Source organism: Streptomyces stoeckheimensis, assembly GCF_045822005.1.
Classification (GTDB): domain Bacteria; phylum Actinomycetota; class Actinomycetes; order Streptomycetales; family Streptomycetaceae; genus Streptomyces; species Streptomyces stoeckheimensis.
The window spans coordinates 5,660,525-5,884,007 of record NZ_CP169550.1; the positions used below are offsets into that span (position 1 = coordinate 5,660,525).

General features: G+C 72.2%; 205 protein-coding genes, 6 tRNA genes and 1 pseudogene (2 of these 212 cut by a window edge). 126 read left to right on the forward strand and 86 right to left on the reverse strand.

The window, feature by feature from the left end:
* The 3 genes from ACE1OC_RS25635 to ACE1OC_RS25645 form a co-directional block, all read right to left on the reverse strand.
* Positions 1-213: the 5' end (the start) of a betaine/proline/choline family ABC transporter ATP-binding protein gene (locus tag ACE1OC_RS25635; protein ID WP_407838984.1), read on the reverse strand. 1,080 nt of this gene lie to the left of the window's left edge; the window shows 213 of its 1,293 coding nt (coding positions 1-213); its start codon is at positions 211-213; its stop codon lies off the left edge, out of view.
* Complete coding sequence (locus tag ACE1OC_RS25640) at positions 206-853, reverse strand: ABC transporter permease (protein WP_250741110.1); 648 nt, start codon at positions 851-853, stop codon at positions 206-208. The genes ACE1OC_RS25635 and ACE1OC_RS25640 overlap by 8 nt, the downstream gene beginning before the upstream one ends.
* Positions 854-915: 62 nt before the next feature.
* Positions 916-1,386 (reverse strand): Lrp/AsnC family transcriptional regulator, encoded by a 471-nt coding sequence (locus ACE1OC_RS25645; RefSeq protein WP_112448141.1) that lies wholly within the window; start codon positions 1,384-1,386, stop codon positions 916-918.
* Between the two features lie 133 nt (positions 1,387-1,519).
* Here ACE1OC_RS25645 and hppD point away from each other — a divergent pair, with 133 nt between their 5' ends.
* Positions 1,520-2,671, forward strand: coding sequence for a 4-hydroxyphenylpyruvate dioxygenase (gene hppD / locus ACE1OC_RS25650; RefSeq protein ID WP_250741111.1), 1,152 nt, complete (start codon positions 1,520-1,522; stop codon positions 2,669-2,671).
* A gap of 126 nt (positions 2,672-2,797) precedes the next feature.
* Here hppD and ACE1OC_RS25655 read toward each other — a convergent pair whose 3' ends face one another.
* A complete protein-coding gene (locus ACE1OC_RS25655; protein ID WP_407838985.1) occupies positions 2,798-4,444 on the reverse strand; it encodes a tetratricopeptide repeat protein in 1,647 nt (548 codons plus the stop codon).
* Here ACE1OC_RS25655 and ACE1OC_RS25660 point away from each other — a divergent pair.
* On the forward strand, positions 4,385-5,797 hold the full coding sequence (locus ACE1OC_RS25660; RefSeq protein ID WP_407838986.1) for an FAD-binding oxidoreductase: 1,413 nt from the start codon (positions 4,385-4,387) through the stop codon (positions 5,795-5,797). The genes ACE1OC_RS25655 and ACE1OC_RS25660 overlap by 60 nt on opposite strands.
* Before the next feature lies 1 nt (position 5,798).
* On the opposite strand, the gene ACE1OC_RS25665 is transcribed toward ACE1OC_RS25660, so the two are convergent.
* Positions 5,799-6,278 (reverse strand): SsgA family sporulation/cell division regulator, encoded by a 480-nt coding sequence (locus tag ACE1OC_RS25665; RefSeq protein WP_250741114.1) that lies wholly within the window; start codon positions 6,276-6,278, stop codon positions 5,799-5,801.
* Between the two features lie 316 nt (positions 6,279-6,594).
* Here ACE1OC_RS25665 and ACE1OC_RS25670 point away from each other — a divergent pair, with 316 nt between their 5' ends.
* Together ACE1OC_RS25670 and ACE1OC_RS25675 are read left to right on the forward strand one after the other, a co-directional pair.
* A complete protein-coding gene (locus ACE1OC_RS25670) occupies positions 6,595-8,178 on the forward strand; it encodes an RDD family protein (RefSeq protein ID WP_407838987.1) in 1,584 nt (527 codons plus the stop codon).
* Between the two features lie 77 nt (positions 8,179-8,255).
* Positions 8,256-9,026 (forward strand): RDD family protein, encoded by a 771-nt coding sequence (locus tag ACE1OC_RS25675; protein WP_407838988.1) that lies wholly within the window; start codon positions 8,256-8,258, stop codon positions 9,024-9,026.
* Positions 9,027-9,114: 88 nt separating this feature from the next.
* On the opposite strand, the gene ACE1OC_RS25680 is transcribed toward ACE1OC_RS25675, so the two are convergent.
* Positions 9,115-9,420: a hypothetical protein gene (locus ACE1OC_RS25680; protein ID WP_407838989.1), complete on the reverse strand. Its 306-nt coding sequence runs from the start codon at positions 9,418-9,420 to the stop codon at positions 9,115-9,117.
* A gap of 427 nt (positions 9,421-9,847) precedes the next feature.
* Here ACE1OC_RS25680 and ACE1OC_RS25685 point away from each other — a divergent pair, with 427 nt between their 5' ends.
* Positions 9,848-12,253: an immune inhibitor A domain-containing protein gene (locus tag ACE1OC_RS25685; RefSeq protein WP_407838990.1), complete on the forward strand. Its 2,406-nt coding sequence runs from the start codon at positions 9,848-9,850 to the stop codon at positions 12,251-12,253.
* 111 nt (positions 12,254-12,364) lie between these two features.
* Complete coding sequence (locus ACE1OC_RS25690) at positions 12,365-12,712, forward strand: hypothetical protein (protein WP_407838991.1); 348 nt, start codon at positions 12,365-12,367, stop codon at positions 12,710-12,712.
* Here ACE1OC_RS25690 and ACE1OC_RS25695 read toward each other — a convergent pair.
* Together ACE1OC_RS25695 and ACE1OC_RS25700 are read right to left on the reverse strand one after the other, a co-directional pair.
* Positions 12,693-13,301, reverse strand: a complete 609-nt coding sequence (locus tag ACE1OC_RS25695) for a nicotinamidase (protein WP_266957793.1) — start codon at positions 13,299-13,301, stop codon at positions 12,693-12,695. The two genes, ACE1OC_RS25690 and ACE1OC_RS25695, sit on opposite strands and share 20 nt — an antisense overlap.
* Before the next feature lie 146 nt (positions 13,302-13,447).
* Positions 13,448-14,776: a nicotinate phosphoribosyltransferase gene (locus tag ACE1OC_RS25700; RefSeq protein ID WP_407838992.1), complete on the reverse strand. Its 1,329-nt coding sequence runs from the start codon at positions 14,774-14,776 to the stop codon at positions 13,448-13,450.
* Positions 14,777-14,857: 81 nt separating this feature from the next.
* Here ACE1OC_RS25700 and clpS point away from each other — a divergent pair, with 81 nt between their 5' ends.
* The 7 genes from clpS to ACE1OC_RS25735 all read left to right on the forward strand — a co-directional run bounded on the left by clpS (position 14,858) and on the right by ACE1OC_RS25735 (position 19,570).
* A complete protein-coding gene (clpS, locus tag ACE1OC_RS25705; RefSeq protein WP_243337276.1) occupies positions 14,858-15,172 on the forward strand; it encodes an ATP-dependent Clp protease adapter ClpS in 315 nt (104 codons plus the stop codon).
* Positions 15,172-15,786, forward strand: coding sequence for a DUF2017 domain-containing protein (locus ACE1OC_RS25710; RefSeq protein WP_407838993.1), 615 nt, complete (start codon positions 15,172-15,174; stop codon positions 15,784-15,786). The genes clpS and ACE1OC_RS25710 overlap by 1 nt, the downstream gene beginning before the upstream one ends.
* Positions 15,787-16,105: 319 nt before the next feature.
* The gene (locus ACE1OC_RS25715; protein WP_407838994.1) at positions 16,106-17,527 is read left to right on the forward strand and encodes an amino acid permease; all 1,422 of its coding nucleotides are present in this window, start codon (positions 16,106-16,108) and stop codon (positions 17,525-17,527) included.
* Positions 17,528-17,612: 85 nt separating this feature from the next.
* The gene (locus ACE1OC_RS25720) at positions 17,613-18,035 is read left to right on the forward strand and encodes a Mov34/MPN/PAD-1 family protein (RefSeq protein WP_407838995.1); all 423 of its coding nucleotides are present in this window, start codon (positions 17,613-17,615) and stop codon (positions 18,033-18,035) included.
* 98 nt (positions 18,036-18,133) lie between these two features.
* Positions 18,134-18,241 carry a putative leader peptide gene (locus ACE1OC_RS25725; protein ID WP_323182362.1) on the forward strand — a complete coding sequence of 36 codons (108 nt, stop codon included), beginning with the start codon at positions 18,134-18,136 and terminating at the stop codon, positions 18,239-18,241.
* 91 nt (positions 18,242-18,332) lie between these two features.
* Positions 18,333-18,620 (forward strand): MoaD/ThiS family protein, encoded by a 288-nt coding sequence (locus ACE1OC_RS25730; protein WP_382976240.1) that lies wholly within the window; start codon positions 18,333-18,335, stop codon positions 18,618-18,620.
* Positions 18,620-19,570: a PLP-dependent cysteine synthase family protein gene (locus ACE1OC_RS25735; RefSeq protein ID WP_250741132.1), complete on the forward strand. Its 951-nt coding sequence runs from the start codon at positions 18,620-18,622 to the stop codon at positions 19,568-19,570. The genes ACE1OC_RS25730 and ACE1OC_RS25735 overlap by 1 nt, the downstream gene beginning before the upstream one ends.
* A 447-nt stretch (positions 19,571-20,017) precedes the next feature.
* On the opposite strand, the gene ACE1OC_RS25740 is transcribed toward ACE1OC_RS25735, so the two are convergent.
* Positions 20,018-20,305 carry a DUF488 domain-containing protein gene (locus tag ACE1OC_RS25740; protein ID WP_407838996.1) on the reverse strand — a complete coding sequence of 96 codons (288 nt, stop codon included), beginning with the start codon at positions 20,303-20,305 and terminating at the stop codon, positions 20,018-20,020.
* Between the two features lie 44 nt (positions 20,306-20,349).
* On the reverse strand, positions 20,350-20,778 hold the full coding sequence (locus ACE1OC_RS25745; RefSeq protein WP_407838997.1) for a hypothetical protein: 429 nt from the start codon (positions 20,776-20,778) through the stop codon (positions 20,350-20,352).
* A gap of 261 nt (positions 20,779-21,039) precedes the next feature.
* On the opposite strand from ACE1OC_RS25745, the gene ACE1OC_RS25750 reads away from it, so the two are divergent.
* Positions 21,040-21,792, forward strand: a complete 753-nt coding sequence (locus ACE1OC_RS25750; RefSeq protein ID WP_407838998.1) for an MBL fold metallo-hydrolase — start codon at positions 21,040-21,042, stop codon at positions 21,790-21,792.
* Positions 21,793-21,863: 71 nt separating this feature from the next.
* Here ACE1OC_RS25750 and ACE1OC_RS25755 read toward each other — a convergent pair whose 3' ends face one another.
* On the reverse strand, positions 21,864-23,135 hold the full coding sequence (locus ACE1OC_RS25755) for a PTS transporter subunit EIIC (RefSeq protein ID WP_407838999.1): 1,272 nt from the start codon (positions 23,133-23,135) through the stop codon (positions 21,864-21,866).
* Between the two features lie 343 nt (positions 23,136-23,478).
* Entirely contained in the window at positions 23,479-24,780 is a 1,302-nt protein-coding gene (locus ACE1OC_RS25760) for a PTS transporter subunit EIIC (RefSeq protein ID WP_407839000.1), read from the reverse strand.
* Positions 24,781-24,944: 164 nt separating this feature from the next.
* On the opposite strand from ACE1OC_RS25760, the gene ACE1OC_RS25765 reads away from it, so the two are divergent.
* The 4 genes from ACE1OC_RS25765 to rdgB all read left to right on the forward strand — a co-directional run bounded on the left by ACE1OC_RS25765 (position 24,945) and on the right by rdgB (position 27,405).
* Entirely contained in the window at positions 24,945-25,298 is a 354-nt protein-coding gene (locus ACE1OC_RS25765) for a glucose PTS transporter subunit EIIB (RefSeq protein ID WP_407839001.1), read from the forward strand.
* Between the two features lie 118 nt (positions 25,299-25,416).
* Positions 25,417-26,148, forward strand: coding sequence for a ribonuclease PH (rph, locus tag ACE1OC_RS25770; protein WP_250741140.1), 732 nt, complete (start codon positions 25,417-25,419; stop codon positions 26,146-26,148).
* A gap of 126 nt (positions 26,149-26,274) precedes the next feature.
* A complete protein-coding gene (locus tag ACE1OC_RS25775) occupies positions 26,275-26,661 on the forward strand; it encodes a hypothetical protein (protein ID WP_356509078.1) in 387 nt (128 codons plus the stop codon).
* A gap of 114 nt (positions 26,662-26,775) precedes the next feature.
* Positions 26,776-27,405, forward strand: a complete 630-nt coding sequence (gene rdgB, locus ACE1OC_RS25780; protein WP_407839002.1) for an RdgB/HAM1 family non-canonical purine NTP pyrophosphatase — start codon at positions 26,776-26,778, stop codon at positions 27,403-27,405.
* A 61-nt stretch (positions 27,406-27,466) separates the two neighbouring features.
* Here rdgB and ACE1OC_RS25785 read toward each other — a convergent pair.
* The 3 genes from ACE1OC_RS25785 to bcp form a co-directional block, all read right to left on the reverse strand.
* A tRNA-Leu gene (locus ACE1OC_RS25785) sits at positions 27,467-27,549 on the reverse strand.
* A 546-nt stretch (positions 27,550-28,095) separates the two neighbouring features.
* Positions 28,096-28,737: an HNH endonuclease signature motif containing protein gene (locus ACE1OC_RS25790; protein WP_407839003.1), complete on the reverse strand. Its 642-nt coding sequence runs from the start codon at positions 28,735-28,737 to the stop codon at positions 28,096-28,098.
* Between the two features lie 147 nt (positions 28,738-28,884).
* Positions 28,885-29,352 (reverse strand): thioredoxin-dependent thiol peroxidase, encoded by a 468-nt coding sequence (gene bcp / locus ACE1OC_RS25795; protein WP_274552901.1) that lies wholly within the window; start codon positions 29,350-29,352, stop codon positions 28,885-28,887.
* 63 nt (positions 29,353-29,415) lie between these two features.
* Between bcp and ACE1OC_RS25800 the strand changes: the two genes are divergently transcribed.
* The 3 genes from ACE1OC_RS25800 (at position 29,416) to ACE1OC_RS25810 (ending at position 30,676) form a co-directional block, all read left to right on the forward strand.
* Positions 29,416-29,784 (forward strand): DUF3618 domain-containing protein, encoded by a 369-nt coding sequence (locus ACE1OC_RS25800; RefSeq protein WP_407839004.1) that lies wholly within the window; start codon positions 29,416-29,418, stop codon positions 29,782-29,784.
* A 50-nt stretch (positions 29,785-29,834) separates the two neighbouring features.
* On the forward strand, positions 29,835-30,176 hold the full coding sequence (locus ACE1OC_RS25805) for a GroES family chaperonin (protein ID WP_407839005.1): 342 nt from the start codon (positions 29,835-29,837) through the stop codon (positions 30,174-30,176).
* 179 nt (positions 30,177-30,355) lie between these two features.
* On the forward strand, positions 30,356-30,676 hold the full coding sequence (locus ACE1OC_RS25810; protein ID WP_407839006.1) for a DMT family transporter: 321 nt from the start codon (positions 30,356-30,358) through the stop codon (positions 30,674-30,676).
* A gap of 34 nt (positions 30,677-30,710) precedes the next feature.
* Here the strand turns inward: ACE1OC_RS25810 and ACE1OC_RS25815 are convergent, their stop codons facing one another.
* On the reverse strand, positions 30,711-33,167 hold the full coding sequence (locus ACE1OC_RS25815) for a transglycosylase domain-containing protein (protein ID WP_407839007.1): 2,457 nt from the start codon (positions 33,165-33,167) through the stop codon (positions 30,711-30,713).
* Positions 33,168-33,353: 186 nt separating this feature from the next.
* Here ACE1OC_RS25815 and ACE1OC_RS25820 point away from each other — a divergent pair, with 186 nt between their 5' ends.
* From ACE1OC_RS25820 to ACE1OC_RS25845, 6 genes are all read left to right on the forward strand, one after another.
* Positions 33,354-34,181 (forward strand): ABC transporter permease, encoded by an 828-nt coding sequence (locus ACE1OC_RS25820; protein WP_407839008.1) that lies wholly within the window; start codon positions 33,354-33,356, stop codon positions 34,179-34,181.
* Positions 34,174-35,073 carry an ABC transporter permease gene (locus tag ACE1OC_RS25825; protein WP_407839009.1) on the forward strand — a complete coding sequence of 300 codons (900 nt, stop codon included), beginning with the start codon at positions 34,174-34,176 and terminating at the stop codon, positions 35,071-35,073. Before ACE1OC_RS25820 ends, ACE1OC_RS25825 begins: the two co-directional genes overlap by 8 nt.
* 17 nt (positions 35,074-35,090) lie before the next feature.
* Positions 35,091-36,068, forward strand: coding sequence for an ABC transporter ATP-binding protein (locus ACE1OC_RS25830; protein WP_407841681.1), 978 nt, complete (start codon positions 35,091-35,093; stop codon positions 36,066-36,068).
* Positions 36,069-36,333: 265 nt separating this feature from the next.
* Complete coding sequence (locus ACE1OC_RS25835) at positions 36,334-37,974, forward strand: IS200/IS605 family accessory protein TnpB-related protein (protein WP_407839010.1); 1,641 nt, start codon at positions 36,334-36,336, stop codon at positions 37,972-37,974.
* A 27-nt stretch (positions 37,975-38,001) separates the two neighbouring features.
* Positions 38,002-38,724 (forward strand): DUF1707 SHOCT-like domain-containing protein, encoded by a 723-nt coding sequence (locus ACE1OC_RS25840; RefSeq protein ID WP_407839011.1) that lies wholly within the window; start codon positions 38,002-38,004, stop codon positions 38,722-38,724.
* A gap of 112 nt (positions 38,725-38,836) precedes the next feature.
* Positions 38,837-40,198 carry a DUF445 domain-containing protein gene (locus ACE1OC_RS25845; protein WP_407839012.1) on the forward strand — a complete coding sequence of 454 codons (1,362 nt, stop codon included), beginning with the start codon at positions 38,837-38,839 and terminating at the stop codon, positions 40,196-40,198.
* A 47-nt stretch (positions 40,199-40,245) separates the two neighbouring features.
* On the opposite strand, the gene ACE1OC_RS25850 is transcribed toward ACE1OC_RS25845, so the two are convergent.
* From ACE1OC_RS25850 to ACE1OC_RS25860, 3 genes are all read right to left on the reverse strand, one after another.
* On the reverse strand, positions 40,246-41,025 hold the full coding sequence (locus ACE1OC_RS25850) for a class I SAM-dependent methyltransferase (protein WP_407839013.1): 780 nt from the start codon (positions 41,023-41,025) through the stop codon (positions 40,246-40,248).
* A 180-nt stretch (positions 41,026-41,205) separates the two neighbouring features.
* Positions 41,206-41,505, reverse strand: coding sequence for a hypothetical protein (locus tag ACE1OC_RS25855; protein ID WP_375949072.1), 300 nt, complete (start codon positions 41,503-41,505; stop codon positions 41,206-41,208).
* Between the two features lie 77 nt (positions 41,506-41,582).
* Complete coding sequence (locus ACE1OC_RS25860) at positions 41,583-41,759, reverse strand: hypothetical protein (RefSeq protein WP_274552892.1); 177 nt, start codon at positions 41,757-41,759, stop codon at positions 41,583-41,585.
* A gap of 202 nt (positions 41,760-41,961) precedes the next feature.
* On the opposite strand from ACE1OC_RS25860, the gene ACE1OC_RS25865 reads away from it, so the two are divergent.
* The 3 genes from ACE1OC_RS25865 (at position 41,962) to ACE1OC_RS25875 (ending at position 45,336) form a co-directional block, all read left to right on the forward strand.
* Complete coding sequence (locus ACE1OC_RS25865; RefSeq protein WP_407839014.1) at positions 41,962-42,504, forward strand: GNAT family N-acetyltransferase; 543 nt, start codon at positions 41,962-41,964, stop codon at positions 42,502-42,504.
* A gap of 773 nt (positions 42,505-43,277) precedes the next feature.
* Positions 43,278-44,300, forward strand: coding sequence for a hypothetical protein (locus ACE1OC_RS25870; protein WP_407839015.1), 1,023 nt, complete (start codon positions 43,278-43,280; stop codon positions 44,298-44,300).
* Between the two features lie 49 nt (positions 44,301-44,349).
* The gene (locus tag ACE1OC_RS25875; RefSeq protein ID WP_407839016.1) at positions 44,350-45,336 is read left to right on the forward strand and encodes a YDG/SRA domain-containing protein; all 987 of its coding nucleotides are present in this window, start codon (positions 44,350-44,352) and stop codon (positions 45,334-45,336) included.
* A gap of 44 nt (positions 45,337-45,380) precedes the next feature.
* Here ACE1OC_RS25875 and ACE1OC_RS25880 read toward each other — a convergent pair whose 3' ends face one another.
* Positions 45,381-46,376, reverse strand: a complete 996-nt coding sequence (locus ACE1OC_RS25880; RefSeq protein WP_407839017.1) for an SEC-C metal-binding domain-containing protein — start codon at positions 46,374-46,376, stop codon at positions 45,381-45,383.
* A gap of 56 nt (positions 46,377-46,432) precedes the next feature.
* Between ACE1OC_RS25880 and ACE1OC_RS25885 the strand changes: the two genes are divergently transcribed.
* From ACE1OC_RS25885 to ACE1OC_RS25910, 6 genes are all read left to right on the forward strand, one after another.
* Positions 46,433-47,251, forward strand: coding sequence for a class E sortase (locus tag ACE1OC_RS25885; protein ID WP_407839018.1), 819 nt, complete (start codon positions 46,433-46,435; stop codon positions 47,249-47,251).
* Between the two features lie 89 nt (positions 47,252-47,340).
* Positions 47,341-47,484 (forward strand): DUF3311 domain-containing protein, encoded by a 144-nt coding sequence (locus ACE1OC_RS25890; RefSeq protein ID WP_407839019.1) that lies wholly within the window; start codon positions 47,341-47,343, stop codon positions 47,482-47,484.
* Positions 47,481-49,052, forward strand: a complete 1,572-nt coding sequence (locus tag ACE1OC_RS25895) for a sodium:solute symporter family protein (protein WP_407839020.1) — start codon at positions 47,481-47,483, stop codon at positions 49,050-49,052. The genes ACE1OC_RS25890 and ACE1OC_RS25895 overlap by 4 nt, the downstream gene beginning before the upstream one ends.
* Before the next feature lie 93 nt (positions 49,053-49,145).
* Complete coding sequence (locus ACE1OC_RS25900) at positions 49,146-49,487, forward strand: DUF6412 domain-containing protein (RefSeq protein ID WP_407839021.1); 342 nt, start codon at positions 49,146-49,148, stop codon at positions 49,485-49,487.
* Positions 49,488-49,605: 118 nt separating this feature from the next.
* On the forward strand, positions 49,606-50,349 hold the full coding sequence (locus ACE1OC_RS25905; protein WP_407839022.1) for a YidC/Oxa1 family membrane protein insertase: 744 nt from the start codon (positions 49,606-49,608) through the stop codon (positions 50,347-50,349).
* 122 nt (positions 50,350-50,471) lie between these two features.
* On the forward strand, positions 50,472-51,329 hold the full coding sequence (locus ACE1OC_RS25910; RefSeq protein WP_382976156.1) for a fumarylacetoacetate hydrolase family protein: 858 nt from the start codon (positions 50,472-50,474) through the stop codon (positions 51,327-51,329).
* Positions 51,330-51,395: 66 nt separating this feature from the next.
* On the opposite strand, the gene ACE1OC_RS25915 is transcribed toward ACE1OC_RS25910, so the two are convergent.
* Together ACE1OC_RS25915 and ACE1OC_RS25920 are read right to left on the reverse strand one after the other, a co-directional pair.
* On the reverse strand, positions 51,396-52,616 hold the full coding sequence (locus ACE1OC_RS25915) for an ALF repeat-containing protein (RefSeq protein WP_407839023.1): 1,221 nt from the start codon (positions 52,614-52,616) through the stop codon (positions 51,396-51,398).
* Between the two features lie 105 nt (positions 52,617-52,721).
* Positions 52,722-53,813, reverse strand: a complete 1,092-nt coding sequence (locus tag ACE1OC_RS25920; RefSeq protein ID WP_407839024.1) for a Gfo/Idh/MocA family oxidoreductase — start codon at positions 53,811-53,813, stop codon at positions 52,722-52,724.
* Here ACE1OC_RS25920 and ACE1OC_RS25925 point away from each other — a divergent pair.
* The 13 genes from ACE1OC_RS25925 (at position 53,812) to ACE1OC_RS25985 (ending at position 67,148) form a co-directional block, all read left to right on the forward strand.
* A complete protein-coding gene (locus tag ACE1OC_RS25925; protein ID WP_407839025.1) occupies positions 53,812-54,951 on the forward strand; it encodes an ROK family transcriptional regulator in 1,140 nt (379 codons plus the stop codon). The genes ACE1OC_RS25920 and ACE1OC_RS25925 overlap by 2 nt on opposite strands.
* Before the next feature lie 419 nt (positions 54,952-55,370).
* On the forward strand, positions 55,371-56,150 hold the full coding sequence (locus tag ACE1OC_RS25930) for a hypothetical protein (protein ID WP_407839026.1): 780 nt from the start codon (positions 55,371-55,373) through the stop codon (positions 56,148-56,150).
* A 9-nt stretch (positions 56,151-56,159) separates the two neighbouring features.
* Positions 56,160-56,933, forward strand: coding sequence for a GntR family transcriptional regulator (locus ACE1OC_RS25935; RefSeq protein WP_274552871.1), 774 nt, complete (start codon positions 56,160-56,162; stop codon positions 56,931-56,933).
* A 147-nt stretch (positions 56,934-57,080) separates the two neighbouring features.
* On the forward strand, positions 57,081-58,202 hold the full coding sequence (locus ACE1OC_RS25940; protein WP_407839027.1) for a TIGR03364 family FAD-dependent oxidoreductase: 1,122 nt from the start codon (positions 57,081-57,083) through the stop codon (positions 58,200-58,202).
* 5 nt (positions 58,203-58,207) lie between these two features.
* Entirely contained in the window at positions 58,208-58,960 is a 753-nt protein-coding gene (locus tag ACE1OC_RS25945) for a phosphonatase-like hydrolase (protein WP_407839028.1), read from the forward strand.
* Positions 58,957-60,006: an ABC transporter ATP-binding protein gene (locus ACE1OC_RS25950; RefSeq protein ID WP_407839029.1), complete on the forward strand. Its 1,050-nt coding sequence runs from the start codon at positions 58,957-58,959 to the stop codon at positions 60,004-60,006. The genes ACE1OC_RS25945 and ACE1OC_RS25950 overlap by 4 nt, the downstream gene beginning before the upstream one ends.
* A complete protein-coding gene (locus tag ACE1OC_RS25955; RefSeq protein WP_407839030.1) occupies positions 59,999-61,039 on the forward strand; it encodes a 2-aminoethylphosphonate ABC transporter permease subunit in 1,041 nt (346 codons plus the stop codon). The genes ACE1OC_RS25950 and ACE1OC_RS25955 overlap by 8 nt, the downstream gene beginning before the upstream one ends.
* Positions 61,026-61,823: an ABC transporter permease gene (locus ACE1OC_RS25960; RefSeq protein ID WP_407839031.1), complete on the forward strand. Its 798-nt coding sequence runs from the start codon at positions 61,026-61,028 to the stop codon at positions 61,821-61,823. Before ACE1OC_RS25955 ends, ACE1OC_RS25960 begins: the two co-directional genes overlap by 14 nt.
* A gap of 139 nt (positions 61,824-61,962) precedes the next feature.
* Positions 61,963-63,042, forward strand: coding sequence for a 2-aminoethylphosphonate ABC transporter substrate-binding protein (locus ACE1OC_RS25965; RefSeq protein ID WP_407839032.1), 1,080 nt, complete (start codon positions 61,963-61,965; stop codon positions 63,040-63,042).
* Between the two features lie 166 nt (positions 63,043-63,208).
* Complete coding sequence (locus ACE1OC_RS25970) at positions 63,209-64,780, forward strand: alkaline phosphatase family protein (RefSeq protein ID WP_407841682.1); 1,572 nt, start codon at positions 63,209-63,211, stop codon at positions 64,778-64,780.
* A gap of 137 nt (positions 64,781-64,917) precedes the next feature.
* On the forward strand, positions 64,918-65,697 hold the full coding sequence (locus tag ACE1OC_RS25975; RefSeq protein WP_327252909.1) for an HAD-IIA family hydrolase: 780 nt from the start codon (positions 64,918-64,920) through the stop codon (positions 65,695-65,697).
* A 92-nt stretch (positions 65,698-65,789) separates the two neighbouring features.
* Positions 65,790-66,473: a hypothetical protein gene (locus ACE1OC_RS25980; RefSeq protein ID WP_407839033.1), complete on the forward strand. Its 684-nt coding sequence runs from the start codon at positions 65,790-65,792 to the stop codon at positions 66,471-66,473.
* Between the two features lie 12 nt (positions 66,474-66,485).
* Positions 66,486-67,148: a class F sortase gene (locus ACE1OC_RS25985; RefSeq protein ID WP_407839034.1), complete on the forward strand. Its 663-nt coding sequence runs from the start codon at positions 66,486-66,488 to the stop codon at positions 67,146-67,148.
* Positions 67,149-67,212: 64 nt separating this feature from the next.
* Here ACE1OC_RS25985 and ACE1OC_RS25990 read toward each other — a convergent pair.
* Positions 67,213-67,286: transfer RNA gene (locus ACE1OC_RS25990), tRNA-Lys, on the reverse strand.
* Positions 67,287-67,534: 248 nt separating this feature from the next.
* Between ACE1OC_RS25990 and ACE1OC_RS25995 the strand changes: the two genes are divergently transcribed.
* The 5 genes from ACE1OC_RS25995 (at position 67,535) to ACE1OC_RS26015 (ending at position 74,251) form a co-directional block, all read left to right on the forward strand.
* Complete coding sequence (locus tag ACE1OC_RS25995; protein ID WP_407841683.1) at positions 67,535-68,890, forward strand: peptidoglycan-binding protein; 1,356 nt, start codon at positions 67,535-67,537, stop codon at positions 68,888-68,890.
* Positions 68,891-69,117: 227 nt separating this feature from the next.
* Complete coding sequence (locus tag ACE1OC_RS26000) at positions 69,118-71,511, forward strand: SPFH domain-containing protein (RefSeq protein WP_407839035.1); 2,394 nt, start codon at positions 69,118-69,120, stop codon at positions 71,509-71,511.
* 233 nt (positions 71,512-71,744) lie between these two features.
* Positions 71,745-72,371 (forward strand): lytic polysaccharide monooxygenase auxiliary activity family 9 protein, encoded by a 627-nt coding sequence (locus ACE1OC_RS26005; RefSeq protein WP_407839036.1) that lies wholly within the window; start codon positions 71,745-71,747, stop codon positions 72,369-72,371.
* Positions 72,372-72,429: 58 nt separating this feature from the next.
* Positions 72,430-74,103: an AMP-binding protein gene (locus tag ACE1OC_RS26010; protein ID WP_407839037.1), complete on the forward strand. Its 1,674-nt coding sequence runs from the start codon at positions 72,430-72,432 to the stop codon at positions 74,101-74,103.
* Between the two features lie 74 nt (positions 74,104-74,177).
* Positions 74,178-74,251 (forward strand) — tRNA-Lys (locus ACE1OC_RS26015).
* A gap of 102 nt (positions 74,252-74,353) precedes the next feature.
* On the opposite strand, the gene ACE1OC_RS26020 is transcribed toward ACE1OC_RS26015, so the two are convergent.
* Entirely contained in the window at positions 74,354-75,112 is a 759-nt protein-coding gene (locus ACE1OC_RS26020; RefSeq protein WP_407839038.1) for an IclR family transcriptional regulator, read from the reverse strand.
* Between the two features lie 239 nt (positions 75,113-75,351).
* On the opposite strand from ACE1OC_RS26020, the gene ACE1OC_RS26025 reads away from it, so the two are divergent.
* Positions 75,352-76,575, forward strand: coding sequence for an LLM class flavin-dependent oxidoreductase (locus ACE1OC_RS26025; RefSeq protein ID WP_407839039.1), 1,224 nt, complete (start codon positions 75,352-75,354; stop codon positions 76,573-76,575).
* 13 nt (positions 76,576-76,588) lie between these two features.
* Here ACE1OC_RS26025 and ACE1OC_RS26030 read toward each other — a convergent pair whose 3' ends face one another.
* Entirely contained in the window at positions 76,589-77,704 is a 1,116-nt protein-coding gene (locus ACE1OC_RS26030; RefSeq protein ID WP_407839040.1) for an NADAR family protein, read from the reverse strand.
* A 329-nt stretch (positions 77,705-78,033) separates the two neighbouring features.
* Between ACE1OC_RS26030 and ACE1OC_RS26035 the strand changes: the two genes are divergently transcribed.
* The 3 genes from ACE1OC_RS26035 (at position 78,034) to ACE1OC_RS26045 (ending at position 80,971) form a co-directional block, all read left to right on the forward strand.
* Positions 78,034-79,737: a glycosyl hydrolase family 18 protein gene (locus tag ACE1OC_RS26035; protein WP_407839041.1), complete on the forward strand. Its 1,704-nt coding sequence runs from the start codon at positions 78,034-78,036 to the stop codon at positions 79,735-79,737.
* 165 nt (positions 79,738-79,902) lie between these two features.
* Positions 79,903-80,751, forward strand: coding sequence for a helix-turn-helix domain-containing protein (locus tag ACE1OC_RS26040; RefSeq protein ID WP_407839042.1), 849 nt, complete (start codon positions 79,903-79,905; stop codon positions 80,749-80,751).
* A complete protein-coding gene (locus tag ACE1OC_RS26045; protein WP_407839043.1) occupies positions 80,711-80,971 on the forward strand; it encodes a DUF397 domain-containing protein in 261 nt (86 codons plus the stop codon). The genes ACE1OC_RS26040 and ACE1OC_RS26045 overlap by 41 nt, the downstream gene beginning before the upstream one ends.
* On the opposite strand, the gene ACE1OC_RS26050 is transcribed toward ACE1OC_RS26045, so the two are convergent.
* A complete protein-coding gene (locus ACE1OC_RS26050; protein ID WP_407839044.1) occupies positions 80,872-82,362 on the reverse strand; it encodes an FAD/NAD(P)-binding protein in 1,491 nt (496 codons plus the stop codon). The genes ACE1OC_RS26045 and ACE1OC_RS26050 overlap by 100 nt on opposite strands.
* A gap of 72 nt (positions 82,363-82,434) precedes the next feature.
* Here ACE1OC_RS26050 and ACE1OC_RS26055 point away from each other — a divergent pair, with 72 nt between their 5' ends.
* The gene (locus ACE1OC_RS26055; protein ID WP_407839045.1) at positions 82,435-83,496 is read left to right on the forward strand and encodes a LuxR C-terminal-related transcriptional regulator; all 1,062 of its coding nucleotides are present in this window, start codon (positions 82,435-82,437) and stop codon (positions 83,494-83,496) included.
* Between the two features lie 9 nt (positions 83,497-83,505).
* Here ACE1OC_RS26055 and ACE1OC_RS26060 read toward each other — a convergent pair whose 3' ends face one another.
* A complete protein-coding gene (locus ACE1OC_RS26060) occupies positions 83,506-83,817 on the reverse strand; it encodes a hypothetical protein (protein ID WP_407839046.1) in 312 nt (103 codons plus the stop codon).
* 150 nt (positions 83,818-83,967) lie between these two features.
* Entirely contained in the window at positions 83,968-85,884 is a 1,917-nt protein-coding gene (locus tag ACE1OC_RS26065) for a putative bifunctional diguanylate cyclase/phosphodiesterase (RefSeq protein ID WP_407839047.1), read from the reverse strand.
* Between the two features lie 441 nt (positions 85,885-86,325).
* Between ACE1OC_RS26065 and ACE1OC_RS26070 the strand changes: the two genes are divergently transcribed.
* A complete protein-coding gene (locus tag ACE1OC_RS26070; protein WP_407839048.1) occupies positions 86,326-87,525 on the forward strand; it encodes a M6 family metalloprotease domain-containing protein in 1,200 nt (399 codons plus the stop codon).
* Positions 87,526-87,591: 66 nt separating this feature from the next.
* On the opposite strand, the gene ACE1OC_RS26075 is transcribed toward ACE1OC_RS26070, so the two are convergent.
* The 4 genes and pseudogenes from ACE1OC_RS26075 to ACE1OC_RS26090 form a co-directional block, all read right to left on the reverse strand.
* Positions 87,592-88,737 (reverse strand): alpha/beta hydrolase family protein, encoded by a 1,146-nt coding sequence (locus ACE1OC_RS26075; RefSeq protein ID WP_407839049.1) that lies wholly within the window; start codon positions 88,735-88,737, stop codon positions 87,592-87,594.
* Positions 88,738-88,911: 174 nt separating this feature from the next.
* A tRNA-Lys gene (locus ACE1OC_RS26080) sits at positions 88,912-88,985 on the reverse strand.
* Positions 88,976-89,558 (reverse strand): annotated as a pseudogene (locus ACE1OC_RS26085) (bifunctional DNA primase/polymerase). Before ACE1OC_RS26085 ends, ACE1OC_RS26080 begins: the two are co-directional and overlap by 10 nt.
* Before the next feature lie 122 nt (positions 89,559-89,680).
* A complete protein-coding gene (locus ACE1OC_RS26090; protein WP_250741240.1) occupies positions 89,681-90,028 on the reverse strand; it encodes a hypothetical protein in 348 nt (115 codons plus the stop codon).
* 114 nt (positions 90,029-90,142) lie between these two features.
* On the opposite strand from ACE1OC_RS26090, the gene ACE1OC_RS26095 reads away from it, so the two are divergent.
* Positions 90,143-91,405, forward strand: coding sequence for a M20 metallopeptidase family protein (locus ACE1OC_RS26095; protein WP_407839050.1), 1,263 nt, complete (start codon positions 90,143-90,145; stop codon positions 91,403-91,405).
* Here the strand turns inward: ACE1OC_RS26095 and ACE1OC_RS26100 are convergent.
* Positions 91,395-91,958 carry an NADPH-dependent FMN reductase gene (locus ACE1OC_RS26100; protein ID WP_407839051.1) on the reverse strand — a complete coding sequence of 188 codons (564 nt, stop codon included), beginning with the start codon at positions 91,956-91,958 and terminating at the stop codon, positions 91,395-91,397. The genes ACE1OC_RS26095 and ACE1OC_RS26100 overlap by 11 nt on opposite strands.
* Positions 91,959-92,073: 115 nt before the next feature.
* Here ACE1OC_RS26100 and ACE1OC_RS26105 point away from each other — a divergent pair, with 115 nt between their 5' ends.
* Positions 92,074-92,568, forward strand: a complete 495-nt coding sequence (locus ACE1OC_RS26105) for a MarR family winged helix-turn-helix transcriptional regulator (RefSeq protein ID WP_407839052.1) — start codon at positions 92,074-92,076, stop codon at positions 92,566-92,568.
* 6 nt (positions 92,569-92,574) lie between these two features.
* Here the strand turns inward: ACE1OC_RS26105 and ACE1OC_RS26110 are convergent, their stop codons facing one another.
* Genes ACE1OC_RS26110 through ACE1OC_RS26125 form a run of 4 tightly spaced genes read right to left on the reverse strand, consistent with a single transcriptional unit; the run spans position 92,575 to position 97,697 of the window.
* Positions 92,575-93,918, reverse strand: coding sequence for an AAA domain-containing protein (locus ACE1OC_RS26110; RefSeq protein WP_407839053.1), 1,344 nt, complete (start codon positions 93,916-93,918; stop codon positions 92,575-92,577).
* Positions 93,915-95,510, reverse strand: coding sequence for a hypothetical protein (locus ACE1OC_RS26115; protein WP_407839054.1), 1,596 nt, complete (start codon positions 95,508-95,510; stop codon positions 93,915-93,917). The genes ACE1OC_RS26110 and ACE1OC_RS26115 overlap by 4 nt, the downstream gene beginning before the upstream one ends.
* Complete coding sequence (locus tag ACE1OC_RS26120; RefSeq protein ID WP_407841684.1) at positions 95,498-96,709, reverse strand: hypothetical protein; 1,212 nt, start codon at positions 96,707-96,709, stop codon at positions 95,498-95,500. The genes ACE1OC_RS26115 and ACE1OC_RS26120 overlap by 13 nt, the downstream gene beginning before the upstream one ends.
* Positions 96,690-97,697 (reverse strand): phosphatase PAP2 family protein, encoded by a 1,008-nt coding sequence (locus ACE1OC_RS26125; protein ID WP_407839055.1) that lies wholly within the window; start codon positions 97,695-97,697, stop codon positions 96,690-96,692. The genes ACE1OC_RS26120 and ACE1OC_RS26125 overlap by 20 nt, the downstream gene beginning before the upstream one ends.
* Positions 97,698-97,817: 120 nt before the next feature.
* On the opposite strand from ACE1OC_RS26125, the gene ACE1OC_RS26130 reads away from it, so the two are divergent.
* Positions 97,818-98,414, forward strand: a complete 597-nt coding sequence (locus tag ACE1OC_RS26130; protein WP_407839056.1) for a histidine phosphatase family protein — start codon at positions 97,818-97,820, stop codon at positions 98,412-98,414.
* Between the two features lie 127 nt (positions 98,415-98,541).
* Here ACE1OC_RS26130 and ACE1OC_RS26135 read toward each other — a convergent pair whose 3' ends face one another.
* Positions 98,542-99,891 carry a tetratricopeptide repeat protein gene (locus tag ACE1OC_RS26135; RefSeq protein WP_407839057.1) on the reverse strand — a complete coding sequence of 450 codons (1,350 nt, stop codon included), beginning with the start codon at positions 99,889-99,891 and terminating at the stop codon, positions 98,542-98,544.
* 317 nt (positions 99,892-100,208) lie between these two features.
* Here ACE1OC_RS26135 and ACE1OC_RS26140 point away from each other — a divergent pair, with 317 nt between their 5' ends.
* Both ACE1OC_RS26140 and ACE1OC_RS26145 read left to right on the forward strand, forming a co-directional pair.
* Positions 100,209-100,625, forward strand: coding sequence for a hypothetical protein (locus ACE1OC_RS26140; RefSeq protein WP_375948832.1), 417 nt, complete (start codon positions 100,209-100,211; stop codon positions 100,623-100,625).
* Positions 100,626-100,659: 34 nt separating this feature from the next.
* Positions 100,660-101,556: a spermidine synthase gene (locus ACE1OC_RS26145; protein WP_407839058.1), complete on the forward strand. Its 897-nt coding sequence runs from the start codon at positions 100,660-100,662 to the stop codon at positions 101,554-101,556.
* Positions 101,557-101,566: 10 nt separating this feature from the next.
* Here ACE1OC_RS26145 and ACE1OC_RS26150 read toward each other — a convergent pair whose 3' ends face one another.
* Both ACE1OC_RS26150 and ACE1OC_RS26155 read right to left on the reverse strand, forming a co-directional pair.
* On the reverse strand, positions 101,567-103,078 hold the full coding sequence (locus ACE1OC_RS26150; protein ID WP_407839059.1) for a class I adenylate-forming enzyme family protein: 1,512 nt from the start codon (positions 103,076-103,078) through the stop codon (positions 101,567-101,569).
* A 41-nt stretch (positions 103,079-103,119) separates the two neighbouring features.
* Positions 103,120-103,656, reverse strand: coding sequence for a hypothetical protein (locus ACE1OC_RS26155; RefSeq protein WP_407839060.1), 537 nt, complete (start codon positions 103,654-103,656; stop codon positions 103,120-103,122).
* 79 nt (positions 103,657-103,735) lie between these two features.
* On the opposite strand from ACE1OC_RS26155, the gene ACE1OC_RS26160 reads away from it, so the two are divergent.
* From ACE1OC_RS26160 to ACE1OC_RS26185, 6 genes are all read left to right on the forward strand, one after another.
* Entirely contained in the window at positions 103,736-104,425 is a 690-nt protein-coding gene (locus ACE1OC_RS26160) for a response regulator transcription factor (RefSeq protein WP_250741272.1), read from the forward strand.
* Between the two features lie 7 nt (positions 104,426-104,432).
* A complete protein-coding gene (locus ACE1OC_RS26165) occupies positions 104,433-105,806 on the forward strand; it encodes a sensor histidine kinase (protein ID WP_407839061.1) in 1,374 nt (457 codons plus the stop codon).
* A gap of 68 nt (positions 105,807-105,874) precedes the next feature.
* Positions 105,875-106,039 carry a DUF5993 family protein gene (locus ACE1OC_RS26170; RefSeq protein ID WP_250741276.1) on the forward strand — a complete coding sequence of 55 codons (165 nt, stop codon included), beginning with the start codon at positions 105,875-105,877 and terminating at the stop codon, positions 106,037-106,039.
* Positions 106,040-106,050: 11 nt separating this feature from the next.
* Positions 106,051-106,692 carry a disulfide bond formation protein B gene (locus ACE1OC_RS26175; protein WP_407839062.1) on the forward strand — a complete coding sequence of 214 codons (642 nt, stop codon included), beginning with the start codon at positions 106,051-106,053 and terminating at the stop codon, positions 106,690-106,692.
* A gap of 123 nt (positions 106,693-106,815) precedes the next feature.
* On the forward strand, positions 106,816-107,490 hold the full coding sequence (locus ACE1OC_RS26180; protein WP_407839063.1) for an NADPH-dependent F420 reductase: 675 nt from the start codon (positions 106,816-106,818) through the stop codon (positions 107,488-107,490).
* Between the two features lie 79 nt (positions 107,491-107,569).
* Positions 107,570-107,869 (forward strand): hypothetical protein, encoded by a 300-nt coding sequence (locus ACE1OC_RS26185; RefSeq protein ID WP_407839064.1) that lies wholly within the window; start codon positions 107,570-107,572, stop codon positions 107,867-107,869.
* Here the strand turns inward: ACE1OC_RS26185 and ACE1OC_RS26190 are convergent.
* Entirely contained in the window at positions 107,814-109,187 is a 1,374-nt protein-coding gene (locus ACE1OC_RS26190) for an MFS transporter (RefSeq protein ID WP_407839065.1), read from the reverse strand. The two genes, ACE1OC_RS26185 and ACE1OC_RS26190, sit on opposite strands and share 56 nt — an antisense overlap.
* 112 nt (positions 109,188-109,299) lie before the next feature.
* The gene (locus ACE1OC_RS26195; protein WP_407839066.1) at positions 109,300-109,800 is read right to left on the reverse strand and encodes a MarR family winged helix-turn-helix transcriptional regulator; all 501 of its coding nucleotides are present in this window, start codon (positions 109,798-109,800) and stop codon (positions 109,300-109,302) included.
* 102 nt (positions 109,801-109,902) lie between these two features.
* Here ACE1OC_RS26195 and ACE1OC_RS26200 point away from each other — a divergent pair, with 102 nt between their 5' ends.
* Entirely contained in the window at positions 109,903-110,754 is an 852-nt protein-coding gene (locus ACE1OC_RS26200; protein WP_407839067.1) for an NAD(P)H-binding protein, read from the forward strand.
* A 65-nt stretch (positions 110,755-110,819) separates the two neighbouring features.
* Here ACE1OC_RS26200 and ACE1OC_RS26205 read toward each other — a convergent pair.
* The 4 genes from ACE1OC_RS26205 to ACE1OC_RS26220 form a co-directional block, all read right to left on the reverse strand.
* A tRNA-His gene (locus tag ACE1OC_RS26205) sits at positions 110,820-110,892 on the reverse strand.
* A 96-nt stretch (positions 110,893-110,988) separates the two neighbouring features.
* A complete protein-coding gene (gene orn / locus ACE1OC_RS26210) occupies positions 110,989-111,591 on the reverse strand; it encodes an oligoribonuclease (RefSeq protein WP_250741286.1) in 603 nt (200 codons plus the stop codon).
* Positions 111,592-111,673: 82 nt separating this feature from the next.
* The gene (locus ACE1OC_RS26215; RefSeq protein WP_250741288.1) at positions 111,674-112,843 is read right to left on the reverse strand and encodes a helix-turn-helix domain-containing protein; all 1,170 of its coding nucleotides are present in this window, start codon (positions 112,841-112,843) and stop codon (positions 111,674-111,676) included.
* A 376-nt stretch (positions 112,844-113,219) separates the two neighbouring features.
* Complete coding sequence (locus ACE1OC_RS26220; protein ID WP_407839068.1) at positions 113,220-113,567, reverse strand: hypothetical protein; 348 nt, start codon at positions 113,565-113,567, stop codon at positions 113,220-113,222.
* A gap of 448 nt (positions 113,568-114,015) precedes the next feature.
* On the opposite strand from ACE1OC_RS26220, the gene ACE1OC_RS26225 reads away from it, so the two are divergent.
* Positions 114,016-114,546: a universal stress protein gene (locus ACE1OC_RS26225; RefSeq protein ID WP_214951587.1), complete on the forward strand. Its 531-nt coding sequence runs from the start codon at positions 114,016-114,018 to the stop codon at positions 114,544-114,546.
* A gap of 99 nt (positions 114,547-114,645) precedes the next feature.
* Positions 114,646-115,212, forward strand: a complete 567-nt coding sequence (locus ACE1OC_RS26230) for an acetate uptake transporter (RefSeq protein WP_407839069.1) — start codon at positions 114,646-114,648, stop codon at positions 115,210-115,212.
* Positions 115,213-115,275: 63 nt separating this feature from the next.
* Here ACE1OC_RS26230 and glmS read toward each other — a convergent pair whose 3' ends face one another.
* The 3 genes from glmS to ACE1OC_RS26245 form a co-directional block, all read right to left on the reverse strand.
* A complete protein-coding gene (gene glmS / locus ACE1OC_RS26235) occupies positions 115,276-117,093 on the reverse strand; it encodes a glutamine--fructose-6-phosphate transaminase (isomerizing) (RefSeq protein WP_274553197.1) in 1,818 nt (605 codons plus the stop codon).
* A gap of 77 nt (positions 117,094-117,170) precedes the next feature.
* On the reverse strand, positions 117,171-117,446 hold the full coding sequence (locus tag ACE1OC_RS26240) for a hypothetical protein (protein ID WP_250741293.1): 276 nt from the start codon (positions 117,444-117,446) through the stop codon (positions 117,171-117,173).
* Positions 117,447-117,553: 107 nt separating this feature from the next.
* Complete coding sequence (locus ACE1OC_RS26245; protein WP_407839070.1) at positions 117,554-118,480, reverse strand: DUF4429 domain-containing protein; 927 nt, start codon at positions 118,478-118,480, stop codon at positions 117,554-117,556.
* A gap of 52 nt (positions 118,481-118,532) precedes the next feature.
* Here ACE1OC_RS26245 and ACE1OC_RS26250 point away from each other — a divergent pair, with 52 nt between their 5' ends.
* Positions 118,533-120,128 (forward strand): beta-N-acetylhexosaminidase, encoded by a 1,596-nt coding sequence (locus tag ACE1OC_RS26250; protein WP_407839071.1) that lies wholly within the window; start codon positions 118,533-118,535, stop codon positions 120,126-120,128.
* 48 nt (positions 120,129-120,176) lie between these two features.
* On the opposite strand, the gene ACE1OC_RS26255 is transcribed toward ACE1OC_RS26250, so the two are convergent.
* The 6 genes from ACE1OC_RS26255 to ACE1OC_RS26280 form a co-directional block, all read right to left on the reverse strand.
* Positions 120,177-121,121 (reverse strand): siderophore-interacting protein, encoded by a 945-nt coding sequence (locus ACE1OC_RS26255; RefSeq protein WP_407839072.1) that lies wholly within the window; start codon positions 121,119-121,121, stop codon positions 120,177-120,179.
* 88 nt (positions 121,122-121,209) lie between these two features.
* Positions 121,210-122,244 carry an ABC transporter substrate-binding protein gene (locus ACE1OC_RS26260; RefSeq protein WP_407839073.1) on the reverse strand — a complete coding sequence of 345 codons (1,035 nt, stop codon included), beginning with the start codon at positions 122,242-122,244 and terminating at the stop codon, positions 121,210-121,212.
* A gap of 124 nt (positions 122,245-122,368) precedes the next feature.
* Entirely contained in the window at positions 122,369-123,529 is a 1,161-nt protein-coding gene (locus tag ACE1OC_RS26265) for an acyl-CoA dehydrogenase family protein (protein WP_250741300.1), read from the reverse strand.
* Between the two features lie 8 nt (positions 123,530-123,537).
* A complete protein-coding gene (locus ACE1OC_RS26270) occupies positions 123,538-124,470 on the reverse strand; it encodes a hydroxymethylglutaryl-CoA lyase (RefSeq protein WP_407839074.1) in 933 nt (310 codons plus the stop codon).
* Positions 124,467-126,557: a biotin carboxylase N-terminal domain-containing protein gene (locus ACE1OC_RS26275; protein ID WP_407839075.1), complete on the reverse strand. Its 2,091-nt coding sequence runs from the start codon at positions 126,555-126,557 to the stop codon at positions 124,467-124,469. The genes ACE1OC_RS26270 and ACE1OC_RS26275 overlap by 4 nt, the downstream gene beginning before the upstream one ends.
* A gap of 16 nt (positions 126,558-126,573) precedes the next feature.
* Entirely contained in the window at positions 126,574-128,190 is a 1,617-nt protein-coding gene (locus ACE1OC_RS26280; protein WP_407839076.1) for a carboxyl transferase domain-containing protein, read from the reverse strand.
* Positions 128,191-128,299: 109 nt separating this feature from the next.
* Between ACE1OC_RS26280 and ACE1OC_RS26285 the strand changes: the two genes are divergently transcribed.
* The 4 genes from ACE1OC_RS26285 (at position 128,300) to ACE1OC_RS26300 (ending at position 131,451) form a co-directional block, all read left to right on the forward strand.
* Positions 128,300-128,878 carry a TetR/AcrR family transcriptional regulator gene (locus ACE1OC_RS26285; RefSeq protein WP_243337072.1) on the forward strand — a complete coding sequence of 193 codons (579 nt, stop codon included), beginning with the start codon at positions 128,300-128,302 and terminating at the stop codon, positions 128,876-128,878.
* A 65-nt stretch (positions 128,879-128,943) separates the two neighbouring features.
* Positions 128,944-129,750: a phosphatase gene (locus tag ACE1OC_RS26290; protein WP_407839077.1), complete on the forward strand. Its 807-nt coding sequence runs from the start codon at positions 128,944-128,946 to the stop codon at positions 129,748-129,750.
* 546 nt (positions 129,751-130,296) lie between these two features.
* The gene (locus ACE1OC_RS26295; protein WP_407839078.1) at positions 130,297-130,719 is read left to right on the forward strand and encodes a hypothetical protein; all 423 of its coding nucleotides are present in this window, start codon (positions 130,297-130,299) and stop codon (positions 130,717-130,719) included.
* Positions 130,720-131,019: 300 nt separating this feature from the next.
* A complete protein-coding gene (locus ACE1OC_RS26300) occupies positions 131,020-131,451 on the forward strand; it encodes a hypothetical protein (protein ID WP_407839079.1) in 432 nt (143 codons plus the stop codon).
* Between the two features lie 52 nt (positions 131,452-131,503).
* Here the strand turns inward: ACE1OC_RS26300 and ACE1OC_RS26305 are convergent, their stop codons facing one another.
* The 5 genes from ACE1OC_RS26305 to ACE1OC_RS26325 all read right to left on the reverse strand — a co-directional run bounded on the left by ACE1OC_RS26305 (position 131,504) and on the right by ACE1OC_RS26325 (position 136,895).
* The gene (locus ACE1OC_RS26305) at positions 131,504-132,484 is read right to left on the reverse strand and encodes a cation diffusion facilitator family transporter (RefSeq protein ID WP_407841685.1); all 981 of its coding nucleotides are present in this window, start codon (positions 132,482-132,484) and stop codon (positions 131,504-131,506) included.
* A 45-nt stretch (positions 132,485-132,529) separates the two neighbouring features.
* Entirely contained in the window at positions 132,530-133,408 is an 879-nt protein-coding gene (locus ACE1OC_RS26310; protein WP_407839080.1) for an acyl-CoA thioesterase, read from the reverse strand.
* 19 nt (positions 133,409-133,427) lie between these two features.
* A complete protein-coding gene (locus tag ACE1OC_RS26315; protein ID WP_266957923.1) occupies positions 133,428-134,585 on the reverse strand; it encodes an acyl-CoA dehydrogenase family protein in 1,158 nt (385 codons plus the stop codon).
* 154 nt (positions 134,586-134,739) lie between these two features.
* Positions 134,740-135,111 carry a hypothetical protein gene (locus ACE1OC_RS26320; protein ID WP_407839081.1) on the reverse strand — a complete coding sequence of 124 codons (372 nt, stop codon included), beginning with the start codon at positions 135,109-135,111 and terminating at the stop codon, positions 134,740-134,742.
* A 263-nt stretch (positions 135,112-135,374) separates the two neighbouring features.
* Entirely contained in the window at positions 135,375-136,895 is a 1,521-nt protein-coding gene (locus ACE1OC_RS26325) for a PucR family transcriptional regulator (RefSeq protein ID WP_407839082.1), read from the reverse strand.
* A 118-nt stretch (positions 136,896-137,013) separates the two neighbouring features.
* Here ACE1OC_RS26325 and speB point away from each other — a divergent pair, with 118 nt between their 5' ends.
* From speB to ACE1OC_RS26350, 5 genes are all read left to right on the forward strand, one after another.
* The gene (speB, locus tag ACE1OC_RS26330; RefSeq protein WP_266877754.1) at positions 137,014-137,982 is read left to right on the forward strand and encodes an agmatinase; all 969 of its coding nucleotides are present in this window, start codon (positions 137,014-137,016) and stop codon (positions 137,980-137,982) included.
* A 42-nt stretch (positions 137,983-138,024) separates the two neighbouring features.
* The gene (locus tag ACE1OC_RS26335) at positions 138,025-139,692 is read left to right on the forward strand and encodes a thiamine pyrophosphate-binding protein (protein WP_407839083.1); all 1,668 of its coding nucleotides are present in this window, start codon (positions 138,025-138,027) and stop codon (positions 139,690-139,692) included.
* Positions 139,693-139,769: 77 nt separating this feature from the next.
* Entirely contained in the window at positions 139,770-140,006 is a 237-nt protein-coding gene (locus ACE1OC_RS26340) for a hypothetical protein (RefSeq protein WP_407839084.1), read from the forward strand.
* Positions 140,003-140,686, forward strand: coding sequence for a hypothetical protein (locus ACE1OC_RS26345; protein ID WP_407839085.1), 684 nt, complete (start codon positions 140,003-140,005; stop codon positions 140,684-140,686). The genes ACE1OC_RS26340 and ACE1OC_RS26345 overlap by 4 nt, the downstream gene beginning before the upstream one ends.
* Positions 140,687-140,799: 113 nt before the next feature.
* Positions 140,800-144,669: an ABC transporter ATP-binding protein gene (locus tag ACE1OC_RS26350; RefSeq protein WP_407839086.1), complete on the forward strand. Its 3,870-nt coding sequence runs from the start codon at positions 140,800-140,802 to the stop codon at positions 144,667-144,669.
* 120 nt (positions 144,670-144,789) lie between these two features.
* Here the strand turns inward: ACE1OC_RS26350 and ACE1OC_RS26355 are convergent, their stop codons facing one another.
* Positions 144,790-145,212: a hypothetical protein gene (locus ACE1OC_RS26355; RefSeq protein ID WP_407839087.1), complete on the reverse strand. Its 423-nt coding sequence runs from the start codon at positions 145,210-145,212 to the stop codon at positions 144,790-144,792.
* A 414-nt stretch (positions 145,213-145,626) separates the two neighbouring features.
* Here ACE1OC_RS26355 and ACE1OC_RS26360 point away from each other — a divergent pair, with 414 nt between their 5' ends.
* Entirely contained in the window at positions 145,627-146,385 is a 759-nt protein-coding gene (locus tag ACE1OC_RS26360) for a hypothetical protein (RefSeq protein ID WP_407839088.1), read from the forward strand.
* A 140-nt stretch (positions 146,386-146,525) separates the two neighbouring features.
* Here ACE1OC_RS26360 and ACE1OC_RS26365 read toward each other — a convergent pair whose 3' ends face one another.
* The 3 genes from ACE1OC_RS26365 to ACE1OC_RS26375 form a co-directional block, all read right to left on the reverse strand.
* Positions 146,526-146,948, reverse strand: a complete 423-nt coding sequence (locus ACE1OC_RS26365; RefSeq protein ID WP_407839089.1) for a hypothetical protein — start codon at positions 146,946-146,948, stop codon at positions 146,526-146,528.
* Between the two features lie 305 nt (positions 146,949-147,253).
* Complete coding sequence (locus ACE1OC_RS26370; RefSeq protein ID WP_407839090.1) at positions 147,254-147,676, reverse strand: hypothetical protein; 423 nt, start codon at positions 147,674-147,676, stop codon at positions 147,254-147,256.
* A 129-nt stretch (positions 147,677-147,805) separates the two neighbouring features.
* On the reverse strand, positions 147,806-148,360 hold the full coding sequence (locus tag ACE1OC_RS26375) for an EF-hand domain-containing protein (protein WP_407839091.1): 555 nt from the start codon (positions 148,358-148,360) through the stop codon (positions 147,806-147,808).
* 99 nt (positions 148,361-148,459) lie between these two features.
* Between ACE1OC_RS26375 and ACE1OC_RS26380 the strand changes: the two genes are divergently transcribed.
* From ACE1OC_RS26380 to ACE1OC_RS26390, 3 genes are all read left to right on the forward strand, one after another.
* Positions 148,460-150,091 (forward strand): aldehyde dehydrogenase family protein, encoded by a 1,632-nt coding sequence (locus ACE1OC_RS26380; RefSeq protein ID WP_407839092.1) that lies wholly within the window; start codon positions 148,460-148,462, stop codon positions 150,089-150,091.
* Positions 150,092-150,174: 83 nt separating this feature from the next.
* The gene (locus tag ACE1OC_RS26385; protein ID WP_407839093.1) at positions 150,175-150,576 is read left to right on the forward strand and encodes a hypothetical protein; all 402 of its coding nucleotides are present in this window, start codon (positions 150,175-150,177) and stop codon (positions 150,574-150,576) included.
* A gap of 84 nt (positions 150,577-150,660) precedes the next feature.
* Entirely contained in the window at positions 150,661-152,130 is a 1,470-nt protein-coding gene (locus ACE1OC_RS26390) for a S28 family serine protease (RefSeq protein ID WP_407839094.1), read from the forward strand.
* A 46-nt stretch (positions 152,131-152,176) separates the two neighbouring features.
* Here the strand turns inward: ACE1OC_RS26390 and ACE1OC_RS26395 are convergent, their stop codons facing one another.
* Both ACE1OC_RS26395 and ACE1OC_RS26400 read right to left on the reverse strand, forming a co-directional pair.
* Positions 152,177-154,048 carry a glycoside hydrolase family 3 protein gene (locus tag ACE1OC_RS26395; protein ID WP_407839095.1) on the reverse strand — a complete coding sequence of 624 codons (1,872 nt, stop codon included), beginning with the start codon at positions 154,046-154,048 and terminating at the stop codon, positions 152,177-152,179.
* Positions 154,049-154,058: 10 nt separating this feature from the next.
* Positions 154,059-155,015 carry a LysR family transcriptional regulator gene (locus tag ACE1OC_RS26400; protein ID WP_407839096.1) on the reverse strand — a complete coding sequence of 319 codons (957 nt, stop codon included), beginning with the start codon at positions 155,013-155,015 and terminating at the stop codon, positions 154,059-154,061.
* 108 nt (positions 155,016-155,123) lie between these two features.
* On the opposite strand from ACE1OC_RS26400, the gene ACE1OC_RS26405 reads away from it, so the two are divergent.
* Positions 155,124-156,122, forward strand: a complete 999-nt coding sequence (locus tag ACE1OC_RS26405; protein ID WP_407839097.1) for an EamA family transporter — start codon at positions 155,124-155,126, stop codon at positions 156,120-156,122.
* A 63-nt stretch (positions 156,123-156,185) separates the two neighbouring features.
* On the opposite strand, the gene ACE1OC_RS26410 is transcribed toward ACE1OC_RS26405, so the two are convergent.
* Entirely contained in the window at positions 156,186-157,061 is an 876-nt protein-coding gene (locus ACE1OC_RS26410; protein WP_407839098.1) for a helix-turn-helix transcriptional regulator, read from the reverse strand.
* A 401-nt stretch (positions 157,062-157,462) separates the two neighbouring features.
* Here ACE1OC_RS26410 and ACE1OC_RS26415 point away from each other — a divergent pair, with 401 nt between their 5' ends.
* The 14 genes from ACE1OC_RS26415 to ACE1OC_RS26480 all read left to right on the forward strand — a co-directional run bounded on the left by ACE1OC_RS26415 (position 157,463) and on the right by ACE1OC_RS26480 (position 175,360).
* Positions 157,463-158,266, forward strand: a complete 804-nt coding sequence (locus ACE1OC_RS26415; RefSeq protein ID WP_407839099.1) for a hypothetical protein — start codon at positions 157,463-157,465, stop codon at positions 158,264-158,266.
* A 265-nt stretch (positions 158,267-158,531) separates the two neighbouring features.
* Positions 158,532-159,065 (forward strand): GNAT family N-acetyltransferase, encoded by a 534-nt coding sequence (locus tag ACE1OC_RS26420; RefSeq protein WP_407839100.1) that lies wholly within the window; start codon positions 158,532-158,534, stop codon positions 159,063-159,065.
* A gap of 377 nt (positions 159,066-159,442) precedes the next feature.
* Positions 159,443-160,027 (forward strand): cysteine hydrolase family protein, encoded by a 585-nt coding sequence (locus ACE1OC_RS26425; protein ID WP_250739586.1) that lies wholly within the window; start codon positions 159,443-159,445, stop codon positions 160,025-160,027.
* 58 nt (positions 160,028-160,085) lie between these two features.
* The gene (gene hypE / locus ACE1OC_RS26430; RefSeq protein WP_407839101.1) at positions 160,086-161,111 is read left to right on the forward strand and encodes a hydrogenase expression/formation protein HypE; all 1,026 of its coding nucleotides are present in this window, start codon (positions 160,086-160,088) and stop codon (positions 161,109-161,111) included.
* A gap of 22 nt (positions 161,112-161,133) precedes the next feature.
* A complete protein-coding gene (gene hypF, locus ACE1OC_RS26435; RefSeq protein ID WP_407839102.1) occupies positions 161,134-163,500 on the forward strand; it encodes a carbamoyltransferase HypF in 2,367 nt (788 codons plus the stop codon).
* Between the two features lie 4 nt (positions 163,501-163,504).
* Positions 163,505-164,839 (forward strand): diaminobutyrate--2-oxoglutarate transaminase family protein, encoded by a 1,335-nt coding sequence (locus tag ACE1OC_RS26440; RefSeq protein ID WP_407839103.1) that lies wholly within the window; start codon positions 163,505-163,507, stop codon positions 164,837-164,839.
* 82 nt (positions 164,840-164,921) lie between these two features.
* Positions 164,922-165,638, forward strand: a complete 717-nt coding sequence (locus ACE1OC_RS26445; protein WP_407839104.1) for a hypothetical protein — start codon at positions 164,922-164,924, stop codon at positions 165,636-165,638.
* Positions 165,625-167,055, forward strand: a complete 1,431-nt coding sequence (locus ACE1OC_RS26450; RefSeq protein ID WP_407839105.1) for an MFS transporter — start codon at positions 165,625-165,627, stop codon at positions 167,053-167,055. The genes ACE1OC_RS26445 and ACE1OC_RS26450 overlap by 14 nt, the downstream gene beginning before the upstream one ends.
* Before the next feature lie 10 nt (positions 167,056-167,065).
* Positions 167,066-168,358 carry an amidohydrolase gene (locus tag ACE1OC_RS26455; protein ID WP_407839106.1) on the forward strand — a complete coding sequence of 431 codons (1,293 nt, stop codon included), beginning with the start codon at positions 167,066-167,068 and terminating at the stop codon, positions 168,356-168,358.
* Positions 168,355-169,623 carry an ATP-grasp domain-containing protein gene (locus ACE1OC_RS26460; RefSeq protein ID WP_407839107.1) on the forward strand — a complete coding sequence of 423 codons (1,269 nt, stop codon included), beginning with the start codon at positions 168,355-168,357 and terminating at the stop codon, positions 169,621-169,623. Before ACE1OC_RS26455 ends, ACE1OC_RS26460 begins: the two co-directional genes overlap by 4 nt.
* Before the next feature lie 95 nt (positions 169,624-169,718).
* Positions 169,719-172,331, forward strand: a complete 2,613-nt coding sequence (locus ACE1OC_RS26465; protein WP_407839108.1) for an ATP-grasp domain-containing protein — start codon at positions 169,719-169,721, stop codon at positions 172,329-172,331.
* Entirely contained in the window at positions 172,328-173,668 is a 1,341-nt protein-coding gene (locus tag ACE1OC_RS26470) for an MFS transporter (RefSeq protein ID WP_407839109.1), read from the forward strand. The genes ACE1OC_RS26465 and ACE1OC_RS26470 overlap by 4 nt, the downstream gene beginning before the upstream one ends.
* Positions 173,665-174,897 carry a PLP-dependent aminotransferase family protein gene (locus tag ACE1OC_RS26475; protein WP_407839110.1) on the forward strand — a complete coding sequence of 411 codons (1,233 nt, stop codon included), beginning with the start codon at positions 173,665-173,667 and terminating at the stop codon, positions 174,895-174,897. Before ACE1OC_RS26470 ends, ACE1OC_RS26475 begins: the two co-directional genes overlap by 4 nt.
* A gap of 88 nt (positions 174,898-174,985) precedes the next feature.
* Positions 174,986-175,360, forward strand: coding sequence for a nuclear transport factor 2 family protein (locus ACE1OC_RS26480; protein ID WP_407839111.1), 375 nt, complete (start codon positions 174,986-174,988; stop codon positions 175,358-175,360).
* A 119-nt stretch (positions 175,361-175,479) separates the two neighbouring features.
* Here ACE1OC_RS26480 and ACE1OC_RS26485 read toward each other — a convergent pair whose 3' ends face one another.
* On the reverse strand, positions 175,480-176,064 hold the full coding sequence (locus ACE1OC_RS26485) for a DUF937 domain-containing protein (RefSeq protein ID WP_407839112.1): 585 nt from the start codon (positions 176,062-176,064) through the stop codon (positions 175,480-175,482).
* A gap of 288 nt (positions 176,065-176,352) precedes the next feature.
* Between ACE1OC_RS26485 and ACE1OC_RS26490 the strand changes: the two genes are divergently transcribed.
* Together ACE1OC_RS26490 and ACE1OC_RS26495 are read left to right on the forward strand one after the other, a co-directional pair.
* Positions 176,353-178,599, forward strand: coding sequence for an ATP-dependent RecD-like DNA helicase (locus tag ACE1OC_RS26490; protein WP_407839113.1), 2,247 nt, complete (start codon positions 176,353-176,355; stop codon positions 178,597-178,599).
* 183 nt (positions 178,600-178,782) lie between these two features.
* Positions 178,783-180,072 (forward strand): citrate synthase, encoded by a 1,290-nt coding sequence (locus ACE1OC_RS26495; protein ID WP_243335006.1) that lies wholly within the window; start codon positions 178,783-178,785, stop codon positions 180,070-180,072.
* Between the two features lie 302 nt (positions 180,073-180,374).
* On the opposite strand, the gene ACE1OC_RS26500 is transcribed toward ACE1OC_RS26495, so the two are convergent.
* Together ACE1OC_RS26500 and ACE1OC_RS26505 are read right to left on the reverse strand one after the other, a co-directional pair.
* Complete coding sequence (locus ACE1OC_RS26500) at positions 180,375-182,639, reverse strand: heavy metal translocating P-type ATPase (protein ID WP_407839114.1); 2,265 nt, start codon at positions 182,637-182,639, stop codon at positions 180,375-180,377.
* Between the two features lie 114 nt (positions 182,640-182,753).
* Complete coding sequence (locus tag ACE1OC_RS26505; RefSeq protein ID WP_274553249.1) at positions 182,754-182,987, reverse strand: heavy-metal-associated domain-containing protein; 234 nt, start codon at positions 182,985-182,987, stop codon at positions 182,754-182,756.
* Positions 182,988-183,164: 177 nt separating this feature from the next.
* On the opposite strand from ACE1OC_RS26505, the gene ACE1OC_RS26510 reads away from it, so the two are divergent.
* Positions 183,165-184,424 (forward strand): cation:proton antiporter, encoded by a 1,260-nt coding sequence (locus ACE1OC_RS26510; protein WP_407839115.1) that lies wholly within the window; start codon positions 183,165-183,167, stop codon positions 184,422-184,424.
* Here the strand turns inward: ACE1OC_RS26510 and ACE1OC_RS26515 are convergent.
* Entirely contained in the window at positions 184,402-185,136 is a 735-nt protein-coding gene (locus tag ACE1OC_RS26515; protein ID WP_407839116.1) for a TetR/AcrR family transcriptional regulator, read from the reverse strand. The two genes, ACE1OC_RS26510 and ACE1OC_RS26515, sit on opposite strands and share 23 nt — an antisense overlap.
* 141 nt (positions 185,137-185,277) lie before the next feature.
* Here ACE1OC_RS26515 and ACE1OC_RS26520 point away from each other — a divergent pair, with 141 nt between their 5' ends.
* Positions 185,278-187,536, forward strand: coding sequence for an MMPL family transporter (locus ACE1OC_RS26520; RefSeq protein WP_407839117.1), 2,259 nt, complete (start codon positions 185,278-185,280; stop codon positions 187,534-187,536).
* 44 nt (positions 187,537-187,580) lie between these two features.
* On the opposite strand, the gene ACE1OC_RS26525 is transcribed toward ACE1OC_RS26520, so the two are convergent.
* The 3 genes from ACE1OC_RS26525 to ACE1OC_RS26535 form a co-directional block, all read right to left on the reverse strand.
* Complete coding sequence (locus ACE1OC_RS26525) at positions 187,581-187,781, reverse strand: helix-turn-helix transcriptional regulator (RefSeq protein WP_053674774.1); 201 nt, start codon at positions 187,779-187,781, stop codon at positions 187,581-187,583.
* Positions 187,782-188,049: 268 nt separating this feature from the next.
* Positions 188,050-189,072, reverse strand: coding sequence for a Gfo/Idh/MocA family protein (locus tag ACE1OC_RS26530; RefSeq protein WP_407839118.1), 1,023 nt, complete (start codon positions 189,070-189,072; stop codon positions 188,050-188,052).
* A 52-nt stretch (positions 189,073-189,124) separates the two neighbouring features.
* Complete coding sequence (locus ACE1OC_RS26535) at positions 189,125-190,039, reverse strand: sugar phosphate isomerase/epimerase family protein (protein WP_407839119.1); 915 nt, start codon at positions 190,037-190,039, stop codon at positions 189,125-189,127.
* A gap of 66 nt (positions 190,040-190,105) precedes the next feature.
* Here ACE1OC_RS26535 and iolC point away from each other — a divergent pair, with 66 nt between their 5' ends.
* From iolC to ACE1OC_RS26555, 4 genes are read left to right on the forward strand one after another with little or no spacing between them, the layout of a single operon-like run.
* Positions 190,106-191,161 (forward strand): 5-dehydro-2-deoxygluconokinase, encoded by a 1,056-nt coding sequence (gene iolC, locus ACE1OC_RS26540; RefSeq protein ID WP_407839120.1) that lies wholly within the window; start codon positions 190,106-190,108, stop codon positions 191,159-191,161.
* Positions 191,151-192,167, forward strand: coding sequence for a 5-deoxy-glucuronate isomerase (gene iolB / locus ACE1OC_RS26545; RefSeq protein WP_407841686.1), 1,017 nt, complete (start codon positions 191,151-191,153; stop codon positions 192,165-192,167). The genes iolC and iolB overlap by 11 nt, the downstream gene beginning before the upstream one ends.
* The gene (iolD, locus tag ACE1OC_RS26550; RefSeq protein WP_407839121.1) at positions 192,164-194,068 is read left to right on the forward strand and encodes a 3D-(3,5/4)-trihydroxycyclohexane-1,2-dione acylhydrolase (decyclizing); all 1,905 of its coding nucleotides are present in this window, start codon (positions 192,164-192,166) and stop codon (positions 194,066-194,068) included. The genes iolB and iolD overlap by 4 nt, the downstream gene beginning before the upstream one ends.
* Before the next feature lie 11 nt (positions 194,069-194,079).
* Positions 194,080-195,579 carry a CoA-acylating methylmalonate-semialdehyde dehydrogenase gene (locus tag ACE1OC_RS26555; protein WP_407839122.1) on the forward strand — a complete coding sequence of 500 codons (1,500 nt, stop codon included), beginning with the start codon at positions 194,080-194,082 and terminating at the stop codon, positions 195,577-195,579.
* A gap of 96 nt (positions 195,580-195,675) precedes the next feature.
* On the opposite strand, the gene ACE1OC_RS26560 is transcribed toward ACE1OC_RS26555, so the two are convergent.
* The 5 genes from ACE1OC_RS26560 to ACE1OC_RS26580 all read right to left on the reverse strand — a co-directional run bounded on the left by ACE1OC_RS26560 (position 195,676) and on the right by ACE1OC_RS26580 (position 202,105).
* Positions 195,676-196,890 (reverse strand): hypothetical protein, encoded by a 1,215-nt coding sequence (locus tag ACE1OC_RS26560; RefSeq protein ID WP_407839123.1) that lies wholly within the window; start codon positions 196,888-196,890, stop codon positions 195,676-195,678.
* A 72-nt stretch (positions 196,891-196,962) separates the two neighbouring features.
* A complete protein-coding gene (locus ACE1OC_RS26565) occupies positions 196,963-197,982 on the reverse strand; it encodes a WxL protein peptidoglycan domain-containing protein (RefSeq protein ID WP_407839124.1) in 1,020 nt (339 codons plus the stop codon).
* A 128-nt stretch (positions 197,983-198,110) separates the two neighbouring features.
* Positions 198,111-199,403, reverse strand: a complete 1,293-nt coding sequence (locus ACE1OC_RS26570; protein ID WP_407839125.1) for a hypothetical protein — start codon at positions 199,401-199,403, stop codon at positions 198,111-198,113.
* Between the two features lie 272 nt (positions 199,404-199,675).
* The gene (locus ACE1OC_RS26575) at positions 199,676-200,998 is read right to left on the reverse strand and encodes a S8 family peptidase (RefSeq protein ID WP_407839126.1); all 1,323 of its coding nucleotides are present in this window, start codon (positions 200,996-200,998) and stop codon (positions 199,676-199,678) included.
* Between the two features lie 693 nt (positions 200,999-201,691).
* Positions 201,692-202,105, reverse strand: a complete 414-nt coding sequence (locus ACE1OC_RS26580; RefSeq protein WP_407839127.1) for a GNAT family N-acetyltransferase — start codon at positions 202,103-202,105, stop codon at positions 201,692-201,694.
* A 426-nt stretch (positions 202,106-202,531) separates the two neighbouring features.
* Here ACE1OC_RS26580 and ACE1OC_RS26585 point away from each other — a divergent pair, with 426 nt between their 5' ends.
* A complete protein-coding gene (locus tag ACE1OC_RS26585) occupies positions 202,532-203,188 on the forward strand; it encodes a nucleoside deaminase (RefSeq protein WP_407839128.1) in 657 nt (218 codons plus the stop codon).
* A gap of 20 nt (positions 203,189-203,208) precedes the next feature.
* On the opposite strand, the gene ACE1OC_RS26590 is transcribed toward ACE1OC_RS26585, so the two are convergent.
* A complete protein-coding gene (locus ACE1OC_RS26590) occupies positions 203,209-203,778 on the reverse strand; it encodes a hypothetical protein (RefSeq protein ID WP_407839129.1) in 570 nt (189 codons plus the stop codon).
* 320 nt (positions 203,779-204,098) lie between these two features.
* On the opposite strand from ACE1OC_RS26590, the gene ACE1OC_RS26595 reads away from it, so the two are divergent.
* Positions 204,099-204,524, forward strand: a complete 426-nt coding sequence (locus ACE1OC_RS26595) for a phospholipase (protein WP_407841687.1) — start codon at positions 204,099-204,101, stop codon at positions 204,522-204,524.
* Positions 204,525-204,583: 59 nt separating this feature from the next.
* On the opposite strand, the gene ACE1OC_RS26600 is transcribed toward ACE1OC_RS26595, so the two are convergent.
* Positions 204,584-205,444, reverse strand: a complete 861-nt coding sequence (locus ACE1OC_RS26600) for a LysR family transcriptional regulator (RefSeq protein ID WP_407839130.1) — start codon at positions 205,442-205,444, stop codon at positions 204,584-204,586.
* Here ACE1OC_RS26600 and ACE1OC_RS26605 point away from each other — a divergent pair.
* Entirely contained in the window at positions 205,437-205,889 is a 453-nt protein-coding gene (locus ACE1OC_RS26605; RefSeq protein WP_407839131.1) for a nuclear transport factor 2 family protein, read from the forward strand. The genes ACE1OC_RS26600 and ACE1OC_RS26605 overlap by 8 nt on opposite strands.
* A 236-nt stretch (positions 205,890-206,125) precedes the next feature.
* On the forward strand, positions 206,126-206,851 hold the full coding sequence (locus ACE1OC_RS26610; protein WP_407839132.1) for a DUF4386 domain-containing protein: 726 nt from the start codon (positions 206,126-206,128) through the stop codon (positions 206,849-206,851).
* A gap of 168 nt (positions 206,852-207,019) precedes the next feature.
* Here ACE1OC_RS26610 and ACE1OC_RS26615 read toward each other — a convergent pair.
* Positions 207,020-207,092: transfer RNA gene (locus tag ACE1OC_RS26615), tRNA-Arg, on the reverse strand.
* A 323-nt stretch (positions 207,093-207,415) separates the two neighbouring features.
* Here ACE1OC_RS26615 and ACE1OC_RS26620 point away from each other — a divergent pair.
* The 5 genes from ACE1OC_RS26620 (at position 207,416) to ACE1OC_RS26640 (ending at position 214,465) form a co-directional block, all read left to right on the forward strand.
* On the forward strand, positions 207,416-209,053 hold the full coding sequence (locus tag ACE1OC_RS26620) for a dynamin family protein (protein WP_407839133.1): 1,638 nt from the start codon (positions 207,416-207,418) through the stop codon (positions 209,051-209,053).
* A gap of 4 nt (positions 209,054-209,057) precedes the next feature.
* Complete coding sequence (locus ACE1OC_RS26625; RefSeq protein ID WP_407839134.1) at positions 209,058-210,884, forward strand: GTPase; 1,827 nt, start codon at positions 209,058-209,060, stop codon at positions 210,882-210,884.
* 136 nt (positions 210,885-211,020) lie between these two features.
* A complete protein-coding gene (locus ACE1OC_RS26630) occupies positions 211,021-211,428 on the forward strand; it encodes a single-stranded DNA-binding protein (RefSeq protein WP_407839135.1) in 408 nt (135 codons plus the stop codon).
* A 221-nt stretch (positions 211,429-211,649) separates the two neighbouring features.
* On the forward strand, positions 211,650-212,834 hold the full coding sequence (locus tag ACE1OC_RS26635) for a thioester domain-containing protein (protein WP_407839136.1): 1,185 nt from the start codon (positions 211,650-211,652) through the stop codon (positions 212,832-212,834).
* Positions 212,835-212,971: 137 nt separating this feature from the next.
* A complete protein-coding gene (locus tag ACE1OC_RS26640) occupies positions 212,972-214,465 on the forward strand; it encodes a bifunctional phosphatase PAP2/diacylglycerol kinase family protein (protein ID WP_407839137.1) in 1,494 nt (497 codons plus the stop codon).
* An 81-nt stretch (positions 214,466-214,546) separates the two neighbouring features.
* Here ACE1OC_RS26640 and ACE1OC_RS26645 read toward each other — a convergent pair whose 3' ends face one another.
* Positions 214,547-215,104, reverse strand: a complete 558-nt coding sequence (locus ACE1OC_RS26645; RefSeq protein ID WP_407839138.1) for a hypothetical protein — start codon at positions 215,102-215,104, stop codon at positions 214,547-214,549.
* A gap of 195 nt (positions 215,105-215,299) precedes the next feature.
* On the opposite strand from ACE1OC_RS26645, the gene ettA reads away from it, so the two are divergent.
* The 3 genes from ettA to ACE1OC_RS26660 are packed head-to-tail and all read left to right on the forward strand — an operon-like array spanning position 215,300 to position 218,166.
* The gene (gene ettA, locus ACE1OC_RS26650; RefSeq protein ID WP_382975845.1) at positions 215,300-216,964 is read left to right on the forward strand and encodes an energy-dependent translational throttle protein EttA; all 1,665 of its coding nucleotides are present in this window, start codon (positions 215,300-215,302) and stop codon (positions 216,962-216,964) included.
* Positions 216,965-216,982: 18 nt separating this feature from the next.
* Positions 216,983-217,456, forward strand: a complete 474-nt coding sequence (locus ACE1OC_RS26655; RefSeq protein ID WP_407839139.1) for an acyl-CoA thioesterase — start codon at positions 216,983-216,985, stop codon at positions 217,454-217,456.
* Positions 217,453-218,166 carry a hypothetical protein gene (locus tag ACE1OC_RS26660; RefSeq protein WP_407839140.1) on the forward strand — a complete coding sequence of 238 codons (714 nt, stop codon included), beginning with the start codon at positions 217,453-217,455 and terminating at the stop codon, positions 218,164-218,166. Before ACE1OC_RS26655 ends, ACE1OC_RS26660 begins: the two co-directional genes overlap by 4 nt.
* Before the next feature lie 35 nt (positions 218,167-218,201).
* On the opposite strand, the gene ACE1OC_RS26665 is transcribed toward ACE1OC_RS26660, so the two are convergent.
* Positions 218,202-218,606 (reverse strand): globin, encoded by a 405-nt coding sequence (locus ACE1OC_RS26665; RefSeq protein ID WP_382975836.1) that lies wholly within the window; start codon positions 218,604-218,606, stop codon positions 218,202-218,204.
* 127 nt (positions 218,607-218,733) lie between these two features.
* On the opposite strand from ACE1OC_RS26665, the gene ACE1OC_RS26670 reads away from it, so the two are divergent.
* Genes ACE1OC_RS26670 through ACE1OC_RS26680 form a run of 3 tightly spaced genes read left to right on the forward strand, consistent with a single transcriptional unit; the run spans position 218,734 to position 221,013 of the window.
* Positions 218,734-219,720 carry a methyltransferase domain-containing protein gene (locus tag ACE1OC_RS26670; RefSeq protein WP_407839141.1) on the forward strand — a complete coding sequence of 329 codons (987 nt, stop codon included), beginning with the start codon at positions 218,734-218,736 and terminating at the stop codon, positions 219,718-219,720.
* Positions 219,721-219,763: 43 nt separating this feature from the next.
* Positions 219,764-220,141 (forward strand): PadR family transcriptional regulator, encoded by a 378-nt coding sequence (locus ACE1OC_RS26675; protein WP_407839142.1) that lies wholly within the window; start codon positions 219,764-219,766, stop codon positions 220,139-220,141.
* Positions 220,138-221,013 carry a hypothetical protein gene (locus tag ACE1OC_RS26680; RefSeq protein ID WP_407839143.1) on the forward strand — a complete coding sequence of 292 codons (876 nt, stop codon included), beginning with the start codon at positions 220,138-220,140 and terminating at the stop codon, positions 221,011-221,013. Before ACE1OC_RS26675 ends, ACE1OC_RS26680 begins: the two co-directional genes overlap by 4 nt.
* Positions 221,014-221,096: 83 nt before the next feature.
* Here the strand turns inward: ACE1OC_RS26680 and ACE1OC_RS26685 are convergent, their stop codons facing one another.
* Both ACE1OC_RS26685 and ACE1OC_RS26690 read right to left on the reverse strand, forming a co-directional pair.
* Positions 221,097-222,209 (reverse strand): FHA domain-containing protein, encoded by a 1,113-nt coding sequence (locus ACE1OC_RS26685; RefSeq protein ID WP_407839144.1) that lies wholly within the window; start codon positions 222,207-222,209, stop codon positions 221,097-221,099.
* Between the two features lie 124 nt (positions 222,210-222,333).
* Positions 222,334-223,483, reverse strand: the 3' portion of a protein-coding gene (locus tag ACE1OC_RS26690) for a vWA domain-containing protein (protein ID WP_407839145.1). 176 nt of this gene lie beyond the right edge of the window; 1,150 of the gene's 1,326 nt are visible here — the last part of the coding sequence; its start codon lies off the right edge, out of view; the stop codon is at positions 222,334-222,336.

Consider the following 223,483-nt stretch of genomic DNA (forward strand, 5'->3'; position numbering starts at 1 on the left):
GGTGGTGGACTTCCCGCAGCCGGAGGGGCCGACGAAGACCACCAGTTCGCCCGCCTTGATCTCCATGGAGACGTCGTCGACGGAGGGGTTGGGGTTGCCGGGGTAGCGCTTGGTGAGGTTCTCCAGCTGGATGGTGGCGCCGGAGGCGGCGGCCGGCTGCGGGCTCGCCTCCGGCTGCGGGCTCGTCGTCGGCGCGGACGTCGGCTCAGACACGGATTCCCCTCGGGATGGTGAGACGGCCGAGCAGGACGTACGCGGCGTCGAAGAGCAGGGCGAGGATGACGACGCCGAGCGTCCCCGCGAGGACCTGGTTGATGGCGTTGGCGCTGCCGAGCGAGGCGATCCCGCGGAAGATCTCGTTGCCCAGGCCCGGCCCGGAGGCGTAGGCGGCGATGGCCGCGATGCCCATCAGCATCTGCGTGGAGACCCGGATGCCGGTCAGGATCGGCGGCCAGGCGAGCGGCAGCTCCACCTTCAGCAGCTGGGCGCTGCGCGACATCCCGATGCCCTTGGCGGCATCGACCAGGGCTGGATCAACCCCGCGCAGCCCCACGATGGAGTTGCGGACGATGGGCAGCAGCCCGTACAGCGTCAGGGCGATCACGGTCGGTGCGACGCCGAGGCCGACGATCGGGATCAGCAGGCCGATCATGGCGAGGGAGGGGATGGTCAGCACCGTGGAGGTGGAGGTGACCGCGAGGTTCCCGGCCCAGCCGCTGCGGTAGGTCAGGACGCCGATGGCGACGCCGAGGGCGGTCGCGATCACCATGCACTGGAAGACGGCGCTGGCGTGCTGGAAGGCGTCGGTGAGGAGCTGCTGGTGGCGGTTGGACAGGTAGGCCCAGAAACTCACGCCACGTCACCTCGTCCGTTTCGTCCGTCGTTCTCGTCCGTCGTTGCCGCGGGTCGGTCGGATCAGTCGTCCTCGGCCGCCTGTTCGACCAGGGGGATGATCCGCAGAGGTACGGGATTTTCCATGACAATCGCCGTTGAAGCCCTCACGATGCCATCAAACGCGACAACCCGGTCGATCACCCGCTGGAGATCCGCGTTGGAGCGGGCCACGAGCCGGCACAGCATGTCCCCGTGCCCGGTCGTCGTGTGCAGCTCCAGTACCTCCGGGACCCCGTCCAAGTGGGCCCGTACGTCCGCGCCTTGACCCTGTTTGATCTCCAGCGTGGCGAAGGCCGTCACCGGGTATCCCAGGGCCGCCGGGTCCACCTGCGGACCGAAACCGCGGATGACTCCGTTCGACTGAAGCCGGTCCAGCCGGGCCTGCGCGGTGCCGCGCGCCACGCCGAGCCGGCGCGAGACCTCCAGGACTCCTATGCGGGGCTCGCGGGCGAGCAGGACGATGAGCCGGCCGTCGAGCTCGTCGATTCCCATGGGTGCCTCCGGGGTGGTCGGTCGGTGGTCATAGTGCACAGATATCCCAGCCATGGTGGGCTGAGACTGGTCAGTCTGTACAGCAGAAATGGAAACTATTGCGCAGCTTGTGGAACGGCGGGACTCTGCGGTCATGACTGAGACCCAGCCGCTCGACACCGCACCGCGCACCGCCGCCAAGGCCGATCCCTTCCCCGTCAAGGGCATGGACGCGGTCGTCTTCGCCGTAGGCAACGCCAAGCAGGCCGCGCACTACTACTCGACCGCCTTCGGCATGAAGCTCGTCGCCTACTCCGGACCGGAGAACGGCACGCGCGAGACGGCCAGCTACGTCCTGACCAACGGCGCCGCGCGGTTCGTCCTCACCTCGGTCATCAAGGCCTCCACCGACCGCGGCCGCTTCCTCGCCGAGCACGTCGCCGACCACGGCGACGGCGTCGTCGACCTGGCGATCGAGGTCCCGGACGTCAAGGCGGCCTACGCCTACGCCGTCGAGCACGGCGCGCGCGGCCTGGACGAGCCGTACGAGCTCACCGACGAGCACGGCACGGTGCGGCTGGCGGCGATCGCCACCTACGGCCAGACCCGGCACACCCTGGTCGAGCGCGGCGACTACACCGGCCCCTACCTGCCCGGCTTCGTCTCCGTCGACCCGATGGTCGAGCCCCCGGCCAAGCGCACCTTCCAGGCCATCGACCACTGCGTGGGCAACGTCGAGCTCGGCCGGATGAACGAGTGGGTGGCCTTCTACAACAAGGTCATGGGCTTCACGAACATGAAGGAGTTCGTGGGCGACGACATCGCGACCGAGTACTCGGCGCTGATGTCGAAGGTCGTCGCGGACGGCACCCTCAAGGTGAAGTTCCCGATCAACGAGCCGGCGATCGCGAAGAAGAAGTCGCAGATCGACGAGTACCTGGAGTTCTACGGCGGCGCCGGCGTCCAGCACATCGCGCTCGCGACGAACGACATCGTCCGCACGGTGCGGGCGATGCGGGCGGCGGGCGTGACCTTCCTGGACACCCCGGACTCGTACTACGACACGCTCGGCGAGTGGGCCGGCGAGACCCGGGTGCCGGTCGAGACCCTGCGCGAGCTGAAGATCCTCGTCGACCGCGACGAGGACGGCTACCTGCTGCAGATCTTCACGAAGCCGGTCCAGGACCGCCCGACGGTCTTCTTCGAGATGATCGAGCGCCACGGCTCCATGGGCTTCGGCAAGGGCAACTTCAAGGCCCTGTTCGAGGCGATCGAGCGGGAGCAGGAGAAGCGGGGCAACCTCTAGGGGGTTGCGTCGGCCGGGTTGCGGGGCCCTTGCGGCGCCGCTCCCGGGGCTCCGCCCCGGACCCCGTGCCTCAAACGCCGGCGAGGCTGGATTTCCAGCCCGCCGGCGTTCACGTGATGGGCCCCGCTACGGCTTCGGCTTCGGCTTCGGGACGGGCTTCGCCTTCGGGAGTTCCGGGGCCACCCACGGCTTGGTGGGCTGCATGTTCTCCGGGCCGCCCGCCGGGGGCTTGCCGATCGTCGCCAGGGCCTCCTTCGCCAGCGGGGCCCGGACCGGCGAGAACCGCGGGTTCGTCCGCAGGGCCTCCTCCAGGTGCCGCCGCGCCGCGGCCACGTCGCCCAGGCCCCGTTCGATCACCGCCCGGTGGTACGAGAACTCCGCGAGCCGCAGCCCCTGCTCCGTGGCCTTCTTCGCGTACTCCAGAGCCCCCGCGTCGTCGCCCGTCTTGTGCAGCGCCCAGCCCAGCGCGTCCGCCACCGGCAGGCTCTTGTGCCGGGCCCACTCCGCCGTGAGGCGCCGTACGGCCGCCGCCGGGTCGCCGTGGTCCGCCTCGAACCGGCCCAGGAGCAGCTCCTCGTTCACCCCGCTCCGGGCGGCCTGCGCCGGGATCCCGTCGTACACCGCCTTCGCCTCGTCGCCCCGGCCCAGCGACTCCAGCAGCTCGCCCAGCTCCAGCGACAGCGCCGGCACCGCGGCCCGGCCCAGCGCCAGCCGGTAGTCCCGTACGGCCTCACCGCCCCGGCCCAGCGCCGCCAGCACCCGTGCCCGCCCGCCCAGCGCCGCCGCCTGGCCCGGATCGGTGCGCAGCGCGGCCTCGTACTGCTTCAGCGCCTGCGCGTCGTCACCGCGCTCCCACGCCAGCTCCCCGAGCCGGAACAGCACGTACGCCTTCTCCGCCGGGGCCTTCGCCGCGCCCCCCGCGTGCTCCATCGACATGGCCGCGTCCTCGCGCCAGCCCCGGTCCCGGTACACCTGCGAGGCCTTCATGAAGGCCGCCAGTCCCGGCCGCATGTCGACCAGGCGCTCCATCGCCTTCTCCGCCGCCTTGTAGTCCCCGAGCCCGCCGTACGCGTCCACGAGCACCGGGTACGCCGTCCACCGCTTCGGCTCCTGCGCCCGTACCAGCTCGCCCCACTTCTTCCCGGTCCCGAAGTCCCGTCGGGCGTTGGCCAGCGTGCCCATGCCCGTCATCGCGTCGAAGTTGCCCTTCTCGGCCGGGCGCAGCTCCAGCGAGCGCTTCAGCGCGCCCTCCGCCTTCGGGTACCAGGCGGGATCGGCCGTCCGCCGCGCCTGCTCCAGGTACGCGGAGCCCAGCACCGCCCACGAGGCCTCGTCCTTCGGGTGCTCCGCGACCCACTTCTCCCGGTCGGCGACCAGCGCCGACAGGTCCACCGCCGCCACCGGCGCACCCATGCCGACCGCCGCGCGGGCCCGCTCGCTGGGCCCCGGCGGGCGCGCGTCGTCGCCCGTGCGGGCCGGGCGGATCAGCAGGGCCCCGGCGATCAGGACCACCAGGGCCGCCGCTGCCACGAGCGTCTTGCGGCCGGTGAAGGTCACGGGCGGGGCAGCCTGCGGCTGCCTCTCCTGGGAGACGAATGCGTCGCGCAGAGGGTCCATGGGGTCACTGTGCGTCAATATGAAGAGCTCGCCGAGGTGTCCGAAGAACGTCGCGGGCGTGTTCACACCGATGGCCCCGGGTGCCACGCTGGCCCCATGGCTGACGATGTTGACGAAGTTGATGACGGGTCGCGCGAACTCCACGAGCTGCTCCACGAGCGGCTCCTCGAAGGACTTCCGCCCGCGGCCCTGCTCACCGACCCCCAGGTGACCGCCTCCTACGCCACCGACATGGCCAGCTTCTGCGCCGCCGGCACCCCGGCCGCGGTGGTCCTGCCCCGGACCGTCGAACAGGTCCAGCACGTCCTGCGCACCGCCCACGCGCTGCGCGTGCCCGTGGTCCCCCAGGGCGCCCGTACCGGTCTGTCGGGCGCGGCCAACGCCTCCGACGGCTGCATCGTGCTGTCCCTCGTGAAGATGGACCGGATCCTGGAGATCGACACCGTCGACCGGATCGCCGTCGTCGAACCGGGCGTCGTCAACGCCGTCCTCTCGCGCGCCGTCGCCGAGCGCGGCCTGCACTACCCGCCGGACCCCTCCAGCTGGGAGCAGTGCACCATCGGCGGGAACATCGGCACCGCCGCCGGCGGTCTGTGCTGCGTCAAGTACGGGGTCACCGCCGAGTACGTCCTCGGCCTCGACGTGGTCCTCGCCGACGGCAGGCTCCTGCAGACCGGCCGGCGCACCGCCAAGGGCGTCGCGGGGTACGACCTCACCCGCCTGTTCGTCGGCTCCGAAGGCAGCCTCGGCGTCGTCGTCCGGGCCGTCCTCGCCCTGCGCCCGGCCCCGCCCCGCCAGCTCGCGCTCGCCGCCGAGTTCCCCTCCGCCGCGGCCGCCTGCGCAGCCGTCTGCGCCGTCATGGAAGCCGGCCTGACGCCCTCTCTGCTGGAGCTGATGGACCGTACGACCGTCCGCGCCGTCAACGCGCTGGGCAAGATGGGCCTGCCCGAGACCACCGAGGCCCTGCTGCTCGCCGCCTTCGACACCCCGCACGCGCCCGAGGACCTGGCCGCCGTGGGAGCGCTGTGCACCGCCGCCGGGGCGAGCGCCGTCGTACCGGCCGAGGACGCGGCCGAGTCCGAACTGCTCCTCCAGGCCCGCCGGATGGCGCTGCCCGCCCTGGAGGCCCTGCGGCCCGCGACGATGATCGACGACGTGTGCGTACCGCGGACCCGGCTCGCCGAGATGCTGGACGGCACCGCGGCCATCGCCCGTACGCACGACCTGCTCATCGGGGTCTGCGCGCACGCCGGCGACGGGAACACCCACCCCATCGTCTGCTTCGACCCCGCCGACGAGGACGAGACCCGGCGGGCCCGCGCGTCCTTCGAGGAGATCATGGCGCTGGGGCTCGAACTGGGCGGGACCATCACGGGGGAGCACGGGGTCGGCGTCCTGAAGAAGGAGTGGCTCGCCCGCGAACTCGGCCCGGTGGGCCTGGAGATGCAGCGCGCCGTCAAGCACGCCTTCGACCCGGAGGGACTGCTCAACCCGGGCAAGCTCTTCTGAGTCACAGCTCCCCGTCCGCCGACTCGTCCGACGGCCACGGGTCGCGCATCCACAGCTCGTCGGCCGGCGTCGGGGCGAGCAGCTCGGCCAGCGCCGCGTCCAGGCCGAGCCGGTCGGCCTCGGTGCCGGGCGGCACGATCCGCAGGGTCCGCTCCAGCCAGGCCGACACCGACACGGCGGGCGCCTCCAGCAGGGCGTCGCCGTCGGGGGAGCTGAGCGCCATGCACAGGACGGCCTGCTGGCCGACCTTCGTGGGCCAGATCCGCACGTCTCCGTGGCCGCACGGACGGAACACCCCCTCGACCAGCAGCTCCCGGGCGAAGGTCCAGTTGACCGGGGTGCTGGAGCCGGTGTGGAAGGTGATGTGCACGGCGTACGGGTCGTCCGTCAGGTACAGCAGGCGGGCGGGGACGGGGACGCTGCGCTCGGGGGACAGGACCAGCTTCAGTTCCAGCTCGCGCTCGACGACGGGGTGGTGCATGGCGGCCTCACTTCGGTACGGGGTACGTGTTCGGGTGGTGCGCGGGGCCTTCCGGCGGCCCACACCCGGAGAGAGCGCCGAAGTGCCCGGGTATGACGCGACTTCGCGAGGCACTTCGAGGATTGGCCGAAATCAATCGCCTGACCGAAATCATGCGTACGAGGCCGTGCTCGTCCGTGTGCGTCTGTGTGCGTCGGCGATCGTCTGCGTTCGCCCGATCGCTTGGATTCTCCCGTTACCGGACCTGTCGGGGGGCGGTTCTTGGCTATGGTCCACCCCTGCAAGAAGCCTCAAGCCACGATCGGAGTTGGGGACATTGACGGCCTCCCCTGGTGACGGCGAGCACGCGGCCCGCGAGGGCTACTACCCCGATCCGTCCATCCCCGGGTACGTCAGGTTCTGGAACGGCCTGAACTGGGTTCCCGGTACGAGCCGCCCGGCGGCCCCTGCCGACGAGACGGGTCCCGTGTTCCTCGACCAGACGGGCGTGAGCGAGGCGCTGCGCGTGCCGGAACACCGACCGCAGCCGCGCCCCGCGCTGGCCCCTGCCCCCGCGCCGGTTCCCGCACCGGCCCCGGCGGCGGCCCCGGCTCCCGCGTCCTGGCCGGAGCCCGCCGGCTCCGCGGCGGCTCCGGCCGAGCGGTCCGAGGTGGAGTCCTGGTCGGAGTCCGCTTCGCGGTCGGATTTCGAGCCCTGGCCGGGGGCCGGGCCGTCCGAGCCCGGGTCCGGGATCGGGTCCGAGCCCGGGATCGGGTCGGGGCAAGGGGGCGAGGCCGTGGAATGGCAGGCCGATCCGCTCCACCAGTCCGGTTTCGGCGGGCCGCGCGACCACCGGGTGTCCTGGGGCCACGAGGAGGAGGCCGCCGCCCGCCCCGCCGGAATCTCCCTGGCCCGCCCGCCGGTCCCGGCCCCGACGCCGCACCAGGCCCAGGCCCAGGCGCCGGCACCGGCCCAGGCCCAGGCGGCGGTTCACCGCTCGGCGCAGGCGCCCGCCCAGGCCCAGGCGCCGGCTCACCGCTCGGCCCAGGCAGCGCCCCAGGGCCAGGCCCACCGCTCTGCGCAGGCCCCGGTTCGGCACTCGGCCCCGCACGCCGTGTCGGCCGCCCTGCCCGCGCAGGTGTCCGGCTCCGCCGCCCCGGGCGGCCTCGGCATCCTGTCGGCGCCCTCCCCGGTCGCGGCCCATGCCCCCGCGGCGGCCCCCGCCCCCGCCCCCGTGTGGCCCGCCGCCCCGGGGTCGCCCGGCCCGGACCCGGAGCCGGCGGAGCGCGTGCGGCGCCCGGAGCGCCCGGCCCCGGCCGTCCCGGCGGAGCCCGCCCGGCGCGTGTCCCCCGTAGAGCCGGCGGACCGTGCGGAGCGGGCCGAGGCCGCGGTGCCCCCGGCTCCGCGTCCCGAGAGGACCGGCCGCGCGGTGTTCGAGCGGATGGCGGAGCGGGCCGTGCGCCCCGCCGGGCTCGTGCGCCGCGCGACGGCCCGGCTGTTGGACTTCCTCGTGTACGCCGCCGTCGCGACCGGGGTGGCGCTGCCCCTCGTGCCCGGGGCGACCGCACACCTCCAGGCCAAGGTGGACGCCGCCCGGGCGGGCGGCCGGACCACCACCGTGTGGCTGCTCGACGGGACCATCGCGGGCTCGCTGGGCCTCGTCCTGGGCGCCGTCCTCCTCTTCGGCGTCTTCTACGAAGCCCTGCCCACGGCCCGTTGGGGCCGCACCCCGGGCAAGAAGCTGCTCGGCGTACGGGTCCTGGCCACGGCCACGCTGCGCCCGCCCCGCTTCGGCGCGGCACTGCGCCGCTGGCTCGTGTACGCCCTCCTGGGCCTCCCGGGGGCCCTGTGGGCCCTCGCGGACCGCCAGCGCCGCCGCACCCTCCACGACCGCGCCGCACGCACGTACGTGGCTCGCTAGGCCCTCTCCCGACGCTCGGTCCCCCGAATGGACGCGTCCCAATTGCGGGCCGCTCCGGGCCGGGTTCGACTCGGGCCATGAGCACCGACCAGCCGCCGCCGGGCCAGCCGCCCGAGGACGACCCGTTCCTCAAGAAGCCCCAGGAACCGACGCCTCCGCCGTCGGGTGGTTCGCCGTACGGATCACCGCCCGCAGGCGCCGGCGGAGGCTTCCCGCCGCCCCCGCCCGGAGGCGGAGGGGGCTACCCTCCGCCGCCCCCGCCCGGGGGAGGCGGCTACCCGCCCCCGCCGCCCCCGTACGGAGGCCCCGGCGGTGGCGACCCGTACGGCGGTGGCGGCGGCTACGGCATGCCCGACCCGCTCGCCGGGATGCCGCCGCTCGCAGACTTCGGCAAGCGGCTCGCCGCCCGCGTCATCGACCTGCTGATCATCGCCGTCCCGCTGTTCGTCATCCAGCTCTTCGCCGGTGACCGCAACCGCTACACGGTCGAGACGAACAAGGGCGAGGACGTCACCGAGGTCATTACCAAGTCCTACAGCGGCAGCGGTCTGGTCATGACGCTGATCTCGATCGTCGCCTACGTCGGCTACGACTGGTGGTTCGTCAAGAAGAACGGCCAGACCCTCGGCAAGAAGTGGATGGGCCTGCGCGTCGCGATGCTCAACGACGGCAGCGTCCCGCAGTCCAACGCCGCGCTCTCCCGCTCCGCCGTGCTCTGGCTGCCGACGCTGATCTGCTGCTTCTGCCTGTGGCCGATCGCACTCGTCATCTCGATGCTCGTCGACAAGCCCTACAAGCAGGGTCTGCACGACAAGGTGGCCAAGACCGTGGTGGTCCAAGCCACCTAGAAGGCCACCGAGCTGCGCAGTCCGGTGCGCGGGCGGTCTCCCCACGGGGGAGGCCGCCCGCGCCGCGGTGTGCACGGTGCGCGCGGTGTCAGTGGTGTACGGGGTGTTCCACCGGGGCCGGTGCGGGGGCGCCGGCGGCCGCCACGTCCGGCGGCACGGTGTCCGGACCCCCGAGATGCAGGGCGGCGGTCCTCGTACGGGTCGCCGCGTGCCGCCCGCGCCGGCGGGGCAGCGGGACGGTGAGTGCGACGAGGAGCCCGAGGGCGAGGGCGGCGGCGGAGATGACCGCGACGCCGAGACCCGTACGCGTCTGCGAGAGCAGCAGCATGGCGATCGTCGACACGATGACGGTGGCGGACCCGTAGGCGAGCTGTGCGGCAGTCGGACGCGGCATGGCGATATCCGTCCTCGAAGCGGGAGGGGGAGTCGGCTCGACCAGGTCTGGCGTCGAGTGACTCTACGACGGTGGATGCCCGAGCGGAACTGTCGGTAAGCACGACCTCACCCATGGGAGGGGAAGCAGCGGAGCACGGGGGGCGCACGGGGGGCACCGCTGGGGTTCGTGGGGTGGGGAGGAGCGGGTGCGGCCGAGGGTCCGTTGAGGGGGCGGAAGTCCCCTTCGTCCGCTATGGCCGCGGAACGTCCGAATAGCGGAACTCAGTGACCGCATAGTGCAGTTGTAAGGAACAAGTCAAGGTCTGTCTTTTCTTGCGCTTGTCCGGTCAAATGTCGTCACTTGAGACGCGCGCCGCACGGAACCCCCCACTCCTACGGAGAAGTTCCGCACCACCTTCGCGGCCGCGGGAGGGGAACGACATCAAGTGACCAGCAACTCGGCCAGAAGACGAGCGCTGCGCGCCGCCGCAATCGGCGTGACCCTGGCAGCGACGGCGGCCACCGGCGCCGCCTTCACGATGGCCACGGCAGACCCGGGTGCGAGGGTGTCTGCCGCGGACCGCCAGGACCCGACCGCTCCCTCCAAGGAGCAGGTCAAGCACAACCTCGAGGGCCCGTTCAGCAAGCAGCAGGAGCAGGCCCGCAAGGCCGCCCTGGAGCAGGTGCTGAGCGGCAAGAAGGACGTCGAGCAGCGGGGCGCCTCCAAGGTCGTCAAGCTCGACGAGAAGAAGTACGTCGAGCTCGGCCGCGAGAAGACCGACAAGATCTTCACGATCCTCGTCGACTTCGGCGACCAGGTGGACAACACCACCACGTTCGACCCGGACGGCCCCGGCCCCAAGCCGCCGGTGCCCAAGTACGGCGGCAACCCGGGCCCGCTGCACAACCAGATCGCCCAGCCCGACCGTGCGGTCAACAACAGCACGGCCTGGCGCAAGGACTTCAACCGCGCGTACTTCCAGGACCTGTACTTCGGTACCGGTGCCGGCAAGCACTCGCTGAAGACCTACTACGAGAAGACCTCCTCGGGCCGTTACTCGGTCGAGGGCGAGGTGGCCGACTGGGTCAAGGTTCCGTACAACGAGGCCCGTTACGGCTCGAACTACTGCGGCCAGACCAACTGCGCCAACGTCTGGGACACGGTCAAGGACGGCGTGACCGCCTGGGCCGAGGGCCAGAAGAAGGCCGGCAAGACCGACGCCCAGATCAAGGCGCAGATGGCCCAGTACGACCTCTGGGACCGCTACGACTTCGACGGCGACGGCAACTTCAACGAGCCCGACGGCTACATCGACCACTTCCAGATCGTCCACGCGGGCGAGGACGAGTCGGCCGGCGGCGGCGTGCAGGGCACCAACGCCCTCTGGGCCCACCGCTGGTACGCCTACGGCACCGAGGCCGGCAAGAGCGGCCCGGCCAACAACAAGGCCGGCGGCACCCAGATCGGCAACACCGGCATCTGGGTCGGCGACTACACGATGCAGCCCGAGAACGGCGGCCTCGGCGTCTTCGCGCACGAGTACGGCCACGACCTGGGCCTGCCGGACCTCTACGACACCTCCGGTGGCGGCGAGAACTCGGTCGGTTTCTGGTCCCTGATGTCGGCCGGCTCCTGGCTCGGCAACGGCAAGGACTCCATAGGCGACCTCCCGGGCGACATGACCGCCTGGGACAAGTTCCAGCTGGGCTGGCTGAACTACGACAAGGCCAAGGCCGCGACGAAGTCCATCCACAAGCTGGGCGTCTCGGAGTACAACACCAAGGACAAGCAGGCGCTGCTCGTCGACCTTCCCAAGAAGAAGGTCACCACCGACATCGTCGCTCCCGCCGAGGGCGCGTCGCAGTGGTGGAGCAACATGGGTGACGACCTCAAGAACACCCTCACCCGCTCGGTCGACCTGACCGGCAAGTCCTCCGCGGCCCTGTCCCTCAAGGGCTGGTGGGACATCGAGGCGGAGTACGACTTCCTGTACACCGAGGTCTCCACCGACGGTGGCGCCACCTGGACCGCGCTCGCCGGCACCGCCGACGGCGTGGCCATCCCGGTCGACGCCTCCAACAGCCCGTCGCTCACCGGCGTCTCGGGTGCCTGGAAGAACCTGAACTACTCGCTGAACGCCTACGCGGGCAAGAAGGTCGACCTCCGCTTCCGCTACCAGACGGACGGCGGCGCGGGCGGCAAGGGCTTCACGGGCGACGCGCTCAGCATCACGGCGGACGGCGCCACGCTGTTCACCGACAATGCCGAGAACGGCGACAACGGCTGGACCGGCAAGGGCTTCTCCCGCATCGGCGCTGGCTTCACCAAGGAGTACGCCCAGTACTACCTGGCCGAGAACCGCCGCTACGTCTCGTACGACAAGACCCTCAAGGTCGGTCCGTACAACTTCGGCTTCGCCAACACGAAGCCGAACTGGGTCGAGCACTACGCCTACCAGGACGGTCTCCTGATCTGGCAGTGGGACACCTCCCAGAAGGACAACAACACCAGCCAGCACCCCGGCTCCGGTCTGATCCTTCCGATCGACGCCAACGCCAAGCCGATGAAGTGGTCGGACGGCACCCTGCTGCGCAACAAGATCCAGCCGTACGACGCCGCCTTCAGCGCGTACAAGACGGACGCGATCACCCTGCACAAGAACGGCCAGGAGCTCTTCCTGAAGCCGAAGCCCGCGCAGCTCGTCTTCGACGACCACAAGGGCAAGTACTACTACGACGAGAACCCGACCGGCTCGGTGAAGGTCACTGACACCAACACCAAGATCAAGATCCTGAAGGAGACCTACGACGGTCTCGTCATGACGGTCGAGGTCGGCCCCTCCGTTAAGTAATTCAGCAAAACCGCAGGTCAAAGCATGATCGGCCGTCGCCCTCTAGCGGGCGGCGGCCGTTCGCGTTTAGATGCGTGAGCTGAGTTTCTTATTGACGGGGGAGATGAAGACATGCCCGGTGGAGGTTTCGTCCGATTGCCAGGCGGCAGCGTGGTCGTCGCGCTCACGCTGCCCAGACCGCTCCTGAAGGGGCCCGTCGCCGGCGGTATCGCGGGCGGTGTCACAGGCGGCACCGAAGGTGGAAACGTCCGCGTGCTGGTGCACGCGGTGAACCGGGCCCGCGCCCTGACCAGGCTGCGGAACCTCGGACTGCGAGCCGTCTACCTGCGCGGCAACGCCGAGCCGCCCACCCCGGACGAGATCACCGCCGTCCTGCACCACCCCGACGGCCTGCTGTGGCGCTCCGCGCCCGACCGGGCGGCGGAGCTGTGGCACCCGATCAGGGCCCTGCTGGGGTGACCACGGGGGTCCCGCTCAGCTCCACCCCGGCCTCCCGGAGCTCGGCCAGGGCGCGGGTCGTGGTGTGCGGGGCCACTCCGGCCGTCAGGTCGAGCAGCACGTGGGTGCGGAACCCCGCGCGGGCCGCGTCCAGGGCGGTGGCCTTGACGCAGTGGTCGGTGGCGATGCCGACCACGTCGACCTCGGTGACCTGCCGGTCGCGCAGCCACTGCGCGAGCCCGAGGCCGTTCTCGTCGGCGCCCTCGAAGCCGCTGTACGCGGCCTCGTACGCCCCCTTGTCGAAGACGGCGGCGACGGCCCCCGAGGCGACAGCGGGCGCGAAGTTCGGGTGGAAGCCCACGCCCTCGGTCCCGGCGACGCAGTGCACCGGCCAGGAGGTCTCGTAGTCCGGCTGGGCCGGGGGGTGCGCGAAGTGGGACCCGGGGTCGACGTGGTGGTCGCGGGTGGCGACGACGTGCCGGTAGCCGGCGGTGGCCTGGCCGATGAGCTCGGTGATGGCGGCGGCGATGTCGGCTCCGCCGGTGACCGCGAGGCTGCCGCCCTCGCAGAAGTCGTTCTGTACGTCGACGACGATCAGTGCGCGGTGCATGTCCGGTGCCCTTCGGCTTGGTGTGTGGTGGGCGGGGGACCCTGCGGGGGCTCTTCCCCCACCCCGCCCCTTCCCGAAACTGGGGGCTCCGCCCCCAGCCCCCTTCGCGGGGCTCCGCCCCGCACCCCGCGCCTCCCCCCAGGGGCCTACGCGTACTCGGTCGGGATCACGGCCTCGCCCCGCGACAGCTGCGTCGCCGAGAGCGGCAGCCCCGCCAGGGCCTCGCGGTGGCGGTCGCGGACCGTCTCCAGGGACTCGCGGGCCACGACCTCGCCCGCCTTGACCAGCTGGACCAGGAGCTGCGTGTCGGCCAGCGCGGCCGGCACCGGCCCGGTCCCGACGACCTCCGCCTCCGCGACCCCCTCGGAGTCGACCCGCCGGGCGGCCCACTTGCGCCCCCCGACGGAGGTCTTGCCGCCCGAGGACTTCTTCGCCACCGACACCAGCGGGGCCTTCGGATCGGCCGAGGCCGCCCGCGCCACCAGCTTGTAGACCATCGAGCACGTCGGGTGCCCGCTGCCCGTCACCAGCTGGGTGCCGACCCCGTACGCGTCCACCGGGGCGGCCGCCAGCGAGGCGATCGCGTACTCGTCCAGGTCCGAGGTCACCACGATCTTCGTCGCGGTCGCCCCCAGCTCGTCGAGCTGCTGCCGCACCCGGTGCGCGACCAGCAGCAGGTCCCCTGAGTCGATCCGGACGGCGCCCAGGTCCGTCCCGGCCACCTCCACGGCCGTCCGGACCGCCTCCGCCACGTCGTAGGTGTCCACCAGCAGCGTGGTGCCGCTGCCCAGCGAGGCGACCTGGGCGGTGAAGGCGTCCCGCTCGCTGTCGTGCAGCAGGGTGAAGGCGTGTGCGCTCGTACCGACCGTCGGGATCCCGTACCGGAATCCGGCCGCCAGGTCCGAGGTCGAGGTGAAACCGCCGACGTACGCGGCGCGGGCCGAGGCGACGGCAGCCAGCTCGTGCGTGCGCCGGGCGCCCATCTCGATCAGCGGGCGGCCACCGGCGGCCGAGGACATCCGGGAGGCGGCGGCGGCGATCGCGGAGTCGTGGTTGAGGATCGACAGGATCACGGTCTCCAGCAGCACGCACTCGGCGAAGCTGCCCTCGACGCGCAGGACCGGCGAGCCGGGGAAGTAGACCTCGCCCTCCGGGTAGCCCCAGATGTCGCCGGAGAAGCGGTAGGAGGCGAGCCAGTCGAGGGTGCGGGCGTCGACGACGGCCCGCTCGCGCAGGAACTCCAGTACCGCGCCGTCGAAGCGGAAGTTCTCCACCGCGTCGAGCACCCGGCCGGTCCCCGCGATCACCCCGTAGCGGCGCCCCTCGGGGAGCCGCCGGGTGAACACCTCGAAGACCGAGCGGCGGTCGGCCGTGCCGTTGGCCAGCGCGGCCTGCAACATCGTGAGCTCGTAATGGTCCGTGAAGAGCGCTGTCGACGGCACGTCCACCGGCAGGCCCAGGTCCGCAGGGTTCATGCGACGGATGCTAGCGCACATCTCGTCAAAGTGACGAGATGTAGGGGCCCGTTTGTGCGACGGACCCCTGTCAGTGGCAGCATGGGACAAGTGAGTGTTGCTCCCATTGAGATCGAACGCACCGAATCGGCCGAAGAGACCTTCGCGGTCCCCGAACCCGACGTCCCGTGGGTGACCCTGGTGCACAACGACCCGGTCAACCTCATGAGCTACGTGACGTACGTGTTCCAGGCGTACTTCGGCTACTCCAAGGACAAGGCGAACAAGCTGATGATGGACGTCCACCACAAGGGTCGGGCGGTCGTCTCCAGCGGCAGCCGCGAGGAGATGGAACGGGACGTGCAGGCCATGCACGGCTACGGCCTCTGGGCGACCATGTCCCAGGACCGCAACTGATGGGCGGCGTGTTCGAGCCCCTGAAGGCCGGCGGGGCCGCCATCGCGCTGGACGAGATCGAGATCTCGATCCTGCGCTCCCTGGCCGTGCAGCTGCTGGAGCTCATCGGCCCCGGCGAGCCGGAGCCCGATCCGGACGCCGACCCGCTGGCCGCGCTCTTCGCCGCCTCCGACGGCCCGACCGAGCCCCCTTCCGACCCGGCCCTGGCCCGGCTCTTCCCCGACGCCTACGGCGGCCCGGAGACCGGGCCCGACGCCGACGCGGAGGAGCTGCGGGCCCACTCGGCCGAATTCCGCCGCTTCACCGAGAACGACCTGCGCACCCGCAAGCGGGAGGACGCGCTGGCCGTCGTACGCAGCCTGGACGGGCTGAGCCCGGCCGGCGACGGGGCGGCCGTCCTGGAGGTCGACGGGGAGCTGCGGCTGCGCTGGCTGGGCGCCCTGAACGACCTGCGGCTCACCATCGCAGCCCGCCTCGACATCACGGAGGACGACGAGAGCGCGGTGCTGTTCCGGCTGCCGGACGACGATCCGCGCAAGCCGATGGTGATGGCGTACCTCTGGCTCGGCGGTCTCCAGGAGACCCTCGTCGAGACGCTCAGCGACACCCTCTGAAGATCCTCAAGTAAGTCGGCCGTTCGCTCAGCGGACGCTCAAATCCGGATAACGATCAGGTCACCACGATGTGGTGACCTGACCTGTTTCAGGATCTTTGCCCAGATTTTTTTGCGCCCTGCGTCACATTTTCCGCCCTCCTGCACCCGTAAGCACGTGATAAATCTTCACGACCGCCGACGGGGCGCCACCCATGCCCCGCGGCCTGCTTGAACCGGCTGACCGCCGGCGTGCAACTCCATCCGTATCCGGGGGGATCGAGGACCCGATCCGCTGCCAGTCATGGCGCGGGTCGGCGTGGAGAAAGGCGCACCAAGACATGACCTCCGTACAGGTCGACGAGCAGCAGCACGACACCACCGAGGGCGACGGCTACCACCGCGCACTCGGCGCCCGCCAGATCCAGATGATCGCGATCGGCGGCGCCATCGGCACCGGCCTCTTCCTGGGAGCCGGCAAGGCCATCTCCAAGGCCGGCCCCAGCCTGATCCTGGCCTACGCCATCGCGGGCCTGGTCATCTTCTTCATCATGCGGGCCCTGGGCGAACTGCTCATGTACCGCCCGGTGTCCGGCTCCTTCTCGGACTACGCCCGGGAGTTCCTCGGCCCCTTCTGGGGGTACGTGACCGGCTGGACCTACTGGCTCTTCTGGGTGGTCACCGGCATCACCGAAGTCACCGCCGCGGCGCAGTACATGTCGTACTGGACCCACGACAGCTTCCCGCAATGGGCGTACGCGCTGATCTTCACGGTCATCCTCTACGGCGCCAACCTGATCTCCGTGAAGCTCTTCGGCGAGCTGGAGTTCTGGTTCTCGATGGTCAAGGTCACCGCCATCGTCGGCATGATCCTGATCTGCGCCGGCATCCTCACCATCGGCTTCTCCGACGCCGCGGACACCGCCACCGTCTCCAACCTGTGGAACGACGGGGGCTTCTTCCCCAAGGGCCTCGGCGGCACGCTGATGACCCTGCAGATCGTGATGTTCGCCTTCCTCGCCGTCGAGCTGGTCGGCGTCACCGCCGGCGAGTCGAAGGACCCCGAGAAGACCCTGCCCAAGGCCATCAACACCGTGCCGTGGCGCATCGCCGTCTTCTACGTCGGCGCGCTGATCATGATCCTGTCGGTCGTCCCGTGGCGCGAGTTCCAGCCCGGCGTCAGCCCCTTCGTCGCCGCCTTCGAGAAGATGGGCCTCGGCGTCGGCGCCGCGATCGTCAACTTCGTCGTCCTGACCGCGGCCCTGTCCTCCTGCAACTCGGGCATGTACTCCACCGGCCGCATGCTGCGCGACCTCGCCCTCAACGGCCAGGGCCCGAAGTTCTTCACCAAGCTCACCAAGAGCGGCACCCCGCTGATCGGCACCACCTTCTCGGCGGCGCTGATGCTGGTCGGCGTCTGGATCAACTACGTCGCCCCCGGCAAGGCCTTCGACTACGTCGTCTCCTTCGCCACCATCTCCGGCATGTGGGCCTGGATCATGATCCTGGTCTGCCAGCTCCGCTACCGCGCCGCCTCCGACCGCGGCGACCTGCCCGCGTCGCCGTTCCGCGCCCCCGGCGCCCCGTTCACGAGCTACTTCGCCCTGGCCTTCATCGGCATGGTCATCGTGATGATGGGCGTCGACAAGGACGCCCGGGTCTCGCTCTACTGCGCCCCGCTGTGGGGTCTGCTGCTGGGCGTCTCCTACCTGGTGATGAAGTCCCGCGACCCGCGCGGCGCCGCCTTCACCAAGGCTTCCTGAGGCGCCGCAAGGACCGTGTCCAGCATCCGGGCCCTCCCGTACCACTCCTCGGTACGGGAGGGCCCGTCTGCTTATCCTGTCGCTCATGCTGACCATCACCCAGGACCTGTACGACCGGATCGTCGCGCACGCCCGTCAGGACCACCCCGACGAGGCCTGCGGCGTGGTGGCCGGCCCGGCGGGCACGGACCGCCCGGAGCGTTTCGTGCCGATGCTGAACGCGGCCCGGTCGCCCACGTTCTACGAGTTCGACTCGAAGGACCTGCTGAAGCTCTACCGCGAACTGGACGACCGGGACGAAGAGCCCGTCATCGTCTACCACTCGCACACCGCGACCGAGGCCTACCCCTCGCGCACGGACGTGACGTACGCGAACGAGCCCGGCGCGCACTACGTGCTGGTCTCCACGGCGGACGAGGACGGCCTGGGGGAGTTCCAGTTCCGGTCGTACAAGATCATCGAAGGCGTGATCACGGAAGAAGAAGTGCAGGTCGTCGCTGCCTACTGAGGCGTCGCGCCGGACCCTTTCTCACCATGTGAGCGATATCCGTCCACGATGTGAAATCACACTCCAAACCAGGGACCGGGAATCGTTAACATGACCGCATGGTTTCCCACGACGTGAGCATCGAGACGCCCGGCAGGCTGCTGCTTGTGGCGCGGCTGCACGTCGACCTGTGCCGCCTCGCCAGCGCCATCTGTACTGCCGCCTGAGTCCCGAGGGCCCCCTCGCGGGCCGCGCGGCTCGCGCCTGCTCCGCTTCGCTTTCCCCGCCTTCCCTTCACCATCCTGACTGGAGCCTGCCATGGCCATCGAGGTCCGCATCCCCACCATCCTCCGCACCTACACCGACGGCGAGAAGGCCGTCACCGGTGAGGGCGCCACCCTGGCCGACCTCTTCTCCGACCTGGAGACCCGCCACAAGGGCATCCAGGAGCGCATCGTCGACGAGGCCAAGGGCGGCGAGCTGCGCCGCTTCGTCAACGTCTACCTCAACGACGAGGACGTCCGCTTCCTCGACGGCATCTCCACCGCCCTCAAGGACGGCGACAACGTCACCATCCTCCCGGCCGTAGCCGGCGGATCGAAGTAATGCGCTACGACTCCCCGCTGGCCGCGGTCGGCAACACGCCGCTGGTACGCCTGCCCCGGCTCTCGCCCTCGGACGACGTCCGCATCTGGGCGAAGCTCGAGGACCGCAACCCGACCGGCTCGATCAAGGACCGCCCCGCGCTCCACATGGTCGAGCAGGCCGAGAAGGACGGCAGGCTGTATCCCGGCTGCACGATCCTGGAGCCCACCTCGGGCAACACGGGCATCTCCCTCGCCATGGCCGCGAAGCTCAAGGGCTACAAGATCGTGTGCGTCATGCCGGAGAACACCTCCCAGGAGCGGCGCGACCTGCTGGCCATGTGGGGAGCCGAGATCATCCCGTCGCCGGCGGCGGGCGGTTCGAACACGGCCGTCCGCGTCGCGAAGGAACTGGCGGAGCAGAACCCCTCCTGGGTGATGCTCTACCAGTACGGCAACCCCGACAACGCGGGTGCCCACTACGCCACGACCGGCCCGGAGATCCTCGCGGACCTCCCCTCGATCACCCACTTCGTGGCGGGCCTGGGCACCACGGGCACCCTCATGGGCGTGGGCCGCTACCTGCGCGAACACGTCCCCGGCGTCAAGATCGTCGCGGCGGAACCGCGCTACGACGACCTCGTCTACGGCCTGCGCAACCTCGACGAGGGCTTCGTCCCGGAGCTCTACGACCCCTCCGTCCTGACGACCCGCTTCTCGGTGGGCTCGGCGGACGCGGTCACCCGCACCCGGGAGCTCCTCCAGCAGGAGGGCATCTTCGCGGGCGTCTCCACGGGCGCGGCCCTGCACGCGGCGATCGGCGTCGGCCGCAAGGCGGTGGCGGCGGGCGAATCGGCCGACATCGTCTTCGTCGTCGCCGACGGCGGCTGGAAGTACCTGTCGACGGGCGTCTACACGGCGGCCACCACCGAAGAAGCCATCGAAGTCCTCCAGGGCCAGCTCTGGGCGTAGCCTCCGGCGGCGGAGGTGACGCGATCGCGGCCCGGCCGCCCGGGGGCGGGGCCGTTCCCGGGGGCCAGCCCCCGGGCCCCCGCTCCTCAAACGCCGGAGGGGCTGGATTTGGCCGACGTCGGCCTGCACGTGCACGCCTTGGGCGGGGCTGGATTGCCCGGAGGGCATTCCAGCCCCGCCGCCGTTTGAGGCGCGGAGCCTGGGGCGGAGCCCCAGGGAGTCCGGGCGCAGCCCGGTACCCCTCGAGCCGTCCGGCGCTTGAGGACCGGGTCAGGGCAGAGCCCTGGGAACGGGCGAAGGGCGGGTAGGGGACTCCGCCCCGCGCAGCGGCACACCCGCAGCCATGCCGGCCGGCCGGGGCACGCCCGAGCAGCGGCCCCAAGCGGCCACCCTCAGGCGGGACCCGGCGCACCACGGGACCGCGCCCCGCGCGCAGCCCCAGCCGGGTCAGCCCAACAGCGCGGCCAGCACCCCCGCGTGACTCGCCCCCGGATCCTTGACGGCAGTCAACAGCGTGACCGGCCCGGCCGCAGCCACGGCCCGCAGCCGATCCAGCTCCGCCCCCGCCTCCTCCGAGCGAAGCTCCACCGCGTACCGCTCCCGGAACTCCGCCACGGACCCACCCGCGTGGAACCACTTCCGCAGCTCCCCCGACGGGGCGACCGCCTTCGCCCACTCGTCGACCCCCGCGGCCTCCTTCGACAGCCCGCGCGGCCACAGCCGGTCCACGAGCACCCTGACCCCGTCCAGCTCCGGTTCCGGGGGATCGTAGACCCGCTTCAGCCGGACGACCCGGGTCCCCCGAGCCCCCCGAGCCCCTTCACCTCGTCCCACACCGCCGGATCCACCGTCCCCAGCGGCCGCGCCCTCGCGAACTCCCATACCGACACCTCCACCACCCGGTCCGCCTCCAGGAACCCGCCCCGCGCCCCCACCACCCCCGGCGGCAGCGGAATCACCCCGGCGCTCCGGTCGTCGTACTTCCCGGTGATCCGCGCGATCCGCGCCCGGTGGCCCCGTACGCCCAGCACCAGGACGGGCCGCCCGTCCTCCAGGGACCACAGCTCGCCGGCCTCCGGCCGCGGCAGCGGTCCGGGTCCGTGCGGCGGATCCGCGGCCCGCCGCACCCGCCGCGCCCGCCGGGGGAGGAGCACCAGCAGGATCACGACCAGCACCGCGGCGACGGCCGGCCACCAGGACGTGTCCATACTCCGACCGTAGCCCTGCCCGGCGCCCCCGGCATGGCAGCGGCACGCCCACCGCACCGCGCTCGTACCGAAGCCGCACGGCCCTCGCACGGCCCCCGCGCGGCAACGCGGGTCCGCCCCGTCGCTCCCCCGGGTGACAGCTCAGGTGATTCGCCCCACAACGGCCCGCCGCGGAGGAGCGACCGGACGTTTCGCGCCTTACGCTCGACCCACGCACGGCCCGCATTCCGTCCACGGACCGTCCACGGAGGTTCACGCTCCATGAAGCTCACCGTCGTCGGCTGTTCGGGCTCGTTCCCGTCCGCGGAATCGGCCTGTTCGAGCTACCTCGTCGAGGCCGACGGCTTCCGGCTGCTCCTCGACATGGGCAACGGCTCCCTCGGCGAGCTCCAGCGGCACATCGGGCTCTACGATCTCGACGCGATCTTCCTCAGCCACCTGCACGCCGATCACTGCATCGACATGTGCGCGTACTTCGTCGCCCGCTTCTACCGCCACGAGGGCGGCCGCTGCGGCACCATCCCCGTCTACGGCCCCGAGGGCACCGAGAAGCGGCTGTCCACCGCGTACGAGGACGTCCCCGACGAGCGCTCCATGAGCGAGGTCTTCGACTTCCGGACCCTGAAGTCCGGCTCCTTCGAGATCGGCCCGTTCCAGGTCCGCACCGAGAAGGTCTGCCACCCGGTCGAGTCCTACGGGATCCGCGTCGAGCACGGCGGCCGCTCGCTGACGTACTCCGGTGACACCGGCGTCTGCCCCGAGCTGGGCCTGCTCGTCGAGGACACCGACCTCTTCCTGTGCGAGGCCTCCTTCACGCACGGCAAGGAGGACATCCCGGACCTCCACCTCAACGGCCGCGAGGCCGGAGAGTTCGCCCGCGCCGGCCGCGCCGGACGGCTCGTCCTGACCCACATCCCGCCGTGGACGGACGCCGAACGCAACCTGGCCGACGCCCGCGCGGTCTACGAGGGCCCGGTCGAGCTGGCGTACACGGGCGCGGTGTACGAGGTCTAGCCGACGCTCACGACGAAGCCCCCGCCCTCCCTTCCGGGAGAGCGGGGGCTTCGTCGTACGGACCTACGTGCTTACTTGGCCTCGGCCTTGAGCAGCTCGGCGAGCTCCTCGTCGGACTCGCGGCCCGGCGTCGGCAGGTTCCACTTGGTGATGGCGAAGCGGAAGACGAAGTAGTAGACGACCGCGAAGCAGAGGCCGATGCCGACCAGGCCCCACGGGTTGTTCGCGATGCCGAGGTTCAGGACGAAGTCGACCGCACCGGCGGAGAAGCCGAAGCCGTCACGCATGCCCAGGGCCCAGGTCAGCGCCATGGAGACACCGGTCAGGACCGCGTGGATCGCGTAGAGGACCGGGGCGATGAACATGAAGGTGAACTCGATGGGCTCGGTCACACCGGTCACGAAGGCGGTGAGCGCGAGGGAGAACATCATGCCGCCGACGACCTTGCGGCGCTCGGGGCGCGCACAGTGGACGATCGCGAGGCAGGCGGCCGGGAGGGCGAACATCATGATCGGGAAGAAGCCGGTCATGAACTGTCCGGCGGTCGGGTCACCGGCGAGGAAGCGGCCGATGTCGCCGTGGACGGCGCCGGTCGGGGTCTCGAAGGAGCCGGCCTGGAACCACGGGAAGGAGTTCAGCAGGTGGTGCATGCCGATCGGGATCAGCGCACGGTTGGCGACACCGAAGATGCCCGCGCCGACGGAGCCGGAACCGACGAGCCACTCACCGAAGCTGTGCAGACCCGAGCCGAGGACCGGCCAGATGAGACCGAAGACGATGCCCGTGACCAGACCCGCGAGGGCGGAGAGGATCGGGACGAGGCGGCGGCCGCCGAAGAAGCCCGCCCAGTCCGGCAGCTTGGTCCGGTAGAACTTCTGGTAGAGCAGCGCGGTGATGACACCCATCACGACACCGCCGAGCACACCGGCGTTGACCGGGGCGTCCAGCATGACGATCTTGCCGCCGACGACCTTGGCGACCTGCGGCAGGTTGCTGTCCGTGAAGGTGGCGAGCACCTTCTGGAAGACCAGGTAGCCGGTGACGGCCGCGAGGGCGGTCGAACCGTCCGACTTCTTGGCGAAGCCGATCGCGATGCCGACGGCGAACAGCAGCGCCATGTTGTCGAGGATCGCGCCACCACCGGCGGCCATGTAACCGGCGATCTTGAGGACGAACGTCGGGAAGACGTCCTTGTCGCCGAGCATGTCGTCCGCGCCCAGGCGGAGCAGGAGCGCGCCGGCAGGCAGCACCGCAACGGGGAGCATGAGGCTCCGGCCGATGCGCTGCATGACGGCCATCACGCCAGCGCCCTTCTTCTTTTCCGCAGCTGTGGCTGTGGACATGGTCTTCCTCCAGTGGACAAGGCTCTGCCAGGACGTGGAAAAACGGGGGGTTGGCAGCGTCTCGGAACGGGGGACCCCGGGGCCGAAAGCCCTACGTGGTCTACACCACTCAGTGGTGTAGACCAGTTGTAGCACGGTGAGGTCGGCGTAAGGAACCCGTCATTTCCGTGGGGGAGGACACAGTTGGGCATACATGACAAAGGCCTTCGGACCCTGTGGGTCCGAAGGCCTCGCGTGTAGTCGGGTGGTCGGAGCGGGGCTTACGGCGCCCCGGAGCGGTGCGTTCGGCGAGCCGTCCGAGGGGCGTTCGCCCGCCCCGTGGGCGGACTCGCGACCTGCGGCGTCACGCCTTGGTGTTCTCCGCCTGCATCACCGCGATCTCCTCGTCGGACTCCCGGCCGGGCGTCTTGATGTCCCACTTGGTGATCGCGAAGCGGAAGATGCCGTAGTAGACGACCGCGAAGCAGAGTCCGATCGGAATGATCATCCAGGGCTTCGTCGCCAGGCTCCAGTTGATGAGGTAGTCGATCAGCCCCGCCGAGAAGCTGAAGCCGTCCTTGACCCCGAACGCCCAGGTCACCGCCATCGACACACCCGTCAGCACCGCGTGCACGGCGTACAGCGCCGGCGCCAGGAAGAGGAACGAGTACTCCAGCGGCTCGGTGATGCCGGTGACGAACGAGGTCAGGCCGACCGACAGCATCAGGCCGCCGACCTCCTTGCGCCGGGCCGGCTTCGCGCAGTGCGTGATCGCCAGCGCCGCCGCCGGGAGGGCGAACATCATGATCGGGAAGAAGCCGGTGAGGAACTGCCCGGCTTCGGGGTCGCCGTTCAGGAACATCGGGATGTCACCGTGGACGACCGTGCCGTCAGGCTTGGTGAAGCTGCCGAACTGGAACCACACCGGCACGTTCAGGAACTGGTGCAGGCCGATCACCAGCAGCGCGCGGTTCGCGACGCCGAAGATGCCGGCGCCCAGCGACCCCAGGCCGATCAGCCAGTCCGAGAAGCTCTCCAGCGCGTTGCCGATGGGCGGCCAGATCCACAGGCAGAGCACGGCGAAGGCGATCGCCACGAAGGTCATGATGATCGGGACCAGACGGCGGCCGTTGAAGAAGCCCAGCCAGTCCACCAGCTTGACCCGGTGGTAGCGCTGCCAGAACCAGGAGGCCAGCAGCCCCATGATGATGCCGCCGAACACCCCCGGGTTCTGGAAGGTGTACTCGGCGAAGGTCTGATCGGGCCCCAAGCAGCCACCGCCGACGTCCGTCGTCCCCGTCGGGCAGTCCTTGGGGAAGGCGCGCAGCACGCTCCGGTAGACGAGGAAGCCGACCACCGCCGCGAGCGCGGTCGAGCCGTCCGCCTTCTTGGCCATGCCGATCGCGACGCCGATGCAGAAGAGCAGCGGCAGGCCGAGGTCCGCGTTGAGCAGGGCGCCGCCCGCGGAGGCCATCACCTTGGCGACGTTCGTCCAGCCCAGGCCGTCCTTGCCGAACACGTCGTCCTGGCCCAGCCGGTTCAGGATGCCGGCCGCCGGGAGTACGGCGATCGGCAGTTGGAGGCTCCGGCCCATCTTCTGCAGCCCTTGGAACAAGCCGTTCCACCACTTCTGCTGTGGCACTGCTGCGGCGCTGCTCGCGCTCATCCGCGTCCTCCCTGACCGGCCCGTTTTTGGCAGTCGCGACACTTGCGGCACACTGGTGTAGACCACTTGTGTTGCGGTCGCATTTCACCCGCCTTAGGGCAGGTTGGTGCTGATCATCATCATTCGGCAGATACCGGGCATGTGCCCGCGTAGCTGGGCCAATCGTGGGCTACCGTGACGAAGCGGACCGCCCTGGTGGGTCGGTCGATCGGGCGGCGGGCGTTCAGGCGCCGGACGCCGGATGTCAGTCGGACTCGTTCTTCGTAGAACTCAGGGAGAAACACATGGCCACCAAGGCTGAGAAGATCGTCGCCGGGCTCGGCGGCATCGAGAACATCGAAGAGGTCGAGGGCTGCATCACCCGCCTGCGCACCGAGGTCATCGACCCGAGCAAGGTCGACGAGGCCGCGCTGAAGGCCGCCGGCGCCCACGGCGTCGTCAAGATGGGCACCGCGATCCAGGTCGTCATCGGCACCGACGCCGACCCGATCGCCGCCGACATCGAAGACATGATGTGAGCTGAGCCCACCGGCTCCCACGCGCGCCCCCGCGCGCACCCGTACGTACGACAGGACCCCGACCGGACGCACCCGGACGGGGTCTTCTCGTTCCCTCGTACCGGCTAGGCTCGGTGCCATGTCTCGCATCGACGGCCGTACGCCCGAACAGCTCCGCCCGGTCACCATCGAACGCGGATGGAGCAAGCACGCAGAGGGCTCCGTCCTCGTCTCCTTCGGAGACACCAAGGTCTTCTGCACCGCCTCCTTCAGCGAAGGCGTACCGCGCTGGCGCAAGGGCAGCGGCGAAGGCTGGGTCACCTCCGAGTACTCGATGCTGCCCCGCGCCACGAACACCCGCGGCGACCGCGAATCCGTACGCGGCAAGATCGGCGGCCGCACCCACGAGATCTCCCGCCTGATCGGCCGCTCGCTGCGCGCCGTCATCGACTACAAGGCCCTCGGCGAGAACACCATCGTCCTGGACTGCGACGTCCTCCAGGCCGACGGAGGCACCCGCACCGCGGCCATCACCGGCGCCTACGTGGCCCTGGCCGACGCGATCTCCTGGGGCCAGGGCAAGAAGCTCATCAAGGCCGGCCGCAAGCCCCTGACCGGCACCGTCGCCGCCGTCAGCGTCGGCATCGTCGACGGCGTCCCGCTCCTCGACCTCTGCTACGAGGAGGACGTGCGCGCCGAGACCGACATGAACGTGGTCTGCACCGGCGACGGCCGCTTCGTCGAGGTCCAGGGCACGGCCGAGGGCGAGCCCTTCGACCGCAAGGAACTCAACGCCCTCCTCGACCTGGCCGCCGGCGGCTGCGCCGACCTGGAAGCCCTCCAGCTCGGCGCCCTGGAGCTCACGCTCTAGCGCTGCCGGCAACCGCGCGGCCGGTCCGCGCGTCTGTGTGGATACGGGTGCACGGCGTCGAAGCCGTGCGCCCGTCCACGTACCCACATCCTCTGCTCGCAGTACCGAATCCCCCTGGGGGCCGAAGTGAAGTCGAAGTACCGCCTGGCAGCCGTCGCCCTGACGGCAGCGCTCGCCATACCCGCGATCACCTCCTGCGACGCGATCTCGACGGCGATGGACTGCGCGAGCACGGCCGTCGCGATCACGGACGGCGCGAACGACCTCCAGCAGGCGGTCTCGCAGGCCGGCAACAGCCCGCAGGACGCCCAGAACGCGCTCAACGCGATCGAGGAGAACCTCAAGAAGGTCGGCGACCAGACGGACAACGCCGACCTGAGCAAGGCCATTTCCTCGATGAACACGGCCGTCCAGAACGTCCGCACCTCCATCGAGAGCGGCACCACGACTCCCGACGTCACCCCGGTCGCGGACGCGGCGAAGGAGATCTCGAAGGTCTGCACCCCGGGCTGAGCCGGCGAGCAGGCCGATGCGCGGGCGCGGTCCCGGGCGCGGGCCCGGACGGGGTCCAAGGCGCGATCCGAGGGCCCGGCGGGGGGCTCGGGCGGCGGCCCGGATAATGGCTGCATGACCTCGACGCAGCCCTCCGCGACGCCCAGCCGCCTGATCCTCGCCACGCGCAACGCGGGCAAGGTCACCGAACTCCGCGCCATCCTGTCCGCCGCCGGCCTGCCGCACGAGCTGGTCGGCGCGGACGCGTACCCGGAGATCCCGGACGTCAAGGAAACCGGCGTCACCTTCGCCGAGAACGCCCTGCTCAAGGCGCACGCACTCGCCCAAGCCACCGGCCTGCCGGCCGTCGCCGACGACTCGGGCCTCTGCGTGGACGTCCTGAACGGCGCCCCGGGCATCTTCTCGGCCCGCTGGGCCGGCACCCACGGCGACGACAAGGCGAACCTGGACCTGCTCCTGGCCCAGCTCGGCGACATCGACGACGAACACCGCGGCGCCCACTTCTTCTGCGCGGCCGCCCTCGCCCTCCCGGACGGCACGGAACGCGTGGTCGAAGGCCGCCTCCTGGGCACCCTCCGCCACACCCCGTCGGGCACGGGCGGCTTCGGCTACGACCCGATCCTCCAGCCGGCCAGCGACACCCGCACCTGCGCGGAACTCACGCCGGCAGAAAAGAACGCCATCTCCCACCGAGGCCAGGCCTTCCGAGCCCTGGTCCCGGTGGTCCGGGAACTGCTGGGCTGAGCCCGGCCCGTCACATGCCGAAGGCCCGGCTCTCAGAGCCGGGCCTTCGATTCCATGACCGTGCGGCCGATGGGATTCGAACCCACATGGACTTTCGTCCAGAGGCACCTAAAGCCTCCGCTTATACCGTTCAGCAACGGCCGCGCGCGCCACAATCCTAGCCGGAACGCGGCGCTTTGCGGGCCGAGATTCGGCTCTACCGGTGGCGACGGCCTCCGCGGCACCAGGTGCTGGTGACGGCGTGACAGTTAGGGCATAGCAGCCGGAGGTTCGTCGCGCGGTCGTCGCTCCAGTCACCGTTGATGTGGTCGACCTCCAGAGTCATGGGCCGCCCGAGCCACCTGGGCTCTGTCCCGCACATGTCGCAACACTCTGGGACGCCTATCTCCCGCATCGCGCGCCGCAGGAGTTGGGTGCGGGTGCGGCGCTGCCCGTCGTGCTTCACGAGGATGTCCTCGGCGGTCTTCACCGGCGTGGGACCCTTCTTGCCGCGTTGATGGGCCTGTCCGAGGAAGTGGGCTGTCGAGAGGTTGTCCTCGTCGATCCATTGTTTGAGCGATTTGTGGTGGCTGCCGGACACAGGCTTGCTGAGGCGCCGCAGGGTCTCGGCCAGAGAGTGTGATGACGCGACCGCGTCACGCAGAGTGGGTCCGTCCGGCTTGACGCATCTGACGTAGCTCCGTCGCTCGCTCACCCGCGCCTCTTGGCGCGCCCGCGGTACGTGTCCGTCGTGGAGTGGCAGTTCGGGCAGACCAGCCGCAGGTTGTCCGGCTGGTTGTTGCGCCAGTCGCCGTCGATGTGGTCCACCTCAAGCGGCAGCGGGTAACCCTGCCAGGTCGGCTCGATGCCGCACATCGCGCACTGCTCGGGAACCCCGAGCGAGGCCAGCGCGGACTTGAGGTGCTCGCTCTGCATCCGGCGGGCGTCGGTGCCGTCCTGCCTGACCAGGATCGATTCTGGTGTGCGCCGGACCTTGGGGCGCCCCGCCGTAGAAGGCAGTGTGAAGTGAGAGGTGTCTATGCCGAACGCCTTCACTCGCCGGCTGATGTGGGTGTGATGGCCGCCGACGACTTCGAGGCCGAGGCGCCTCAGTACCTCGCACATGTTCGTGGATGCGGCGACGGCCTCTGCCAGGATCTCCTTCGTCCACTTGAGGGCCTCCTCCCGCTCGAAGTGTGAGACGTCCACGCCCAGTTTCCGCATGCGGTCATGCAGGTACCGCCTCGTCGGACTCTTCGGGTCCACCCCCAGCCTCTCTAGCGCCTCGGACAGCGTCCGTGACCCCTCCGCCGCCTCCGTGAGGCGTTCCCTCGTGTACGGGCTGATCGGCATCGGCCCCTCCATTTCCCGGCCGCATGTGCGGCCCTCGCATGGAGTAACGGACCGATAGTCGGACAGTTACGGCCGATTTTCGTCCGATAAACGGAACAGCCCGCACCGTTTGTGGGGTGCGGGCCGTTCCGTAAGGAGGGGGCGGGGTCAGATGCCCAGGTCCTTGATGATCTTGGCTACGTGGCCCGTGGCCTTGACGTTGTAGAGGGCGCGTTCGACCTTGCCCTCCTCGTCGACGATCACCGTCGAGCGGATGACTCCGGTCACCGTCTTGCCGTACAGCTTCTTCTCGCCGTACGCGCCGTACGCCGTCAGGGTCTCCTTCTCCGGGTCGCTGACCAGGGTGACCTTCAGGTGCTCCTGCTCGCGGAACTTCGCCAGCTTCTCCGGCTTGTCCGGGGAGACGCCGATGACGTCGTAGCCGGCCGTGGCCAGGACGGCCAGGTTGTCCGTGAAGTCGCAGGCCTGCTTGGTGCAGCCCGGGGTCAGGGCGGTCGGGTAGAAGTACACGATCACCTTGCGGCCCTTGTGGTCGGCGAGCGAGACCTCGTTGCCGTCCGCGTCGGGCAGGGTGAAGGCGGGGGCGATGTCGCCCGGCTCAAGTCGCTCGCTCATCTCAACAGTCTCCTCGGGAGGGGATCGGTACGGTGTCGAGACTAAGCTGCTGACAGACTGTTCATGGTGGGCTACACCCGCCAAGGGACCGACCACGACGACGGAGGCAGCGCGGTGCCGGAAGCCAGGACCCCCGCACAGATCGAGGCGGACATCGTCCGCCGCCGCGAGCAGCTCGCCGAGGCGCTCGACGAGATCGGGGTGCGCATGCACCCCAAAACGATCGTCGGGGACGCCAAGGCGAAGATGGTCGGCAACATCGACCACGTCGTCGGCCGCGCCGTGGCGACGGTGAACCGCCTCGTCACCGACGCCCGCGACGGGCTGCGCCACGAGGACGGCGCCCCGCGCGTCGAGCGGATCGTGCCGGTCGCGCTGCTCGCGGCCGGTGTCGTGGGCGTGCTGGTGATGTCGGCGCGACGCAAGCACTGACTGATGACCCTGCGGGGTCTGGGGCCGGTGTGGGCGGGTAGGTTCGGGGCGTGAGCGAGAACACCACCACCCACGACAAGCTGCCCATCCGCATGCTGCACGACCGCGTGCTCGTGAAATCCGATTCGCCGGAGGGCGAGCGCCGCTCGGGCGGCGGCATCCTGATTCCGGCGACGGCCGCGGTGGGCAAGCGGCTGGCCTGGGCCGAGGTGGTCGCGGTCGGGCAGAACGTACGGACGGTCGAGGCGGGGGACCGGGTGCTGTACGACCCCGAGGAGCGGGCCGAGGTGGAGGTGCGCGGGGCGACGTACCTGCTGATGCGGGAACGGGACCTGCACGCCGTGGCCTCCGAGCGGCTGGGGTCGGAAGACTCCACAGGGCTCTATCTCTAGCCCCGAGGACTGTGGAAAGGGCCGGTGACCATGGTCACCGGCCCTTTCCGTTCGGTTTTGCTACGGTGGTGGGGAACCCCCGACGAGACGCGCCGTACCGGGTCGCCCTTGGCCAGTGGCCAGTGGCTGCATGACAAGACGACGCACCCCGTTCCGCTCTCGTCCCGGAGGTGCCTGTCATGGCCTGGGTTCTGCTCATCGTCGCCGGTCTGGTCGAAGTCGCTTGGTCGATCGGCATGAAGTTCACCGATGGATTCACCCGGCTCTGGCCGAGCGTGTTCACGGGCGCCGGCATCGTGGCGAGCATGGTGCTGCTGTCGATCGCGGTCAAGACCCTGCCGATCGGTACGGCGTACGGCGTGTGGGTCGGCATCGGCGCGGCCGGTGCGGCGGTGGTCGGGATGGTCGCCATGGGGGAGCCCGTCACCGCCGCCCGGATCTTCTTCATCTGTCTGCTGCTGGCCGCCGTCGTGGGGTTGAAGGCGACCTCCGGTCACTGAGTCACTGAGTCACTGAGGGACCGTGCTGGCCTGGTTACTCCAGTAGGTCCGCCGGTGGGCGTAGGCCCTCGGTGGTGCCGCCTTGGGGGCCCGTCGTGGTGCCGCCGTCGGTCTGGCCGCCGGTGGTCTCGCCGCCGGTGGTTTGGCCTCCGGTGGTCTGACCCCCGGTGGTTTGGCCGCCCGTGGTCTGGCCTCCGGTGGTCTGGCCCCCGTTCGTCTGGCCTCCGGTGGTCTGTCCGCCCGTCGTCTGGCCTCCGTTCGTCTGTCCGCCCGTCGACGGGGTCCGCGTCGGGCGGCCCGGCCGGCCCGAGGGGCGGTCGCCCGGGGTTTCCTCCGGCGACTGGTCCGGGCTCGGGTCGGTGGGCGGGGGCTGCGGGGGCCGGTTCGCACCCGGCATGAGCTCCAGGTCGAAGTCCACGGGGTCGCTGTCCGCCAGGGCCGTCTTCGTGTACTGGGCCCAGATCCGGGCCGGGTAGCCGCCGCCCCCGATGCGGGCCTCGCCCAGGGCTCCGTAGAGGGATTCCAGGGAGCCGGTGTCCGGGTCCTGGCCCATCATCGAGACGACCGTGACCAGGTTCGGGGTGTACGCCGCGAACCAGGCCGAGCGGTCCAGTTCGCCGGTCCCCGTCTTGCCGGCGGCCGGGTGGCCGGCGGCCAGGGCGGCCGTGCCGGTTCCGTTGTCCACGACGCTGACCAGCATGGACGTGGTGGTGTCGGCGGCTTCGCGGCTGACGGCCTGGGCCGGGTCGCGCGCCGGGAGGGCGATGGTGTCGCCCTCCTTGGTGATCTTCTCGACGAAGGTGTGCGGGGTGTGGCGGCCGTGGGCGGCGAGGGTCGCGTAGGCCTGGGTCATGTCCAGGACGCTGGCCTGCATGGTGCCCAGTGCCATGGCCGGTCCCGGGTCGAAGTTCGGGGTGTTCTCGGGGATGCCGAGGGCGATGGCGGTCTGCTTGACCTTGTCCGTGCCGACGTCGACGACCATCTGGGCGAAGACGGTGTTGACGGAGAGGTCGGTGGCCGTGTTGACGGTGATGTTGCCGTAGCTGACCTGCCCCTCGTTCTCCGGTGCGTAGGGGATGCGGGTGCCGACGACGCGCCGCTTGTTGTCGCCGTTGTAGATCGTGAACGGGGTGATCGTGCGGCCGTCCTGCGTGTGGGAGTCGTTCTGCACGGCGGAGGCGAAGACGAACGGCTTGAAGGTGGAGGCCACTTGGTAGTCGTGCCGGGTGGCGTTGTTGACGTACTGCTTGGTGTAGTCGATGCCGCCGTACATGGCGACGACCTTGCCGGTGGCCGGGTCGATGGAGACGGCTCCGGTGCGCACGACGCGGTCCGCCTTGCGCGTGTCGGGTTCGAGCTTGCTGACCATCTTGTCGTTGACGGCGTCGACCATGGCGGTCTGGCGGGCCTTGTCGATGGTCGTGGTGATGCGGTAGCCGCCCTCGGCGAGGGTCTTGTCGTCGAGGATCTTGTTCTCGACGATGTAGTCCTTGATGGCCTCGACGAGGTAGCCGCGCTGTCCGGAGAGGCCGGCGGCCGGGCGGACCTTGCCGGGCTCGGGGAACTGGGTGGCCGCGCGCTCGGCGGGCGTCATCCAGCCCTTCTTGACCATGCCGTCGAGCACGTAGTTCCAGCGGGCGAGGGCGCGGCCGCGGCCCTGGGGGTGGGCGACCACGTCGAAGGCGCTGGGGGAGTTGAGGAGGGTGGCGAGGTACGCGCCCTCGGCGGTGGTGAGTTTGCCGACGTCCTTGCCGTAGTAGGCCTGGGCGGCGGCCTGGATGCCGTAGGCGTTGCGGCCGAAGTAACTGGTGTTCAGGTACCCCTCGAGGATGTAGTTCTTCGACTTCTCGCGACCGAGCTTGATCGCGATGAAGAACTCCTTCACCTTCCGCTTGATCGTCTGTTCCTGGCCCAGGTAGTAGTTCTTGACGTACTGCTGGGTGATGGTCGATCCGGACTGGGTGCCCTTGCCGGTCGCGGTGTTCCAGGCGGCGCGCAGCATCGCCGCGGGGTCCACCGCCCGTTCGGAGTGGAAGTCGCGGTCCTCGGCGGCCAGTACGGCTTCCTGGACCGTCAGGGGGATCTGGGAGAGCGGCACGTTGACGCGGTTGACCTCGCCGTCGCGGGCGAGCTGGGTGCCGTCGGTGTAGAGGTAGACGTTGGACTGCGCCGTGGCGGCCGCGTTGGCGGGCGGGATGTGGACCAGCAGGTAGCCGGCCACGAGGCCGCCGCAGACGAGCAGGGCGAGGAGCAGGAACGCGCCCAGGACCATGCGCCAGGTCGGGAAGAGGCGCCGCCAGCCGGTGCGCTTGCGCTTGGCCTTCTTCGCCGCCTTCGCCCGCTGTCTCTCCGCCCGCTTGGCCTCCTTGGCGCTCTGGGGCGGGGCCGGCTGTCCGGAGGGCGGGCGCGCGTCGGCGCCCGGAACCTGCTGCCCGTCGGGGGTGTCGGGATCGCGAGGCGTCCAGCCGGGCGGTGGTGACGGGTCGCTCATCTCCGGGACTCCTCGGCGCCGTACGAAATATCCACATCTGTACCTCATGCTGTCTACCCGATGGCCGCCGCTTCCGCTCCGGACGGGCGTAATTCGTTCGCGTGGATCGCCCCTCCGCACTAAGCTCGCGCGCTTTGGCCGACACAGGAACGACGCAGCAACGACCTGGGAAACGGAGGGGATGAGGTGCGCCAGCCGGTGGTGGGGCGAGCCGGGCTCTACGGAGCGGTCGCGGCCGGGGGCTTTCGCCGGTACGCCACCTACGGGACGGCCACCGCGGCGGGGGTGTTCACCAACACCGTGTTCGGTTTCATCCTGGCCTACACCTACATCGCGCTCTGGGACGAGCGGCCCGGGCTCGGCGGCTACGACCAGTCCGAGGCCCTCACGTTCATGTGGGTCAGTCAGGCGCTGCTCGCCGCCGGGGCGCTGATCGGCGGAGGCTTCCAGGAGGAGTTCCAAGAACGCGTCCGTACGGGTGACATCGCCGTCGACCTGTACCGTCCGGCCGATCTCCAGGCGTGGTGGCTCGCGGGTGATCTGGGCCGTGCGGGGTTTCAACTCCTGGGCCGCGGCGTAGTACCGCTGGTCGTCGGCGGGCTCGCCTTCCAGCTGGCGCTGCCCACCGCTCCGCTGCGCTGGCTGCTCTTCCTCGTCTCCGTGCTCCTCGGGCTGGTGGTGAGCTTCGCGCTGCGCTACCTGCTGGGGCTGGCGGCCTTCTGGCTGATGGACGGGGCCGGGATCAACATGATGGCCACGGTCGTCTCCATCTTCTTCTCCGGGATGCTGCTGCCGCTGACCGTGTTCCCGGGCGGCTTCGGGGAGTTCGTCCGGCTCCTGCCCTGGGCGGCGATGCTCCAGGTGCCGGTGGACGTGCTGCTGGGAGAGGGTGCCGGGGCCGCGCGTACGGCGGGGTGGCTGGGATTCCAGGCCGCGTGGGCCGTGGTGCTGCTCGGGCTGGGCCGGCTGCTGCAGGCTGCCGCGACGCGGAAGGTGGTGGTCCAGGGTGGCTGAGCGGGTGGCGGAGGGCAGGGACCGGGCGGCCGTCCAGGCCGGCAGGGCGGGCGAGCCCGGGCTCCTCGTCCCGGAGCGCAGCCGGGTCCTGGAAGGGCTGCGCGGCTACGGGCTGATCGCCGCGATGTGGATCCGGTCGACGATGACGTACCGCACGTCCTTCTTCCTCTCCACCTTCGGCAACGCGGCCATCACGCTCCTGGACTTCGTCGCGATCATGATCATGTTCTCGCACGTGGACGAGCTGGGCGGCTTCACGCTGCCCGAGATCGCCCTGCTGTACGGGTCCTGCTCGGCCTCCCTGGGCCTGGCCGACCTGCTGCTCGGCAACACCGACCGGATCGGCTCGCGGATCCGCGACGGTTCCCTCGACACCATGCTGGTCCGCCCGGTCCCGGTGCTCGCCCAGGTGGCGGCCGACCGGTTCGCACTGCGCCGGCTGGGGCGGATCGCGCAGGGGCTCGTGGTCCTGGGGTGGGCCGTCTCGGAGCTGGACCAGGTGCACTGGACGGTCGGGAAGGCCCTGATGCTGCCCGTGATGATCACCGCCGGGGCGGCGATCTTCGGCGCGGTCATGGTGGGCGGCGCGGCCTTCCAGTTCCTCGCCGGGGACGCCGCGGAGGTGCAGAACAGCTTCACCTACGGGGGCTGCACCATGCTCCAGTACCCGCCGACCGTCTTCGCGAAGGACCTGCTGCGCGGGGTCACCTTCATCGTGCCGCTCGCCTTCGTCAACTGGCTGCCCGCCCTGTACGTGCTGGGCCGGCCCGATCCGCTGGGGCTGCCGGGGTGGGTGGCGTACGCGAGCCCGCTGGTGGCCTTCGTGGTGTTCCTCCCCGCGTCGCTGGCCTGGCGCGCGGGGGTCCGTTCGTACCGCAGTACGGGGAGCTAGTCGTGGCGGATGCGCTGATGTCGGATGCGTTGATTTCACTGCACGAGGTCGAGAAGGTCTTCGACGTACGGCGCCGGGTGGGCCTGGTGCGCCGGGAGAAACGGCAGGTCAGGGCCGTGGACGGGATCAGTTTCGAGGTGGCCCGGGGCGAGATGGTCGGCTACATCGGGCCCAACGGCGCCGGCAAGTCGACCACGATCAAGATGCTGACCGGCATCCTCACCCCGAGCGGCGGCCGGCTGCGGGTCGCCGGCATCGACCCGGCGCGGGAGCGGATGCGCCTCGCGCACCGGATCGGCGTGGTGTTCGGGCAGCGCACGACGCTGTGGTGGGACCTTCCGCTGAAGGACTCGTACGCGCTGATGCGGCGCATGTACCGGATCCCGTCGGCGCGGTTCGCGGAGAACATGGAGCGCTGCGTGGACCGGCTCGACCTCGCCGAGCTGCTCGACGTACCCGTACGGCAGCTGTCGCTCGGTCAGCGGATGCGCGGGGACATCGCGGCGGCGCTGCTGCACGACCCCGACGTGCTGTACCTGGACGAGCCGACCATCGGGCTGGACGTGGTGAGCAAGGCGAGCGTACGGGGCTTCCTGCGGCAGCTGAACGAGGAGCTCGGCACCACGGTGCTGCTGACCACGCACGATCTCCAGGACATCGAGCAACTGTGCGAGCGGGTGATGGTGATCGACCACGGGCGGCTGGTCTACGACGGCTCGCTGGGCGGACTGCACACGGCGGGCGCCGCGGACGGTGCGGCGGCGAGCGAGCGGACGCTGGTGGTGGACCTGGAGCGGGAGCTCCCGCCGATCGAGGTGGCGGGGGCGCGGGTGGTGAAGGTGGAGGGCGCGCGGCAGTGGCTGGCGTTCCCGGCGCGGGCTTCGGCGGCTCCGCTGGTGGCGGCGGTGGCGGCGGAGTATCCGCTGCTGGACCTGTCGGTGCGGGAGCCGGACATCGAGGACGTGATCGCGCGGATGTACGCGGGGCGGGGGTAGGGGAGCCGGTGTGGAGGCAGCGGGGCGGGGTTGGGAACTGCTGGTTCTTTGTTCCACTCTTGTGAGTGATGGTCCATTTGGGTGAGTGTCGTTACGGTCGCCTGTATGGATCTCAAGGTGTCGGCGAGTGCGCGGGGTGTACGTCCCCAAGGTGCGTATCGCTGGTTCCGTGAGGACAGTTGGCTGACAGTGTTCTGTGCCAGCTTGTACGGACGGCGCTCCCCGAAGATGCGGGCGTGCAGGGCTCTGTCCGCGGCGGTCGGCGATGGCTGAGCCGGTCAAGAGATTGCGCACTATCGCTCCCTCCTTTGTGGCGCTTGGTCCGGCCGGTGTGGCGGTACGTGACCGTCTCAAGCGCCTGAGTGTCGGGGATGAGGAAGTCCTGCGGCTGGTCGGCGCGCATCAGGGCGCTCTGGCCTCCCGCGACCTCAAGCAGCGGTGCGCGGACGGCCCCGACCACTCCACCGACACGTGGGCGGCCCGTAAGCGGGGGCTGACGGGGGAGTCGTCGTCGCGGATCGCCGGGGCGATCACCAAGGCCAGCCACGATCAGTGGGCCCTGGCCCGGCGATGCCAGACTGCGCACATCCAGAGCCTGGACGCCGGCATCCGGACACTGCGCCACCGCCTCGCTCTCCCGATCGGGGAGAAGGGCACCAAGCGGGCTGCGGGCGGCTACCGCTCCAGGAGCGAGTGGTTTCGCAAGTCCCGGCGTCTCGCCGCTCTAGAAGAGCGGCATGCGGCTGTTGTGGCCGATTGGCGGGCGGGCCGGGTCCGAGTGGTTCGGGGTGGGAAGCGGCTGGCGAACACCCGGCACCATCTGGCCGCGGCCGAGCTCACGGAGGAGCAGTGGCGTGCCCGCTGGGAAGCCGAACGCTGGTTTCTCGCCGCCGATGGCGAGTCCGGGAAAGGGTTCGGGAACGAGACGATCCGAGTCACCCCCGACGGCGAGGTCAGCATCAAGCTCCCGGCCCCGCTCGCGCACCTGGCCAACGCCGAGCATGGCCGGTACGTCCTGGCCTGCCGGATCGCGTTCGCGCACCGGGGCGCGGAATGGGCCGACCGCATCGAAGCGAATCGGGCCGTCGCCTACCGCATCCACCTGGACGTCACACGAGGTCGCTGGTATCTGACCGCAGCCTGGCAACGCCCTGTCATCCAGACGGTCCCGCTGGCCACCGCCCGTGCGAAGGGCGTGGTCGGTGTCGATACCAACGCCGACCACTTCGCCGCCTACCGAGTCGACCGACACGGCAACCCCGTCGGTGACCCGCAGCGCTTCCCCTACGACCTGTCCGGCACCGCAGATCACCGCGATGCGCAGATCCGCCATGCCATCACCAGGCTGCTGCACTGGGCGAAAAGTGTCGGCGTCAAGGCCATCGCGATCGAAGACCTCGACTTCACCACCGAGAAGACCCGGGAGAAGCACGGCAGCAGGAAACGGTTCCGGCAACTCATCTCCGGCATCCCGACCGGCAAACTCAAAGCCCGACTCGCCTCGATGGCCGGCGGACACGGCCTCGCCATCGTCGCAGTCGATCCCGCCTACACATCCCAGTGGGGAGGCCGGCACTGGCAGAAGCCGCTGGTCACCCCGCGCCGCAGAGTGTCCCGTCACGATGCCGCCGGTATCGCGATCGGACGACGCGCCCTCGGACACCCGATCCGGCGACGGACGGCACCGCCCCCACACGACCGGAGTGATCGTGTGGGGCATCGGACCGTCCAGGCCGGACCAGGCAGCCGCAGGCGTGACGGAAACCGCCCGTCCGCAACGGACCGTGCCCTTGGAGGGCCGTCGCCGAGTGGGAAGAGAACGCGGGGACCCAGTGCATCCAAAACCGTTCGGGATGCACCCAGTAGGCATGAATGGGTCCAAGACTCACTCATGCCTACCGGCTAGGAACGGTGACTGCATAGGCTGGTCCGCATGAGTGATGAGAGGCCCGAGACGCCGCGGCCCGAGAAGCCGTTGCTGCCGGAGCTGAGGGCTTCGGACGCCGACCGGGAGCGGGTGGTGGACCGGCTGCGGGACGCCGTCGCCGAGGGCCGGCTCGACATGGACGAGTTCGAGGAGCGGCTGGACGCGGCCTACCGGTCCCGTACGTACGCCGAGCTCGAACCGCTCACGCGGGATCTGCCCGCGCCCGGCGCGACGGCTCCGATCGCGGCCGCCCCGGTGGCTCCGGTCGGGCTGACGAAGGCGGTACCGGCGGGCTCGGAAGCCGCCTGGCCGGCCCGGATCGTGGGCGGCGGAGGCACGGCGGGCGGTCCGGCCATGGCCGTGGCGATCATGTCGGGCTTCCAGCGCAAGGGCAACTGGACCGTGCCCGCCCGCTTGCACGCAGTGGCGTTCTGGGGCGGCGGTGAGCTCGACCTGCGCGAGGCGAACTTCGCGGAGCGGGAGGTCGTGATCAACTGTGTCGCCATCATGGGCGGCATCCAGATCATCGTGCCGCCGGGCGTCGAGCTCGACGTACGCGGGATCGGCGTGATGGGCGGCTTCGACCAGACGGACAGCCCCGGCCCGGTGGAGCCGGGGGCTCCGCGGGTGGTCGTGACGGGCCTCGCCTTCTGGGGCGGGGTCGAGGTGAAGGTGAAACCGCCGAAGCAGCGGGCGGTCACGAAGCAGAAGCCGCGCAAGGAGCTGTAGGGCGACGCGGTCCACGGACGGGGACCAGTACGGGGGACCCGTACGGGGAACGAGTACGGGGGACCAGTACGGCGCGCCGGGAACTCCCCGAGCGCCCCGGGAGTCGGATGCTATGCGGACGAAACCGTCGCCCGGGGGAAGGCAGGAGCACGTGGAGCAGGGCAGTACGACGGCTACGGCCACGGCCACGGCCACAGCTACGGCACGGGGCGGCTTCGTGTTCAGCGAGGCGGACGAGGAGCGCCGGCGCGGCGTCCGCCGGATGAAGCGGACCGCCACCGGCCTGCTGGTCCTGGTCGCGCTGATCTACGTGGCGGCGAAGTGGGCGGAGAACGCGGGCGCGGGCGGCTGGGCCGGGTACGTCGCGGCCGGCGCCGAGGCGGGCATGGTGGGCGCGCTCGCGGACTGGTTCGCGGTCACCGCCCTGTTCCGGCGGCCGCTCGGCCTGCCCATCCCGCACACCGCGATCATCCCGACGAAGAAGGACCAGCTCGGCGTCTCGCTCGGGGAGTTCGTCGGGGAGAACTTCCTCTCCGCCGACGTGGTGCGCACGAGGCTGCACGCGCTGGGCATCGGCGGCCGGCTCGGCGCCTGGCTGGCCGAGCCCGCGCACGCCGACCGGGTCACGGCGGAGCTGGCCACGGCCCTGCGCGGGGCGCTGACGGTCCTGCGGGACTCCGACGTGCAGGCCGTCGTGGGCGAGGCGATCACGCGGCGGGCCGAGACGGCGGAGATCGCGCCGGGCATCGGCAAGACGCTGGAGAAGGTCGTCGCGGACGGCGGCCACCGCCGGGTCGTGGACCTGGTGTGCGCGCGGGCGTACGACTGGCTGGTCACCCACGCCGACTCGGTGGAGGCGGCGGTGCAGGGCGGGGCGCCGGGCTGGACCCCGAGGTTCGTGGACCGCAAGATCGGCGACCGCGTCTACAAGGAACTGCTCCGCTTCGTCCAGGAGATGCGGGACATGCCGGAGCACCCGGCGCGCGGGGCGGTGGACCGCTTCCTCGCGGACTTCGCGGCGGACCTCCAGTCGGACACGGAGACGCGGGCGAGGGTGGAGCGCCTGAAGTCGGAGATCTTGCAGCGGGAGGAGATCCAGGACGTGATCGCCTCCACCTGGACGGCGGTCCGCTCGATGATCATCTCGGCGGCGGAGGACGAGCGCAGCGCACTGCGCCTGCGGGTCCGTTCCTCGCTGATGTCCCTGGGCGCCCGGCTGGCCACGGACGGCCGCCTCCAGGCCAAGGTGGAGGGCTGGATCGAGGGCGCGGTGGTCTACGTCGTCACCACGTACCGGACGGAGATCACCTCGCTGATCACCGACACGGTGGCGGGCTGGGACGCGGAGCACACCTCGCGCAAGATCGAGGCCCACATCGGCCGCGACCTCCAGTTCATCCGCATCAACGGCACGGTGGTCGGCGCCCTGGCGGGCCTCCTGATCTACACCCTGTCGCGCGCGTTCGGCGCGTAGCGGGGTAGCGGGGTAGCGGCGCGGGGCGTCGGGCCCTCGCGGCGGTGCTACGGCTCGTAGCGCCGCCGCGCGAGATGGGCGGTGATGTCGGCGGCGATCTCGACCCTCTCCGGCAGGACCTGCGAGATCCGGCGGAACACCTGCTCCCTGGCCGAGGCCGGCAGGACGAGATAGGCCGAGACGGTGGAGAGGTGCCCGATGTAGTCGCCGGCGCTCATGGTCAGGCGGCGGTCGATCACCGCCTGCCGAACACCGGTGAACCAGGCGGACCGTTGGAGCTCGGTACCCGGCCACTGCACGTCGTACCCGGGTGGCGTCCCGTCCGGGGACGGAATCTCGTCGCTCTCCAAGAACGGCGCCCGCGCCGCACGAACGACCTCCTCCACCGCCGGGTCGGCCGGCCGCACCGGCCCGCCGAACGAGGCGAACACGCCACCGGGCTCCAGCAGGGAGGCCACACGCGCCCACCGGCCCTCCGGGTCGGTCCAGTGCAGCGCGGCCGCGGCATAGACCAGCCCGTACCGCCGGCCGTACCGCGGGCCCGGTCGCACGTCCTCGAAGGCGGCTTGCACCGTCCTGACGCTCGCCGGCACGTGCTTGCGCAGCTCGGCCAGCATTGCTCCGTCAGGCTCGGTCGCGGTGCCGGCGACCCCCTGCCGGGCGAACAGCCGGGTTGCTTTGCCCGTCCCGGCACCGATCTCGAGGGCGCTCGGAATCGGACGGCCCGCGTACGTCACCACCAGGTCCACGAGCTCCGCGGGATACCCCGGCCGGAACCGTTCGTAGGCTTCCGCCATCACGCCGAAGCTCAGTGCACGATCGGGCATGCCGGAAATCCTGGCACGAACCGGCACCGCGCGGGGCCGTACCGGCGGGGCGTCGTACGCGGCCCGGGTCCGGGGTGGGTTCGCGGCAGGTCGCGTACGGGTCCGGGGCGGGGTCCCGTACGGAGCCCGCTCGGGACCCGTACGGAACCCGCTCGGGACCCGTACGACCCGGGCGGGCAGTCAGCCCCGGTCGGCGACGGCCCAGGACGCGGCGGCGACCACGCCCGCGGCGCCGATGACGGCAGGCCAGGCGCCGACCTTCTTCGCCAGCGGGTGCGCGCCGGCGAACCCGGCGAGGTACAGCGCACCGAGCCCGGCCGCGGCGGGGGCGCCGCCGCGCTTGTGCCACTCCCGCCCGGCGACGATGCCCGCGGCGCCGAGCACGACACCGCCGAGCGGCCGCTTCTTGGTCCACCGCGCGACGGCGTAACCGCCGACCAGACCGGCGGCCGCCACTGCAGAACTCGGTACCCGTGCCATGCTGTCCAACTCCCTCACGCTCACGCTCACGTCATCGGTTCATCGGTTCATACGCGCACACCTACTCGCCGCCGAGGCTAGCTCGACCCCTTGACCACCCGTCGGGCCCCCACCGCGCCCAACACCAGTACGGCCCCGCCGATCACCGACTCCGGCACCGCGTCCCGCACACCGCGCGGCAGCACCGCCACCACGCCCAACACGAGCAGAAACGCGAGCCCGGCCCCGCCGGCGGCCCGAAGCAGTCTGTCCACGTGCTGCTCAACGCGACCGCCCGGCCGCCCGACACGGACCGGGCCGAGGGGATTTGTCGCACACTCGCCGGATCCGCGCGATGTCTGCTGAGGGAACCCGATGGGCATAAATTCAATCTCCCACCCAAAGGGGCAAACCACCTAGCCCCCTCCCGCCCACCGGCCCCCCTCCCACCCCACCCACATCAGGAGCCAGGACATCGTGATCTGCTACGGACAGGCCGTCCTCGACCTCGCGGACGAACTGGTCGACGCCTACGCCGACGTCTTCTCCGCCCCGCCGTGGAACGAAGACGAAGAAACCATTCGCCAGTTCGCCACCCGCCTCCCGGCCGACGCCCGGCGCCGTGGTTTCCGTACCGCCTTCATCCAGTCCGCCACCGGCATCGACGGCTTCGCCACGGGCTGGATCACCCCGGCGGCCTTCCCGAAGAACCGCGCGTACGCCCAGGTCGCGGCGCAGCTCGGGTCTGCCCGGGTGAAGGAACTCCTCACCGGGGCGCTGGAGATAGACGAACTCGCGGTACGCCCCTACGCGCGCGGCCGCGGCACCGCCCGGGACCTCCTCGCCGAGATCACCACCGATGCCCCGGACCGCCGTGCCTGGCTGCTGACCAGCCGCCTGGCCAAGAACACGGTGGCCACGTACCGCCGCCTGGGCTGGCACGAGGTCGCGGCCCTGCCCGGCACGGAGACGGGCGTCATCGTCTTCCTGTCCCCGGACCACCCGAACCGGGCGGCGTAGCGGGGCGGTCGGCCGCCCGCCGGGCCGTGCCCGGCACGGAGATGGGCCTCGTCGACGGTCCCCGCCCCCGCTCTTCCCGCATCGGGCGGCAGCCCGTCGGGCCCCGCGCGACGCGGAGACGGCCTCGTCGACTCGGGTCCCCGCCCCCGCCCCCGCTCCCGCTCCCGCCAGTCCCGGACCGGGCGGCGTCGCCCGCCAGCCCACCGCCCGCCGGAACCGGCCCGCATCCGCCCGGCAACCGCCGAGAGGCGCCCCCGCCGTCGCGAGCACCCGGGCACGTCCCGCACGCCTGGCCGACCACCGGACCACCGGGCCGACCGGACCATCAGGCCCACCAGGCCGACCGGCCCATCAGGCCGACAGACCGGCCAGCTCATGGGCCGACCGGCCCCACCGGGCCACACGGGCCGACCGGGCCACGGGCCGACCGGCTCACCAGCCCACCGGCCGGGATCCGGGGACACTCGGGGCACCGGCCGACGTGTTCCTCCTCCCAGCCCGCCACGCGAGCGACGGGTCTCGCGATGCGAAGAGCCATCGGAGGGCGCAGGGCACACCGTGACAGCGCTCAAGGCCTGCTGCGAAACATCGCCCAACGGGGCGTTCGAGCCACGCGTGCGGGGCATACCGCGCCCATGAACCCCACCACACGCACCACACGCACACCACACGCCAGGCCCGCCCCGCACTCGGCCTACCCGGCGCCGGCCACAGACGAGGCACGCCCGGCACGCCAGGCAGTCGCCACAGACAAGGCACACCCGGCACACCCGGTGCAGCCCAGGCCGGCCACCCGACCCAGGCAGGCCTGCGAGGCCACCTCCACCGCCCGCCGCCAGCTCAACCTCGCCACGCGCCACCAACTCACCACCGCCGCCGGCGTCCCACCCGGCACGATCACCTCCCGCACCCGCCCCGGCGGGCCCTGGCAGCGCCTGCTGCCCCGGGTCTACCTCCTCCAGACCGGCCCCCCGGACCAGCGTCAACGCGCCCTCGCTGCCGTCCTCTACGCCGCCGAGCCCGGCTCCGACCCGCTCTCCGGCGACACCGCCGCCCTCACCGGCGGCGCGGCCCTCGCACTACTCGGGATCCGCGAAGCCCCGTACACGCCCGTCGACGTCCTGATCCGCGCCCCGCGCAAACTCGCCGGCTCCCCGGAGGTACGGCCGTACCCCACCACCCGCTGGCCCCGCACGATCACCGTCTCCGGCATCCCGAGCACCCGCCCGGTGCGCGCGGCCGCGGACTTCGCGGCCCGGACCGAGGAGCCGGCGGACCGGATCCGCTCGGTCCTCGCCCAGGTCGTCCAGTCCGGCTGGTGCCACCCACACGACCTGCACACCGAACTCCGCGCCGCCCGCCTCCTGACCCGCCCCGCGATCCGCGCGGCAGCCGGGGAACTCCTCGCCGGAGTCCGCTCGGTGGCCGAGGCCCAGGCCCGCGACGTCCTCTCCACCACGGACCTTCCCACCCCCCTCTGGAACGCCCGTCTCCACACCCCGGACGGCACGTTCCTGGCGAGCCCGGACGCCTACTGGCCCGACGAGGGCGTGGCCCTGGAGATCGACTCGGCGGAGTACCACTACACCCGCGACTCCTGGCACGCCACGCTCCACCGCCGCCTCCGCCTGGAGTCCCACGGCATCCTGGTGGTCAGCGCGACCCCCTCGATGATCAGAGACACCCCGTCGGAAGTCATCGCAGCCCTCCGCACTCTCCTCACCCTGACCACCACCCGCCCCACCCCACCCACAGCCCTGGCCCGCGGCCACCAACAGCTCGTCCTCCCGCTGTAGTTGATGCTAAAAAAGACCGACATTGATCGAGTGTGACTATGCTGACGTGATGACGAGTGAGCGAGTTGTAGGTCATATTGTCGGAACTGGGCTCGGTTCTGTTCTTCGGCGTCGCAGGGACGTCTTTGATGCGCATCTCCACAGTGATCTCCAGCGGGGAATCTCGAAGCTGAAGGATTCGGACGGCGCGTACGTCTCCGATGCGATCGTCCTCAACGGTGGATATCTCGACGATGACGATTCTTGGCACGAGATCCTCTATACGGGAGCCTCTCCCGCTGTGGATCGCGATCCGCAAACCAAGCAACTCAAGGCGGATCAGAGTTGGTCCTATGCGGACAATGCCGCGTTGAAGCTCAGCTTTGAGCGTGGGTATCCGATCAGGATTCTTCGTGGGCATGAGGGCGATGCTCGATACTCCCCCCGTGAGGGATATCGGTACGACGGCCTTTATCGCATCACCCAGGCACGCACGGGCACGTCCGTCACCCCGGGCCTGTCCGGCGAGCCGATTGCCATCTGCCAGTTCGTTCTTGAGCGTCTACCGGAATCGGACCAGGAACCCACGGCGCTGGAAAGTGCTCTGGGTGAACTGGCCGGATTCGAAGAAGTCGAAGAACGGGTGCCGGAGACGCGGACGCTTCAGGTCCAGCGCGTGATCCGCGATACGGCGGCCGCCCGCCGTATCAAGGATCTCTACGGTGGGCAGTGCCAGGTCTGTGGCATCCGCCTGGTGGGCGCCCGTGCGCAGCCGTATTGCGAGGGGGCCCACCTCAAGCCCCTGGGGGCACCCCACATGGGCCCCGATGTCGAGCCCAACATCCTGTGCCTGTGCCCGAACTGTCATGTTCGATTGGACCTCGGGGCGATTTCGATCGGCGAGGACTGGAGTGTGATCGAGCGTGTCCCGTCCGCCGGGCCGCGCACGACGCTGCCGCACATCCTGCTGAAGAAGGGCCACGGCCTTCACCCGGCCTATGCCACCTACCAGCGGGACTGGTGGGATTCCCTCAAGGGAGGCCGGCCAGGAAAGTAGCTGTCGGGGCACTCGGGCCCCGACGCTGGTGACCGAGCAGGTTCCTAGCCGTGGCATTCCCCGTAAGGCCTGCCCGAGGTGCACCAGCACGGGGTCGTCGGGGTTGGGGGCCATGGGGTGGCTTTGCCTCGGGCGGCCAGGGTGGTGGCGTATTCCGCCAGGAGGGACGGGGAGGACGGGGAGGTTTTCTCCGAGGCTGCGAAGGCTTCGTATGAAGGGACGCTGGCCGTGACGATGCCGAGGTTCGTGGTGCCCGAGGCGGCCAGGGTGCGGAGGGAGGCTTCCACCTGGGCCAGGTGGGCGTCGTGGGAGGGGTACTCCGCGGACAGGGTGGGGTACGACGTGAGGAGTTCTGCCAGTTCGCGGGCCGGCCAGTGGAGGATGGCCACCGGGAAGGGGCGGGAGAGAGCGGCGCGGCGGTCGCCGAGTTCGGCGCGCAGGCGGGCGATCTCGGCGCGGAGTTCGGCGGGGTCGTCGGAGCCGAGGGCCCAGATGCGCTTGGGGTCGTGGAGTTCGTCCAGCGGGATCGGGCCGATGTGGCGGGTGTCCGCGACCATGTCCCAGTCGTCGTGGGGGAGTCCGAGGAGTCGGCGTACGCGGTGGCGGCCCGTGAGGAGTGCGGTCGTGGCCGGGGTGAGGGGGGTGTTGTCCGGGGCCAGGAGGGTGGCCGCCTCGGTGAAGCACTCGTGGGAGGCCTCGAGTTCGTCGTGGGCCTCCAGGGCCTCGGCGATGACCTCCCAGGGGGCGGGGTCCGAGGGGGCCGCCGCGCGGATGCCCTGGATGAGGGCGCGGGCCTCGGGCTCGTGGCCGTACTCCCAGAGGTTGGCCGCCTGGAGGGCCTTGATGAGGGACGGGTCGTCCGTCGTGTCCGCGGCCAGGAGTTGGTCGTAGAGGGCGCTCGCCCGCTCGCGTTCGTCGGCCAGTTCGAGGTGGGCCGCGGCCTGGAGGAGCAACGGCTCCTGGTCCTCGGGGTAGCGGGTCGCCGTGCGGATGAGGCGCTCGGCTTCGGCGATGTGCTCGGCAGGCGTGTCGGGGCGCATGGTTTGCAGCGTACTGCCGCTGGTCAGTTGAGGGGGGAGGACTTAGGGTGCCGCCCGTGCGAGATCGCGTGCGGGTCGTGGTGCAGGGGAGGGGCCAGGGCAGGGGCCGGTGGGCGTGGCGTGCGCGCCGGGTCGGTCTCGCGGGGGTGCTCTGGGCGGCCGGTGAACTCGCCGTCACCGTAGGTGTGGTGGTGATGTTGCTGGTGGTGCACCAGGTGTGGTGGACCAACCGGCAGGCGCTGAGTGCCGCCCACGAGGTGGTGAGGGAGCTGGAGGAGAGTGCCTCCACCTCCGGGACGGAGGGGGAGGGAGAAGGGGAGGGGGAAGGGGAAGGGGAGCCGGCTGTCGAGGGTTCCGACGGGGCGGACGGCGACGGGTCCTCGGGCAGTGCGTCCGCGGGCAACTCCGCGCCGCGCCCCGCCAAGCCGCCGCCGCGGGAGTCCGCGTACGGCATCCTGCGCATTCCGCGCCTCGGCGTCGCCGTGCCCGTCGCGCGAGGCGTGGACAAGCGGTCGGTGCTCGACAAGGGGTACGCCGGGCACTACGCCGGGACCGCGCAGCCCGGGGCCGAGGGGAACTTCGCACTCGCCGGACACCGCAACACGCACGGGGAGCCGTTCAGGTACATCAACCGGCTCAGGCCGGGGGACGAGTTGATCGTGGACGTGCGGGGCAAGCGGTACGTGTACCTGGTCGGGCAGACGCTGGCGGAGACGACCGAGCGCGACACCGGGGTGATCGCGCCCGTCCCGCGCAGCACCGTCACGCCGGGGGCCGGGTACAGCGAGCCCGGCGCGTACATCACGCTGACCACCTGCACGCCCGAGTACAGCTCCAAGTACCGGCTCGTGGTGTGGGGGACCCTCAAGCGCTGACGGGTGGACGGGCCGGCGGACCGTAGGGTGGGGCGGTGCGTCGGAAAAGGGTGAAACGTCCTCAGTTGGTGTGGCTTGCCGTGCCGTTCGTGTTGTTCGTCGCAGCGCTGCCGCTCGCGAACCGAGTGGAGCCGGCGCTGGGCGGCGTACCGTTCCTGCTCCTCTGGTTCATCGGGGCGACCCTGCTGACCCCGCTCGCGGTCTGGCTGACCTGGCGCGGTGATCACCGATGAGCCAGGCGGCCGTCGCGACCACCGTCTTCGGCGCGTTCATGGTGGCCACCGTCGCGCTCGGGCTGCTCGCGGTGCGCGGGCGCGGCGGGGGCGGCGGCGGGCTCGCCGAGTGGTCGGTGGGCGGGCGCTCGCTCGGCACCGTGTTCATCTGGGTCCTGATGGCGGGCGAGGGGTACACGAGCTTCAGCTACCTCGGCGCGGCCGGCTGGGGCTACAACTACGGCGCCCCCGTGATGTACGTGGTCGCGTACATGTCCTGCGGCTACGCGGTCGGTTACGTCGTCGGGCCCGTGCTGTGGGACTACGCGCGCCGCCACGGCCTCGTCGGCATCACCGACATGGTGAGCCACCGGTACGGGCGCCCCTGGCTCGGCGCCGCGGTCGCGGTGCTCGCGACCGTCTTCCTGCTCCCCTACATCCAGCTCCAGATCACCGGAATGGGTGTGGTGGTCTCGACGGTCACCTACGGGGCGGTGTCCCTGGAATGGGCCTACTTCATCGCCTTCGCCGTCACCACCGCCTTCGTCGTCGTCAGCGGGCTGCGCGGCAGCGCGTGGGTGTCCGTACTCAAGGACGTGCTGGTCATCGGCACCCTCGGGTTCCTCGCCGGCTACGTGCCCCTGCACTACTTCGGCGGCTACGGCGAGCTCTTCGAGCGGCTCACGGCCGAACGCCCGCAGTGGCTGACGCTCCCGGGCGCCGGGAGCGGCGAGGGCGGCCGGGGCGAGTTGGGGATGGGGTGGTTCGCCTCGACCACCGTGCTGAACGCGCTGACCGTCGTCATCTTCCCGACCACCGTGGCGGGGTACCTGGGCGCGCGGAGCGCCGACGCGCTGCGCCGCAACGCCATCCTGCTGCCCGCGTACAACGTGCTGCTCTTCGTGCCGATGCTGCTGGGCATGGCGGCGCTGTTCGTCGTACCGGGGCTGGCGGGCGCCGAGTCCAACCTCGCGCTGTTCAAGCTGGTCGTGGACTCCCTGCCCGCGTGGGCGGTGGGGGTGATCGGGGTGGCGGCGGCACTGTCGTCGATCGTGCCGATGGCGGTGTTCATGCTGGTCATCGGCACGATGTGGGGGCGCAGCGTGCTCTCGCTGCTGCCGCGCTGGAGTTCGGGCGAGCGGCAGAAGCTCGCCTCGCAGGTGGTCGTGGTGGCGGCCGGGACGATCGCGCTGGTGATGACGTACACGGCACCGAACACGCTGGTCAGGCTCTCGCTCGTGTCCTACGAGGGCATGGCGCAACTGGTGCCGATGCTGCTGCTGGGTCTGGTGTGGCGCAGGCTCACCACGGCGGCCGCGGTGTGCGGGCTGGCCGCGGGGGTCGCGGTGGTCTGCGGGCTGGTCTTCACGGGCCACGACCCGGTGTGGGGCGTGAACGCGGGCATGGTCGCCCTCGCGGTGAACCTGGCGGTCGCGCTGACGGTGAGCTGGCTCGGCCCGCGGGAGGGGGCGCGGAGCGGGGCGGGGGACCCCCGGCCCGACGAGGAGGTGCTGGCGCGCGATCCGCTGCCCGGGGCCGGGGCCGGGGACGAAAACGAGATCCCGTCCGTTGTCAGTGCGCGCGGTTAGTATCGATCGCGAGTACGAGTTACGTGTGCGGGTGTGAGTCGCGGATCTCTTACGGGAGTTCGCGCGCGGGAGCAGCGGGAGGGGGCGGTTCGTATGGCAGAGCACAGCGGGCTTCGCCCCGTGCGGTTCCGGTTCACGGCGCCGTCCGCGCGACTGGTGGCGCTGCTGGCCTCCCTCCTGGTGCTCGGAGGCTTCCTCGGGCTGTTCGCCGGGGAGGGCGGGCTCGGCGCGGTCGTGGTGGTCCTCGCGGCGACCTTGGCCGTGGGTGCCTCGGTCCTGGCCGCCCGGCTGGTCCGGCCGGTGCCGCCGCACCGCATACGTACCGCGATCCGTGATCGCGAGCAGCGCACGGCGTTCCTGCCGCAGCGCGATCCCGACGCTTCGGGCCGGTCGCGGCCCAGGGCGCCCGGCCGTTCCCTTCCGACGGCCGCGTAGGGGCGCGCAGCTCCTTCCTCCCGATCGCTTCTGATCGCCACACCTTGCCGCCCCTCGCGGGTCGTCACGCCGAAACGCATCTCTTTCGACGTTCGACGAGTCCCTTCGGAGGGCCCACGTGTCCGTTTTCATCGATCTTGTTGCTCTGCTGGGCCGACTCCTGGAGCCGGTGCTGGCCGAGTCCGCGACCGCTGCCGCGATCGTGCTGTTCACCGTTCTCGTGCGGCTCGCGCTGCACCCCCTGAGCCGGGCCGCCTTCCGCGGGGCGACCCCGGTGGCGGGCATCCTGCCGGTGCTGCTCCAGCTGCCGGTGTTCTTCCTGATGTACCGGGCGTTCTCCTCGGCGGAGATCGGCGGGGCCGCCAACGAGCTGCTCGGCCACCGGCTGTTCGCCGCGCCGCTCGGGGACCGGTGGGGCGAGGCGCTCGGGGAGGGCGGCCTCTTCGGCGAGCGGGGGCTCGTGTTCCTCGGGCTGTTCGCGGTCGTCGCGGTGGTGGCCGCGTGGAGTGCGGCGCGCGCACGCAAGACGGCGGCGCTGATGGCCTCCGCTGCCGGCGCCACCGCCACCGCCACCGCCGGGGGCAAGGGGGCCAAGGGGAAGGCCGCCGGCGCCAAGGCCGCCGGAGCTGCCGTCGCCCTGACCGCGGAGCAGCAGGAGCTCATGCGCAAGGTGGGCGGCGTACTGCCCCTGCTGTCCTTCGGAACGCTGATCACGGCCGCCCTGGTGCCGCTGGCGGCCGGGCTGTACCTGGTCACGACCACCGCGTGGTCGGTCGCCGAGCGCGCCTGGCTCCAGTACCGGAAGGACCGGGCGGAGCGTGCGGAGGGAGCGGTCAGCGGAGCAGAGCGTTCCGCCATGTGAACAGGGTCTTGCGGATGAGGCCGACATCTTGGAGGATCGACCAATCCTCCGATGGCCGCAACCCATCGTCCGGCCCGGGGCATGCCCATGGGCCGACCACCCTCGACCACGGGAGAATGCCCATGAAGCTGCTGCGTGTAGGACCCGTCGGGTCGGAGCGCCCCGCGCTGCTCGACCAGGACGGGACCCTGCGGGACCTGTCCGGCCTGATCACGGATGTGGACGGCGCCCTGCTCGCCGACGACTCCGTGCTGTCCCGAGTACGGGACGCGGCCGGATCCGGTGAGCTCCCGGTGCTGGACGCCGAGGGTCTGCGGATCGGGTCCGCCGTCGGCCGCATAGGCAAGGTCGTGGGCATCGGCCTGAACTACCACGGGCACGCGGCCGAGGTGGGCGCCGAGGCGCCGGCCGAGCCGATCGTGTTCCTCAAGGCCCCGGACACCGTGGTCGGCCCCGACGACACCGTGCTGATCCCGCGCACCAGCGTCAAGACCGACTGGGAAGCCGAGCTCGGCGTCGTCATCGGTGCCACCGCCCGCTACCTGGCCTCCCCCGAGGAGGGCCTCGCGCACGTCGGCGGGTACGTGCTGGTCAACGATGTGACCGAGCGCGCGTTCCAGAACGAGCGCGGCGGCACCTGGGACAAGGGCAAGAACTGCGAGACCTTCACCCCGCTCGGCCCCTGGCTGGTCACCGCGGACGAGATCCCGGACCCGCAGGTGCTGGACGTCAAGCTGTGGGTCAACGGTGAGCTCAAGCAGGACGGCAACACGTCCGACCAGATCTTCCCGGTCGGCGAGGTCGTGCGGTACGTGAGCCAGTTCATGACCCTGTACCCGGGCGACGTCATCGTCACCGGCACCCCGGCCGGCGTGGCCGCGGGCCAGCCGGAGCCGAAGCCGTTCCTGCGGGCGGGCGACGTGGTGGAGCTGGAGATCGACGGGCTCGGCCGTCAGCGCCAGGAGTTCAAGGACGCGTAGTCGCGTAGCGCAAGAGAAGGGGCGGCGCCGTCGGAAGACGGCGCCGCCCCTTTCCCGTTCTTCCCGTCAGCCTTCGGCCGACGCCCGGCGGCGCCGGCCGGCGATCAGGAGACCGGCGCCCGCGGCGAACGCGGCGGAGGCTCCGCCCGCGATCCAGACGTTCTCCGCGCCCGCGCCCGTGGTCGCGAGGCTGCCGGAGTTCCCGCCCGCCGGGACCGGCTGGTTACCAGTGCCTGTGCCGGTCCCCGTACCGGTACCGGTCCCCGTGCCCTTGTCGTCGGTGCCCGGCGTGCCGCCCTCGTCCTTGCCGCCGCCCGCGCCCGCGTCCTCGCCCTTGTCGTCGGGCTTCCCGGCCTCCTCGGCCGCCTTGTCCTTCTCCCGTGCCACGTGCTGGCCGGTCTTGAGGAACTCGACGCGGTCCTCGGGCGTACCGTTCAGCGCAGCCCGAGCGGCCTTCACGACCTCGGGGCCACCCACGCTCGCGATCTGGGTGATGAGGACCCGGTTGTCGTTGTCGCGGTGCACGTGCTGCGTGGTCGTGACGAACTCCCGCAGCTGCGCGGGGGTCGGGTTGCTGCGCAGGAAGGTCTGGATCGCCTCCTTCAGAACCGGACCGGCGTTGCTCAGCATGCTGAAGATCGCCACCCGGTCGTCGACCGCGCGGATGGTGTGCTGCTCCGTCGCGACGAACGCGCGGATCTCCTCCCGGGTCCCGTGGCTGAGCAGGTGGTTGACCCGCTCCGTGATGCCCCGGCCCGCGCCGTTCAGCATCTGCAGCATCGCGAAGGTGTCGTCCTCCAGGCGGGCCACATGCTGCCCCTCCCTGAGGAACTCCGCGATCACGGCCGGGGTCCCGTCCCGGAGTGCCTTCACGGCCTCGCGCTTCACGGCGACGCCACCGGCGTGGTGGATCTGGGCGACCCTCACCCGGTTGTCCGAGTGCGTCTGCGCCGCCCAGACGACCTCCAGGAAGTGCCGCATGTCCGCGGCCGTTCCCTTGAGCGCCTTCTCGGCGGCCTCCCGCACGCCGGGGCCGGACGCCGGATCCGCCAGGATCTCCTCGATCTTCTTGCGGTCCTTCGCCTCCTGCCCGTGGTCCTGTCCGCCGTCCTGCCCCTCGTCCTCCTGCGCGCCCTGGTCCCCGGAACCCGGTACGGAGTCCGGCGCGGAAGGCGCCGGGGGAGCGGCGGGTGACGGGGAATCGGCGGCGAACGCCGGGGAGGAGAACAGGACGGCCGGGGCTATCGCGCCGACGGCGATGGCCGACGCGAGACGGGGCAGCTTCACAAAGGCACCATTCATTACACCTGCGATGATCTTTTACTCATGCAAACCATAGAGCCGGCCCCCACCGCAACAGCCCGGTTCTGATTGCGGATCGGACACGATGGATCACAGGTCAACCGACACCCCGTCCCTCGACGACCTGCGGGCCGCCTCCAGTACGTCCAGGCAGTGCGCCGCTTCCAGGGCCGTGACGGGGGCCGGGCCGCCGTCGTGCAGGGCCGCCGCCACGGCCGCGTAGTACGCCGGGTAGTCGCCCGGTGCCGTCTTGACCGGCGTGCCCCCGCCGGTCAGCGGCGATTCCCCGGAGCCCAGCCGGCCCCACAGGTGCTCGGGCTCCTCGCCCCAGGCCCGCTCGGGGTCGCCGGGGCGCAGTCCCTCGCGCAGGGCCCCCTCCTGCGGGTCCAGGCCGTACTTGACGTAGCCCGCGCGGGAGCCCAGTACGCGGAAGCGCGGGCCCAGCTGGGCCGTGGTCGCGCTGACGTAGAGGTGGGAGCGGACCCCGCTCGCGTGGGTGAGGGCGATGAAGGTGTCGTCGTCCGCCTCGGCGCCCGGGCGGCGCACGTCGGTCTCCGCGTAGACCCGTACGACAGGACCGAACAGCACCAGCGCCTGGTCCACCACGTGGCTGCCGAGGTCGTACAGCAGACCGCCGATCTCCTCGGGGGCGCCGGACTCCCTCCAGCCGCCCTTGAGCTGCGGACGCCAGCGCTCGAAGCGGGACTCGAAGCGCTGCACCTCGCCCAGCTCGCCGTCGGCGAGGAGGCGGCGCAGGGTGAGGAAGTCGTTGTCCCAGCGGCGGTTCTGGAAGACCGACAGGAAGGTCCCGGTCCGCTCGGCGAGCGCGGCCAGCTCGCGGGCCTCGGCGGCGGTGGCGGCGAGCGGCTTGTCCACGACCACCGGGATGCCGGCCGTGAGGGCGGCCGTGGCGAGCGGGACGTGCGTCTTGTTCGGGGAGGCGATGACGATCAGGTCGGGGGCGGGGCTCTGGGCGAGCAGCTCGTCGGCGGTGGCGGCGATCCGGACGTCCGGGTAGGCCTCGCGGGCCTGGGCGGCGCGGCCCGGGTCGGAGGTGACGACGGTGTCGAGGACCAGGCCCTCGGTCGCGGAGACGAGCGGGGCGTGGAAGACGGAACCGGCCAGGCCGTAGCCGACGAGTCCGACGCGGAGGGGGGCGGGGGCGGGGGCGGGGGCGTTCATGGTTCTACTTTGGCAACAGTGTTGCTTAAGTGCAAGGAGGGGGGACAATGGGCAGGTGGACAGCAGGGGTGGCAGGGGCGGTACGGGTGGCGGCGTGAATCTTCCGGTGCTGCGCGGGCACAACGACGCGCTCGTACTGGACCTCCTGCGCGGAGCCGGCCCGGCCGGCCTCGGCCGCGGAGACCTCGCCGCGCGTACGGGTCTCACCCCGCAGGCGGTCAGCAAGATCGCGGCGCGGCTCCGGGACGAGGGACTGGTGGCCGACGCCGGCCGCGAGGCGTCCACCGGCGGCAAGCCGCGCACGCTGCTGCGGCTGGTGCCGGAGGCGCGGTACGCGGTCGGGCTGCACCTGGACCGCGACGAGCTCACGGCGGTACGGGTAGACCTGGCGGGCCGCGTCGTCGCCGACGGGCGCGTTCCGCTGGACTTCGGGGCCGGTCCGGAGGCGGTGGTCGAGGAGGCCGTACGGGCGGTCGCGCGGGTGTGCGGCGACCGGCCGCTCCTCGGCGTCGGCGTGGCCGCGCCGGGGCCGTTGGACTGGCGGACCGGGGTGCTGGGGCGGGTGACGGGGTTCCCGGAATGGGAGGGGTTCCCGTTGCGGGAGGTGTTGGAGGGACGGTTGGGGGTTCCCGTGCGGGTGGACAAGGACACCAACGCGGGGGTCGCCTTCGGAGGGGCCGCTTCCGGGGAGACCGTGGCGTACGTGCACGTCGGCACCGGACTGGGAGCGGGGCTCCGGCTCGCCGGCAGTGGAGAGGTCTACCGGGGGCGGCGCTCCGCGGCGGGGGAGTTCGGGCACCAGGTGCTGCAACTGGACGGGCCGGCCTGCCGGTGCGGGGGGCGCGGGTGCGCGGAGGTGCTGTGCCTCGACGCGGTGGCGGGGGGCCGGCTGGAGGAAGCGGCGCGGATCGTGGGGGAGGCGGCGGCGAACCTGGTCGCGCTGCTGGACGTGGACCGGGTGGTGCTCGGGGGGCGAGTGGTGGCGGCTGCGCCGGGGGTGTTCCTGGCGGGCGTGCGGGAGGTTCTGGGGGCGCGGGCGTTCGTGGGGGGTGCGGTGGGGGTTGGGCTTGCGGAGGGGGGTGTGGCGGAGGGGGCGGCGGAGCTGGTGCTCGGCCCGTTGTTCGGGCGCGGGGAGTAGGGGGCCCGGCCCCTTGGCCCCGGCCCCCGGCCCGGCCCCGGGGGTGCGTGCGGGGTGGCCCTGCGGGGCGGAGTCCCCTACCCGCCCTTCCACCGTTCCCCGGGCTCTGCCCGGACCCCGGTCCTCAAGCGCCGGACGGGCTGAAGCAGGGCCCCGGGCTGCGCCCGGGCTCCCTGGGGCTCCGCCCCAGACCCCGGTCCTCAAACGCCGGACGGCTGAAGTGGCCCCGGAGGGTGCTTTCGGTTGGTGTCCGCCGAATGGGGGGAAATGGGGAGATGTTGGGCGTGGTGCTGGACATGGGGTCGGGCGTGCGTGGGAGGGTGCGGGGCAAGGCCGGGGTGATTGTCGGGTTGTGTGGCAATCGTTTGGTGGGTCGTTCGGTTGTGGGTTGTTCTGGCGTCGGCGAGTAGGGGTTCTCCATGCGACTGCGCAAAGCCCTTGCCCTGGCAGCCGTCCTCGTGGCCGCCACCGCCACCGCCGTCACCACCGCGTCCGCGGACATCGGCAACGGCGGCGGAGCCCGGCCCGCGCCCGCGCTGCCTTCGCGGGTGGAGGCCATCTGCGGCGACGGGAAGAGCACGCAGTTCCCCATCGGGGCCCGGATCCGCGGCGGCCCGGCCGTGTACCGGACCGGCGGCGAGGCGCAGAGCTGGTACCTCGATCTGACCAACACCACGACGACCGAGTGCACCGCCATCCACCCCGTCGTGGTCTTCACCGACCCGGCCCGCGCCCTGCGACCCGCCCATTTCCGGATGGAGTTCGACGCCCCCGGCGCCCCCGCCTCCGGCCATGCCCTCCCCGTCAGCCTCGAGCGCACCGACCGGGACGAGATCGTCGCCGTCTTCGACGGCGGTGACGCCTTCTCCGGCTTCACCGTCGGCCCCGGCGGTTCCGTGACCGTCACCGTCCGGCTCGCCTTCGCCTCCGGCACCCCGCGCGGCGAAGCCGTCGCCGACGCCGCGCTGGTCCAGCGCAAGGGCGACGACGGCGACTGGATCGGCGAGGCGGGCGGCTACCGGTTCGAGATCCAGGGCCCGGGCGCGGAGACCGGCGAGGCCGGAGCGCTGGCCGAGACCGGCCGCACCCCGGCGCCCTGGACGTACGGGGCCGGCGCCGCGGCCGCCGTGGCCGGTGGCGGCGGACTCCTGCTCGGGGCCCGCCGACTGCGCAAGGGGCCGGGTCCGCAGGCCACGTAGAGTCCGAGGGTGGAAGAACCGACCGCCTACGCGCACCACCACCAGCCCGGCCTGCCCGTCCGCTCCGGCATCCCCGAGCACGGCCGCATCCCGAAGTACTACGCCGTCAAGGCCCGCATCGCCGGGCTGCTCGACGAGCTCGGCGAGGGGGGACTCCTCCCCACCGAGCGCGATCTCGCCGAGCAGTACGAGGTCTCCCGCGAGACCGTCCGCCAGGCCCTGCGCGAGCTGCTGCTGGAGGGCCGGCTGCGCCGCTCGGGCCGCGGCACCGTCGCCGCCGGGCCGAAGCTCGAACAGCCCCTGTCGCTGGCGAGTTACACCGAGGGCGTACGCCGCCAGGGGCGCACCCCGGGGCGCCACCTCATCGGACTCGAACGCTTCCCCTGCCCGGCCCCGGTGGCCCCCGGCATCGGCGCCGAGCCCGGGGAGCCGGTCTGGCACCTGGAGCGGGTGCTGCTCGCCGACGAGGAGCGGGTCGGACTGGAGAGCACGTACGTCCGGGTCGCCCGCGCACCCCGCCTCGACATCGATTTCCAGCCGGACTCCTCCTTCTACGGGTACCTCCACGACAGCCTCGGAATCTCCTTCGGCGACGCCGACGAGAAACTGGAAACGGTCCTCGCCACCCCCCGCGAAGCCCTGCTGATCGGCACCCCGCCCGCGCTCCCGATGCTCCTCATCCACCGCTTCTCCCGGGATCAGGACGGCAGGCCGCTGGAGCGGGTGCGTTCTCTCTACCGTGGTGACCGGTTCAGCTTCACGACCCACCTGCAGCCCGAATAGTCCCGCCCGAAGCTCCTGTAAGGGAGGAAAAGGGGCGTACTCGCATCACGGAACGGTAACGGGTCTAGTCCAAGCGTTGGAGGCTGTTCACCGGAGCGTCGCCCGGGGGATCCTCCCGGGTCACTGGCCGCCGTCACCTTGGAGCACGTGAGAGTCATAGTCGTCGGAGGCGGCGTGGTAGGCACCATGCACGCCTGGCAAGCAGTGGAACGCGGCCACGAGGTCGTCCAGATCGAGCGAGAAGCGGAGGCCCGCGGCGCGTCCTTGCGCAATTTCGGCCAGATCTGGGTCAGTGGCCGGGCCGGGGGCGAGGAGCTCGACACCGCCCTGCGGGCCCGCGAGCTCTGGGAGGCGATCGGTGAGCGGGTGCCCGGCCTGGGCTTCCGCGCCATCGGCTCCCTGACCCCGGTACGCAACTCCCGCGAGCACGCCGTCGCCGAGGCCGCCGTGGCCCGAGCCGACGCCGCCGCCCGCGGCTACGAGCTGGTCACCGCCGAGGAGGCCAGGGCGATCAACCCCGCCCTGCGCGGCGCGTTCGAGGCCGCCCTGTGGTGCGAGCGGGACGCGGCCGTGGAACCGCGCACCGCACAGCTCCACCTGCGCGAAGCCCTCAAGGCGTCCGGCCGCTACACCTTCCTCCCGGGACGGGAAGTGCGCGAGGTCGTGGGGAACGGAGCCGTCCGCGACGACCACGGTGACGTCCACCGGGGCGACGCCGTGATCCTGGCCACCGGTGCCTGGCTCTCCGGCCTGGTCCGCGAACTGGTCCCCGACCTGCCCGTGCGCCGCGTCCGGCTGCAGATGATGCAGACCGTCCCGCTCGGCGAGACCCTGACGACCTCGGTCGCCGACGCCGACAGCTTCCGCTACTACCCCGCCTACAAGAGCGAAGCCCTCGACGAACTCAACGCCGAGCAGGCCCAGGCGCCGATCGCCGCCGCGCACAAGATGCAGCTCCTGATGGTGCAGCGGCAGGACGGCGGACTGACCATCGGCGACACCCACGAGTACGAGCACCCCTTCGCGTTCGACACCCTCGAAGACCCGTACGCGCACCTCACCGAGGTCGTCGAGTCCTTCCTGGGCCGCCCGCTGCCGCAGATCCGCCGCCGCTGGGCGGGCGTGTACGCGCAGTGCACCGACACCACCCGCGTCGTCCACCGCCAGCAGGTGGCCGACGGCGTCTGGCTGGTGACCGGACCCGGCGGCCGGGGCATGACCTGCTCGCCCGCCATAGCCGAAACCACCGCGAACGAACTGGGCTGGTAAGCACCATGACCGACACCAAGGCCGACACCAAGGCCGACACCAAGACCGACATGAACAACCACCGCCTGATCGTCCTCGACATGGCCGGCACCACCGTCGCCGACGGCGGCCTCGTCGAGCGCGCCTTCGAGCGGGCCGCCGAGCGCCTCGGCGTCGAGCCGGGCAGCGCCGACCACGCCGCGAAGCTCCAGTACGTCCGCGACACCATGGGCGAGTCGAAGATCTCCGTCTTCCGCCACCTCTTCGGCACCGAGGAGCTCGCCCAGCGCGCCAACTCCGCCTTCGAGCAGGCCTACGGGGAACTCGTCGACGGCGGCCTCATCGCCCCGATCCCCGGCGCCCGCGAGGCCGTCGAAAAGCTCCGCGCCGACGGCCGCACCGTGGTCCTGACCACCGGCTTCGCCCGCGTCACCCAGGACGCCATCCTCGACGCCCTCGGCTGGCAGGGCCTGGCCGACCTCACCCTGTGCCCCGCCGACGCGGGCGGCCGCGGCCGGCCCTACCCGGACATGGTGCTGGCCGCCTTCCTGCGCACCGGCGCCGTGGCCGACGTACGCGAAACCGTCGTCGCGGGCGACACCGCGTACGACATGCTCAGCGGCGTCCGCTCCGGCGCCGGGATCGTGGCCGGCGTCCTCACCGGCGCCCACGACCGCGCGGCCCTGACCGAGCACGGCGCCACCCACGTCCTGGCCTCCGTCGCCGACCTCCCCGCCCTGCTGGCGCGGTCGGACCAGGAGCGGGAGCCCGGCGCGTGAGCGGCATCCGCTTCGACTCCGTCTCGGTCGCCTACGGCGGCAACACCGTCCTGGACTCCCTCGACCTGACCGTCGAGCCCGGCGAGGTCATGGCGCTGCTCGGCCCCTCCGGCTCCGGCAAGACCACGGCCCTGCGCGCGGTCGCCGGCTTCGTCCGGCCCGCCTCGGGCCGGATCCTGATCGGCGGCCGGGACGTCACCGCGCTCCCGCCGCACAAGCGCGGCATCGGCATGGTCGTCCAGCAGTACGCGCTCTTCCCGCACATGCGCGTCGAGGACAACGTCGCCTTCGGCCTGCGCGCGCAGAAGGCGCCCAAGGCGGAGATCCCCGGCCGCGTCGCCGAGGCCCTGGAGATGACCGGGATGGCGGCCTACGCCAAGCGCTACCCCCGCGAGCTCTCCGGCGGACAGCAGCAGCGCGTGGCCATCGCCCGCGCCCTCGCCATCCGCCCCGGGGTCCTCCTCCTCGACGAGCCGCTGTCCGCGCTCGACGCGCAGCTGCGCTCCGGGATGCTCGCCGAACTGGCCCGGCTGCACCGCGAACTCCCCGACGTGTCGATCCTCTACGTCACCCACGACCAGGTGGAGGCCCTCACCCTCGCCGACCGGATCGCCGTCATGGACCAGGCCCGCCTGCAGGACTGCGGCACCCCGCAGGAGCTGTACCGGGCCCCGCGCACCGAGTTCACCGCCTCCTTCGTCGGCAACGCCAACCTGCTGCCCGTCACCGTCGCCGACGGGGGCGCGCTCTTCGCCGGGCACCCCCTGACCCTCGACCCCGGCCGTGCGGCCGTCGGCGCCGGCGCCACCCTGTGCGTACGCCCGCACCTGCTCGGCCTCGGCGCCGGCCCCAACGCGCTGAGCGGGACCATCACCGAGGTCCAGTGGCGCGGTTCGACGCACCGGCTCTACGTGGACGTCGAGGGCCACCGGGTCAAGGCGGACCTGCCCGAACTGCGCGAAACCCCGGCGCTGGGCGACCACGTCACCCTGCACTTCGAGCCGCGCGACGCCGTTCTGCTGTCCGCAGGGGTCTCCGATGGCTGAGGCGGCGCCGCGCACGGCGGCCGTCCCGGCCCAGAGTTCCGCCGAGCCCGCCGCACGCGGCGCCTCGCAGGCCGGGCCACGCGAAGGCGGACCCGGACCCGGCACTACGACCGGCAAGGCGCCCGGGGCGGACCACCCGTCCGGAGCCTCCGGCCCGGCGGAGCAGGCCCGCCCCGGCACCACCACCCCGGAGGGGCCCGCACGTGCTCCCCGTAGCGTCCCCGGCTGGCTGTGGACCGTGCCTCCCGTCGCCGTGCTCGCGGTGGTGTTCCTCTACCCCCTCGCGCTCGTCGTCCAGCAGTCGCTGTCCCCCGAGAACGGGGGCGGCGCCTTCGACGCCTACGCCTCGGTGTTCGCCTCGCACTCCTTCCGCGAGGCCCTCGGCACCACGGTCTGGCTGGCCGTCGGCGCCACCGTCGGCTGCCTGGTCCTCGGCTTCGCGCTCGCGCTGGTCATCGCCTTCGTCCCGTTCCCCGGGGCCCGCGCCGTCGCCAAGTTCATCGATGTCTTCCTCTCCTTCCCCTCCTTCCTCATCACCCTCGCCCTCCTCTTCGTCTACGGCACCGTCGGCATGGCCAACGGCCTGTGGACCGACACCTTCGGCGTCGCGGAGGGGCCCTTCCACTTCCTGACCACCCCGTGGGGCGTCCTCCTCGCGGAGATCACCTACTTCACGCCCTTCGTGATGCGCCCGCTGCTCGCCGCCTTCTCCCAACTGGACACGGCGCAGCTGGAGGTGGCCTCCTCGCTCGGCGCGAAGCCCGGCCGCATCATCCGCCGGGTGATCCTCCCCGAGTCCCTCCCGGCCCTCGCCGCCGGCGGCAGCCTCGTCCTGGTCATGTGCCTCAACGAGTTCGGGATCGTCCTGTTCACCGGAGCCAAGGACGTCACCACGCTCCCGATGCTCATCTACGGCAAGGCGATCCTCGAATCCGACTACGCGGCCGCCTGCGTGGTCGCCGTCGTCAACATCGTGATCTCCGTCGGCCTGTTCGGCCTCTACCGGGTGGTGAGCAAGCGTGCTGGTGCATAGCAAGGGCGGCCGCTGGGCCGCCTGGAGCCTCTTCGGCATCCTCTTCCTGCCCCTCTTCGCCCTGCCGCTGCTCGTCGTGGTGGCCGCGTCCTTCTCGACGCACTGGTCCGGAGCCTTCCCCTCCGGCCCCACCACCGAGAACTACGCCGCGGCCGTCCGGGGCGAATCCCTCCAGGCGCTGACCACCTCGCTGCTCACCGCCCTGGCCGCCAGCCTGATCGCGCTCACCGTCGGCACCTGGGCCGCGCTCGCCGCCGCCGGTCTGCGCAAACGCGGAAAGAGCTCCCTGGACGCGCTGTTCATGCTCCCGGTCGCCGTGCCGTCCGTGGTCGTCGGCCTCGCCGTGCTCGTCGCCTTCAGCAAGCCGCCGCTGCTCCTCAACGGCACCAGCTCGATCGTGATCCTGGCGCACACGATTCTTGTCACGGCGTTCGCCTACCAGTCGGTTTCGGCTGCCATCGTGCGTCTCGACCCCGCGTACGAACAGGCGGCGGCCTCCCTGGGCGCCCGCCCCGCGTACGTGCTGTGGCGGGTCAAGCTCCCCCTCCTGCTGCCGTCGCTCACCGCGGCAGCCGGGCTCTGCTTCGCCCTGTCCATGGGCGAGCTGAGCGCCACGATGATGCTCTACCCGCCGGACTGGATGCCCCTCCCGGTCCGGATCTTCACCGCCACCGACCGCGGTTCGCTCTTCAGCGGCTCCGCCGTCGCCGTGGTCCTCATGGCCACCACCCTGCTGGTCCTACTGGCCGTCTCCCGCATCCGCACCAGGGCCACGTACCGCTAGACCCGCGTACCGCTGGACCCGCGTACCGCTGGACCCGCGTACCGCTAGACCCGCGTGCCGCTGGACCCGCGTACCGCCAGACCCACTGCCGCACCCCGCCGATTCCCCTGCTGACTCCCTTTCGCCGTAAGGAAGTTCCATGCCCAGCAACAGACTCCTCCGCATCACCGCCGCCGTCACCGGCAGCCTCGCCCTCACCGCCGGCCTCACCGCCTGCGGTGGCTCCTCCTCCGCCACCGACTCCGAGGACGGCGGCGAGAAGGTCGTCACCGTCTACAGCGCCGACGGCCTCAAGAGCGACAAGGGCGACGGCTGGTACGACAAGGTCTTCGCCGACTTCACGAAGAAGACCGGCATCGAGGTCAAGTACGTCGAGGGCGGCTCGGGGGAGATGGTGCAGCGCGCCGTCCGGGAGAAGACCAACACGCAGGCCGACGTCCTGATCACGCTGCCCCCCTTCATCCAGCAGGCCGACGGCAAGGGCCTCCTCCAGGCCTACACCCCGCAGGGCGCCGACAAGGTCAACGGAGCGAACAAGTCCTCCGAGGGCAAGTGGACCTCGGTCGTCAACAACTACTTCGGCTTCATCTACAACAAGAAGGAGCTGCCGGCGGCCCCCAAGACCTGGGAAGAGCTGCTGGACGCCAAGTACAAGGGCAAGCTCCAGTACTCCACCCCGGGCGTCGCGGGCGACGGCACCGCCGTGCTCATCAAGGCGATGCACGACTTCGGCGGCAAGGACCAGGCGAACGAGTACCTGAAGAAGCTCCAGGCCAACAACGTCGGCCCGTCCTCCTCGACCAGCAAGCTCGCGCCGAAGACCGACAAGGGCGAACTGCTCGTCGCCAACGGTGACGTCCAGATGAACTTCGCGCAGTCCAAGTCCATGCCGAACCTCGGCATCTGGTTCCCCGCCAAGGACGGCGGAAAGCCCACCACCTTCTCCCTCCCGTACGCGGCCGGCCTCGTCGACAAGGCCCCGCACACCGAGAACGGCAAGAAGCTCCTCGACCACCTGCTCAGCGAGGACGCCCAGAAGCTGGTCAGCGGCGTCGGCGGCGGCTTCCCGGCCCGTACGGACGTCAAGCCCACCGATGCCAACGCCGTCGAGCTCACCAAGCTCATGACCGGAGTCGAGATCTTCGAGCCGGACTGGGCCGACATCGACAAGAACCTCACCTCCTACGTCGACGCGTGGAAGTCGGCCACCGGAAGCTGACCGGTCGCCTCCCGGCCACCCACGACCGGGATAGTGACGCATAGATAACGGGTCTGGACCGAGTCTCGCCTTCGGTCCGGGCCCGCCGTACGCTCGCTCGCGTTGCCGCACGACCGTACGCCCGCACGACGGCATGCCCGCACGACCGCACGCCGCGTACGACCGCATGTCCCGTACGTCCCCTGCGCCTTCCCCACGATTACTCCCGGAGGAGTACGTGCCCACTGTCCTGTCCGGACGGACCCTCGCCGTGGCGGCCACCGCCACCGCCCTGCTCGCCACCGGCCTCGGCGCCCACGCCGCGACCGCCGACGAAGCCGCCGCCACCACTGACAAGGTCTTGGTCATCGGCCTCGACGGCGCCGTCCTCGACCGCATCAAGGCAGCCAACGCCCCCATCCTCAAGGGCCTGATGGCCCAGGGCCTCACCGCGAAGAGCACCCTCTACGCGAACCCGATGGCCGCCACCTCCTCGGGCCCCGGCTGGTCCACCATCGCCACCGGTGTCTGGCCCGACAAGCACGGCGTGAAGGACAACTCCTTCACCGGCAAGAACTACACGGCCTACCCGGACTTCCTGACCCGCATCGAGAACGCCAAGCCGGCGCTCAACACGTACGCGGCCGCCGACTGGGAGCCCATCACCTCCACCGACCAGAACGGCCCGATCTTCTCGGCCAAGGTCGACAAGCGCCTCTCCCTCAAGGGCGACCGCGACGGCTACCACACCGAGGACCCGAAGATCGCGGCCGCGGCCTCCGCCGAACTCCGCGACCAGAACCCGGATGCCGCCTTCGTCTACTTCGGCGACATCGACCACGCCGGCCACTCCTACGGTGCGGGCAGCCAGCAGTACCTGAACACCATCGCCGAGTCCGACGCGCTGGTCGGCCAGCTCCTCACCGCCGTCCAGAACCGCCCGACGTACGCCCAGGAGAACTGGAAGATCCTGGTCACCACCGATCACGGCCACACCAGCACCGGCGGCCACGGCGGCTCCAGCATCGCCGAGCGCGGCACCTTCGTCATCGCCAAGGGCGCCGGGATCCCCGCCGGTTCGGTACGGGACGACGTGAAGCTGGTGGACGTGGCGGCGACCGCGCTCCAGCAGGTGGGCGTCCCCGCCACCGGGCTGGACGGCGTCCCGCTGAACGCCCCGGACGACGACCCCTTCGACACCCTGCGCCCCAACCTCCAGGCGCGCGTGGACGAGACGGGCATCCCGGCCGGCACCAAGGGGTTCACGCACACCCCGCCGGCCGGCTGGTCGGTCGACAACTCCAAGATGGGCACGGGCGGTGTCACCGAGTGGGCCGGATGGGCCTTCGCGACCGACGAGTTCTGGAGCCAGGCGCAGCGCGACCAGTGGCGCGAGCTGAACGTCCGCTCCCGTGACGTGTTCGCCGTCGCCGACTCCGACGAGTGGGACGACAAGAGCCACACCGGCTCCTACGACTCCACGCTCGTCACCCCCAAGTGGGCGGTGACGGGCGGCACGACGCGGAACCTGACCTTCCAGACGCACTACCGCCACGAGGCCGGCCAGACCGCCCAGGTCCTGGTCTCCTACAACGGCGGCACCCCGGCCGTCGTCAAGAGCTACACCGCCGACGCGGTCGCCCGTTCCGAGTCGATCGCGCTCCAGGTCCCGGCCGGCGCCACCGACGTCCAGGTCCGCTTCCGCTACGCCGGCAGCAACAACTGGTACTGGACCGTCGACAACGTCAAGCTCGGCTGACGGGACCTTCGCACCCGCCCGTTCCACCGTACGGTCCAGGCCGTGGACGCCCACCGCGTCCGCGGCCCGGCCCGGATAAGGTGGTAGAGACCAGAGGACACAGAGGTCAGACGCCACCGAGAGCGGAGAACAGTCCAGTGGCAGAGCGCAAGCCGATCGAATCCTGGCTCACCGACATGGACGGGGTCCTCGTCCACGAGGGCATCCCGATCCCCGGCGCCGACGCCTTCATCAACCGGCTGCGCGAGTCCGGCAAGCCCTTCCTCGTGCTGACCAACAACTCCATCTACACCCCGCGCGACCTCCAGGCCCGCCTGAGCCGGATGGGGTTGGAAGTCCCGGTCGAGAACATCTGGACCTCGGCCCTGGCCACCGCGAAGTTCCTCGACGACCAGCGTCCGGGCGGCACCGCTTACGTGATCGGCGAGGCCGGCCTGACCACCGCCCTGCACGACATCGGCTACATCCTGACCGACCACGAGCCGGACTACGTGGTCCTGGGCGAGACCCGGACGTACAGCTTCGAGGCCATGACGAAGGCCGTCCGCCTGATCAACGCGGGCGCGCGCTTCATCTGCACCAACCCGGACGAGACCGGCCCCTCCGCCGAGGGTCCGCTGCCCGCCACGGGCGCGGTCGCCGCGCTGATCACCAAGGCGACCGGCAAGAAGCCGTACTTCGCCGGCAAGCCCAACCCGCTGATGATGCGGACCGGGCTGAACGCCATCGGCGCGCACTCCCACAGCAGCGCGATGATCGGCGACCGGATGGACACCGACATCCTGGCCGGGCTGGAGGCGGGCATGCAGACCTTCCTCGTGCTGACCGGTCTGACGTCGGTCGAGGACACCGAGAAGTTCCCCTACCGGCCGACCCACACGTTCGACTCCATCGCTGATCTGGTCGATCTGGTTTAGCGCGTACGGCTGACACGTACGGGCCAAGAGGGCGCCGCTCCGGATGCGGAGCGGCGCGCCGCGCGTGAATCTCCTTGTTGAGGAGGTTCACCATGCGCAGTGATTTGATCGCTCTCCGTGTCACCGGGGTGGCCGTCGCCCTGACGGCCCTGTCCGCCGTGACCGCTCCCTTCGCCTTCGCGGGGGAGGAGGACTGGAACCGGGACCGCGGCAGCGTCTCGGCCGACCCCAATCCGGCGGAGCCGGGGGCGCAGGTCAAACTGCGCGTCCGCGGCTGCGATGACGACTGGGCCGTCGCCCAGTCCGTGGTCTTCGTCTCCGAGGTCCGCCTCTCCACCGGCCGCGACGACCGCCGCACCCTGTGGGGCGACGCGATGATCCGCTCCTGGGCCGAGCCCGGCCGCCACGACATCAAGATCAAGTGCGGCGGCCGCGGCGGCGAACGCGAGTGGGGCACGATCGAGATCGAGCGCCGCCGCGAGCACCGCCCCAACCCCCACCACACCCCCGTCTGGCCGGTCCACGCGGGCGGCGGAGGCATGTCCGAGGAGATCGCCGCGAAGTCGAAGGCGGCATCCGCGGCGGAGGCCGCCAAGGCCGCCGGGCAGGCCGGGTCCGCCGACTCCGAGCAGCTCGCCGCGGCGGCCAAGAAGAGCCACGCGGGTGACGGCCCGGGCCTGCCACACACGGTGATCGGCGCCGTGCTCGCCGCCGCCGCCACCCTCGCGGTCGCCGGCCGTGCGCTGACCCTGCGCCGCCGCCGCAGCGGCGAGTGACCGGGTGATCGGGTGAGCGCGGAGCAGCGGAGCTCCGGCGGCTCCCGGCTGCTGACCTTCGCGGCCTGGTCGGTGCTGGTCCTCGGCCTGTGGCTGTGGGGCCGCGAGATCACCGGCGTGGCGATACCCCTGCCCGGCCGGGCCGGCGGACCGGCCGCCCCGGGCCTGCCCGCGGCGCACACCCCACTGGGGCCGGCCGCGCCCGCGCGGGTCGACGTACCGTCCCTCGGGGTCCAGGCCCCGGTGATGGTCCGGGACCTGGACGCGAAGGGGGCGATCGAGCCGCCCCCGTACGAGAACCCGGGCACGGTCGGCTGGTGGCGCGGCGGCGCCCAGCCCGGCACGGCCGGGACCGCGCTGCTGGTCGGGCACGTGGACACGCGGTCGAAGCCCGCGGTGTTCTACGGCCTGAGCTCGGCGAAGACGGGCGACAAGATCCGTGTGGTGCGGGCCGACGGCTCGGTGGCGGAGTTCACGATCGAGGACGTACGGGTCCACGAGCGCGCGGACTTCGATCCCGCCAAGGCGTACGGGCCCAAGGTCCGCGGCCGGGCCGAACTGCGGCTGGTGACCTGCGGCGGCACCTACGACAAGGCGGCCAAGGAGTACTCGGCGAACGTGGTGGTGTCGGCGTACCTGACCGGCGTCGGGGTCCGCCCGGGAACGGCGGTCTGACCGAAACGAAGCGAAACGAAGAAGCCCCCCGCAGCTTTCGCTGCGGGGGGCTTCTTTGCGTCTGTGCGCCGCCAGGGACTCGAACCCCGGACCCGCTGATTAAGAGTCAGCTGCTCTAACCAACTGAGCTAGCGGCGCTTGGTGACAGGGAAAACTCTACCCCACCGCTGCGGGTGCTCGTGACAAGCCGCGCGCGTTCTGTCCGATTAACCCATGTTTGGGGGTTTTGTCGTGCACGATATGTCTGGGCCAGGCCGGATCTGATGCCCCGCCAGATGCGGTCCGGGCCGACCAGCGACGAGCAGGGGAGTGGACGGAACCGCATGACGATGCAGCCTCCGACGCATGTGTACGAAGTGACGCCGATGGCCGAGGCGATGCCGCCGATGCCGCTGCCCTCCTTCGAGGAGTACGAACCGACCGGCGACTGCCCGTGCCGAGGCTGCGCCCAGCGCCGCCGCACGCTCGCGCGCGCCCGGGCCATACCGCTGCGCGACGGCGGACACCCCGCCGCGCGCGGAGCCCGCCGGGCGCTGGTGCTGGCCACCGCTGCGGGGGTGGTCCTCGGCGGCGGCGGGGGAGCCGGGGTGGCCGCGGCCACGCCGGGCCCCGGCGGCCGGGTGGCCCTGGACGACCCGGGCTCGCCGCAGGGCGGCCGGGCCCCGCTGCACGGGCCGAAGGGGGCCAAGGGCAACCCCGCGAAACCCGCCGGACTGCCCGGAGCGCCCTCGGCGGTCCGGCGGACCGACCGCGCGACGATCATCAACCGGGCGAAGCTGTGGCTGGACGCGCAGGTCCCGTACAGCATGGCCGAGTACTGGTCGGACGGGTACCGGCAGGACTGCTCCGGCTTCGTCTCGATGGCGTGGAACCTCGGCACGAACGAATGGACCGGCAGCCTCGACAAGTTCGCGACCCGGATCACGAAGGACGAGCTGCTCCCGGGAGACATGCTGCTCTTCCACAACCCGGCCGACCCCAACAAGGGCTCGCACGTCGTGCTCTTCGGCGGGTGGGTGGACGAGACGCGCACGCACTACGTCGCCTACGAGCAGACGCGGCCGATCACGCGGAAGCAGGCCACGCCGTACGGCTACTGGAACAACGCGGTGAAGTACATCCCGTACCGCTTCAACGGGGTGACCGGCGGAGTCGTTCCCGAGCCCCCGGTCACGGGCGAGCCGCCCGCGCCGGGCGGCACGGGCGGCGTCTCGGCCACGTTCCCCGGAGCGTCGAAGTTCGGGCCGGGCGCCGACAACGCCTACATCGCCCAGCTCGGCCGGATGCTGTCCGACCGGGGCGGGCTGCGCTTCTACCCGAAGGGCGTCGGCACGAAGTGGACCGACGCCGACCGGCGGGCGACCGAGGCCTTCCAGCGCGCCCAGGGCTGGACGGGCGCGGACGCCGACGGCATCCCGGGCGCGCACACCTGGCGGCTGCTCGCCCAGCACCAGGGCAAGGACATCCCGCCGACCACGGGCGGCGCACCGGGCCCGGCGGGCAAGCCCGCCTACCCCGGGGCGTCCTTCTTCCGGCCGGGCGCGTCCCACCCGTCCATCACCGCCCTTGGTCGCCAGTTGGTGAAGAAGGGCTTCGGCAAGCACTACCTGTCCGGACCGGGCCCCCGCTGGGGCGAGGCCGACCGCCGCAACGTCGAGGCGTTCCAGCGCGCCCAGGGTTGGCGCGGCGCCGAGGCCGACGGCTACCCGGGCCCGGAAACCTGGCGCCGGCTGTTCGCATGACGGAGGCAACGATGTACCCCACGCGCACCACATCGACCACAGGCACCTTCGAAATCCCCCCACACCCGACCCCCCGAGCGACGCCCCCGGCGCCGGAGGTCGCTGCTTCCCCCGCGGCGGAACACCCCGCGGAGCCCCGCCCCGAGCCCGCACCGGGCGGCGCCGCGCCGGTAGCGGCCACGCCCCGGTGGGCAGCGGCCGGGGCCGACGCCGGCACGGCTGCGCCCGTGGGGGCCGCGCCCGACCCGGCCGTGCCCGCGCCGGTCGCAGCCGTGCCGGTTGCCGCCGGGTGGGCAGCAGCCGGGGCCCGTGCCGAGCACGGCTCGCACGGGGACGCGGTACCTGCACCGGCCGCGCCCGTGCCGGTCGCCGCCGGGTGGCTCACAGCCGAGGCCGGGACCGAGCGGGGCGCGCCCGCGCCCGAGCCCGTGGCTGCCGGGTGGGGCGGGGCCTCTGCGGGGGTGTCGGTCGAGGCGCCTGCGCCGGAGGCGTCCTCCGTGCCGCCACCGCCCGCGGCGGTGACCGAGTGGGCCGGGTCGACCGGTTGGGCGCCGGCCCCGGATCGCTCCGGGGCCGTGCACGGCGTGGCCGGGGGCGGCCGGGAAGCCGACGGACTCGTCGCCGTGGGTAGGGCGGCGCAGGCTTCCGGTGGTGAGCCCGTCGGACGGGTCGGGGAGGCCGCGCGCAGCGACGTACCCGCGGCGCGGGCCCAGGCCGAGCCGGGAGTGGACATCCCGCATCCCCAGGACGAGGCGGCGCACGCCGGTGCGGCCACGCTCCGGCTGCGGAACCCCGACGCCGAAACCGCCCGCCCGCACCCGCAGGACGAGGCCTGGCCCGCGGGCGTGTCCCTCGCCGCCGCCACCGCCAGGGCGGAGCACGCCCCGCGGCACGCGGGTCCGCCCGCTGCCTGGGACCTGCCGGGACAGGGCGGCTCCTCCGCCGAGCAGGGCCGCGCCCCGCAGCACGCGGTCCCGGGCCCCGCCCCGGAGGCCGAGTACGCGGATCCGTACCCCGTACGGGACCTGCCCGAGCCGGGAGACGCCGGTCCGGCCGACCCGGCCGACGGGCGGGAGCTGACCTGGTCCGTGCCCGCTCCGGGCACCGCCGGGGACGCCGGCCTCGTGGGCAGCGACAGCAGCCCTGTCGGCAACGGCCCTGTGGGCAACGGGCCCGTAGGCCACCGCCCCGTAGGCAACGGGCCTGCAGACAACGACCCCGCAGGGAACGGCCGACCCGAACGGGAGGCCACGGACGGGCAGTCCGCCACCGGCGCGACCGCCTCGGGCGGGGCTACGGACGGCGAGGCCGTCGGCTTCGAGACCGCCACCGGCGATGCTGCGGACGGTGAGCCCGCCACCCTCGCGACCGCGGGCAGCGGGATCGCGGGCGGCGAAGCCGCCATCGAGCGCGAAGCCGCGCTCGACCCGCAGGGCGCGCCGACCGGCCACGGCATCGCGCCCGGGCCCGACGGCGCCGACGGCGCCGGCATCACCGAGGTCGTCGCGCGAGCCGTGGCGCGGATCGCCGAGGACGATACGCAGGACCTGCCCCGGGTCACCGCGGCACGCGGGGTCGCGGTGACCGAGGTGCCGGTGCACCTGCCGTTCCGCGGCGCGGCCCACCCGCAGCCGAAGCGGGAGCCGGAGCCGGAGCCGAAGGGGAGCGAGCCGAAGGCCAAGGCCGCCGCCCCCACCCGGTCCGCCCCCGGACGCCGCGTGCCCCGTGGCGACGACCGGCTCCACGAGCACCGCGGCCCGGTACTGCCCGGCTGGATCGCGGTCGCCGTGGGCGGCATCGCACTCGCCGGCTGCGCCGTCGTGCTCTGGCGGGCCGGGGCCGTCCCGGACTCCCTCGCGCTGGCGTTCGGTGCGGAGCCCCGCCCCTACCGGGGACTGCAGGCGCGCTTCTGGCCCCCGCTCGCCTTCCTCGGGGTCGTCGCCCTCCTCGCCCTCGGCGGTCTGGGCCGGGGCCGCGCCGGCCACGCCTGGGTGCTCACCCTCTTCGGCCGCTACCGCGGCACCGTCCGCCGTACCGGCCTGACCTGGATCAGCCCCCTGCTGCTGCGCCGCCGGGTCGACGTCCGGCTGCGCCACTGGCGCAGCGACCCGATGCCCGCCGTGGACTCCGGCGGCCTCGCCCTTCAGGTCGTCGTCCAGGTGGTCTGGCAGGTCAAGGACACCGCCCGGGCGACCCTGGCCGTGGAGGACCACGTCGACTACCTCGCCGAGCAGGTCGAATCGGCCATGGCCCGGGTCCTGTCCCAGCTCCCCGCGGACGCCTTCCACGAGGACGCCCCGACCCTGCGCGACGCCGAAGCCGTCGGCGACGCGCTGACCCGGATGCTGGCCTCCGAGACCGAGGCGGTCGGCGTGGAGGTGTTCTCGGCGCAGCCCACCCGGATCGAGTACGCCCCCGAAGTCGCGGACGCCATGCGCCGGCGCCGGGTCGCGGCGATCGACGCGAAGCACCGGGACACCGTCCTGACCTCCGTGGTCGACGCGGTGGACGACACCGTCCACCGCCTCACCTCGCGCGGGATCGTGGAGCTCGACGACTACGAGCGCAAGGCCCTCGTGAAGGACCTGACGGTCGCCTTCTACACGGGCCGCGCGGAGTAACCCGCAGCGGCCTGGTCCGGACCGATGGAGAACGGGTGGAATCCGGTTGGTCCGGACCACCCGTTTTTCCTTTGGTCTGGACATGGCCAACTCCCGTCAATACTGTGGGACTTGGTCTAGACCTAAAACCAGAGCTCGTGAACGGGCCGTGCCGCCGACACCGGTACGGCCCATCCCCACGCGTGCGCACGCTCTCTCCGGACATCCCCCCACGTTCAAGGAGCACCAGCCTCATGCGTTCCTTCCGCATGCCCAGAACCAAGCGGGCCGCCGCCACGGCCACCGCCACCACCGTCGGCCTCGGAGTCGTCGCTGCCCTCGCGCTCGTCACGGCCCCCACGGCCAGCAGCCACGGGTACACCGACACCCCGATCAGCCGCCAGAAGCTCTGTGCCAACAAGACCGTGTCCGACTGCGGCCCCATCCAGTGGGAGCCCCAGAGCGTCGAGGGCCTCAAGGGCTTCCCCGCGGCCGGTCCCGCCGACGGCCGCATATGTGCGGGCAACCACTCGGAGTTCGCCCAGCTCGACGACCCGCGCGGCGGCGCCTGGCCGGCCACCCCGGTGACCAGCGGGCAGAGCTACAGCTTCCGCTGGCAGTTCACCGCCAACCACTCCACCACCGACTTCCGGTACTACGTCACCAAGAACGGCTGGGACCCCACCAAGCCGCTCACCCGCGCCGCCCTCGACCCGCAGCCCTTCCTCGCGGTCGCCTACAACGGCGCCCGCCCCGCCATGACCACCGTCCACCAGGGCACCATGCCGAGCGGTAAGACCGGCCGGCACCTGATCCTCGCCGTGTGGACCGTCAACGACACCCCGATGGCCTTCTACTCCTGCTCCGACGTCCAGTTCTGACCACCGGCTCCCGGCCCGACGTTCATTTCTGACGGAACGTCAGCTATCCTCCGGCGGCATGCGGACGACGACACCCGAAACCGTCGCGGAGCTCATCGCGAGCCAATGGGGCGACCACCGGCCCGGTCTGAAGTACGCCGACGGCGTCCTCAGCCACCACCGGACCGCCCGGGAGGCCGCGGCGCGCGCCGCGCTCCTCGTCGACCTGCTGCCGCCGGGGGCGGAGCCGCACATCGGGGTGCTGCTCGACAACACTCCCGAGTTCCCGTTCTGGCTCGGCGCGGCGGCCCTCGCCGGGGCCGCCGTCGCCGGGATCAACCCCACCCGGCGCGGCCCCGAGCTGGCCCGCGACATCCTGCACACCGACTGCCGGATCCTGGTGACCGAGCGGACCCACCTCCCGCTCCTGCGCGGCCTCGACCTGCCCGGCGTACACCTGCTCGTCACGGACACCGAGGAGTACGAGGCCCTGCTCGCCCCGTACGCGGGCGCGAAGCCCGGCGACGCGACGCTCGGCCCCGGCCCGAACCCGTCCTCCCGGCTGCTCCTCTACTTCACCTCCGGCTCCACCGGAGCCCCCAAGGCCGCCATCTGCACCCAGGGCCGCCTGGCCGGTGCCGGCGCCTCGCTCGCACGTCACTTTTCGGTCACCCCGGACGACGTCCACTACATCTGCATGCCCCTCTTCCACGGCAACGCCGTCATCGCCGACTGGCTCCCCGCCCTCGCGGGCGGGGCCGCCGTGGCCCTGCGCCGCCGCTTCTCGGCCTCCGCGTTCCTGGACGACGTACGGGCCTACGAGGCGACGTACTTCACCTACGTAGGCCGGGCCGTGCAGTACCTCCTCGCCACCCCGCCCCGCCCCGACGACCGCGCGCACACCCTGCGCCTCGGCTTCGGCACCGAGGCGGGCGCCGTCGACGCGGCCCGCTTCGCCGAGCGCTTCGGGGTCCGGCTCGTCGAGGGCTACGGGGCCACCGAGGGCGGCGCCTCCGTCCAGCGCACCCCCGACACCCCGCCCGGCGCCCTGGGCCGGGCCGGCGCGGGCGACGACCTGGCCGTCATCGACCCGGAGACGGGCCGCGAGTGCCCGCCGGCCGTCCTCGACCCGCAGGGCCGCCTCCTCAACGGCTCCGAGGCCATCGGCGAGCTGGTCAACAAGGGCCGCAGCCTCTTCGAGGGCTACTGGCGCAACCCCGACGCGGAGGCCGCCCGCACCCGCGACGGCTGGTACTGGACCGGGGACCTCTTCTTCCGCGACCCCGACGGCTTCCTCTACTTCGCCGGCCGCACCGACGACCGGCTGCGCGTCGACAGCGAGAACCTGGCCGCAGCCGTGATCGAGAACATCCTGGCCCGCTGGACGCGGGCGGCCGCGGTCGCCGTGTACGCCGTATCGGACGAGGTGGCGGGCGACCAGGTCATGGCCGCCGTTGCCCTGCGCGAGGGGGCCGTCTTCTCCCCGCAGGGGTTCGCGTCCTTCCTCGCCGCCCAGCCCGACCTCGGCACGAAGATGGCCCCGCGCTACGTACGCGTCGTCGGCGCCATGCCGACCACGGCGACCAACAAGGTCCACCGGGTCTCCCTGCGCGGCGAGGCCTTCCAGACCACCGACCCGGTCTGGTGGCGGCCGCGCGGCGAGGACGCGTACCGGCTGCTGGAGGCGGACGACCTGGCGGGGCTCCTGGCCGCCTACGAGGCCCAGGGGCGGGCCGATCTGCTGGGCCGTTGAAGGCCGGTTCCGCCCGGATCCGGAAGCGGTTTTGAGCACTCCGGAGGAGCAGGTAGTATTTTCTCTGTCAGCAGGCGCCGCTAGCTCAGTTGGTTAGAGCAGCTGACTCTTAATCAGCGGGTCCGGGGTTCGAGTCCCTGGCGGCGCACCTGTCCTTCGGGCGGTTTCCGGTCTCACCGGGAACCGCCCGAAGTGTTTTCCGGGCCGGTCCGGGGGCCGTCGGGGCCCTGCGCAGGGCCCCCGCCACCCCTCAGAGGGTGAGCGACAGCAGCAGCGGCGCGGCCTTGCGGTTCAGTACGTCGGCCGCGGCCCGCAGTCGGTGGGCGTGCTCCACGGGCAGCGACAGCGCCAGGCAGCCCACCGAGGCTCCCGCGGTGATCGGGACGGCCGCGCAGACCGTGCCGACGGCGTACTCCTGCAGGTCGAGCGTGGGCACCGTGGCCGGCTGGCTGTCCAGCTTCGAGAAGAGGATCCGCTCGTTCACGATGGTCTTCGACGTCAGTCGGGCGATCTTGTGCCGGGACAGGTGGTCGCGCCGGCCGTCCAGGTCGAGCTGGGTCAGCAGGCACTTGCCGACCGCGCTGGCGTGCGCCGCCGAGCGGAAGTCGACCCACTCGTGGACCTTGGGGGTGCGCGGACTGTCCGCGAACTGCGTGATCCGGACCTCGCCGTCCACGTACCGGCTGATGTAGACCGCGGCGCCGACGGAGTCCCGCAGCCGGTCCAGGGTGTCCTGGAGCTTGTCCTGCAGCGCCTGCTGGCGGTCGACGCCGGAGCCGAGGAGGACGAGCGAGTCCCCTATGGCGTAGGCGCCGTCGGACACCTGCAGTACGTACCCCTCCCGGCGCAGCATGAGGAGCATGGGGGCGAGGTGGACCGCGGGCAGGCCGGTCTCACGCGCGATCTGTATGTCGGTCACGCCGCCGGTATGGCGGGCGACCGTTTCGAGTACGCGCAGGGCGTACTGCACCGAGTGGAACGGCGCGGTCGGCTCGGGCTTCAGCGCCACGGTTTCCCCCTAGCAGGTTGTTACCGCTTGCTCTCACACGATAGCCATCAAGAGGGCCGTGTGGAGCGCCTGTTGGTGAGATTGATGGCTCAATCACACCGGTCTGCCTGGATCTACTCCAGCGGCATATGCCAAGGTCATGGACGGTGTCCGAGAGTGCCGGGAATGCCCGGACCGGCCGCGCGGTTCGGGTTCTTCGTAGGGACGAGGACCGACGGGCGAGCGGAGCGGGAGAGACGATGAGTGACACGGGAGACGCCGGGGACGCTGGACGACGGGGAGACGTCCGTCCGGGCATCGGTTCGGCCGACGGACCGGGTGCCGAACCGGCCGACGGACCGGGTGCCGGAGCCCAGGGGATCCACCCGGCCCACGGAGCCCCCGGAACCCGGGAAACCCACGAGATCCACGGGGCGGCCCTCGGCCGGGCGCCCGTACCGCTCTCCGTGCTCGACCTCGTCACCGTCGGCGCGGGCAGCACCGCCCACGCCTCCCTGCGCACCAGCGTCGACATCGCCCGGCTCGCCGAATCCCGCGGCTACCACCGCCACTGGGTCGCCGAACACCACTCCATGCCCGGGGTCGCCAGCTCCTCCCCGGCCGTGATCCTGGCCCACCTCGCCGCCCACACCTCCCGGATACGGCTCGGCTCGGGCGGGGTGATGCTGCCCAACCACGCCCCCCTCGCCATAGCCGAGCAGTTCGGCACGCTGGAGGCCCTGGCCCCGGGCCGGATCGACCTCGGCCTCGGCCGGGCACCCGGCACCGACGGGCAGACGGCCGCCGCGCTGCGCGGGCCCGGGCGACGGGACGAGGCCGTGGACGAGTTCCCCCGGCAGCTCGCGGAGCTGATCCGCTTCCTCGACGACGACTTCCCCGACGGACACCCGTACGCCCGCGTGCACGCCGTGCCGGGCCCGGTCCAGGGCCCCGCCGGGCGGCCGCCGATCTGGCTGCTCGGCTCCTCCGGCTTCAGCGCCCGCCTCGCCGGCGGACTCGGGCTGCCCTTCGCCTACGCGCACCACTTCTCCCCGGCCGGGACCCTGCCCGCCCTCGACCTCTACCGGCAGTCGTTCCGCCCGTCGGCCGTCCTGGACGCCCCGTACGCCGTCATCGGCGTCGCGGCCCTCGCCGCCGACACCGCCGCGGAGGCCCGCGCGCAGGTGCTGACCGGCGCGCTGTCGATGCTCCGGCTGCGCAGCGGGCGCCCGGGGCTGGTCCCGACGCCCGAGGAGGCGGCCGCGTACCCGTACACGCCGCTGGAACGGGAGTTCGTGGACGACCGGCTCGCGAGCGTGGTCCACGGCACCCCCGACGAGGTCACCGCGGGCCTGGACGACCTGGCGAAGCGGACGGGCGCGGAGGAACTGATGCTGACCGCCAACGCCCACTCCGGGGAGGCCCGCCTCCGCTCGTACGCCCTCGTCGCGGACGCGTACGGCATGCCGGACCTGGGCGCCTGAGCCGGCGGCCAGGTCAGGGCCCGGGGAACCCGGCCCGCCGCATGTGCAGTTCGGAGCGGACGAGCTCGAGGAGCCGGCCGGTCCAGTTGCGACCCTGGCCGGCCTTGGATCCCCAGAAGGCCGAGTCCACGTCTTCGTAGATCAGGATGGCATCACCTGTCGCCAGCAGGATCTCGGCCAGCTCGGGATGCTGGTCGTACTTGGCTCGCAGCAGGCTGGTCATGACGGCGGCCCGGACGTGCTCCCAGCCCTCGCGGCGCGGTGTCGCGACCGCGAGGTCCAGTGCCGCGGAAGGGGTGGCCGCGGCCGCGATCGCGGCGCGGACCTCCGGCTGAGCGGCCGACAGGGCCCAGTAGGCATGGGAGACCGAGGGGTAGTCGGCCTTGTCCACGGTGATGGGGGCGGGGTATGCGTTGTGCAGTCCGCGCCGACCGGGTTCGGCCACCGTATCGTTGGAGATCCAGGGATAAAGGTGGACCGCCGGAGCGTACGAAGTCACGGGTCCGTCTGCGGAAGCGCGCACCCGCAACTCCGCCAGCCGGTCGGCCTGCTGCTCGAAGTGCGCGACGGCCCTCTCGTACGCCTCCTGCGTGACCGGCGGGTCCGCCGCCAGGTACGTCCGGCCCCCGGGGCCGGCCACCAGGACCCGCAGGTTCCAGTCCTTGCTGTCCATGTCGCCCAGTGCACGCCGCCGTGAGACCGGCACGGCCAGGAACGCGGCCCGGGCCACGGCCCGGTTCTCCTCCGTCCGGTCGGCGAGGAAGGCCCTGACGGCGGCCATGCAGCGACCCGCCGAGTCGGGCCGGTTGTTCAGCCGGTCGACGGTGTCGCGGACTTCGGCGACCAGCAGATCGGGGGTGAGCTGGTTCCGGGGCTCGCCGAACTTCCAGCGCGCCAGACCGTGGATGGACGCCGGGGCACCCTCCGGGAGGGTGGTGGCCACCCAGCCGGTCCGTACCTTCTCCTCGAACTCCTCAAGGGTGACCAGGCCCCAGCAGTCGACGAGCCCGTCGGCGTAGATGAAGAGGTCGGTCAGGAAGTAGCGGCCGTTGCGGATGAAGGCGGGCCGCCAAGTGCCGGGTATGTGGACGCCGTCCACGACGCGATGGGTGATCCGGTTGCCGATCATCCCGCGATTCTGCCGCCGACGCGGACCTTCCCGGAGGGGTTCACGGGTGTACAGCCAGCCCGGAGGGCCCCGCACGGGCCGGCATCCGGAGTTTGGCTGGTTTGTTGCCGAAACCTTGCCAGAGCGTGAATGAAGGCAGCCTTAAATCGCTCGTCACCATGGGTGGCGGGCGATTTTTGGTGGGGGTCCACGTCGCTGACGTGGGGTTCTGGGCTGCGAGTGGTCTAGTCCTTCTTTGGTCCAAACCATTGACTCGGGCCCGGAGTGATCGCTATCACTATCCCCACCTGAAGTCTTGCCTTCCCCTCCCACTTCCCCGGAGGCAGTTCATGCACATCCGTAAATCCCTCATCGCGGCCGCCGCCACGGCCGCGCTGGCCGGCGGGACGCTGGCCGCCTTCGCGGGACTCACCACCGCCTCGGCCGCCGAGGCCGGGACCACCGCTTCGGCCGGCAACGTCAAGATCGCCTACTACGACCAGTGGTCCGTGTACGGGAACGCTTTCTATCCCAAGCACCTCGACACCCGTGGCATAGCGAGCAAGTTGGACGTCATCAACTACTCGTTCGGCAACATCCACCCCACCAACCTCACCTGCTTCGAGGCGAACAAGGCGGCGGGCGACGACAACAACCCCAACGCCGGTGACGGTGCGGGCGACTCGTACGCCGACTACCAGAAGTCCTTCAGCGCGGCCGACAGCGTCAGCGGCGTCGCCGACAAGTGGGACCAGCCGATCGTCGGCGTGTTCAACCAGTTCAAGCAGCTCAAGGCGAAGTACCCGAACCTGAAGATCAACATCTCGCTCGGCGGCTGGACCTACTCGAAGTACTTCAGTGACGCGGCCAAGACCGACGCTTCCCGCAAGAAGCTCGTCTCCTCCTGCATCGACCAGTACATCAAGGGCAACCTGCCCGTCGAGGGCGGCTACGGCGGCGCGGGCAGCGCGGCCGGCATCTTCGACGGCATCGACATCGACTGGGAGTACCCGGGCTCGTCGGGCGGCCACCTCGGCAACCACTACGCCCCCGAGGACAAGCAGAACTTCACGCTCCTGCTCAAGGAGTTCCGCGAGCAGCTCGACGCCCACGGCGCGGCCAACGGCGGCAAGAAGTACCTGCTGACGTCCGCCCTCCCGGCCGGCCAGGACAAGATCAAGTACATCGAGACGGACAAGATCGGCGCGTACCTCGACTACGCGAACATCATGACGTACGACATGCACGGCGCCTGGGACTCGGACGGTCCGACGTACCACCAGTCCCCGCTGCTGCCCTCGTCGTCCGACCCGACCGACGTGATCGCCCCGGGCACCGAGAAGTACAGCATCAAGAACGCCATCGACTCCTGGATCGACGGCAACGCGGCCTACGGCATCACCGGCGGCTTCCCCGCCAACAAGCTGGTCCTGGGCTACGAGTTCTACTACCGCGGCTGGAAGGGCGTGCAGCCCGGCACCACCAACGGTCTCGCCCAGCCCGCCACCCTGGCCTCCGCCGCCCGTCCGACCAGCCAGCAGGCCGGCATCGCGCTCTACAAGGAGCTCGGCGGCATCGTCGACAACCCGGCGACCACCTTCTGGGACGACCAGGCCAAGGCCTCGTACTTCTACAAGGACGGCGAGTTCTTCACCGGCCTCAACCAGAAGTCCATCCAGGCCCGTGTCGACTACGGCAAGCAGCGCGGCCTGGCCGGCGCGATGATGTACTCCCTGCTCGGCCTGGACGCCAACGCGACCCTGCTGAACCAGATCTCGGACTCCCTCGGCGGCACCACGCAGCCTCCGGTCACCCCGACTGCCACGCCCACCGCGACCCCGACGGCCACGCCGACCGCCACGCCGACGGCAACCCCGACCGCCACGCCCACCACGGGCTGCGGCGCGGCGGCCTACGTCCACGGCACCGTCTACACCGGCGGCAGCGAGGTCTCGTACAACGGCCGCAAGTACAAGGCCCAGTGGTGGACGCAGAACGAGGTGCCCGGCACCACCGGTGAATGGGGTGTCTGGAAGGACCTCGGCGCCTGCTGATCCCCCCACCCCGCGCCGAGCGCCGGTAGCCCCCGTCCCCTCCTCCCAGGGGGCGGGGGCTGCTGTGTGACATGGTTGCGGGATTCCCCGTACCGGAGCGTGCGGTGGTCGCTACGCTCGGCGACGAGTTGGATCCGCACGCGTCCTCATGGGGGTGACCGTCCCATGGTCAACATCCGCGCTCTCGATCCCAGCGCCTCGCCGCTGGACTACTACGCGTACGAGCTGTGCCGCCTGCGCGAGGCGGCCGGGCTGAAACAGGCGCAGCTCGGCGACATCATCTACTGCTCGGGCTCGCTGATCGGCATGATCGAGAACACGAAGCGGGTGCCGACCCGGGACTTCTCCGAGCGGGTGGACGCTGCGCTGGGTACGGATGGGCACTTCTCCCGCCTGGTGGGGCTGGTCCTGCGCAGCCAGCTGCCGCACTGGTTCCAGGCGTACGCGGAGATGGAGGCCCGGGCCGAGTACATCAGCACGTTCCAGTGCCAGTTGGTCTACGGGCTCCTCCAGACGGAGTCGTACGCCCGCGCCCTGATCGGTGTGGACCGCCCCGACCAGATCGACGAGCTGGTGGCGGCCCGCATGGAGAGGCAGCTCATCCTGGAGCGCGAGCAGCCACCTGCGCTGTGGGTGGTCCTCGGCGAGTCCGTACTGCACCAAGAGGTCGGCGGCCACGAGGTCATGCGGAACCAACTCACCCACCTGTTGGGCTTTGCCAACCGGCCCTGGGTACAGATCCAGGTGCTGCCCTTCTCGGCCGGAGCACACACGGGGATGCAGGGGTCGTTCAACCTCCTCCGCTTCGACAAGGACCCGGATCTGATCTACGAAGAGGGCTATGCGCAGGGATACATGACTGCCAATCCGTCAGTGATCAGGGAGCGTTCGGTCGGATACGCTCGGCTGCAAGCCGAGGCGCTCTCACCGGAACGCTCGGCGGCGCTGATCGCTCGGGTGATGGAGGAACGCTATGGGAAGCAACCAGAACCTGGCGGGCGCGCTGTGGCGTAAGTCGTCGTACAGCGGGACGACCGGCGGCGATTGCGTCGAGTGCGCCCCCCTCGGCACCGCCGCCTGGCGCAAGGCTTCGTACAGCGGCTCCAGCGGCGGCGACTGCGTCGAGGTCACTGCTCAGCCCTGCCGGGTTGCCGTCCGCGACTCCAAGCGGCCCGACGGCCCCGCCTTCACCGTGAGGCCCGAAGCGTTCGGGGCCTTCGTCCGGAGCCTCTGAGCCGCGAGGTTCGCCTGCGCGTCCACGCCCGCGATGCTCGACGTGATGAACGGGCCGCCCCCGGCGAGGTCTCCCACCACGTGCAGGCGTGGGTCGGCAGCGGCCAGGCCCCCGGCCGGGTGCAGCTCGGCCGCGCCGTCGGCCATGAGCGCCGTGACCAGCAGGCCGGCCGCCCGGGGGATCGCGCGCGGCGGCGGGTTCACGGCGTTGACGACGACGTCGAAGGTGCCTTCGCCGCCGTGCAGCCGGAATGCCCCGTCCGCTGCCTCGATCCCGCGGACGCCCGCGGCGACGGCGAGCTGCCCCGAGTCCAACAGCCGAAGCATCGTTGCGGCGTTCACCGGGACCATAGGTGAGGCCGCGCTCGTGGCCAGACGGAAGTGACGCCGCAGCCGCATGGGGTCCGGCTCGGGCAGCAGCCGCCACGCGTACGGGCCCACGCTGTGCGCCGTCTCCTGGAGGACCCGGCGGCCTATCGCGGAGTCGTCGACAGCGGCCAGCTGCGCCCGCAAGCGCCGGACGGGGTCTTGGGTCCGGGCCGCAAGCAGGTCGGCGGCGAAGGCTCCGAAGTCCTCTCCCGCCTCCGCCAGTTCCGCGCGCAGCAGCCCGATGAGGTCGTCGAGGGTCACGGCACCGTGTTGCCGGTGCAGCGCCGCCACCCGCTCGGCGGTCACGTGCCGCGGCCGGTGGTCGACGGGGCGCTGCCAGACGTGGGGCAGCACACCGCTGCGGGACAGCAGGGTGATCGGCCCGGTGTGCCCGTGCGCGGCGAGCGACACGACGACGTCGACCGCGGTCAGGCCGCTCCCGATGACCGCGATGCCGCTGCCGGGGGCAACGCCGTCGAGCGTGCGTGCCAGCGGGTACGGGTCGCGCACGAAGCCGCGGGCGCCGCCGAGACCGTAGGGGTCCGGAGGCGTTCCCCCGCCCACGCACAGTGCCAGGTGGTCGGCCTCGTACCCGCGTCCGTCCTCGGTGCGCAGCGACCAGCCGGCCCCGGACCGGGCCGCCCCGGTGACGCGGGCGGTGACGATGCGGACCCGCCAGCCGTCTTCTTGCAGGGTGGCGAGCGCCGTCTCGGCGGTGTGCGTCAGGTAGGCGCCGTAGAGCGCGCGGGGAACCAGCGGCCGGTCCAGCCGTTCGTCGAGGTGGGCGGTGCCGCGCGGGCCCAGCCAGGCCGCGTAGTGCCCGAAGTCCCGATGGCGGATCGACATGACGGCCGGTGGTGCGTTGACCAGCACCGAGTCCAGGTCGGGGCCGTACGGGCGGCCTCGCCACAGGTGCGGGGACGGCTCGAACACCGTGAGGGTCCCGGGGCTGTCGGCGGTGGCCGCCAGCGCGTCCAGCAGGCCGACCGCGGCGGCACCCGCTCCGACGATGGCGATGTCCATGTTCGTTCTTCCCTTCGTGTTCCGGGCCGCCGCCGAAAGGAGCCGCGGCCTCTTCGAGCCTCGCCGCCGCCCGTGCGGGGCCCCACCGACACGCGCGATCTCTTCCACCGGACATCCACCCACCTGCGACGGCTCCTGCCGTTCGACTCGGCCGTATGGGCGGCCACCGACCCGGAGACCGGCCTCGTCACCGCGCCGATGCTGGTGGAGAACCTCGGTGCCGGAGAGAGGTGCGCCGATTACTGGGAGAGCGAACTCCTGGAGGAGAACGTCCTCCCGTTCCGGGACCTCGCCCGCGCCTCCGTCCCGGCGGCCGGCCTGCGTGCCGCCACCGGCGACCTGCCCGCACGCAGCGCACGCTTCCGCCGGCTCCTCGGGAGCCAGGGCGTGGATGACGAACTCCGGGCCGTGCTGCGGGTCGGCGACCGGCCGTGGGCCGTGGTGAGTTTGTTCCGCATGCGCGGCGGCCCCCCGTTCGGCCCGGCCGAGACCACGCTGCTCGCCGGTCTGTCGGGTCCGCTGGCCGCTCGGGTGCGCCGGTTCGCCCGTCCCTCCGCGTCCGGCGGCGCAACCGGCGCAGCCGACGCACCCGCGCCCGGACTGGTGCTCTTCGATCCCGCCGGCGAGCCGACGTCGATCAACGAGGAGGCGCGGCAGTACCTCGCGCAGCTCCCCGAAGGTCCATCCGTACCCTCGCAGTTGGGCCTGAGGCTGCCGATCTGGGTGGTTGCCGCCGCGCTCCAGGCACGGGCGATCGCCCAGGGCCGCGACAGAGCGGGCGGCGCGAGAGTGCGCATCCGAACCGTCGACGGCCGCTGGCTGACCTGCCACGCCTCCTGCCTCAGCGGCCCCGCCGGGCAACCCGGTCCCGTGGCACTCGTCATCGAGCCGGCGGCCGCTGCCGACCGGGCGGTCCTCATCGCCGAGGCGTACGGCCTGACGCCGCGCGAGCTGGAGATCACCCAGCTCATCACGCGCGGGCTGCCCACCACCGAGATCGCCTCGGCGCTGTTCATCTCCCCGCACACCGTGCGCGACCACATCAAGGCCGTCTTCGGCAAGGCGGAGGTCTCCACCCGGGGCGAACTCGTCGCGCGACTGTTCGCCGAGCACTACCGGCCGGGTGAGGGTTGACCATCAAACTCAGTGGTCGACGAACATCTCGAAGTCGTTGTATCCGTCGGCGAACACGTACGTGTAGGGCTTGTCGAAAAGCTTGTGCCAGTTGTTGTTGGTGTCCTGGGCCCAGAGTTCTTCCCGGGTGATCTTCACGTTCTTCTGACGCCCTGGAGGGGTGTTCGGCGTGGTCACCGTCAGGGTCAGACTGGTGAGGTCCTTCCAGACGAAGTGGTTCGCCGGCTTGGGGCCGGCCAGCAGGTGGTGCGCACCAGCCTGGTCCAGGTGTCGCTGCCGGACGCGTCCCTGTAGCGGGCCGTCACCCAGGCCGGGGAGCACGCGTTGGTGTTGGAGAGTTCGGCGACGTCGAACCAGAGACTGAACGCCTTGAACTCCTCCGCCCCCGCCGCGGCCGCAGCGGTAGCGGGGGAGGTGCTCAACGAGCCGGCCAGCAGTGCCGCCCCCGCCATTGCCGTGAACTGATCAAGCTCAGACCTCGGGGTGCGGGGCGGGCCCCTCCGGCTGCCCGGGGTCTGCACCTGTTCCCACGGCCTGTGCGGCAGCGGCTTGGCGGCTGACGATGGCGGCGATCTCCTCCGGGGCCACCGCCCGGGAGTACAGCCAGCCCTGGCCGGTGTCGCAGCCGACGCGCCGCAGGCGGGCCGCCTGGCCGGCGGTCTCCACGCATTCGGCAGTCACCGTCAGGCCCAGCCGGTGTGCGAGCTGCACCAGGGCCTCGACGATGGTCTCGTCGGCCGGGTTGGGGTGGGAGCCCTCCTCGTAGCGGAAGCCGCGGACGAAGGAGCCGTCCAGTTTGAGGACGGAGACGGGCAGGCGGCTGAGGTAGGCCAGGTTCGAGTAGCCGGTGCCGAAGTCGTCGATGGCGATCCGCACCCCCATGTCGCTCAGGGCCTGGAGGGCCTGGAGCGGGCGGCCCGCCGAGCCCATGACGGCCGACTCCGTCAGTTCGAGCTGGAGTAGCTGGGGTGCGAGGCCGGTCTCCGCAAGGATCTCGGCCACGTCGCCGACCAGGTCGGAGTCCCAGACCTGGCGCACGGCCACGTTGACGGAGACGAAGACGGGGGAGTCGCTGGGCTGCTCGATCTGCCAGCGCCGGGCCTGACGGCAGGCGGTCTGGAGCACCCATCGGCCCAACTGGACGATGGAACCGTCCTCTTCGGCAATTCCGATGAACCGATTCGGCGTCAGCGTGCCGAACTGCGGGTGGTTCCAGCGGACCAGGGCCTCCACCCCGCGCACCGCCCCGCTCTCCAGGTCCACGAGCGGCTGGTACTCCACGATGAACTCGCCGCGCTCCACGGCCGGCCGCAGCGTCGATGACAGGGCCTGGCGGGTCATCCGGTGCGCGTTGCGCTCCGGGTCGAAGAGGGTCCAGCGGGCCTTGCCGTCCGCCTTGGCCCAGTAGAGGGTCGTGTCCGCGGCCTGCATCAGGCCGGTCGCCGAGGTCCCGGCGGCCGCCCGCTCCACCACCCCGATCGACGCGGAGACCGCCAGCCGCTGACCGGCCAGGTCGAAGGGCTCCTGTACGGCGGCCAGCACGCTCCGCGCCAGGTCCGCGAGCTGCTCGGTGCCGGTGGAGTCCTCGACCAGCAGCGCGAACTCGTCGCCGCCGAGCCGTGCCACCAGGTGGCCGCCGGTGCGCCCGTAGCCGGACTGGTCGGAGCACTGGGTGAGCCGCTGGGCGACGGCGGTGAGCAGCCGGTCGCCGACCCGGTGGCCGAGGGTGTCGTTGACGGCCTTGAACCCGTCGAGGTCCAGGTAGCACAGGCCGATCCGGCCCGTCCCGCTCTGCCCGTACGAGGACGCTTCCAGGGCGGCGGAGAGCCGCTCGAAGAACAGTGCCCGGTTGGGCAGCCGGGTCACCGGGTCGTGCATCTGGAGGTGGCGCAGCCGGGCCTGGAGGTCGCGCCGGTCGCTGATGTCGGCGACGGAGAGGAGTACGTCACCGGTGTCGGTCCCGGGGACGGGGCCGAGGGTGATCTCGGTCCACAGGGAGTGCCCGTCGGGGTGCTTGAGGCGGCGCGTGCAGCGGAGCCGGGCCTGCCGGCCGCGCAGCACCTCCTGGTAGGCCTGCCAGGTCCGGGCCTCGGAGGCCAGGTCGACGAGGTCGGCGGCGGACTGCCCGGCGAGGAGGTGGGGCTCGGAGCCGAGGAGCGCGGCGAGGGCCTCGTTGGCTCCGGCGATGTGGCCGGTGCGGTCGACGACGGCCATGGGGAGGTGGGCCGCGTTGAAGGCGGCCCGGTAATCGGCCCGGTGGTCGGCCCGGTGGTCGGCCTGTCGGTCGGCCTGTCGGTCGGCCTGGTGGTCGGTCCGGTGCTCGGCCTGGTGGTCGGCACGGTCCGGGGTTGCCGTCGCCGCCGGCGTCGCCGGGTGACGCTGCGTCATGGCCGGTCGGATGCTGTCGGCCGCCGAACCGGTTCCATCTGGGGTTCCGCTCACCGTTGGCTCCCGCAGTGCGTGTGAGTGTCCGTGCAGGAAAGTGTGCCGATCATAGAGGCTCACGGACGGCCCTATCCAGCGGCGACGCCGTGTGGGACGCGGGAGTTCGGCGTGATGACGGATCGTCGACCTGGCGGCGAATGATCGTTTCCGCACGGCTGTGAGCATCCGACGCCCACCACTGACCCGACCTGATCGGTCGTGACTTTCCGTAGGCGCATGTGCGAAACCCGGCGTCACCGGCTTGCCCTAGTGCTCACTCGTGTGGGGCAGCGGAACAGGGCATTAGTAAGACAATCGCCCCAAGGTGGATGAAGAGGTACTAATCCACCACCGGAGGTCGATGTGCCGCGACAGCAGACACCCGGGGGAGTGGACCGCTCCCGCATGCGAACCACGGCGGCGGCGCTCACTTCCCTGACGGCGCTCGCCGCCATGTCGCTCGTCGCGGGACCCGCGGTCGCCGCTCCCGGAGCCGGACCCTGCGCGCTGACCCGTACCGCGGCCCACCACTCCCTGGGCCTGGACACCTGGAACGGCGCCTACCCCAAGCCCGAGCGCACCCTCAACGCGGTCATGGTCTTCCTCTCCTTCCCCGACCACCGCACCACCCTGACCACCGACGAGCTCACCGCCGACTACTTCCCGGCGACCAGCGAGTTCTTCGAGCGAGCCTCCTACGGCCGCTTCCGGCTGGTACCGCACCCGCAGAAGCAGTGGATCCAGATGCCGAAGCCGTCCGTCGCCTACGGGATACGGCGCGACTGGGCCCCGGCGGACCGGGCCGCCTACCTGCGCGACGCGGTGGCCGGCGCCGACCCGTCGGTGGACTTCGGCCGGTACGACGTCGTCTACTTCGTCGCCGACCCGGACGCGCCCGGCGTCGACTCCGATGCCACCAAGGTCGTCAACTTCGAGCAGCCGATCCGGGCGGACGGCGCCGACCTGCGCCGCATCGTCACGGTCTTCGAGAAGCACCCGCCGGACCGCAACGTGCTGGCCCACGAGACCGGGCACGTCTTCGACCTGCCGGACCTCTACCACCGCCCCTCGGACGGCAAGGGCGACTGGGACACCTACGTGGGGGACTGGGACGTCATGGGGAGCCAGTTCGGCATGGCCCCGGACCTCTTCGCCTGGCAGAAGTGGAAGCTCGGCTGGCTGGACGCCTCCCAGGTGGACTGCGTGGGATCCGGCTCCTCCCTGCACACCCTCCAGCCGCTGTCCGAGGCCCCGCGGCCGGGCGGTACGGGCGGCACCCGGCTCGCGGTGGTCCGTACGGGACCCGGCAGCGCGATCGCGGTCGAGGCGCGGGGCTCCGCCGGCAACGACGGGGACACCTGCACCGAGGGGGTCCTCATCTACCGGGTCCGCAACGAGGCGGCCTCGGGCGGCGGGCCGATCGAGGTCGTGGACGCGCACCCCGACACCGAGGCCTGCTGGGACCGGTCGGTGTACCCGCCGCTGGCGGACGCCCCCCTGGAGGTGGGGGAGACGTTCACCATCCCGGAGGAGCGGATCACCGTGGAGGTGGCGGACCGCACGCAGTCGGGCGCGTACACGGTGAAGATCACGCGGGAGCGGTAGCAGGAGCAGGAGCAGGAGCAGGAGCGGCGGCGGTATCGGTGGCGGGCGTCGGTGCGGCCGTCGCCGTCAGCCGCGGGTCCAGCGGAAGTCGATCTCCGGGTGGCGCGGGGAGGGAGCGTTCAGCAGGGGCGACGGCCGGCCCTTGAGGAACCGGTCGAGGCACAGCCGGGTGTACGTCCGGATCAGTTCGGTCGAGCGGGCCGGGTCCAGGGTCCCGAGCAGTTCGGCGTACAGGTCCGTCGGCCAGGCCTCCGCCAGGCCGCCCGGTACGGCGAAGTGCGGCAGATCGGTGTAGGTGAGGTGGCCGGTGCCGCGCGCCCGCAGCTGGCGGCCCCAGCCGCGCTGGTGCTCGCGCCAGCGCCGCCAGGTGTCGTGGTCCTCCAGTGCGGTGAGCAGCAGGTAGGGACGGTCCAGCCCGAGGTCGGCCACCGAGGAGCCGAACAGGGCGCCGTCGAGGCCGACCCCGACGGCGAAGCGGTCGTCCACCCGGAGCAGCTCGGCGGCGGCGGCCCCGCCCATGGAATGTCCGACGACGCCGATCCGGCGGGGGTCCGCGCAGGGCGACCGCCGCCGACGGGTCAGGGTCGTGGCGACGAACCGCAGGTCGCCGACGCGCGCGGCTATTTCGAGGCGCTCCTGGCGGTCCCAGTCGTCGGACTCCTCGGGCAGCACGCTGTGGACGGCCCGGCCGTCCGGGAACTCCACCACCGCGGCGTCGTAGGTGTGGTCGATGCCCGCGACCAGGTACCCGTACGAGGCGAGTTCCTCGGCCAGGGCGGTGCAATTGCTGCGGCCGCCCTTGCGCCCGTGCCCGAGCAGCACCAGCGGCAGCGCGCCCGGCACGGCCGGTGCACCGGTCCGGGCGTGCGGACGTACGGCGCCCAGGGTGCCCGCCTTGAGCGGCAGGCCCGTCTCGAGGGCGGCGGCGACGCGGCCCGTGGTGTACGGGGCCCGGCGGAAGCCGGTGGTGGTGAGCGCGGGGTACCAGAGCTGGACCATGAGTTCGCGCGGCCTGCGGTCCGGCGCGAGGGGGTCGTCGCGGTCGTGGTCGACCAGGTGCAGGTCGATGGTGCCCACCGGCCTCCGGGAGGTGGGGGCGGGCAGGTCGATGACCTGCCCGCCGTGCCCGGCGGCCCGCGCGGGCACGGCGGGCAGGGCGACCGCCCCCGCGCTCGATCCGGCGAGAATCAGGAGGGACCGGCGCGTGACCATCAACCACCCCAAGGCGACTGCGTGCGGAAGGACTTGACGAACGCTCACCCTAGAAGGTCTGGACCAATCTGCCTAGGAGTGGGGGCGTGCCGGTCCGCCCGTCCGCGCAGCGGCACGATCGCGCGCGACACGACGAAAAAGGCCCCCACGTGAGTGGGGGCCTTTCTCCGTCTGTGCGCCGCCAGGGACTCGAACCCCGGACCCGCTGATTAAGAGTCAGCTGCTCTAACCAACTGAGCTAGCGGCGCTTGGTGACGAGAGAGACATTAGCACCCCGGGCGGCGATCGGAAAAATCGATACCCGCAGCTCGGGTGGCACGGACGAACGCCCACAGCAGCGCCTCGGGTCCGGGCAGCCAGGGCAGCCGCGTATCGGGCGCCACGAGCCAGCGCGAGGGCCCGCCGTCCGCGGCCAGCGGGGGCACGGTCACGGCGTCGCCGGGGCCGTGGCAGAGCGGTGCGGGGACGGGGGTGCTCCACTCCTCCCAGGCCAGCAGGGCCGGGAGCCGGTGGGCCGTGCCGGGGGCGGCGAAGAGCAGGGTCCGCCCGCGGTGCACGGCGGCCGGCCCGGAGCCGGGACCTTCGGCCCAGAGCAGGTCGAGCATCCGGCGGCCGAGGACGAGGGGGACGTTGACGACGTCGAAGGCGGTCCCGCAGGGCAGCACGGCGGGCGCGGTGGGCCGGGCCTGCCAGGCGGTCAGCGTGCCGCCGGGCTGGGCGGAGGCCGAGGCCAGCCAGGCGGCGCCGGCCGGGGTGACGTGGGTCGCGGAGGCGGTCGTCGGCCGCGGGTCGAGCGCGGGGCAGCTGGTCAGCGTCGTCATGCGTCCAGGTCTACCCGCGGTAGCGGGCCGATCTCCGGGAGTTACGGGAAACCGGGACAGGCCGGGTGGGATTGGGGTATGTTGCGCCCCGCATATGCCAGTGGTCGCGGCCGGGCGCGCCCTCAGGCGCCCTCGGGAGCGGTGCCGCGCAGCAGGGACTCGCCGAACTCGATCATCTTGCGGGCGTAGTCCTCGGTCCACTCCGCCTGCTCCGCGATCGCCGCCGCCGACAGCCGGTCGAACCGCCGGGGGTCCGCGAGCTGCGCCGCCGCCACCGCCTGGAACTCCACCGCCCGCTCCTGGGCGGCGCGGAAGGCGAGGGTCAGCTCCGTCGCCCGGACCAGCAGTTCCCGCGGGTCGTCTATCGATTCGAGGTCGAAGAAGTGCTCCGGGTCCGTGACGGTCTCCGACGGCTCGAAGAGCAACTGCGCGGGCCGCAGCCTCCGCTCGGTCCGCTCGGGCTCTGCCATGCGTGTCCTCCTGCTGGAGTTGAGAAACGTGAGAAAAGCTTCCGGGCCACCGTCCATTGTCCAGCTTCGCGCAAGGGTGCCCGAGGGCCGCGGCGCATGGGCTAGAACGTGCGTATGACCGATGGTGTGCACGAGACGCTGGACAAGCTCTGCGACGAGGGCATCGAGCAGGTGATCGGCTGGCGCCGTCACCTCCACCGGAATCCGGAGCTGCCGAACCGCGAGGCCGCCACCGCGCGGCTCGTCGCGCGGGAGCTCGCCGGGTTCGGACTGGACGAGGTGCGGACCGGCATCGCCGGGCACGGGGTGGTCGGGGTGCTGCGCGGCGGCCTGCCCGGGGACCGGGTGGCGGCGCTGCGGGCCGATATGGACGCGCTGCCCGTCCCCGACCGGTGCGGCGCGGACTTCGCCGCCACCGGGCAGGCCTCGCACGCCTGCGGCCACGACTGCCACACCGCGATGCTCCTCGGAGCCGCGCGCGCACTGGCCGACGTACGGGTGCGGGAGCGGCTGCCGGGAACCGTGCTGTTCGTGTTCCAGCCCGCCGAGGAGGGCCCGCCGGTGGACGAGGAGGGCGGGGCGCGCCTGATGGTGGCCGAGGGGGCCTTCGCTGACCCCGTCCCCACGATGGCCTTCGGCATGCACGTCACCCCGCACCCCAAGGGCTGGGTGGGCTACAAGTCCGGCCCGATGTACGGGGCCTCCTGCCTGGTCCGCGTCACCGTCACCGGCCGGCAGGCCCATGCCTCCTCGCCCTGGTACGGCGTCGACCCGATGCCCGCCGTCGGGGCGCTGCTGACGGGGATCGGCCAGCTCTACCGGCAGGTGTCGGCGTTCTCCCCGGTCACGGTCTCCATCGGCCACATCGAGGACGTCGGCCGGTACAACGTCATCGGTGAAACCGTCACCCTGTGGGGCACGATCCGCTGCGCCGAGGAGCGGGACATGCCCGAGGTCAAGCGCCGGCTGACCGCGCTGGCCGAACACACGGCCGAGGCCTACGGGGCCTCCGCGGCCGTCGAGCTGCTCCAGGACGTGCCCGCCGTGCGCAACGACGCGGCCTGGGTCGAGGCCGCGCTGCCCACCCTGCGCCGGGTCGCGGGCGCGGAACGGGTGGTGGAGGTCGGCGGCACGCTCGGCTACGACGACGTCTCCGAGCTCATCACCCGCTTCGGCGGGCTGTACGTGATGCTCGGCGTCCAGGACACCGCCCTGGACCCGGCGGGCGGCGAGCCGGTGCCCGTCTCCGGCGGCCGGGGCCTGGTGGGCAATCACCACCCGGGCTTCTACGCCGACGACGCCACCCTGATCACGGGCGTACGGCTGCACGCGCACGCCGCGTACGACCACCTGGCCGGGTCGCTCGTCACGCGCTGACCGGCGTCCTCGCCAGGGCGGCGAGCTCCTCCAGTACGGCCGCCAGCTCGCCCGCGAGGCCCTCCGGGGCCCGGAACCCGTCGGCTGTGACCAGCCCCGTGATGCCCGGGACGGCCGCCGAGGCCTCGGCCGGCACCATGCCGACGGACTCCAGCACCGGCCGCAGCATCCGGCCGGCCGGGGCGCCGCCGGAGCCGCCCGCGCTGTAGGAGAGCAGGCCGGCGGGCTTGCCCTGCCATTCGCGGTAGAGGAAGTCGATGGCGTTCTTGAAGGGGGCGGTGAAGCCGCCGTTGTACATCGGCAGGACGAAGAGGAAGGCGTCGGCGGAGTCGACCAGGGCGCTCCACGCACGGGTGTGGGCGTGGGCGTAGATGCCGGTCGAGGCGTATTCGGGCTCGTCCAGGAAGGGCAGGGCGATCTCGGCGAGGTCGACGGGGGTGACCTCGAAGCGCGCCCGCGCCTGGGTGGCGGCCCAGTGGGCCAAGGGGCGCGCGGCGGAGGCGGGGCGGACGGAGGCGGAGATGACGTGCAGGCGGACCGGGTTCGGGTTCACGTGGGGCTCCTCGCGGCCGGGGTGATGTTGTTGACGTGTCACCTATGAGAGCGGGAGAGTGGGTGACGTGTCAACTAGGTAGTTGACGTGTCACGTACCGGTCTAGACTCCGACCATGGCCGAGAACGAGACGGGGAACGAGAGTGCGCCGCGCTGGCTCAGTGAGCCAGAACAGCAGGCCTGGTACGCCTGGCGGCGGATGTTTCCGCTGGTCAACGCCGATATCGCACGCGATCTGACCCAGGACAGCGGGCTCTCCGAAGCCGACTACGACGTCCTGTCCGTCCTCGGCTCCACCGACGGCCACCGCATGCGCATCAGCGCCCTCGCCGTCCTCATGCAGTGGTCCCGCAGCAGGCTCTCCCACCAGCTCACCCGCATGGAGCAGCGGGGCATCGTCCGCCGCGAAGAGGTCGCCGACGACGGGCGCGGCGCCGAAGTGGTGCTCACCGAGCAGGGCGTCACCACGATCATGACGGCCGCCCCGCTCCACGTGGAATCGGTGCGCCGCCACCTGATCGACATCCTGACCCCGGAACAGCTGCGCACCTTCGCCGAGGTGGGCGAACTGCTCCGCACCCGCCTCGGCGTGGAGCGCAAGACCCGCTGAGCCCGGCTACGGCCGCCAGACCACCCGGTGTTCCGCCAGGTGGGCCAGCACCGAATGATTGGCCTCCCAGCCGTCCGGGAACTTCATCGTCACGCCCAGCTGCACCGGTTCCGAGGACGGGTGGGCGTCCAGGAGCTCCGCTATCCCCGCCCGGGCCACCACCACGCAGGCGTGCCGGTGCCGGGAGGCCAGGACGCACAGCCGGCCCGTCTCCAGGTGGAAGGCGGTCGCGTCCGGGCGGCCCGACAAGGGGTGCAGGACCACCGTGAGGTCGTACTCGCGGCCCTGGAGCCGGTTGGCCGTGTCCACGGTGACCCCCGTGACCCCGAGCGCGCACAGCGCCGCCCGGACCGCCGCCGCCTGGTCCCGGTGCGCGGTGCCCACCGCGATCCGGTCCGCCGTCAGCGGGGACGGGCCGCCCGCGTGCTCGTCCACCGTCACCGTGCCCCGGTCCAGCGCCCGGCGCACGACCAGGGCCACCGCCCGCACCGCCTCCGGGTCGGTGCGCGGGGTGTGCCGGGCCGGCAGCTCCAGCAGCCCCCACCCCGACTCGGCGGCCTCGTCCAGTACCCGGTCGGGGCCCGAGCCGTCGCCCGCGACCCCGTACGACAGCCGCCGCTCGCCCGGACCCGTACCGCTGCGGAACTGCGTGTACGGGTAGAACGCGCGGGAGACCAGCGGCGCGGCCGAAGCCGGCAGCCGCCAGGACACCGGCAGCCGGTGCTGCGGCAGGTCCGGGTTGTGCGCCAGCAGGGTGGACACCGCCGACGCCGAAGGATCGTAGGACAGGCCCGCCCACTGCTCGGCCCCGACCACGCTGAAGGGATCGAGCTGCCCCGGGTCGCCCACGAACAGCGCCCGGTCGAACAGCCCGGCCACGGCCAGCAGCGCGTCCGAACGCATCTGGTACGCCTCGTCCACGATGGCGTGCTCCCAGGGCTCCACGTCCTTGACCCACGCCCACTTGGCCGCCGTCGAGATCGTCACCGGCAGCCCCGCGAGGTCCCCCGGCTTCGCGGAGAGGACCACCGAGTCCAGATCGCGCAGCGCCGGATCGTAGGCGTCGCCCTCGCTGCTGTGCAGCCGGCCCACCTTCAGCTCCGGATCCTTCGCGTGCAGCCGCAGCACCAGGTCGTCGACCTGCGCGTTGGTCTGGGCGACCACCATCAGCCGGCGCCCGGCCGCCGCCAGGTCCCGGGCCGCCCGCACCACCAGGGTGGACTTCCCGGCCCCGGGCGGGGAGTCGACGACCACGCCCCGGGCCCCGCCGTGCAGGGTGTCGCGCAGGATGGCGTCGGTGGCCCGGCCGGCGGCCGCGCCCGGATCGAAAGCGGTGCTCGCGGTGCTCACAGGAGGTCCTCGGCGGTCACGGGGTCGGGCAGCGGCAGCACGGGAGCGTCGCCGGTCAGGTGCGCGGGCGGACCGCCATGGGTCCACGGAGTCTGCTCGGGATCCGGCAGCTTCGGGCCGCCGCGCGCATCGTGCTCGAAGAGCGTCCAGCACACCCGGTCGCCCTTCTCCGGCACCGAGCCCGGCTCCGGGTCCTTGCCGCGGCCCATCTTGTCGAGGACGCGCAGCACGAGCCGGCCGTCCTCCTCCCACCGCACGAACTGCGCGCTCTGCGGGCGCCCGTCCAGCGAGCGGTACACCTTGGGACCCGCGCCGCCGCCGTCGTCCTCGGTGAGCTGCGGCCGGTCCTCCGTGGCCACCCACACCAGCGGGCGCGGGCTCGGCCGCTTCGACTCCGTCCACTCCATGACCACTTCGGTGACCTCGCCGGCGAAGGCCTCGCCCGAGAGCCGCCGGCCCGCCATCACCAGCAGGTCGTCGAGCGCCTCCTGGGCGTCGAGCCGCACCTGCTCGGTCTCCCGCGCCGCGAGCTTGCGCGCGGCCGTCACCGCGTCGTCGCGGCGCGGCTGCGGGCCCTCGCCCGCCCGGACCCGGTCCCGGTGGCCGGTGTACGACCAGCGGTCGCCGGTCCAGCGGTCCTCGGCCCGCTCGCCCGCCGGTAGTTCGCGCATCAGGTCCAGCGCGTGCCACACGGCCCACCAGGTGCTCTGCATCTGGTCCACGACCAGCCGCCGGACCGCCCGCTCGGCGAACCGCGGACCGTCGCCGTCCCCGGGCTCGGCCATGCGCGCCGCGTCGAACTTCGCGATCGCCGGAGCCAGCAGCTTGTTGTCGAAGGCCGGATCGGTGGCCGGACCGGCCGGGGGGAGCAGCAACTGGCCGTGCTCGTCCCGGCCGAGTTCGGCACGCAGCGCCTGCTCGGCGCCGGAGGTCCCCTCCGCCGGGTCGATCCACGCCAGCAGAGCCTGCAGGTGCTGGTCCTCCAGGTTGCTCTGGCCGGTGGCCCAGTGCCGGGAGAGCAGGTCCGTCGCCGACATCAGCAGCGAGGACCCCGGTACCCGGGAACGCTCGGCGAAGTGGGTGAACCAGCGGCCCAGCAGGGGCACCTGCGTGGGGACCGGATACGGGTTCTCGGGGTCCTCCTCGGCGGTCCGCCGGAACCGCATGGACCGCCCCAGCAGCCGTACGTACTCGATGCCCGCGCGGCTCGGCACGATCAGCTGCGGAGCGTCCAGGCAGAGCTCGGCCTCCACCTTGACCCGCTTGCCCGTCTCCGGGTCGGTCTCGGTGCGCTCCACCGGCTCGACGGCGTCCGCGAACCCGTCGATGTACGGCATCAGGTTCCGGGCGAGCTCGGCCAGGAACTCCCACCGCATGTCCCGGTCGCGCGGCTGCGGCACGACCAGGATCCGGGGGTCCTGCGGGTCGGTGCCGAACATCGCGCCCAGCGGGGCCCCGGCCTCGCCCGCCGTCGTCAGCGGTACGAAGACCAGCGGCTGCTCACCGAGATGCCGGTGCCGTACGGTCGCCAGCGGCTGGGCCCGCCCGGCGCGGACGGCCTCCAGCCGGGCCAGGGTGTTCAGCAGGGACATGCGACGGCCTTCGGGCGGATGCGGGCGGGGGCTTGCTCCAGCGCCTCGGCGCGCAACCGGGCGGCGTACCGCAGCGCGGCCGCGGTGGGATCGTCGAAGGCCACGTCGAGGGCAACGTCGGAAGCGGGGCCGGGGCCGGTGCCGTCGGGGCCGGTGCTGCCGGGCGCTCCGTGGCCCGCGGCCGCCGCGAGGGCGGCCTCGACCGTGGTCAGCCCGCCCAGCTCACCCCGTACGGAGCGGCCGAGCGCGGTCACCTCGTCGGCCCCGCGCGCCCGCTCCCGGCAGTGGAAGGCCAGCTCGCAGGCGGCCAGGCACTCGGGGGCGTAGGCGGCGGACACGGCCGACACGGCCTCGGTCAGCTCCTCGGCGGAGCACGCCGGATCGAAGGTGAGGCCTTCGGGCAGGGCCCCGGCCAGCTCCTCGACCCGGGTGAGCCGCTCCAGCTGGCGCCGGGTCACCGAGCGCTCGCGGCGGATGTCGACGGGGGCCGCGGTGGGCAGGTTCGAGAAGTCCTTGGGGCAGACGAGCAGCACGGTGTGCCCGACCTCGGCGCCGGCCACCTTCGCGGCGGTCGTCTCCAGGGCCAGCACGTAGACGGCGGCCTGCCGGGCGGCGGCGCCCACCTTCGCGGCGTCGGCGGCTCCGTCGATCATCGGGAACGACTTGATCTCCACCACGGTCCAGCGCCCGTCGGGGTGCACGACGACCGCGTCCGGCTCCAGGTAGGCGGGGGAGCCGGCCACCTCCAGCGCGAGCATGGGGTGGTCCAGCAGGGTCCAGGCCCCGGCGGCGGTCGCCTCGCGCAGCGCGAGCGCGGTGCGGGCGGCGCGGCCCTGGGGGCCCGCGGCGGTCAGGTCGGGGGTGAGGGCGTCCGGTCCGGGCGGGCCGGCCGCGCCGCCGGGCCCCGCGTCATCGAACCCTGCGCCGAGGTGCTCGTACACCAGCCGCAGGAGCTCGGCCCCGCCGTCGCCCTTGACCTTGGCCTCGAAGGAGTTGCCGCGCACTATGGCGAACTGCGACTGACCGAAGGCCGCGGGGGAGCCGAGGGCCGCCGCGAGGACCGTCTTGTCCACGCCGGCGCCGTCGAGCAGGGCCCGTCTGCCGCATCCCGGGTTGGCGGCGAGGGCCGCCAGCGCGCGGGCGTCGAGCGGGCGCGGTGCGACGGCGGGGCCGCGCAGGTCAGCGAGCCGTTGCCGCAGCGTCTTCGGGGGACTCGGGGGATTCGTCGGCTGCGCGGTCTGCGCGGGCTGCCGGGCCGCCGGCTGCGCCGCCGGTCCGGGGGACCGCGGCGGGGTCTGCGACGGCTGACCGCTGGACGGGTAGGAGCTCACCCGCGGAAGTCTCCCATCCGCCACTGACAATCGTGGACTTACCGCGGAAACCGGCTGTTCGGGTGGTGTGCGGGGCGGGCTCGGCGGACCCGCCGGACGCGGGGAGTCCGGCCCCGGCGGCCCGGGCGGTCCCGGTGATCCCGGCGGGCAGGGCGCGGGCCGCGAGGTAGCCGGCCCCCATCACGGCGGCACCTGCGACGGCGTCGAGGAAGTAGTGGTTGGCCGTGCCCATGACCACGACGGTGGTGACGGCGGGGTACGCGGCGCCCAACGCCCGGACCAGCGGCCGACGCGCGCAGCTCCACAGCACGACCCCGCACCACAGTGCCCAGCCCACGTGCAGGCTGGGCATGGCGGCGAACTGGTTGGTGAAGGAGCCGAGCCCGCGCGGTGCGCTGGCCTCCCCGCCCCACCAGCCGTAGGCGCTGTAGTGGGCCATCGTGTCGGTGAACCCGTACGAGGCGTCGAGCAGCCGGGGCGGACAGGTGGGCACCAGGGCGAAGCCGATGAGCCCGAGGAGGGTGGAGACCATCAGCCAGGTGCGGGCGAAACGATACTGCTGGGGGCGGCGCCGGTAGAGCCAGACCAACACCGCGGGGGTGACGAGGTAGTGCAGCGAGGCGTAGACGAAGTCGGCGGGTATGCCGAGCACCGCCTGCCCGGTGAAGAGCCGGTTGAGCGGCCGCTCCAGGTCGAGGGCCAGGAGCTCCTCCATGCGCAGGATCGCGAGCCCGTGGTCCACCGCCAGCCCGACGTCGCCCCGGGCGAGGAGTCTGCCACCCGAGTACGCCGCGTAGACGAGTCCCAGGAGCAGCAGTTCGGCCCACCATCGCGGAGGCTGCCGCCTATTAGTCATACGGCGTATGACGTGCGTGAAGACGCAAGGGTTGCGTGGCGTTCACCTGATGGATGATGGAGCGGCGACGGAACCCCCGCAAAGCAGTGCGAACTCGTCCCCTCGACCAGGAGAACTCATATGGCCCCCCGCATCCTCTTGGCCCGCCACGGCCAGACGGCGTGGTCCCAGCTCGGCAAGCACACCGGACGCACGGACGTGCCCCTGCTGGAGGAGGGGAAGCGCGGTGCCAAGCTGCTCGGCGAGCGCCTCGCCCGTGACCCGTGGGCGAGCCTGCGCGGGCTGGAGGTGCGCACCAGCCCCCTGGTGCGGGCCAGCGAGAGCTGCGACCTGGCCGGCTTCGGCATGCAGGCGGAGCCGTGGGACGCGCTGATGGAGTGGGACTACGGCGACTACGAGGGCATGACCCCGGCCGAGATCCAGGCGATCCGGCCCGGCTGGCTGATCTGGCGGGACGGGGTCCCGGGCGGCGAGTCCGTCGCGGACGTCTCGGCCCGCGCCGACGAGGTCGTCACCTGGGCCCGCTCGGCCGAACGAGACGTCCTCGTCTTCGCCCACGGCCACATCCTGCGCACCCTGGCCGCCCGCTGGCTCGGCTTCGACGCCTCCTTCGGCGCCCGCATCCGCCTGGAGCCCACCTCCCTGTCGGTCCTGGGGTGGGCGTACGGCGCCCCCGCGCTGGAACGCTGGAACGACACGGGGCACCTGGACGCATAACCGGCGCGTGCTCATCAGGCGTCGGCCAAATCCAGCCCCTCCGGCGTTTGAGGAGCGGGGTCTGGGGCGGAGCCCCAGGTGCCTCGCGCGCAGCGCACTCCGGCTGCCAGAGCCCCCCCCGCAGGGGTCAGGCCGACGCGTGTCGGGCGAGGAACGAGCCCACGCGCGGGGAGCGCTGGTGCGGAACCAGCGTGCGGGCCGTCGCCGCCAGCATCGACTGGATCCGGGTCGACTGGACCTCGTCCAGCAGCTCCAGCACCCGGCCGCCCGCCCACGCGGCCTCGTCGGGGGCGCCCGCGTGGGCCAGGTTGTCGGCCAGCTCCGCGGTGTAGAGGGCGACGTTGCGCGCGAAGTGCGGGTCCTGGAGGTCCGCCGCCCGGCGGGCGTGCCGGGCGGCCCGGGCGTGCTCGCCGAGCGCGGCCCAGCAGCGGGACTCCAGGGACTCCAGCTCGGCCTCGCCGAAGAAGGACATCCACTCCGGATCCGCGCCCGCCTCGCCGCGCGAGAACTCCGTGTGCGCCCGGGTCAGCGCCTCCTCGCAGGCCTTGCGGTCGGACAGTCCCGCCCAGCCGCCGGCCTCCCGCAGCGCGAGCAGCGACAGGAGTCGCGGGGAACCGAGCGAACGGGCGGCGCGGCGGCCCGCCTGGGCCGCCCGTACCGATTCGCGGGGGCGCCCGCAGTCCCGGGCGAGGAACGCCATGTTGCTGAAGGCGTGCGCCTCCAGGCCGGCGTCCCCGGAGACCCGGGCCGTGGCCAGCGCCTCCGCGTAGTGCGAGCGGGCGTCGTCGAACCGGCCCGAGTCGTGCGCGAGCCAGCCCACCGAGATGGCCAGCTCGCCCGCGCCCGCGTGCAGCCGGTCCTCGGTGGACTGCCGGGTCGCCCCCGCGTCGAGCAACGCGTAGGCGGTGCGCAGGGGTTCCGCGGCCCGCCGGTACAGGGCGTCGGCGCCGTGCCGGTCGTCCAGCAGCCGGATCTGGCGTACGGCGTCCTCGACGGCGGCCGCCTCGGACTCGCCGGCGCGGGAGGGGAGCCGGCGGGTGTCGCCGAGCAGGGTGAGGCTGAGGGTCGCGGCCGCCACGGTCGCGGAGCCCCCCGCCATGAACGCGCGACGCAACACGTCGCTCTCCTTGGAACGCGAAGGGGCGGGGCAGCCGGTGGGGTGGGGGCGTGGGGCGAAGGCGGAGAGGGGGGCGGCCTGTTCGCGCTGCGCCAGCCGGCCCCGTACCGTCTCGCGCGGAGAGAACCCCAGGTCGGCCAGGGTGCGGCCGGGGAACATGTGGAGGAAGACCCGCTCGTAGGCGTAGTTGGGGCAGCGGATCTCGCCGGACTCGACCCGGCCGATGTAACGGGCGTCGCAGGAAACCGTTTCTCCGATTTCCTTCGCCGCCCTGCGCACCATCGCGGCGAACTCGGCCGGGGAATGCTGGCCGCGCAGCCGCCGGAAGGGGGTGTTGGGTGAGTGGGGGGACGCCGCCATGGACGTGGCCTCTCTGGGCAAGTGATTGCGCTGCCGGTGCCTGTGCGGTGAAGCGGTGGTGCCTGTGTGACGCGCTGCCCGGCGGGCACGAACGTACCGCCAGGGACGGAGGGTTGACGCGGTGTTTGGCTACAAAACGGATATCTCACCCGCGATCCGCCATGAACTGCCATCCTTTGCAGCGTCTTGCCGCCGCACCTGTTGACGCTCCCGTGCGTTGAACCCGTGCGGAGTGGGAGGAAGCCCGCAGGCTTCCGCGACCGCTCCCGCGATGCTCGTACGCGGATCGAGGAGGGGTTCCCTTGGTGGAGGGCGGCATGGAGAGTACGGATGTGAACACCGCGCCCGAGCCGGGAGCGGCCCTCCTCATGGGCGCCCCGGACCTGGTCACCGTGCCCACCCGGCAGGGGCTGGAGGCCGTCGACATCATCCAGCGGGCCGCCGGCCAGGCCAGCCACGCGTGCGGCGTCGGCCCGGTGCTGCACGACGGCTCCGGCAGCACCCTCGGCTTCCTCGTCCCGCCCGGCACCGCCGACGCCTGGGACCTCCCGGGCAGCGCCTGTACGCACACCAACGGGCGCGGCATGCGCTTCGGCGACAGCTCGCCCACCGCGGGCGACACCGGCTGGCTGCTGCCGCCGGAGGCCGTCGGGCCGGTCACCGACCCGGAGGTGCTGCGGGCGGCGCTCGGCGAGGCGGCCCGGCTGATCGAGGCCGCCGACAACTGCCGCTAGGACCTGTCGGGCCCTGACCAGCCATAATGAGGGCGTGGCGAGCAAGGGCAAGGGCAAGGGCAACGACAAGGGCAGTGACAAGCGGCGCGGGCGCGAGACCGCCGAGGCGCCGGCCGGGCCGGTCGACGGCGGCCACGCCGCGCTGGAGCCCGACCGGGAGCGGTCGCGCGCCTGGACCCTGCTGATCGACGGAGCCCCGCAGTCCCACGTGGACCTGGACGACCCCGGCCACCTGGACTTCTCCTACCAGCGCCGGATCGGCCACCTGATCGATCTCTTCGCCCCCGCACGCCAGCCCCTGAACGTGCTCCACCTCGGCGGCGGCGCCTTCACCCTCGCCCGCTACACGGCCGCCTCCCGCCCCCGCTCGACGCAGCAGATCGTCGAGATCGACGCCGGGCTCGTGGCCTTCGTACGGGAACACCTGCCGCTGGACCCGCAGGCCCGGGTCCGGGTCCGCGCGGTCGACGCCCGGGCCGGGCTGGCGAAGGTCCCCGACGGCTGGGCCGACCTGGTGATCGCCGACGTGTTCAGTGGGGCCCGCACCCCGGCGCACCTGACGAGCGCCGAGTTCCTGGACGACGTACGCCGGGCCCTGGCGCCGGGCGGCTGGTACGTGGCGAACCTCGCGGACGGTCCGCCGCTCTCCCATCTGCGGGGGCAGATCGCCACGGCCGCGTCCCGGTTCGCGGAACTGGCGCTGGCCGCCGACCCCGTGGTGTGGCGGGGGAAGCGTTTCGGCAATGCCGTGCTGGTGGCCGCCGACCGCGCGCTCCCGGTCGCGGAGTTCACCCGCCGGGTGGCGAGCGACCCGCACCCCGGCCGGGTCGAACACGGCCGCGCCCTCATCGACTTCGCGGGCGGAGCCGCCCCGGTCTCGGACGCCTCGGCGGTGGCCTCGCCGGAGCCCCCGCCGTCGGTCTTCCGCTGACCCGCGGCTCCTACTTCGGCTCCTGCTCCTGCTCCTGAGAAGCCGCAGCCAGCTCCCGCAGGCGCCGCTTGTCGGGCTTGCCGCGGTCCGTCAGCGGGAGCGCCGGCAGCCAGAACACCGCCGTCGGCCGCTGCCCCGGCGCCAGCTCCGCCGCGACCAGTGCGCACGCCTCGGCCGCCGCCTCCTCCGTCGGGGCGTGCCCGGGGGCCGCGACGAGGAAGGCGCACACCGCCTCCCCGGTGAGCGGGTCCGTCCGCCCGACAACGGCCGCCCGGGCCACGGCGGGGTGCCGGGTCAGGGCCGTCTCGACCGGGCCGCAGTAGATGTTCGCCCCGTGCACCATGACCACGTCCTTGACCCGGTCGTCGAGGTACAGGTACCCGTCGGCGTCGAAATGCCCGACGTCACCCGTGCGCAGCCAGCCGTCGTGCAGGACCTCGGCGGTCAGGGCGGGCTGGTTGCGGTAGCCGGCCATGACCATGGGGGAGCGCACCCACACCTCGCCGGTGGCCCCGGGCGCGGCCCCGCGCACCTCGACCTCCACCCCGGGCGCCGGGCGGCCGACGGAGCCGAGCAGGTGGGGTCGGTCGGTGGCCGCCGCGTCGTGGTCGGCCGGGGAGAGCCGGCTGAGCACCCCGGCCTCGTTCATCCCGTAGCCCTGGGTCCAGCGCACGTCCGGACCCCACCGGGTCAGGGCCCGGCGCAGCCGTTCCGGGTGGACGGGGGAGTCGCCGTAGGAGACCCGTACCAGGCCGGGTACGCCGTCGGCGGTCTCCGGGTCGTCGAGCAGCCGGTACAGCATCGAGGGCGTCAGGTACGTGGCCGCGGGCCCGAGCCGCCGGCAGGCCTCGGCGAACTCCCGGGTGCCGAAGGGGTGCAGGATCTCGGAGCGGCCGCCGACGCGCAGCTGTTCCAGGCACCGGCCGCCGGAGCGCTGGGAGAGGGAGTCGGTCGACACGAAGGTGAGCGGGCCGGAGCCCGGGGCGTCCGTGCGGGTGGCCGTACGGGCCGCCATCGCGGCGAAGGTCGAGGCCACCCCCTTCGGCCGGCCGGTCGTACCGCCCGTGTAGGTCACCCGGGCCACGTCCTCGTCGCGCGCCGCCACCTCGACGGGCAGGGCCTCCCGGGCGGAGGCCGACTCCAGCAGTGCGGCGAGGCCGGTGCGGGCCCCCGGGCCCGGCGGCACCGGGGTGTCGTGGACCACCAGGGCGGGCGCGCAGTCCCGTAGCAGGTGGTCGAGTCCGTGGGTCGTGGGGCCGACGCACACGTGGGTCAGCCGGGCCCCCAGCACGTGCGCGGCCAGCCGTACGAGCAGGCTCTCGGGCGGGTTGCCGGCCGTGACGCAGGCCAGCCCGGAGCCGCGCCGGATCCCCAGGTCGGCCAGGGCGCCCGCCAGCCGGTACGTCCGGTCCAGCACCTCGGAGTAGGTCAGGACCCAGGCCCCCGAACCGAAGGCGGGGCGGTCCGCGTACCGCTCGCAGGCGTCGATCAGGTCGGTGACGTAGCGCGCGCCGGTGCTCATGGCGCCACGGTATCCGGCGGTCCCGATCCGCAGGACGGGCCCTACGGGTCGACGATCTCCACCAGCGGCGGGTGGTCGTGCCAGGTGCAGAACACCGACACCTCCCGGCCGTCACGGGTGAAGGTGACGCGGATCCAGGACGGCTGCTTCCAGACCTGCATCCGCCAGCCGGCGAGCGGGGTCGCCGAGACCAGCTCGGCGGAGGTGGCGCCGAGATCGAAGACGACCCGGCCGCCCGAGACGCTGTACGCCTTCACGTTCTCGCTCGGGGGCGCCTGCCGCCGCGGCTGGGGGGTGGGCGGCGCGGAGGGCTTGGCGGAGGAGGAAGGAGAGGCCGGCGCGGTGGACGCGGACGCGGAGGGCGAGGGCGCCGGTGAGGGCGTCGGCTCCGGCGGCTGCGCCCGGTGGGTGGAGGAGGAGAGGGGCTGCACGGCCAACGGCAGCGCGAGCGGCGGATCGTAGGCGGTACCGGACATGACCGAGTGCACGCCCCACCACGACAGCGTCACCGCCGCCCCGGTCGCCAGCAGCCACGCCCCCGCGTGGCCGACCGCTCTACCGACATGTCCTCTTCGCATCGGGGGACATACTGCACCACCCGTCCCAGACCTGGCCCGCCACCCCTCGGCATCCCCCGAATGGGCTACGGTGCGGGCCATGGCAAGTGTGCTCGTGGTCGAGGACGACCAGTTCGTACGTTCCGCCCTCATCCGGCACCTGACCGAGGCCTCGCACACGGTGCGCAGCGTCGGCACCGCTCTGGAGGCGCTGCGCGAGGTCGCCCACAACCGCTTCGACGTGGTGATCCTCGACCTCGGCCTGCCCGACCTGGACGGGGCCGAGGCGCTCAAGATGCTGCGCGGGATCACCGACGTGCCCGTCATCATCGCGACCGCCCGCGACGACGAGGCGGAGATCGTCCGGCTGCTCAACGACGGCGCCGACGACTACCTGACCAAACCCTTCTCCGTGGAGCACCTCTCCGCCCGGATGGCCGCCGTCCTGCGCCGTGCCCGTTCCGCCGCCGGTGCCGAACCTCCCTCCCGCGTGCTGCGCGTCGGCGGCCTCGCGATCGACCCGCTGCGCCGGCAGGCCGAGCTGGACGGGGCCGTACTGGACCTCACGCGGCGGGAGTTCGACCTGCTGGCCTTCCTGGCCGGGCGGCCGGGCGTGGTCGTGGCCCGCCGGGAGCTGCTCGCCGAGGTCTGGCAGCAGTCGTACGGCGACGACCAGACCATCGACGTCCACCTGTCGTGGCTGCGGCGCAAGCTCGGCGAGACCGCCGCCAGTCCGCGCTACCTGCACACGCTGCGGGGGGTCGGGGTCAAGCTGGAGCCGCCGCAGTGATGCGCGGATGAGGTGGGCCCTGGTCAAGGTGTGCCTCGCGGTCACCGTGATGGTGGTCGTGGCCTTCGCCGTACCGCTGGGGCTGGTCGTCCAGGAGATGGCCAGCGACCGGGCGTTCTCCAACGCCGAGCGGCAGGCCGCCACCATCGGGCCGACGCTGTCCATCACCACCGACCCGGTGCAGTTGCGCAAGGCCGTGGAGTCCACGCAGATGGGCGCCGACCGGCGGATGGCCGTCCACGTGCCGGCCATCGGGGACGACCCGCGCGTGGACATCGGCGACGGCTGGGCCGGCGAGCGCGCCGTCTCCGAGGTCCGGCGGATCGGGCGGGCCGCGACGGCCCCGGTTGCGGGCGGCGGCTTCGCGCTGCTCCAGCCCGTGGCGCTCGGCTCCGGGGACATCGCCGTCGTGGAGATCCACGTGCCGGAGAGCGAGGTCAGCAACGGCGTCGCCACCGCCTGGGTGGTCCTCGCGGGCGTCGGCCTCGCCCTGATCGTGGGCTCGGTGGCGGTCGCGGACCGGCTCGGCGCCCGTCTGGTGCGGCCGGCCGAGCGGCTCGCGGACGCCGCGCACCGGCTGGGCGAGGGGCGGCTGGGGGCGCGGGTCCCCGAGGAGGGGCCGAAGGAACTCCGCTCGGCGGCCGTCGCGTTCAACTCGATGGCGGACCAGGTGGTGGAGCTCCTGGCCAACGAGCGGGAGCTGGCCGCCGACCTCTCGCACCGGCTGCGGACCCCGCTGACCGTGCTGCGGCTCAACGCGGCCTCCCTCGGCGACGGTCCGGCCGCGGAGCAGACCCGGGCGGCCGTGGAGCAGCTGGAGCGGGAGGTCGACACGATCATCCGTACCGCCCGCGAGCAGCGCCCGGCCGCCGCGCAGGGGCCGGGCGCCGGCTGCGACGCCTCCGAGGTGATCCGCGACCGGATGGGGTTCTGGTCGGCGCTGGCGGAGGACGAGGGCCGCGAGGTGCGGCTCGCGGGGGTCGACCGTACGGTACGGATCCCCGTGGCCCGGCCGGAGCTGGCCGCGGCGCTGGACGCCATGCTCGGCAACGTGTTCCGGCACACCCCCGAGGGCACCCCCTTCGCGGTGGACGTCCACGACGCGGGGGACGCGGTCATCGTGCTCGTCTCGGACGCGGGGGGCGGCATCGCCGATCCGGACGCGGCCCTGCGGCGCGGCAACGACGGGGGCCGCGACGGGTCCACGGGCCTGGGGCTGGACATCGTCCGGCGGGTCGCGGAGTCGACGGGCGGGGACGTGCGGCTGGGGCGTTCGGTGCTCGGCGGCACCGAGGTGCGGGTGTGGATCGCGCTGGACGGGCGGGCGCGGGGCGAGTCCGCCCGCACCGGCCGCGGCCGACGCAAGCGGCGACGCAACTGACGTAACCCTGGGGCGGGCGGGGGCGCGCCGCGCGCCCGGTATGTCCCTCTGTCGGTACGGTCCGCGCCATGGACACCCTCATCTTCGGCGGCCTCCTCGCCACGCTGATCGCGATGTACCGGGACGCCCCGCGGTTCGTCGTGCTCGGCGCCTGGTGGCTCATGCTCCTCGCCGTGATCCTGCTGATGGCGCACCACATCACCAGCAGCCTCGCCCTCACCTTGAGCTACTGACCGTGGCCGCGATGTCCAGCCTCCTCCCGGAGCCGTCGCTGGAGGGCGGCCTGCTGGGCCGGGTCCAGTTCTGGTTCGCGTGCGCCTTCGCGATCGGCTGGACGGGGGTGGTGTGCGGCGGGCTCTTCTACCAGTTCGGGCTGTGGGAGTACCCCTGCCCGCTCTGCATCGTGCAGCGGATGTTCATGCTGCTGGCGGCCATGGGGGCGGCCCACATCGTCCGGACGGCGCTGACGCGCGGGGCGGTGACCGGCCGCGACTACATGATGGGCTGGGGCCTGTCCCTGGTCGCCGTGGTCGCCGGCTCGTTCGCCTCGTGGCGGCAGACGATGCTGCACGTCCTGCCGGGCGACAAGGGGTACGGGAGCGAGGTGTTCGGCCTGCACCTCTACGTCTGGGCGTGGATCCTCTTCCAGGCCTCGGTCGTCGCCGTGGGCATCGTCCTGGCCTTCGCCCACGCCACCGCGGACCGGTCCGTCCCGGCGCAGGACCCGGGGGCGTACCGCACGGTGGGGATGCTCGCGCTGTGGTTCCTGGGGCTGGTGCTCGCCGTGAACCTCGTGGCCGTCTTCCTGGAGGAGGGCTTCCACTGGTTCCTGCCGGACGACCCGACGCGCTATCAGTTCTTCTACGACGTGGGGATCCTGGACTAGCTGAGGTTGGCGCGGAGTCGACGCCACGCGCGCGGGAATCCGTACGACCTGCTTGAGTGGGTCCGCCCTCCTCCTCTGCTGGGTTCCTTTCCTGATTCCTTCCGTACGCGATGGGACGCCGTCATGCGCTACGCAGTCCTCGGCACCGGGATCGTCGGCCGTACGGTGGCCGCCCGGTTGCTCTCCCTCGGCCACGAGGTCGTCATCGGCACCCGGGACCCCGCGGCCACCCTCGAGCGGACCGAGTACGCCACGTGGCAGCAGGCCCACGCGGCGGCGGGCCTCGCGCCCTTCGCGGAGGCGGCGCGGCTCGGCGAGGTGCTCGTCAACGCCACGGGCGGGCAGGTCAGCGTGGCCGCCCTGACGGACGCCGACGCCGCGCACCTCGACGGCAAGATCCTGATCGACATCGCGAACCCGCTGGACTTCTCGCGCGGGTTCCCGCCCGGGCTCGAACCGGTGGACAGCGACAGCCTGGGCGAGCTGATCCAGCGGACCTTCCCGGGGCTGCGCGTGGTCAAGACGCTGAACACGATGAACTGCCAGGTCATGGTCGATCCGGCCCGGGTCCCCGGCGACCACACCGTCTTCCTCTCGGGTGAGGACGCCGAGGCCAAGAAGGCCGTACGGGAACTCCTGTACTCCTTCGACTGGCGCGAGCACACCGTCATCGACCTGGGCGGCATCGAGACGGCGCGCGGCACGGAGATGCTGCTGCCGATCTGGCTCCGGCTGATGGGGACCCTCGGGCACACGGACTTCAACTTCCACATCCAGGGTGCGAACCGGACGGAGTAGCACCGCGCCCGGACGGAGGCGGAGATGTTGCCGCCTCCCGCACCCGAGCCCAGGGTGGCCGTGACGAAAGGAGCCGCGCATGAGAGTCATGCTCAGGGCCCACTTGGACACGGCGGCGACGAACGAGGGCATCAAGAGCGGCGCCCTCCCGGCGGCCATGAAGAAGCTCATGGACACGGTGAAGCCGGAGGCCGCCTACTTCGGCCTCCACGAGGGCGTCCGCTCCTGCTGGATGGTCTTCGACCTCGACGACAGCTCCCGGATGCCGGCCCTGATGGAGGACCTGTTCCTGCAGTTCAACGCCGAGCTGGAGGTCGGCCCCGTCATGAACGCCGAGGACCTGGCGAAGGGGCTGGCGGCGATGAAGAGCGCGGGCTGAGGCCGGGCACCCGGGCCGGCTCCGGGGCCGGCTCCGGGGCCGGCTCCTGGACGGGCCCCGGGACCGAATCCTGGATCGGCCCCAGGGCCGGCCCCAGGACCCGGTCGGCGGCCGCCCACGCCAGTACCGCGGAGGCGGCCGCGGCCGCGCACGAGACGGCGAAGGCCGCCCGGTACCCGTAGGCCGCGGCGAGCGGACCGGAGACGGCGGCGGCCAGCGCCTGGCCGATGATCAGACCGCTGCCGGCCAGGGTCATGGCCTCGCCCATCCGCCGTGCGGGGCCGGCCCGTTCCACGAGGCCGAACAGGGCGATCAGGTGCGGGGCGACCGCCAGCCCGATCCCGGCGACGGCGAAGGCCGCGCCCCACAGGCCGGAGACGGCGAGCAGCGGCAGCGTCAGCAGTGCCTGGGCGGCGATGGTCCTGCGCAGCCGGACGGTCAGGCCGGCCGTTCCGGGCCGGGTCACGATCACGAAGCCGGCCACCGAGCTGGTCACGGCCATGCCGGCCCACACGAGCCCGGCGGCCCCGGGGGAGCCGACGGCCACGGCGAGCGCGTTGACCCCCGTATTGGCGCCGCTCCACGAGGCACCCTGCAGGACGGCCACGACGAACAGCAGGGCGAGCCCCGGAGACCACAGTCGTACGTCGCCCCGCGCGGCGGCGCCTGGTCCCGTCGGCCCGGGCGCCGTGGGATGCAGGGCGAAGAGCGTCCCGAACACCAGGCCCAGGGCGGCCGCGAGGAGCAGCGCCGAGGCGGGGTGGACGGTCACCGCGAGGATCCCGGCCAGCGCGGGCCCCACCATGAAGCCGACCTCGTCGAGGGTGGTGTCGAAGGAGAGCGCCGCCCCGACCAGGGCCTTGTCCTCTCCGGCCAGCCGCGCCCACCGGGCCCGGGCCAGCGGCCCGACCTGCGCGGCCGTGAGGCCCGCGGCGACGGCGAGCGCGATCCGGGCGCCGAGCGGCAGCCCGCCGAGGACGGCGGCGACGAGGGCGAGGAGCACGGCGGCGTTCGCGGCGCAGGCGACCAGCAGGACGGGCCGGTGGCCGCGCCGGTCGGCGAGCCGGCCGATGACCGGCCCGCCGAGGGCCTGGCCGAGCCAGAGGGCGGCGGCGATGGTTCCGGCGTCGCCGATGCCGTCGCGTTCGTTGATGAGCAGGAGCGTCCCGATGGGGCACAGCGCGGCGGGGAGGCGGGCGAGGAACCCGTAGGCGGGGAGGGCGCGGCCGCCGAGGGCGAACACCCCGCGGAAGCCGGCGGGGGCGGGGGCGGGCATGGGTTTGGGCACGGGGGCGGGCTTGGGGGCCGGCGTGGGCATGGACAACCTCCAGCCGCACGCCGACCCTCCCGTTTCTCCGGCGCGCGCTGTTGCCCGTTGGGCGGGAGGCTAGCGCGGGAGCGGCCGGTTCGGTAGGGCCCGTGCGGGGTGGTCAGCCGCTGTCCCCCGAGGTCAGCCGCTTCGCCTGGGCGCGGCCGACCTCGGCGGCGCGGTGCAGGTAGTCGGCGATGACGGCGAGTTCGGTGTCGGAGTAGCTCGCCAGCACGGCGCCGAAGGCGCGGCCCGGGGTCTCCCAGGCGGCGCCGATCCGGTCGCGGGCGGCGGGGGCGAGGGCGACGAGGGAGCGGCGGCGGTCGTTCGGGTCGGCGTGCCGCTCGACGATGCCGGCCTTGACCAAGCGGTCCACCAGGCGCGTGGCGGAGCCGGAGGTCAGGCCGGTGAGCCGGGCGATGTCACCGGTGCTGACCGGTTCGGGCTCCATGTCGAGGAGGGCGACGCACTGCATGTCGGTGGGGTGCAGGCCGACGTGGTCGGCCAGGGCCTGGTTGAAGAGCGAGTAGTCGGCGTAGTGCCGCTGGCTCTCGGTGACGATGCGCGCGAGCAGCTCGGCGCGGGTCCACTCATCACTCGAACGAGCGTAATCCGTTGACATCGGCTTCTCCGTGGTCCAAATTTGTCTGTGTGGCGCAGAGATTGCGTCACACGGAATCTGTGTCACGTATTCAGTCTAGAGCAGGAAGAGCAGGAATCCGCCATGTCGAACATGTCGAGCACGTCGAGCACGTCGAAGGTTCTCGTCACCGGTGGCCGTGGCGCCGTCGCCCGCGGCCTCTCGTCGCTCCTCGCCGCCCACGGCGTCCCGCACCGCCTCGCATCCCGCGAGCCGGACACACCCGGCACCGTCCACTGCGACCTCACCGATCCGGCGACCTTCCCCGAAGCCCTCGCGGGTGTCCGCTCCGTCTTCCTCTACGCCGAGGCCGCCGCCATCGACGCCTTCGTGAAGGAGGCCGTCAGTGCCGGCGTCGACCACGTCGTCCTCCTGTCCTCCTCCTCGGTCCTCGCCCCCGACGCCGCAGACAGCCCCCTCGCCGCCTCCCACCTCGCGGTGGAACGGGCCCTCCTCGCCTCCCCGCTGCGCACGACCCTGCTGCGCCCCGGATCCTTCGCGAGCAATGCTCTCGGCTGGGCCTGGGCGATGAAATCGGGCCACCCGGTGCACCTGCCGTACCCGGGTGCGTACAGCGACCCGGTCCACGAGACCGACCTCGCCGAAGCCGCCTTCGCGGTCCTCACCGAGCCCTCGCTCGGGGGTCGCGCGTACACCCTGACCGGGCCGCGGACGCTGACCTTCGCCGCGCAGCTGGCCCTACTGGGCGAGGCCGTGGGTCACCCCATACCCTTCGAGCCCGTCTCGCGCGAGCAGTGGAAGTCCGAGGTCGACGGCTACATACCGGGCCCGTACGCGGAGGCACTGCTCGACTTCTGGTCCGCCTCGGACGGCCTCCCGGTCGACCTCACCGATGACCTCGAGCGGCTCACGGGCCGCGCTCCGCGCACCTTCGAGACCTGGTCCGCGGACCACGCGGACGCCTTCCGGTCCTAGGGCCGTCTTCCCGGGGAATGGCAAAGGGCCCCGGTCCGCTTTCGCGGAACGGGGCCCTTGTGCAGGGTGAGTGACGGGACTTGAACCCGCGGCCACCTGGACCACAACCAGGTGCTCTACCAACTGAGCTACACCCACCATGTCCGGTCGGAAAACCGACCGGCCGAAGAAAAGGGTACAGGGTCCGGGAGGGTGCTCGCTCCCCCCTTGTTCCGCACCCCTCTCCGGTGGGTGTCAGGCGCCGGGGACCACGTGCTTGGCGGCGATGGTGCGCGCCGTGTCCGAGTCCGGACCGGGCTGCGGCACGAAGACGGCCTCCCGGTAGTAGCGCAGCTCGGCGATGGACTCCTTGATGTCCGCGAGCGCCCGGTGGTTGCCGTTCTTCGGCGGGCTGTTGAAGTAGGCGCGCGGGTACCAGCGGCGTGCCAGCTCCTTGATCGAGGACACGTCCACGATCCGGTAGTGCAGGTAGCCCTCCAGCGCTGCCATGTCGCGCAGCAGGAAGCCGCGGTCGGTGCCGACCGTGTTTCCGCAGAGCGGGGCCTTGCGGGGTTCCTTCACGTGTTCCCGTACGTAGGCCAGGACCTGTGCCTCCGCGTCCGCGAGGGTGGTCCCGCCGGCCAGCTCGTCGAGCAGGCCGGACGCCGTGTGCATCTCGCGCACCACGTCGGGCATGGTTTCCAGGGCCGCGTCCGGCGGGCGGATCACAATGTCCACGCCTTCGCCGAGCACGTTGAGCTCCGAGTCGGTGACCAGTGCGGCCACCTCGATAAGTGCGTCGTCCGTCAACGAGAGCCCGGTCATCTCGCAGTCGATCCACACCATGCGATCGTTCATGCGCCCCACCTTATGCGGAAGGTCCCCCGCATCGGTGACCACCGAGGTGACCACTGATGCGGGGGACCTTCCGGGGACCTCGCTACGCGTGCTCGCGCAGCACCCGGCCCGGGGCGTACAGCTCCGTCACCGTGGGACCGGCCGCGGCGAGCGCCGCGGCCGCACGCTGCGGCTGCGGAGTGCGCTGGTGCGGGACCGGCGACTCCGACAGCTGAGCCACCTGGACCACGTCCGCCTGCGGGCGGCGGGCCCGGTAGGCGGAGCGGTAGGCGGCCGGGGAGGACCCCAGCTGGCGGCGGAAGTGCCCGCGCAGTGCGACCGGCGAGCGGAACCCGCAGCGTCCGGCGACCTCGTCGACCGAGTAGTCGGAGGTCTCCAGCAGCCGCTGCGCCTGAAGCACCCGCTGGGTGATCAGCCACTGCAGCGGCGCACTGCCGGTGAGCGAGCGGAACCGCCGGTCGAACGTGCGCCTGCTCATGTAGGCGCGCGCCGCCAGCGTCTCCACGTCGAATTGCTCGTGGAGGTGTTCCAGTGCCCAGGCGACGACCTCGGCCAGCGGGTCGGCGCCGATCTCCTCCGGCAGCGACCGGTCGAGATAGCGTTCCTGGCCACCCGTGCGGCGCGGCGGGACGACGAGCCTGCGGGCCAGTGCACCCGCCGCCTCGCTGCCGTGGTCCGTGCGCACGATGTGCAGGCACAGGTCGATTCCGGCCGCGGTGCCCGCGGACGTCAGCACGTCGCCGTCGTCGACGAACAGCTCGCGCGGATCGACGTGGACGGACGGGTAGCGCTTGGCCAGCGTCGGTGCGTACATCCAGTGCGTCGTCGCGGGCCGGCCGTCCAGCAGACCGGCGGCGGCGAGCACGAATGCCCCCGTGCACAGTCCGACGATCCGGGCCCCCTCCTCGTGCGCCAGACGCAGCGCGTCGAGCGCCTCCGGCGGCGGCGGTGAGGTGATGGAACGCCACGCGGGCACGACGACCGTGCCTGCCCGGGCGATCGCCTCCAACCCGTATGGCGCGGTCAGTTCGAGTCCGCCGGTGGTCCGCAACGGACCGTCTTCACCGGCGCACACGAGCAGTCGGTAGCGTGGAACTCCCGCGTCCTGCCGGTCAATGCCGAACACGGAAAGTGGAATGGAGCTCTCGAAGATCGGTCCGCCGCTGAAGAGCAGCACCGCGACGATCTCCCTGCGGCGACGCCCCGCGAGCTTCCTGCCGTCAACGACGACGGCGGTGGAATCCTGGCTCATGGCGCTAAGCCCCCCTTGGGTGTCGCGACTCCTTGGTCTGGTCGCACCTGCACGTATCCCCTCGGCCTTGCACGTGGCTCCCCCGCCGTAAATACATGATCGAATCTACTGCGTCCCGTGGTGTCGGCGTGACAAGTTCAGCACGCAGCGCTATGTCGACTTGGCAACTTGGCGAAAAGCATTCGATCAGGAAGCGTTCCACTCCGCTACCCGGGGGGAAAGCGCACTGTCCGGCCATGGCCAGTACTCGTAGGGTCAAAGACCCCTTGTGGCGCCGTAGTCGCTGATGGTGAGGGGGGTGGGGGGACATTCCGGCAAGGGGGGCGACCTGCCGGGAAGTTGGCTGAAAACATGCGGGTGTGGATGTGCGAATCGGTCAGTCGTGAGGGGACATCCCGCCGGAAACCTGACATCCGCGCTGGCTTCCGGTCCCGGCACGCGAGTGCCGGCCCCGGTGCACGGGCGTCAATCGGTCCTCCGAGAGGACCCGGGCGCCATTCCGCTCCGCTTGTTCGGAATGGCGCAGCAGCACCCGGCAGGCCGCCGTGACGGCCGCCAGGCCGAGGGTGGCGACGGCGGCCCCGCCGAAGGAGGTCCCGTAGACGACGAGGACCACGGGGACGAGCAGGCAGCTGAAGGCCGCCCAGCGCACCACGTCACCCGCGGGGTCCTCGTGGGGCCGCCGGGCGGCCTGCACGGACGAGTGAAGGGGAGGGGTTGGCATGTGGACGGACTGCGTCGGCTGAGCGGGCGACTGAGCGGGCTGGACGGGGTGAACCGGATGGCCGGGCACGGCGTGCTCCCTGCGGGCTCTTCCTGGACGGTCGGACTCGTGTCCAACGGCGTGCGGCGCGGCTCGGTCACTGCGCGCACGGGTGGCGCCCACCCGATGGGGTGCACCTCGTCACTGGCTGTAGGGGGCAGCGGACATTGCCAAGGCGGCGTGGCTGCGGCATGCTCCCTGGGACGCTCTCCAAGGGCGGCATGACCTGTGCAGCACAGGAGTGTCGCCGTACCCTGGTGGGTATGGGCTTGGGAAGATGCTTCCCGGACAGAGCTCGGTCACACTGAGTTGTCGTTTTCTGGAATCGTCCCGCTTGAATCGTCGCTTCCGCCTATTGGCGCCCCGCCCCCTTGTCCCTTCCCCTGAGGACCTCTTCGCCGAGACACCCATGGCCGGTCACGAATTCTCCGAACCCGCGGACCGCAAGCGCAAACGCCTCGCCGACCCAGAATCGGCCGACCTGCGCGCGGTGGAACAACCACGTCATCCCTGCGACCCGGCCTTCCGGCACGGGGTCGTGGTGGGCTTCGACGGATCCACGTCCAGCGAGCGCGCCCTCGCGTACGCGATCGGCATGGCCCGTCGCTCCGGCTCCGGTCTGATCATCGTCCACGTCGCGAACCGGCTGCCCACCACCGTGTGGGCCGGCTGCGAGCCGCCGGTCTTCGTGGACGTGCCGGACCACCGGACCGAGGTGCTGGGGCTGGAGCTGGCCTGCGCGGACTACCTGTCCGAGGTTCCGTGGATCCTGGTCGAGCGGGGCGGGGACATCTGCCACGAGCTGGAGGAGGTCGGCCGGGAGTACTCGGCGGACGCCATCGTGGTCGGCTCCACGCACGGGATCGTCGGCCGGATCTTCGGATCGGTGGCGGGCCGGCTGGCGAAGCGGGCGCAGCGACCCGTCGTTGTCATCCCGTAACCGACTGTATGTCGATTGTGCGGTTGTGCACCCCCATGTAAGGGGTAGATAAAGGCTGCTGGGACGCAGCAAACAACTGCAGATCGAAGGGAGCCCGCCGTGGACAATGGTGTCTCTGCGGGAAGCACGGCCTCGACTTCGACCCTCGGGCACATCGCCCTGGGTCTCACCCTTCTCGCATTCGGTATCGGCAACACCGGCGTCATCGACGGTGTGACCGCGGCCAACTCCGTGTCGCTCGCGATGTACCTCGGCGGACTCGCCCTGTTCGTCCTCGGAGTCCTCGAATACCGCGGCGGCAACGGCTTCAACGGCACGGCCTTCGCGGGCCTCGGCACCTTCTGGTTCATCTGGGCCAACGGGGCCGACGGAAAGGTTTCGGCAGACGCGGCCGGAATGTTCCTCGTGCTCTTCGCCATGCTGGCACTGACCCTCACCGTCGCGGCCTCGAGCGGGCTGTTCGGCCAGGGCGTGTACGGCCTGTTCACCCTCTCCCTGCTGCTCCTGGCGATAGGCACCTTCGCCGAGAACGACGGGCTGGCCAAGGCGGCCGGCTGGGTGGCGGCCCTCTCCGGACTGCTGGCCTGGTACGGGGCCACCGCGGCGCTGGCGAGCTGGCCGATGGCCTTCGGGAAGGGCTCGCGCGGCGCGGTCGCCGCGAGCTGACGGTTCACGCACCGCACGGAAAAGCCCCCGGGGGATCCCCGGGGGCTTTTGCGTGTGCGAGACCTACTCGACCGTGACGGACTTCGCCAGGTTGCGCGGCTTGTCGATGTCCCGGCCCATGGCGAGGGCGGTGTGGTACGCCAGCAGCTGCAGCGGGATGCCCATCAGGATCGGGTCCAGCTCGTCCTCGTTCTTGGGCACGAGGATCGTGTGGTCGGCCTTCTCCTGCTTGGTGTGGGCGACCGCGAGGATCCGGCCGCTGCGGGCCTTGATCTCCTCGAGCGCCGCGCGGTTCTTCTCCAGCAGGTCGTCGTCCGGGACGATCGCGACCGTCGGGAGCGAGGGCTCGATGAGGGCGAGCGGACCGTGCTTGAGCTCGGAGGCCGGGTAGGCCTCGGCGTGGATGTAGGAGATCTCCTTGAGCTTCAGGGAGGCCTCCAGGGCCACCGGGTAGCCCCGGACGCGGCCGATGAACATCATCGACTTGGCCTCGGCGTACTCGGCGGCCAGCTTCTTGATGTCCTCCTCGCCGTCCAGGATCTCCTGGATCTGCGAGGGCAGCTTGCGCAGGCCGTCGATGATCCGCTTGCCGTCGGTGACGGACAGGTCGCGGATGCGGCCCAGGTGCACGGCGAGCAGCGCGAAGGCCACGACCGTGTTGGTGAAGCACTTGGTGGAGACGACGCAGACCTCGGGGCCGGCGTGCACGTACACGCCGCCGTCCGCGGCGCGGGCGATCGCGGAGCCGACCACGTTGACCACGCCGAGGACGCGGGCGCCCTTGCGCTTGAGCTCCTGCACCGCCGCGAGCACGTCGTACGTCTCACCGGACTGGGAGACCGCGATGTAGAGGGTGTCGGGGTCCACGACCGGGTTGCGGTAGCGGAACTCGGAGGCGGGCTCGGCGTCGGCGGGGATGCGGGCCAGGCTCTCGATGAGGCCGGCGCCGATCATGCCGGCGTGGTACGAGGTGCCGCAGCCCAGGATCTTGACCCGGCGGATGCCGCGCGCCTCGCGCGGGTCCAGGTTCAGGCCGCCCAGGTGGACGGTGCTGAAGCGGTCGTCGATCCGGCCGCGCAGGACGCGGTCGACCGCGTCGGCCTGCTCGGAGATCTCCTTGTGCATGTACGTGTCGTGGCCGCCCATGTCGTAGGAGGCGGCCTCCCACTCCACGGTCTCGGGCGTGGCGGTGGTCGTCGTACCGGAGGTGGTGTAGGTCCGGAAGTCGTCGGCCTTCAGGGTCGCCATCTCGCCGTCGTCGAGGGTGACGATCTGGCGGGTGTGGGCGACGAGCGCGGCGATGTCCGAGGCGACGAACATCTCCTTCTCGCCGATGCCGAGGACGACCGGGGAGCCGTTGCGGGCCACGACGATGCGGTCGGGGAAGTCGGCGTGCATGACGGCGATGCCGTAGGTGCCCTCGACGACCTTGAGCGCCTCGCGGACCTTCTCTTCCAGGGTTTCGGCCTGGGCGCGGGCGATGAGGTGGACGAGCACCTCGGTGTCGGTCTCCGAGAGGAAGACGACCCCGTCGGCCTCCAGCTTGGCGCGCAGCTCGGAGGCGTTGTCGACGATGCCGTTGTGGACGACGGCGACCTTGTTGTCGGCGTCCAGGTGCGGGTGGGAGTTGAGGTCGCTCGGGGCGCCGTGGGTGGCCCAGCGGGTGTGGGCGATGCCGGTGGTGCCGGCGAAGCGCTTGGGTACCCGGGACTCCAGCTCGCGTACGCGGCCCTTGGCCTTGACGACCTTCAGGGCCGCGGCCTTCGGGCTGTTGACGACGATGCCCGCGGAGTCGTACCCGCGGTACTCCAGCCGCTGCAGGCCCTCCAGCAGCAGCGGTGCCACGTCACGCTTGCCGATGTAACCCACGATTCCGCACATAAGGTCTTTCCCCTCCTGAAGTTCGGTTGCTCTTGCCGCTGCCCCTGCAGCGCCCCGGCGCGTGGCCGGGGTCATGCTCAGCCGTAGACGATGCGGCGCAGTTGCCGGAGCGAGAGCTCCGGCGGTGCGACCGCGCGGTGCGGCAGTTCGGCCGCGATCCGCTCGAAGATGTCCGCGTTGACCGCGCCCCCGGACTGGAGCTCACGGTGGCGCCGACGGACGAACTCCTCGGTGCTCTCGTCGAAGTACGCGAGGACGTCGAGCACCACTCGGGCGGCTTCGCCCCGCTGGAGCGAGGTGCTGCGCACCAAGTGGTCGACGAGGTCCTCGTGCGACGGGCGGCGGTCGGGCATCCGTCGATATTGGCGGTACGAGCGGCAGAACGCAAAAATCCTGCCCGAAATCGGGCAGGATCGCGCTGGTCTGGACCAGAGGAAGGGTGAATTCCGGTCTTTGGTGGTCAGAAACGACCCAAAATCGCCGCTTTCGCCGTCGTGAACTCCTCGGCCGTGAGGATCCCCGCCTGATGCAGCTCCCCCAGCTCGCGCAGCCGGCGCAGCAGGGCGTCGTGGTCCTCCGCAGGGGCTGCGGTCGGGGATCCGGCCAGGGCTCCGGCCGCGGCGGGCTTCGGCTCCGGTTCCGGCCGGGCGCCCGCCCCGGACGTGAGCTCCGGCGAGGAGGCGAGCGCCGCGGGGTGCGGCATGCGCACCGCGACCGCCGCCGCGACCAGCGCCATCAGGGGGTCCTTCTTGAAGCCGAACAGCTCCACCGTGTACGGGTCGTACTTCGGCGCCGCGCTCTGGCCGGCGCCGGCCAGGGCGAAGCGGATCCACCCGTTCTCCAGCCCCCGGGACGGGGCCCACTCCACCGACCGCAGGTCCGCGACCCGGAACTCCCGGGCCCCGCCGGACCGTTTCGCCTCCTCCGTCGTCCAGTTCCACTCCAGGGACACCCGGTCCCCGTCGAAGGCCGCCGTCCCGTCGCCCGCGCCGACCGTGATCGGCACCGCCGGGCCCGGCAGGAGGTAGGAGTCGGCGGGCCCGGGGTCCACCCGGTCCAGCAGCAGGGCGTTGCGCACCTCGTCCACGAAGTACTCCGCCACCCCGCCGCGGTCCGGCTCCACGGTCAGCCGGTACGGATCGGAGGCCTCCGGCAGCCGGCCGCCCGTCACCTGGAGCAGCGGGTCGGCGCCGTCACGCAGACGCAGGCGCAGCCGGCCCGCCTTGCGCCCCGGTTCGTACGAGATCCCGGCCAGCGCGCGCAGCGGGACGAGCACCTCGCCCAGCGTCTGGCGCAGCAGGCCCACCCCCTTGTCGCGGCCCGGCACGATGCGCACCGCGTCCCCGTCGAAGGTCCATGTGCCGTCCTTCTGGATGATTTCCGCCATCCTTGGATTCTTGCATCGGCCCCACGGGCCCGGTTGGCCTATACCTATGCGCATGAGAGTCCCGCGACGCGTGCTCGCCGCCCTCCTCGTCCTCGCCGCCGTCCCCGCGGCCGCCTCCTGCAGCAGCGCCGCCAGGGGGGACGACGCCCGGCCGGGCGACGAGCCCCCGGCCGCGCTCGCGCCCTACGAACGGCTCCTGCCGGCGCCCGTCTCCGCCCGGGCCGAAGGGCCGGGGTACGCCTTCGGTCCGGGCACGGTCATCCGTACGGGCCTCACCGACGACGAGGAGGTCCGCAGGGTCGGCGAACTCCTCGCCGAGCAGCTGCGCGGCCCCAGCGGGCTGCCGCTGCCCGTGGTCGACGGCGTGGAGGGCGACGGGATCCGGCTGCGGATCGACGGGGAGGCCGAGGGGGCGGGGGAGGAGGGCTACCGGCTGGAGTCCGGGCCCGGCGGGGTCACCCTCACCGCCCGCACGCCCGCGGGCCTCTTCCACGCCGGCCAGACGCTGCGCCAGCTCCTGCCGGTGTCCGGGCCGGGGACGGTGCCGGGCGGCACGGTCACGGACGCGCCGCGCTTCGCGTACCGGGGGGCGATGGTGGACGTGGCCCGGCACTTCTTCACGGTGGAGCAGGTCAAGAGGTACGTCGACCAGCTCGCGCAGTACAAGGTCAACACCCTGCACCTGCACCTGACCGACGACCAGGGCTGGCGCCTCGCGATCGACTCCTGGCCGCGGCTGGCGGAGTACGGCGGCGCGAGCGAGGTCGGCGGCGGCCCCGGCGGGCACTGGACGAAGGACGAGTACCGCGACCTGGTGGCGTACGCCTCGGAGCGGTACGTGGACGTGGTCCCGGAGATCGACATGCCCGGCCACGTGAACGCCGCGCAGGCCGCCTACGCGGAGCTGAACTGCGACGGCACGGCGCGCGAGCGCTACACCGGGATCAAGGTCGGCTTCAGCTCGCTGTGCGTGGGCAAGGAGCGGACCTACGAGTTCATCGACCAGGTGCTGGGGGAGCTCGCGGAGCTGACCCCGGGCAAGTACCTGCACATCGGCGGCGACGAGGCCCACTCCACGCCCGCGGCGGACTACGCGGCCTTCATGGACCGGGCCCAGGCGGTCGTGGCCAAGCACGGCAAGACGGTGGTGGCCTGGCACCAGCTCGCGACGGCCCGCCCCGCCCCGGGGGCGGTGCTCCAGTACTGGGGCCACGACCGCACGGCGGCGGCCGAGAAGGCGGCGGTGACCGCGGCGGCCAAGGCGGGCAGCCCGGTGATCCTGTCCCCGGCGGACCGGCTCTACCTGGACATGAAGTACGACAAGGAGACGAAGCCGGGACTGGCCTGGGCCGGGTACGTGCCGGTGCGCCGCGCCTACGACTGGGACCCGGGAACCTACCTGCCGGGCCTCCCGGAGTCGGCGGTCCTCGGCGTGGAGGCCCCGCTGTGGACGGAGACCATCGCGACGCGGGGTGACTGGGAACTGATGGCCTTCCCCCGCGTCCTGGGCCTGGCGGAACTGGGCTGGTCCCCGCCCACCACCCACGACTGGCCCTCGTACGCCCGACGCCTGTCGGCCCAGGGCCCGCGCCTGGACGCCCAGGACGTCACCTTCTACCCGGCGCCGGACGTCCCGTGGGGCCGGTGAGGGCCTGCCGGAACGCGGCACCCCCCTGCGCCGGTGCTGCGCGGCCGGTCAGAGTGCCGCCGTCGGGTCCTCGTCGGGGGACTGGCCTGCGTAGGCCTCGGCGAGGAGGTCGTCCTCCGTTGCGCCGAGGCGCCAGTAGCCGGTGAAGCGGACCGCGCGGCGGTCGATGCCGCAGTCCTGGACGAAGTGCCTGCGGACCGCGCGGATCGTCGCGGACTCGCCCGCGATCCAGGCGTACGGGGACGTGGCGGCGGGCCGTTCGGCCGCGCGGAGCGCCTCCAGCACCCGGTCGGTGCGTTCCCGGCCGGCGCCCGGCTCCCGTACGACCCAGGTGACGTCCGCGTCGGCGGACGTCGGCAGGTACAGCCGGTCGTCCTCGTGCGGGACCTCGAACCAGGCCCTGACCGGGGTGCCCTCGGGGAGCCGGTCCAGGATCGCGGAGGCCGCGGGCAGGGCGGTCTCGTCGGCGTACATCAGGACGGCGTCGGTGGCGGCCGGTGGCTGGAAACGTACGGACTTGTTCTCCGCGACGGCCGGACCGATGGCCATGATCCGGCGGCCGGTCACCGCGCGGCCCGCCCAGGAGGAGGCGGGGGAGGAGGTGCCGTGCAGGACGAAGTCGATGTCCACCTCGTCCACGCCGCCGGAGGTCCGGCGCTGTTCGCGGACCGTGTACGAGCGCATGACCGGGCGCTCCTCGTCCGGCATTCCGCGCCAGTCCGCGAACCAGGTGTCCTCGCCCGTGGAGGGCAGCACCGTGTGCTCCCGGCCGGCGGGCGGCAGGAAGAGGGACAGGCTCTGGTCGTAGCCGCCCGAGCGGAAGCCGGCGAGGGACGCGCCGCCGAAGGTGATCCGCAGGAAGGAGCGGCCGAGGCGGCGCGTGCGGAGCACTTCGAGCTCGAAGAACCGGAAGTGGGGGATCTCGGCCTCGGGTGCGGGTGCGGGTGCGGGTGCGGGTGCGGTCGCGGCGGTGTTGGCGTTGGCGGCGGTCATGCGGAGGGTCCCCCCTGGGATCGGCGATGACGGGCGAAGCAGAAGGCCCCGGCGCCTGGGTGAGGCGCCGGGGCCGGACGGTCAGGGGTCAGCTGACCTTCTTGGCGTTCTGGACGGCCTTGGTGAGCTCCTCGACGATCTGCGCGCACTTCTCGTAGGAGTAGATCGGCTCGGTCACGCGGGGGGTGATCTGACCGGCCTTGACGGCCGGCATCTCGGCCCAGGTCGGCTTGGCCTTCAGCTCCTCCGGCTGGAGGGTGCCGGTGCGGTTGTCGAGGAGGATCACGTCGGCCTGGTACTTGCCGGCGTTCTCCCAGCTGAGGCTCTCGAAGAAGCCGCCCTCGACCTTGTCCGGGGTGACGAACTCGACGCCGAGGGACTGGAAGTACTTCAGGTCGGCGGAGGTGGCCGGGGTGGAGACGTAGAACAGGTCGGCGGCGCCGGAACCGACGAGCACCTTGATGCCGGGGTTCGCCTTGGTGGCCTCGCGGAGCTTCGCGGAGGCGGCCTCGAAGCGGGCCTTGGCGTCGACGGTCTTCTTGTCGTTCAGGTCGGCGCCCAGGGACTTGGCGAGGTCCGCGGTGCGGGCCAGGGCCTTGTCCATCGTGACGTCGCCGCCCACGCCGATGGCGGCGGCCGGGGCCAGCTTCAGGATCTTGTCCTTGGAGGCTTCCGGCAGGTACCAGTAGCTGTCCTTCTCCCAGGTGTTGGTCACCAGGAGGTCGGGCTGCAGGGAGGCGTACTTCTCGACGTTGAACTCGTCGTAGACGTTTCCGATGATCTCGACCTTGGAGACGTCCATCGAGCCGGCCTGCACGTCGGCCTTGCCGTCGGCGGTCTTCGTCGGGCCGAACACGCCCTTGACGCCGACCCCGTAGTCGTAGAGCGCGGCCGCGGTGCCGGTGAAGGCGACGATGTTCTTCGGCGTGGACTTGGCGGTGACGTCCTTGCCCATGTCGTCCTTGAAGCTCCAGGCCGCCGCGCCGCCCGTGCCCTTGTCGCCCGAACCGTCCTTCGCGGAGTCGCTGCCGCCGCAGGCGGTGAGCGCGGCCACGAGGCCGAGGGCGCCGCCTGCCGCGATCAGGCCGCGGCGGGTGAGGAGGGAGGAGCGGGACTTGGGCATGGGGTGTCCACTTTCGTGCGTACTGGGTGGCTCGGGCGTTCGGTAGGAAGGTTAGCCTAACCTTGGCTGAAAACGACAAAGGGCCCTCCTCGCGGAGGACCCCGTACCGCACCACCGAGTGCCGTCAGCCCGAAAGCCCCAGCTCACGGGCGATCAGCATGCGCTGCACCTCGCTCGTGCCCTCGCCGATCTCCAGGATCTTCGAGTCGCGCCACATGCGGGCCACCGGGTACTCGTTCATGAATCCGTAGCCGCCGTGGATCTGCGTGGCGTCGCGCGCGTTGTCGACCGCCACCGTCGAGGAGTACAGCTTCGCGATGGCCGCCTCCTTCTTGAAGGGCTCCCCGGCCACGAGCCGGGAGGCCGCGTCGCGCCAGCCGATCCGCGCCATGTGGGCGCGCATCTCCATGTCCGCCAGCTTGAACTGGATGGCCTGGTTGTCGCCGATCGCCTTGCCGAAGGCGTGCCGCTCCTTGGCGTACTTCACCGACTCGTCCACGCAGCCCTGCGCCAGGCCCGTCGCGAGCGCCGAGATGGCCACGCGGCCCTCGTCGAGGATCCGCAGGAACTGGGCGTAGCCGCGGCCCTCTTCGCCGACCAGGTTGGCCAGGGGGACCCGTACGCCGTCGAAGGACAGCTCGCGGGTGTCCGAGGAGTTCCAGCCGACCTTGGAGTAGGGGGCGGCCACGGTGAAGCCCGGGGTCCCGGAGGGGACGATGATCGAGGAGATCTCGGGGCGGCCGTCCGCCTTGCGGCCCGTGACGGCGGTCACCGTGACCAGACCGGTGATGTCCGTACCGGAGTTGGTGATGAAGCACTTGGAGCCGTTGATCACCCACTCGTCGCCGTCCCGGACGGCGGTCGTGCGCGTGCCGCCCGCGTCGCTGCCCGCACCGGGCTCGGTCAGGCCGAAGGCGCCGAGGATCTCGCCGGAGCACATCCGCGGCAGCCACTGCTGCTTCTGCTCCTCGGTGCCGAAGAGGTACAGGGGCATCGCGCCGAGCGAGACGCCGGCCTCCAGGGTGATGGCGACCGAGGAGTCGACGCGGGCCAGCTCCTCCAGGGCGATGCCGAGGGCGAGGTAGTCGCCGCCCATGCCGCCGTACTCCTCCGGGAAGGGCAGGCCGAACAGGCCCATGCGGCCCATCTCGCGGACGATCTCGTACGGGAACTCGTGCCGCTCGTACAGATCGCCGATCTTGGGCGCCACCACATCGTGCGCGAACGCCTCTACGGTGCGGCGGAGTTCCTCGTGCTCGGGGGTGAGCCGGTGGTCGAGGGCCATGGTCTTCGTTACTCCTTGTGGGAGAGGGCGCGGACGGTACGGGAGGGGCTGGGGCGCCCCAACTGCTCGGCCATCCACACGCTCGTGGCGGTGAGGGCGGCCAGGTCGACCCCGGTCTCGATGCCGAGGCCGTCGAGCATCCAGACGAGGTCCTCGGTCGCGAGATTGCCGGTGGCGCTCTTGGCGTACGGGCATCCGCCGAGGCCGCCCGCGGAGGCGTCGACGGTGGTCACGCCGTGCTGGAGCGCGGCGAGGGTGTTGGACAGGGCCTGGCCGTAGGTGTCGTGGAAGTGCACGCCGATCCGGTCGGTGCCCACGCCCTCCTCGTTGAGCGCGGAGAGGAGGGTCTGCACGTGACCCGGGGTGGCGACGCCGATGGTGTCGCCGAGGCTCAGCTCGTCACAGCCGAGGTCGAGGAGGGCCTTGGCGACGCCGACCACCTGGTGGACCGGGACCGGACCCTCCCAGGGGTCGCCGAAGCACATGGAGAGGTAGCCACGGACGTGCACCTTGTGGTCCTTGGCGCGGGCCACGACCGGCTCGAACATCGCGAGGGACCCGGCGACGGTGCGGTTGAGGTTGCGGGAGGCGAAGGTCTCGGTGGCCGAACCGATCACGGCGATCCGGGTGGCCCCTAGGGCGAGCGCGCGGTCGAGGCCGGGCTCGTTGGGGACCAGGACCGGCAGCGCGGCCCGCACGTCGGCGAGGAGCGGGAACAGCTCGTCGGCGTCGGCCAGCTGGGGGACCCACCGGGGGTGCACGAAGCTGGTGGCCTCGATGGTGGTGAGCCCCGCGGCGGCCAGCCGGTGCACGAACTCGGCCTTCACGTGGGTCGGGACGGCCGTCTTCTCGTTCTGCAGCCCGTCGCGGGCGCCCACCTCGTGGATCCGGACCCGGGCCGGGAGGCCCTCGTACGGGAAGCTCATCGGAAGCCCGTTCATGCGTCCTTCTCCTCCTCGTCCGGGGTGACCACTGCCAGTACCTGGTCCATGGCGACCGTGGTGCCGGGGGTGACGTCGAGTTCGGTGACGGTGCCGGCGTGCGGGGCGGAGATGACGTGTTCCATCTTCATGGCCTCGACGACGAGCAGGCTCTGGCCGGCGGCCACCCTGTCGCCGACGGCGACCTTGACGACGGTGACGGTGCCGGGCATCGGGGCCGCGAGGGTGTCGGCCCCTGCGCTGGCCGCGCCTCGGGCTGCGACGGGGTCGTGGGTCTGGACGTGCCAGCTGTCCGCGTCGCGGCCGAGCCAGGTCCCCTCCGGGGAGGGGGCGTAGGAGAACCGGTGGGTGATTCCGTCGAGTTCGACCGTGAGGTGTTCAGGGGTGCGGGACACGATCCGGCCCCGGGCCGGGGTGCTGGGGCTCCGCCCCAGACCCCGCGCCTCAAACGCCGGCGGGGCTGAATTTGGCCCGGCGCCGCCGTCGGGTGCGGGATCGGCCAGGAGGAGCTCCGTGTCCCGGCCGGAACCGGCGGGCCGGGTGCGGACCGTGACCGGGTCCTGGCCCGGGAGGCGGAAGTGGTGGACCGTCCAGGCGGGGGTGCCGCCGAGGCGCCAGCCGTTGGCGGAGTCGAACGGGTCGATCCAGCCCCCGGCAGGGTTTCGGGAAGGGGCGGGGTGGGGGAAGGAAAGCAGCGCGGCCGCCGCGTACACCTCGTCCGGGACTCCGTCGGGGAGGAGCTGCGACAGGTCCCGCTCCACCAGGCCGGTGTCGAGGTCGCCCGACACCACATCCGGGTGCGCGAGCAGGCGCCGCAAGAAGCCCGTGTTGGTCTGCACGCCCAGGATCACGGTGTCCGCGAGCGCACCCCGCAGCACCCGCAGGGCAGCCGCCCGATCGGGGCCGTAGGCGATGACCTTCGACAGCATCGGGTCGTAGGTGGAGCCGGTGTCGACCCCCGCCGCCAGCCCGGAGTCCGTACGGACGGAGCCGCCGTCCGGCTCCGACAGGGCCAGCACCATGCCGCCGGACGGCAGGAAGCCCCGCGCCGGATCCTCCGCGCAGACGCGGGCCTCGATCGCGTGCCCGGTCAGCCGGACCTCCGACTGGCCGAAGCCCAGCTCCGCGCCCGCCGCGACCCGGAGCTGCTGCTCCACCAGGTCCAGTCCGGTGACGAGTTCGGTCACCGGGTGCTCCACCTGGAGCCGGGTGTTCATCTCCATGAAGAAGTACGAGGAGGGGTCCCCGCCCGGGACGATGAACTCCACCGTCCCCGCGCCGACGTACCCGCAGGACCGCGCCGCCTCCACCGCCGCCGCGCCCATCGAGGCCCGCAGCTCCGGCGTCAGCAGGACCGACGGCGCCTCCTCGATCACCTTCTGGTGGCGCCGCTGGAGCGAGCACTCGCGCTCCCCGAGGTGGACCACGTTCCCGTGGGCGTCCGCCAGCACCTGGATCTCGATGTGCCGGGGCCGGTCCACCCAGCGCTCCACGAGCAGGGTGTCGTCGCCGAAGGAGGACTTCGCCTCGCGGCGGGCCGCCGCGATCTCCTCGCCGAGCAGCGCGGAGTCCCGTACGAGCCGCATGCCCTTGCCGCCGCCGCCCGCCGAGGGCTTCAGCAGGACCGGCATGCCGATCTTCTCGGCGGCGGCGACCAGTTCGGCGTCGGACAGCCCGCTGCCCGAGGAACCGGGGACCACGGGCACGCCCGCCGCCTTGACGGTCTCCTTGGCGCGGATCTTGTCGCCCATCAGGGAGATCGCCGCGGCCGGCGGCCCGATGAAGGCCAGGCCCGCGTCCGCGCAGGCGGCCGCGAAGGCGGCGTTCTCCGCGAGGAAGCCGTAGCCGGGGTGGACGGCCTCGGCGCCCGTGCGGCGCGCCGCGTCGAGCAGCCGCTCCACCGACAGGTAGCTCTCGGCGGCCGCCGCCGGGCCGATGCGGACGGCCGTGTCGGCCTCCCGTACGTGCCGGGCGTCCGCGTCGGCGTCGCTGAAGACGGCCACGGAACGGATGCCGAGCTCCCGCAGCGTGCGGATGACGCGGACCGCGATCTCGCCCCGGTTGGCGACCAGAACAGTGCTGAACATCAGTGAGGTCCTCACGTCACATACGGAAGATGCCGAAGCCCGAGTCGCCCAGCGGGGCGTTCGCGCACGCGGTCAGGGCCAGTCCCAGCACCTGCCGGGTCTCCATCGGGTCGATGACCCCGTCGTCCCACAGCCGCGCCGTGGCGTAGTAGGCGTTGCCCTGTTCCTCGTACTGAGCCCGGACCGGGGCCTTGAAGGCCTCCTCGTCCTCGGCCGGCCACTCCTGGCCCGCGCCCTCGATCTGGTCGCGCTTGACCGTGGCCAGGACGGAGGCCGCCTGCTCGCCGCCCATCACCGAGATCTTGGCGTTGGGCCACATCCACAGGAAGCGGGGGGAGTAAGCCCGGCCGCACATCGAGTAGTTGCCCGCGCCGTACGAGCCGCCGACCACCACCGTGAGCTTCGGGACCCGGGTGCAGGCCACGGCCGTGACCATCTTGGCGCCGTGCTTGGCGATGCCGCCCGCTTCGTAGTCCCGGCCGACCATGAAGCCGGAGATGTTCTGGAGGAAGAGGAGCGGGATCCCGCGCTGGTCGCACAGCTCGATGAAGTGCGCGCCCTTCTGGGCGGATTCGGAGAACAGGATGCCGTTGTTGGCGACGATCCCGACCGGGTGTCCGTGGATCCGGGCGAAGCCGGTGACCAGGGTCTGCCCGAACTCCGCCTTGAACTCCTGGAAGCGGGAGCCGTCCACGATCCGGGCGATGATCTCGCGGGCGTCGTAGGGGGTGCGGGAGTCGACGGGGACCGCGCCGTACAGGCCGTACGGGTCCACCTTGGGCTCCTCGGGGGCCTCGACCGACCAGGGCAGGGCCTGGCGCTCGGGCAGGGTCGCCACGATGTTCCGTACGATCCGCAGCGCGTGGGCGTCGTCCTCCGCGAGGTGGTCGGTGACGCCGGAGGTGCGGGAGTGGACCTCGCCGCCGCCGAGCTCCTCGGCCGTGACCACCTCGCCGGTGGCGGCCTTCACCAGCGGCGGGCCGCCGAGGAAGATCGTGCCCTGGCCGCGGACGATGACGGCCTCGTCGCTCATGGCGGGCACGTACGCGCCGCCCGCCGTGCAGGAGCCGAGGACGGCGGCGATCTGCGGGATGCCGGCCCCCGACATGCGGGCCTGGTTGTAGAAGATGCGGCCGAAGTGGTCCCGGTCGGGGAAGACCTCGTCCTGCATGGGGAGGAAGGCGCCGCCCGAGTCGACCAGGTAGAGGCAGGGGAGACGATTCTCCAGGGCCACTTCCTGGGCGCGCAGGTGCTTCTTCACGGTCATCGGGTAGTACGTGCCGCCCTTGACGGTGGCGTCGTTCGCGACGATGACGCACTCGCGGCCGCTGACCCGGCCGATGCCGGCGATCACCCCGGCGGCCGGGGCCGCACCCCCGTACATGTCCTCGGCGGCCAGCGGGGCCAGCTCCAGGAAGGGGGACCCGGGGTCGAGGAGGGCGTCCACGCGGTCGCGCGGCAGCAGCTTCCCGCGGGCCGTGTGCCGGGCGCGGGCCTTCTCGCCGCCGCCGAGCCGGGCCGCCTCCAGCCGGGCCCGCAGGCCCTCGGAGAGCTCGCGGTGGGCGGCCTCGTTGGCCCGCCAGGCGTCGGACGCCGGGTCGGCGGCGCTCGTCAGCACTGGTGCCTGCTGCATCGGTCGAGCTCCCTTGCTCGGTGCGCTCTGGTTCATTCGGTTAATGAGCGTTAACGCATGTGGGCCTTAGGTTAACGACCGCTAACGGCCCTGTCTAGAATGGATTCCCATGAGCACCAGAGCGGCCGCCCCGACCCGGCGCGAGCAGATCCTCGGCGAGGCTGCGCGCCTCTTCGCCGAGCGCGGTTTCCACGGCGTGGGCGTGGACGAGATAGGGGCCGCGGTGGGCATCAGCGGCCCCGGCCTCTACCGGCATTTCGCGGGCAAGGACGCGATGCTCGCCGAGCTGCTCGTCGGCATCAGCGAACGGCTGCTCACGGGCGGCCGCCGCCGGGTGGAGGAGGCGGCCGGTGACCCGTCCGGCGTACTGGCCTCCCTCATCGACGGCCACATCGACTTCGCGCTCGACGACCGGGCGCTGATCACCCTCCACGACCGGGAGCTGGACCGGCTGCGCGAGGCCGACCGCAAGCTCGTACGGCAGCTCCAGCGCAAGTACGTCGAGCTGTGGGTCGACGTCGTACGGGAGCTGCACCCCGAGGTGGGCGAGGCGGAGGTACGCGTCTCCGTGCACGCGGTCTTCGGCCTGCTCAACTCCACCCCGCACCTGGCGGCGCTCGGCCGGGACGCGACGGAGTCCCTGCTGCGGCGGCTCGCGAACGGGGCCTTCGGGGCGCTGTCGGGATGAGGCGCGGCGGCCGGGGTGTCCGGGGGGCGGGATGGAAGGGACGGCTCCGGGCGCGCGGCGGCAGAATGGGCCGCATGCCGAAGCCGATAGAGACGCCTGTCCCCAGCCGAGCCGAACTCGTCGACCACCTGGTCCGCACGCGGATCGCGGGAGACGTCGCCACCCCGCGCGACAACAACCTCTCCCACTACCGCAAGCTCGCCAACGGCGACCGCCACTACTGGCTGGGCCTGGAGCTGGGCGACCGCTGGACGGACGAGCAGGACGTGCTCGCCGTGATGGCGGAGCGCTGCGGCGTCGTGGACGACCCCGCGCACCGCGTCGGCCAGGACACCATCGACCCCGAGCTCACCGTGGCCGCCCTGGACCGGATGGCGACGCGGCTGCGCAAGGCCGCGCTGGACCGGCAGAGCGTGCTGCTGGCCACGGGGCACCCGGGCGGGCTGCTGGACGTGCACCGGGCCACGGCCGATGCGCTGCGTGCTGCCGGCTGCGAGATCGTGGTGATCCCGCCGGGGCTCGTCGCCGACGAGGGTTCGGTGTGGCAGTTCGCGGACGTCGCGGTCCTGGAGCGGGGCGCCACGCTGTGGCACACCCACTCCCCGGAGCCGATGGCGGCGATCCTGGACGCCCTGGCGGCCCACGGCCGCCCCCAGCCCGACCTGGTCGTCGCCGACCACGGCTGGGCGGGCTGCGCGGCGCAGCGCGGGCTGGACGCGGTGGGCTACGCCGACTGCAACGACCCGGCGCTGTTCCTGGCCGAGGCCGAAGGCACCCTCCAGGTGGCGGTGCCCCTGGACGACCACGTCCGTGACCCCCGCTTCTACGACCCGATGGTCGCGTACCTCCTCGCGGGGGCGGGCCTGCTCTAGCCGGCACCGCCGCCCGTACGCGGCCCGGCCCCCTGCGCCTCACGCGCCGACGGGGCCGGCGGCCGTCCCTGCCCGGCGCGCGTGCCGACGGCACCCCGGCCAGGCCGCTGCGCGGCACCGAGTCCCCTCCCCGCCCTTCGCCCGTTCCCCGGGGCTCCGCCCCGACCCCGTTTCCGCGCGCGGCGCCGTTCCCGGGTCCGGGGCGGAGCCCCAGGGGGTCCGGGCGCAGCCCGGTACCCCTTCCCAGCCCGTCCGGCGTTTGAGGGCCGGGGTCCGGGCAGCGCCCGGGGAACGGTGGAAGGGCGGGTAGGGGACTTCGCCCCGCAGGGCCGCACCTTCGCAGCCGCCCATCGGGCCCGCGCCGGGAAATGAACGGGAACTATCAAGATCGGCCGTCTCCGTCAAGCCCCGAATGTGAGTGGCGTGACGCGATTCCCGCCATCGGGTTTATTTGAAGTACGCCCTCACCGGGAAACACCGGAAGAAATCAGAGGGCAGGGAATCTCCCCTAATTCCCTCCCTTTCCTTTCTGAATGGAGAACGACCATGTTCAAGATCCTGTCGACCCGCCGCATCGTCCTCGCTTCCGCTTCCGTCGCCCTGCTGGGTGGTGGCATCGCCCTTCCCGCCACGGCGATGGCCGCCCCCACGGCCGCCCCGCACCACGCGGTGTCCGTCCTCCAGGACGACAGCGCCGACGGCATCGGCACCGGCGGCGACGCCAACGCCGAGAACACCACCGTCGGCGGTGACTCCCGCGGTGGCGACGCCAGCACCGGCGTCGGCAACTGCAAGGGCAAGTGCACCATCAACACCGGTGACGCCCGAGGCGGGGACTCCAGCGCCGACGCCATCAACACCGGCGACGCCACCGCCGTCGGCGGCGACGGCACCGGCGAGGGCGGGAAGCTGAACAAGGTCGACAAGCAGACCTTCAAGAACCAGCTCAAGGCCAACCTCGGCAAGTGAGCCCAGCAAGCCACCCCACACAGCGGCGCCCCGGGAATCCCCGGGGCGCCGTCGCATGCCCACGGACGCCGGAGAGGCCCAGCCCCTCCGGCGTCCGCCGCGATTCAGGGCTTGGATGGAGGGGGCTATCAAGATCGGCCATCTCCGTCAAGCCCCGAATGTAAGTGGCGTGACGCGATTCCCGCCATCGGGTTTATTTGAAGTACGCCCTCACCGGGAAACACCGGAAGAACCGGAGGGCGGGGAATCACCTCGAATCCCCTCCCTTTCTTTCCTTTCTTTTCCGAATGGAGAACGACCATGTTCAAGATCCTGTCGACCCGCCGCATCGTCCTCGCTTCCGCTTCCGTCGCCCTGCTGGGTGGTGGCATCGCCCTCCCCGCCACGGCGATGGCCGCCCCCACGACCGCCCCGCACCACGCGGTGTCTCTCGTCCAGGACGACAGCGCCGACGGCATCGGCACCGGCGGCGACGCGAACGCCGAGAACACCACGGTCGGCGGCACCTCGCAGGGCGGCGACGCCAACACGGGCGTCGGCAGCTGCAAGGGCAAGTGCACCATCAACACCGGTGACGCCCGAGGCGGGGACTCCAGCGCCGACGCCATCAACACCGGCGACGCCACCGCCGTCGGCGGCGACGGCAACGGCAAGGGCGGGAACCTGAACAAGGTCAACAAGCAGACGGTGAAGAACCAGCTCAAGAAGGACCTCAAGGCCAAGCTCGGCTGAGCTCAGCCCATGAGAACGGCGCCCCGGACCCCCGGGGCGCCGTTCTCGTGTGTCAAGAAGGAGAGGGAGGAGACGACGGGGTCGGGTCCAAGTACACCCGGCGGATCGCCGGGAAGCGGTCCCGGAGCTGCTCCTCGGCGATCTCGCAGGCCGCCTCCACCTGCGCCGCGGACGCCAGATCGTGGAAGTCGATCTTCGCGGCGATCAGTACCTCCGACGGCCCCTGCACCAGCGTGGTCAGTTCCAGCACGCCCTCGATGTGCAGCACCGACAGCAGCTCCTCCCGCACCTCCGCCCGCATCCCCTCCGGCAGCGGCCGCCCGATCAGGTACTGCGCGTTCGAGCGGCCGAGCTCCCACGCCACCCACACCAGCAGCAGTCCGATCAACAGCGAGGCCACCCCGTCGTACACGCCCGATCCCGTGAGCTGCGCCCCGAGCAGCCCGCCCGCGGCCAGCGCCAGCCCGATCAGGGCGGCCACGTTCTCCAGGAGGACGGCCTTCACCGCCGTGTCCGGGGTGTGTTTCACGTACAGCCCCAGAGGTGCGCTCATCCGCGCCGCCTCGCCCTTGACCTGCCGCCAGGCGACCAGCAGGGAGTAGCCCTCCAGGACGGCGGCGACGGCCAGGATGATGTAGGACAGCGTCGGGTTCCCGGGGTCCTCCCCGTGCATCAGGGTGTGGATGCCGTCGTAGACGGCGAACACCGCGCCGCCGACGAAGGTGGCGATGGACGCCAGCAGCGCCCAGATGTACCGCTCCGGTCCGTACCCCAGCGGGTGCGCCTCGTCCGCCGGCTTCGCGCTCCGCTTCAGCGCGGTCAGCAGCATCACCTCAGTCACCGTGTCGGCCACCGAGTGCGCCGCCTCGGAGAGCATCGCGCTCGATCCGCTGATGACCCCGCCCACCGCCTTGGCGGCGGCGATGCCGAGGTTCGTGACCACGGCGACGACGACCGTGCCGACGCTCTCGTCCTCGCCCGGTCCCCCGTTGGGGCTTCCCTCCGGGCCGCCGCTTCCGGTTCCGTTCACCATCGCATCGCTGCTGGACATGGTGCGACGTTATGTCGGACGGCCGGACTACGCGCGCGGGACGCGCACCACGCCCTCCTGGATGACGGTCACGGCGAGCCTGCCGTCCTGGGTCCAGATCCGGGCCTGGCCCAGACCGCGCCCGGCGGCGGCCGAGGGGGACTCCTGGTCGTACAGCAGCCATTCGTCGGCGCGGAAGGGCCGGTGGAACCACATCGCGTGGTCGAGCGAGGCGCCGACCACGTCGCCGACCGCCCACCCGCCCTTCCCGTGCGCGAGCAGCACCGAGTCGAGCAGGGTCATGTCGGAGACGTACGTGGCCAGGCAGGTGTGCAGGAGCGCGTCGTCGCTCTCCAGCTTGCCGGCGGTACGGAACCACACCTGCGAGCGCGGTTCGACCGGTTCGCCGACGCTGCCCCAGGGCGGGACGGTCGCGTACCGCAGGTCCACCGCGCCGCGCGCCTCGATGAGCCGTTCCACCGTGCCCGGGTCGCGGAAGGTCTCCCGGTAGAGCGGGAGGGATTCGGCGGCCGTCGGGAGGGTCTCCGGATCGGGGGCTTCGGGCATCGCGGTCTGGTGGTCGAGGCCCTCCTCGTACGTCTGGAAGGACGCGGAGAGGTGGAAGATCGGCTGGCCGTGCTGGACGGCGACGACGCGGCGCGTGGTGAAGGAGCGTCCGTCGCGGATCCGGTCGACCGAGTACACGATCGGCGCGCCCGGGTCACCGGCGCGCAGGAAGTACGAGTGCAGCGAGTGCGCGGTGCGGTCCTCGGGCACGGTACGGCCGGCCGCGACCAGGGCCTGGGCCGCGACCTGACCGCCGAAGACCCGCGGTACCAGCGCGGAACGACTGGTACCGCGGAAGATGTTCTCCTCGATCTGCTCCAGGTCGAGCAGATCGAGGAGCGTCGTCAGTGCCTCGTTCATGGGGGGAAGCGTAAGACGCTTACAGGCCCATCGACTTGGCGATGATGGACTTCATGACCTCGCTGGTGCCGCCGTAGATGCGGTTCACGCGGTTGTCGGCGTACAGGCGGGCGATCGGGTACTCGTTCATGTAGCCGTAGCCGCCGTGCAGCTGGAGGCACTTGTCGATGACGCGGTGCGCGACCTCGGTGCAGAACAGCTTCGCGGAAGCGGCCTCGGCGGCGGTGAGCTCACCGGCGTCCAGGGCCTCCAGGGCGCGGTCGGCGACGGCCTCGGCGGCGTCCACCTCGGCCTGGCAGGCGGCCAGTTCGAACTTGGTGTTCTGGAAGTGCGCGACCGGCTTGCCGAAGACGGTGCGGTCCGTCACGTACTGCTGGGCGAACCGGACGGCGGCCTTGGACTGCGCGTACGCGCCGAAGGCGATGCCCCAGCGCTCGGACGGCAGGTTGGCGCCGAGGTAGTAGAAGCCCTTGTTCTCCTCGCCGAGCAGGTCCTCGACCGGGACCTTCACGTCGACGAACGCCAGCTCGGCGGTGTCGGAGGTGCGCAGGCCGAGCTTGTCGAGCTTGCGGCCGATGGAGTAGCCCTCGGACTTGGTGTCCACGGCGAAGAGGGAGATGCCGAAGCGGCGGTCGTCCTCGCTGGGGGCGGAGGTGCGGGCGCAGACGATCACGCGGTCGGCGTGCACGCCGCCCGTGATGAAGGTCTTGGAGCCGTTGAGGACGTAGTGCGTGCCGTCCTCGGAGAGCTTGGCGGTGGTCTTCATGCCCGCGACGTCGGAACCGGTGCCCGGCTCGGTCATCGCCAGGGCCCACATCTCCTCGCCGGAGACGAACTTCGGCAGGAAGCGCTTCTTCTGCTCGATGTCGGCCAGCATCTTGATGTAGGGGAGGGCGAGCAGCACGTGCACGCCGGAGCCGCCGAAGTTGACGCCCGCGCGGGAGGTCTCTTCGTAGAGGACGGCCTCGAACTTGTGGGTGTCCAGGCCCGCGCCGCCGAACTCCTCGGGGACGTTGATCCCGAAGATGCCCAGCTCGCCGAGCTTGTAGTAGAACTCGCGCGGGGCCTGGCCGGCCGCGAACCACTCGTCGTAGACCGGGACGACCTCGGCCTCGATGAAGGCGCGGATGGTCTCGCGGAACGCCTCGTGGTCCTCGTTGAACACCGTACGGCGCACGGCCGACTCCCTTCGTCGCGGCAGTCAGCCGCCCAATCTAAGCGCTTGCTCAGATTAAGTTACCGGCGAGTTGGTCTCGCTGTCCAGAGTGAGGTGGGGCACGTCGGTCCGAACTCCCTCGGCGTCCCTCTCCGCCGCGTCCCTCGGCCGTCCTTCAGAAACCGTTGCAGACGGCCGAGGCGAAGGGGCCGGTGGCCGTCGCCGTGATCGGCGCGGAGTCGTCCACCGTCACCGAGCAGGTGGCGGTGCCGCCGTCGGGGCCCAGCGTGACGACGAGGGAGCCGCCCTTGACGAAGCCCTTCGTGGTGATCTCCTTGGTCCAGGGCAGGGTCCGGTCGCCGACCTGGCTGGTGGACAGGTTCCCGTCGCGCCAGGTCGAGTAGGTGATGGCCACGCCCGAGGCGCTCCCGGTGGCCGCGTACGCGATCCGGGCGGGCCGCGCGGCCTCCTCGGACACCTCGCCGACGAAGACGGCGAAGAGGGCGGCGCAGCCGCCGAGCAGCAGGAGGAGCAGGCCGAGCAGCACCCAGGGCCAGCGGCGGCGGCGCCGGGGCGGCGGGGGGTACGGATATGGGTACGGAGGCGGAGGCTGCTGCTGGGGTGGGTGTTGGGGTGGGCGCGGTCCCCAGCGCGGGGGCTCCGAAGAGCCCGAGGGTTCTGAGGGTCCCGAGGGTTCCGGGGAGCTGTCCGGCGGGTTCATGTCCTCAGCGTCGCCCCGCCCGTCGCCCGCCGCGACACGGCTGACGACGGCCACGGGCCCGGGCCCGGGCCCGGTCCCGTGGCCGGGCCCTACGGGGCGTCCGGGCCGTCGAGATGCCGGAGCGCGAACCACAGCTCCATCCGGGTGTCGGGATCGTCCGGGTCGGAGCCCAGGAGTGCGGCCGCGCGGGCGATGCGCTGGCGGACGGTGTTGCGGTGGATCCCGAGCGCGGCCGCGCTGCGGTCCCAGCTGCCGTGGTGGGCCAGCCAGGCGCGCAGGGTGTCGCGCAGGGCGGGCGAGAGGGGGCCGAGCAGGGCCTCGGCGTGGGCCCGGGCCTCGGCCGCGCCGACCAGGCCCGCGAGGCCGGGCTCGGTGTGGCGGGCCAGCGGGGTGCGGGCCGCTTCGGCGCGTTCCAGGGCCCGCCGGGCCTGCGCGTCGGCGCCGGGCAGGTCCTCGGGCCGGGTCGGGGCGCTGACCCCGAGCCGCCACCCGGGCTGCGGGCCGGGCTCGCGGTCGGTGAGCAGCCGTACGGCGTCCGCGTGCGTGGGGCCCGCGTGCGTGGGGCCCGTGTGCGCTGGGTCCTCGTGTACGGAGTCCCCGCGCGGGTCCAGCAGCACGGTGCCCAGCGCGGCCGCCAGGGCCCGCGGGTCCCCGGTGCCGCGGGCGTGGACGGCGTACCAGGGGCCGGGGCCCAGCGCCCCGGCCGGATCGCCGCCGAGCAGCAGCCGGGTCAGGGCGGCCTCCGCCCCGGCCGGGCGGCGCGCGGTGAGCAGGGTCAGCAGTACGGCCGCCACCGAGGCGACGGTGTGGTCCCCGGGGGCCCGCGAGGGGGTCGCCAGGGCCAGGACCCGGCCGCCGCCGAGGGCGTGGACTGCGAGGTGGAACTCCCCGTACGCCCCCGTGGCGGTGACCGCGACGCCTTCTCCCACCCGCTGCGCGAGCGCCCCCAGCGCGTCCAGCACCGGGGCATCCGGCACGGGCCCGGCCCAGTCGCCGGGCCCGTCGGCCGGTCCGGCCGGTGCGGGTGCCTCCGGCGGGTCGGCGGGGAGGAGACCGGCCGACCCGCCAAGGGTGGCGGCCAGCCGGCGCAGGACGGCGGGCACCGGGTCCGGGCGGGCGGCGGCCGCCGCCAGGGACTGCTGGGCCTCGGTCACCCGGCGGAGCTCGGCCGTCCGGGCCCGTGCCATCAGCCGCCAGACGCTCCGGCCGACCGCCGTGAAGGGGGTCCCGGGCGGCACCTCGACCAGGGGTAGCCCGTACCGGTCGCAGGCCTCGACGAGGGACTGCGGCACGGTCTCGTGCACCGGGGTCACCCCGAAGCCGAGGGCGCCGGCCCCGGCCCGGACCAGCCCGGCCACGTACGGCCCGGCATCGCTGCGTCCCGGCCCGGGGCCCGAGAGGTCCGTGCCCGCGAGGCCCGCCCCCACCAGGCCCGCCCCCGCCGTGAGGAGGAGCTCGCCGCCCAGGAGGTACGGGGACGGGTCGGCCATCTCGGAGGCGTGCACCCCGTGCAGTTCGGCCTCGGTGGGGCCCGCCAGGTGGCGCAGGCCCAGCTCGTGGTCGGCGAGCAGCCGGCCGAGTGCGACCGGCGGGGTGGGCGGGGCTTCCATGGGGTGGATACTCCGTACATGTCGGGGGAGCTCGATGGATGAAACGTACACTTCGCGTGCCCGGGGTGTCCGTTTACGCTCGAAGGACCGCACCGCACACCTCCCCGGAAGGCCCCTCATGAGCACGCAGCCGCGCGGCCCCGTCGACTCCTCCCGCATCCCGCGCTACGCGGGCCCCGCGACCTTCGCCCGGCTGCCCCGCCTCGACGAGGTCGGCGGCAAGGCCGACGTGGCCGTCGTCGGCGTGCCGTTCGACTCCGGAGTCTCGTACCGCCCCGGCGCGCGCTTCGGCGGCAACGCCATCCGCGAGGCCTCCCGCCTGCTGCGCCCGTACAACCCGGCGCAGGACGCCTCCCCGTTCGCCCTCGCGCAGGTCGCCGACGCCGGCGACATCGCGGCGAACCCCTTCAACATCAACGAGGCCGTCGACACGATCGAGGCCGCCGCCGACGAGCTGATCGGCAACGGCTCCCGCCTGATGACCCTCGGCGGCGACCACACCATCGCGCTCCCGCTCCTGCGCTCGGTGGCGAAGAAGCACGGCCCCGTCGCGCTGCTCCACTTCGACGCCCACCTGGACACCTGGGACACCTACTTCGGCGCCGAGTACACGCACGGCACCCCGTTCCGCCGCGCCGTCGAGGAGGGCATCCTCGACACCGAGGCCCTGTCCCACGTCGGCACGCGCGGCCCGCTGTACGGCAAGCAGGACCTGGACGACGACGCCAAGATGGGCTTCGGCATCGTCACCTCGGCCGACGTCTACCGGCGCGGCGCCGACGAGGTCGCGGACCAGCTCCGCCAGCGCATCGGCGACCGCCCGCTGTACATCTCCATCGACATCGACGTGCTGGACCCGGCGCACGCCCCCGGTACGGGCACCCCGGAGGCGGGCGGCATGACCTCCCGCGAGCTGCTGGAAATCATCCGCGGGCTTTCCTCCTGCAACCTGGTCTCGGCGGACGTCGTGGAGGTCGCCCCGGCGTACGATCACGCGGAGATCACCTCGGTCGCGGCCTCGCACACCGCGTACGAGCTGACCACGATCATGAGCCGCCAGATCTCCGCGGCACGCAACGCCGGCTAGGCACAGCGCGCAGGCGAAGGCGAACCCGAAGGGCACGCAAGAGTGACGCACGACCACGACCTGGTACTCCGCCCCACCGAAGCCCAGAAGGCGGCCGCGCTCGCGCCGCCGCCGGGGCGCACGGGCGGGGACCTGGTCGTGGAGACGCTGCGCTCGCTCGGCGCGACGACGGTCTTCGGGCTGCCCGGCCAGCACGCGCTCGGCCTCTTCGACGCCGTCGGCCGATCCGACCTGCGCCTGGTCGGCCTGCGTACGGAGAACAACGCCGGGTTCGCCGCCGACGCGTACGGCCGGATGACCGGCGAGGCGGCCCCCCTCTTCTTGTCCACGGGCCCGGGCGCGCTCATGGCGCTCCCGGCCCTGGCCGAGGCGGCGGCGGCGTCCGCGCCCGTCCTGGCGATCTCCTCGCAGGTCCCGACCCCGGGCCTGGGCGGCGGCCGGCGCGGTCACCTGCACGAGCTGCGCGACCAGGCGGCCTCCTTCCGGGACGTGGTCAAGTCCGTGCACACCGCCCGGACCCCCTCCCAGATCCCGTCCGTGATCGCCGAGGCCTGGGAATCGGCGCTGACCGCCCCGCACGGGCCGGTGTGGGTGGAGATCCCGGAAGACGTGCTGCGCGCGGAAACCGTCGTCCCGCAGGTCACGGGCATGGACGCGACCCCGCACGAACTGGCCCCGCGCCCGGAGCTGACCGCGCTGGCCGCGCACTGGCTGGAGAACGCCGAACGCCCGGTGATCATCGCGGGCGGCGGGGTGATCCGCTCGGACGCCGCGGGCAAGCTGAAGCAGCTCGCGGAACGCCTGAACGCCCCCGTCGTCACCACCTTCGGCGGCAAGGGCGCCTTCCCCTGGACCCACCTGCTGTCCCTCCAGTCCTGGCTGGAGGACCGCCACATGACGGACTTCCTCGAGGACGCCGACGTCCTGCTGGTGGTCGGCTCGGGCCTGGGCGAGCTGTCCTCGAACTACCACACGTTCTTCCCGGAGGGCCGGGTCGTCCAGATCGAGGCGGACCTCGGAAAGCTGGAGTCCAACCACGCGGGCCTCGGCATCCACGCGGACGCCCGGCTCGCCCTGCAGGCCCTCCTCGAAACGGTCGCCGAGCGCCCCGACCCGCAGGCCCCCGAGCGCGTCCGCCTGCTCCTCGCCGACATCGCGGCCCGACTGGCCTCCCAGGACCTGGCCCTGGAGCAACAGCTCCTGACCTCGATCCGGCAGGCCCTGCCCCCGCGCTCCCCGTCGTTCTGGGACATGACGATCCTGTCCTACTGGGCCTGGTCGGCCTTCGACCCCAAGCACCCCAACACCATGCACTCGGCGCAGGGCGCGGGCGGCCTCGGCTACGCCTTCCCGGCGGCCCTCGGCGCGGCCGTGGCGGAGCCGGACACCCCGGTCCTCGCCGTCTCCGGCGACGGCGGCGCGATGTACTCGATCGCCGACCTGGCCACCGCCCGCCAGCACGACCTGGACGTCACCTGGCTGATCGTGGACGACGGCGGCTACGGCATCCTGCGCGAGTACGGCTGCGAGACGGGCACGACCCTGACCCGGCCCGACTTCGTGGCCCTGGCGGCCGCCTTCGACGTCCCGGCGACCACGACCACCCCGGAATCCCTCCGCGAGGACCTGGCCAGGTCCCTGAAGACCCCCGGCCCTTCGCTCCTGGTCCTTCCGGCCACGCCGAAGATGTTCGCCCCCACCCACGTCTGAGGGGTGTGCGGGCCGGGTTAGGTTGGTACCGATCAGTCCCGGTCGCAAGTCTTTGGTCGCAGATCTCTGGGGGAGCGGTGTCGTTCGACGGGATCAGCCCTTCATCGGAGGAGGGCGTCCTCCTGAAGGACGTCATCGCGGCGGACACCTTCGAGCACACCATCAGTTCGACCGCGACGGCCGCCGACCAAGCGGCCCGCGATCGGCAGACCACCCTCACCTACCTCATGGCCCGCCGCGTCACCGACGCCCTGGGCTGCGAGAACAAGCCGCTGGAGCAGGCTCCCGCGGTGAAGTCGGGAGACACCCAGTGAACGCCATCTCGACCGCGGCCAAGCGGTCCGTCCTCGCCCTCGTCTGCCTGGTGGCGGCGGCCGGATGTTCCACCGAGCAAGCAGGGCCCCGCGCCGCCGACCCGTGCGCGATCGCCGATCCGTCGGCCGAGAGGGACCTCATCAAGCAGATCACCGGGTCCGGCGACTTCGACACCCGGGTCAACGCCACCACCGCGCACCTGGTGGACAGCCTCAAGGGGGACCTGCGGTCGCTGCCGTCGACGCCGTGGCTCATGTGCGGGTACGTCCCCACCCAGGGGAAGGACGCGAGCCGCGTACAACTGCAGGTCCGCTGGCTGTACCGGGAGTCCAAGGAGCAGAACCCGCAGGGCACCGTGCCCGTTGAGGCGAACGGGGCCGTCGGCTGGGCCGGCGACACCGGGTCGCAGCTGCGCGTGCGCTGCGACATGCCCGGCGACCTCCGCGGCCAGTCCGACAACGCCCTGCTGGCGGTGGAGGAATCCTTCAGGATCGGCGCCCCCCGGCCGAACATGACCCAGGCGGACCGGGACCGGCAGACGTCCCTCACCTATCTCATGGCCCGCCGCGTCGCCGAGGCCCTCGGTTGCGAGAACAAGCCGCTGAAGCGGGCGCCCGTGGTGAAGGTGCTGCCTTCGCCCACGCCCACGCCGACGCCGACGCCGACGCCCAAGTCCTGACCCCGGCACGGACGGCCCTGCCGACGCCGTGGCCCCCGTAGGCCTCCCCGGCCCCCGTAGGCGCAACCCCGCGCGCGGAACCCGCGCAACCCAGTTCGAATTGTTGCGGCGGGATGAAATCCGCCGGTCGGAGCGTTGGGGCTTCCGGTAGGGCAGGACGAACGGGGAGGCAGTACGTGGCTACGGCGACGGCGGAAACGGCGGCTGGAAGCAAACAGGGGTGGGGGAGGCGGCTCGCCGCCTACACCTGGCGGTACAAGGTCAACGTGCTGCTGGCCCTCGGGTCCTCGCTCGGCGGCATGGCCGTCATGGCGCTCGTACCGCTCGTCACCAAGGTGATCCTCGACGACGTCATCGGCGACCAGAGCAAGCCCATGGGGCCCTGGGCCCTGATGCTCATAGGCGCCGCGGTCCTCGTCTACGTGCTGACCTACATCCGCAGGTACTACGGCGGCCGGCTCGCCCTCGACGTGCAGCACGACCTGCGCACCGACATGTACGACACCATCGCCCGGCTGGACGGCCGCCGTCAGGACGAGCTGTCCACCGGGCAGGTCGTCGGGCGGGCGACCACCGACCTCCAGCTGATCCAAGGGCTGCTCTTCATGCTGCCCATGACCATCGGCAACTTCCTGCTCTTCGGGATATCCCTCGGGATCATGCTGTGGCTCTCGCCGCTGCTGACCGTCGTCGCCCTGCTCATGGCCCCGGCCCTCTGGTTCATAGCCAAGCGCAGCCGCAAGAAGCTCTTCCCCGCCACCTGGTACGCCCAGAGCCAGGCCGCCGCCGTCGCCACCGTCGTCGACGGGGCCGTCACCGGCGTCCGCGTCGTCAAGGGCTTCGGCCAGGAGGAGCAGGAGACCGGCAAGCTCCGCGACGCCGGCCGCCGGCTGTTCGCCGGACGGATGCGCGGCATCCGGCTGAACTCCCGCTACACCCCCGCCCTGCAGGCCGTACCGGCCCTCGGCCAGGTCGCCATGCTGGCCCTCGGCGGCTGGATGGCCACCAAGGGGCAGGTCACCCTCGGTACCTTCGTCGCCTTCTCCACCTACCTGGCCCAGCTCGTCGGCCCCGTCCGCATGCTCGCCATGGTGCTCACCGTCGGCCAGCAGGCCCGCGCCGGCGTGGAGCGGGTCTTCGAGCTCATCGACACCGAGCCGGTGATCCGGGAGGGGACGAAGGAGCTCCCCGCGGACGCACCCGCCACCGTCGAGTTCGACGACGTGCGGTTCGGGTACGACCCCGAGCGGCCCGTGCTCGACGGGTTCGGCCTGTCGATCGCCGAAGGGGAGACCGTCGCCCTCGTCGGGTCCTCGGGCAGCGGGAAGTCCACCGTCTCGCTGCTGCTGCCCCGCTTCTACGACGCCGACCGCGGCGCCGTCCGGGTCGGCGGCCACGACGTGCGCGAGCTGACCTACGACTCGCTGCGCGACGCCATCGGACTGGTCCCCGAGGACTCCTTCCTCTTCTCCGACACCATCCGCGCCAACATCGCCTACGGCCACCCCGGCGCGACCGAGGACCAGATCCTGGCCGCCGCCCGCGCCGCCCAGGCCGAAGGGTTCATCGAGGCCCTCCCCGCCGGGTACGACACCAAGGTCGGCGAGCAGGGCCTGACCCTCTCCGGAGGCCAGCGCCAGCGCATCGCGCTCGCCCGCGCCATCCTCACCGACCCCCGCCTGCTGCTCCTCGACGACGCCACCTCGGCCGTCGACGCCCGGGTCGAGCACGAGATCCACGAGGCGCTGCGCGCCGTCATGGCCGGCCGCACCACCCTGCTCATCGCGCACCGCCGCTCCACGCTCGCGCTCGCCGACCGGATCGCCGTACTGGACCACGGGCGGCTCTCCGATGTCGGTACGCACGAGGAGCTGGAGCGCCGCTCCGCCCTGTACCGGCGGCTGCTCACCGACCCGGACGCGCTGGGCGCGGGCTCCCCGCGGACGCCCGAGGCGCCCTTGATGGAGGAGTTCGAGCGCGACATCGAGCGCGACATCGAGCGGGACATCGAGCTCGAAGCCGAGATCGACTCCGAGCCGGTGAACGCCAAGCGCCGGGTGGCCGGCGGGATCACCCCCGAGCTCTGGCAGCGCCAGGAGGAGGCGGACGACAAGACCACCGCCCCCGCGGGGATGTCCGCCACGCCCGAACTGCTCGCGCAGGTGGCCGCGCTGCCGCCCGCCGACGACACCCCCGACGTGGACGAGACCCGCGCCGCGTCCTCCGAGGACAGCTACAACCTGGGCCGCCTGCTGCGCGGTTTCTGGGCCCCGCTCGCGATATCCCTCGGCCTCGTCGCCCTCGACGCCGGCTCCGGACTGCTCCTGCCCATCCTGATCCGCCACGGCATCGACCAGGGCGTCGAAGCGGCCGCGCTCGGCGCCGTCTGGGCGGCGTCCCTCCTCGCGCTCGGCGTGGTCCTGGCCCAGTGGGCCGCGCAGTTCGCCGAGACCCGGATGACCGGCCGCACCGGCGAGCGCGTGCTCTACGCCCTGCGCGTCAAGATCTTCGCCCAGCTCCAGCGCCTCGGCCTCGACTACTACGAGCGCGAGCTGACCGGCAAGATCATGACCCGGATGACCACCGACGTGGACGCCCTGTCCAGCTTCCTGCAGACCGGGCTCGTCACCGCCGTCGTCTCGGTCCTCACCTTCTTCGGCATCCTGGTCGCCCTCCTCGTCCTGGACGTGGAGCTGGCACTGATCGTCTTCGCGACGCTGCCCCTGCTGATCATCGGCACCGTCTTCTTCCGCCGGAAGTCCGTGGCCGCCTACGAGCTCGCCCGCGACCGGGTCGGACTGGTCAACGCCGACCTCCAGGAGTCCGTGGCCGGACTGCGCATCGTCCAGGCCTTCCGCCGCCAGCGCTCCGGCGCCGTCCGGTTCGCGGAGCGCAGCGACTCGTACCGCGAGGCCCGGGTCCGCGGCCAGTGGCTGATCTCGGTCTACTTCCCCTTCGTGCAGCTGCTGTCCTCCGGGGCCGCGGCCGCCGTGCTGATCGTCGGCGCGGGCCGGGTGGAGGCGGGCACGCTCACCACGGGCGCGCTGGTCGCGTACCTGCTCTACATCGACCTGTTCTTCGCCCCCGTCCAGCAGCTCTCACAGGTCTTCGACGGCTACCAGCAGGCCACCGTCTCCCTCGGCCGGATCCAGGGCCTGCTGCGCGAGCCCACCAGCACCCCCCGCCCGGCCGACCCCCGGCCGGTCCCCGAGCTGCGCGGCGAGATCGCCTTCGAAGGGGTCCACTTCTCGTACGGCACGGCCGAGGAGCGCGGGGAGAAGGAACCGGCGCTCACCGGGATCAGCCTGCGCATCCCCGCCGGGCAGACCGTCGCCTTCGTCGGCGAGACCGGAGCCGGCAAGTCCACGCTGGTCAAGATGGTGGCCCGGTTCTACGATCCGACCTCCGGCCGGGTCACCGCCGACGGGGTGGACCTGCGCGAGCTGGACCTGACGGGCTACCGCCACCGCCTCGGCGTGGTCCCGCAGGAGCCGTACCTCTTCCCGGGAACGGTCCGCGACGCCATCGCCTACGGGCGGCCCGAGGCGAGCGACGCCGAGGTGGAGGCCGCCGCCCATGCGGTCGGCGCCCACGCCATGATCGCCACCCTGGACGGCGGCTACCTGCACACCGTCACCGAGCGCGGCCGCAACCTCTCGGCCGGCCAGCGCCAGCTGATCGCGCTGGCCCGCGCCGAGCTCGTCGACCCCGACGTGCTGCTGCTCGACGAGGCCACCGCCGCCCTCGACCTGGCCACCGAGGCCCTGGTCAACCAGGCCACCGACCGGCTCGCGGGCAAGCGCACCACCCTGGTCGTGGCGCACCGGCTGACCACCGCCGCGCGCGCCGACCGGGTCGTGGTCATGGACCGCGGCCGGGTCGCGGAGGACGGCACCCACGCCGAGCTGCTGGCCCGCGGCGGCCGGTACGCCGAGCTGTGGCGCACCTTCGCGGGCGAGGACGAGCCGGCCGCAGTGGCGTAGGACGGGACGGGTCCGAGCGCACGAGCGGGCGCCGGAGAGGCTCGGCCTCTCCGGCGCCCGCCGGGTGCGGTGGCGCCCCGGAGTGTCCGGGGCGCCGGCTTTCTGGGTGGCTTGCCAGGCTCAGTTGCCGAGCTTGTTCTTGAGCTGGTTCTTGAAGGTCTGCTTGTTGACCTTGTTCAGGTTTCCGCCCTTGCCGTTGCCGTCGCCGCCGACGGCGGTGGCGTCGCCGGTGTTGATGGCGTCGGCGCTGGAGTCCCCTCCGCGGGCGTCGCCGGTGTTGATGGTGCACTTGCCCTTGCAGTTGCCGACGCCGGTGTTGGCGTCGCCGCCGCGGGAGTCGCCGCCGACGGTGGTGTTCTCGGCGTTGGCGTCGCCGCCGGTGCCGATGCCGTCGGCGCTGTCGTCCTGGACGAGAGACACCGCGTGGTGCGGGGCGGTCGTGGGGGCGGCCATCGCCGTGGCGGGGAGGGCGATGCCACCACCCAGCAGGGCGACGGAAGCGGAAGCGAGGACGATGCGGCGGGTCGACAGGATCTTGAACATGGTCGTTCTCCATTCGGAAAAGAAAGGAAAGAAAGGGAGGGGATTCGAGGTGATTCCCTGCCCTCTGGTTCTTCCGGTGTTTCCCGGTGAGGGCGTACTTCAAATAAACCCGATGGCGGGAATCGCGTCACGCCACTCACATTCGGGGCTTGACGCTCAGGGTCGATCTTGGTAATTCCGGTCGCCCCGCCCCGGGAACCCCGGGCTGCCCGCGTAAGACCTCGAGGACGTGACAACACGCCGTGCATGGACGCATCCGTACGGTGACCGTATCCGCGCGATAGCGTCGGCCCCGATCAAACCCCAGGGGATCCCCGCGTCCGTATCTCACGGACGTATCTGATCGGCGGCCTCGGCGCGCGCACGCTTGGCCGCAGTCGAATTGCTCCGCACGACAACCCCGGAGAATTTCCCATGAACGAGCGTTCCTGGACCCGTCGCATCGTGCTGGCCACGGCATCCGTGGCACTGGCCGGCGGCATCGCCCTGCCCGCGACCGCGATGGCCGCACCCGCAGCCCCGTACTACGGCCACAGCAGCATCAGCGCCCTCGCGGGCAACGCTTCCCCCGGAGCCTGTGAAGGGTTCTGCGAGGGGAGCAACAACATCGCCACGGGCGACGGCGTCTCCGGCAGCTGCACGGGCCTGTGCCGCGACAGCACCAACACCGCCGTGGGGGAGCGCGTCTCCGGCCTGTGCGCGGGCCTGTGCGGCGACAGCACCACCACCGCGGTCGGGGCGGGTGCGTACAACGAGTGCACGGGCCTTTGCGGCACCAGCACCAACACCGCCGTGGGCGACGGCGCCTCCAACCGGTGCAACGGCCTCTGCTTCGACAGCGTCAACACGGCCGTGACCGCCGACGTTCTGAGCCGCAGCAGCCACGTGGCCTCGAGTTCGACCGGAAAGGCCGTGCGGGGCGGGGACGGAGGCGGGGGCGAGCGCAGGGGCGGTGACGCCAGCGCAGTCAGCGGCTCCGCCAATGCCGAGAACACCACCGTCGGCGGCACGGCCACCTCGGGCTCCGCCGCTTCCGGTGTGGGCACCTGTATCGGCCGGTGCACGATCACCACCGGGAACGCGACCAGCGGCAACGCGAGCGCCGACGCGATCAACACCGGTGACGCGACCGCGGTGAGCGGCGACGCGACCGCCACGGGCGGCAACGCCTGATACCGAGGGCGAACGCCTGACGATTGGGAGCACAGGGCGGACGCCGGAGGGGCTGGGCCTCTCCGGCGTCCGTGGCGCGCGACGGCGCCCCCGGGGATTCCCGGGGGCGCCGTTGTGTGGGGTGGCTGGGCTTGGTGGGCTTAGTTGCCGAGCTTGTTCTTGAGCTGGTTCTTGAAGGTCTGCTTGTTGACCTTGTTCAGGTTTCCGCCCTTGCCGTTGCCGTCGCCGCCGACGGCGGTGGCGTCGCCGGTGTTGACGGCGTCGGCGCTGGAGTCGCCGCCTCGGGCGTCGCCGGTGTTGATGTCGCACTTGCCCTTGCAGTTGCCGACGCCGGTGTTGGCGTCGCCGCCGCGGGAGTCGCCGCCGACGGTGGTGTTCTCGGCGTTGGCGTCGCCGCCGGTGCCGATGCCGTCGGCGCTGTCGTCCTGGAGGACGGACACCGCGTGGTGCGGGGCGGTGGCGGGGGCGGCCATTGCGGTGGCGGGGAGGGCTATGCCACCACCCAGCAGGGCGACGGAAGCGGAAGCGAGGACGATGCGGCGGGTAGACAGGATCTTGAACATGGTCGTTCTCCATTCGGGAAAGGAAGGGAAAGGGAGGGGATTCGAGAATCGTCCGGATAAAGGATCCGGGGCGATTTCCTGCCCTCTGGTTCTTCCGGTGTTTCCCGGTGAGGGCGTACTTCAAATAAACCCGATGGCGGGATGCGCGTCACGCCACTCACATTCGGGGCTTGACGCAGGGAGCCCCTTCTTGTAAAAGCGCTGTTCGAGTCTCCTCGTACACGCACCGGAGCCCCGGGTCCGTCGTACGGACCCGGGGCTCCGGGGTGGTGTCCCTCGCGGGCGGTAGGGATCGCGGTCGATCCTCAGGTCCTCGCGTGGTTGGACACATTCGGGAGGTCGTTCGCCGCTCCGCCGAACAACTCTCCTTCGAGAACCTCTTCGGGAGGCCCGCAGGGGGCCCTTACGCACTGCCACTCCGGCTTGTCGGGAGCCTGGAAGACAGGGGGGCGTACGGGGTCGTGCTTGCCGGGGCGCTTGCCGGGCTTTCCGTTGCCCCACTTGCCCGGGGTGTCCTCGGCGGGCGGGTCCGTGCGGATCACGGTGTCGTCGGGGCCGCTGCGGTGCAGGAGGGTGGACTCGTTGCCGGTGGTGTCGTCAGCCCTGACCGCGTGCGAATGCGCGGGTGTGGCGGCGAGTGCGGTCGCGGGTGCGAGCACGCCGCCCGCGACGATGGCCGCCGATGCGGCGAACAGGACGAGGCGCGGCTTCCTGAAAACGTGGTTCATGACTGCTCTCCTCTGGTGAGCGAGGCGGACGGGGTTTCGTCCCAGTACGCCCCGCCACCCGAGCGGTGTCACGCCCCGGAATCTCGCGGCTTGACGGAATCCGGCGCCCCGGCTAGGCCGCTCTCAGGGCTAGAGCTCGCCGAAGAGCAGGTTGCCCGGGGCGTCCTCCGCGGTGCCGGTGTAGTACTCCCGCACCGCGCCGAGGAGCTCGTCCACGGACAGGAACCCGTCGTGGTCCGCGTCGATCCGGGCGAAGAGCGCCTCCGCGTCCTCGCGGCTCAGCTTCGTGTCGAAGGCCGTCTGGGCCTTCAGGAACTCCTCGGGGCTGATCCGCCCGTCGTCGTCCTTGTCGACGACCAGCAGCATCGCGTGCGCCATCGGCCGGAACGACCTGTCGTAGGCCGCGCCGTCGTCCTGGAAGAGGCGCGTCATGCCCTGCTTGTACTCCTCCGGCGTGACCTTCCCGTCCCGGTCCATGTCCAGCTCGGTGAAGAGCTCCTGCCAGAAGTCGACCAGCCCGCCCATCACCTGGGTCGCCTTGGGGGAGGTGGCCGGCTCGCCGAGGGCCGACAGCAGACGGGAACCGAGCCCGATGATGTCGTGCTCGTCGATCACCTGGTCCTCGTTGACGTCGAGGTGGGCGAAGGCGCGGTCCAGCTTGCGGTCGAGCAGGTCGTTCGTCATTTCAAGTGCCTTTCACGGCTACGGTGCGGGGTCCCGCGTTCACCTAGCGTAATCTCCTGCGTGATCACGAACTCCCGTTATCCCGCTAGGAAGTTGTGGATGCACTCTTACGAGGTATGGGTCAACGGCGTCGAGGAGCCCGGCACCCGATGGGTCTACTGGCCGCGGGTGGGTCAACTCCTGCGCGAGCCGTTCGAGGTGCTCGGGCTCAAGGCCCGGCTGGAGCGCGGCGAGGACCTTCCCTACGACGACCGGCTGCTGGCCGGCCGGGTCGCCCTGTCCGCCCCCGCGCAGGGTCTGCGCGCCCTGGCCGCCGCCCGCGCCGCGCAGCCGGGATGGGCGGCGGTCCCGCTCGCGGACCGGATGGAGCTGCTGCACGGCATCCACCGGGCCGTCGCCGAGCGGCGCGAGGAGCTGACCGGGCTGCTGGTCGCCGAAGGCCACCCCGTCCGGCTGGCCGCCTGGGAGCTGGACTCCGTGACCGCCTCCTTCCACCCGGACTCCGTCGCCGACTTCGCCGCGCGGCTGCGGGAGCCCGAGCGCACCTCGGCCGGCCGCCGGACCCGCATGGTGCGCAAGCCGGACGGCGTGGTGTGCCTGAGTCCGCCGCGCAACGCCCCGACCTCCAACTCCTTCTACGGGGCGCTGGCGCTCGCCGCGGGCAACAGCCTGGTCGTCAACGCGCCGCCCACTGCCCCGCTGGGCGTCAGCTTCGTCTACCGGGAGCTCGTGGCCCCGCTCCTGGAACGGCTCGGCGCCCCGCCCGGCACCCTGAACGTGGTCTGCACGCACGCCCGCGCCGTGGTCCGCCAGTGGCTGGACAGCCCCGACTGCGACGACCTCGTCTTCTTCGGCGGCTCCGAGCAGGGCCTCAAGCTGGAGCGGGAGTGCGTGGCCGCGGGGAAGAAGCCCGTACTCGAACTCTCGGGCAACGACGGGGTGCTGGTGTGGCGCGACGCCGAGGTCGACCTCGCCGCGCGGGCCCTGTGCGAGCGGTACTACGGCTCCGGGCAGATCTGCATGACCCCGAAGTTCGCCATCGTCCATCCGGAGGTGGCCGACCGGCTGCTGAAGGAGCTGATGGAGCAGGTGCGGGAGATCCGGCCCGGGCTGCCGGAGGATCCGCGCACGGTGCTGAGCCCGGTGGTCAAGCGGGCGGAGTTCACCGAGTTCGTCGGCGAGGTGCTGGCGGCCGGCGGGGAGCTGCTGTGCGGCGGCGAGTTCGTCGACGTGGACGACGAGCCCTCGTCGGCGGGACCGTTCATCCGTCCGGCGGTCGTCCGGGTGGACGGGCTGGCCGCGGCCGCCCGGCTGCGCGCCTTCCGTGAGGAGACCTTCTTCCCGCTGCTGTGCGTGGTCGTGCCCGAGGCACCGGTCCGGCTGGAGGAGGCGATCGGCTTCCTCAACGCCAACCGCTACGGACTGCGCAACTCCCTGTGGACCCAGGACGAGCGGGTCGTCGAGCGGTTCTGCGAGGAGGTGGTCAACGGCGGCATGCTGAAGGTCAACGACTCGCACATCGGCTGCCTGCCCTCGGTCCCGTACAACGGCGGCACGGGAGCCACGGGCGGGATCTTCGGCGAGGCCAACATGCCCGCCGTGCGCACCACCCACCTCCAGTCGATCGCCGTCGCCACCCTGGTCCGGCCGCGGGAGTCGGTCTTCGACCACGCGGCGGCCTGCGGGGCGGGACCGGCGGAGGCGGCGGGCTCGGCGGCTTGCATGGGCTGAGTTCTTGTTCCGAGCAACCAATCGGGGCGACCTGGCGTCGTACGAACGTACGCACGTTGTACGTACGACCGATGGGGGACAGGGTGTTGAAGGCGCGGAACCCGCGCAGGCGATGGGCCGCCTGCGCGGGCGTGATCACCATGACGCTGTGGCTGGCCGTGGCCGGACTGCTGACGGCGCAGCCCGCCCAGGCGGCGACCGGCGGGTGCGCGGGGAACCTGGTGCGGACGCTGCCGTTCTCCACGGGTGAGGTGCGCGTCTACAAGACCCGCGACCGGGCCTGCGCGGTGGCGGTCGCCCGGGAGCCCGGACAGCGGCGGGCGATGTCGGTGAGCATCCAGCCGCGCGGCGGCTACCCGGTGCGCGATGCGGGGCAATTCACCCGGTACGCCGGCCCCGTCACCGTCCACGCGATCAACCGCTGCGTGTATGTAAGGGGGAGCGTGGGGGCCGGATCCGTCGATTCCGGCTGGATCCTTTGCTGATGGAGCGGCCCAACTAGGTCTGTTCAGCCGCATGTTCTCCCGGCTAGGTTCACGGCGACCGATGTGAACTCATGGGGAGTGTGAATGCGCAAGAAGCTCGGATGGCTGCTGTCGCTCGCGGTGCTGATCGGCACCGCGGGTACGGCCGGCACCACGGCGCAAGCGGCCACCGCCGCGGAACCGTCCGCCGTCACGGATGCCACCGCCACGGATGCCAAGGCCGCCACGGAAGACATCAAGGACCGGATCCTCGCGATCCCGGGGATGAGCCTGATCGAGGAGAAGCCGTACCCCGGCTACCGCTTCTTCGTACTGAACTACGAGCAGCCGGTGGACCACCGCGCGCCGTGGAAGGGCACCTTCAAGCAGCGCATCACCCTGCTGCACAAGGACGTCACGCGGCCCACGGTGTTCTTCACCTCCGGCTACAACGTCAACACCAACCCGCGCCGCAGCGAGCCGACGACCATAGTCGACGGCAACCAGGTGTCGCTGGAGTACCGTTTCTTCACCCCCTCCCGCCCCGATCCGGCCAACTGGGGGAACCTCGACATCTGGCAGGCCGCCAGTGACCAGCACCGCGTCTTCACCGCCCTGAAGAGGATCTACAAGAAGAACTGGCTGGCCACGGGCGGCAGCAAGGGCGGCATGACGGCCACCTACTTCGAGCGCTTCTACCCGCGCGACATGGACGGCGTCGTCGCGTACGTCGCCCCCAACGACGTGGTGAACAAGGAGGACTCGGCCTACGACCGGTTCTTCGCCAAGGTCGGCACCAAGGAGTGCCGCGACAAGCTGAACGCGGTGCAGCGCGAGGCGCTCGTGCGCCGCGAGCCGCTGGAGGCCAAGTACGCGGCCGCCGCCGCCGAGAACGGCTGGACCTTCACCACCGTCGGCAACCTCGACAAGGCCTTCGAGGCCGTCGTCCTCGACTACACGTGGGCCTTCTGGCAGTACAGCCTGCTCGCCGACTGCGCTGCCATCCCGGCCGCCGCCACCGCGAGCGACCAGGAGATCTGGGACACGGTCGACGCGATCTCCGGCTTCTCGGCCTACGCCGACCAGGGCCTGGAGACGTACACCCCGTACTACTACCAGGCGGGCACCCAGCTCGGTTCCCCCGACATCAAGCAGTCCCACCTGGACGGCCTGAGCCGCTACGGCTACCAGCCGCCGCGCAACTTCGTGCCCCGCGACATCCCGATGACCTTCCAGCCGGCGGCGATGCGGGACGTGGACACCTGGGTGAAGAACAACGCGAACCAGATGCTCTTCGTCTACGGACAGAACGACCCGTGGGGTGCCGAACCGTTCCACCTCGGCTACGGGGCCCGCGACAGCTACGTGATGACCGCTCCGGGCGCCAACCACGGAGCCAACGTCTCCAAGCTCATGGAGGCCGAGAAGGCGCTGGCCACCGAGAAGATCCTCAAGTGGGCCGGAGTGGCCCCGGCCGCCGCGCCCACCGGCGCCGCGAAGGCCGCGCCGCTGGCGAAGCCGGACGCGCAGCTCGACCAGCAGGACATCGAGCGCGAGCCGATGCTGCGCCCGTAGCCCCGCAGGAGGACCCGGGAAGGGGCCGCGGGAGGGGTGCGGGGACTTATCCGTACGCCAGCCCGTGGCCCAGCGGGTAGCGGCCCGGCACCGGGACGGGCAGGCGCCCGACGGGCCGTACGGTCCCGGTGATCACCCGGGCCGCCGCCCGCAGCTCCACGTCCGTCCAGGTGTAGGTGGCCAGTTCGGCCGCGCAGGCCGGCAGCCGGGCCGGGTCGTAGGGGTTGCGGACCGCCACCAGGACCACCGGCACCCCGGTGGCCAGCAGCCGGGTGACCAGCTCGCGCTGCGGGCTCTCGCCCTCGGGGACGTTGTACGTGCACACGAGCACGGCCGCGTTGCCGGGGGCGGCCGCCACCGCGCGGGCGGGCGGCAGGGCCGTCGCCCGGCAGCCCAGCGCGGAGAGCTCCCGGGCCAGTACCGCGGTAGGGGGTCCCGTCGTACCCGTGGGGGAGACCGGGTCGGTCCCGGTGACCAGGAGCAGCGGCCGGTCCGCCGGATCCAGCGGCAGCAGCCCCACCGGATTGGCCAGCAGGGTCGTCGTACGGTCCGCGATCTCCCCGGCGGCCGCAAGGTGCGCCGGGATGCCCACGGCCGCGTCCACCGCGTCCGCGGCCCGCGCCGGATCCACGGCCCGTGCCGCCGCGTCGAACAGGCCCCGGCGGGCCTTCAGTTCCAGGATCCGCAGCACCGACTCCTCGATCCGGGCCCGCGTCAGCTCGCCCGACTCCACGGCGGCCAGCACGCTGCGGACGGCCAGCCCCAGGTCCGGCGGGTTCAACAGCTGGTCGCAGCCCGCCTTCAGGGCCAGTACCGGGACCCGGTCGTCCCCGTACTTCTGGCGGACCCCGGCCATGTCGAGGGCATCGGTGACCACCACCCCGCGAAATCCCAGGCGTTCGCGCAGGATCCCGGTGACGATCGGCCGCGAGAGGGTCGCCGGATCCCCCGAGGGGTCGAGCGCGGGGAAGACGATGTGCGCCGTCATCACCACGTCGACGCCCGCCTCCACGGCCGCCCGGAACGGCGGCTCGTCCAGCTCCTCCCACCGGGCCCGCGTGTGGGTCATCAGCGGCAGCCCGACGTGGCTGTCGGTGCCGGTGTCCCCGTGCCCCGGGAAGTGCTTCGCCGTGGCGGCCACCCCGGCGCCCTGGTAGCCGCGGACCTGGGCGGCGACCAGGGCCGCCACCGCCTGCGGGTCGGCGCCGAAGGACCGTACGCCGATGACCGGGTTGGCGGGATCGACGTTCACGTCGGCCACCGGGGCGTAGTTGTGCCGGATGCCCATGGCCGCCAGCTCGGAACCCGCGATGCGTGCTGCCCGGCGGGCCTCCGCGGTGGACCCGGCGGTCCCCAGGGCGAGGGCGCCCAGGGCCATGGCCCCCGGGAGCAGGGTCGCGGGCCGGCCCACGCGGGCGACGGCGCCGTGCTCCTGGTCGATGGAGAGCAGCAGCGGGACGCCCGCACCGGAATCCGCGGCCGCCCGCTGGAGGCCGGCCGACAGCTCGGCGATCTGGCGCGGGGAGCGGGTGTTGTGCGCCCAGCCGAAGTAGACGATCCCGCCGAGGTGGTAGCGGGCGACCAGCTCGGCGGGGGTGCGCACCCCGAACGCCTTCTGGTTGAGCGCGACGTCCTCGGAGTCGGGCTCGGTCGCCGCGTGCCCGTACGCCCGCGATACGAAGAGCTGCCCGACCAGTTCGGCCAGGCTCATCCGCTCCATCGTCTCGCGCGGCCCGGCCCCCGGCGACTGACGGGCGGGGGAGCGCCCCGGTGCGCGGTCGCCCGGCCGGGAGTCGTCGGGGGCCGGGCCGTCGGGGTCCCGGGCGGTGCCCACCGCGGCGGAGGCGGCCCCCGCGGCGGTGACGGCGGCCACGGCGGCCACGGTGAGCAGGGTCCGGCGGGAGGCGTGGTTCGGCACGCGCCGGACGCTACTGCGGGGCGGGGCCTTCGGCGCGGGGGACACTCGCGGAGTCCCCCGTACGGGGTGCGATGTGGGGCCAGTGCTCGCGCAGGGTCCGTACGGCCTCGGTGATCGCCGGCCGGCGGGCGGCCCCGGTCCGCCACAGGGCGTACAACCGGCGTACGGGGCCCGGCTCCAGCGGTACGGCCACGGCGCCGGCCGGCAGCGTCCCGGTCCCCAGCCGCGGTACGACGGCCACCCCGAGCCCGGCGGCGACCAGCGAGACGATGGTGTGGTTCTCCTCGGCGACGTGCGTGATGTCGGGCTCGAACCCGGCCGTGCGCAGGGTCCGCACCAGCCAGTCGTGGCAGACCCGGCCGGGCGGCTGGCACACCCAGCGCTGCCCGCCCAGGTCCGAGCGGTGGATGACGGCGCGGGAGGTGAAGGGGTGCCCGGCGGGCACCACCAAGTCGCAGCGGTCGTCCCCGATCACGGCCTGCTCCACGCCCTCGGGGGCGGGCAGCGGGGCGATGTCCCAGTCGTGGGTCACCGCCAGGTCGGTGACCCCGCGCGAGACCAGGTCCATCGACAGGTGCGGGTTGATCTCCGTGAGCCGTACTTCCAGGGCCGGGTGACGCTGGGCCAGGTCGGCGAGGACCCCGGGGAGCAGGCCGCGGGCGGCCGAGGCGAAGGCGGCGACCCGCAGCCGGCCGACGGGCTGGCCGCGGGACTCCTCCAGTGCGGTCTCGGCCCGCTCCGAGATGTCCATCAGCTGCTGGGCCGTCGCGGCCAGCAGCTTGGCCTCCTCGGTGAGGGCGACACCGCGGCCGTGGCGTTCGAGCAGGGTGGTGCGGGTCTCCCGTTCCAGCTTGGCGATCTGCTGAGAGACGGCGGAGGGGGTGTACCCGAGGGCGGCCGCGGCCGCGCCGACCGAGCCGTGGACGGAGACGGCGTGCAGGGCGCGCAGCCGGGAGAGGTCGAGCATGCCAGGGAGCTTAGGGCGCGGGCGGCGCCGGTGGATGAAGCAACGCTACATCCGACCCTGAAGACATCCGCGCTGGTGCTAAATGGTTGAGGAGTCGATGCTCGGAGCATGCGACCCATTCACACCGCCCTGGCGGTTCTCGTAGCCGCGGTCTGGGGTTTCAACTTCGTCGTCATCGAGTTCGGGCTCGGATCGTTCCCGCCGCTGCTGCTGTCCGCCCTGCGCTTCCTGGTCGCGGCCCTGCCGGCGGTGTTCTTCGTCGGGCGTCCCAAAGTGGCATGGAAGTGGATCATCGCGGTCGGTGTGGTCCTCGGCATCGCGAAGTTCGGGCTGCTGTTCTCCGGGATGGCCAACGGGATGCCCGCCGGGCTGTCCTCGCTGGTCCTCCAGGCGCAGGCGGTGTTCACGGCCGTGTTCGCGGCCGTCGTGCTCAAGGAGCGGCCGGGCCGGCTGCGGATCGCGGGCATGACGGTGGCCTTCGCGGGGATCGCCGTGGCCGCCGTGGACGAGGGGGCCTCCGGGCCGGTGCTGGGCTTCACGATGGTGATCGCGGCCGCCGCGTGCTGGGGCGTGTCCAACGTGCTGACCCGCAAGGCGTCCCCGCCCGACGCCCTGAACTTCATGGTGTGGGTGAGCGTGGTGCCGGTGCTGCCGCTGGCGGGGCTGTCCCTGCTGATCGAGGGCCCCGAGCGGGACCTGGCGGCGCTGCGCGGGCTCGACTGGAGCGGGGTCGGGGTCATCGTGTACCTCGCCTGGATCACCACGGTGTTCGGCTTCGGGGCGTGGGGGTTCCTGCTGCGCACCTATCCCGCTTCCTCGGTGGCGCCCTTCTCGCTGCTGGTGCCGGTCTTCGGGATGAGCTCGGCGGCTCTGGTGCTGGGGGAGGAAGTGAGCGGGCTGCGCTGGGTGGCGGCCGTCCTGCTCGTCGGCGGGGTGGCGGTGACCTCGCTGGTCCCCCCGAAGCCCCGGCCGACGGTGGCGGAGGCGGGCACGGCGCCCGCGGCGGAGGCCGATCCAGGCCCCGCGCCGGAGCCTGTGGCGGAGGCCGATCCCGGCGCCGCGCCCGAGCCCGCGGTGGTTCCGCTTCCGGCGGCGGGGGGCCGCTAGGAGCCGTCCGCCGCGGACCCCGGCAGCCCGGGCCGCTTGCTCGCGGCGCGGGCTGTCGGCAGGTCAGCCGCCGGTGAAGGGCTCCTTCGCCAGCAGATATCCGGCGTGGAGCCGGTTGCGGGCGCCGATGCTCTTCATGATGTTCGCAATGTGGCGTTGACAATTGCGCAAGGAAATACCGACCACGTGGGCTATTCTGTTGTCCGATTCGCCCTGAATGAGCAGCGCCACGATGGTCTGCTGAATGTCGGAGGTAATCGCGGCGCGTGCAGGTCGGTCGTTTTCCGAGGCGAATTTCTCGGCTCCGCTCCAGGCCCGCTCGAAGGCCTCCGAAAGGAACGAGACAAGGTGGCCATTTCTCGATACCGCCGCCCCGTGCGATCCGTCCGAGAGCGCGATGATCGCCACTTCCTTGTCGAAGATGATGCAGCGCGGAAAGCCGCCGGCGAGCGTGCACACTTCCGCGCCGAGCGGTGTCACCCGCCCCACGAAGGAGGCCGTGGCCGGGCTGAACCGGGCCGTGTGCTGGTAGAGGGTCCGCATGCGCACCCCCCGCCCCAGCAGGCGTTCGGTCCGCTCCAGGCTCTCGGAGAGCACCTCCTCGTCCCGCGCGCCGCCGGGCTGGGAGGTGAGCACCTCGGTGCGGCAGCCGTCCGCGAGCCCGGCGATGAGTTTGCGCACATCGCCCAGGCCGGGCACGACCTCCAGGGAGGTGTCGTCCTGGATGTCCGCGGTTCTCATGGTCAACTCATCTAATTCTCCGCGTAGTTGATCGAGGAAGGACTGGCTCTCGTTCAGGCTGTGCTGCGCCGGGTTGAGGACCTTGATGCGTGCGTGCTCCACGGGGTACGGGGTGTAGATGCCCGTCACGGGGCACTTGCTGAGCAGCCCCAGATCGTCGAGCGCGTCCGCGGCTTCCTGCACCGCCGCAGTGCTCATGTCCAGAGCCAGGGCGGCTGTTTCGCACGTTGTACCCGGTGTTCGGGTGACGAACCGGTAGAGACGGTCACCGGCGTGGGTGAGCCGGGGCACTGTAAAAGGATGGACTTGTCTGATTGAGTTCAATTCATCCCCCTGTCATGTTTTCGCCAGCGGCAACATGATCCCAGAAAGGGATGGCTCCGGATGTCGTCGAACGGACAGGATGAAGCCGAAGCTGATCCGGACCGCAAGACATCTTGAGGGGCAGGCAAGCATGCCACGTATAGCGAGTTTCCTCATCGCCATTGCGGCAACTTTCGCGGTGACCGTCTTCCTCGCCCCGTCGACGAGTGGTGCGGCGAACATCGCCGCCCCCACTGGTCCGGGTCAGGTAGTCAACGATCTCGGCTGGGGATGAGATGCCTCGAAGTAAGTCGTACAACACGTACTCCAACCTGCAGCGCCCTGAGTTCCGCAAGCGCGTCGACGAGCTCCTGCTGAAGTTCGAGCGGGACTTCTACGAGCGCAGCGCGGGCGCCGACGGGATGCTCGACAAGGAGAAGTTCGACCTCGAGCTGTACAAGCGGCACAACGTCGAGACGATGATCCGGATCGGCCTCAAGCGTGCCGTCGACCCGCTCATCGCCAACTACTGGGCCACCCGGGACCCGCAGCTCTGCAAGGAGTGGGGCCTCTACGGCGCGGAGGAGGGCCGCCACGACCGCATGTTCGCCGGCGACCTGCACAAGATCGGGATGACGGACGAGGAGATCTACGCGATCCGTCCGACCTTCGCCACCGAGCTGCTCAACGGCTACTTCTACTACACGATGGCCACGGAGGGTCCGCTGGCCGCGATGATCAGCGGGTTCTACCTGGAGTACATCGCGGGCAAGACGCAGCCCGACTGGCTGGACATCATGGAGCAGCACGTCGGCGCCGACAAGACCAAGGGCGCCCGCGCCCACCTGGCCCTCGACGACGATGACGACCACGTCGACATGGTCTGGAACCTGATCATGCGCGTCATCAAGGACGAGGCCGACGAGGAGCGCTTCGTCGAGCACCTCATCAAGATCAACTCGCTGTTCGTGTCCTACTTCGTCGAGGTCTACGCGGCCACCGTGCTCGGTGCCGGCGCGGACGCCTCGCTGCTGACCCAGGCCGCACCGGCCGCCGCCGTACAGACCAACCTGCAGACGAAGGCCACCGCTTCGGTCTGACCGGCCGGCCCACACCCGCCGGCGGCGCCCTGAAGGGCCGACGCTCCGCAGAGCCGACGCTCTGAAGTGCCGACGCTCCGAGGGGCCGAAGGGCCGACACTCCCGCAGTCCGGCGATCCCGGGCATTGCGTTCCAGATGTGCCGCGCAGCCCCCACGGGGGCGGCGCCGCGATGTCCGGGGTCCGGCTGCTCCACCGTCTACTCACCAAGGAAGACGATGCACTATTCATGGCCTCGCGAACTGTCCGAACAGGACATGCGCGAAATGATCGAACTGATGGACGCCGTAGCGGTCAAGGAGAGGACCCTCGGCTTCTACGAACCCGTGGGACTGGAGAAGGGCCTCCCGCTGATGCGGGCCTTCGAGGCCGATCTGCAGAAGGGTGCCGTGGACCTCCTCCACGTCCGCACCGACGAAGGCCAGATCGTCGGCATGGTGACCCTCGCCCGGGCCCCGCTGCCGGCCCGCCGCCACATCGTCGAGATGCGCCGCTGCGTCGTCGCCCCCGACTACCGCGGACAGTTCCTGCTGGAGGGCTGGGCCGAGGCCCTGCGCAAGGTCGGCGAGATGGGCTGCGACGTCATCACCCTCGAAGTCCGCGACGACGGCCCCTCCGTGCTCTGGCAGCGCCTGGGCTTCCGCGAGTACGGCCGGCTGCCCGACTACGCCCGCGCCGACGGCCGCCCCGTCACCGGCTTCTACATGCACGCCCGGCTCGCCGACATCACGGCCCACTTCGAGGCCACCGGCACCTGGCTGCACGAGCTCGAGTCCGACCGCGTCGCGGTCGCGAGCTGACCCCCGCACCGACGGGCCGTACGCACCACCGGGCCGTACGCACCGTCAGGCCCTACGCGCACCGAGCCGTGCGCACACCGCGCCCCGGGCGCGCCACGCCTGACGCACCCCACGCCTGACGCGCACCGCGCCCGACGCCCTCCCGCGCACCCGCATCCGCGCCCCTCCCTACCGCCGCGCCGCCCGCCCGGGCCGCGCAGGCCCCCGCACCGAGCACGCCGTACACCGACCCGGGCCGATCCGCCCGTGCGGTACGGCCCTTCGCGGCCGACCGGCCGGTGCGCAGCTTCCCCCTCTCACCCACCGCCCGCCGGGGCGCACGCCGACGTGCGCCGGACGGGCCCCGGGACCACACCACCCCACCGAAGGGCACAGCCATGTCCAAGATCGCCGTCCTGACCAACGACCTCCAGTACGAACTGGTCGAGAAGAACCCGGAGCGCGTCGCCGCCGTCGAGGCCGCGACCCCGCACTTCACCGGCTTCCTCGACGAGATGCGCAGCCGCGGCCACCACATCTTCCACCTGCAGCTCGTCAACGACCCGGACGACCCGAACGCCGAGCGCTACGACGGCTACCTCCCGGTCCAGCGCGGCACCCACGGCGCCGACATCATCGAGGCCTTCCTGGCCCCCGAGGACGTCGTCATGGAGAAGAGCAAGGACTCGGGCTTCTACGAGACCGACCTGCACGACCGCCTCCAGGCCCTCGGCGTGGACACCGTTCTGATCACCGGCATGCAGACGCAGATATGCGTCCAGACCACCGCCGCCGACGCCTTCTTCCGCGGCTACAACATCTGGGTCCCCTCCGACTGCGTCGTCTCGGCCCGCCTGGACGACAAGCAGCGCGCCCTGGACTGGCTGGAGGGCTACTGCGCCACGGTGACCGACTCCGCCGAGGTCATCCGCGTCCTCGACGCCGAGGGCGGGCTGCCCCGCAAGAACATCAAGACCCCGTGACCACGCCCCTCCCCGCAACGACCCGTTCCGGCCCCACCCCTGAAAGGAACGAACCGGCATGACCACGAGCGTGGATCCCACCGAATTCATCGTCCTCGACCACGGCACCGGCGCGAAGCTCAGCCAGGACCTGCTCCAGGTGATCGCGTCGACCCTCGGCGACGTCTACATCGGCATCATGGAAGACAGCGCGATCCTCAAGATCGAGGGCGACCGCATCGCGATGACCACGGACTCCTTCGTGGTCGACCCGCCGTTCTTCGGCAACGGGGACATCGGCAAGATCGCGGTCTGCGGCACGGTCAACGACCTGGCCGTGGCCGGCGCCCGGCCCAAGTACCTCACCCTCGGGATGATCCTGGAGACCGGGCTCCCCATCGCCAAGCTGGTCCGGGCCCTGGAGTCCATCCGCGACACCGCCCGCGAGGCCGGCGTACAGATCGTCGGCGGGGACACCAAGGTGGTCCGCAAGGGCGAGGCCGACCAGATCTACCTGAACACCGCGGGCGTCGGGGTCTTCGAGCGGGAGCCGCTCACCATGACCGACGTGCGCCCCGGCGACAAGGTGATCCTCAGCGGGCCCATCGGCAACCACACGGTGCACCTGCTCTCCATCCGCGAGGGCCTCGGCTTCGAGCAGCGCGTGGACAGCGACTGCGCCCCGCTCAACGGCCTCGTCGACACGGTCCTGTCGAACACGGTGCCCGGCGCCGTCCGCTCGATGCGCGACGTCACCCGCGGCGGCCTGACGGCCGTGCTCCACGAGTACGCCGGCAAGCTCGGCCGCACCATCCGCGTCACCCAGGACGACCTGCCCATCCAGCACGAGACGGCCATGGCCGCCGACATGCTCGGGATCAACCCGCTGCACTGCGCCAACGAGGGCTGCCTGGCGCTCTTCGTGGACCCGGCGGCCGAGGCCGAGGTGCTGGCGGCCCTGCGCTCCCAGCCCTACGGCAAGGACGCGGTGACCATCGGCGAGATCTCCGAGGACACCGAGGGCCTGGTGCTGCTGCGCGACACGGACGGCCGCGAGACCCAGCTGGAGGAACTCCTCGGCGCCGAACTCCCCCGGCTCTGCTGAGAAAAGGACCGAGGAAACCGCCATGAGCAGCACCGAGCAGACCGTCACGGAACGGCCCGAGGAGTGGCGCATCCGCGTCACCGGCGTGGTCCAGGGCGTCGGCTACCGGCCGTTCGTCTACAAGCTGGCCCGTGAACTCGGCCTCTCCGGCTGGGTTCGCAACGACCCCGAAGGCGTGCTGGTGGAGGCGTCCGGACCGGTCGCCGCCCTGGAGGAGTTCGCGGCGGGCCTCAGCGGCCGCGCCCCCGAGCTCGCCCGGGTGGACGAGGTCCGGCCGACCCGGGGACTGGACCGCGGCACCGTGCCCGCGGGCCCGTTCACCATCGTGCACAGCGAGCACACCGGAGCCCGGTCCGCGCTGCTCCCGGCGGACACCCACGTATGCGGCGACTGCCAGGCGGAACTTCGCGACCCGAAGGACCGCCGGCACCGCTACCCCTTCATCAACTGCACCAACTGCGGGCCCCGGTACTCCATCATCCAGGACCTGCCGTACGACCGTCCGATGACCACCATGGCCACCTTCACCATGTGCCCGGACTGCAAGGCCGAGTACGAGGACCCGATGGACCGGCGCTACCACGCGCAGCCCAACGCGTGCCCGGACTGCGGCCCCCGGCTGCTGCTCCGGGACCGCGAGGGGGGCACGGCCGAAGGGGACGAGGCCCTCCTGCGGGCCGCCCGGGTGCTGGCCGACGGCGGGATCGCGGCCATGAAGAGCGTCGGCGGCTTCCACCTCGTGGTGGACGCGACGAACGCGGAGGCCGTGGCCCTGCTGCGCAGCCGCAAGCGCCGCGACTCCAAGCCGTTCGCGGTGATGGTCCGCGATCTCGCCACGGCGCAGGGCCTGGTGGAGCTCTCCGAGTCGGAGATCGACGTCCTGCGCTCGCCGGCCCGGCCCATCCTGCTGGCCCGCAAGCGCGCGGGCTCCCTCCCGGAGTCCGTGGCCCCGCGCAACCCCAACCTGGGGATCATGCTGCCCTCGGCGCCCCACCACCACCTGCTGCTGGACGAGCCCGGCCTCGAAGCGCTCGTCGCCACCAGCGGCAACATCTCCGGCTACCCCATCGCCTACCGCAACGAGGAGGCCCTGGAGCAGCTCTTCGAGATCGCGGACGTGATCCTCTACCACGACCGCGACATCGAGATCCGCGTCGACGACTCGGTGGTCCGCCTCTCCGACCACCCCGAACTCGACGAGCCGCTGCTCCAGTTCATCCGGCGGGCCCGCGGCTACGCCCCCTACCCGGTGGACGTCGGCCGCGAGGTGGCCCCCGTGGTCGCCCTCGGCGCCGAACTGAAGACGACCGTCGCCCTCACCAACGGCTCCCAGGTCTTCCTCAGCCAGCACATCGGCGACCTCAAGAACGACGAGACCTTCGCCGCGCACCACCGCACCGCCCGGCACCTGGCGCAGCTGTACGCGCTCAAGCCGGAGGTCACGGCGCACGACATGCACCCGCAGTTCCGCTCCACCCGGGCCGCCCTGGACGACGACGGCACGGGCCCGGCGCTGCCCACCGTGGAAGTCCAGCACCACCACGCCCACATGGCCTCCTGCATGGCGGAGAACCACGTGAGCGGCACCACCCTCGGCGTGATCTTCGACGGCTTCGGCTACGGCGAGGACGGCACGGTGTGGGGCGGGGAGTTCCTCCTCGGGGACTTCGCCGCCTACCGCCGGGTCGGCCGGATGCGCCGGCTGCCGCTGATCGGCGGCGACCAGGCCGTGCGCGAACCCATCCGCACCGGGTACGCACTGGCCCTGGACGCCTTCGACGGGGACGGGGGCCGGGCCCTGGCGGGCTTCCCCGCCCTCGCCGCCCTCGACGGGCAGCGCCGCCAGGTCTTCGCGACGATGGCCGCCCGCGGGATCAACTCCCCGCCCACCTCCAGCATGGGCCGCCTCTTCGACGGGGTCGCCGCCCTCGCCGGGGTCTGCGCCAAGGCCGAGTACGAGGCCCAGGGCCCGATCGAGCTGGAGGGCCTGCTCGACCGCGACGCCACCCGAGAGCCGCAGGCCTCGTACCGCTTCGGGTCCTACGAGGCGGACGGGCTGACCGAGGTGGACCCGCGGCCCGTGATCCGGGCCATGGCCGGGGACATCGCCGCCGGACTGCCCGTGGACCGGATCAGCCGCCGGTTCCACACGGCCGTCGTCGACATGGTCCGCGAGCGCTGCAAGGCCCTGCGGGAGGAGACCGGCGTCAACCAGGTCGCCCTCTCCGGAGGCGTGTTCCTCAACGAGTTCCTGCTGCTCAACTGTCTGACCGGGCTGACCGCCGACGGTTTCGACACCTATGTCCACCGGCTCGTTCCGACCAATGACGGAGGCATCGCCCTCGGTCAGGTCATGGTCGCCGACGCCCGCTCACACCTGAGGAAGTGACGACGTGACCACCCTCACGCCGGACGAGATGTACACCTTCGTCGAGGCGCGCGAATCGGGCGCCCGGACCTACGCCAACGCCTTCGGCAAACTCCTCGCCGAAGGACACGGCGCACGCATCCGCGACGGGCACGGCCGCGGGTACCTGGACTGCCTCGCCGCGGCGGGCACCCTCGCCCTGGGGCACAACCACCCGGACGTCCTGGCCGCGGTGGGGGAGTACCTCACCTCCGGTCAGGTCCAGCAGGCTCTGGACCTGACCACCCCGGCCAAGTACGAGTACCTGCGGGCGCTGTACGCCAAGCTCCCGGGCACCATGGCGGACACCTTCAAGACGCAGTTCTGCGGACCGGCGGGCACCGACGCCACCGAAGCCGCCATCAAGCTCTTCAAGATCGCCACCGGCCGCCGCACGGTGATCTCCTTCCACGGGGCCTACCACGGGATGACCGCGGGCGCCCTCGCCCTCACCGGCAACCTGGGCGCCAAGGAGTCCGTGCCCTCCCTCATGCCGGACGTCCACCACCTCCCCTACCCCTACGACTACCGCTGCCCCTTCGGCATCGGCGGCGAGGCGGGCATCCGGGCCGGCCTCACCTACATCGAGCGGCTGCTCACCGACCCGGAGAGCGGCATCACCAAGCCGGCCGCCGTCTTCGTCGAAGCGGTCCAGGGCGAGGGCGGGGTGATCCCGGCGCCGGCCGCCTGGCTGCGCGGGCTGCGGGAGATCACCGCCCGGCTGGACATCCCGCTGGTCCTGGACGAGATCCAGGCCGGCTTCGGACGCACCGGCACCATGTGGGCCTTCGAGGAGTCCGGGATCGAGCCGGACGCCGTCCTCGTGTCCAAGGCGGCCGGCGGCGGCTTCCCGCTCTCGCTGCTGCTCTACCACGGCAAGTACGACGCCTGGACGCCCGGAGCCCACGCGGGCACCTTCCGCGGCAACCAGATCGCCCTGGTCGCGGGACTCGCCGCCATGCGGGTCACGGAGTCCGAGGGACTCATCGAAAAGGCGGCCGCCAAGGGCGAGTTGATCGCCACCCTGCTCGGCCGGCTGGCCGCCGGCCACCCCGAGATCGGCCAGGTCCGCGGCCGGGGACTGATGTGGGGCATCGAGATCGTGGACCCCGCGGGCCCGGCCGACCGGCTCGGTTCGCTGCCCGCCGACGGGGCCCGGGCCAAGCGCATCAAGCGCGCCTGCCTGGACCACGGGCTGCTGCTCGAGAGCGGCGGCCGGCACGGGGCCGTGCTCCGGCTGCTCCCGCCACTGGTGATCACCGACGAGGAGATCCACGAGATGGCGGCGGCCCTGGAGAAAGCTCTGATCGACTGCGCCTGAACCGGAGAGCCGGTTCGGCACGACGGAGCAAGGATCCACGGAGCTTCGGATCCGCGGAGCCACGAAGAAGAGGACACGGAACATGACCACGGGAACGAACAACAGCGGTGAGTGGCGGGTCGACTTCGACGCGGAGGTCGTCTTCAGCAACGGAGGCGCCCTGCAGATGCAGGGGTTCCGCCTGGACATCCCCGGCGACGACATCGCCGACGGGGAACTGGGCGAACTGATCGTCCGCCACCTCGGACTGCTGATGGTCGGCAGTACGAAGATCACCCGCCGGGAGCTGCTCCAGGAGCCGCACAAGGGCTCCCGGAACACCGGTGCCGCCGGTTCGGGCCGCACCACGACGGACCTGACCGGCCCCGCGACCCGGGCCGCCTGGCCGACGGGCCCGGGCGGCGCCGCACCGGGCCTGGCCGGCCTGGTGGACCTTCCCGTGGTCCTGGTCCGGCTCCTCGGAGCCGGGCAGCCCGTCGCCGACCGGCTGGCACTGGCGCCCTTCGACCTCGCGGGGCACGCCGTGGTCGTGCAGACCGGCCGCGCGGCCGGCCCGTACCTCACCGAGGACGCGGTGGACCTGCTCGCCGGGCAGGGCGCACTCCTCGTCGCCACCGACAGCCGCGAGGGCAACGGGCCGGTGGCGGCGGCGCTCGCGGCCGCCGGCCTGCCCGCCCTCACGGGCCTGACCGGCCTGGAAGCCCTCCCGGCGACCGGGGTCCGACTGCACGCCGTGCCCTTCCCCGGGCAGGACACCTCATTGATCAGGGTCTACGGAGTCACAGATGACCAGCACTGACCAAGCGGGCCTCTCAGAGGCCGGTGTGGCGGCGGTCGCCGCCGCACCGGCACCGGCACCGGCCCGGCGCCCCCGCAGGGAACTGGCCGCCGCCACCGTCGGCTCGGTCGTCGAGGCCTACGACTGGACCATCTACGGCATCCTCGCCCCCTACTTCGCCGAGGCACTGTTCCCCGGCACCTCGCCCACCGCCAAACTCATCGCCGCCTACCTCGGCTTCGCCCTCGGCTTCCTGGTCCGGCCACTGGGCAGCGTCCTCATCGGCCGCCTCACCGACACCCGCGGCCGGCGCTACGGACTGACCCTCACCGTCGGCCTGATCGCCGCCGGCTCCCTGTTCCTGGCCGTCGTACCCGGCTACGCCTCCATCGGGCTGGCGGCTCCGCTCCTGGTGGTCGGGGCCCGGCTGGTGCAGGGGCTGTCGGTCGGGGCGGAGAACCCGAGCGTGGCCGCGTACGTCACCGAGACCGCGCCGGCCGGCCGCCGCTACTTCTACAGCGCCGTCTCCTACGGGGGTGTGGTGCTGGGCAGCGCGCTCTCCTTCATCGTCGTGAACGTCCTGCTCGGGGTGTTCGGGGAGAGCGGAGTCGAGGACGGCGCCTGGCGCTACGGCTTCGTCTTCGGCGGACTGCTCGGGCTGACCGCCCTGTGGATCCGGCGCGGCGCGGCGGAGAGCGCGGTCTTCACGGCCGCCGTGGGCGAGGCCGCGCAGGGAGCGGCCTTGCCCGCGGGAGCGGGAGCGGCGGCAGGCGAGGCGGAGGCGGCGCCGGTGGTGAAGGCGCCGGTGGTGAAGGCACCCAGCCCCTGGCCGGTGCTGCGGGCCCATCTCGGGCAGCTCGCCGTGGTGTTCGCCATCACCTCCGGGGCCACCACCGCCTTCTACTTCGTCACCGTCGACTTCCCCTCGTACGCCGAGAGCGCCGGAGCCGCCACCAAGGAGGAGACCTCCGCCGCACTGCTCCTCGGCATGGTGGCGCTGCTCGCGGCCATGCTCGGCGGCGGCAAGGCCGCCGACCGGATCGGCGCCCTGCCCGTCCTGCGCCTCGGCTTCGCCGGGCTCGCCCTGGGCAGTGTGCCGCTGCTGATGGCCATGAACGCCGGACGGGTCCCCGTCCCCGTCGTCACCGTGGTCCTGCTCTTCCTGCTGGGCCTCCCGCTCGCGGTGAGCAACGTCTTCGCGGGGCAGCTGTTCCCGCCCGCCGTGCGCGCCGTCGCCGTCGGGCTGCCCACCGCGGCCGCGATCAGCCTCTTCGGCGGCACGTTCCCGATGCTCGCGGAACTCCTGAGGTCGGCCGGCCACAACGCCTGGCTGCCGTGGTGGCCCGCACTGACCGCCGCGGCGGCGCTGGCCGCCTCGTGGGCCGTACACGAACACCCCGGTCGCGAACACCCCGTGTCCGTAACCCCTCATGCCTGAGAAGGACGCCATGACTGCACTGCTCGAAGGTCTCGACTCGCTGATGCCGGCCCTGGAGGCCGACTACCGCGAGCTGCACACCCACCCCGAACTCGCCTTCCAGGAAAAGCGGACGGCAGCCCTCGTCGCCGAGCGCCTCGCCGCCCAGGGCGGCTGGGAGATCACCACCGGCGTCGGCCGCACCGGCGTCGTCGCCGTCCTGCGCAACGGCGAGGGACCCGTCGCCATGCTGCGCGCCGACATGGACGCGCTGCCCGTCAAGGAGGCCACCGGGCTGCCCTACGCGAGCACCGAGACCGCCACCGACGAATCGGGCGCCGAGGTCCCGGTGATGCACGCGTGCGGCCACGACCTGCACGTGGCCGCGCTGATCGGGTCCTGCGCGCTGTTCGCCCGCAACCGCGAGGCCTGGCGCGGCACCGTCGTCGCCGTCTTCCAGCCGGGAGAGGAAAGCGGCTACGGAGCCCGCGAGATGGTCGAGGACGGCCTCTTCGAGCGCTTCCCGCGCCCCGACGTGATCCTCGGCTCCCACGTGGGCCCCGGCCCGGCCGGGCTCATCGCGACCCTGCCCGGCGTGGTCATGGGCGCCACCGACTCGATCACCGTCAAGCTCTTCGGCCGCGGCGGCCACGGCTCCAAGCCCGAGGCGGCCGTCGACCCCGTGGTGATGGCGGCCTCGCTCGTGCTGCGGCTCCAGACCGTGGTCTCCCGCGAGATCGCCGCCCAGGAACCGGTGGTGGTCACCGTCGGCAAACTGCACGCCGGCACCACCGCCGCGGTCATACCCGACACGGCCGAGCTCGGCATCAACGTGCGCACCAGCTCCGCCCCGGTCCGCGAGAAGGTCCTGGCGGCCGTCGAGCGGCTCGCGCGCGCAGAATCGGCCGCCGCGGGCGCGACCGCCGACCCGGAGATCACCTCCGTCTACCACCTGCCGATGACCGTCAACGACACCGCGGCCGCCGAGCGGGTGGCCGACGCCCACCGCGAGCACTTCGGGGACGGCGCCGTCATGACGATGGGCCCGACCACCGCCAGCGAGGACTTCGGACTCCTCGCCGCCGCCGCCCAAGTCCCCTCGGTGTACTGGTTCTACGGCGGCCTCGACCCGCAGGCCTTCGGCGAGGCCTTCGCGGCCGGCAAGCTGGACGAGCTCCCGCAGAACCACTCCTCCACCTTCGCGCCCGTCGCCGGACCCGCGCTCTCCATCGGCGTCCGCACGATGGCCACGGCGGCACTGCCCTGGCTCGCTCCCGCCGCCGACGGCGCGGCCGACGCGGGCGAGGGGGGCGAGGGGGCATGAGCGCCGACCGGCCGCACATCATCGTCCTGCACCGCTGGCGGGACACCCACGCGCACTACGCCGACTACCTGGACCACGCCGCCGCCCACGTCACCTACGTGAGCACCGGGCTCGGCCGCGCCTCGTTACCCGAGACCGCCGCCGCGGTCACCACCGTCGCCCTGACCGACGACCTGCCCGCCGTCCGCGCGGCCGTCACCGGGCTCGTGGCCCGCTTCGGCGCCCCGGCGCGGCTGATCGCCCTCAACGAGGGGGACCTGGACACGGCCGCGCTGATCCGCGAGGAGTTCGCGATCCCCGGCCAGCACACCGCCGAACTGGCCGTGTTCCGCGACAAGCTGACCATGTGCCGCACGGCCGAGGCAGCCGGACTGCCGGTCCCCGCCTTCGCCCCCGCGCCCGATCCGGCCGCCGTACTCGCCTTCGGCGAGGCCCATGGCTGGCCGCTGGTCGTCAAACCGCACCGCGGCACCGCCAGCCGGGGCGTGGTCCAGATCGACTCCGCCGGCGAACTGGCGGAGCTCGGCGACCTGGCAGCCGCCCTGGCCGCCGAACCGCACCTCGTCCAGAGCTACGTCGACGGGCCGATCCTGCACATCGACGGCCTGTGGGAAGGCGATTCCCTCGGCAGCTGGACCGTCTCGCGCTACGTGGGCGGCACCTGCGCCGACTTCACCCAGGGCACCTGGCTCGGCTCCGTCGAGGAGGACGACCCCGCGCTCCTGGAGGCGGTCGAGGCCTTCGCCGCCGCGGTCGGACCCGCCCTCGGCGGCTCCCAGCCCTGGGTCTTCCACCTGGAGGCCTTCGTCACCCCGGCGCCGGGCGGCGGACCCGCCCTGGTCTTCCTGGAGTGCGGGGCCCGGGTGGGCGGCGGAGAGATCCCCTTCACCTGGCGCGACGTCCACGGCGTCGACCTCATGTCCGCCGCCGTGGACATCCAGCTCGGCCTGACCCCGGTCCTGCCGCCGCTCAAGACCGGCGAGGTCGGCGGCTACCTGCTGCTCCCGCTCCCGGTCCCCGCCCCCTGCCGGGTCGAAGCGGCCGGCTGGGTACGGGAACCCGCGCCCGGCCGGCTCCCGTACGCCGTCAAGCACACCCCGGTCGGCTCCACCGCTCCCGCTATCAGCGGCTACGAGCACGTCGGCACCCGCTTCCGCTTCCGCGGCGCCACCACCCGGGACGTCGAGGCCGCCATCACCGAGTCCGCGAACTCCTTCCGGCTGACCTGCGTCCCGGTCGGCGCCCCGCCCGCCGCCGGCGGCTGACCCACCACACCTCACGTACGCCCTCTCGCACCCCCTGTTCTTCGGGGCGAACCCGCTCCACGCCCCGTATCGGAAAGGAACCCACCGTGGTCGTCATGACCTCCGAACGCCAGCGCGTCATCCTCGTAGGCAGCCGCATACAGCAGTACCGGGAATACGCCCTGGCCTCCCTCGCCCAGCACTACGAGGTCACCCTCGTCGCGCCGGAGGCCCCCACCTGGCAGGCCCGTTACGTGGAGACCCACCGGATCGCCGACACCACGGACGCCGCCAAGCTCTACGCCCCGGTCGCCGACCTGCGCGGCGAGGTCGCCGACGCCGCGATCGTCACCTGGGACGAGTGGTCGCTGGTCGCCGTGTCCTCGGTCGCCAAGAAGCTCGGCATGCGGGCCATGGACCCGGCGGCCGCCAAGATCTGCCGCGACAAGTACGCCACCCGCCAGGCCCTCGAAGCGGCCGGCATGGCCGCCGTCCGGTACGTCCCGGCCACCACCGAGGAAGAGGCCGTCGCCGCCGCCGAGTCCATCGGCTTCCCCGTCGTCGTCAAGCCCCGCACTCTCGGCGGCAGCTTCGGCGTGATGATGGCACGCGACGTGGACGGCCTGCGCCGGGCCTTCCGGCTCGCCTCCACCAGCCGGCTGCGCGGCGCCGGCACCACCGCCTCGGTCCTGATCGAGGAGTTCATCGAGGGCCCCGAACTGAGCGTGGACAGCGTCGTCGTGGACGGCGTGGCCACCCCGGTCTGCGTGGCCCGCAAGCGCCTCGGCGCCCACCCGTACTTCGAGGAAGTCGGGCACCTGGTCACCGACTGGCGCCACGAGCCCTGGGCCGACGCCGTCACCCAGCTGGTCCAGGACTCGCACCGCGCCGCCGGAGTCGACTACGGCGTCACCCACACCGAACTGCGCGTCGCCGCGAACGGCCCCCGCCTCATCGAGCTCAACGGCCGCCTCGGCGGCGACCTCATCCCGCACCTGAACAAGCTCGCCACCGGCGTGGACCTGCCGCTGGCCGCCGCCCGGATCGCCTTCGAGGAGACCCCGGACATCACCCCGACCCGCGCCCTCAGCGCCGAGGTCCGCTTCCTCTACCCGGCCTACGACGGCGCCGTCGACCGCGTCGTCCTGCCCGCCCCCGAGGACGTCGAGGACCTGGCCGAGGCCGTCGCCCTCGTGGAGCCCGGCGACGAGCTGCTGCTCCCGCCCCGCGGCCTGACCCCCCGCTCCGCCGCGCTCATCGCCGTCAGCGAGACCCCGGCCGGCACCCGCCGCGCCCTGGACCGCGCCGAGGCGCTCTCCCGCACGGAGGTCTCCGGAGTCGCCGCGCACCGGCTCGGCGCCCGCGTCGAGAACGCCGTGACCCGCCGCTTCTTCGACCACGAGCGCACCGCGGCCCGCCAGACCGTCTCCGGAGTCCGGGGCGTGGAGTGGTTCCGCTACGGAGCCGGCGGCGGCGAGGGGCTCAACCGCCCCGTCTTCCTCAGCGAAGCCGACGTCACGGGCCTGGAGAACGACCTGAACGGCCTCTTCGAACTGATCAAGGCGGTGCCCGCCCGGCTCTTCGGCGGCGACCTGCGCGCCTTCGCCACCGCCGTCGGCATGTCCCCCACCCAGGCCGACCTGGTCCTGCGCGGCTCCGTGGACGAGCTCGCCCCGCTCTCCCGCGCCGACCTGTACCGCGAGACCGGCGGCTTCCGCGTCATGGAGCTCAACACCGGCTCCTCGCTGGGCGGCTGGCAGATGGGCGAGTTCGCCCGCGCCCTGATCCAGGACGCCGAGTTCGCCGAGTTCGCGGCCACCGAGGGCCTGGTCTACCCCGACCCGCTCGCCCGCATCACCGAGGTGCTGCGCCGCCAGGCCCCCTCCCTCGAAGGCATCGAGCGGCCGTACCTGGCGATCACCGACTGGCCCGAGGGCTTCGAGAAGTCCAAGTGCTGGATGGAGTTCGTCGTACCGGCCTTCGAACGCCTCGGCTTCGAGACCGTCGTCTGCCACCTGGGCGACTTCGCGTACGAGGACGGCAACGTCCTCCACCAGGGCCGCAAGGTCGACGTGGTCTACCGGATGTTCCTGCCCGGCGAAATGCCCGACGAGCCCCGCACCTACGACCTCGTCAACCCGCTGCTCGACGCCGTCGAGGCCGGCACGGTCGAACTGTTCGCCCCGCTCGACTGCGAGCTGTACGGGAACAAGGGCAGCCTCGCGATGCTCAGCGACGAGCGCAACCGCGCCGTCTTCACCGAGGCCGAGCGCGAGCTGATCGACCGGATCCTGCCCTGGACCCGCTTCGTCCGCGACGAGAAGGTCACCTTCGGCGGCGAGAAGATCGACCTGCTGCCCTACGCCATCGCCAACAAGGACCACCTGGTCCTCAAGCCCACCCTGCTCTACGGCGGCGTCGGCGTCACCCCCGGCTGGACCACCGACCAGAAGGAATGGGTCGCCAAGCTCCGCCAGGCCGTCGACGGCCCGTACGTCCTCCAGCACCGCCTGCTGCCGACCACCGAGCGGTTCCTCTCCGAGGACGGCGAGACCTGCGAGGACATGGCCGTCGCCTACGGAACGCTGATGGTCGACGGACGCTACGCCGGCACCCTGGCCCGCGGAGTCACCGACCCGGCCGTGGGCATCGTGAGCATGCTCCGCGGCGCCCAGATCGGCTGCGCGTTCCACGTCGACCCGGCCGCCGAGGGAGTTGAAGAGAAGTGACCGACATCGGGAGCGGGGCCGCCGGGCCGGTGGAGGAGACGGCGGCCGTACCCGCGGCCGCCGCCGCACCCGCCACGCTCTGGCGGGACCCGGAGTTCCTCAAGTTCTGGTCCGGGGAGGCGATCTCGCAGGTCGGGGCTCAGGTCACGACCCTGGCGCTGCCGCTCACCGCGGTGCTGACGCTCGACGCCAGCTCCTCCCAGGTGGGCTTCGTCAACGCGGCCTCCTACGCCCCGTTCCTGATGGTCACCCTCCTGGTCGGCGTGTGGGTCGACCGGGTGCGGCGCAGGCCCCTGATGATCATGGCCAACGTGGGGCGCGCCCTGCTGGTCAGCGCGGTGCCGCTGCTGGCCGTGCTCGACCTGCTCCGCATCGAGCACGTGTACATCGCCGCGCTGCTCGTGGGCACCCTCACGGTGGTCTTCGACGTCTCCTACCAGTCGTACCTGCCGACCCTGGTCGGCAAGGAGCACCTGGTCGAGGGCAACAGCAAGCTCCAGGGCACCAGTTCGCTGGCCCAGATCGGCGGGCCCGGACTGGCCGGTCTGCTCATCGGCTGGGTCACCGCCCCCTACGCGCTGCTGATCAACGGGATCTCGTACCTCGTCTCCGTGCTGACGCTGCTCGCCGTACGGCGCGTCGAGCCGGAGCCGGTGCCCCAGCAGGAGCGCACCGGGATCCGGACCAGCATCGCCGAGGGCATCCGGATCATCTGGGACAGCGCCCACCTGCGGGCCTGCGCCCTCCAGTCCGGTCTGTACAACCTCTGCTGGATGTCCCTCCAGACGGTGTTCGTGCTCTACGCGGCCCGCACGCTCGGCATCTCGCCCGGCGGCATCGGCCTGCTGCTGGGCACGGGCGCGGTGGGTTCCCTGGTCGGCTCGATGCTCGCCCAGTGGCTCAAGCTGAAGATCGGTCTCGGCCGCGCCATCCTGGCGGCCCTGCTGCTGTGCTGCCTGGCCCCCGCGGCCATCCCGGCGGCCCCCGCCGACAACGGGGTGCTCTCGCTGGCCCTGTTCGTCGCCGCCTTCGGACTGATCGGGGCCGGCGGCACCATGGCCAACATCCACATCATCAGCCTGCGCCAGTCCATGACCCCGGACCAGCTGCTGGGCCGGATGAACGCCGGGTACCGGTTCGTCTCCTGGGGGACGCTCCCGCTCGGCGCCCTGCTGGGCGGCTGGCTCGGCGACCTGATCGGGCTGCGGGAAACGCTCTTCGTCACCGCGGCGCTCTTCCTGACCGCGGTCCTGGTCGTCCTGAAGTCCCCGGTGTGGCGGCTCAAGGAGTTCCCGCCGCAGATCGTCGCCGAGCCGCGGAAGGCGGACGCGAAGTGAGCCCCGAAACGCACGCCGAAGCCGCCGCCCCCGCTTCCATCGAGAGCCTGCTCGCCCGCCGGACCGGCTGGGGCCGCTCCGACGCGGTGAGCCGGATCCTGGCGGCCGCCGCCGCCCCCGGGGTGCTCTCGATGGCCGGCGGGATCCCGGCCCCCGACAGCTTCCCCGTGGCCCGGCTCGCCGAGGCCACCGACCGGCTGTTCGCCGGGTCGGCTGTACGGGCCCTCCAGTACGCCCCCACGGACGGCATCGCCCCGATGCGCGAGGTGATCGCGGCCCGGGCGAGCGCGACCGGGGCCCCCGTCGGCCCCGACCGGGTGATGGTCACCGCGGGCAGCCAGCAGGGCCTGGACCTCGTCGCCCAGACCCTCATCGACGAGGGCGACGAGGTGGCCCTGGACGACCCGAGCTACCTGGGCGCCGTACAGGTCTTCCGGCGGGCCGGCGCCCGGCTGCTGCCGGTGCCCGGCGACGCGGACGGGATGCGCACCGACGTACTGGAGCAGCGCCTCCTCGCCGGGGCACGGCCCAAGCTGGTCTACGTCGTACCGCACTTCCACAACCCCACCGGAGCCGTGCTCTCGGAGGAACGGCGCCGCCACCTGGCCGCGCTGGCCGAGCGGTTCGGCTTCCTCGTCGTCGAGGACGACCCGTACGGGGACCTGGCCTTCGAGGGGAGCCGGCTGCCGTCCACCGACGTCCACAGCGGGCGGGTGGTCCGGCTGATGAGCCTCTCCAAGACGGTCTGCCCGGGCCTGCGGGTGGCCGGTCTGGTCGCCCCGGCCGAGCTGATCGGGGAACTGGTCGCCGCCAAGCAGTGCGGGGACCTCCAGACCAACACCTTCGGCCAGTACCTGCTGGCCGATCTGCTGGGGGACCCGGAGTTCCTGCCGGCCCATCTGGCGGGCCTGCGCACGCTGTACGGCGGCCGGGCCCGCGCCATGGAGACCCTGCTGCGCGAGCGGCTGCCCTGGCTGGAGTTCGAGCGGCCGCGCGGCGGGCTCTTCTTCTGGTGCCGTCTGACCGATTCCCGGGTGGGCTCCGACGCGCTGTACGCGCACGCGCTGGCGCAGGGGGTGGCCATCGTGCCCGGTACGCCCTTCTGCATCGAGGAGGACGGCTCGCGGGTCCTGCGGCTGTCCTTCGCCTCCCTGGACGACGCGCAGCGCCGGGAAGGGGTTTCGCGGCTGGCCACGGCCTGGGAGAAGGCACTCGCAGACGGGCCGTGACCCGTCTTCCGTCCCTCTCGTTCCCGTCCCGCGTGTTCCCGTCCCCCTCGTTTCCGTCTTTCCGTCCACACCCCTAAGGAGCAAGGCCGTGACAACGACGTCGCCCGCACCGGTGACCGCCGAATCCCTGGTGGCCCGGCTGTTCCAGGTGATCGACACCCGCTCGTGGGACCGGCTCGGCGAGGTCTTCGCGCCGGACGCCGTGTACGAACGGCCGGGTTACCCGGCGCTGGAAGGTCTCGACCGGATCCGCCGGTTCTACGAGCACGAACGGATCATCAGCTCGGGCGCCCACGAGGTGAGCCAGGTGACCGGGGGCCTCGCCGCGGCCGCCTGCTGGGGGCGGTTCCAGGGCGCCGACAAGGACGGCACGGCTCTGGACGAGGCCTTCGCCGACACCTACCTCGTCCGCGACGGCAGGATCGAGCGCCGCAAGACCTTCTTCTTCCGTCCGGCGATCTGACAGCCGATCCGACTGGCCGGTGGCCGCATCCGGGTCGGGTCCGGACCGCTGGGGGCGGTCCGGACCCGACCCGGGGGCCGTTTCGGCCGAACGGGTGAGGTGCTGCCGGAAGAACCCGGCTACTTCTTGCCGCCGCCGAGGATCTGGCCGAGCAGGTCGCCGAGGCCGCCGCCGGCCCCCGGGGCCGCGCCCGCCGCTCCCGGTACCGCTCCCGGCGACGGGATCGGGGACTCGGCACCTGCCGCCGACGGCGCCCCGGCGCCCGCACCTGCGCCTCCGGCCTTCCCGGCCGCGCGTTTGGCGAAGACCGCCAGCAGGACCGGGATCAGCATCTCGATGACCCGGGCAACGGTCGGCGCGGGGATGCCGGTCTTCTTGGAGACCGCGTTGGCCACGGGCTTGCTCACCTTGGCGAGCACCCCGGCCATCATCCCGCCGCTGAGCAGGCCGCCCAGGCCGCCGCCGAGGGTGGCCACGCCTTCCAGCGGGGCTTGGGTGACCTCGGCGAAGGCCTGGCGGACTTCGTTGCCGTCGTCGTCATCGGCGTCGGCCTTCTGCTGGAGGTCGCCGGTCATCGCCCCGACCGTGGCCGCGACGGTGTCACGGGCGCCGTTCGTGTCGGTGCCGAGGAGGCCGGCGATCTCGGTCAGCTTCTCGTCGCCGAGTTCGGTCAGCACGTCGTCCTGGAAGGAAGGTTCGCTCATGCCTGAAACGCTACTTCTGTGGTGATTGGGCGGCACCTCGGATGGCGTCCGGAGCCCGATTGGGTAATGGAAAGGTAAAGTTCCGGATCCGCGTGCAACCACGGGCAGGGGTCGCGGGTCGTATGGTGCGTCGGGACTTCCGGGGGGGATCCGGGGGGATCGGGAAGTCCGACGAGGGAGGGGTAACCGTGAGGGGGTCCGGCCGAAAGGCGGGACCCCCTTCTGGTTGGCCGCCGAGATGTCCACAGGCCCGGCGGAACTGTCGCACCCGGGCTGTAGCTTCGGGCCATGACGACGAATGCGGCCGTGGCACCGGCGGTGGTCGAGGGGGTGCTGGAGCGCATCACCTACGCCAACGAGGAGAGCGGGTACACGGTCGCCCGGGTGGACACCGGCCGTGGCGCCGGCGACCTGCTCACGGTCGTCGGATCCCTCCTCGGGGCCCAGCCGGGTGAATCGCTGCGCATGGAGGGCCGCTGGGGCTCGCACCCCCAGTACGGCAGGCAGTTCACCGTGGAGAACTACACGACGCTGCTGCCCGCGACCATCCAGGGGATCCGGCGCTACCTCGGCTCCGGCCTGATCAAGGGCATCGGCCCGAAGATCGCCGACCGGATCGTGGAGCACTTCGGCCTCGACACGCTCGACGTCATCGAGGAGCAGCCGAAGCGGCTGATCGAAGTGCCCGGCCTCGGCCCCAAGCGGACCAAGCTGATCGGCGCCGCCTGGGAGGAGCAGAAGGCCATCAAGGAGGTCATGGTCTTCCTCCAAGGGGTCGGCGTCTCCACCTCCATCGCGGTGCGCATCTACAAGAAGTACGCCGACGCCTCCATCTCCGTGGTGAAGAACCAGCCGTACCGGCTCGCCGCCGACGTCTGGGGCATCGGCTTCCTCACCGCCGACCGCATCGCGCAGGCCGTCGGGATCCCGCACGACAGCCCGGATCGGGTCAAGGCCGGCCTCCAGTACGCCCTGTCCCAGTCCGCCGATCAGGGGCACTGCTTCCTGCCCGAGGACCGGCTCATCGCCGACGGGGTCAAGCTGCTCCAGGTGGACACCGGGCTGGTCATCGACTGCCTGGCCGAGCTCGCCGCCGATCCGGAAGGGGTCGTACGGGAATCCGTGCCGGACCCGCAGGGCGGCCCGGACCCCCTCACCGCCGTGTACCTGGTGCCGTTCCACCGCGCCGAGCTGTCCCTGGCCGGTCAGGTGCGGCGCCTCCTGAACGCCGACGAGGACCGGCTGCCCGCCTTCCGGGACGTGGACTGGGACAAGGCCCTGGGCTGGCTCGCCGGCCGGACCGGAGCCACGCTGGCCCCCGCGCAGCGGGACGCGGTCCGCCTCGCCCTCACCCGCCGGGTCGCGGTCCTCACCGGCGGGCCGGGCTGCGGGAAGTCCTTCACCGTGCGCTCGATCGTGGAGCTGGCCCGGGCCAAGAAGGCCAAGGTCGTCCTCGCCGCCCCCACGGGCCGGGCGGCGAAGCGGCTGGCCGAGCTCACCGGGGCCGAGGCCTCCACCGTGCACCGGCTCCTGGAACTCAAACCGGGCGGGGACGCGGCGTACGACCGGGAGCGGCCGCTGGATGCGGACCTGGTCGTCGTGGACGAGGCCTCGATGCTCGACCTGCTGCTGGCGAACAAGCTGGTCAAGGCCGTGGCACCGGGTGCCCACCTGCTGCTGGTCGGGGACGTGGACCAGTTGCCCTCGGTCGGGGCGGGGGAGGTGCTGCGCGATCTGCTCGCCGAGGGCGGGCCGGTTCCGGCCGTCCGGCTCACCACCATCTTCCGGCAGGCCCAGCAGTCCGGGGTGGTGACCAACGCCCACCGGATCAACACGGGCCTGCCGCCGATCACCGACGGGCTGCCCGACTTCTTCCTCTTCCCCGAGGAGGACACCGAGGAGGCCGGAAAGCTCGCCGTAGACGTCGCCGCCCGTCGCATTCCGGCCAGATTCGGCCTCGATCCTAGGCGGGACATCCAGGTCCTGGCCCCCATGCACCGCGGTCCGGCCGGCGCCGGAAACCTCAACGCGCTGCTCCAGCAGGCCATCACGCCGGCCCGGCCGAACCTGCCCGAGAAGCGGTTCGGCGGCCGCGTCTTCCGCGTCGGCGACAAGGTCACGCAGATCCGGAACAACTACGACAAGGGCGCCAACGGCGTCTTCAACGGCACGGTCGGCGTGGTCACCGGACTTGACCTGGAGGAACAGCGGCTGACGGTGCGCACGGACGAAGACGAGGAAGTGGCCTACGAGTTCGCGGAGCTCGACGAGCTGGCCCACGCGTACGCCGTCACCATTCACCGCTCCCAGGGGAGTGAATATCCGGCCGTCGTGATCCCGGTCACCACCGGCGCTTGGATGATGCTCCAACGGAACCTGCTGTATACGGCCGTCACCCGGGCGAAGAAATTGGTCGTCCTGGTCGGGTCCCGCAGAGCCCTCGCTCAGGCGGTGCGTACCGTTTCCGCAGGCAGGAGGTACACGGCCGTCGCACCCAGGCTGTCCGGCCGCATACCGGTGGGAAACATCACCTAGATGATCGATCATTTGGGGTTCCTACAACGGTTGCGGAGGGGGCAGGATGTGCACGCTGGCGGCACTGAGTGCCGTCAAAAACACCAAAGCTCGACCCCGAGTGCACTCACCTGCGCCAAATGGGGGAAGGTAGAGGCAGTCAGGGCACCTCGAAGAAGAGGCACTACGTCGGTGAGGGATGACGTGAGCGACAACTCTGTAGTACTGCGGTACGCGGACGGTGAATACACCTACCCGGTGGTCGAGAGCACCGTCGGTGACCAGGGCTTCGACATCTCGAAGCTCAGGGCTCAGACCGGGCTGGTCACCCTGGACAGCGGCTACGGAAACACCGCCGCCTATAAGTCCGCCATTACTTACCTCGACGGTGAGCAGGGCATCCTGCGCTACCGCGGTTACCCGATCGAGCAGCTGGCGGAGCGCTCGACCTTCATCGAGGTCGCCTACCTGCTGATCAACGGGGAGCTGCCGACCGTCGACCAGCTCGCGTCGTTCCGCAACGAGATCACCCAGCACACGCTGCTGCACGAGGACGTCAAGCGTTTCTACGACGGCTTCCCGCGCGACGCGCACCCGATGGCGATGCTGTCCTCCGTGGTCAGCGCGCTGTCGACGTTCTACCAGGACAGCCACAACCCGTTCGACGAGAAGCAGCGCAACCTCTCGACGATCCGGCTGCTGGCCAAGCTCCCGACGATCGCCGCGTACGCGTACAAGAAGTCGGTCGGCCACCCGGTGGTCTACCCGCGCAACGACCTCGGCTACGTCGAGAACTTCCTGCGCATGACCTTCTCCGTGCCGGCCCAGGAGTACGACCTGGACCCGGTCGTGGTCGCCGCGCTCGACAAGCTGCTGATCCTGCACGCGGACCACGAGCAGAACTGCTCCACCTCCACCGTGCGTCTGGTCGGTTCCTCGCAGGCGAACATGTTCGCCTCGATCTCCGCCGGCATCTCGGCCCTGTGGGGCCCGCTGCACGGTGGCGCCAACCAGTCCGTCCTCGAGATGCTCGAGGGCATCAAGAACGACGGCGGCGACGTCGACGCCTTCATCCGCAAGGTGAAGAACAAGGAAGACGGCGTCCGCCTGATGGGCTTCGGGCACCGCGTCTACAAGAGCTTCGACCCCCGGGCGAAGATCATCAAGGCGGCGGCCCACGATGTCCTCTCGGCGCTCGGCAAGGACGACGAGCTCCTCGACATCGCCCTGAAGCTGGAAGAGCACGCGCTGGCCGACGAGTACTTCGTCGAGCGCAACCTCTACCCGAACGTCGACTTCTACACCGGCCTGATCTACCGGGCCATGGGCTTCCCGACCGAGATGTTCACCGTGCTCTTCGCGATCGGCCGGCTGCCCGGCTGGATCGCCCAGTGGCACGAGATGATCAAGGAGCCCGGCTCCCGCATCGGCCGCCCGCGCCAGATCTACACCGGCGAGGTCCTGCGCGACTTCGTTCCGGTCGAGTCCCGCTGACCCGAGGGTCGAGCCGCAGCAACCGCAGGACTCGCAGGACCAGTAGGACGCTTGGTACAGGAAAAGCGCCCCGCCATCGATCCCCCCACGGGTCGAAGGTCGGGGCGCTTTCCTTACCCCGGAACGGATTCCCCCCACGGGACCCGGACCGGGTGTCTGCGTGCCGAGCAAACGTGTAGTCGTCCCAACACGTTTTCGGCATCGCCCCATTAGACCCACGGGCCTGCCCGAAGGTTACGTCGGGGCCCCTGTGATCTGCGTCTCGTGTGAAGGGGATGTGCGCGAGGCGTGAAGGGTGATCACTAGCGGAAGGACCGCAGCCGCAGGCTGTTGGTGACCACGAAGACCGAGGAGAAGGCCATCGCGGCGCCCGCGATCATCGGGTTGAGCAGTCCGGCGGCGGCCAGCGGCAGCGCCGCGACGTTGTAGCCGAAGGCCCAGAAGAGGTTGCCCTTGATGGTGGCCAGGGTCCGGCGCGAGAGCCGGATCGCGTCGGCCGCGACCCGCAAGTCGCCCCGTACGAGGGTCAGATCGCTCGCCTCGATCGCCGCGTCGGTGCCGGTGCCCATGGCCAGGCCCAGGTCGGCCTGGGCCAGCGCGGCGGCGTCGTTGACCCCGTCGCCGACCATGGCGACCGTACGGCCCTCGGCCTGCAGCCGGCGCACGACGTCCACCTTGTCCTGCGGGAGGACCTCGGCGATGACCTCGTCGATGCCCACCGCGCGGGCCACGGTCTGCGCCACGGCCTGGTTGTCGCCCGTCAGCAGGACCGGGGTCAGCCCCAGCGCCCGCAGCCGGGACACGGCCTCGGCGCTGGTCTCCTTGACCGCGTCGGCCACGGTCAGCACGCCGCGGGCCTCACCGTCCCAGGCGACCAGCACGGCGGTGGAACCCTCGGCCTCGGCGGCGGCCTTGACCTCGGCGAGGGCGACGGGCAGCGCGATCGACCACTCGGCGAGCAGCTTCTCGCGCCCCACCAGGACGGCGTGTCCGTCGACCACGCCCTGGACGCCGAGGCCGCCGTGGTTCTCGAAGCCCTCGGGAACCGACAGGCCGCCGGGGAGTTCCGCGGCGCCCGCCGCGATGGCCCGGGCGATCGGGTGCTCGGAGGCGTGCTCCAGGGACCCGGCCAGGCGCAGCAGTTCGGCGGCGTCCACGCCCTCGGCGGGGTGGGTGCCGGCCAGGGTCATCCGGCCGGTGGTCACGGTGCCGGTCTTGTCCAGGACGACGGTGTCCACGCGGCGGGTGGACTCCAGCACCTCGGGCCCCTTGATCAGGATGCCGAGCTGCGCGCCCCGGCCGGTGCCGACCATCAGTGCGGTCGGAGTGGCCAGGCCCAGGGCGCACGGGCAGGCGATGATCAGCACGGCCACGGCGGCGGTGAAGGCGGCCGTCGGGTTGCCGGTGATCAGCAGCCAGGTGACCCAGGTGCCCAGGGCCAGGACGAGTACGACCGGGACGAAGACCCCGGAGATCCGGTCGGCGAGGCGCTGCACCTCGGCCTTGCCGTTCTGCGCGTCCTCGACCAGCTTGGCCATCCGGGCGAGCTGGGTGTCCGAGCCGACGCGGGTGGCCTCGACGACGAGCCGGCCGGAGGTGTTGACGGTGGCTCCGGTGACGGTGTCGCCCACGGTGACCTCGACCGGGACCGATTCACCGGTCAGCATGGCGGCGTCCACGGCGGAGCTGCCCTCGACGACGGTGCCGTCGGTGGCGATCTTCTCGCCCGGCCGGACGAGGAACCGGTCGCCCACCGCGAGCGCGCTCACGGGGATGCGCACCTCGGTCCCGCCGCGCAGGACCGCCACGTCCTTGGCGCCGAGCCGCATCAGGGCCTTGAGGGCCGCGCCGGCCTTCCGCTTCGAGCGGGCCTCCAGGTACCGGCCGAGCAGGATGAAGCTGACGACTCCCGCCGCCACCTCCAGGTAGATCGCCGAGGAGCCGTCCGTACGGGAGACGGAGAAGTCGAATCCGTGCCGCATGCCGGGCATTCCGGCGTGGCCGAAGAACAGGGCCCACAGCGACCAGAGGAAGGCCGCTCCGGTGCCGACCGAGACCAGGGTGTCCATGGTGGCCGCGCCGTGCCGGGCGTTGGTCCAGGCGGCCTTGTGGAACGGGAGGGCGCCCCAGACGACGACGGGGGCGGCCAGGGTCAGCGAGAGCCACTGCCAGTTGTCGAACTGGAGGGCCGGGATCATCGCGAGCAGGACCACGGGCAGCGAGAGCACCACGGAGACCAGGAGGCGCTGGCGCAGCGCGGCCAGTTCGGGGTCGTGGGCCTCTTGGGGGGCCTGATCCTCCTCGACCTGCTCGGGCTCCGGCGGCGGGGGCTCCTCGGCGGTGTAGCCGGTCTTGACGACCGTCGCGATGAGGTCGGTGACCTGCACGTCGGCGCCGTAGGAGACCTTGGCCTTCTCGGTGGCGTAGTTCACCGATGCGGTGACCCCGTCCATCCGGTTCAGCTTCTTCTCGATGCGGGCCGCGCAGGAGGCGCAGGTCATCCCGCCGATGGTCAGCTCGACCTCGGCGGTCGCCATGGGTCCGTCGTGCACTGTGCTGCTGCTCATGATCCGGGCTCCAGGGGGAGGGCCGGGCCGTACGGAACCAGTATGAGCTGGCCGGTACGGCCCGGCGGGGTGCTGCTGGTACTGCCGAAGCGGGTGATGCCGGAGAGGAGGTGCTCAGGCCTGGCCGGCGAACTCGTAGCCTGCCTCGTCGACGGCGGCGCGCACGGCGGCCTCGTCGAGCGGGGCGGCCGAGACCACGGTGACCTCGCCGGTCGCGGCGACGGCCTTGACCGAGCTGACGCCCGCCAGCGCGGAGAGCTCGGCGGTGACCGCGCCCTCGCAGTGCCCGCAGGTCATGCCGGTCACCCGGTAGACGGTGGTGGTCTGGGTGTCGGTGTCGGCGCTCATGTCGTTCTCCTCTTCAAGGGCGTGTCCGGGGGGCCGGAAGGGGCGGCGGATCGCCCGTAAGGAGTCCACCGTTCATCCCGACACCTCGAGACTATACCCCTAGGGGGTATCGATGCGAGCATTCGACGAGATCTTTTGCGGTGGACAATCCGCGCGAAGCGTATGTAAATGGCACCTATGGCGCATTCGGGGACCACTCTCATCCTGATCATGTCGATCGCGGTGCTCGCGCCTCTGCTCGCGTACGGGGTCTCGCGCTGGCTCCCCGTACCGCTGGTGATCTTCGAGATCGTCCTGGGCGTCCTGGTCGGACCCGACGTCCTCGGCTGGGCGCACTCCACCGACGTCGTCGACGTGCTCAGCGAGCTCGGGCTCGCGATGCTGATCTTCCTGGCCGGCTACGAGATCCAGTTCGCCCAGGTCAAGGGCGACACCCTGAAACGGTCGGTGTGGGCCTGGGTGGCCGCCCTCGCGCTCGGGCTCGGGCTCGGACTGCTGCTGTCGGGCGGCGGGTTCGACAAGGGCGTCTACATCGGCACCGCGCTCACCAGTACCGCCCTCGGCACGATCCTGCCGGTCCTGCGCGACTCGGGGGACCTCCAGAGCCGGTTCGGCTCGGTGATGATGGCCATGGGCGCGGTCGGCGAGTTCGGGCCGATCATCGCGATGGCCCTGCTGCTCAGCGGGCGGGCGCCGGGGCAGTCGGCGGCGCTGCTGATCGGCTTCGCGGTGCTCACCGCCGCCGCCGTGTTCTGGGCGATGCGGCCCAAGCCGCCCTGGTTCGCCCGGGTCATCGCCAAGACCCTGCACAGCAGCGCGCAGTTCGCGGTGCGCCTGGTGGTGCTGATCCTCGTCGCGTTCCTGGCGCTCTCCGAAGTGCTCGGCCTCGACGTCCTGCTCGGCGCCTTCGCCGCCGGGCTGATCACCCGGCTCGTGCTGCACGGGGCCGCCCCGGAGAGCAGCGAGGTCGTGCTGTCGAAGGTGGAGGCCATGGGATTCGGCTTCCTGGTGCCGCTGTTCTTCGTGGTCACCGGGATCGAGTTCGACCTGGCCGCCCTGCTCGGGGGCGGGCGGGTGCTCCTGCTGCTGCCGGTGTTCCTGCTGCTCTTCCTCGTGGTGCGCGGGCTCCCGATGTGGCTGCTGGCCCCCCGGGACCTCGGGCGCCGGGACCGGTCGGCGCTGGTGCTGTTCGGTTCCACGGCGCTGCCGCTGGTGGTGGCGATCACCACCCTGGGCGTGCAGGAGGGGAAGCTGGGGTCGGGGGAGGCCGCGGCGCTGGTCGGGGCCGGGATGGTGTCCGTCCTGGTCTTCCCGCTGGTGGGGCTGCGGTTGCGGGCGGGGTCCGGTGACGGGTCCGGGGCGGGATCCGGAGCCGCCGGGCCGGGATCCGGGTCCGGGGACGCCGGGCGGATGGTCAGTGAGGAGGAAGCGTGGTGAACATCGGGTCCAGGTAGCGGAACAGGACGGTCTTCAGTTCCGTGACGTAGGCGGCCCGATCCGCGCCCTCGCTGGCCAGGATCAGTTCGAGCGCGGTCTTGACGATCCCGAGCACCATGTGGGCGATGTGGGTGAGCTCGGCTTCGGTGGCGGGGGCGCCGTCGCCGCCGGGGGTGACGCAGGCGCGCAGCACCTCCTCGACGCGGGTCAGCATCCCGACGTGCAGCTCGTCGTGTTCCTGGGAGATGCCGGGGATGCCGGCGCCGTGCATGAGCGCCCAGAAGGCCGGGTTCTCGCAGTTGAAGGCGATGACCGGATCCAGGACGGCGTCGAGCAGCTCGGGCAGCGGCCGGTTCAGGTTCTCGGGGAGGAAGGCCCGGCCGTGCGCCTCGTGGGCGCGCTGGAGGAGGTGCCCGCCGAGCTCTACGGCGATGGCCTCCTTGTTCGGGAAGAACTGGTAGAGCGTGCCCGGGGAGACGCCGGCCTCGCGGGCGATGGCGTTGGTGCTGGCCGCCGCGTAACCCGTACGGCAGAACACCCCGGCGGCGGCTGCCAGGAGCTGGGCGATCCGGCGCTCACCGCGGGCCTGGCGGCGCCGGGGGGCGGCTTCCGGCGTGGCCTTCGCGGCCCCGGTGGCCTCGGCGGCTGCCGTGGCCTCCGCGGTCGGTTCTCCCGCTTTGTCCGGACTTTTGGTCCGAGAGGTCTCCCGCATGTCCAATCCCTTGCTTCCCGTTGCTTCCCGTGGGTGATTGACAAACGCGAGAGGTCGCTCGCATTCTTGAGAAACGCGAGCGACTGCTCGTGTTTGCCAGTCTAAGTGGCCTGGCAATCACGGTGAAGGGGACACCGAGCCATGTCTCAAGTCAAGAAACCGCCGTCGCCTGGGGAGGGCGGCCGGTGGACCGGGTTCGTCACCACACGGCCGAGGCTCTCACTGCTGCTCGCCCTCGTGGTCACGGCCCTGGCCGTCTTCGCGGGCGGAGGCGTCGCCGACCGGCTCGGAAGCGGGGGCTGGGAGGACCCCGGCGCCGGCTCCACCTATGCCACCAAGGCGCTGGAGCGCGAGTTCCCCGGCTCCCAGCCCAATCTGCTGCTGCTGGTCGACACAGGGGCCGCCGGAGCCGCCGGGGCGGCCGGGGTGGACGACCCCGCCGTCGCCGCCGAGGCCGAGCGGCTGACGGCGCGGCTCGCCGCGGAGCCGGGGGTGACCGGCGTGGGCTCGTACTGGCGGACCAAGATGCCCACCCTGCGCTCGGAGGACGGCCGCCAGGCCCTGATAGCCGCCCGGGTGCTCGGCGACGAGAAGACGGCCAACGCCGTCCTGGACCGGATCGTGCCGAGCTACCGCGGCGAGCATGGACCGCTGAAGGTGTCCCTCGGCGGCCCGGCCGCCGTCCAGCGCGAGGTGACCTCCACCATCCAGGAGGACCTGCTGCGCGCCGAGCTGATCGCCCTGCCCGTGACGCTCGTCCTGCTCGTCCTCGTCTTCGGCAGCGCCGTCGCGGCCCTGCTGCCCCTCGGCGTCGGCATCGTCGCCATCATCGGAACCAATGCCGTGCTGCGCGGACTCACCGAGTTCACCGACGTCTCCGTCTTCGCGCAGAACCTGACCACCGCCCTCGGGCTCGGCCTCGCCGTCGACTACGCCCTGTTCATCGTGCGGAGGTTCCGCGAGGAGCTGGCCGCCGGGCGCGACCCGGTCGCGGCCGTCGGAGTCACCCTGCGGACCGCCGGGCGGACGGTCCTGTTCTCGGCACTGACCGTGGCCGTCGCCCTCTCGGCCATGCTCTTCTTCCCGATGTACTTCCTGCGCTCCTTCGCCTACGCCGGCGTCGCGGTCGTCCTGCTCGCCGCTGCGGCCGCGCTCATCGTGCTGCCCGCGGCACTGGTGCTGCTGGGGGAGCGGGTCAACTCCTTCGACCTGCGCCGGCTGTGGCGCCGCGCCGGGCCGGCCGGGAGCGACCCGGGACGGGCCGGAGGCGGGCGCGGCTGGGCCCGGCTGACCGACCTGGTGATGCGCCGCGCCCCGGTGTTCGCCGTGGCCACCACGGCCGGACTGCTGCTGCTCGGACTGCCCTTCCTCGGAGTGAAGTTCGGCACCGTGGACGACCGGCAGCTACCGGTGACCGCCGAATCGCACGTGGTGCAGCAGCACATCCGCGAAGGCTTCCCGGGCAGCCCCGGCGGGGCACTGACCGTACTGACCGAAGGAGCCTCCGGCGCCGCCGATCTCGACGCCTACAAGCAGCGGGTGGCAGCCCTGCCCGGAGTGCTGGGGGTGGAAGGGCCGGTGAGCTCGGCCTCCGGCACCGGATACGCCTACTTCTCGGTGCTCACCCAGGGCGAGGAAGTGGGACAGGAGGCCCAGGACCTGGTGGGCCTGGTCAGGGCGGTGGACGCGCCCTTCGACAGGGCGGTGACCGGACAGGCCGCGGTGCTCGTCGACGCCCGCGACGCCATAGCCGAGAAACTGCCCCTGGCGCTGGCCGTCGTGGTGCTGGCCACCCTGCTCCTGGTCTTCCTGCTCACCGGGAGCCTGCTGATACCCATCCAGGCGGTGCTGCTCAACGCGCTGAGCCTGACCGCGATGTTCGGGGCGGTGGTGTGGGTGTTCCAGGAGGGCCACCTCTCCGGACTGCTGTCCTTCACCTCCACGGGAGACATCGAGACCACCCTGCCCGTGCTGATGTTCTGCATCGCCTTCGGACTCTCCATGGACTACGGGGTGTTCCTCATATCCCGGATCAAGGAGGAGTACGACCGGACCGGGGACCACGAGGGTGCGGTGCGCGCCGGGCTGACCCGCACGGGCGGACTGATCACCGCGGCGGCCGTGATCCTGGCGGTGGTGATGGTCGCCATCGGCAGCTCGCGGGTGACCAACACCAAGATGCTGGGCCTGGGAATCGCGCTGGCCGTGCTCATGGACGCGATGGTCGTGCGGAGCCTGCTGGTGCCGGCGGTGATGAAGCTGACCGGGAAGGCCACCTGGTGGGCGCCGGCGCCGCTGCGTCGACTGCACGAACGCTTCGGGCTGAGCGAGGGGGAGCCGGCGCCGACCGCCGAGCAGTCCGAGCCCGGTCCCGCGCCCGTGCCCGCAGGGAGCCGCTAGCGGACGGGGCCCGGGAGGGTCCCGTCCCTGGACCGGATGCCGCGTCAGTCCTCGCGGCGTCCGCGGTTGCCGGGCCGGCGCGCCACCCAGGCGCGGATGGTGTCGGCGTACCAGTAGGGCTTGCCGCCCTCCACGTGGTCGGGTGCGGGCAGCAGCCCGTGCTTGCGGTAGGAGCGCACCGTGTCCGGCTGGACCCGGATGTGAGCGGCGATCTCCTTGTACGACCACAGCTGTCGGTCGCTCATCCTCGACACCTCCTCGTCCACGCCGCGGGGCCGGCCGGGAGGCCGTCGGGGGAGCCGGCGCGTGGACACTGACGATCACTCACGTTGTGCCCGGGGAACGACGCGGGGTGAGGTCAGGGGAGGGGCTGTCGTCCGGCTGTGACGGAAGACCCGCGTAATGCGGACATGCGTGACATCCCGACGACGCTCGTGACACAGGTGACACATGTGACACAGGCGGCACGCAGGGCGGGGCGGCGCCCCGGCTGAGGGGGCCGGGGCGGTCGGATCAGCTGTAGAGGGCCGGGCGTTGGGCCAGTTCCACCGGGGTCCGTACGCCGCTGCGGGCAGCCGTGAGGCCCGCCTCCGAGACGGCCGCCGCCGCATAGCCGTCCCACGCGTCGGGACCGTCCACGCGGCCCAGCGCGGCCGCGGCGACCCAGCGGCGCAGCTGGCGGTCGTAGGCGTCGGCGAACCGCACGGTGAAGTCCTGGTCGATCTCCCCGCCCCACCGGCCCGCCGACTGGACGACCATCGCGTGGCCGTCGCCGATCCGGGCGGTGCCGGACTCGCCGACCGCCTCGCACTGCACCTGGTAGCCGAAGCCGCAGTTGACGAAGATCTCCACGTCGACCACGGCCCCTCCGGAGGTCTCCATGAGGACGAACCGGGGATCGCGCAGCCCCTCGCGGGCGGCCGAGGCGGCCGAGGACGGCGTCGGGGAGAGCACGGTCACCGCGGTGATCTCCTGGCCCAGCAGCCAGCGGGCCGCGTCCACCTCGTGCACCACCGAATCGCTGATCAGCATGTCGCTGGTGAAGAAGGACGGCGAGGCGGCGTTGCGGTGCCGGCAGTGCAGGAACAGCGGGCGCCCGATGCCGCCCGCGTCGAGCAGCTCCTTGAGCCGCGCGTACTCGGCGTCGTAGCGCCGCATGAAGCCGACCTGGACGAGCCGGCGGCCCAGCCGCGCCTCCGCCTCCATGATCCGCAGGGCGCCCGCCGGATCGGGGGTCAGCGGCTTCTCGCAGAGCACCGGCAGCCCCCGCTCCAGCGCGTGCAGGATCGCTTCCTCATGGGCGGGCCCGGGCGAGGCGATCAGGACGGCGTCCACCCCGGGCGCCGCTATCGCGGCCGCCGGATCGGTGTGCGCACCCGCCCCCTCCAGACCGGCCGCGACCTCCTTGACCCGGTCCCCGTCCGGGTCGGCCACGGCCACCACCCGGGCCCCGCCGACCGTCCGCCCGAAGCGCCGGACGTGGTCGGAGCCCATCTTCCCGGTACCGATGACGGCGATGCCGAGCGTGCTGGTCATGTTCTGTTCCTCCACGAGGGTTCGTACGGCAGGTGCGGCCGGGGGACTCGGTTCAGCGGGCGCCGCAGGAGCGCAGGTAGGCGCGGGTGCGGCGGGCGATCGGCAGCGGACGGTCGGGCGGGCACGGGTACATGTCCTGCTCCACGATGGCGAACAGGTCCACGCCGAGCCGCTCGGCGGCCGCCAGCACCGGTTCCAGCGCGGGCACCCCCGCCGGCGGCTCGCACATCACCCCGCGGGCCACCGCCGGCCCGAAGGGAACCTGGTCCCGGACGACTTCGGCGAGGATCCGCGGATCGACCTGCTTGAGGTGGAGGTAGCCGATCCGCTCGCCGAACGTCTCGACGGCCCGGACGCTGTCGCCGCCGCAGTACGCGTAGTGCCCGGTGTCCAGGCAGAGGGAGACCAGCGCGGGATCGGTGGCGTCGAGGAAGCGCGCCACGTTCTCGGGGGTGTCGATGTGCGTGTCCGCGTGCGGGTGGACGACGATCCGCAGCCCGTACTCGTCCTGGACCCGCTTCCCCAGCCGCTCGGTCTGCGTGGTCAGTTCGCGCCAGCCCTCCGGGGTGAGGGTGCGGTCCTCCAGCACCTCGCCGGTCTTGTCGTCCCGCCAGAAGGACGGGATCACGACGAGGTGCGCCGCGCCCACGGCCCGGGTGAGCTCCGCGATCCGCGACACGTGCTCCCAGGTGTCCTCCCACACGGCGGGCCCGTGATGGAGTCCGGTGAAGACGGTTCCCGCGGAGACCCGCAGGCCGCGCGCCCCGACCTCGTCGGCGAGCCGGACGGGATCGGTGGGGAGATAGCCGTAGGGACCGAGCTCGATCCACTCGTACCCGGCTTCGGCGACCTCGTCGAGGAACCGCTCCCACGGGGTCTGCCGGGGATCGTCGGGGAACCAGACCCCCCAGGAGTCCGGAGCCGAGCCGACGCGGATACGGGTCAACGCGGGTGGTGAGGACGTCATACGGCCACCTTAGGGTGCGAGGCTCTTGGGTACGGGGAGCACTCGGTCGGGAGGAATGGTGTGGTGATGGCTGCGGATCCGTTGGCGTTCGACCTGATCACGATGGGCCGGATCGGGGTGGATCTCTACCCCTTGAAGACGGGCGTACCGCTCGGCGAGGCGGACACCTTCGGGAAGTTCCTGGGGGGTTCCCCGACCAACGTCGCCGTCGCGGCGGCCCGGCTGGGCCGGCGCACGGCGGTGATCACCCGGACCGGCGCGGACCCTTTCGGCGCGTATCTCCGGGCGGAACTGCGCGGGTTCGGGGTGGACGACCGGTGGGCCGGGGAGGTGGCGGCCTATCCGACGCCGGTGACCTTCTGCGAGATCTTCCCGCCGGACGACTTCCCGCTGTACTTCTACCGCTACCCGAAGGCGCCGGACCTGGAGATCGCCGCGGACGAGCTCGACCTCGACGCGGTGCGGGCGGCGCGGGTGTTCTGGATGACCGGTACCGGGCTCAGCGCGGAGCCGAGCCGGACGGCCACCCTGGCCGCGCTGGAGGCGCGCGGCAGGAGCCCCCTCACGGTGTTCGACCTGGACTGGCGCCCGATGCTGTGGCCCTCCGGCGAGGGGGCCGGGGCCGGAGCGGTGCCCGAGGGCGGGACCGCTGGACCGGTGGCCGGAGCCGAGGCCGGGCCGGTGTCCGAAGGTCGGGACGCCGGGCCGGGGGAGTGGTACCGCCGGGCGCTGTCCCTCGCCACCGTGGCCGTGGGCAACGCACAGGAGTGCGCGATCGCCACCGGCGAGACCGAGCCGTACGCGGCGGCGCGGGCGCTGCTCGCGGCCGGGGTGGAGCTGGCGGTGGTCAAGCGCGGCCCGGCCGGAGTCCTGGCCGTCCACCGCGACGGGACGGTGGCGGAGCTCCCCCCGGTACCGGTGACCGTCGTCAACGGCCTCGGCGCGGGGGACGCCTTCGGCGGGGCGCTGTGCCACGGGCTCCTCGCGGGATGGGAGTTGGAGCGGGTGATCGGCTACGCGAACGCGGCCGGGGCGATCGTGGCCTCGCGGCTGGCGTGCTCGACGGCTATGCCGTTCGCGGAGGAAGTGGAGGAGGTGCTCGGTCGTGCCGATGGTGTCTGAGTGGGCGATGGAATGGACGAGGCTGCTCGTGCTCGACCTCTCGCCCGGGGAGGTGTACGCGCACGAGTGCGCGGAATCGGAGTGGATCGTCCTCCCCCTGGCGGGCGGCTGCGAGGTCCGCTGCGCGGAGCCGTCCCCCACCCCGCTCCTTCCCGAAACCGGGGGCGAGGCCCCCGGCCCCCCACCCCAAACGCCGGCGGGGCTGCAACTCCCCTCCGCGCCACCTGCCCCCGCGGGCCCGCACGCGCAGGCCGACACCGGCCGCAATCCAGCCCCTCCGGCGTTTGAGGAGCGGGGTCCGGGGCGGCGCCCCGGGAGCGGGCCGCAGGTCTTTCGGCTTCGGGGGCGGCGCGGGGTGTTCGACGGCCCCGCCGACTTCGCCTACCTACCCCGGGACGGAAGCGCCGAGATCCGGTCGGGCGCAGGCGGCCGCTTCGCGCTCGTCGGCGCCCGCTGCGAGCAGCGGCTGCCCGCCCGGTACGGGCCCGCCGCCGAGGTCCCCGTAGAGCTCCGCGGAAGCGGACAGTGCTCCCGCCAGGTCAACAACTTCGCCGCCGCCGGCGTCTTCGACTGCGACCGCCTCATCGCCGTGGAGGTCCTCACCCCCGGCGGCAACTGGTCCTCGTACCCGCCCCACAAGCACGACGAGCACCACCCCGGCGAGGAATCCCGGCTGGAGGAGATCTACTACTACGAGATCGCCCCGCACGGGGACACGCCCGGCCTCGGCTATCAGCGTGTCAGCCCGTCCCCGGCGGGGAAGACCGACATCCTCACCGAGGTGAGGACCGGTGACGCGGTCCTCATCCCGGACGGCTGGCACGGTCCCTCCATCGCCGCGCCCGGCCACGACATGTACTACCTCAACGTCATGGCGGGACCCGGCGCGACCCGGGAGTGGCTCATCCGGGACCACCCCGACCACGGGTGGATCCGCTCCACCTGGACCGGCCAGGACATCGACCCCCGGCTGCCCTTCCACGACCGAGCGGAGGACCCCGCATGACACCGCAGCAGGCACAGCCGCAGCCGCACACCGTCCGGCTCACCGTCGCGCAGGCCCTCGTCCGCTTCCTCGCCCGGCAGTACACCGAGCGCGACGGGCACCGGCAGCGGCTGATCGCCGCCACCTGGGGGATCTTCGGCCACGGGAACGTCGCCGGGATCGGCCAGGCCCTGCTGGAGAGCGGCCGCGGGGAGATGCCGTTCCTGCAGGGCCGCAACGAGCAGGCCATGGTGCACGCCGCCGTCGGGTACGCGCGGCAGAGCGGGCGGCTGTCCGCGCACGCCGTCACCACCTCCATCGGCCCGGGCGCCACCAACCTCGTCACCGGGGCCGCCCTCGCCACCATCAACCGGATCCCGGTGCTGCTGCTGCCCGGGGACGCCTTCGCGACCCGGCCCGCCGACCCCGTGCTCCAGCAGCTGGAGGTCCCCCATGCGGGTGATGTCTCCGTCAACGACACCCTGCGCCCCGTCTCCCGCCACTTCGACCGCATCACCCGCCCCGAGGCCCTGATTCCGGCCGCCCTCCAGGCCGTACGGGTCCTCACCGACCCGGTGAGCACCGGCGCCGTCACCCTCGCGCTGCCGCAGGACGTACAGGCCGAGGCGTACGACTGGCCGGAGGAGTTCCTCGCCGAGCGGGTGTGGGGCGTACGCCGGCCCCGGCCCGACCGCACCGAGCTCGCGGCCGCCGCCCGGGCCGTACGGGGCTCCGCGCGGCCGCTGATCATCGCCGGCGGCGGGATCCGGCACAGCGCGGCGGGCGCGGCGCTGGCGGAGTTCGCCGAGGCCACCGGGATCCCGGTGGCCTCCACCCAGGCGGGCAAGGGGGCCCTGCCGTGGGACCACCCCGCCGATGTGGGCGGGATCGGGCACACCGGCACGGCCACCGCCGACGCGCTGGCCCGCGAGGCCGATCTGGTGATCGCCGCCGGGACCCGGCTCACCGATTTCACCACCGCCTCCGCGACGCTCTTCCAGCACCCCGGCGTGCGGTTCCTCGGGCTCAACCTCGACCCGTACGACGCCCACAAGCTCGCCGCCCGCCCCCTGGTCTGCGATGCGCGGGCGGGCCTGGAGGAACTGGGGGCGGAAGTCGCCGGGTACCGGGTGGACCCCCCGTACGAGGCGGCGTACAAAGAAGGGAAGAGGGCGTGGGAGCGGCTGGTCGACGGGGCCTACGCGGCTCCCGACGAGGACTCCGTCCCGACGCAGGCACAGGTGCTGGGTCTGCTGGACGGCCTCGTCGACGGTGACGACATCCTGATCAATGCCGCCGGTTCGCTCCCCGGGGACCTGCACAAGCTCTGGCGGGCCCGCTCCGCGGACCAGTACCACGTCGAATACGGGTACTCCTGCATGGGCTACGAGATCCCCGCCGCGATCGGCACCGCGCTGGCCGCTCCCGGCCGGCCGGTGTGGGCCCTGGTCGGCGACGGGACGTACCTGATGAACCCGACCGAGATCGTCACCGCCGTGCAGGAGGGGATCCCGGTCAGGCTGGTGATCCTGGACAACCACGGATACGCCTCGATCGGCGGCCTCTCGGAGGCGGTGGGAGCCGAGGGGTTCGGTACCGCCTACCGCTTCCGGGCGGAGGACGGTTCGTACGGCGGTGCGCCGCTGCCGCTGGACCTGGCGGCCAACGCGGCCTCCCTCGGGATGGCCGTCATCCGCCCCCGCACCATCGGTGACCTGCGCAAAGCCCTCGCTCAGGCGCGGGATGCGGACCGTCCCACATGTGTCTACGTGCAGACCCGAACACCCGACACTGTGTCGGGCCCGCCCCCCGCACAGGCGTGGTGGGATGTCCCTGTGGCCGAGACCGCGACCCGTGCGTCGGCGGCCCTGGCCCGAGAAGAGTACGACCGGCAAGCCGCGCAGCGACGTCGCCATCTGTGAAGGAGTTAGGCATGAAGACCGTCAACCACTGGATCGGTGGCAAGACCGTCGAGGGCGCGTCGGGCAACTACGGCCCGGTCACCGACCCGGCCACCGGCGAGGTCACCACGCAGGTCGCCCTCGCGTCCGCCGACGAGGTCGACGCGGCCGTACGGGTCGCCAAGGAGGCGTTCCTGTCCTGGGGACAGTCCTCGCTGGCCGCCCGCACCAAGGTGCTGTTCGCCTACCGCGCCCTGCTGGACGCCAACCGCGACGCGATCGCCGAGCTGATCGTCGCCGAGCACGGCAAGGTGCACTCCGACGCGCTGGGCGAGGTCGCCCGCGGCCTGGAGATCGTCGAGCTGGCCTGCGGGATCACCGTGCAGCTCAAGGGCGAGCTGTCCACCTCGGTGTCCAGCCGCGTGGACGTCTCCTCGATCCGCCAGCCGATCGGCGTCGTCGCGGGCATCACCCCGTTCAACTTCCCGGCGATGGTGCCGATGTGGATGTTCCCGCTGGCCGTGGCCTGCGGCAACACCTTCATCCTCAAGCCGAGCGAGAAGGACCCCTCGGCCTCCACGCTGCTGGCGCAGCTGGCGAGCCAGGCCGGCCTGCCGGCGGGCGTCCTCAACGTCGTCCACGGTGACAAGGTCGCCGTCGACGCGCTCCTCGCGCACCCCGACGTCGCGGCCGTCTCCTTCGTGGGCTCGACCCCGATCGCCCGCCACATCCACGCCACCGCCTCCGCCAACGGCAAGCGCGTCCAGGCCCTGGGCGGCGCCAAGAACCACATGCTGGTGCTGCCGGACGCCGACCTGGACGCCGCCGCCGACGCCGCGGTCTCGGCCGCCTACGGCTCGGCCGGCGAGCGCTGCATGGCCATCTCCGCGGTCGTGGCCGTCGGCTCCATCGGCGACACGCTCGTGGACAAGATCCGCGAGCGCGCCGAGAAGATCAAGATCGGCCCCGGCAACGACCCGACCTCCGAGATGGGCCCGCTGATCACCGCGGCCCACCGCGACAAGGTCGCCTCGTACGTGACGGGCGCGGCCGCGCAGGGCGCCGACGTGGTCCTGGACGGCACCGGCTACACGGTGGAGGGCAACGAGAACGGCCACTGGATCGGCCTCTCGCTGCTGGACAACGTCAAGACCGACTCCGACGCCTACCGCGACGAGATCTTCGGCCCGGTGCTGTGCGTGCTGCGCGTCGACACCTACGAGGAGGGCGTGGCGCTCATGAACGCCTCGCCGTTCGGCAACGGCACCGCCATCTTCACCCGTGACGGCGGCGCCGCCCGCCGCTTCCAGCTGGAGATCGAGGCGGGCATGGTCGGCGTCAACGTGCCGATCCCGGTGCCGGTGGGCTACCACTCCTTCGGTGGCTGGAAGGACTCGCTCTTCGGCGACCTGCACATCTACGGCAACGACGGCATCCAGTTCTACACCCGCGGCAAGGTCGTCACGACCCGCTGGCCCGACCCGTCGGACGCCCCGGCCGGCGTCGACCTCGGGTTCCCGCGGAACCACTGACCGACTCGCAGGACCGCCCGACCGCTCGCCCCCCGCAACCCTCACCGCGGGGGGCGAGCCCGTTTCCGGTCCGCCCCCGGCCCGGAGCGCCTCCGCTCAGAGCAGCGACCAGACGTCGGCCGCCGCCGTCTGCGACCAGACGGGGTCCCCGTGCCCGTAGCCCGGGACGACGCTGAAGCGGACCCGCGGGTTGCCGCCCGCCCGGATCAGCCGGGGGCCGCGCGTGTGGTCCCCGCGGCCCAGCTCGGTGTTGATCCACACCACTTCGGCGGAGATCCGCTCCCAGTCGACCGCGTACGTCTTCTCGTCGCCCGCCCAGACCGCGGCCAGGTCCCGCGCCAGCGCGTTCGGGATGAGCCCGCTGCCCAGGCCGGCGGTGGCCGCGTGCCAGGTCGCGAGCGTGGTGTGGGTGAGGCCGAAGCGGTCCCCGGCCGGGGTGGCTCCGAAGGAGTAGGAGCCCGCGGCGTGGCCCTGGGTGTGGATCCAGTCCGCCGGGCCGGGCAGCAGGGAGGTGCGGACCAGCGCGAAGTGGGCGAGCCCGGCATGGGTGAAGCGGAGCCCGGGATCCGGGGGCCAGGGGACCTCCGAGGAGCCCGCCGGGTCGGTGACGGCCCGGGCGAACAGCGCCGCCAGGCCCGGGTCCGTCGCGTACGCACCCCGCTCGATCAGGGCCTCGTACGCGTCCCGGGTCTGGGCCGCCCGTACGGCCAGGTCGCCGGAGTAGGGGCCGGTCGTGTCCAGGGCCACCACCCGGGTCAGGCGGGGCGAGTCGTCGTGCGCGGCCGCGTCCAGGGCGAGCAGGGCCCCGGCGGAGTGGCCGACGTACTGGTACGGCAGCCCGAGCGCCCCGTCCAGCGCCTCCACGACCGCGGCCAGATCCCGGTGGTGCGCCGCGAGCCCCAGGTCGGGGCCGATGTCCTCCGCGGCCGCGGCGTCCTCCCGCGGGGTGACGCCGACGACGAGCAGGCCCTCGCGGCGCAGCCGGTGGGCGAGGTTCAGGTCGGAGGGGGTGAAGAAGGCGGAGCCGAAGTTCAGTCCGGCGCCCGGCAGGAGGTACGCGATCCCGTGCGGGGTCCGCCGGGTGTCCGCGACCACGTCTACCGCGACCGGGGCCGGACCGCCGTCGTCGAGCGGGAGCGTGAGCCGGATCCAGCCGTCCCCCGGGACGTACACCGCGGTACCGGTGCCCAGCGTCCGCTCGACGAGGGTCAGCAGCCCGATCCCCGCCGTGGCGGTGTCCGCCGGAGGACCTGCGGGGACGGTTCCGTGCGCCGGCCGGCCGGGCCCCGCTTCGCCGTGCTGTCGTGCCATGTGTGGTGCCCCCCGGCGCCGTTGCCTGCCCGGCGATGGCCGGATGCCGTCACCTGGGGACACCCTTGCCGATCAGCGCGCTTCAGCCAAGTCCGGTGCCGGTTCCGGCCGTTCGGCGGCGGCTCGGCGGCGTCGGCGCAGCACCCGGGCGGCGATGGCGGCGCCGGCCAGCACCAGGAGGGCGCCGAGCGCGGTCCACGGCACGGCGAGGAACCCCGTAGCGGAGGAGGAGACGAGGTCGGGGTAGGCGGAGGCGCCGGCGGTGATGTCGACGGTGACCCAGTCCGACTGGGGTGCGTCCGCCCACTCCTCGGTCAGCTCGATCCGCTGGCCCGGCAGCAGGACGAGCTTCAGCTCACGGGACGGCCGGTCGAGCACCCGGCGGCCGAACAGCCCCTCGGCGGAGACCGTCACCTTCGGCTCGACGACCACGTTGCCCCGGTTGACCAGGGAGTACGTGATCTTGGCGCGGGCGTCCTTGACCCAGGGCAGCAGCGGCGCCGCCCGGCTGACCTTCACGTCCTCCACGCTCAGCCCCGGGGTCACCGGCCCCGGAACCCGGAAGTACATCCGGGCGCCGACCTGGCGCTTCACCCCGACCTGGACCTTTCCCTCCTGCTGGATGCCCTCCACCTCGGTGTTGAGGGCGACGATCCCGCCCACGTGGTCACCGGGCGTCGCGTCCGCCGGGACCTTCACGGAGAACGGGAAGTCCTTGCGGCCCTTGGGCGGCACGGTGACGGTCGTCTTGGCCTCGGGCGGCAGCACGACCCACGTGCCCACGTCCTTGGGCTTCGTCTCCACCGGCAGCAGCGCGAACCCGCCGCCCACCGGGGTGTTGACGGCATCGGTGGCGAATATCTGGAACGTCAGCTCCTTGTCGGAGGAGTTCACGATCGTCGCGCTGTCGCTGATGGTGGTGCCGGCCTCGCCCTGGTGGAAGAAGTACGCCCGGTCCGTCATCGCCGCACCGGCCGGGGGTGTCGGGAAGACGCCCCAGGTGCCGTTGTCCGCGGCCGTCGCGGGAAGGGCCGGGAGCAGCAGGGCGGCGAGGCCGAGGAGCAGGCCGAGGAGGAGGGTGCGGGTGCGCATGGGCGGTTCTCCAGTCGGGCCGGACGGGGAAGGGGATCGCTGGTGGGGTGCAGCGGGGGAGGGGATGTGCGGAAGGGTGGTGCGGCGCCGGAGCGCCGCACCACCCGGGTGGAGCGGGGTCGTACGGGTCAGGCGATCGAGAAGGTGACGACCGACTGGTAGCTGTCCGCGAACATGAACGGCGGGAGCTGGATCATTCCGGCTCCGCCGATCTCGAACTCGCCACCGGTCAGCTCGTCACCGCCCGCGGCCGCCGAGGCGACCTTCAGCGGGACGTCGGAGATCGCACCGGGCGCACCGACGGTGCAGGCGCTCGGGCTGGCCGGGTTGGTCACCTTGCAGGTCGGCTGGATGCCGATCTGCGCCGTGGCCATGGAGTGTCCGGTGACCGAGTTCAGGAACGGCGTCCGGGTCGCCGAGACGTCCCAGCCGAGGGTCCCGCCGCGGAAGTCCTGGACGGCCATCGCGGTGAACTGACCGACGACCGACTGGGACTTGCCGTTGATGGTGACCGAACCGAAGTCGACGGCGGGGTTGCCCCCCTGCGGGCCGATGGCCAGCGGGCCGGGCAGGACCTCTACGTCGACCGGGTTCTGCACACCGGGCTGCTCGACGATGAACGAGTAGTCCTTGTACGGGAGGACCGCGCCGTCGATCCGGATCTTGTCGGCAGGCTGGTTGACGACGATGGTGCAGGTCGCGACGCCGGCCGCGGTGGCCGTGCCGGTACCCGTGTCACCCGTGGCCGTACCGTTCTTGAGCGCGGAGCAGGTGACCGCACCTGCCGGGAAGTTGGCGCCCGTGACGACGACTTCCTGGCCCGCCTTGCCGCTGTTGGGCGTCAGCTTGGTGGTGATCGGGTCCTTGGGCAGGGCCTCCACGGCCACCGAGCCGAGCGAGGCGCTCGGACGCGGGTTCGGGGTGCAGGTGGTGGTGAAGACCGAACCCATGAGGCTCGCGTCGGTCACCGCCAGGTCCAGGGCCACGTTCACCGTGGTGCCCTCGGTGCCGTCCGGGATCTTGATGGTGCCGGAGAAGCCGGCGGGGTCGAGCGGCACGCCCGGCACCACGTCGACCGTCTCGGGCGGACTGACCACCGTCTGGAGGGTGGACCCGACCTTGAGGGTGATCTTCGAGACGTTGGTGGTCTTCACCGCGAAGCCGGGGACCACCGGGCTCGGACCCGGGTCGATGGCGATCGGGACCACGTCGCCGGCCTTGGCGCTGTCGGGCAGCGTGATCGTGTAGTTCTGGGCGCCCGAACCACCCGGCTGGGGTGCGGGCGCGACGCAGTCCATCTGGACGGGCGTCGTCTTGGTCGCGGCCTGCGCGGTGCCCGACAGACCCACCACGGCGCCCGTCAGGGCCAGGGACAGAGCGCCAGCCCCGGCCAGAACTCTTCGTCGAAACGTTGTACTCACTGGGTCGCGACTCCTTCGTCATACGAACCCTCCCCCCACCCGCTGTGTGGGGGAGGTCGAGCCGGTGCGGTGGCCGACATTGACGCGTCGCGGGATTGAGAAGTCAATGACTTGCTTTCGCCCGAAGCACACAGAAATTGATGTGCCATCAGGCCGGGTGGAGCGGAGGGGCGGATACCTGTTGTCGGGTGCGCAGTGCGGGTGGGGCGGGTGGGGTCTGCGGGTGGTCCGCCGGGGCGGGGTGGCGCCGCCGGCGGAGGGTCCCGTAGGGGCTACCTGACGGGCTGCTCGGCGGGCTGCTCGTCCGCCGGCTTGTCGGGCTGCTTGACGGGCTGCTCGTCCGTCGGCTTGTCGGGCTGCTTGGCGGTCGGGACGTGCAGCAACAGGTTCGGGGTCCCGGCCGGCAGGGCGGTGATCCGGTCCCGCACGGAGTCCCGTACGAGGACTTCGGCCACCTGGGCCGGCGTCTGGCGCGGGCTCCCGGCCGCCAGGCCCCGCGCGAGCACCAGCGCGGCCGCGCCCGCCACGTGCGGGGACGCCATCGAGGTGCCGGAGGCGCGGGCGAGGGCCGTGGCGGAGCCCTTCCATGCGGAGGTGACGGCCACCCCGGGTGCGGAAAGGTCCACGCAGGCGCCGTGATTGGAGAAGGAGGCTCGCCGGTCCAGTGCGTCCGTCGCGCCCACCGTGAGCGCCTGTGGGACGCCGGAGGGGGAGCCGGTGCAGGCGTTCTCGCCCGAGTTGCCCGCCGCCACGGCGAAGGTGATCCCCGACGCGATCGCCCGCGTCACCGCCCGGTTGAGCGCGAAGCTGTGGCCGCCGCCCAGGCTCATGTTGGCCACGGCCGGGGTGGCGGGCGACTTGAGGGCGTCCTTCACCAACCAGTCGATGCCCCGCGTGATGGCCGACAGCGTCGCGTCCCCGCGGCAGTCCGCCACCTTCACGGCGACGAGCGAAACCCCCTTGGCCACCCCGTAGGTGGCTCCGCCGACGGTCCCCGCGACGTGCGTGCCGTGGCCGTTGCAGTCCGTGGCGCCTTCCATGAACACCGCGTTGGCTCCCCAGCGGGCCCGGCCGCCGAACTCCTGGTGCAGGGTGTTGATCCCGGTGTCCACGATGTACGCGGTGACCCGCTCGGCCTTGGCCGGGTACGCGTACGAGCCGTCGAGGGGCAACTCGCTCTGGTCGAGCCGGTCCAGGGACCAGGGCGCGGGGGTCTGGACGAGCGGGACGTCGACGGCGGGGGTGCTGCCGGTGGGGGTGTCGTCGATCCGGAAGAGCGCGTCGGGCTCCACGGAGGCCACCCGGGGATCGGCGGCGAGTTCGGCGGCGCGGGCGGCGGTGGTGCGGACGGCGAAACCGCTCAGGGCGGTGTCGTAGACGTCCCCGACGGTGTCGCCGGAGGCCTCGGCCTCGGCGGCGAGGGCGCGGGTGGCGGCGGCCGCGGAGGCACGGGTGACGCCGTCCTTGAGGACGACGACGTAGGGGGCCGTGGGGGCGTCGGAGGCGGCGGCTGCGGCGTGTGCGGAGTGCGGCGGCAGGGCGGTGGCCGCCGCCAGCAGGGCGGCGGCCGGGAGCAGCGCGGTGAATGCGGTCATGCCGCCGATGCTCGGCGAGGCACGCCGCGCCCGCGCGGAGGGTGCGCCGACTGGCCCCACGACACGCCGCCCCTGGGGGCGCCGACCGTCCGGGGGGTTTCCCACGACCCGGTCCGGGTCGGTTCGGACCAGGTCGGTTCGGGCCCGCCCGGTCCGTGCCCGGTCGGTCCGGAACCGAGCCCCCACGTATCCGGGCGCCCGTGCCCGGCGCGGGGCCCGAGTCCCCGGAACGGGGCGGCACCGGGCGGCCGCTCGGTCTGGGCTCGCGCCCCCGGGTGCCTGACGGCACGGGCTGATCCGGGCCGACCCGACAGGCCCTAGGGCCTGTCGTCAAACTCCCGTCTGCCGCGCGACGCCTGGCACGCGCTCTCGCCGCACCGGACGGAAGCCAAGTACGTCCAGTACGCGGGCTTCCGCCCGGCACGCCGAGAGCACGCACCAGACGCCGCGCGGCCGCCCTTCGGGCGACGACGGGATTTTGACGACAGGCCCTAGCGGGGTGTCCTGCCGATCAGGCAGGGGCGCGGCGCCCGGTACCGCGAGCTTGGCCGCGTTGTCGTCGGTCGCCGACTTCCCGAGCTCTCGGCAACACTCGAGCAGGGGAGGCCCCCTTCGCGTCGACTCCCTCCTCCGCCTTGCGGAGCACGGCACCGGTCGCCGCTGCCCGGTCCGGCCCGATCCGCAAGGCACCCGCTAGCGGGTGACGGGCCAGCCGAGCATCCTGAAGACCCCCTCGTCGCGGGCGCCGGCCGCCCCGTACGTGGCCAGCGCGGCCTCGTTGTCGGTGTCGACACCCACCCACATGCCGTAGCAGCCACGCGACTCCGCCTCGGTGGCGAGTGCCTCGGTCAGGGCCCGGCCGAGGCCGCGCCGGCGGTGGGCCTCGTCCACGGAGAGCTCGTAGAGGCACATCTCGGTGCCCTTGTCGGGATGGACCATCTCGATGCCGGAGACCATGCCGACGGGTACGCCGTCGACGTAGGCGATCAGCATCAGGTGCCCCGGTGAGGCGAGGAACCGCTCCGACCAGTCCGCGCGGGCGGGCCCGTCGAAGAGGGCTTCGGCGGCTAGGAGTTCGGCGACGGTGCGTGCGGGGCGGATGTCCATGGCGGCGACGATAGCGCTGCCGAGCGCGATGGCGAGAGTGCTGAGGAGGGTGGTGCCGGGAGTGCTGAGGAGGGTCTGGCGGGAGCGGTGAGGAGGGCGGTGTTGCTGGTGGTGCAGGGACTGGTGAGGACGACGGTGTCGGGAGCCGCGTAAGAGAGCGCTGCCGAAGGCGATGGCGAGCGTGGTGCCGGGTGGCGAAGAGGGTGCTGCCGGGAGCGGCGTAGGAGAGCGCTGCCATGGGCGGTGGCGAGAGCGATGGGGGCGGGCACGAGGGGAGCGGTGCCGAAGGCAGTGCCCGGAGCGGCGAGAAGAGGCGGGGCGAAGGTGGGCCGAGGCGGGGGTGCATGAGGGCTGCGGCAGGGGCTGTGGCGCAGTGGTGAAGGCGGTGCCGGGGGGTGTGGCGGAGGTGGCGGCGATAATGGCTGGATGATCAACGGGGAGCATGGCTTCGACACGGAGTGGCGTGCTGCGCCGGAGCCCCTGCGCAGGGCGCTCGTCCTCGCCTACGAGGCGCTCGCGGCCGGGGGCCTGGCGGTCGGGGCGGTGCTGACGGACGCCGACGGGCAGCCGGTCGCCGAAGGGCGCAACGAGGCGTACGAGGACGGCCCTGGCGCCGGGCCGCTGCGCGGCACACCCCTGGCCCACGCCGAGATGAACGCGCTGGGGGCCGCCCGTACGGGCTGGGACCTGGGCACGGCGACGCTGTGGAGCACCCAGGAGCCGTGCTCGATGTGCGCTGCCGCAGCCGAGTTCACCGGCGTGGGGCGAGTCCGGTACCTCGCCCCGGACCCGTGGGCGCTGTCGAGCGGCAACGGCGCCGGATCCGACGCCGACCCGGGCCGGCCGCACTGGCTGCTGGTGGCCAATGCCATGTTCCTGCGGAGCGTTGCATCGGCCTCGGAGGGCTCCGAGGAACCGCAGATCCTGACCCACCACCGAGCCGTCGAACCGGAGACCGCCGCCTTCCACGACAGCCTGCCGCCGGGCCTGCCCACGGCCACCTCACCGGAGGAGTGGCTGCGCCCCCACTGGGCCGGACTCGCGGAACTCGCGACGGCCCGCGAGCTGCGTACGCGCCGCTGAACCCGCCCGGCGGGCCCGGATCAGGGGGCCGGGGCCGACACTTGCCGGGCCGGGATGCCGTCCTGCGCCCCCGCTCCCGGAGACGGGGTGCCGTCGGTCCAGGCGTAGACCTCCTTGCCGCGCACCGTGACCTGGTACTGGAGGTCGCCACGGCACTCGGGCCGCTCCTCGGCCCTGGTGCCCGCCGGCCACCACTGGGCCTCCAGCGCCGTCCCCGCGTGCTTGCCGGGCGTGCCCGCCGAGCACTGCGGGCCGTCCAGCGGGGTCGCGCCCAGCGTGAAGCGGAGCAGCCGCGCCTTGCCGTCGGTGCGCGCCATTATTCGCACGTCGGTCGCGTCCCTCGGCACCCAGCGCGGCAGCACCCACGTCGCCTCCCCGCGCCCCGACTTCCCGCGCCCCGGCTCCCCGTGCCCCGACTCCGCACGCGTCGGAGCGTCGGCGGCCGTCGCGAAGCGCATGCCCTTCTCCTTGAACACCCGGTCGTTGATCGTGTCGGTCAGGGGGTTGGGCGGGAGGTTGGGCAGCGCGATGGCTGCGGTGGCGAGGACTCCCACGGTGGCGGCGGCGATGACGAGAGGGCGGCGGTTCATGTCTACGAGTATTCGCGGCGACGGCCGTAGTCCGCGTCCCTCCCGAGGCTGAACCGAATCTCTGCCGGAAGAGTGACATCGGCTCATACCTGAGTCCCGGTCCGGGCCTCCGCCGGCCCTCCGGCCGAGCCACGGGTCCCTCCCGAGACGGATACCGGGCGCCCGCGCGTACCGCCCCGACACCCGTGATGGCGCGCCTCGTTAGAGGACGCGTGCCCCACCCCCCAGCCCCAGCCCCCGCCGCACCGGCCCCCACCCCCGCCCGCACCCACACCCCCACCCGGACCGGAGCCCGCCTGTCCGCTCTCGTCTCCGGCGCCGTGGCCGCCGTACTGGCCCTCGCGCCACCGGCGTTCGCGGCTCGGCAGGCCCCGCTGGTTCCGCAGGACAAGCCGCAGGTGCTGAGCGGCTGGACGCAGCCGGGCGCGGCCAGCCAGGACGCCTGGACCGCGGCGCGCGACAACCGGGCCGAGTGGGATCCGTACGGCTTCGACTGGTCCACGGACTACTGCACCACGTCCCCGGACAACCCCTTCGGGTTCCCCTTCCGAACGGCCTGCGCACGACACGACTTCGGCTACCGCAACTACAAGGCGGCGGGGGAGTTCCAGGCGGCCAAGCCCCGGCTGGACGAGATGTTCCACGCCGACCTGAAGCGGGTCTGCGCCCGCTACTCGGGCGCCCGCAAGGCCTCGTGCGAGGGCACCGCGTGGACCTACTACCAGGCTGTCAAGGCCTTCGAGTAGCCCTCAGGGCGTGAGCCACCGGCGTCGTCCGGTGTGGTCACAGTGAGATGGGGCCGACGTCAGCGGCGGTCCGGGCCAGTGCGCGGATGGTGGGGCTGTCGGCGGTGGAGCGCCAGATCAGGGCCAACTGGAGGTCGGGGGGCGTCGTGGAGGGGCACGAAGGCGATGCCGGGGTGGGTGTTGTAGCGAGCGGCGAGCACGCCCAGCGGGTGGACGCACAGTCCGGCGGCCACCAGGGCAAGGATCTCGTGGAAGGTGTGCGCGGCGGGGCCGCGGGGGATCCGGCGGCCGAGCGGTGTGCGTGTGGGGACCATGGACGCGATCCAGTACTCGGGTGCGTCGGGGCCGAGGTCGGCGACGCGGTTGTCGGCGAGATCTTCCAGGGACGCAGCGCCGAGACCAGCCAGTGGATGCCCTGCCGGCACGGCCAGAACGCGGCCTCCGGTGGCCACGGTGGGGCCGATGGTGAGGTCCGGTTCGGCCACGGGCAGCCACAGCACGTTCACATCCGTCTCTCCGGTGCGCAGGGAGGTGAACGGGTCGCTGCCCACGACTTCGGTGAACTGCACGTCGCTGCCGGGATGGCGGCTGCGGAACGCGTCGAGGTGGGGGCGCAGTTCGTAGCCGAGCATGCCGATGACGCCCAGCCGCACCCGGCCCGCGCCCAAACCGGCCGCCCCGGCGCGGGCGAGTCCCGCTTGGAGGAGGTCGTGGGCCTCCTGCAGATCTTCGCGGAGGCGTCGGCCGACCGGGGTCAGGGCCACGCGCCGGCTGGTGCGGTCGAACAGTGCCGCGCCGATGCGCCGCTCCTGCTTGCTGATGGCCTGACTGATGAACAAGCCGACGAGCACCCCGATGAACAAGCCGACGAGCACTCCGATCAGCAAGCCGACGAGCAACCCGAGCCACCCGATGAGCATCCCTCCGGCCATCGCTGACCGCTTCGAGATCGAAGCGCTGCGCGGCGAGCTCAGCGATGCGGTGATGATGCGCGACTACGACCGCGTCGCATCGCTGTTCACACCCGCCGGCGCACTGCGGTGGCCGCACATCGGCAAGGAGTTCGTCGGCCGGGACGAGATCCGGGACGGGATCGAGTGGGGGCAGGGCCTTTGGGGGTTCTTCGTGCAGAACGTCCACCCCGGCACCGTCCAGTTGGACGGTGACACCGCGGTCGGTCGTGCGTACGTCCAGGAGTTCGGGCGCATGCGCGACGGCAGCTCACACTCGAACTTCGCCGTGTACCACGACCGATACCAGCGCACCCCCGGCGGCTGGAAGTTCGCCGAGCGCGTCTATGAGGTCAGATACCTCGACTCCACCCCCCTGGCGGGCTCGCCGCTCCCCGTAGCGCCCGCGGCCTGACGGCTGCCCCGCCGCAGTGGAGGGCCACCCCGCGGAACCGGGGTGGCTGCTGCGGGACTTCGCGCCCGTCCCGGTGCGGGTACTCCCCGCAGAGCAGCGGCACCGCCTCCCGCCGCCGGACGACCACGGCGCTGCGCGGCGGCAATCTGACTGTCACCGGGGCCCCTGCCCGCACCGCCCGCAGGTGTCCCACGCCGAAGCCCTTCACCGACTTCACCGATGACCCAGGAGCCGTCATGTCCACATCACTGCATGAGCCCCACGCGGCCCCGCTCCGGGGCGCGGCCCCGGGCCCGCGCGGCGCCGTCGCGCTGCTCACCGTCTCGCTCTCCTACGCCGCACTCACCGCTGTGTACGTCGTCACCAACCGCGCCGCCCCGCGGCCCGGCACCCCCGGCCGCGACATCCTGAGCCAGTACGTGCGCGACCACGGCGCAGCGATCGACCTGGGAGCCTTCCTGCTGCTCGTCGCCGCCGCGCTCATGGTGCCCGCCGCCGCCATCCTGGCCCGGCTGGTGCGGCGGGGGCAGGGGCCGGGGCAGGATCAAGGCGCCTCCCCGGCGACGGCATTCGCCGGCGGACTGCTGGCCAGTGGCGCGCTGGCCTGCAGTGCCGCGCTCAGCTGGACCCTCGGCCGGCTTCCGCAAGAGGCGCCCGCGGCCTTGGCCCGCACCCTGGCGGACCTTTCCTTCCTCGCCGGTGGTCTCGGGTACGCCGTGTCCTTCGCCCTCCTGGCGGGAGGTGCCTGCCTGGCGGCCCGCGGGAGCGGGCTCCTGCCACGCGCCTGCGTCGCCACCGGGCTCGTCATCGCCGCCGCCGGACTGGCCGCCGCCCTCACGCTCATCGTCTTCGGCTTCAGCTACCTGCTGCCCGTCGTCCGATTCGGCGGCACGGCATGGCTGGTGTGGGCCGCGTTCGTGCTGGCCCGCTCACGCCCGACCGCGCCGGGGGTGAACGCCTGACCGCCGCCTCGCCGTTCGGCCGGACCTCCGACCCCGCCGCAAGGGGTGGTGAGGGGGTCAAGGGGTGGCGATGGGGCTTACGTCAACGCTACGGAGGTCGCGCTAAAGTGCCGCTGACCTGGGCGGGAGCCCTCCGGGGAGACAGTCCTCCGGATGGTGGGAAAGAAGTGCCCCCGGCAGGACTCGAACCTGCGGCCAAGTGCTTAGAAGGCACCTGCTCTATCCACTGAGCTACGGGGGCCGGAAGGTGGCCGTGGTGGCCTGGAGCCCCGGGATGGGGGTGGGGCTGTGGTCCGTGCCGGGTCAAGGATAGGGCTCCGGTTGCCTTGTCCCGGTTGCTTCACTCGCGTGCCACGATGTGGAGGTTCGGTGAAGCGGTCCCGATAATCGCAGGCAGGTGCGATTCTCGCACCGCTTTTGCGCCGTGGCGCCCTGGGTGTTGTGCACTCGTTATGCCTGCGCCCCACTCGTCCGCTGTGTCCGGGATGTGCCGCTGGAGTAGCGCTCGGCGCGCAGAGGACGTATAAGCTTCAAAAATGCTCCTAAATTGGGCATTCTTCGCATGTGGTGACCTTGGATGTTCGGCCTCAGCTGCTCGATGCCCTGTCCGCCCTGCGCGACCGGGTCGCGTCCGTGCGTCTGCCGCTGCCCCTGCCCGGCGCCCCCCGCGCCCGCCAGACCAGAGCGGAGCTGCTCGCGCAGCTCGACGACTACCTCGTACCCCGGCTGAAGGCGCCGGAGGCGCCGCTGCTCGCCGTCGTCGGCGGGTCCACCGGGGCCGGTAAGTCCACCCTCGTCAATTCCCTCGTGGGGCGCCAAGTGAGTGAAGCCGGAGTGCTCCGGCCCACGACGCGCACCCCCGTCCTCGTCTGCCATCCGGATGACCACCACTGGTTCGCCGGGGTGCGGGTGCTGCCCGATCTGATGCGGGTCTGGGCCCCCCAGGACGACGAGGACACCCCCGTGTCCGCCCGCAAGTCCGCACACCGGCCGGGCGACCGGCACGGGCGTGGGTACCCGCCCACCCCCCGCGAGGTGCGGATCGAGACCGTCTCCACCCTGCCCCGCGGCCTCGCCATCCTCGACGCCCCCGACATCGACTCCCTGGTGGTCGACAACCGCACCCTCGCCGCCCAGCTCATCTGCGCCGCGGACGTCTGGGTCATGGTCACCACCGCCTCGCGGTACGCCGATGCCGTGCCCTGGCACCTCCTGCGCACCGCCAAGCAGTACAAGGCCACCCTCGTCACCGTCCTCGACCGGGTCCCGCACCAGGTGCTCGCCGAGGTCTCCCGCCAGTACGGGGCCCTGCTCACGCGGGCCGGGCTCGGCGAGGTGCCCCGGTTCACGGTGCCCGAGCTGCCCGAATCGGCCGGCGGGGGCGGGCTGCTGCCCGCCAGCGCCGTGGCCCCGCTGTTCGCCTGGCTCGCGCACCACGCGCAGGACCCGGCCGCCCGCCAGTACGCCGTCGGGCGCACCGCACTCGGCGCGCTCGACTCCCTCGGGCGCCGGATGCCGGAGCTCGCCTCGGCCGTCGCGGCCCAGCACGCCGCCGCCGTACGGCTGACCTTCGCCGTCGAGGACGCCTACAAGCGGGAGGGCAAGCGGGTCCGGGGCCGCCTGGACCGGGGCGCCGTACTCGCCGGGGACGCACTGACCCGCTGGCGCGGCTACCCCCTCGACACCAGCGCCGACGAACTGCTCGACTCCCTCGCGGAATCCCTCGCGGCGCTGCTCCAGTGCGCCGTCGCCGCCGCCGACGAACGCATCGCGGAGGCCTGGCGGCGCGAGCCCGCCGCCGGCGCGGTGTCCCTGCCGGCCCCCGACCGGGAGGCGGCGGAACGTATCGGCATGGCCGTACGCCGCTGGCGGCGCGTGCTGGAGGAACTCGCCGAGGAAGAGGTCGCGCGGCTCGACAAGCAGCCCGCGCCCGACCCCGACGGGGTCGCCGCCCTGCTGGTCGCGGCCCTCCTCGGCGGCAAGCGGGCCCGGCCGGCCGGGGAGAAGCTCGCCGAGCGGATCGGAGTACAGGCCGCCGTACGCCTGCGCGACCGGGGCGGCGAGCTCGTCGCCGAGCACCTCGACCAGGTGCTGCGCGCCGAACGCGACCGCCGCCTCGCCCCGATCGAAGCGCTCGAAGTGAGTCCCGAACCCCAGGCCGAGCTGATCGCCGCGCTGTCCGTACTGCAGAAGGAGAGGTGACGCGGTGACCGCCCTGACCGACCGCACCGACGACCGCTGGGACGACGGACTGATCGCCCGCTCGCGCCCCCGGACCAGCGAGGACGACTGGCCCGCGAGCGGTGACGAGGAGGGCGACGAAGCACTCGTACGGGCGGTTTCCGGCGCCGGAAGCGACGGCGGCAAGGCCCCCGCGCCCCCGCTCAGCCCCGAGGCGCAGGCCCTGCGGGTCCGCCTCGACGCGCTGCGCCAGCTCATCGGGCTGTCCCGGACCAGGATCCTCGACGGAAAGACCCTCGCCGAAGCCGGACGCGTCCTGGACGAGGCGGCCGCGCGCCGCGGGCTGTCGGCGCAGCACACGGTCGTCGCCATCGCCGGAGCCACCGGAAGCGGCAAGTCCACGCTCTTCAACTCACTCGCCGGAGTCCAGATCTCCGAGACCGGGCTGCGCAGGCCGACGACCGCCGCGCCCATCGCGTGCAGCTGGTCCGACGGCGCCGCGGGACTGCTGGACCGGCTGGAGATCCCCGGACGGCTGCGCCGCCGCCCCCGAGAGACCTCGGAGGCCGAGGTGCTGCGCGGCATGGTCCTCGTCGACCTGCCCGACCTGGACTCGGCCGTCGGAGCCCACCGCGACCACGTGGACCGGGTACTGGCGCTGGTCGACGCGGTGGTGTGGGTGGTGGACCCGGAGAAGTACGCGGACGCCGTCCTGCACGAGCGCTACCTGCGCCCGCTGGCCGGGCACGCCGAGGTGACCTTCGTCGTGCTCAACCAGGTGGACCGGCTGCCGGGAGAGGCCGCCGATCTCGTACTGGACGACCTGCGCCGGCTCCTCGACGACGACGGGATCGCACTCGGCGAACACGGCGAGCCGGGGGCCACCGTCATCGGACTTTCCGCCCTTACGGGTGAAGGCGTCGGGGAACTGCGCGAGATGCTCGGACAGTTCACCCAGGAGAAGGGCGCCGCGACCCGCCGCATCTCCGCCGATGTCGACAAGGCCGCGGCCCGCCTGCGGCCGCTCTACGTGGCCGACGGCCACGCCGGGCCGGAGATCGGGGAGACCGCGCGCGCCGAGTTCGAGGACCGACTCGCAGAAGCGGTCGGGGCGTACGCGGCCGGGCTCGCCGCCGAGCGGGCCTGGCGGCGCAACGCCGGAAAGGCCTGCGGCACCCCGTGGCTGCGCCTGTGGCGGTGGTACGAGAGCCGGCGCTCACCACGCTCGCTGGCTGGCCTCGCCGCCCTGGCGGCGATCGGGCGTTCCCCGATGGCGTCCGAAGTGCCGGTCGAGGAAGAGGTGACGGCCCGCCAGCGGGTGGAACAGGCCGTACGGACCGTCGCCGACGAGGCGGTCCGCGGGCTGCCCGACCCCTGGGCACAGGCCGTACGGGAGACCGCGGTCCGCGGCGCCGAAGGGCTCCCCCAGGCGCTGGACGAGATCGCGGTGACCCTAGGGCCGGCCGTCGCGGTGCCCAGCACCCGCCCGCCGCGGCCCTCGTGGTGGCCGGCGGCGGTGCTGGCACAGGCCGCCATGACCCTGCTCCAGATCTACGGCGGGCTGTGGCTGGTCGGGCAGATCGCCGGGGTGCTGGAGCCGAGCCTGATGCCGCCGGTCCTGCTGATGGTGGCCGGCATCATCGGCGGACCCCTCGTGGAGTGGGCCTGTTCGATCGGGGCCAGGGGTCCGGCGCGACGCTACGGGCAGGACGCGGAGCGGCGGCTGCGCGAGGCGGCGGCAGGCTGCGGCCGGGCCCGGGTGCTGGAGCCGGTGGCGGCGGAGCTGCTGCGCTACCGCGAGGTGCGCGAGCAGTACGCGACGGTGGCGAAGTTGTCCACAAGCCGTCAGTAGTCCACAGGCGCCGACGGGTTCCGGCCGCCCGGGCCAGCATGGTCGTACCCCGCGCGGATGGGCCGGGCGGGTACGGAATGCGGGTCGCAGCGGTGCGCGGTCGAGCGCGCCGCCGGACCCCGGAAGGGCGGCCGGGATGAACGACACCCAGGTGACGCTGGTGGGCTACGTGGCCACGCAGATCGACTACAAGGACACGGCGAGCGGCCCGGCGGCCCGGTTCCGCTTCGCGGTCACCCCGAGGTACTACGACCGGAAGAAGGAGACCTGGGCGGACGCGCCCACGAGCTTCTACACGGTGTGGGCCCGGCGCGGCCTCGCCGTGAACCTCGCCGGATCGGTCTCCGTCGGTGAACCGCTGGTCGTCCACGGAAGGCTGCGGGTGCGGGAGGACCCGCCCGACGGGGAGGGCAACCGGTGGTTCTCGGCCGACATCGACGCGACCGCCATCGGGCACGACCTGAACCGCGGCACGGCGGCCTTCCGGCGGGTGGTCAGGACGGACGTACCCCTGATGGCCCCTCAGAAGGCGGCGGTGGTCTGAGTGTTCGAGGAGGCTAGGATTCCCCGGTACTCACGGGCACCTGGGCCTTCGGCCCGAAGGGGAAGACTGTGTCGATTGCCGTTCCCGCACCCTCCGCTCCTACCGCCGCCATGGGCATGGCTCCTGTCGGCACTCCTGGCAGCGCTCCGCTTCCCCCTGCCGGGCAGGCCTGCGACGCACCAGCGACCCGCACCACGGCCGCCGCGGCCATACGGGGCTCCGTGCGGCGGCCGATCGCGGTGGCCCTGCTCGCCGCCGCGCTGGCCGCGGCGCCGGGTGCGATCGCGGCCGCCGACGCCGGCCCGGCCGCACCCCGGACGCCGGAGGGAGCGAGCGCCGTCCTGGACGGGCTGAAGACGTACGGACAGGCCGTCCTGCGCGGCACGGACGGGACAGCGCGCCAGATCCCGGCGGGACTGTACGAGATGCGGGTCGACGGCGGCGGCATGCTCCAGACGTACGGGGTCGGCGTCGCGGGCGATGCGCAGCCCCAGGCCCGGTTCACGGAGATCGGCTGGAGCGGCACGCCGCTCGCCGGGAACGGCGAGGCGGGCCGGATCCGCTGGGTGCTGGAGCACTCCTACCCCCAGCTGAACGATCTGGCCGGACTGGCCAAGGCGGCCGGAGCCGCGGCGCTCACCGCGGAGAACGCGGCGGCCGGGACCCAGGTGGCCATCTGGCGTCTGGCCGAGGGCGCACGGGTGGAGGCCGTCGACCCGCAGGCGGAGAAGCTGGCCGACTACCTGCAGCGGGAGGCGCGCCGGCTGCCCGAACCGCCGGCGTCGCTCGCGGTGGATCCCGGCGAGGTGTCGGGGCCGCTGGGCACCCGGATCGGGCCGGTCACCGTGCGGACGGGTGCGCAGAGCGTGAGCGTGACCCCGGACGCGGCGGCCGTGGCCATGGGGGTGCGGGTGGTGGACGCCCAGGGCCTGCCGGTCACCTCGGCGGTCAACGGGGGGAAGCTGTTCTTCGAGGTGCCGGAAGGGACACCGGACGGCAGCGTCGAGATCACCCTTCGCGGATCCACCCGCGTGCCGGTCGGGCGGGTCTTCACCAGCGGGGTCCCGGCGCAGGTGCAGATCGTGGCCGGCTCCAGCGAGTCCGCCGCGGTGGCCACGGCGAAGGCGACCTGGCCGCGGCTCCCCGTCGCTCAGCCGGCCGACGACGCGGCGGCGGCGTCGGGCGGGGCGATGACGGCGCTGGGCGCGCTGTCGGAACCCGCCTCGCCCTTGGACTCGGACAGCTCCGAGGAGCGGCTGGCCGCCAGCGGCAGCTCGGCGGCCACCCCGGTGATCGCCTCCCTGGCGGTGGGCCTGGTCGTCCTGGGCGGCCTGGTCGTCCTCCTCCTGCGCAAGCGCCCCCTGGAGGACGGCCCCGCTCCGGACCGGACGCCGGACCCGGAGTAGGACCGGGCCGGGGAGCCGGCACTCCCCGGCTGGGCCCGGCCGGACCCCGCCCGGGACCACGGGGCCGATGCCCGGCCCGGAGCGCGCGTCCCGGGGTGGGACTGATTCGGATGTCAGGGGCCGGGTAGAGGCAGGGGATGGCTGATCAAGAACTGACCTGGCGGGGCGCGGTCGCACGAGGGGACCGGCTGCTCTTCGACGTCGTGGCCCGGCGGCACTGGCCCGGGGCCGACCGGGTGCTGCCGCGGCTCGGCCGGGCGGCGAACCACGGGCTGCTGTGGGGCGGGGCCGCCGCGGGGATCGCCGTCCTCGGCTCGGCCGGGGCCCGCAAGGCAGCCGTGCGCGGGGCCGTGTCGCTGGCACTGGCCTCCGCGACCATCAACACCGTCGGCAAATGGTCCGTGCGCAGGCCGCGCCCGGTGCTGGACGGGGTGCCCGCCGCGCGGCAGCTCAGCACGCAGCCGCGTACCACCTCCTTCCCCTCGGGGCACGCCGCGTCCGCGTTCGCCTTCACCGCCGGGGTGGCGCTGGAGTCCCCGCTCCTGGGCGCGGCACTGGCCCCCGTCGCCGTCTCCGTCGCCTTCTCCCGCGTGTACACGGGGGTCCACTACCCCTCGGACGTACTCGCGGGCGCGGCGCTCGGCGTGGCGGCCGGGTTCGTCGTGCGCCGCCTCACCCGGGACGCCGTGGAAGCCCGGATCACGCCGGGCGACGAGCGGCCCGCCGCGGGGGTGCCCTCGCTGCCCGACGGAGCCGGGCTCACGGTGGTGGTCAACACCGGGTCGGGCACGGCCGCGACGGCGGGGCTCGACGTACTGCTGCGCGAGCGGCTGCCGAAGGCCGAGCTCGTCCTGTGCGAGGGCCCGGAGCTCACCGCCGAACTGGCCTCGGCCGCCGAGCGGGCCACCGTCCTCGGGGTGTGCGGCGGCGACGGCACGGTCAACGCCGCCGCCACCGCCGCGCTGCGCGCCGGGATCCCCCTGGCGGTGTTCCCCGGCGGCACGCTCAACCACTTCGCGCTCGACCTCGGCCTCGCGGGAGCCGAAGACACCTGCCGGGCCGTGGCGGCCGGTCACGCGGTCCACATCGGCGTCGGCCGCTTCACCCCGGGTCCCGGCCCGGACCCCGAGGACACCAGGGCCGGGTACTTCCTGAACAACTTCAGCATCGGGGCCTACCCGGAGCTGCTCGGCCACCGGCTCCGCTGGGCCCCCCGGATCGGCGGCGGCCCCGCCGCCCTGCTGGCGGCGTACCGGGTGCTGCGCGCGGAGCGCCCCGTACGGCTCAAGCTCGCCGGGAAGCCGCGCAGCGTCTGGCTGCTCTTCGCGGGCAACGGCACCTACCAGGGCACGGGTCCGGCGCCCCGCTCCCGCAAGAGCCTCGGCGAGGGCCTGCTCGACGTCCGCCTGGTCCACGGCGGCGGCCGCCCCGGCCCCCGCCTGCTCGCCGCCGCCTTCGCGGGCCCGCTGACCCGCTCCCCGGTCCACGTCGCCACCCGGCTGCGCAGCCTGCGCGTGAGCGACATTCCCGCCGGCACCCCGCTCGCCTACGACGGCGAGTACGCCCAGGCCCCCACCGCCCTGGTCCTGGACGACCTCCCGGACGCCCTCACCGTCTACCGCCCCCGCTGAGCCCCGCCCGGAAACCCGTGTCGCCCGGAAACCCGTGTCGCCCGGGAATCCATGTCGCCCGGGGCCCGGCGCCGTGCCCGCTCAGACCATGCCGAGATCCGCACGCATGGCGCCCCGCATCACGTCCGAGCGCTCCGTGAGCCTGAGCAGCTCGGCGTGGATCTCCTCGAAGGAGCAGTCAGGGCCCGGAGCGCCCTCTGCCAGCCGCATCGTGCGGGCGTAGGCCCCCGCCATGCCCCGGGTCATCGAGTCCAGCTCCGCAAGGACGGCGGCGGAGGCGATCATCTGTGCCTCCGCAAAGGCGGCGTGATGGCCTCCCCGGGCCTCCTCCAGTGCCGCCCGTGCGGGTGCGGGCGGCACTGGAGGATCGTCCTGCGCGTTGTGGACGAGCCAGAGGAAGGACATGAGCGCGATCCGGTAGCGCCGGTACGCGGCGTTCGTCGCCGCGTAGCACTCCCGCCTGCGGTCGCGCTCCGCCAGCTGCTGCTCCCGGGCCCACCCCAGCTGCGCGACCCGTTGCTCCCGCTCGAACTGCGCCGCCTGCACCCGCGCCAGCATCCGCTGCGAAAGCACCGTCGCCAGCAACGTCCCGGCCACACCGACCACGGCCGCGCCGAGCGCGATCAGTCCGCTGTCCATACGTCCCCCCACCTCGGCCGCAGCCCCCCGGCCGCGCCCTCCTCGGTGGCATCTTGCCGTGCGGGACAAGGCCTCGGGGGGCTTTCGGAGGCACCGGTCGGGTGGCCTCGGGGCCGAACGGGTTTCCCCCCGGGGATGGACGTCAGGCAAGATGGGGTGTATCTGCCCACCCATCGATCTGCCGGACGGTTTCTCTTGGCTGAGTTCATCTACACCATGCGCAAGACGCGCAAGGCGCACGGCGACAAGGTGATTCTTGATGACGTCACCCTGAACTTCCTGCCCGGCGCGAAGATCGGTGTGGTCGGCCCGAACGGTGCCGGTAAGTCCACCGTCCTCAAGATCATGGCGGGGCTGGAGCAGCCGTCCAACGGCGACGCCTTCCTGTCTCCCGGCTTCACCGTCGGCATCCTCATGCAGGAGCCCAAGCTCGACGAGTCCAAGACGGTCCTGGAGAACGTCCAGGACGGCGCGGCCGACATCATGGCCAAGCTGAAGCGCTTCAACGAGGTCGCCGAGGAAATGGCGACCGATTACACCGACGCGCTCATGGACGAGATGGGCAAGCTCCAGGAGATCCTGGACCACACCAACGCCTGGGACCTCGACGCCCAGCTGGAGCAGGCCATGGACGCCCTGGGCTGCCCGCCCGGCGACTGGCCCGTCACCAACCTCTCCGGTGGCGAGAAGCGCCGCGTCGCGCTCTGCAAGCTGCTGATCGAGGCCCCGGACCTGCTCCTCCTCGACGAGCCCACCAACCACCTCGACGCCGAGTCGGTGAACTGGCTGGAGCAGCACCTTTCGCAGTACAAGGGCTGCGTCATCGCCGTGACCCACGACCGGTACTTCCTGAACAACGTCGCCGAGTGGATCCTGGAGCTCGACCGCGGCCGCGCCATCGCCTACGAGGGCAACTACTCCACGTACCTGGAGAAGAAGGCCACCCGTCTCAAGGTCGAGGGCCGCAAGGACGAGAAGCGCCAGAAGCGCCTCAAGGAAGAGCTGGAGTGGGTCCGCTCCAACGCCAAGGGCCGTCAGACCAAGTCCAAGGCCCGCCTCGCCCGCTACGAGGAGATGGCCGCCGAGGCGGACAAGATGCGGAAGCTGGACTTCGAGGAGATCCAGATCCCGCCGGGCCCGCGTCTGGGCTCGATCGTGGTCGAGGTCAACAACCTCTCCAAGGCCTTCGGTGACAAGGTCCTCATCGACGACCTGTCCTTCACGCTGCCGCGCAACGGCATCGTGGGCATCATCGGCCCCAACGGCGCCGGCAAGACCACGCTCTTCAAGATGATCCAGGGCCTGGAGACGCCGGACTCCGGCGCCATCAAGGTCGGCGAGACCGTCAAGATCTCGTACGTCGACCAGTCCCGCGCCAACATCGACCCCAAGAAGACCCTCTGGGCCGTCGTGTCGGACGAGCTGGACTACATCAACGTCGGCCAGGTCGAGATGCCGTCCCGCGCGTACGTCAGCGCCTTCGGCTTCAAGGGCCCGGACCAGCAGAAGCCGGCCGGCGTCCTGTCCGGTGGTGAGCGCAACCGCCTCAACCTGGCGCTGACGCTCAAGGAGGGCGGCAACCTGCTGCTCCTCGACGAGCCCACCAACGACCTCGACGTCGAGACCCTGTCCTCGCTCGAGAACGCGCTCCTCGAATTCCCGGGTGCGGCCGTGGTCATCTCCCACGACCGCTGGTTCCTGGACCGGGTCGCCACGCACATCCTGGCGTACGAGGGCGACTCCAAGTGGTACTGGTTCGAAGGCAACTTCGAGTCCTACGAGAAGAACAAGATCGAGCGCCTGGGCGCGGACGCGACCCGTCCGCACCGTGCCACCTACAAGAAGCTCACCCGAGGCTGAGGGCCGAGGAAACGGGCCATGGCCAGACACCACTACCGATGCCCCCTCCGCTGGGCGGACATGGATGCCTTCGGGCACGTCAACAACGTCGTCTTCCTCCGCTATCTGGAGGAGGCGCGGATCGACTTCATGTTCCGCCTCGCGCCGGGGGAGGGCAGTGAGTCCTTCACGGGCGGTTCCGTCGTGGCCCGTCACGAGATCGACTACAAGCTGCCCCTCGTGCACCGGCACGAGCCGGTGCTCATCGAGTCCTGGGTGACCCGGATAGGCGCCGCGTCCCTGACCATCCGCTACGAGGTCAAGGACGAGGCGACCGAGGACGCGCCCGAGACGGTGTACGTGCGCGCCGAGACCGTGGTCGTGCCCTACAACCTCGCCGAGGGGCGGCCCCGCCGCATCACGGCCGAGGAGAAGCTCTTCCTCGAGGAGTACCTGGACGAGCCGAAGGCACAGCCGAAGACCGGCGCTCCCGCCGGGGGCATCGCGGCATGAACGAGCAGCTGCACTTCGCCGACTCCGGGGAGGCGGCGGACCTCGCCGCCTTCCTGGGCCGGCTGGTGCACTACGACCGCGCCGCCGCCGTCCGCCTGCAGGCGCAGGCCGGCGGTGGCGCGGTCGCCGTTTTCGGGCGGCCGCCGTCCTTCGACGTCCTGGCCGTCCGTACGGTGCGGCTCGCCGCGCCCCTCTCCGCTCCGCTCGACCTGACCGTCTCGGCCGGGGAGCTGCTGGAGTCCGTCGACGAGGGCGAGCCGGCCGGCGCCGTCGTCCCCGCGGCCGTCACCGGACCGCCCTGGGCGGGCCTGCTCCCGCCCCGCGGCGGCTGGACCCCGGTGGCCGGGCTGCCCGGTCCCGAGGCGATGGCCAAGGCCCTGGCGGCAGCCGTCGCCGAGTTCCGGGCCCGCGACGAGGCCCTGCCCCCGCAGCACCGGACCCGCTCCGAGCGCGACCGCATCGGCCGCGAAATCTGGTCCCGCACGCTGGGGGACACCGAACTTCCGCTGCGCGCCGTGCACGCCGCGCAGTCCCTGGGCTTCCTGCGGCCCGTACGGTCCACCGTGCCCGCCGCACCCACCCAGCCCGGCGCCCCCGAGCCGGTGGCCCTGTTCGCCTCGGGCGGCTGGCTGCGGCTGCGCACCCCGTACGGTTCCGTGGCCCTGCGCCGCCCGGGCGGTCTCGGCACCCTGCTCGTCCGCCCGATCTAGCCAGCCGCGTACGGGCCGGGGCGCGCACGGGCCGTCTAGCCCGCGGTGTTGATCATCGAGGCGGCGGCGTACGTCAGGTACCGCCACAGCTGCGCCTCGTGCTCCGGCGCGAGGGCGAGCTCGTCCACCGCCACCCGCATGTGCGCCAGCCACGCGTCGTGCGCGGCCGCGTCCACCTGGAACGGCGCGTGCCGCATGCGCAGGCGCGGGTGGCCGCGGTTCTCGCTGTAGGTGTTCGGGCCGCCCCAGTACTGCATCAGGAACAGCGCGAACCGCTCCTCGGCGGGACCGAGGTCCTCCTCCGGGTACATCGGGCGCAGCAGCGGGTCCTCGGCGACCCCCTGGTAGAAGCGGTGGACCAGACGGCGGAAGGTGTCCTCGCCGCCCACCAGTTCGTAGAAGGTCTGCTCCTGGACCGTGCCCCGCGGAATCTCATTCACCCGACCATCGTCTCAGACGCCCGGACGGAGGACCCCGGTCCTAGGACCTCCGGGACCCTGCCCCGCACGACCGCGCTGCGACCGCAGCGCGGTCGCACCCGGGCGGCGTCTGCAGGACAGTGGAGGCATGGGCGCACACGCCGAGGTACGCGACATGCGGGAGACCGCGCACGCAGCCCAGGTGCGGGAGCTGACCGCAGCCGGGGCGCTGGAGGATCCGCGCTGGAGGGCGGCCTTCGCCGCCGTGCCCCGGCACGTGTTCGTGCCGTACTACTACACCGGCCGCGGCGCCGGACACGAGCGGCTCTGGGCCGAGGACCCCGACCCCGAACAGCGGGCCCGCTGGCTGCGCGGGGTCTACACCGACGCCCCGCTCGCCACCCGGCTGCGCGACGGCGAACTGGTCTCCTCCAGCAGCCAGCCCTCGCTGATGGCCAAGATGCTGGAGGCCCTGGACGTGCGCGACGGGGACCACGTGCTGGAGATCGGCGCGGGCACCGGCTACAACGCGGCCCTGCTCTGCCACCGGCTCGGCGACGACCTGGTCACCAGCGTGGACCTGGACGAGGAGATCACCGAGTCGGCGCGCGCACACCTGGACCGGCTCGGCTACCACCCGACCGTGGTCACCGGTGACGGGGCGCGCGGCTGCCCCGCCCGGGCCCCCTTCGACCGGATCCTGGTGACCTGCACGATCCCGCTGATCCCGCCCGCCTGGCTGGGCCAGTGCCGGCCCGGGGCCCGGATCCTGGCCCCGCTGTCGACCGGGCTGATCGCGCTCACGGTGCGGGACGCCGCGTTCGCCGAGGGCCGCTTCCTGCACACCTCGGCCTACTTCGTGCCCCTGCGCGGGGCCACGGCCGCGCCGCCGGGCACGTACGGGATGTCGCAGGGGATCCCGTACGAGCTGGTGGAGAACGAGCGGTTCCAGTTCATGCTCGTGCTCACCTCGGGCGCCCTGCACCCGCGGGAGGCGCTGGACCTGTGGCGGCGCGAGGGCCGGCCGGCGCGCGAGCGCTTCGGGGTGACGGTCGGCCCCGAGGGGCAGTGGTCCTGGCTCGATGATCCCCAGGGGCCCTACGTGTGGCCCCTGGGGGAGCCCGCACCTGCATAGGTCGGCTGTCGACATATGTCGGCTGCCGAGCTATGGTGCGGGTGTGAATGATCAAGCTCTTCGCGAGCCGACCCTGCTGATCCTCACGGCGATCGCCGATGCCCCGCGGCACGGATACGCGATCGCCCAGGAGGTCGAGAAGATTTCGGAAGGCCGCACCAAGATGCGCACCGGAACGCTCTACGGTGCCCTGGAGCGGCTCTTGGAACAAGAACTCATCGCCGTCCACGAGGAAGAGGTGGTCGACGGACGCAGGCGGCGCAGCTACGCGCTCGCCCCGCGCGGGCGGGAGGTCCTGACCGCCGAGGCGGCCCGGCTCGCGCGCACCGCGCAGGAGGCGACCCGGCGGCTGGGGCTCGGTGGGGCAGGGGCCTCCTTCGGCGCCTCCTTCCGCGTCGGCGGCACGGCGGTGGGCACGTGAGCGCGCTGCTGAAGCTGTATCCCGCCGCATACCGGCGGGAGTTCGGTGACGAGATCGCCGACGCGTACCACGAGGCAACGCGAGGGGCGGGGACGCCCGCCCGGGTGCGGGAAGGGGCCGACGTGGCCGGGCACGCCCTGCGCATGCGCCTCGGCCTGGGCTCCGCCGGACGCCCCGGCCGGCTCCTGGCGGCGCTGGCGCCGTTCGCCCTGGTCGCCGTCGGGGCCGCCGCGTCGAGCTGGGCCGGAGTGATGCGCAACGTCTTCCTCGTCGTGCCACTGGACGGGATCGGTCCGGGATTCGTGGGGTTGGTGGCGGCCTACCTCGCCATGGTGTGCGGCGTGTTCCTCGCGCTGGCCGGACGCTGGGCGGCGGGCAGCTGGACCGTGCTGGCGGGAGCGGTCGTGGTGCTCGCGGCCGGTGCGGTCCGGATGGGTCTCGCCTCCATCGGGTTCTCGGCGCTCACCACCGGGCCGATGCTCGTCCTGGCCCTGGTGGCCGTGGCCTGTCCGCCGGACCTGAGGCCCGCTCCCCGTGTCCGCACGCGGGCCGGAGTGCTCGCGGTGATGGCGTGGACGCTGGTGCTGACGAGCGCGGTGATGCTGCTCCCGCTGGTGTACCCCTCCACCCAGCTGCGCTTCGTCGTGCCGGTGGCCGCCGGACTGCTGCTGGCCGGACGCCACGCGTTCGCCCGGCTGCGCACCGCGCCGGCCGTCCTCCTCGCGGGACTGCCGTTCCTGTACTTCGGCGCCATGCCCGGGACCCTGCTCCCGCTCGCGCTGACCGTTCTGCTGCTCCTGCTGCTGGTCGCCGCCGTGGTCGTGAGCGTGCGGCGCCGACGGGGCGCGCGGGACCCGCTGGTCGGCGGCTAGGCGGGCCGGGTCGGCCGACAGCGGTCCGAACGCGACGAAGGCCCCCGGTGTCACCGGGGGCCTTCGTCGCGTTTCGAGAAACCTCAGCCGCGCCGGACGGTGATCGTCGTCCAGGCGCCGACGTGGACGCGGTCGCCGTCGGCGAGCGGAACCGGCACGTAAGGCTGGATCGACTCCTCGCCGCCGTTGATCGTGGTGCCGTTGGTGGAGTTCTGGTCCACCACGGCCCAGCTGCCGTCCGGCTGCTGGACGAGCACCGCGTGCTGGTGCGAGACGCCCGGGTCCTCCGGGGGCACCGAGAGGTCGATGTCGGGGGACTCGCCCGTCGAGGCGCGGCGGCGGCCGATGGTGATCTGGCCGCCGGCGAGCGGCAGGTGCTGCTCGGGGGAGTACGCGGGCAGGTCGAGCCCGGCCGCCTCGGGGCCGCTGCGCTGCATCATCGCCATGAAGTACGTGCGGTCCGGACCGATGGTCGCGGTCCAGGCCCCGCCGCCCTGGGGCTGGTAGGGCTGCTGCTGGTAGGGCGGGTGGGCCTGCGGCGCCTGCTGCTGCTGCTGCGGCTGCTGGTGGTGCGGGGGCGGCTGGGGCGGCTGGTACTGCCCGGTCCGGGAGGGCTGCTGCAAGTACGGCGGCGGAGGCTGCTGTGCCTGCGGCGGCTGGTGCTGCTGCTGAGGCTGCGGTGCCTGGTGCTGCTGAGGCGCCTGGTGCTGCGGCTGCTGGTGCTGCTGCGGGGGCGGCGGCTGCTGCTGGTACGGGGGCTGCTGGAAGTCCTGGCGCGCCGGAGGCGGCAGCATCCAGTCGTCCTCGCGCTGCAGCGGCTCGGCCGGGCGGTTGACCCGGGAGGGCCGCGAGCCCTGGTAGTCGAAGTGGTCCTGGGAGTACGCCGGCGGGGCCGCGGGCGCGCCCGGGGAAGGGGGCTGCGGCGGCGGGGGCATGTCCGGGGAGAGCGGTGCGTACGAGGTCGCCGTACGGGTCAGGAAGTTGTACCGGCACTCCTCGCAGAACGGGGCCATGGCCTCGCGCGGGGTCCGGCACTGCGGGCAGAGCTCGGCCTGTGCCGTCGGCTCGCCGGTCGGAGGGTAGCCGTAGCCGTAGGAGGGCGCCCCGGGGGTGCCCGTAGGGGCGGCCATGCGGTGGCCGCAGACCTCGCACCAGTCGTCGGAGGCGGACTGGTGCCCGTTCGGGCAGGTCGGCATCGCGGCGCTTCCTCCTTCTTCCTGCGTCAACGAGGCAGGGTCTGCTTCTGCTGCTTCTTCTGTGCGGCTGATCGGCGGCTGATCGGCGTCTGGTTCGCGGCTGATCAGAGCGTCAAGCTTTACGTCAAGATTTTCGCACTCGAACGGTTTGAGTGGAACGCGTTTCTAGTGTCATCTCGTCCGCGTCGGCGACCTTTGCCTTCAGTCGCACAGTACCCGCCGCCGCATCGACGACATCCACCACCTTCGCGAGCAGCTTCGCGGTGTCGGCGTTGCCCGAGGAGCTCGCCAGCTGCACGGCCCGGCCGAGCTTGGCCGTGGCGCCGCCGACGTCCCCCAGTTTGCGGGCCTCCAGACCCTGCTGGATGGCCTGCGCGAGCTCCGCCTGTCCGGTGTAGTGGGCCACCTGGGGGTTGATCGCGGTGGACGCGGCGAGATCGTCCGTCCAGACGGCGCGGACCAGGCCCTGGGCGAGAACGGCCGGGTCCTCGCCGGGAGCCCCCGGCATGACGAGGGCGGCGCGGGCGGCGAGCATCTCCTGGCCGACGGCCGCGCCCGGGACCCGTACGCACACGTGGTACTCGCGGGACTCGTCGCCCCAGGAACCCGTCGGATAGTCCCCGGCCCGCGGGGACGCCTCCGTGCGGCGGCCGGTCAGGTCCTGCACGGCGGGGGCGACCTGCTTGACGTACAGGATCTCCGCGCCGACCGGGGTCCACAGGCGCAGTGAGACGTCCGCCACTTCCTTGCCCATGACCTTTTCCATCATGTGCGTGAAGTCGGCGCTCAGCCGGGCCGGATCGGCCACGATGTCGGCCGTGCCGAGCAGCGCGCTCGCGATGCCGGTGACCTCCTTGACCTCCCAGTCGGTTCCCACGCCGCGGGCGTCACAGGTGAAACGGCCCGCGCAGGCGTCGAGCGTGGCCCGGAGCACGGCCGGGTCCTCGTGCTCGTTGCGGCCGTCGGTGAGCAGGATCCCGTGCCGGATCGCCGCCGTGGACCCGCGCAGCAGGCCGTCGGCGAGGCGCAGCCAGGTGCCGATGGCGGTGCCGCCGCCGGAGGAGAGGCCGCGCAGGGCCTCCTTGGCCTGGGCGCGGGTCGTCGCGTCGGCGATGGCGAGGTGGCCCCGGCGGGGAAACACCTCCCTGGCCACGTGGGTACCGGCGATCACGGCGAAGGCGGTGCCGTCGCGGAGGGTGTCGACGGCGGCGGCCGTCGCCTCGCGCGCACCGCGCATCTTGTCGGGCGGGTACTCCATGGAGCCGGAACAGTCG

Excerpts from the sequence above, each read along its gene's own strand:
- ACE1OC_RS26640 (WP_407839137.1), top strand. The coding sequence starts at position 212,972 with ATGGCTGATCAAGAACTGACCTGGCGGGGCGCGGTCGCACGAGGGGAC.
- ACE1OC_RS25855 (WP_375949072.1), bottom strand. The coding sequence starts at position 41,505 with ATGGCACGGGTACCGAGTTCTGCAGTGGCGGCCGCCGGTCTGGTCGGC.
- ACE1OC_RS25900 (WP_407839021.1), top strand. The coding sequence starts at position 49,146 with ATGGCAGAGCACAGCGGGCTTCGCCCCGTGCGGTTCCGGTTCACGGCG.
- hypF (WP_407839102.1), top strand. The coding sequence starts at position 161,134 with ATGAGCAGCACCGAGCAGACCGTCACGGAACGGCCCGAGGAGTGGCGC.
- ACE1OC_RS26465 (WP_407839108.1), top strand. The coding sequence starts at position 169,719 with ATGACCTCCGAACGCCAGCGCGTCATCCTCGTAGGCAGCCGCATACAG.
- ACE1OC_RS26190 (WP_407839065.1), bottom strand. The coding sequence starts at position 109,187 with ATGCCCACGCCGGCCCCCAAGCCCGCCCCCGTGCCCAAACCCATGCCC.
- ACE1OC_RS26600 (WP_407839130.1), bottom strand. The coding sequence starts at position 205,444 with ATGCTCATCGGGTGGCTCGGGTTGCTCGTCGGCTTGCTGATCGGAGTG.
- ACE1OC_RS26195 (WP_407839066.1), bottom strand. The coding sequence starts at position 109,800 with ATGTCAACGGATTACGCTCGTTCGAGTGATGAGTGGACCCGCGCCGAG.
- ACE1OC_RS26125 (WP_407839055.1), bottom strand. The coding sequence starts at position 97,697 with ATGACTAATAGGCGGCAGCCTCCGCGATGGTGGGCCGAACTGCTGCTC.
- ACE1OC_RS26030 (WP_407839040.1), bottom strand. The coding sequence starts at position 77,704 with ATGATCGGCAACCGGATCACCCATCGCGTCGTGGACGGCGTCCACATA.
- ACE1OC_RS25995 (WP_407841683.1), top strand. The coding sequence starts at position 67,535 with ATGCCGCTGCCCTCCTTCGAGGAGTACGAACCGACCGGCGACTGCCCG.
- ACE1OC_RS26370 (WP_407839090.1), bottom strand. The coding sequence starts at position 147,676 with ATGAACCACGTTTTCAGGAAGCCGCGCCTCGTCCTGTTCGCCGCATCG.
- ACE1OC_RS26350 (WP_407839086.1), top strand. The coding sequence starts at position 140,800 with ATGAAATCCGCCGGTCGGAGCGTTGGGGCTTCCGGTAGGGCAGGACGA.
- ACE1OC_RS26655 (WP_407839139.1), top strand. The coding sequence starts at position 216,983 with ATGGCCAGACACCACTACCGATGCCCCCTCCGCTGGGCGGACATGGAT.
- ACE1OC_RS26515 (WP_407839116.1), bottom strand. The coding sequence starts at position 185,136 with ATGCGGGAGACCTCTCGGACCAAAAGTCCGGACAAAGCGGGAGAACCG.
- ACE1OC_RS26130 (WP_407839056.1), top strand. The coding sequence starts at position 97,818 with ATGGCCCCCCGCATCCTCTTGGCCCGCCACGGCCAGACGGCGTGGTCC.
- ACE1OC_RS26405 (WP_407839097.1), top strand. The coding sequence starts at position 155,124 with ATGCGACCCATTCACACCGCCCTGGCGGTTCTCGTAGCCGCGGTCTGG.
- ACE1OC_RS26610 (WP_407839132.1), top strand. The coding sequence starts at position 206,126 with ATGTCCACATCACTGCATGAGCCCCACGCGGCCCCGCTCCGGGGCGCG.
- ACE1OC_RS26260 (WP_407839073.1), bottom strand. The coding sequence starts at position 122,244 with ATGCCCAAGTCCCGCTCCTCCCTCCTCACCCGCCGCGGCCTGATCGCG.
- ACE1OC_RS26645 (WP_407839138.1), bottom strand. The coding sequence starts at position 215,104 with ATGGACAGCGGACTGATCGCGCTCGGCGCGGCCGTGGTCGGTGTGGCC.
- ACE1OC_RS26630 (WP_407839135.1), top strand. The coding sequence starts at position 211,021 with ATGAACGACACCCAGGTGACGCTGGTGGGCTACGTGGCCACGCAGATC.
- ACE1OC_RS26490 (WP_407839113.1), top strand. The coding sequence starts at position 176,353 with ATGACGACGAATGCGGCCGTGGCACCGGCGGTGGTCGAGGGGGTGCTG.
- orn (WP_250741286.1), bottom strand. The coding sequence starts at position 111,591 with ATGAACGATCGCATGGTGTGGATCGACTGCGAGATGACCGGGCTCTCG.
- ACE1OC_RS26525 (WP_053674774.1), bottom strand. The coding sequence starts at position 187,781 with ATGAGCGACCGACAGCTGTGGTCGTACAAGGAGATCGCCGCTCACATC.
- clpS (WP_243337276.1), top strand. The coding sequence starts at position 14,858 with ATGGGACAAGTGAGTGTTGCTCCCATTGAGATCGAACGCACCGAATCG.
- ACE1OC_RS26250 (WP_407839071.1), top strand. The coding sequence starts at position 118,533 with ATGAGAGTCCCGCGACGCGTGCTCGCCGCCCTCCTCGTCCTCGCCGCC.
- ACE1OC_RS25895 (WP_407839020.1), top strand. The coding sequence starts at position 47,481 with ATGAGCCAGGCGGCCGTCGCGACCACCGTCTTCGGCGCGTTCATGGTG.
- ACE1OC_RS26310 (WP_407839080.1), bottom strand. The coding sequence starts at position 133,408 with ATGAACGAGGCACTGACGACGCTCCTCGATCTGCTCGACCTGGAGCAG.
- iolD (WP_407839121.1), top strand. The coding sequence starts at position 192,164 with ATGACACCGCAGCAGGCACAGCCGCAGCCGCACACCGTCCGGCTCACC.
- ACE1OC_RS25720 (WP_407838995.1), top strand. The coding sequence starts at position 17,613 with ATGCTGACCATCACCCAGGACCTGTACGACCGGATCGTCGCGCACGCC.
- ACE1OC_RS26520 (WP_407839117.1), top strand. The coding sequence starts at position 185,278 with ATGTCTCAAGTCAAGAAACCGCCGTCGCCTGGGGAGGGCGGCCGGTGG.
- ACE1OC_RS26090 (WP_250741240.1), bottom strand. The coding sequence starts at position 90,028 with ATGGCAGAGCCCGAGCGGACCGAGCGGAGGCTGCGGCCCGCGCAGTTG.
- ACE1OC_RS26325 (WP_407839082.1), bottom strand. The coding sequence starts at position 136,895 with ATGGAAGCCCCGCCCACCCCGCCGGTCGCACTCGGCCGGCTGCTCGCC.
- ACE1OC_RS25955 (WP_407839030.1), top strand. The coding sequence starts at position 59,999 with ATGGCTGAGGCGGCGCCGCGCACGGCGGCCGTCCCGGCCCAGAGTTCC.
- ACE1OC_RS26035 (WP_407839041.1), top strand. The coding sequence starts at position 78,034 with ATGCACATCCGTAAATCCCTCATCGCGGCCGCCGCCACGGCCGCGCTG.
- ACE1OC_RS26025 (WP_407839039.1), top strand. The coding sequence starts at position 75,352 with ATGAGTGACACGGGAGACGCCGGGGACGCTGGACGACGGGGAGACGTC.
- ACE1OC_RS26590 (WP_407839129.1), bottom strand. The coding sequence starts at position 203,778 with ATGAACCGCCGCCCTCTCGTCATCGCCGCCGCCACCGTGGGAGTCCTC.
- ACE1OC_RS25880 (WP_407839017.1), bottom strand. The coding sequence starts at position 46,376 with ATGCGCCCCGACACGCCTGCCGAGCACATCGCCGAAGCCGAGCGCCTC.
- ACE1OC_RS26420 (WP_407839100.1), top strand. The coding sequence starts at position 158,532 with ATGATCGAACTGATGGACGCCGTAGCGGTCAAGGAGAGGACCCTCGGC.
- ACE1OC_RS26010 (WP_407839037.1), top strand. The coding sequence starts at position 72,430 with ATGCGGACGACGACACCCGAAACCGTCGCGGAGCTCATCGCGAGCCAA.
- ACE1OC_RS26365 (WP_407839089.1), bottom strand. The coding sequence starts at position 146,948 with ATGTTCAAGATCCTGTCTACCCGCCGCATCGTCCTCGCTTCCGCTTCC.
- ACE1OC_RS25800 (WP_407839004.1), top strand. The coding sequence starts at position 29,416 with ATGGTGGGCTACACCCGCCAAGGGACCGACCACGACGACGGAGGCAGC.
- ACE1OC_RS26070 (WP_407839048.1), top strand. The coding sequence starts at position 86,326 with ATGCGAACCACGGCGGCGGCGCTCACTTCCCTGACGGCGCTCGCCGCC.
- rdgB (WP_407839002.1), top strand. The coding sequence starts at position 26,776 with ATGACCTCGACGCAGCCCTCCGCGACGCCCAGCCGCCTGATCCTCGCC.
- ACE1OC_RS26180 (WP_407839063.1), top strand. The coding sequence starts at position 106,816 with ATGCGCTACGCAGTCCTCGGCACCGGGATCGTCGGCCGTACGGTGGCC.
- ACE1OC_RS26460 (WP_407839107.1), top strand. The coding sequence starts at position 168,355 with ATGAGCGCCGACCGGCCGCACATCATCGTCCTGCACCGCTGGCGGGAC.
- ACE1OC_RS26105 (WP_407839052.1), top strand. The coding sequence starts at position 92,074 with ATGGCCGAGAACGAGACGGGGAACGAGAGTGCGCCGCGCTGGCTCAGT.
- ACE1OC_RS26585 (WP_407839128.1), top strand. The coding sequence starts at position 202,532 with ATGATCAACGGGGAGCATGGCTTCGACACGGAGTGGCGTGCTGCGCCG.
- ACE1OC_RS26265 (WP_250741300.1), bottom strand. The coding sequence starts at position 123,529 with ATGGCCCTCGACCACCGGCTCACCCCCGAGCACGAGGAACTCCGCCGC.
- ACE1OC_RS26150 (WP_407839059.1), bottom strand. The coding sequence starts at position 103,078 with ATGAGCACCGGCGCGCGCTACGTCACCGACCTGATCGACGCCTGCGAG.
- ACE1OC_RS26580 (WP_407839127.1), bottom strand. The coding sequence starts at position 202,105 with ATGGACATCCGCCCCGCACGCACCGTCGCCGAACTCCTAGCCGCCGAA.
- bcp (WP_274552901.1), bottom strand. The coding sequence starts at position 29,352 with ATGAGCGAGCGACTTGAGCCGGGCGACATCGCCCCCGCCTTCACCCTG.
- ACE1OC_RS25920 (WP_407839024.1), bottom strand. The coding sequence starts at position 53,813 with ATGAACGCCCCCGCCCCCGCCCCCGCCCCCCTCCGCGTCGGACTCGTC.
- ACE1OC_RS26005 (WP_407839036.1), top strand. The coding sequence starts at position 71,745 with ATGCGTTCCTTCCGCATGCCCAGAACCAAGCGGGCCGCCGCCACGGCC.
- ACE1OC_RS26535 (WP_407839119.1), bottom strand. The coding sequence starts at position 190,039 with ATGACGTCCTCACCACCCGCGTTGACCCGTATCCGCGTCGGCTCGGCT.
- ACE1OC_RS25815 (WP_407839007.1), bottom strand. The coding sequence starts at position 33,167 with ATGAGCGACCCGTCACCACCGCCCGGCTGGACGCCTCGCGATCCCGAC.
- ACE1OC_RS25755 (WP_407838999.1), bottom strand. The coding sequence starts at position 23,135 with ATGTCCACAGCCACAGCTGCGGAAAAGAAGAAGGGCGCTGGCGTGATG.
- ACE1OC_RS25790 (WP_407839003.1), bottom strand. The coding sequence starts at position 28,737 with ATGCCGATCAGCCCGTACACGAGGGAACGCCTCACGGAGGCGGCGGAG.
- ACE1OC_RS25730 (WP_382976240.1), top strand. The coding sequence starts at position 18,333 with ATGGCCATCGAGGTCCGCATCCCCACCATCCTCCGCACCTACACCGAC.
- ACE1OC_RS26485 (WP_407839112.1), bottom strand. The coding sequence starts at position 176,064 with ATGAGCGAACCTTCCTTCCAGGACGACGTGCTGACCGAACTCGGCGAC.
- ACE1OC_RS25835 (WP_407839010.1), top strand. The coding sequence starts at position 36,334 with ATGGCTGAGCCGGTCAAGAGATTGCGCACTATCGCTCCCTCCTTTGTG.
- ACE1OC_RS26605 (WP_407839131.1), top strand. The coding sequence starts at position 205,437 with ATGAGCATCCCTCCGGCCATCGCTGACCGCTTCGAGATCGAAGCGCTG.
- ACE1OC_RS25810 (WP_407839006.1), top strand. The coding sequence starts at position 30,356 with ATGGCCTGGGTTCTGCTCATCGTCGCCGGTCTGGTCGAAGTCGCTTGG.
- ACE1OC_RS26510 (WP_407839115.1), top strand. The coding sequence starts at position 183,165 with ATGGCGCATTCGGGGACCACTCTCATCCTGATCATGTCGATCGCGGTG.
- iolC (WP_407839120.1), top strand. The coding sequence starts at position 190,106 with ATGGCTGCGGATCCGTTGGCGTTCGACCTGATCACGATGGGCCGGATC.
- ACE1OC_RS25840 (WP_407839011.1), top strand. The coding sequence starts at position 38,002 with ATGAGTGATGAGAGGCCCGAGACGCCGCGGCCCGAGAAGCCGTTGCTG.
- ACE1OC_RS26300 (WP_407839079.1), top strand. The coding sequence starts at position 131,020 with ATGTTCAAGATCCTGTCGACCCGCCGCATCGTCCTCGCTTCCGCTTCC.
- ACE1OC_RS25845 (WP_407839012.1), top strand. The coding sequence starts at position 38,837 with ATGCGGACGAAACCGTCGCCCGGGGGAAGGCAGGAGCACGTGGAGCAG.
- ACE1OC_RS26175 (WP_407839062.1), top strand. The coding sequence starts at position 106,051 with ATGTCCAGCCTCCTCCCGGAGCCGTCGCTGGAGGGCGGCCTGCTGGGC.
- ACE1OC_RS26285 (WP_243337072.1), top strand. The coding sequence starts at position 128,300 with ATGAGCACCAGAGCGGCCGCCCCGACCCGGCGCGAGCAGATCCTCGGC.
- ACE1OC_RS26160 (WP_250741272.1), top strand. The coding sequence starts at position 103,736 with ATGGCAAGTGTGCTCGTGGTCGAGGACGACCAGTTCGTACGTTCCGCC.
- ACE1OC_RS25690 (WP_407838991.1), top strand. The coding sequence starts at position 12,365 with ATGCCCGGTGGAGGTTTCGTCCGATTGCCAGGCGGCAGCGTGGTCGTC.
- ACE1OC_RS26185 (WP_407839064.1), top strand. The coding sequence starts at position 107,570 with ATGAGAGTCATGCTCAGGGCCCACTTGGACACGGCGGCGACGAACGAG.
- ACE1OC_RS26155 (WP_407839060.1), bottom strand. The coding sequence starts at position 103,656 with ATGCGAAGAGGACATGTCGGTAGAGCGGTCGGCCACGCGGGGGCGTGG.
- ACE1OC_RS26565 (WP_407839124.1), bottom strand. The coding sequence starts at position 197,982 with ATGCGCACCCGCACCCTCCTCCTCGGCCTGCTCCTCGGCCTCGCCGCC.
- ACE1OC_RS26530 (WP_407839118.1), bottom strand. The coding sequence starts at position 189,072 with ATGACCAGCACGCTCGGCATCGCCGTCATCGGTACCGGGAAGATGGGC.
- ACE1OC_RS26390 (WP_407839094.1), top strand. The coding sequence starts at position 150,661 with ATGCGCAAGAAGCTCGGATGGCTGCTGTCGCTCGCGGTGCTGATCGGC.
- ACE1OC_RS26040 (WP_407839042.1), top strand. The coding sequence starts at position 79,903 with ATGGTCAACATCCGCGCTCTCGATCCCAGCGCCTCGCCGCTGGACTAC.
- ACE1OC_RS25735 (WP_250741132.1), top strand. The coding sequence starts at position 18,620 with ATGCGCTACGACTCCCCGCTGGCCGCGGTCGGCAACACGCCGCTGGTA.
- ACE1OC_RS25715 (WP_407838994.1), top strand. The coding sequence starts at position 16,106 with ATGACCTCCGTACAGGTCGACGAGCAGCAGCACGACACCACCGAGGGC.
- ACE1OC_RS26270 (WP_407839074.1), bottom strand. The coding sequence starts at position 124,470 with ATGAACGGGCTTCCGATGAGCTTCCCGTACGAGGGCCTCCCGGCCCGG.
- ACE1OC_RS26140 (WP_375948832.1), top strand. The coding sequence starts at position 100,209 with ATGGAGAGTACGGATGTGAACACCGCGCCCGAGCCGGGAGCGGCCCTC.
- ACE1OC_RS26445 (WP_407839104.1), top strand. The coding sequence starts at position 164,922 with ATGACCACGGGAACGAACAACAGCGGTGAGTGGCGGGTCGACTTCGAC.
- rph (WP_250741140.1), top strand. The coding sequence starts at position 25,417 with ATGTCTCGCATCGACGGCCGTACGCCCGAACAGCTCCGCCCGGTCACC.
- ACE1OC_RS25695 (WP_266957793.1), bottom strand. The coding sequence starts at position 13,301 with ATGCACCGCGCACTGATCGTCGTCGACGTACAGAACGACTTCTGCGAG.
- ACE1OC_RS25970 (WP_407841682.1), top strand. The coding sequence starts at position 63,209 with ATGTCCCGTACGTCCCCTGCGCCTTCCCCACGATTACTCCCGGAGGAG.
- ACE1OC_RS26240 (WP_250741293.1), bottom strand. The coding sequence starts at position 117,446 with ATGCCCGACCGCCGCCCGTCGCACGAGGACCTCGTCGACCACTTGGTG.
- ACE1OC_RS25710 (WP_407838993.1), top strand. The coding sequence starts at position 15,172 with ATGGGCGGCGTGTTCGAGCCCCTGAAGGCCGGCGGGGCCGCCATCGCG.
- ACE1OC_RS25725 (WP_323182362.1), top strand. The coding sequence starts at position 18,134 with ATGGTTTCCCACGACGTGAGCATCGAGACGCCCGGCAGGCTGCTGCTT.
- ACE1OC_RS26305 (WP_407841685.1), bottom strand. The coding sequence starts at position 132,484 with ATGGTGAACGGAACCGGAAGCGGCGGCCCGGAGGGAAGCCCCAACGGG.
- ACE1OC_RS25665 (WP_250741114.1), bottom strand. The coding sequence starts at position 6,278 with ATGCACCACCCCGTCGTCGAGCGCGAGCTGGAACTGAAGCTGGTCCTG.
- ACE1OC_RS26280 (WP_407839076.1), bottom strand. The coding sequence starts at position 128,190 with ATGCAGCAGGCACCAGTGCTGACGAGCGCCGCCGACCCGGCGTCCGAC.
- ACE1OC_RS26455 (WP_407839106.1), top strand. The coding sequence starts at position 167,066 with ATGACTGCACTGCTCGAAGGTCTCGACTCGCTGATGCCGGCCCTGGAG.
- ACE1OC_RS26255 (WP_407839072.1), bottom strand. The coding sequence starts at position 121,121 with ATGACCGCCGCCAACGCCAACACCGCCGCGACCGCACCCGCACCCGCA.
- ACE1OC_RS26220 (WP_407839068.1), bottom strand. The coding sequence starts at position 113,567 with ATGCCAACCCCTCCCCTTCACTCGTCCGTGCAGGCCGCCCGGCGGCCC.
- ACE1OC_RS25675 (WP_407838988.1), top strand. The coding sequence starts at position 8,256 with ATGAGCACCGACCAGCCGCCGCCGGGCCAGCCGCCCGAGGACGACCCG.
- ACE1OC_RS26065 (WP_407839047.1), bottom strand. The coding sequence starts at position 85,884 with ATGACGCAGCGTCACCCGGCGACGCCGGCGGCGACGGCAACCCCGGAC.
- ACE1OC_RS25760 (WP_407839000.1), bottom strand. The coding sequence starts at position 24,780 with ATGAGCGCGAGCAGCGCCGCAGCAGTGCCACAGCAGAAGTGGTGGAAC.
- ACE1OC_RS25925 (WP_407839025.1), top strand. The coding sequence starts at position 53,812 with ATGGTTCTACTTTGGCAACAGTGTTGCTTAAGTGCAAGGAGGGGGGAC.
- ACE1OC_RS26165 (WP_407839061.1), top strand. The coding sequence starts at position 104,433 with ATGAGGTGGGCCCTGGTCAAGGTGTGCCTCGCGGTCACCGTGATGGTG.
- glmS (WP_274553197.1), bottom strand. The coding sequence starts at position 117,093 with ATGTGCGGAATCGTGGGTTACATCGGCAAGCGTGACGTGGCACCGCTG.
- hppD (WP_250741111.1), top strand. The coding sequence starts at position 1,520 with ATGACTGAGACCCAGCCGCTCGACACCGCACCGCGCACCGCCGCCAAG.
- ACE1OC_RS26200 (WP_407839067.1), top strand. The coding sequence starts at position 109,903 with ATGTCGAACATGTCGAGCACGTCGAGCACGTCGAAGGTTCTCGTCACC.
- ACE1OC_RS26660 (WP_407839140.1), top strand. The coding sequence starts at position 217,453 with ATGAACGAGCAGCTGCACTTCGCCGACTCCGGGGAGGCGGCGGACCTC.
- ACE1OC_RS26215 (WP_250741288.1), bottom strand. The coding sequence starts at position 112,843 with ATGAGCCAGGATTCCACCGCCGTCGTCGTTGACGGCAGGAAGCTCGCG.
- ACE1OC_RS25850 (WP_407839013.1), bottom strand. The coding sequence starts at position 41,025 with ATGCCCGATCGTGCACTGAGCTTCGGCGTGATGGCGGAAGCCTACGAA.
- ACE1OC_RS25680 (WP_407838989.1), bottom strand. The coding sequence starts at position 9,420 with ATGCCGCGTCCGACTGCCGCACAGCTCGCCTACGGGTCCGCCACCGTC.
- ACE1OC_RS25830 (WP_407841681.1), top strand. The coding sequence starts at position 35,091 with ATGTCGGATGCGTTGATTTCACTGCACGAGGTCGAGAAGGTCTTCGAC.
- ACE1OC_RS26500 (WP_407839114.1), bottom strand. The coding sequence starts at position 182,639 with ATGAGCAGCAGCACAGTGCACGACGGACCCATGGCGACCGCCGAGGTC.
- ACE1OC_RS26685 (WP_407839144.1), bottom strand. The coding sequence starts at position 222,209 with ATGCCGACCTGCCCGAACGGGCACCAGTCCGCCTCCGACGACTGGTGC.
- ACE1OC_RS26245 (WP_407839070.1), bottom strand. The coding sequence starts at position 118,480 with ATGGCGGAAATCATCCAGAAGGACGGCACATGGACCTTCGACGGGGAC.
- ACE1OC_RS26225 (WP_214951587.1), top strand. The coding sequence starts at position 114,016 with ATGGCCGGTCACGAATTCTCCGAACCCGCGGACCGCAAGCGCAAACGC.
- ACE1OC_RS25875 (WP_407839016.1), top strand. The coding sequence starts at position 44,350 with ATGACGAGTGAGCGAGTTGTAGGTCATATTGTCGGAACTGGGCTCGGT.
- ACE1OC_RS26045 (WP_407839043.1), top strand. The coding sequence starts at position 80,711 with ATGGGAAGCAACCAGAACCTGGCGGGCGCGCTGTGGCGTAAGTCGTCG.
- ACE1OC_RS26050 (WP_407839044.1), bottom strand. The coding sequence starts at position 82,362 with ATGGACATCGCCATCGTCGGAGCGGGTGCCGCCGCGGTCGGCCTGCTG.
- ACE1OC_RS26095 (WP_407839050.1), top strand. The coding sequence starts at position 90,143 with ATGACCGATGGTGTGCACGAGACGCTGGACAAGCTCTGCGACGAGGGC.
- ACE1OC_RS25945 (WP_407839028.1), top strand. The coding sequence starts at position 58,208 with ATGACCGACACCAAGGCCGACACCAAGGCCGACACCAAGACCGACATG.
- ACE1OC_RS25910 (WP_382976156.1), top strand. The coding sequence starts at position 50,472 with ATGAAGCTGCTGCGTGTAGGACCCGTCGGGTCGGAGCGCCCCGCGCTG.
- ACE1OC_RS25750 (WP_407838998.1), top strand. The coding sequence starts at position 21,040 with ATGAAGCTCACCGTCGTCGGCTGTTCGGGCTCGTTCCCGTCCGCGGAA.
- ACE1OC_RS26075 (WP_407839049.1), bottom strand. The coding sequence starts at position 88,737 with ATGGTCACGCGCCGGTCCCTCCTGATTCTCGCCGGATCGAGCGCGGGG.
- ACE1OC_RS26415 (WP_407839099.1), top strand. The coding sequence starts at position 157,463 with ATGCCTCGAAGTAAGTCGTACAACACGTACTCCAACCTGCAGCGCCCT.
- ACE1OC_RS26670 (WP_407839141.1), top strand. The coding sequence starts at position 218,734 with ATGGGCGCACACGCCGAGGTACGCGACATGCGGGAGACCGCGCACGCA.
- ACE1OC_RS25745 (WP_407838997.1), bottom strand. The coding sequence starts at position 20,778 with ATGGACACGTCCTGGTGGCCGGCCGTCGCCGCGGTGCTGGTCGTGATC.
- ACE1OC_RS25645 (WP_112448141.1), bottom strand. The coding sequence starts at position 1,386 with ATGGGAATCGACGAGCTCGACGGCCGGCTCATCGTCCTGCTCGCCCGC.
- ACE1OC_RS25660 (WP_407838986.1), top strand. The coding sequence starts at position 4,385 with ATGGCTGACGATGTTGACGAAGTTGATGACGGGTCGCGCGAACTCCAC.
- ACE1OC_RS26295 (WP_407839078.1), top strand. The coding sequence starts at position 130,297 with ATGTTCAAGATCCTGTCGACCCGCCGCATCGTCCTCGCTTCCGCTTCC.
- ACE1OC_RS26375 (WP_407839091.1), bottom strand. The coding sequence starts at position 148,360 with ATGACGAACGACCTGCTCGACCGCAAGCTGGACCGCGCCTTCGCCCAC.
- ACE1OC_RS26275 (WP_407839075.1), bottom strand. The coding sequence starts at position 126,557 with ATGTTCAGCACTGTTCTGGTCGCCAACCGGGGCGAGATCGCGGTCCGC.
- ACE1OC_RS26425 (WP_250739586.1), top strand. The coding sequence starts at position 159,443 with ATGTCCAAGATCGCCGTCCTGACCAACGACCTCCAGTACGAACTGGTC.
- ACE1OC_RS26380 (WP_407839092.1), top strand. The coding sequence starts at position 148,460 with ATGCACTCTTACGAGGTATGGGTCAACGGCGTCGAGGAGCCCGGCACC.
- ACE1OC_RS26450 (WP_407839105.1), top strand. The coding sequence starts at position 165,625 with ATGACCAGCACTGACCAAGCGGGCCTCTCAGAGGCCGGTGTGGCGGCG.
- ACE1OC_RS26560 (WP_407839123.1), bottom strand. The coding sequence starts at position 196,890 with ATGGCACGACAGCACGGCGAAGCGGGGCCCGGCCGGCCGGCGCACGGA.
- ACE1OC_RS26135 (WP_407839057.1), bottom strand. The coding sequence starts at position 99,891 with ATGGCGGCGTCCCCCCACTCACCCAACACCCCCTTCCGGCGGCTGCGC.
- iolB (WP_407841686.1), top strand. The coding sequence starts at position 191,151 with ATGGTGTCTGAGTGGGCGATGGAATGGACGAGGCTGCTCGTGCTCGAC.
- ACE1OC_RS25965 (WP_407839032.1), top strand. The coding sequence starts at position 61,963 with ATGCCCAGCAACAGACTCCTCCGCATCACCGCCGCCGTCACCGGCAGC.
- hypE (WP_407839101.1), top strand. The coding sequence starts at position 160,086 with ATGACCACGAGCGTGGATCCCACCGAATTCATCGTCCTCGACCACGGC.
- ACE1OC_RS25700 (WP_407838992.1), bottom strand. The coding sequence starts at position 14,776 with ATGAACCCTGCGGACCTGGGCCTGCCGGTGGACGTGCCGTCGACAGCG.
- ACE1OC_RS26290 (WP_407839077.1), top strand. The coding sequence starts at position 128,944 with ATGGGCCGCATGCCGAAGCCGATAGAGACGCCTGTCCCCAGCCGAGCC.
- ACE1OC_RS25930 (WP_407839026.1), top strand. The coding sequence starts at position 55,371 with ATGCGACTGCGCAAAGCCCTTGCCCTGGCAGCCGTCCTCGTGGCCGCC.
- speB (WP_266877754.1), top strand. The coding sequence starts at position 137,014 with ATGAGCACGCAGCCGCGCGGCCCCGTCGACTCCTCCCGCATCCCGCGC.
- ACE1OC_RS26170 (WP_250741276.1), top strand. The coding sequence starts at position 105,875 with ATGGACACCCTCATCTTCGGCGGCCTCCTCGCCACGCTGATCGCGATG.
- ACE1OC_RS26575 (WP_407839126.1), bottom strand. The coding sequence starts at position 200,998 with ATGACCGCATTCACCGCGCTGCTCCCGGCCGCCGCCCTGCTGGCGGCG.
- ACE1OC_RS25980 (WP_407839033.1), top strand. The coding sequence starts at position 65,790 with ATGCGCAGTGATTTGATCGCTCTCCGTGTCACCGGGGTGGCCGTCGCC.
- ACE1OC_RS26505 (WP_274553249.1), bottom strand. The coding sequence starts at position 182,987 with ATGAGCGCCGACACCGACACCCAGACCACCACCGTCTACCGGGTGACC.
- ACE1OC_RS26555 (WP_407839122.1), top strand. The coding sequence starts at position 194,080 with ATGAAGACCGTCAACCACTGGATCGGTGGCAAGACCGTCGAGGGCGCG.
- ACE1OC_RS26360 (WP_407839088.1), top strand. The coding sequence starts at position 145,627 with ATGAACGAGCGTTCCTGGACCCGTCGCATCGTGCTGGCCACGGCATCC.
- ACE1OC_RS26355 (WP_407839087.1), bottom strand. The coding sequence starts at position 145,212 with ATGTTCAAGATCCTGTCGACCCGCCGCATCGTCCTCGCTTCCGCTTCC.
- ACE1OC_RS26115 (WP_407839054.1), bottom strand. The coding sequence starts at position 95,510 with ATGTCCCTGCTGAACACCCTGGCCCGGCTGGAGGCCGTCCGCGCCGGG.
- ACE1OC_RS26410 (WP_407839098.1), bottom strand. The coding sequence starts at position 157,061 with ATGAGCACTGCGGCGGTGCAGGAAGCCGCGGACGCGCTCGACGATCTG.
- ACE1OC_RS26400 (WP_407839096.1), bottom strand. The coding sequence starts at position 155,015 with ATGCTCGACCTCTCCCGGCTGCGCGCCCTGCACGCCGTCTCCGTCCAC.